Source organism: Pseudomonas sp. RGB, from assembly GCF_007713445.1.
Taxonomy (GTDB): Bacteria; Pseudomonadota; Gammaproteobacteria; order Pseudomonadales; family Pseudomonadaceae; genus Aquipseudomonas.
The window spans coordinates 321903-518496 of the sequence record NZ_VMSH01000004.1 but is presented as its reverse complement, the minus strand read 5'-3'; the positions used below and the strand labels follow the sequence as shown (position 1 = coordinate 518496).

At 60.9% G+C, this 196594-nt stretch carries 196 protein-coding genes, 2 tRNA genes and 10 pseudogenes; 86 read left to right on the top strand and 122 right to left on the bottom strand.

What is annotated here, in order from left to right; translation table 11 throughout:
- Nucleotides 1-258: 258 nt before the first annotated feature.
- Complete coding sequence (locus FPT15_RS12145; RefSeq protein ID WP_145161198.1) at nucleotides 259-747, bottom strand: GFA family protein; 489 nt, start codon at nucleotides 745-747, stop codon at nucleotides 259-261.
- A 32-nt stretch (nucleotides 748-779) separates the two neighbouring features.
- Complete coding sequence (locus FPT15_RS12140) at nucleotides 780-1670, bottom strand: LysR family transcriptional regulator (protein ID WP_145161196.1); 891 nt, start codon at nucleotides 1668-1670, stop codon at nucleotides 780-782.
- A 253-nt stretch (nucleotides 1671-1923) separates the two neighbouring features.
- On the opposite strand from FPT15_RS12140, the gene FPT15_RS12135 reads away from it, so the two are divergent.
- The 8 genes from FPT15_RS12135 (at nucleotide 1924) to dctM (ending at nucleotide 10659) form a co-directional block, all read left to right on the top strand.
- Entirely contained in the window at nucleotides 1924-2742 is an 819-nt protein-coding gene (locus FPT15_RS12135; protein WP_145161193.1) for a MaoC family dehydratase N-terminal domain-containing protein, read from the top strand.
- Nucleotides 2743-2770: 28 nt separating this feature from the next.
- Nucleotides 2771-3934 (top strand): acyl-CoA dehydrogenase family protein, encoded by a 1164-nt coding sequence (locus tag FPT15_RS12130; RefSeq protein ID WP_145161191.1) that lies wholly within the window; start codon nucleotides 2771-2773, stop codon nucleotides 3932-3934.
- A gap of 10 nt (nucleotides 3935-3944) precedes the next feature.
- Nucleotides 3945-5294: an MmgE/PrpD family protein gene (locus FPT15_RS12125; RefSeq protein ID WP_145161189.1), complete on the top strand. Its 1350-nt coding sequence runs from the start codon at nucleotides 3945-3947 to the stop codon at nucleotides 5292-5294.
- A gap of 9 nt (nucleotides 5295-5303) precedes the next feature.
- Nucleotides 5304-6497: a CaiB/BaiF CoA-transferase family protein gene (locus FPT15_RS12120; RefSeq protein WP_145161187.1), complete on the top strand. Its 1194-nt coding sequence runs from the start codon at nucleotides 5304-5306 to the stop codon at nucleotides 6495-6497.
- A 15-nt stretch (nucleotides 6498-6512) separates the two neighbouring features.
- Nucleotides 6513-7328, top strand: a complete 816-nt coding sequence (locus FPT15_RS12115) for a CoA ester lyase (protein ID WP_145161185.1) — start codon at nucleotides 6513-6515, stop codon at nucleotides 7326-7328.
- Nucleotides 7329-7569: 241 nt separating this feature from the next.
- A complete protein-coding gene (locus FPT15_RS12110) occupies nucleotides 7570-8553 on the top strand; it encodes a TRAP transporter substrate-binding protein (RefSeq protein ID WP_145161183.1) in 984 nt (327 codons plus the stop codon).
- A 193-nt stretch (nucleotides 8554-8746) separates the two neighbouring features.
- The gene (locus FPT15_RS12105) at nucleotides 8747-9379 is read left to right on the top strand and encodes a TRAP transporter small permease (protein ID WP_145161181.1); all 633 of its coding nucleotides are present in this window, start codon (nucleotides 8747-8749) and stop codon (nucleotides 9377-9379) included.
- A complete protein-coding gene (gene dctM, locus FPT15_RS12100; RefSeq protein ID WP_071487261.1) occupies nucleotides 9379-10659 on the top strand; it encodes a C4-dicarboxylate TRAP transporter large permease protein DctM in 1281 nt (426 codons plus the stop codon). Before FPT15_RS12105 ends, dctM begins: the two co-directional genes overlap by 1 nt.
- A gap of 132 nt (nucleotides 10660-10791) precedes the next feature.
- Here the strand turns inward: dctM and ampC are convergent, their stop codons facing one another.
- A complete protein-coding gene (ampC, locus tag FPT15_RS12095; RefSeq protein ID WP_145161179.1) occupies nucleotides 10792-11946 on the bottom strand; it encodes a class C beta-lactamase in 1155 nt (384 codons plus the stop codon).
- 127 nt (nucleotides 11947-12073) lie between these two features.
- On the opposite strand from ampC, the gene FPT15_RS12090 reads away from it, so the two are divergent.
- Both FPT15_RS12090 and FPT15_RS12085 read left to right on the top strand, forming a co-directional pair.
- Complete coding sequence (locus tag FPT15_RS12090; RefSeq protein WP_145161177.1) at nucleotides 12074-12952, top strand: LysR family transcriptional regulator; 879 nt, start codon at nucleotides 12074-12076, stop codon at nucleotides 12950-12952.
- Nucleotides 12953-13001: 49 nt separating this feature from the next.
- Nucleotides 13002-13895, top strand: coding sequence for a LysR family transcriptional regulator (locus FPT15_RS12085; RefSeq protein WP_145161175.1), 894 nt, complete (start codon nucleotides 13002-13004; stop codon nucleotides 13893-13895).
- On the opposite strand, the gene FPT15_RS12080 is transcribed toward FPT15_RS12085, so the two are convergent.
- Genes FPT15_RS12080 through FPT15_RS12070 form a run of 3 tightly spaced genes read right to left on the bottom strand, consistent with a single transcriptional unit; the run spans nucleotide 13896 to nucleotide 17287 of the window.
- Nucleotides 13896-14471 (bottom strand): DUF1349 domain-containing protein, encoded by a 576-nt coding sequence (locus FPT15_RS12080; RefSeq protein ID WP_145161173.1) that lies wholly within the window; start codon nucleotides 14469-14471, stop codon nucleotides 13896-13898.
- 57 nt (nucleotides 14472-14528) lie between these two features.
- Nucleotides 14529-16031 carry an APC family permease gene (locus FPT15_RS12075; RefSeq protein WP_145161171.1) on the bottom strand — a complete coding sequence of 501 codons (1503 nt, stop codon included), beginning with the start codon at nucleotides 16029-16031 and terminating at the stop codon, nucleotides 14529-14531.
- Nucleotides 16028-17287 (bottom strand): aspartate aminotransferase family protein, encoded by a 1260-nt coding sequence (locus tag FPT15_RS12070; protein WP_256676432.1) that lies wholly within the window; start codon nucleotides 17285-17287, stop codon nucleotides 16028-16030. The genes FPT15_RS12075 and FPT15_RS12070 overlap by 4 nt, the downstream gene beginning before the upstream one ends.
- 256 nt (nucleotides 17288-17543) lie before the next feature.
- On the opposite strand from FPT15_RS12070, the gene FPT15_RS12065 reads away from it, so the two are divergent.
- Nucleotides 17544-18728, top strand: coding sequence for a DUF2252 domain-containing protein (locus FPT15_RS12065; RefSeq protein ID WP_145161167.1), 1185 nt, complete (start codon nucleotides 17544-17546; stop codon nucleotides 18726-18728).
- A gap of 598 nt (nucleotides 18729-19326) precedes the next feature.
- Here the strand turns inward: FPT15_RS12065 and yghX are convergent.
- Both yghX and FPT15_RS12055 read right to left on the bottom strand, forming a co-directional pair.
- The gene (yghX, locus tag FPT15_RS12060) at nucleotides 19327-20214 is read right to left on the bottom strand and encodes a YghX family hydrolase (RefSeq protein ID WP_145161165.1); all 888 of its coding nucleotides are present in this window, start codon (nucleotides 20212-20214) and stop codon (nucleotides 19327-19329) included.
- Nucleotides 20215-20258: 44 nt separating this feature from the next.
- A complete protein-coding gene (locus tag FPT15_RS12055; RefSeq protein ID WP_145161163.1) occupies nucleotides 20259-20753 on the bottom strand; it encodes a PaaI family thioesterase in 495 nt (164 codons plus the stop codon).
- A 121-nt stretch (nucleotides 20754-20874) separates the two neighbouring features.
- On the opposite strand from FPT15_RS12055, the gene FPT15_RS12050 reads away from it, so the two are divergent.
- Complete coding sequence (locus FPT15_RS12050; RefSeq protein ID WP_178119685.1) at nucleotides 20875-21441, top strand: YceI family protein; 567 nt, start codon at nucleotides 20875-20877, stop codon at nucleotides 21439-21441.
- Here FPT15_RS12050 and FPT15_RS12045 read toward each other — a convergent pair.
- A complete protein-coding gene (locus FPT15_RS12045; RefSeq protein WP_145161161.1) occupies nucleotides 21438-22328 on the bottom strand; it encodes a DMT family transporter in 891 nt (296 codons plus the stop codon). The genes FPT15_RS12050 and FPT15_RS12045 overlap by 4 nt on opposite strands.
- An 89-nt stretch (nucleotides 22329-22417) precedes the next feature.
- Between FPT15_RS12045 and FPT15_RS12040 the strand changes: the two genes are divergently transcribed.
- Nucleotides 22418-23743 carry a PLP-dependent aminotransferase family protein gene (locus FPT15_RS12040; RefSeq protein WP_145161159.1) on the top strand — a complete coding sequence of 442 codons (1326 nt, stop codon included), beginning with the start codon at nucleotides 22418-22420 and terminating at the stop codon, nucleotides 23741-23743.
- Between the two features lie 29 nt (nucleotides 23744-23772).
- On the opposite strand, the gene FPT15_RS12035 is transcribed toward FPT15_RS12040, so the two are convergent.
- On the bottom strand, nucleotides 23773-24204 hold the full coding sequence (locus FPT15_RS12035) for a nuclear transport factor 2 family protein (protein ID WP_106578990.1): 432 nt from the start codon (nucleotides 24202-24204) through the stop codon (nucleotides 23773-23775).
- 258 nt (nucleotides 24205-24462) lie between these two features.
- Between FPT15_RS12035 and FPT15_RS12030 the strand changes: the two genes are divergently transcribed.
- The 3 genes from FPT15_RS12030 to FPT15_RS12020 are packed head-to-tail and all read left to right on the top strand — an operon-like array spanning nucleotide 24463 to nucleotide 25893.
- Nucleotides 24463-24672 carry a DUF6434 domain-containing protein gene (locus FPT15_RS12030; RefSeq protein WP_145161156.1) on the top strand — a complete coding sequence of 70 codons (210 nt, stop codon included), beginning with the start codon at nucleotides 24463-24465 and terminating at the stop codon, nucleotides 24670-24672.
- 5 nt (nucleotides 24673-24677) lie between these two features.
- Nucleotides 24678-25148, top strand: coding sequence for a RidA family protein (locus FPT15_RS12025; protein ID WP_145161154.1), 471 nt, complete (start codon nucleotides 24678-24680; stop codon nucleotides 25146-25148).
- 7 nt (nucleotides 25149-25155) lie between these two features.
- Nucleotides 25156-25893 (top strand): CPBP family intramembrane glutamic endopeptidase, encoded by a 738-nt coding sequence (locus FPT15_RS12020; RefSeq protein ID WP_145161152.1) that lies wholly within the window; start codon nucleotides 25156-25158, stop codon nucleotides 25891-25893.
- A gap of 867 nt (nucleotides 25894-26760) precedes the next feature.
- Here FPT15_RS12020 and FPT15_RS12015 read toward each other — a convergent pair.
- Both FPT15_RS12015 and FPT15_RS12010 read right to left on the bottom strand, forming a co-directional pair.
- The gene (locus tag FPT15_RS12015) at nucleotides 26761-28470 is read right to left on the bottom strand and encodes an amidase (RefSeq protein WP_145161240.1); all 1710 of its coding nucleotides are present in this window, start codon (nucleotides 28468-28470) and stop codon (nucleotides 26761-26763) included.
- A gap of 55 nt (nucleotides 28471-28525) precedes the next feature.
- Complete coding sequence (locus FPT15_RS12010; RefSeq protein ID WP_145161150.1) at nucleotides 28526-29314, bottom strand: helix-turn-helix domain-containing protein; 789 nt, start codon at nucleotides 29312-29314, stop codon at nucleotides 28526-28528.
- Between the two features lie 83 nt (nucleotides 29315-29397).
- Here FPT15_RS12010 and FPT15_RS12005 point away from each other — a divergent pair, with 83 nt between their 5' ends.
- Complete coding sequence (locus FPT15_RS12005; RefSeq protein ID WP_145161148.1) at nucleotides 29398-29715, top strand: DUF2834 domain-containing protein; 318 nt, start codon at nucleotides 29398-29400, stop codon at nucleotides 29713-29715.
- 212 nt (nucleotides 29716-29927) lie between these two features.
- Here FPT15_RS12005 and FPT15_RS12000 read toward each other — a convergent pair whose 3' ends face one another.
- Together FPT15_RS12000 and FPT15_RS11995 are read right to left on the bottom strand one after the other, a co-directional pair.
- Entirely contained in the window at nucleotides 29928-31094 is a 1167-nt protein-coding gene (locus FPT15_RS12000; RefSeq protein WP_145161146.1) for a GGDEF domain-containing protein, read from the bottom strand.
- A gap of 111 nt (nucleotides 31095-31205) precedes the next feature.
- Nucleotides 31206-32417 (bottom strand): MFS transporter, encoded by a 1212-nt coding sequence (locus FPT15_RS11995; RefSeq protein WP_145161144.1) that lies wholly within the window; start codon nucleotides 32415-32417, stop codon nucleotides 31206-31208.
- 97 nt (nucleotides 32418-32514) lie between these two features.
- On the opposite strand from FPT15_RS11995, the gene FPT15_RS11990 reads away from it, so the two are divergent.
- Nucleotides 32515-33336, top strand: a complete 822-nt coding sequence (locus tag FPT15_RS11990) for a helix-turn-helix domain-containing protein (RefSeq protein WP_145161142.1) — start codon at nucleotides 32515-32517, stop codon at nucleotides 33334-33336.
- A 117-nt stretch (nucleotides 33337-33453) separates the two neighbouring features.
- Nucleotides 33454-33576, top strand: a pseudogene (locus FPT15_RS30015) (AraC family transcriptional regulator); the annotation flags it as partial.
- On the opposite strand, the gene FPT15_RS11980 reads toward FPT15_RS30015, so the two are convergent.
- Complete coding sequence (locus FPT15_RS11980) at nucleotides 33551-34057, bottom strand: GAF domain-containing protein (RefSeq protein ID WP_145161140.1); 507 nt, start codon at nucleotides 34055-34057, stop codon at nucleotides 33551-33553. The pseudogene FPT15_RS30015 and the gene FPT15_RS11980 overlap by 26 nt on opposite strands.
- Before the next feature lie 52 nt (nucleotides 34058-34109).
- Nucleotides 34110-35612, bottom strand: a complete 1503-nt coding sequence (gene proP / locus FPT15_RS11975) for a glycine betaine/L-proline transporter ProP (RefSeq protein WP_145161138.1) — start codon at nucleotides 35610-35612, stop codon at nucleotides 34110-34112.
- Between the two features lie 153 nt (nucleotides 35613-35765).
- Here proP and FPT15_RS11970 point away from each other — a divergent pair, with 153 nt between their 5' ends.
- Both FPT15_RS11970 and FPT15_RS11965 read left to right on the top strand, forming a co-directional pair.
- On the top strand, nucleotides 35766-36296 hold the full coding sequence (locus FPT15_RS11970) for a GNAT family N-acetyltransferase (protein ID WP_145161136.1): 531 nt from the start codon (nucleotides 35766-35768) through the stop codon (nucleotides 36294-36296).
- Between the two features lie 143 nt (nucleotides 36297-36439).
- Nucleotides 36440-37843 (top strand): MFS transporter, encoded by a 1404-nt coding sequence (locus FPT15_RS11965; RefSeq protein WP_119740034.1) that lies wholly within the window; start codon nucleotides 36440-36442, stop codon nucleotides 37841-37843.
- A 39-nt stretch (nucleotides 37844-37882) separates the two neighbouring features.
- Here the strand turns inward: FPT15_RS11965 and FPT15_RS11960 are convergent, their stop codons facing one another.
- Together FPT15_RS11960 and FPT15_RS11955 are read right to left on the bottom strand one after the other, a co-directional pair.
- Entirely contained in the window at nucleotides 37883-38800 is a 918-nt protein-coding gene (locus FPT15_RS11960) for a helix-turn-helix domain-containing GNAT family N-acetyltransferase (protein ID WP_145161134.1), read from the bottom strand.
- A gap of 119 nt (nucleotides 38801-38919) precedes the next feature.
- Complete coding sequence (locus FPT15_RS11955; protein WP_256676431.1) at nucleotides 38920-39942, bottom strand: DMT family transporter; 1023 nt, start codon at nucleotides 39940-39942, stop codon at nucleotides 38920-38922.
- Nucleotides 39943-40034: 92 nt separating this feature from the next.
- Here FPT15_RS11955 and FPT15_RS11950 point away from each other — a divergent pair, with 92 nt between their 5' ends.
- Complete coding sequence (locus FPT15_RS11950; RefSeq protein WP_145161132.1) at nucleotides 40035-40943, top strand: LysR substrate-binding domain-containing protein; 909 nt, start codon at nucleotides 40035-40037, stop codon at nucleotides 40941-40943.
- 30 nt (nucleotides 40944-40973) lie between these two features.
- Here FPT15_RS11950 and FPT15_RS11945 read toward each other — a convergent pair whose 3' ends face one another.
- From FPT15_RS11945 to FPT15_RS11935, 3 genes are all read right to left on the bottom strand, one after another.
- A complete protein-coding gene (locus FPT15_RS11945; RefSeq protein WP_145161130.1) occupies nucleotides 40974-42266 on the bottom strand; it encodes a sorbosone dehydrogenase family protein in 1293 nt (430 codons plus the stop codon).
- Entirely contained in the window at nucleotides 42263-42688 is a 426-nt protein-coding gene (locus FPT15_RS11940) for a DUF2231 domain-containing protein (RefSeq protein WP_106579007.1), read from the bottom strand. Before FPT15_RS11940 ends, FPT15_RS11945 begins: the two co-directional genes overlap by 4 nt.
- Before the next feature lie 87 nt (nucleotides 42689-42775).
- Nucleotides 42776-43099 carry a hypothetical protein gene (locus FPT15_RS11935; protein WP_145161128.1) on the bottom strand — a complete coding sequence of 108 codons (324 nt, stop codon included), beginning with the start codon at nucleotides 43097-43099 and terminating at the stop codon, nucleotides 42776-42778.
- Between the two features lie 253 nt (nucleotides 43100-43352).
- Here FPT15_RS11935 and uvsE point away from each other — a divergent pair, with 253 nt between their 5' ends.
- From uvsE to FPT15_RS11915, 4 genes and pseudogenes are all read left to right on the top strand, one after another.
- Nucleotides 43353-44381, top strand: a complete 1029-nt coding sequence (uvsE, locus tag FPT15_RS11930; RefSeq protein ID WP_145161126.1) for a UV DNA damage repair endonuclease UvsE — start codon at nucleotides 43353-43355, stop codon at nucleotides 44379-44381.
- Between the two features lie 40 nt (nucleotides 44382-44421).
- Nucleotides 44422-44901 carry an ATP-binding protein gene (locus FPT15_RS11925; RefSeq protein WP_145161124.1) on the top strand — a complete coding sequence of 160 codons (480 nt, stop codon included), beginning with the start codon at nucleotides 44422-44424 and terminating at the stop codon, nucleotides 44899-44901.
- Nucleotides 44898-45671: a nucleotidyltransferase domain-containing protein gene (locus FPT15_RS11920; RefSeq protein ID WP_145161122.1), complete on the top strand. Its 774-nt coding sequence runs from the start codon at nucleotides 44898-44900 to the stop codon at nucleotides 45669-45671. Before FPT15_RS11925 ends, FPT15_RS11920 begins: the two co-directional genes overlap by 4 nt.
- Before the next feature lie 101 nt (nucleotides 45672-45772).
- Nucleotides 45773-45883, top strand: a pseudogene (locus tag FPT15_RS11915) (alpha/beta hydrolase); the annotation flags it as partial.
- Here FPT15_RS11915 and FPT15_RS30360 read toward each other — a convergent pair.
- Together FPT15_RS30360 and FPT15_RS30355 are read right to left on the bottom strand one after the other, a co-directional pair.
- Entirely contained in the window at nucleotides 45880-46647 is a 768-nt protein-coding gene (locus tag FPT15_RS30360) for a methyl-accepting chemotaxis protein (protein WP_370004774.1), read from the bottom strand. The pseudogene FPT15_RS11915 and the gene FPT15_RS30360 sit on opposite strands and share 4 nt — an antisense overlap.
- 87 nt (nucleotides 46648-46734) lie before the next feature.
- A pseudogene (locus tag FPT15_RS30355) lies at nucleotides 46735-47739 on the bottom strand (cache domain-containing protein); the annotation flags it as partial.
- 305 nt (nucleotides 47740-48044) lie between these two features.
- Here FPT15_RS30355 and FPT15_RS11905 point away from each other — a divergent pair.
- Nucleotides 48045-48197: a hypothetical protein gene (locus FPT15_RS11905; protein ID WP_256676429.1), complete on the top strand. Its 153-nt coding sequence runs from the start codon at nucleotides 48045-48047 to the stop codon at nucleotides 48195-48197.
- On the opposite strand, the gene FPT15_RS11900 is transcribed toward FPT15_RS11905, so the two are convergent.
- Nucleotides 48189-48656, bottom strand: a complete 468-nt coding sequence (locus tag FPT15_RS11900) for a MarR family winged helix-turn-helix transcriptional regulator (RefSeq protein ID WP_145161118.1) — start codon at nucleotides 48654-48656, stop codon at nucleotides 48189-48191. The genes FPT15_RS11905 and FPT15_RS11900 overlap by 9 nt on opposite strands.
- 79 nt (nucleotides 48657-48735) lie before the next feature.
- Between FPT15_RS11900 and FPT15_RS11895 the strand changes: the two genes are divergently transcribed.
- The 3 genes from FPT15_RS11895 (at nucleotide 48736) to FPT15_RS11885 (ending at nucleotide 51399) form a co-directional block, all read left to right on the top strand.
- A complete protein-coding gene (locus FPT15_RS11895) occupies nucleotides 48736-50238 on the top strand; it encodes an FAD-dependent oxidoreductase (RefSeq protein WP_145161116.1) in 1503 nt (500 codons plus the stop codon).
- Between the two features lie 268 nt (nucleotides 50239-50506).
- Nucleotides 50507-50953 carry an HIT family protein gene (locus FPT15_RS11890; RefSeq protein ID WP_145161114.1) on the top strand — a complete coding sequence of 149 codons (447 nt, stop codon included), beginning with the start codon at nucleotides 50507-50509 and terminating at the stop codon, nucleotides 50951-50953.
- Complete coding sequence (locus FPT15_RS11885; protein WP_145161238.1) at nucleotides 50953-51399, top strand: VOC family protein; 447 nt, start codon at nucleotides 50953-50955, stop codon at nucleotides 51397-51399. The genes FPT15_RS11890 and FPT15_RS11885 overlap by 1 nt, the downstream gene beginning before the upstream one ends.
- An 8-nt stretch (nucleotides 51400-51407) precedes the next feature.
- On the opposite strand, the gene FPT15_RS11880 is transcribed toward FPT15_RS11885, so the two are convergent.
- Complete coding sequence (locus FPT15_RS11880) at nucleotides 51408-52274, bottom strand: aldo/keto reductase family oxidoreductase (RefSeq protein WP_145161111.1); 867 nt, start codon at nucleotides 52272-52274, stop codon at nucleotides 51408-51410.
- Between the two features lie 72 nt (nucleotides 52275-52346).
- Between FPT15_RS11880 and FPT15_RS11875 the strand changes: the two genes are divergently transcribed.
- Nucleotides 52347-52991 (top strand): TetR/AcrR family transcriptional regulator, encoded by a 645-nt coding sequence (locus FPT15_RS11875; RefSeq protein ID WP_145161110.1) that lies wholly within the window; start codon nucleotides 52347-52349, stop codon nucleotides 52989-52991.
- Between the two features lie 5 nt (nucleotides 52992-52996).
- Nucleotides 52997-53452 (top strand): NUDIX hydrolase, encoded by a 456-nt coding sequence (locus FPT15_RS11870; RefSeq protein WP_145161108.1) that lies wholly within the window; start codon nucleotides 52997-52999, stop codon nucleotides 53450-53452.
- Here FPT15_RS11870 and FPT15_RS11865 read toward each other — a convergent pair.
- A complete protein-coding gene (locus FPT15_RS11865) occupies nucleotides 53449-54009 on the bottom strand; it encodes a cysteine hydrolase family protein (protein ID WP_145161106.1) in 561 nt (186 codons plus the stop codon). The genes FPT15_RS11870 and FPT15_RS11865 overlap by 4 nt on opposite strands.
- A 126-nt stretch (nucleotides 54010-54135) precedes the next feature.
- On the opposite strand from FPT15_RS11865, the gene FPT15_RS11860 reads away from it, so the two are divergent.
- Nucleotides 54136-54390, top strand: coding sequence for a hypothetical protein (locus FPT15_RS11860; protein ID WP_256676428.1), 255 nt, complete (start codon nucleotides 54136-54138; stop codon nucleotides 54388-54390).
- Between the two features lie 5 nt (nucleotides 54391-54395).
- Here the strand turns inward: FPT15_RS11860 and FPT15_RS11855 are convergent, their stop codons facing one another.
- From FPT15_RS11855 to FPT15_RS11845, 4 genes are all read right to left on the bottom strand, one after another.
- Nucleotides 54396-55709 (bottom strand): FAD-binding oxidoreductase, encoded by a 1314-nt coding sequence (locus FPT15_RS11855; protein ID WP_145161104.1) that lies wholly within the window; start codon nucleotides 55707-55709, stop codon nucleotides 54396-54398.
- A gap of 48 nt (nucleotides 55710-55757) precedes the next feature.
- Entirely contained in the window at nucleotides 55758-55913 is a 156-nt protein-coding gene (locus FPT15_RS29770; protein ID WP_178119684.1) for a hypothetical protein, read from the bottom strand.
- A gap of 101 nt (nucleotides 55914-56014) precedes the next feature.
- Complete coding sequence (locus tag FPT15_RS11850) at nucleotides 56015-56830, bottom strand: suppressor of fused domain protein (RefSeq protein WP_145161101.1); 816 nt, start codon at nucleotides 56828-56830, stop codon at nucleotides 56015-56017.
- A gap of 28 nt (nucleotides 56831-56858) precedes the next feature.
- Nucleotides 56859-57491, bottom strand: coding sequence for a TetR family transcriptional regulator (locus tag FPT15_RS11845; protein WP_145161099.1), 633 nt, complete (start codon nucleotides 57489-57491; stop codon nucleotides 56859-56861).
- A 111-nt stretch (nucleotides 57492-57602) separates the two neighbouring features.
- Here FPT15_RS11845 and FPT15_RS11840 point away from each other — a divergent pair, with 111 nt between their 5' ends.
- Genes FPT15_RS11840 through FPT15_RS11830 form a run of 3 tightly spaced genes read left to right on the top strand, consistent with a single transcriptional unit; the run spans nucleotide 57603 to nucleotide 60324 of the window.
- On the top strand, nucleotides 57603-58259 hold the full coding sequence (locus FPT15_RS11840) for an O-methyltransferase (protein WP_145161097.1): 657 nt from the start codon (nucleotides 57603-57605) through the stop codon (nucleotides 58257-58259).
- A 13-nt stretch (nucleotides 58260-58272) separates the two neighbouring features.
- Nucleotides 58273-59139 carry an SDR family oxidoreductase gene (locus FPT15_RS11835; RefSeq protein ID WP_145161095.1) on the top strand — a complete coding sequence of 289 codons (867 nt, stop codon included), beginning with the start codon at nucleotides 58273-58275 and terminating at the stop codon, nucleotides 59137-59139.
- Nucleotides 59140-59151: 12 nt separating this feature from the next.
- A complete protein-coding gene (locus FPT15_RS11830) occupies nucleotides 59152-60324 on the top strand; it encodes an arabinose transporter (protein ID WP_145161093.1) in 1173 nt (390 codons plus the stop codon).
- On the opposite strand, the gene FPT15_RS11825 is transcribed toward FPT15_RS11830, so the two are convergent.
- Nucleotides 60311-60931: a LysE family translocator gene (locus tag FPT15_RS11825; RefSeq protein WP_145161091.1), complete on the bottom strand. Its 621-nt coding sequence runs from the start codon at nucleotides 60929-60931 to the stop codon at nucleotides 60311-60313. The genes FPT15_RS11830 and FPT15_RS11825 overlap by 14 nt on opposite strands.
- 479 nt (nucleotides 60932-61410) lie before the next feature.
- Here FPT15_RS11825 and FPT15_RS11820 point away from each other — a divergent pair, with 479 nt between their 5' ends.
- Nucleotides 61411-64914, top strand: a complete 3504-nt coding sequence (locus FPT15_RS11820; protein ID WP_145161089.1) for an AAA domain-containing protein — start codon at nucleotides 61411-61413, stop codon at nucleotides 64912-64914.
- Between the two features lie 155 nt (nucleotides 64915-65069).
- Nucleotides 65070-67268 carry an OsmC domain/YcaO domain-containing protein gene (locus FPT15_RS11815; RefSeq protein WP_145161088.1) on the top strand — a complete coding sequence of 733 codons (2199 nt, stop codon included), beginning with the start codon at nucleotides 65070-65072 and terminating at the stop codon, nucleotides 67266-67268.
- Nucleotides 67269-67395: 127 nt separating this feature from the next.
- Here the strand turns inward: FPT15_RS11815 and FPT15_RS11805 are convergent, their stop codons facing one another.
- The 10 genes and pseudogenes from FPT15_RS11805 to FPT15_RS11760 form a co-directional block, all read right to left on the bottom strand.
- Complete coding sequence (locus tag FPT15_RS11805; protein WP_145161086.1) at nucleotides 67396-68562, bottom strand: cystathionine gamma-synthase; 1167 nt, start codon at nucleotides 68560-68562, stop codon at nucleotides 67396-67398.
- On the bottom strand, nucleotides 68559-69935 hold the full coding sequence (locus tag FPT15_RS11800; protein WP_119740089.1) for a cystathionine beta-synthase: 1377 nt from the start codon (nucleotides 69933-69935) through the stop codon (nucleotides 68559-68561). The genes FPT15_RS11805 and FPT15_RS11800 overlap by 4 nt, the downstream gene beginning before the upstream one ends.
- A gap of 141 nt (nucleotides 69936-70076) precedes the next feature.
- Complete coding sequence (dapA, locus tag FPT15_RS11795) at nucleotides 70077-70940, bottom strand: 4-hydroxy-tetrahydrodipicolinate synthase (protein ID WP_145161084.1); 864 nt, start codon at nucleotides 70938-70940, stop codon at nucleotides 70077-70079.
- 283 nt (nucleotides 70941-71223) lie between these two features.
- Nucleotides 71224-72201, bottom strand: a complete 978-nt coding sequence (locus FPT15_RS11790) for an alpha/beta hydrolase (RefSeq protein ID WP_145161082.1) — start codon at nucleotides 72199-72201, stop codon at nucleotides 71224-71226.
- A gap of 231 nt (nucleotides 72202-72432) precedes the next feature.
- Entirely contained in the window at nucleotides 72433-72915 is a 483-nt protein-coding gene (locus FPT15_RS11785) for a VOC family protein (RefSeq protein ID WP_145161080.1), read from the bottom strand.
- 81 nt (nucleotides 72916-72996) lie between these two features.
- Nucleotides 72997-73458: a hypothetical protein gene (locus tag FPT15_RS11780; RefSeq protein WP_106579039.1), complete on the bottom strand. Its 462-nt coding sequence runs from the start codon at nucleotides 73456-73458 to the stop codon at nucleotides 72997-72999.
- Between the two features lie 110 nt (nucleotides 73459-73568).
- Complete coding sequence (locus tag FPT15_RS11775) at nucleotides 73569-74606, bottom strand: helix-turn-helix domain-containing protein (RefSeq protein ID WP_256676427.1); 1038 nt, start codon at nucleotides 74604-74606, stop codon at nucleotides 73569-73571.
- A gap of 15 nt (nucleotides 74607-74621) precedes the next feature.
- Nucleotides 74622-75008 (bottom strand): ester cyclase, encoded by a 387-nt coding sequence (locus tag FPT15_RS11770; protein WP_145161078.1) that lies wholly within the window; start codon nucleotides 75006-75008, stop codon nucleotides 74622-74624.
- A gap of 51 nt (nucleotides 75009-75059) precedes the next feature.
- Nucleotides 75060-76181, bottom strand: coding sequence for an SEL1-like repeat protein (locus FPT15_RS11765; protein ID WP_145161076.1), 1122 nt, complete (start codon nucleotides 76179-76181; stop codon nucleotides 75060-75062).
- A 70-nt stretch (nucleotides 76182-76251) separates the two neighbouring features.
- Nucleotides 76252-76518, bottom strand: a pseudogene (locus tag FPT15_RS11760) (LysE family translocator); the annotation flags it as partial.
- A 153-nt stretch (nucleotides 76519-76671) separates the two neighbouring features.
- Between FPT15_RS11760 and FPT15_RS11755 the strand changes: the two are divergent.
- The 4 genes from FPT15_RS11755 to FPT15_RS11740 all read left to right on the top strand — a co-directional run bounded on the left by FPT15_RS11755 (nucleotide 76672) and on the right by FPT15_RS11740 (nucleotide 79309).
- Nucleotides 76672-77157, top strand: a complete 486-nt coding sequence (locus FPT15_RS11755) for a hypothetical protein (RefSeq protein WP_017475282.1) — start codon at nucleotides 76672-76674, stop codon at nucleotides 77155-77157.
- A 157-nt stretch (nucleotides 77158-77314) separates the two neighbouring features.
- On the top strand, nucleotides 77315-78028 hold the full coding sequence (locus tag FPT15_RS11750; RefSeq protein ID WP_145161074.1) for an enoyl-CoA hydratase-related protein: 714 nt from the start codon (nucleotides 77315-77317) through the stop codon (nucleotides 78026-78028).
- A 145-nt stretch (nucleotides 78029-78173) separates the two neighbouring features.
- Nucleotides 78174-78578: an ASCH domain-containing protein gene (locus tag FPT15_RS11745; protein ID WP_218570660.1), complete on the top strand. Its 405-nt coding sequence runs from the start codon at nucleotides 78174-78176 to the stop codon at nucleotides 78576-78578.
- A gap of 251 nt (nucleotides 78579-78829) precedes the next feature.
- Entirely contained in the window at nucleotides 78830-79309 is a 480-nt protein-coding gene (locus FPT15_RS11740; protein ID WP_145161070.1) for a DUF2867 domain-containing protein, read from the top strand.
- 9 nt (nucleotides 79310-79318) lie between these two features.
- Here the strand turns inward: FPT15_RS11740 and FPT15_RS11735 are convergent, their stop codons facing one another.
- Entirely contained in the window at nucleotides 79319-79537 is a 219-nt protein-coding gene (locus FPT15_RS11735) for a DUF4287 domain-containing protein (protein WP_145161068.1), read from the bottom strand.
- Nucleotides 79538-79717: 180 nt separating this feature from the next.
- Here FPT15_RS11735 and FPT15_RS11730 point away from each other — a divergent pair, with 180 nt between their 5' ends.
- The gene (locus tag FPT15_RS11730; RefSeq protein WP_242198144.1) at nucleotides 79718-80158 is read left to right on the top strand and encodes a MarR family winged helix-turn-helix transcriptional regulator; all 441 of its coding nucleotides are present in this window, start codon (nucleotides 79718-79720) and stop codon (nucleotides 80156-80158) included.
- Between the two features lie 242 nt (nucleotides 80159-80400).
- Nucleotides 80401-80727 carry a helix-turn-helix domain-containing protein gene (locus FPT15_RS11720; protein WP_145161066.1) on the top strand — a complete coding sequence of 109 codons (327 nt, stop codon included), beginning with the start codon at nucleotides 80401-80403 and terminating at the stop codon, nucleotides 80725-80727.
- A 2-nt stretch (nucleotides 80728-80729) separates the two neighbouring features.
- Here the strand turns inward: FPT15_RS11720 and FPT15_RS30250 are convergent, their stop codons facing one another.
- Nucleotides 80730-82223, bottom strand: coding sequence for a methyl-accepting chemotaxis protein (locus tag FPT15_RS30250; RefSeq protein WP_145161064.1), 1494 nt, complete (start codon nucleotides 82221-82223; stop codon nucleotides 80730-80732).
- 181 nt (nucleotides 82224-82404) lie between these two features.
- Nucleotides 82405-84564: a TonB-dependent siderophore receptor gene (locus FPT15_RS11710; protein ID WP_145161062.1), complete on the bottom strand. Its 2160-nt coding sequence runs from the start codon at nucleotides 84562-84564 to the stop codon at nucleotides 82405-82407.
- Nucleotides 84565-84773: 209 nt separating this feature from the next.
- Here FPT15_RS11710 and FPT15_RS11705 point away from each other — a divergent pair.
- Nucleotides 84774-85026 (top strand): annotated as a pseudogene (locus FPT15_RS11705) (molybdopterin-binding protein); the annotation flags it as partial.
- 153 nt (nucleotides 85027-85179) lie between these two features.
- Here the strand turns inward: FPT15_RS11705 and FPT15_RS11700 are convergent.
- From FPT15_RS11700 to FPT15_RS11605, 20 genes are all read right to left on the bottom strand, one after another.
- Nucleotides 85180-86211 (bottom strand): alpha/beta fold hydrolase, encoded by a 1032-nt coding sequence (locus FPT15_RS11700; protein WP_372241465.1) that lies wholly within the window; start codon nucleotides 86209-86211, stop codon nucleotides 85180-85182.
- 140 nt (nucleotides 86212-86351) lie between these two features.
- Nucleotides 86352-87113 carry a PIG-L deacetylase family protein gene (locus FPT15_RS11695; RefSeq protein WP_145161058.1) on the bottom strand — a complete coding sequence of 254 codons (762 nt, stop codon included), beginning with the start codon at nucleotides 87111-87113 and terminating at the stop codon, nucleotides 86352-86354.
- 178 nt (nucleotides 87114-87291) lie between these two features.
- The gene (locus FPT15_RS11690; protein WP_145161056.1) at nucleotides 87292-87951 is read right to left on the bottom strand and encodes a glycosyltransferase family 2 protein; all 660 of its coding nucleotides are present in this window, start codon (nucleotides 87949-87951) and stop codon (nucleotides 87292-87294) included.
- Nucleotides 87948-88547, bottom strand: coding sequence for an SAM-dependent methyltransferase (locus FPT15_RS11685; protein WP_145161054.1), 600 nt, complete (start codon nucleotides 88545-88547; stop codon nucleotides 87948-87950). The genes FPT15_RS11690 and FPT15_RS11685 overlap by 4 nt, the downstream gene beginning before the upstream one ends.
- Nucleotides 88544-89302, bottom strand: coding sequence for a PIG-L deacetylase family protein (locus FPT15_RS11680; RefSeq protein WP_145161052.1), 759 nt, complete (start codon nucleotides 89300-89302; stop codon nucleotides 88544-88546). Before FPT15_RS11680 ends, FPT15_RS11685 begins: the two co-directional genes overlap by 4 nt.
- A complete protein-coding gene (locus FPT15_RS11675; protein WP_145161050.1) occupies nucleotides 89299-90297 on the bottom strand; it encodes an acyl-CoA dehydrogenase family protein in 999 nt (332 codons plus the stop codon). Before FPT15_RS11675 ends, FPT15_RS11680 begins: the two co-directional genes overlap by 4 nt.
- A 1-nt stretch (nucleotide 90298) precedes the next feature.
- Nucleotides 90299-92455, bottom strand: a complete 2157-nt coding sequence (gene glgX / locus FPT15_RS11670) for a glycogen debranching protein GlgX (protein WP_145161049.1) — start codon at nucleotides 92453-92455, stop codon at nucleotides 90299-90301.
- 133 nt (nucleotides 92456-92588) lie between these two features.
- Nucleotides 92589-92858, bottom strand: coding sequence for a DUF2934 domain-containing protein (locus FPT15_RS11665; RefSeq protein ID WP_145161048.1), 270 nt, complete (start codon nucleotides 92856-92858; stop codon nucleotides 92589-92591).
- A 24-nt stretch (nucleotides 92859-92882) separates the two neighbouring features.
- A complete protein-coding gene (locus tag FPT15_RS11660) occupies nucleotides 92883-95639 on the bottom strand; it encodes a malto-oligosyltrehalose synthase (protein ID WP_145161047.1) in 2757 nt (918 codons plus the stop codon).
- Complete coding sequence (malQ, locus tag FPT15_RS11655; protein ID WP_145161045.1) at nucleotides 95636-97720, bottom strand: 4-alpha-glucanotransferase; 2085 nt, start codon at nucleotides 97718-97720, stop codon at nucleotides 95636-95638. Before malQ ends, FPT15_RS11660 begins: the two co-directional genes overlap by 4 nt.
- The gene (treZ, locus tag FPT15_RS11650) at nucleotides 97717-99462 is read right to left on the bottom strand and encodes a malto-oligosyltrehalose trehalohydrolase (protein ID WP_145161043.1); all 1746 of its coding nucleotides are present in this window, start codon (nucleotides 99460-99462) and stop codon (nucleotides 97717-97719) included. The genes malQ and treZ overlap by 4 nt, the downstream gene beginning before the upstream one ends.
- A gap of 19 nt (nucleotides 99463-99481) precedes the next feature.
- Nucleotides 99482-101038, bottom strand: coding sequence for a glycogen synthase GlgA (gene glgA / locus FPT15_RS11645; RefSeq protein WP_145161041.1), 1557 nt, complete (start codon nucleotides 101036-101038; stop codon nucleotides 99482-99484).
- 508 nt (nucleotides 101039-101546) lie between these two features.
- Complete coding sequence (locus FPT15_RS11640; RefSeq protein WP_145161039.1) at nucleotides 101547-102500, bottom strand: D-2-hydroxyacid dehydrogenase family protein; 954 nt, start codon at nucleotides 102498-102500, stop codon at nucleotides 101547-101549.
- A 26-nt stretch (nucleotides 102501-102526) separates the two neighbouring features.
- Complete coding sequence (locus tag FPT15_RS11635; protein ID WP_145161037.1) at nucleotides 102527-103540, bottom strand: alpha/beta fold hydrolase; 1014 nt, start codon at nucleotides 103538-103540, stop codon at nucleotides 102527-102529.
- A gap of 102 nt (nucleotides 103541-103642) precedes the next feature.
- Nucleotides 103643-104656 carry an alpha/beta fold hydrolase gene (locus FPT15_RS11630; protein WP_145161034.1) on the bottom strand — a complete coding sequence of 338 codons (1014 nt, stop codon included), beginning with the start codon at nucleotides 104654-104656 and terminating at the stop codon, nucleotides 103643-103645.
- A 214-nt stretch (nucleotides 104657-104870) separates the two neighbouring features.
- Complete coding sequence (locus tag FPT15_RS11625; protein ID WP_145161032.1) at nucleotides 104871-105311, bottom strand: YqaA family protein; 441 nt, start codon at nucleotides 105309-105311, stop codon at nucleotides 104871-104873.
- A gap of 3 nt (nucleotides 105312-105314) precedes the next feature.
- The gene (locus FPT15_RS11620; protein ID WP_145161030.1) at nucleotides 105315-105761 is read right to left on the bottom strand and encodes a DUF411 domain-containing protein; all 447 of its coding nucleotides are present in this window, start codon (nucleotides 105759-105761) and stop codon (nucleotides 105315-105317) included.
- Between the two features lie 111 nt (nucleotides 105762-105872).
- Nucleotides 105873-106331 (bottom strand): SRPBCC family protein, encoded by a 459-nt coding sequence (locus tag FPT15_RS11615; protein WP_145161027.1) that lies wholly within the window; start codon nucleotides 106329-106331, stop codon nucleotides 105873-105875.
- 90 nt (nucleotides 106332-106421) lie between these two features.
- On the bottom strand, nucleotides 106422-108413 hold the full coding sequence (locus FPT15_RS11610; RefSeq protein ID WP_145161025.1) for a methyl-accepting chemotaxis protein: 1992 nt from the start codon (nucleotides 108411-108413) through the stop codon (nucleotides 106422-106424).
- A 145-nt stretch (nucleotides 108414-108558) separates the two neighbouring features.
- Entirely contained in the window at nucleotides 108559-109554 is a 996-nt protein-coding gene (locus FPT15_RS11605) for an aldo/keto reductase (protein ID WP_145161023.1), read from the bottom strand.
- Nucleotides 109555-109674: 120 nt separating this feature from the next.
- Here FPT15_RS11605 and FPT15_RS11600 point away from each other — a divergent pair, with 120 nt between their 5' ends.
- Nucleotides 109675-110589 (top strand): LysR family transcriptional regulator, encoded by a 915-nt coding sequence (locus tag FPT15_RS11600; protein ID WP_145161021.1) that lies wholly within the window; start codon nucleotides 109675-109677, stop codon nucleotides 110587-110589.
- Here FPT15_RS11600 and FPT15_RS11595 read toward each other — a convergent pair.
- Nucleotides 110580-111485, bottom strand: a complete 906-nt coding sequence (locus FPT15_RS11595) for an AraC family transcriptional regulator (RefSeq protein WP_145161019.1) — start codon at nucleotides 111483-111485, stop codon at nucleotides 110580-110582. The two genes, FPT15_RS11600 and FPT15_RS11595, sit on opposite strands and share 10 nt — an antisense overlap.
- A 102-nt stretch (nucleotides 111486-111587) precedes the next feature.
- Here FPT15_RS11595 and FPT15_RS11590 point away from each other — a divergent pair, with 102 nt between their 5' ends.
- From FPT15_RS11590 to FPT15_RS11570, 5 genes are read left to right on the top strand one after another with little or no spacing between them, the layout of a single operon-like run.
- Nucleotides 111588-112148, top strand: a complete 561-nt coding sequence (locus FPT15_RS11590) for a carboxymuconolactone decarboxylase family protein (RefSeq protein ID WP_145161017.1) — start codon at nucleotides 111588-111590, stop codon at nucleotides 112146-112148.
- Between the two features lie 51 nt (nucleotides 112149-112199).
- On the top strand, nucleotides 112200-113261 hold the full coding sequence (locus FPT15_RS11585) for an acyl-CoA dehydrogenase family protein (RefSeq protein WP_145161015.1): 1062 nt from the start codon (nucleotides 112200-112202) through the stop codon (nucleotides 113259-113261).
- Nucleotides 113258-114061, top strand: a complete 804-nt coding sequence (locus tag FPT15_RS11580; RefSeq protein WP_145161013.1) for an ABC transporter ATP-binding protein — start codon at nucleotides 113258-113260, stop codon at nucleotides 114059-114061. Before FPT15_RS11585 ends, FPT15_RS11580 begins: the two co-directional genes overlap by 4 nt.
- Entirely contained in the window at nucleotides 114048-115247 is a 1200-nt protein-coding gene (locus FPT15_RS11575) for an ABC transporter substrate-binding protein (protein ID WP_145161011.1), read from the top strand. The genes FPT15_RS11580 and FPT15_RS11575 overlap by 14 nt, the downstream gene beginning before the upstream one ends.
- 11 nt (nucleotides 115248-115258) lie before the next feature.
- Nucleotides 115259-116005 carry an ABC transporter permease gene (locus FPT15_RS11570; protein ID WP_370004772.1) on the top strand — a complete coding sequence of 249 codons (747 nt, stop codon included), beginning with the start codon at nucleotides 115259-115261 and terminating at the stop codon, nucleotides 116003-116005.
- Nucleotides 116006-116046: 41 nt separating this feature from the next.
- On the opposite strand, the gene FPT15_RS29765 is transcribed toward FPT15_RS11570, so the two are convergent.
- Entirely contained in the window at nucleotides 116047-116184 is a 138-nt protein-coding gene (locus tag FPT15_RS29765; protein WP_164487942.1) for a hypothetical protein, read from the bottom strand.
- Between the two features lie 173 nt (nucleotides 116185-116357).
- On the opposite strand from FPT15_RS29765, the gene FPT15_RS11565 reads away from it, so the two are divergent.
- A complete protein-coding gene (locus FPT15_RS11565) occupies nucleotides 116358-116552 on the top strand; it encodes a hypothetical protein (protein WP_053255884.1) in 195 nt (64 codons plus the stop codon).
- A gap of 9 nt (nucleotides 116553-116561) precedes the next feature.
- Here FPT15_RS11565 and FPT15_RS11560 read toward each other — a convergent pair whose 3' ends face one another.
- Entirely contained in the window at nucleotides 116562-116945 is a 384-nt protein-coding gene (locus FPT15_RS11560) for a fe2+ zn2+ uptake regulation protein (RefSeq protein ID WP_119740169.1), read from the bottom strand.
- Between the two features lie 238 nt (nucleotides 116946-117183).
- Here FPT15_RS11560 and FPT15_RS11555 point away from each other — a divergent pair, with 238 nt between their 5' ends.
- The 3 genes from FPT15_RS11555 (at nucleotide 117184) to FPT15_RS11545 (ending at nucleotide 120099) form a co-directional block, all read left to right on the top strand.
- Nucleotides 117184-119463 carry an acylase gene (locus FPT15_RS11555; RefSeq protein WP_145161007.1) on the top strand — a complete coding sequence of 760 codons (2280 nt, stop codon included), beginning with the start codon at nucleotides 117184-117186 and terminating at the stop codon, nucleotides 119461-119463.
- Between the two features lie 212 nt (nucleotides 119464-119675).
- Nucleotides 119676-119749 (top strand) — tRNA-Cys (locus tag FPT15_RS11550).
- 170 nt (nucleotides 119750-119919) lie between these two features.
- The gene (locus tag FPT15_RS11545; protein ID WP_145161005.1) at nucleotides 119920-120099 is read left to right on the top strand and encodes a hypothetical protein; all 180 of its coding nucleotides are present in this window, start codon (nucleotides 119920-119922) and stop codon (nucleotides 120097-120099) included.
- A 183-nt stretch (nucleotides 120100-120282) separates the two neighbouring features.
- On the opposite strand, the gene FPT15_RS11540 is transcribed toward FPT15_RS11545, so the two are convergent.
- Entirely contained in the window at nucleotides 120283-120606 is a 324-nt protein-coding gene (locus tag FPT15_RS11540) for a hypothetical protein (protein WP_145161003.1), read from the bottom strand.
- 637 nt (nucleotides 120607-121243) lie between these two features.
- Between FPT15_RS11540 and arr the strand changes: the two are divergent.
- Nucleotides 121244-121658, top strand: a pseudogene (arr, locus tag FPT15_RS11530) (NAD(+)--rifampin ADP-ribosyltransferase).
- Nucleotides 121659-121690: 32 nt separating this feature from the next.
- Here the strand turns inward: arr and FPT15_RS11525 are convergent.
- The 7 genes from FPT15_RS11525 to FPT15_RS11495 form a co-directional block, all read right to left on the bottom strand.
- The gene (locus FPT15_RS11525) at nucleotides 121691-121948 is read right to left on the bottom strand and encodes a hypothetical protein (RefSeq protein ID WP_145160999.1); all 258 of its coding nucleotides are present in this window, start codon (nucleotides 121946-121948) and stop codon (nucleotides 121691-121693) included.
- A 108-nt stretch (nucleotides 121949-122056) separates the two neighbouring features.
- Nucleotides 122057-122818: an SDR family oxidoreductase gene (locus FPT15_RS11520; protein WP_145160997.1), complete on the bottom strand. Its 762-nt coding sequence runs from the start codon at nucleotides 122816-122818 to the stop codon at nucleotides 122057-122059.
- Between the two features lie 38 nt (nucleotides 122819-122856).
- Nucleotides 122857-123684, bottom strand: a complete 828-nt coding sequence (locus FPT15_RS11515; RefSeq protein ID WP_145160995.1) for a DMT family transporter — start codon at nucleotides 123682-123684, stop codon at nucleotides 122857-122859.
- Between the two features lie 74 nt (nucleotides 123685-123758).
- Nucleotides 123759-124664, bottom strand: coding sequence for a transcriptional regulator GcvA (gene gcvA / locus FPT15_RS11510; protein WP_145160993.1), 906 nt, complete (start codon nucleotides 124662-124664; stop codon nucleotides 123759-123761).
- Between the two features lie 63 nt (nucleotides 124665-124727).
- Entirely contained in the window at nucleotides 124728-126149 is a 1422-nt protein-coding gene (locus FPT15_RS11505) for an efflux transporter outer membrane subunit (protein ID WP_145160991.1), read from the bottom strand.
- Nucleotides 126146-127711 carry a DHA2 family efflux MFS transporter permease subunit gene (locus FPT15_RS11500; RefSeq protein ID WP_145160989.1) on the bottom strand — a complete coding sequence of 522 codons (1566 nt, stop codon included), beginning with the start codon at nucleotides 127709-127711 and terminating at the stop codon, nucleotides 126146-126148. The genes FPT15_RS11505 and FPT15_RS11500 overlap by 4 nt, the downstream gene beginning before the upstream one ends.
- Complete coding sequence (locus FPT15_RS11495) at nucleotides 127704-128813, bottom strand: HlyD family secretion protein (protein WP_145160987.1); 1110 nt, start codon at nucleotides 128811-128813, stop codon at nucleotides 127704-127706. Before FPT15_RS11495 ends, FPT15_RS11500 begins: the two co-directional genes overlap by 8 nt.
- Before the next feature lie 98 nt (nucleotides 128814-128911).
- On the opposite strand from FPT15_RS11495, the gene FPT15_RS11490 reads away from it, so the two are divergent.
- The 6 genes from FPT15_RS11490 to FPT15_RS11465 all read left to right on the top strand — a co-directional run bounded on the left by FPT15_RS11490 (nucleotide 128912) and on the right by FPT15_RS11465 (nucleotide 134275).
- Entirely contained in the window at nucleotides 128912-129622 is a 711-nt protein-coding gene (locus tag FPT15_RS11490) for a CerR family C-terminal domain-containing protein (RefSeq protein WP_145160985.1), read from the top strand.
- Between the two features lie 32 nt (nucleotides 129623-129654).
- Nucleotides 129655-130176, top strand: coding sequence for a DUF1993 family protein (locus tag FPT15_RS11485; RefSeq protein WP_145160983.1), 522 nt, complete (start codon nucleotides 129655-129657; stop codon nucleotides 130174-130176).
- A gap of 234 nt (nucleotides 130177-130410) precedes the next feature.
- The gene (locus FPT15_RS11480; protein ID WP_145160981.1) at nucleotides 130411-130875 is read left to right on the top strand and encodes a hypothetical protein; all 465 of its coding nucleotides are present in this window, start codon (nucleotides 130411-130413) and stop codon (nucleotides 130873-130875) included.
- A 404-nt stretch (nucleotides 130876-131279) separates the two neighbouring features.
- Nucleotides 131280-131888 carry a LysE family translocator gene (locus tag FPT15_RS11475; protein WP_145160979.1) on the top strand — a complete coding sequence of 203 codons (609 nt, stop codon included), beginning with the start codon at nucleotides 131280-131282 and terminating at the stop codon, nucleotides 131886-131888.
- A 438-nt stretch (nucleotides 131889-132326) separates the two neighbouring features.
- Entirely contained in the window at nucleotides 132327-133310 is a 984-nt protein-coding gene (locus FPT15_RS11470; protein WP_145161234.1) for a GlxA family transcriptional regulator, read from the top strand.
- A gap of 50 nt (nucleotides 133311-133360) precedes the next feature.
- Entirely contained in the window at nucleotides 133361-134275 is a 915-nt protein-coding gene (locus tag FPT15_RS11465; protein WP_145160977.1) for an ADP-ribosylglycohydrolase family protein, read from the top strand.
- Nucleotides 134276-134297: 22 nt separating this feature from the next.
- Here FPT15_RS11465 and FPT15_RS11460 read toward each other — a convergent pair whose 3' ends face one another.
- Genes FPT15_RS11460 through FPT15_RS11440 form a run of 5 tightly spaced genes read right to left on the bottom strand, consistent with a single transcriptional unit; the run spans nucleotide 134298 to nucleotide 140744 of the window.
- Nucleotides 134298-135557, bottom strand: coding sequence for an FAD-binding oxidoreductase (locus FPT15_RS11460; protein ID WP_145160975.1), 1260 nt, complete (start codon nucleotides 135555-135557; stop codon nucleotides 134298-134300).
- Between the two features lie 3 nt (nucleotides 135558-135560).
- Nucleotides 135561-137132 carry an aldehyde dehydrogenase (NADP(+)) gene (locus FPT15_RS11455; RefSeq protein ID WP_145160973.1) on the bottom strand — a complete coding sequence of 524 codons (1572 nt, stop codon included), beginning with the start codon at nucleotides 137130-137132 and terminating at the stop codon, nucleotides 135561-135563.
- Nucleotides 137133-137192: 60 nt separating this feature from the next.
- On the bottom strand, nucleotides 137193-138140 hold the full coding sequence (locus FPT15_RS11450) for a dihydrodipicolinate synthase family protein (protein ID WP_145160971.1): 948 nt from the start codon (nucleotides 138138-138140) through the stop codon (nucleotides 137193-137195).
- Between the two features lie 39 nt (nucleotides 138141-138179).
- A complete protein-coding gene (locus tag FPT15_RS11445; RefSeq protein ID WP_145160969.1) occupies nucleotides 138180-139106 on the bottom strand; it encodes a 4-hydroxyproline epimerase in 927 nt (308 codons plus the stop codon).
- A gap of 12 nt (nucleotides 139107-139118) precedes the next feature.
- Nucleotides 139119-140744, bottom strand: a complete 1626-nt coding sequence (locus tag FPT15_RS11440; protein ID WP_145160967.1) for an APC family permease — start codon at nucleotides 140742-140744, stop codon at nucleotides 139119-139121.
- Nucleotides 140745-140920: 176 nt separating this feature from the next.
- On the opposite strand from FPT15_RS11440, the gene FPT15_RS11435 reads away from it, so the two are divergent.
- Together FPT15_RS11435 and treS are read left to right on the top strand one after the other, a co-directional pair.
- Nucleotides 140921-141691, top strand: coding sequence for an AraC family transcriptional regulator (locus tag FPT15_RS11435; protein ID WP_145160965.1), 771 nt, complete (start codon nucleotides 140921-140923; stop codon nucleotides 141689-141691).
- A 256-nt stretch (nucleotides 141692-141947) separates the two neighbouring features.
- Entirely contained in the window at nucleotides 141948-144014 is a 2067-nt protein-coding gene (gene treS / locus FPT15_RS11430) for a maltose alpha-D-glucosyltransferase (RefSeq protein WP_145160963.1), read from the top strand.
- Between the two features lie 8 nt (nucleotides 144015-144022).
- On the opposite strand, the gene FPT15_RS29760 is transcribed toward treS, so the two are convergent.
- Together FPT15_RS29760 and FPT15_RS29755 are read right to left on the bottom strand one after the other, a co-directional pair.
- Nucleotides 144023-144205, bottom strand: coding sequence for a hypothetical protein (locus tag FPT15_RS29760; RefSeq protein ID WP_178119682.1), 183 nt, complete (start codon nucleotides 144203-144205; stop codon nucleotides 144023-144025).
- Nucleotides 144206-144270: 65 nt separating this feature from the next.
- Nucleotides 144271-144411 (bottom strand): annotated as a pseudogene (locus tag FPT15_RS29755) (LysR family transcriptional regulator); the annotation flags it as partial.
- A 117-nt stretch (nucleotides 144412-144528) separates the two neighbouring features.
- Here FPT15_RS29755 and FPT15_RS11420 point away from each other — a divergent pair.
- Nucleotides 144529-144921, top strand: a complete 393-nt coding sequence (locus FPT15_RS11420) for a tautomerase family protein (protein WP_145160961.1) — start codon at nucleotides 144529-144531, stop codon at nucleotides 144919-144921.
- A gap of 45 nt (nucleotides 144922-144966) precedes the next feature.
- On the opposite strand, the gene FPT15_RS11415 is transcribed toward FPT15_RS11420, so the two are convergent.
- Together FPT15_RS11415 and FPT15_RS11410 are read right to left on the bottom strand one after the other, a co-directional pair.
- Nucleotides 144967-145572: a cysteine hydrolase family protein gene (locus FPT15_RS11415; protein WP_145160959.1), complete on the bottom strand. Its 606-nt coding sequence runs from the start codon at nucleotides 145570-145572 to the stop codon at nucleotides 144967-144969.
- Nucleotides 145573-145680: 108 nt separating this feature from the next.
- A pseudogene (locus FPT15_RS11410) lies at nucleotides 145681-145866 on the bottom strand (aldo/keto reductase); the annotation flags it as partial.
- Between the two features lie 275 nt (nucleotides 145867-146141).
- Between FPT15_RS11410 and FPT15_RS11405 the strand changes: the two are divergent.
- Nucleotides 146142-146681: a GNAT family N-acetyltransferase gene (locus FPT15_RS11405; protein WP_145160957.1), complete on the top strand. Its 540-nt coding sequence runs from the start codon at nucleotides 146142-146144 to the stop codon at nucleotides 146679-146681.
- Nucleotides 146682-146885: 204 nt separating this feature from the next.
- Here FPT15_RS11405 and FPT15_RS11400 read toward each other — a convergent pair whose 3' ends face one another.
- From FPT15_RS11400 to FPT15_RS30345, 5 genes and pseudogenes are all read right to left on the bottom strand, one after another.
- Entirely contained in the window at nucleotides 146886-148400 is a 1515-nt protein-coding gene (locus FPT15_RS11400) for a PAS domain-containing sensor histidine kinase (protein ID WP_145160955.1), read from the bottom strand.
- Entirely contained in the window at nucleotides 148390-149211 is an 822-nt protein-coding gene (locus FPT15_RS11395; RefSeq protein WP_145160953.1) for an alpha/beta fold hydrolase, read from the bottom strand. The genes FPT15_RS11400 and FPT15_RS11395 overlap by 11 nt, the downstream gene beginning before the upstream one ends.
- Before the next feature lie 497 nt (nucleotides 149212-149708).
- The gene (locus FPT15_RS11390) at nucleotides 149709-150239 is read right to left on the bottom strand and encodes a GAF domain-containing protein (protein WP_145160951.1); all 531 of its coding nucleotides are present in this window, start codon (nucleotides 150237-150239) and stop codon (nucleotides 149709-149711) included.
- Nucleotides 150240-150323: 84 nt separating this feature from the next.
- Nucleotides 150324-150923, bottom strand: a pseudogene (locus FPT15_RS30350) (methyl-accepting chemotaxis protein); the annotation flags it as partial.
- A gap of 306 nt (nucleotides 150924-151229) precedes the next feature.
- A pseudogene (locus FPT15_RS30345) lies at nucleotides 151230-151949 on the bottom strand (MCP four helix bundle domain-containing protein); the annotation flags it as partial.
- Nucleotides 151950-152465: 516 nt separating this feature from the next.
- On the opposite strand from FPT15_RS30345, the gene FPT15_RS11380 reads away from it, so the two are divergent.
- Nucleotides 152466-152849 carry a RidA family protein gene (locus FPT15_RS11380; RefSeq protein ID WP_145160947.1) on the top strand — a complete coding sequence of 128 codons (384 nt, stop codon included), beginning with the start codon at nucleotides 152466-152468 and terminating at the stop codon, nucleotides 152847-152849.
- 395 nt (nucleotides 152850-153244) lie between these two features.
- Entirely contained in the window at nucleotides 153245-153952 is a 708-nt protein-coding gene (locus FPT15_RS11375) for a hypothetical protein (RefSeq protein WP_145160945.1), read from the top strand.
- Nucleotides 153953-154174: 222 nt separating this feature from the next.
- Here FPT15_RS11375 and FPT15_RS11370 read toward each other — a convergent pair whose 3' ends face one another.
- On the bottom strand, nucleotides 154175-154351 hold the full coding sequence (locus FPT15_RS11370) for a DUF3606 domain-containing protein (RefSeq protein ID WP_145160942.1): 177 nt from the start codon (nucleotides 154349-154351) through the stop codon (nucleotides 154175-154177).
- Between the two features lie 205 nt (nucleotides 154352-154556).
- Nucleotides 154557-154643 (bottom strand) — tRNA-Leu (locus FPT15_RS11365).
- A gap of 230 nt (nucleotides 154644-154873) precedes the next feature.
- Here FPT15_RS11365 and FPT15_RS11360 point away from each other — a divergent pair.
- Nucleotides 154874-155263: a glyoxalase/bleomycin resistance/extradiol dioxygenase family protein gene (locus tag FPT15_RS11360; RefSeq protein WP_145160940.1), complete on the top strand. Its 390-nt coding sequence runs from the start codon at nucleotides 154874-154876 to the stop codon at nucleotides 155261-155263.
- Here FPT15_RS11360 and FPT15_RS11355 read toward each other — a convergent pair.
- On the bottom strand, nucleotides 155241-155522 hold the full coding sequence (locus FPT15_RS11355; RefSeq protein ID WP_145160938.1) for a hypothetical protein: 282 nt from the start codon (nucleotides 155520-155522) through the stop codon (nucleotides 155241-155243). The genes FPT15_RS11360 and FPT15_RS11355 overlap by 23 nt on opposite strands.
- A 182-nt stretch (nucleotides 155523-155704) precedes the next feature.
- Here FPT15_RS11355 and FPT15_RS11350 point away from each other — a divergent pair, with 182 nt between their 5' ends.
- Nucleotides 155705-156163, top strand: a complete 459-nt coding sequence (locus FPT15_RS11350; RefSeq protein WP_145160936.1) for a GFA family protein — start codon at nucleotides 155705-155707, stop codon at nucleotides 156161-156163.
- A 2-nt stretch (nucleotides 156164-156165) separates the two neighbouring features.
- Here FPT15_RS11350 and FPT15_RS11345 read toward each other — a convergent pair whose 3' ends face one another.
- The gene (locus tag FPT15_RS11345; protein ID WP_145160934.1) at nucleotides 156166-156693 is read right to left on the bottom strand and encodes a DinB family protein; all 528 of its coding nucleotides are present in this window, start codon (nucleotides 156691-156693) and stop codon (nucleotides 156166-156168) included.
- 125 nt (nucleotides 156694-156818) lie between these two features.
- Between FPT15_RS11345 and FPT15_RS11340 the strand changes: the two genes are divergently transcribed.
- Nucleotides 156819-157508 (top strand): tellurite resistance TerB family protein, encoded by a 690-nt coding sequence (locus FPT15_RS11340; RefSeq protein ID WP_145160932.1) that lies wholly within the window; start codon nucleotides 156819-156821, stop codon nucleotides 157506-157508.
- On the opposite strand, the gene FPT15_RS11335 is transcribed toward FPT15_RS11340, so the two are convergent.
- From FPT15_RS11335 to FPT15_RS11300, 8 genes are all read right to left on the bottom strand, one after another.
- Nucleotides 157505-158326, bottom strand: coding sequence for a hypothetical protein (locus FPT15_RS11335; protein ID WP_145160930.1), 822 nt, complete (start codon nucleotides 158324-158326; stop codon nucleotides 157505-157507). The two genes, FPT15_RS11340 and FPT15_RS11335, sit on opposite strands and share 4 nt — an antisense overlap.
- A gap of 18 nt (nucleotides 158327-158344) precedes the next feature.
- The gene (locus FPT15_RS11330; RefSeq protein ID WP_106579131.1) at nucleotides 158345-158692 is read right to left on the bottom strand and encodes a DUF2493 domain-containing protein; all 348 of its coding nucleotides are present in this window, start codon (nucleotides 158690-158692) and stop codon (nucleotides 158345-158347) included.
- Between the two features lie 63 nt (nucleotides 158693-158755).
- On the bottom strand, nucleotides 158756-161470 hold the full coding sequence (gene mgtA / locus FPT15_RS11325; RefSeq protein ID WP_145160928.1) for a magnesium-translocating P-type ATPase: 2715 nt from the start codon (nucleotides 161468-161470) through the stop codon (nucleotides 158756-158758).
- A gap of 235 nt (nucleotides 161471-161705) precedes the next feature.
- Nucleotides 161706-162014 carry a hypothetical protein gene (locus FPT15_RS11320; protein ID WP_145160926.1) on the bottom strand — a complete coding sequence of 103 codons (309 nt, stop codon included), beginning with the start codon at nucleotides 162012-162014 and terminating at the stop codon, nucleotides 161706-161708.
- A 318-nt stretch (nucleotides 162015-162332) separates the two neighbouring features.
- Nucleotides 162333-162944: a LysE family transporter gene (locus tag FPT15_RS11315; RefSeq protein WP_145160924.1), complete on the bottom strand. Its 612-nt coding sequence runs from the start codon at nucleotides 162942-162944 to the stop codon at nucleotides 162333-162335.
- 71 nt (nucleotides 162945-163015) lie between these two features.
- The gene (locus FPT15_RS11310) at nucleotides 163016-163807 is read right to left on the bottom strand and encodes an AraC family transcriptional regulator (protein ID WP_145160922.1); all 792 of its coding nucleotides are present in this window, start codon (nucleotides 163805-163807) and stop codon (nucleotides 163016-163018) included.
- 389 nt (nucleotides 163808-164196) lie between these two features.
- On the bottom strand, nucleotides 164197-165480 hold the full coding sequence (locus tag FPT15_RS11305; RefSeq protein ID WP_145160920.1) for an arsenic transporter: 1284 nt from the start codon (nucleotides 165478-165480) through the stop codon (nucleotides 164197-164199).
- 19 nt (nucleotides 165481-165499) lie between these two features.
- Nucleotides 165500-165856 carry a metalloregulator ArsR/SmtB family transcription factor gene (locus FPT15_RS11300; RefSeq protein WP_145160918.1) on the bottom strand — a complete coding sequence of 119 codons (357 nt, stop codon included), beginning with the start codon at nucleotides 165854-165856 and terminating at the stop codon, nucleotides 165500-165502.
- A gap of 178 nt (nucleotides 165857-166034) precedes the next feature.
- Here FPT15_RS11300 and FPT15_RS11295 point away from each other — a divergent pair, with 178 nt between their 5' ends.
- From FPT15_RS11295 to FPT15_RS11285, 3 genes are all read left to right on the top strand, one after another.
- Nucleotides 166035-166250 (top strand): hypothetical protein, encoded by a 216-nt coding sequence (locus FPT15_RS11295; protein ID WP_043205333.1) that lies wholly within the window; start codon nucleotides 166035-166037, stop codon nucleotides 166248-166250.
- A gap of 71 nt (nucleotides 166251-166321) precedes the next feature.
- Complete coding sequence (locus tag FPT15_RS11290; RefSeq protein WP_145160916.1) at nucleotides 166322-167017, top strand: AzlC family ABC transporter permease; 696 nt, start codon at nucleotides 166322-166324, stop codon at nucleotides 167015-167017.
- On the top strand, nucleotides 167014-167325 hold the full coding sequence (locus FPT15_RS11285; protein WP_145160914.1) for an AzlD domain-containing protein: 312 nt from the start codon (nucleotides 167014-167016) through the stop codon (nucleotides 167323-167325). Before FPT15_RS11290 ends, FPT15_RS11285 begins: the two co-directional genes overlap by 4 nt.
- Before the next feature lie 140 nt (nucleotides 167326-167465).
- Here FPT15_RS11285 and FPT15_RS11280 read toward each other — a convergent pair whose 3' ends face one another.
- Nucleotides 167466-167723, bottom strand: a complete 258-nt coding sequence (locus FPT15_RS11280) for a hypothetical protein (protein ID WP_145160912.1) — start codon at nucleotides 167721-167723, stop codon at nucleotides 167466-167468.
- A gap of 110 nt (nucleotides 167724-167833) precedes the next feature.
- On the opposite strand from FPT15_RS11280, the gene FPT15_RS11275 reads away from it, so the two are divergent.
- Nucleotides 167834-168187 (top strand): lipoprotein, encoded by a 354-nt coding sequence (locus FPT15_RS11275; protein ID WP_145160910.1) that lies wholly within the window; start codon nucleotides 167834-167836, stop codon nucleotides 168185-168187.
- Nucleotides 168188-168329: 142 nt separating this feature from the next.
- Here FPT15_RS11275 and FPT15_RS11270 read toward each other — a convergent pair whose 3' ends face one another.
- The 8 genes from FPT15_RS11270 to FPT15_RS11235 form a co-directional block, all read right to left on the bottom strand.
- On the bottom strand, nucleotides 168330-169034 hold the full coding sequence (locus FPT15_RS11270; protein ID WP_145160908.1) for a YoaK family protein: 705 nt from the start codon (nucleotides 169032-169034) through the stop codon (nucleotides 168330-168332).
- 69 nt (nucleotides 169035-169103) lie between these two features.
- Nucleotides 169104-170738 carry an ABC-F family ATP-binding cassette domain-containing protein gene (locus tag FPT15_RS11265; protein WP_145160907.1) on the bottom strand — a complete coding sequence of 545 codons (1635 nt, stop codon included), beginning with the start codon at nucleotides 170736-170738 and terminating at the stop codon, nucleotides 169104-169106.
- 124 nt (nucleotides 170739-170862) lie between these two features.
- Entirely contained in the window at nucleotides 170863-171912 is a 1050-nt protein-coding gene (locus tag FPT15_RS11260; protein WP_145160905.1) for a DNA topoisomerase IB, read from the bottom strand.
- Nucleotides 171913-171985: 73 nt separating this feature from the next.
- Nucleotides 171986-173065 carry a molybdenum ABC transporter ATP-binding protein gene (gene modC, locus FPT15_RS11255; RefSeq protein WP_145160903.1) on the bottom strand — a complete coding sequence of 360 codons (1080 nt, stop codon included), beginning with the start codon at nucleotides 173063-173065 and terminating at the stop codon, nucleotides 171986-171988.
- A 5-nt stretch (nucleotides 173066-173070) separates the two neighbouring features.
- Nucleotides 173071-173751, bottom strand: coding sequence for a molybdate ABC transporter permease subunit (modB, locus tag FPT15_RS11250; RefSeq protein WP_145160901.1), 681 nt, complete (start codon nucleotides 173749-173751; stop codon nucleotides 173071-173073).
- A complete protein-coding gene (gene modA / locus FPT15_RS11245; RefSeq protein WP_145160899.1) occupies nucleotides 173752-174525 on the bottom strand; it encodes a molybdate ABC transporter substrate-binding protein in 774 nt (257 codons plus the stop codon).
- A gap of 113 nt (nucleotides 174526-174638) precedes the next feature.
- Nucleotides 174639-175703 carry a nitronate monooxygenase family protein gene (locus FPT15_RS11240; protein WP_145160897.1) on the bottom strand — a complete coding sequence of 355 codons (1065 nt, stop codon included), beginning with the start codon at nucleotides 175701-175703 and terminating at the stop codon, nucleotides 174639-174641.
- Nucleotides 175704-175812: 109 nt separating this feature from the next.
- Nucleotides 175813-176691 (bottom strand): alpha/beta fold hydrolase, encoded by an 879-nt coding sequence (locus FPT15_RS11235; RefSeq protein ID WP_145160895.1) that lies wholly within the window; start codon nucleotides 176689-176691, stop codon nucleotides 175813-175815.
- A 173-nt stretch (nucleotides 176692-176864) separates the two neighbouring features.
- Here FPT15_RS11235 and FPT15_RS11230 point away from each other — a divergent pair, with 173 nt between their 5' ends.
- Complete coding sequence (locus FPT15_RS11230; protein ID WP_145160893.1) at nucleotides 176865-177455, top strand: ABATE domain-containing protein; 591 nt, start codon at nucleotides 176865-176867, stop codon at nucleotides 177453-177455.
- A 127-nt stretch (nucleotides 177456-177582) separates the two neighbouring features.
- On the opposite strand, the gene ada is transcribed toward FPT15_RS11230, so the two are convergent.
- From ada to FPT15_RS11215, 4 genes are all read right to left on the bottom strand, one after another.
- Entirely contained in the window at nucleotides 177583-178626 is a 1044-nt protein-coding gene (ada, locus tag FPT15_RS11225) for a bifunctional DNA-binding transcriptional regulator/O6-methylguanine-DNA methyltransferase Ada (RefSeq protein ID WP_145160891.1), read from the bottom strand.
- 75 nt (nucleotides 178627-178701) lie between these two features.
- Nucleotides 178702-179367: a DNA oxidative demethylase AlkB gene (gene alkB / locus FPT15_RS11220; protein ID WP_145160889.1), complete on the bottom strand. Its 666-nt coding sequence runs from the start codon at nucleotides 179365-179367 to the stop codon at nucleotides 178702-178704.
- Between the two features lie 3 nt (nucleotides 179368-179370).
- Entirely contained in the window at nucleotides 179371-179538 is a 168-nt protein-coding gene (locus FPT15_RS29750) for a hypothetical protein (protein ID WP_164487941.1), read from the bottom strand.
- Between the two features lie 25 nt (nucleotides 179539-179563).
- On the bottom strand, nucleotides 179564-179866 hold the full coding sequence (locus FPT15_RS11215; RefSeq protein WP_003173824.1) for a DUF1883 domain-containing protein: 303 nt from the start codon (nucleotides 179864-179866) through the stop codon (nucleotides 179564-179566).
- Between the two features lie 212 nt (nucleotides 179867-180078).
- Here FPT15_RS11215 and FPT15_RS11210 point away from each other — a divergent pair, with 212 nt between their 5' ends.
- A complete protein-coding gene (locus tag FPT15_RS11210) occupies nucleotides 180079-180429 on the top strand; it encodes a hypothetical protein (RefSeq protein ID WP_106579154.1) in 351 nt (116 codons plus the stop codon).
- 281 nt (nucleotides 180430-180710) lie between these two features.
- On the top strand, nucleotides 180711-180941 hold the full coding sequence (locus FPT15_RS11205; protein ID WP_145160887.1) for a hypothetical protein: 231 nt from the start codon (nucleotides 180711-180713) through the stop codon (nucleotides 180939-180941).
- 8 nt (nucleotides 180942-180949) lie between these two features.
- Here FPT15_RS11205 and FPT15_RS11200 read toward each other — a convergent pair whose 3' ends face one another.
- Both FPT15_RS11200 and FPT15_RS11195 read right to left on the bottom strand, forming a co-directional pair.
- Nucleotides 180950-181234 (bottom strand): hypothetical protein, encoded by a 285-nt coding sequence (locus FPT15_RS11200; protein WP_145160885.1) that lies wholly within the window; start codon nucleotides 181232-181234, stop codon nucleotides 180950-180952.
- Nucleotides 181235-181379: 145 nt separating this feature from the next.
- A complete protein-coding gene (locus FPT15_RS11195) occupies nucleotides 181380-181565 on the bottom strand; it encodes a hypothetical protein (protein WP_028616218.1) in 186 nt (61 codons plus the stop codon).
- 309 nt (nucleotides 181566-181874) lie between these two features.
- Here FPT15_RS11195 and galU point away from each other — a divergent pair, with 309 nt between their 5' ends.
- The gene (gene galU / locus FPT15_RS11190) at nucleotides 181875-182714 is read left to right on the top strand and encodes a UTP--glucose-1-phosphate uridylyltransferase GalU (protein WP_003230743.1); all 840 of its coding nucleotides are present in this window, start codon (nucleotides 181875-181877) and stop codon (nucleotides 182712-182714) included.
- Between the two features lie 104 nt (nucleotides 182715-182818).
- A complete protein-coding gene (gorA, locus tag FPT15_RS11185) occupies nucleotides 182819-184177 on the top strand; it encodes a glutathione-disulfide reductase (RefSeq protein WP_145160883.1) in 1359 nt (452 codons plus the stop codon).
- Here gorA and FPT15_RS11180 read toward each other — a convergent pair whose 3' ends face one another.
- Nucleotides 184178-185185: a DNA-binding protein gene (locus tag FPT15_RS11180; protein WP_145160880.1), complete on the bottom strand. Its 1008-nt coding sequence runs from the start codon at nucleotides 185183-185185 to the stop codon at nucleotides 184178-184180.
- Between the two features lie 170 nt (nucleotides 185186-185355).
- On the opposite strand from FPT15_RS11180, the gene FPT15_RS11175 reads away from it, so the two are divergent.
- The 3 genes from FPT15_RS11175 (at nucleotide 185356) to ahpF (ending at nucleotide 188678) form a co-directional block, all read left to right on the top strand.
- Nucleotides 185356-186288 (top strand): site-specific integrase, encoded by a 933-nt coding sequence (locus FPT15_RS11175; RefSeq protein WP_145160878.1) that lies wholly within the window; start codon nucleotides 185356-185358, stop codon nucleotides 186286-186288.
- Between the two features lie 133 nt (nucleotides 186289-186421).
- On the top strand, nucleotides 186422-186985 hold the full coding sequence (ahpC, locus tag FPT15_RS11170; protein ID WP_053255965.1) for an alkyl hydroperoxide reductase subunit C: 564 nt from the start codon (nucleotides 186422-186424) through the stop codon (nucleotides 186983-186985).
- A gap of 127 nt (nucleotides 186986-187112) precedes the next feature.
- Entirely contained in the window at nucleotides 187113-188678 is a 1566-nt protein-coding gene (ahpF, locus tag FPT15_RS11165) for an alkyl hydroperoxide reductase subunit F (RefSeq protein WP_145160876.1), read from the top strand.
- Between the two features lie 63 nt (nucleotides 188679-188741).
- Here ahpF and gloA read toward each other — a convergent pair whose 3' ends face one another.
- Nucleotides 188742-189263, bottom strand: a complete 522-nt coding sequence (gloA, locus tag FPT15_RS11160; protein WP_106579161.1) for a lactoylglutathione lyase — start codon at nucleotides 189261-189263, stop codon at nucleotides 188742-188744.
- A gap of 198 nt (nucleotides 189264-189461) precedes the next feature.
- Here gloA and FPT15_RS11155 point away from each other — a divergent pair, with 198 nt between their 5' ends.
- Nucleotides 189462-189998: a DUF4946 domain-containing protein gene (locus FPT15_RS11155; protein WP_145161232.1), complete on the top strand. Its 537-nt coding sequence runs from the start codon at nucleotides 189462-189464 to the stop codon at nucleotides 189996-189998.
- Nucleotides 189999-190110: 112 nt separating this feature from the next.
- Here the strand turns inward: FPT15_RS11155 and FPT15_RS11150 are convergent, their stop codons facing one another.
- The 3 genes from FPT15_RS11150 to FPT15_RS11140 all read right to left on the bottom strand — a co-directional run bounded on the left by FPT15_RS11150 (nucleotide 190111) and on the right by FPT15_RS11140 (nucleotide 193207).
- On the bottom strand, nucleotides 190111-190476 hold the full coding sequence (locus FPT15_RS11150) for a histone-like nucleoid-structuring protein, MvaT/MvaU family (RefSeq protein ID WP_145160874.1): 366 nt from the start codon (nucleotides 190474-190476) through the stop codon (nucleotides 190111-190113).
- Nucleotides 190477-190676: 200 nt separating this feature from the next.
- Entirely contained in the window at nucleotides 190677-192218 is a 1542-nt protein-coding gene (locus tag FPT15_RS11145) for an EAL domain-containing protein (protein WP_145160872.1), read from the bottom strand.
- 101 nt (nucleotides 192219-192319) lie between these two features.
- Nucleotides 192320-193207: a LysR family transcriptional regulator gene (locus tag FPT15_RS11140; protein ID WP_145160870.1), complete on the bottom strand. Its 888-nt coding sequence runs from the start codon at nucleotides 193205-193207 to the stop codon at nucleotides 192320-192322.
- Nucleotides 193208-193283: 76 nt separating this feature from the next.
- Here FPT15_RS11140 and FPT15_RS11135 point away from each other — a divergent pair, with 76 nt between their 5' ends.
- Both FPT15_RS11135 and hppD read left to right on the top strand, forming a co-directional pair.
- A complete protein-coding gene (locus tag FPT15_RS11135; protein WP_145160868.1) occupies nucleotides 193284-194207 on the top strand; it encodes a DMT family transporter in 924 nt (307 codons plus the stop codon).
- Between the two features lie 245 nt (nucleotides 194208-194452).
- Nucleotides 194453-195529, top strand: coding sequence for a 4-hydroxyphenylpyruvate dioxygenase (hppD, locus tag FPT15_RS11130; protein ID WP_145160866.1), 1077 nt, complete (start codon nucleotides 194453-194455; stop codon nucleotides 195527-195529).
- A 55-nt stretch (nucleotides 195530-195584) separates the two neighbouring features.
- Here the strand turns inward: hppD and rarD are convergent, their stop codons facing one another.
- On the bottom strand, nucleotides 195585-196466 hold the full coding sequence (gene rarD / locus FPT15_RS11125) for an EamA family transporter RarD (protein WP_145160864.1): 882 nt from the start codon (nucleotides 196464-196466) through the stop codon (nucleotides 195585-195587).
- Nucleotides 196467-196594: the final 128 nt, after the last annotated feature.

Below are 196594 nucleotides of genomic sequence, written 5' to 3'. Positions count from 1 at the left end.
GCTCCCACCTTTGACCGAGTACAACCGACACACCTCTGAATGATGCACAGAGATCAACTGTGGGAGCGGGCTTGCCCGCGAGGGCGGTGGTTCAGTCAGCTCATGTGTCACTGACATACTGCTTTCGCGAGCAAGCCAGCTCCCACATTTGACCGAGTACAAACGAGCAGCACACCTATCTACCTGATGCACTTCGAATGCTAGGGCTGCGCGGGCCAACAATCTTTGGGCGCTTTGTCGGGAAACGGTCAAAGACTGTTAACGGGTCAACCCGAGGCGCTCATGCCATTGGGCGATGGATTCTTCGGGGTATTCGTCGAACTGCAGGTCGCCTTTGCGCACGCTGACTTCAACCCAGGGCGCCCTGGAGCCGAGCATCAAGTGCGTGTGTTCCGGCGGCACCGGCAACGGCGTGTCGATGGCTGAGGCGAACGGATGAATCAGCTCCGGCCACTGCGGGCTGAACAGCCACAGTGCGCTGCCGCATTGCGAGCAGAAATGCCGTTCGGCGGTGCTCGCATGTGCACGGCTGGCGCCCTCGGGCTTGAGCCTGGCGTGGTAGATCGAAATCTGTTTGCGCCCCTGGACCTTCAGGCTTTGCGTATCGCCGGCAAGGTTGATCGCATAACCGCCGCCGCCTTGGGTTTTGCGGCAGATCGAGCAGTAGCAACGCTGGTAGGGGTACGGGTGCTGGCTGGTCAGACTGAACGTTACGGCACCGCAATGGCAGGATCCTTCGAGTTGCATGGCAGTCTCCTCTGGCAAGGTGACTGTTCAGCTTAGGCGCTTTGCGGCATCAGGGTAGCAATCAGCGCCCGAATGGTGCCCGGCAGTGCTTCCAGTTCGCGCACCAGAATACTGCGCTCGCGAATGGCCCAGGGTTCATCCAGTTTGACCGCCACCAACTGCATGGTCCGGCTGTGCCGCACAGCCGCAGACTCGGGAATGATGCCGATGCCCACGCCAGCCTCGACCATCCGGCAGATCGCCTCAAAGCTCGACACCTGGATACGCAGCGACAAATGCTTGCCGAGCCGTTCCACGTGCTCGCGCAAAAAGGTTAACAACGTGCTGCCTTCGTGCAGGCCGATATGTTGGTACGCGAGGGTTTGTTCCAGCGTCACCGACGGCTGGTCGGCCAAGGGGTGGCCGACGGGCACCATCAGCACCAGTTCATCGGTGCTGAAATGCAGCACCTGCAAACCTGCCGCTTCAACCGGCCCGGCGATGATGCCCATGTCGCTGGTGCCATCGAGCACACCGCGCACGATATCGCGGGACAGGCGCTCTTGCAGGTCGACGGTCACGCCGGGGCGCTGGGACAGGAAGCCCGCCAGCACCTCCGGCAAAAACTCGGTGACCGCCGTGGTGTTGGCGAAGATGCGGATATGCCCGGCCGAATCCACGCCGTATTGGGTGAACTCGCTCTTGAGGTAATCAACTTGGCGCATGATCAGCCGCGCATGGTGCAGCAAGCGTTCGCCCGCCGGGGTGATCTCCACGCCCCGACTGTCGCGGTACAGCAGGCGCGTGTCGAGTTGGCCTTCCAGCGCCTTGATCCGCGCACTGGCGGCGGCGGGCGAGAGAAACGCGCGTTTCGCGCCTTGGGTCAGGCTGGGGGATTCGGCGATATGGATAAACAGGCGCAGGTCGGCGAGATCGAAGTGCATGCAAAACACCTATTCGGCAACGGTGAAGATCAATTGTGGGAGCTGGCTTGCCTGCGATGGCGGTGGATCAGGCGATGCATGTGCAACCTGACGCAACGCCATCGCAGGCAAGCCAGCTCCCACAGCGGATTGGAGGTGTGACAAGCGGCGTTCAGCATAACCGAACGCTGGTTTATTGAAATGCAAATTCTCAGAACGGGCAGGCGCTTGCATGATCCGGGGCAGACCACCACTGCCAGAGGATGTGTACCCGATGAGCGCCACCGATTGGATCGGCCGAAGTGAAACCGCCCACGACCACCTGAGCCATAACCTGCTCAAGCGTATTGCCGCGACCTTCGGCGAAGCGGTGCCCCAGGATGGCGAGGCCGTTCCACCGTTGTGGCAGTGGTGTTTTTTTCAAGACCCGTTGCCCGAATCGGCCCTGGGCACCGACGGCCACCCGGCGCGTGGCGGCTTCCTGCCGCCGGCGGACAATCGCAATCGCATGTGGGCCGGTGGGCGCATCGAGTTCCTGCACGCTTTGCGCGCCGGTGAGGCGGCCACCCGCGAATCGACCATCACTCAGGTCGAAGAAAAGACCGGCCGCACCGGTTCGCTGCTGTTTGTCACCGTGCGCCATGACTATTCCCAAGGCGGTCGCCTGGCGATTCGCGAAGAACAGGACATTGTCTACCGCGAACCCACGCCACCCAAGCAGGGCAGCGGCGAGGCACTGGCCCAGGGTGAATGGCAGGAGACGGTCGACCCCACGCCAACCCTGCTGTTTCGCTACAGCGCCGTGACCTTCAACGGCCACCGCATCCATTACGACTACCCCTACGTCACCGGCACCGAAGGCTATTCGGGCCTGGTGGTGCATGGGCCGTTGATCGCCACCTTGAGCCTGCGCGCGTTTTGCCGTGCCCATCCGCAAGCCACCCTGCGCCGGTTGGGCTATCGCGGCGTGCGCCCGTTGATCGCGCCGCAACCGTTTGCACTGAGCGGGCGCGTGACGGCACCCGGCGTGGCGCAGTTGTGGGCCGGCAATGCCGAGGGCGTGGCGCAAACAGCCGAACTGCATTTCGAATAACACCAGAACAACAGGCGGAGAGCCGTTAATGAACCCCAATGACAACGAAGAACTCAATGCCATCCGCGAAGGCGTGCGCGCCCTGTGCGCCGAATTCGATGCCGCTTACTGGCGCAAGGTCGACGAACAAAAAGGCTTCCCCGAAGCCTTCGTCAAAGTCCTGACCGACGCCGGCTGGCTGTCGGCGATGATCCCGGAAGAATACGGCGGCTCCGGCCTGGGCCTGGCTGAAGCCTCGGTGATTCTTGAAGAAGTGAACCGCTGCGGCGGCAATTCCGGCACGGTTCACGGCCAGATGTACAACATGTTCACCTTGCTGCGCCATGGCAGCGACGCGCAGAAAAGCTTCTACCTGCCCAAGCTCGCCAGCGGCGAACTGCGCCTGCAATCGATGGGGGTTACCGAGCCCACCACCGGCACCGACACCACCAAGATCAAGACCACCGCGATTCAGCGCGGCGACAAATACGTGATCAATGGCCAGAAAGTCTGGATCTCGCGGGTGCAGCATTCCGACCTGATGATCCTGCTGGCGCGCACCACGCCACTGGCCGAGGTGAAGAAAAAGTCCGAGGGCATGTCGATCTTCCTGGTGGACCTGCGCGAAGCCATCGGCAACGGCCTGACCGTGCAGCCCATCGCCAACATGGTCAACCACGAAACCAACGAGCTGTTCTTCGACAACCTGGAGCTGCCCAAGGGCAGCCTGATCGGCGAGGAGGGCAAGGGCTTCAAATACATCCTCGACGGCCTGAATGCCGAGCGCACGCTGATTGCCGCCGAATGCATCGGCGACGGCCGCTGGTTTATCGAAAAGGCCAGCGCTTATGCCCGCGACCGCGTGGTATTTGGCCGGCCTATCGGGCAGAACCAGGGCGTGCAGTTCCCGATTGCCGAAGCGCACATCGAGATTGAGGCAGCGGACCTGATGCGCTGGCGCGCATGCGCGGAGTACGACAGCGGCCAGAATGCCGGGGCCAGCGCCAACATGGCCAAGTACCTGGCAGCCAAGGCATCGTGGGAAGCGGCCAACGCCTGCCTGCAAACCCACGGCGGTTTCGGGTTTGCCTGCGAGTACGACGTGGAGCGCAAATTCCGCGAAACCCGTCTGTACCAGGTGGCGCCGATCTCCACCAACCTGATCCTGTCCTACGTGGCCGAGCATTTGCTCGAACTGCCACGCAGCTTCTGAGGGCCTGACCATGAGCCATACCCAAGCCCTGTGTCGGTTTCTCGCCGAGTTGAACTACGAACAGTTGCCCGACAACGTGCTGGCGCGCACCGAAGACCTTTACCTGGATTGGCTCGCCTCTGCATTGGCGAGCAAGGGCGCGCACCCGATTCCTTTGTTCGAGCGCTACGCACAAAAGATGGGCCCGAGCAGCGGCCCGGCGCAGATCATCGTCAGTGGCGCCAGCAGCAGCGCGTATTTCGCCGCGCTGGTCAACGGCGCCGCGTCCCATCTGGTGGAGCAGGATGACCTGCACAACAGCTCGGTGCTGCACCCGGCCACCGTGGTGTTTCCGGCTGCCTTGGCTGCCGCGCAAGACCTCGGTAAGTCTGGCCGTGAGCTGTTGCTGGCGTCGGTGGCGGGCTATGAAGCCGGGATTCGCATCGGCGAATTCATGGGGCGTTCTCACTACCGTATCTTCCACACCACGGCGACTGTCGGCACCCTGGCGGCGGCCGTTGCGGTGGGCAAGCTGCTGGATTTCAACGAAGAACAATTCATCAACCTGCTCGGCAGCGCCGGCACCCAGGCCGCCGGCCTTTGGGAGTTCCTGCGCGATGCCGCCGACTCCAAGCAACTGCACACCGCCAAGGCCGCCGCCGATGGCTTGCTCGCCGCGTACCTGACCGCAGACGGACTGACCGGCGCGCGCAATATTCTTGAAGGCGACCAAGGGTTGGCCGCGGGCATGTCCAGTGATGCGCAGCCGAGCAAATTGTCGGCCGACCTGGGCACGCGCTGGGCGCTGCTGGAAACCTCGTTCAAGTTTCACGCGTCGTGCCGCCACACCCATCCTGCCGCCGATGCGCTGTTGGATTTGATGCAGCGCGAAGGGCTGGGCGCTGAACAGATCGCCCGCGTGCAAACCCGTGTGCACCAGGGCGCCATCGATGTCCTGGGCCGCGTGGCAGTGCCCGCGACCGTGCACCAGGCCAAGTTTTCCATGGGCACGGTGCTCGGCCTGATCGCCGTGCATGGCAAGGCCGGGCTCACCGAGTTTCACCAACTGGCGCTGACCGATCCCGCCGTTGCGAGCTTTCGCGACAAGGTCAGCATGACGCTGGACCCTGAAGTGGACGGCGCCTACCCGCAACGCTGGCTGGGCCGCGTCACCGTCACCACGGTCGACGGCCGCACGCTGCACGGCGCCATTGATGAGCCCAAGGGCGACCCGGGCAACACCTTGAGCCGTGAGGCGCTGGCGGACAAGTTCCAGTGCCTGACCCACTTCAGCGGCGCCCGCTCACCGGCCCAGGCCGATGCACTGATCGACAAGGCCTGGAACCTGCGTAACGCCGCGTCCATGGCCCACTGGCTTTGAGGATTTGTGATGAATAATCAACGACCGCTGGACGGCGTCACTGTCGTCAGCCTGGAACACGCGATTGCCGCGCCATTCTGCACGCGGCAACTGGCCGATTTGGGCGCCCGCGTCATCAAGATCGAACGCCCTGGCGCCGGTGATTTTGCGCGTGGTTACGACGAGCGCGTGCGCGGCCTGGCCTCGCATTTCGTGTGGACCAACCGCTCCAAGGAAAGCCTGACCCTGGACCTCAAGCAGGACGAGGCGGGCGCCATCCTCGACACCCTGCTGGCCGACGCCGATGTACTGGTGCAGAACCTCGCACCCGGCGCGGCGGCGCGCATGGGCTTGTCGTTTGAAGCGCTGCACGCGCGTTTCCCACGGCTGATCGTCTGCGATATTTCCGGCTATGGCGAAGGTGGGCCTTACGAGAAGAAAAAGGCCTATGACTTGCTGATCCAGAGCGAGGGCGGCTTTCTGTCGGTGACCGGCGGCCCCGGTGACGACCAGATGGCCAAGGCCGGTTGCTCCATCGCCGATATCTCTGCGGGCATGTACGCCTACAGCGGCATCCTCTCGGCGCTGCTGCTGCGCGGCAAAACGGGCAAGGGCAGCCGCATCGACGTGAGCATGCTCGAAAGCCTGGTGGAGTGGATGGGCTACCCGATGTATTACGCGTTCGACGGCGCGCCGCAACCCCCGCGCGCCGGCGCGGCGCACTCGACGATTTACCCGTATGGGCCATTCCCCACCGGCGACGGCGGCACGGTGATGCTTGGTTTGCAGAACGAACGCGAATGGGCGGCGTTCTGCGACAAGGTGCTGCTCACGCCGCAATTGGCTACCGATGAGCGTTTCTCGGCCAACTTCAAGCGTTCGGCCAACCGTGAAGTGCTGCGCCAGATCATTGTCGATAGCTTTGCGCAGCTGGACGCCGAGGCGGTGATCCAGCGTTTGGAAGACGCGCAGATTGCCAGTGCGCGTGTCAACGACATGCAGGGCGTGTGGGACCATCCGCAGCTCAAGGCGCGCGACAGTTGGCGTGAAGTCCAGAGCCCGGCCGGGCCGTTGCCGTCGCTGCTGCCACCGGCGCGCAATGCCGCGTTTACCCCACGGATGGATGCAGTGCCGGCACTCGGGCAGCACAGCCAGAGCATCCTTGATCAGCTCGGCTATTCGGGTGAAGCCATCGACACTCTGCGTGCACGCGGCGTTATCTAATAAGGAATTCAAGTGATGCCAAAGCCTTTGGTTCGTTCGGCCTTGTTTGTGCCCGGCAGTCGCCCGGAGCGGTTTGCCAAAGCGTTGGCCAGTGGCGCCGATGCGGTGATTGTCGATTTTGAAGACGCGGTCGAAGAGCCGCTCAAACGCCAGGCGCGGGATAACCTCGGGGCGTTTCTGCAAGGCCATCCCGAGGCCCAGGTGTGGGTGCGTATCAACGCGCCGGAGCATGCCGAGCATTTCGAAGACGTGGCGTTCTGCAAAGCCCATGCAAATGTGGCAGGCGTGCTGTTGCCCAAAGTCGAGAGCGCGGCGCAGGTGGCGGTGGTGGCGGCCACCGGCAAAATGATCTGGCCGATTATCGAAAGTGCGCGGGGTTTGTTGGCGGTGGCTGAAATCGCTCGGGCGCCGCAGGTGGAGCGCCTGTCGTTCGGGGGCCTGGACCTGGCGCTGGACTTGAACCTGAGCAGCCATTCCGCGGCCGCGCAGTTCGCCCTCGACCAGGCACGCCTGGCGTTGATCGTGCATTCGCGTGCGGCAGGGCTGGTCGCGCCGCTGGATGGCGTGCACCCGGCTATCGATGACCCTGAAGGTTTACGGCGTTCGATCCGGCACGCCTACGAGATGGGCTTTGCCGGCGCGCTGTGTATTCATCCCAGGCAGGTGGCGGTGATCCATGAGGCCCTGGCGCCGAGCGCCGATGATTTGGCCTGGGCCAAGCGCGTGGTAGAGGCCGGGGCGCACGGGGCAGGGGCCTATCAGATTGATGGGCAGATGGTGGATGCGCCGGTGCTGCTGCGCGCGCAGAGGTTGCTGGCGGCCAAGATATAGCTGACGAAACCGAATCAAAAACTGTGGGAGCTGGCTTGCCTGCGATTGCGGTGGCTCAGCTAACAAATCCACTGCCTGACACACCGCTATCGCAGGCAAGCCAGCTCCCACACTTGATCTTTATTGTTCTGAAGATTGGCGTTCGTCCTAGCCGAACGCAGGTATCTAAAATTCGAAATTCACTACACACGTGACATCAGGCACCTTGCCCTACAACACAACAATAAGAAGGTGATTGTCCATGCTCAAGCTTTCTCGGGCGCTGCTGTGCGCCGCCACGTTGTTTGCCGCGGGCCTGGCCCAGGCGGCGGACCCGATTGTGATCAAGTTCGCCCACGTGGTCGCCGAAAACACCCCCAAAGGTCAGGGCGCGCTGCTGTTCAAGAAGCTCGCCGAAGAGCGCCTGCCGGGCCGCGTCAAGGTTGAGGTGTACCCCAACTCGTCGCTGTTCGGCGACGGCAAGGAGATGGAAGCGCTGCTGCTGGGCGATGTGCAGATGCTGGCGCCGTCGCTGGCCAAGTTCGAGCAGTATACCAAGCAAGTGCAGATATACGACCTGCCGTTTTTGTTCAACGACCTGGCCGCCGTCGACCGCTTCCAGGCCGCGCAGGGCAAAGCCCTGCTGACCTCGATGCAAGACAAAAACATCCTCGGCCTGGCGTATTGGCACAACGGCCTCAAGCAACTCTCCTCCAACAAAGCCCTGCACGAACCCAAGGACGCCCGTGGCCTGAAGTTCCGTGTGCAAGCCTCCAGCGTGCTTGAGGAGCAGTTCAAGGCGATCCGCGCCAACCCGCGCAAGATGAGCTTTGCCGAGGTCTACCAGGGCCTGCAGACCGGCACCGTGAATGGCACCGAGAACACCTGGTCGAACTATGAAAGCCAGAAGGTCAACGAGGTGCAGAAGTACTTCACCGAGTCCAACCACGGCCTGATCGACTACATGGTGATCACCAACGCCACGTTCTGGAACGGCCTGCCGCCGGACATCCGCACCACCCTGGACCAGATCATGCTCGAGGTCACTGTGGAGGTGAACAAGCAGGCCGAGGCGCTGAACCAGTCGGCCAAGCAGAAGATCATCGACGCCAAGACCAGCGAAATCATCGAACTGACCCCCGAGCAACGCCAGCTCTGGCGCGAAGCCATGCGCCCGGTGTGGCAGAAGTTTGAAGGCGAGATTGGCGCCGACCTGATCAAGGCGGCGGACGCGTCCAACCAGTAGTTGGGCGAGCACCCAAACCTGCTTTGGAAACGGCTTTAGGTGGGCGCTGGCTTGCCTGCGATGCAGGCAACTCGGTGTATCTGCAGAACCGAGCTGCTCCCATCGCGGGCAAGCCCGGCTCCCACAGAGGTTCGCTCCCACAGGTTGAGCCGATTTCCACCCCGACATCATTCCCGCTTCGCGAGGTTTTGCCATGCAAACGCTAAGGCGCGTCTGGGAGCACCTGGAGGAAGGTTTTATCGCCTTCCTGCTGGCCGCCATGACCCTGGTGACATTTGTCTACGTCATGCTCAACAACATCTACACGCTGTTCTTTTCCCTGGCGGACAAGTGGGCGTGGAGCAGCAACTTCTTCAACGCCCTGGGCGACCACACCATGACCTGGGCCCAGGACATGACCTGGAGCGTGGCGCTGACCAAGGCCATGTTCGGCTGGCTGATTTTCTTCGGCATCTCCTACGGTGTGCGCACCGCCGGCCACCTCGGCGTGGACGCGCTGGTCAAGCTGACTAGGCGGCCGGTGCAACGCTTGCTCGGCATGCTCGCGTGCCTGTGCTGCCTGGCCTACGCGGGGCTGTTCATGATCGCCAGCTACAAGTGGGTGAGCGCGGTAATGACCGCCCATATTGGCGCCGAAGACCTCGACCAATACGGCGTGGACGTGGGCGATATTGTGATCATCGTGCCCATCGGTTTTGCCCTGGTGTTCATCCGCTACCTGGAAATTTTCTACCGCCTATTCACCCACCGTCAGGTCGGGTTGGGCCTGGCCGACGAGGCCGGCGAGGCCAGCAAGTTGGCCGGCAGCCATGAGGAGCGTCACTGATGGCCGTGCTCTGTCTGTTTTTGCTGCTGTTCGTGTTCATGTTCCTCGGCGTGCCGATTGCGATTTCCCTCGGGCTGTCCGGCGCGGTGTCGATCCTGATGTTCAGCCAGGATTCGGTGAGTTCGCTGGCGATCAAACTGTTTGAAACCTCTGACGCCTACACCTTTCTGGCGATTCCGTTCTTCCTGTTGTCCGGTGCGTTCATGACCACCGGCGGCGTGGCGCAGCGTTTGATCGACTTCGCCAACGCCTGTGTCGGCCACATCCGTGGCGGCCTGGCGATTGCGGCGGTGTTGGCGTGCATGCTGTTTGCCGCGCTGTCCGGCTCATCGCCGGCGACGGTGGCAGCGGTGGGTTCGATTGCCGTGGCGGGCATGGTGCGCTCCGGTTACCCGAAGGAATTCGGCGCGGGGATCATCTGTAACGCCGGGACCCTGGGCATTCTGATTCCGCCCTCGATTGTGATGGTGGTGTACTCGGCGGCCACCGAAACCTCGGTGGGCAAGCTGTTTATGGCCGGTGTGATTCCGGGCTTGCTGCTGGGCCTGATGTTGATGGTCGCGATCTACATCGTTGCGCGCATCAAAAAACTGCCGGCTCAACCGCGTGCGACCTTTCGTGAGTGGCTGACCTGTGCGCGCCGCGCATTCTGGGGCTTGCTGTTGCTGGTGATCATCCTCGGCGGCATCTACAGCGGCATGTTCACCCCGACGGAGGCCGCGGCGGTGGCGGCGGTGTACTCGGCGTTCGTGGCGTTGTTCATCTACAAGGACATGAAATTTCGCGACTGCCCCAAGGTGTTGCTGGAGTCGGGGCGCCTGGCGATCATGCTGATGTTTATCATCGCCAACGCCATGCTGTTCGCCCACGTGCTGACCACCGAGCAGATCCCGCAGGAAATCACCGCCTGGGTGATCTCTGAAGGCCTCACGCCGATCGGCTTTCTGATCATGGTCAATATCGTGTTGCTGGTGGCGGGCAGCTTTATGGAGCCGTCGGCCATTGTGTTGATCCTGGCGCCGATCTTCTTCCCGATTGCCATGAAGCTGGGCATCGACCCGATTCACCTGGGGATCGTGATGGTGGTGAATATGGAAATCGGCCTGGTGCACCCACCCGTGGGGTTGAACCTGTTCGTGACCTCGGCGGTGACCGGCCTGACCCTGGGGCAGACCATACGCGCGGCATTGCCGTGGCTGATGATCTTGCTGGTGTTCCTGATTATGGTGACTTACTTGCCGTTCATTTCGCTGGCGTTGCCGCACTGGCTGGGGATGTAACGCTCAACAACACAGTAATACTTTGTGGGAGCCGGGCTTGCCCGCGATGAGGGCGTGCCAGACGCTGCATATGGCGACTGACACACCGCTATCGCGGGCAAGCCCGCTCCCACAGTTGATTTTTGCCAGGCTTTAGTGATCCATCGCGCTCAAGATCGCGTGCGCCACCTTGACCCGTTCAGCGTTGGGGTAATTCTTGTTCGCCAGCATCACCACGCCCATGTCCTTGCTCGGCACGTACACCACGTACGCCCCGAAACCGCCAGTCGAGCCGGTTTTGTTGTACAGCACATTGGCCGGTTGCGGCTGTGCGGGCGACAGCCAGTTGACCTTGTGCGGCTCGATCGCCATAGGCGTGGAGTTGCCCTCCAGCAAGGCTTGCAGCGTGACCGGGTAAGGGTAGCGCTCCCAGCCCAGGCCCTGGGTCATGCCGTTCACGGTGTAGTAGCCCGCGTGGGTGGTGGCAATCGCTTGTTGCAGCGGCTTTTCCAGGGTTTGCGGGTGCATGTTCACCATCACGTAGTGAGCCAGGTCGTGGGCGCTGGTCTTGATGCCGTAGGCTTCGCTGTCCAGCGCGCCGGGGCTGACGCGTACGGGCTTCTGGTTGTTGTCGTAGCCTTGGGCGTACAGCGCGGATTTGTCCGCGGGCACGCTGACGTGGGTGTTGGTCAAGCCCAGCTTGGGCAGCAGGGTTTTTTCCATGGCCACGTTGAACGGCTGGCCGAGGCTTTGCGCCGCCAGATAGCCGAACAGCCCGATGCTCGGGTTCGAATACAGGCGTTGTGCGCCCGGTGCGTAAGTCGGTTTCCAGTGCTGGAAGTAGCCGAGCATGGTCTCGGCACTGTCGGCAGCGTCGGGAAATTGCAGGGGCAGGCCGCCGGCGGTGTAGGTTGCCAGCTGCAGCAGGCTGATCTTGTCGAAGGCGCTGCCGGCCAATGCGGGCAAGTGCTGGCTGGCGGTGTCCGAGAGCTTGAGCTTGCCGGTCGCCTGGGCGTAACCGCCGAGGGTGGCGGTGAAGGTTTTACTCACCGAGCCGACTTCAAACAGGGTGTTTTCGCTGACCGGCTGCTGGGTTTCTTTCGAGGCCGTGCCGTAGTTAAAGTATTGCACCTTGCCGTTCTGGACCACGGCGACCGCCAGGCCCGGAATGGCCTGTTGTTGCATCAACGGTTTTACGCGGGCGTCTACCACGGCCTGCAGGTCAGTTGCCGCCACGCAGTTGCCGGCAGCGATGAATACGGCCAGGGCGGTTAAATTACGCACTCCAAACAGAGAAAGTTGGGGCATGATGTCGCTTCCATGAGGTGATCGATTAAATAGAAAGCCTGCGCAGGCGGGGCAAATGTAGGCAGTTTGCCGGCCGCGATCAAACGATCATATCTCGCACCAGCCATTAGAAAATCTGGGGTCAAGCATGCTGCGTTCCCATCTGCCGCTCAATGCCTTGCGCGCCTTCGAGGCGTCGGCCCGCCACTTGAGCTTTACCCGGGCCGCCATTGAGCTGTGTGTGACCCAGGCGGCGGTCAGCCATCAGGTGAAAAGCCTTGAAGTTCAACTCAATGTCACCTTGTTCAAGCGCCTGCCACGCGGCTTGATGCTCACCCGTGAGGGCGAGACCCTGCTGCCAGTGGTGCGCGAATCGTTTGACCGCATTGCCCAGACGCTCAGCCAGTTCGAAGGCGGGCATTACCGCGAAGTGCTCACCGTAGGCGCGGTGGGCACCTTTACCGTGGGTTGGCTGCTGCCACGCCTGCCGGACTTTCAGGCGCGCTACCCGTTTATCGACCTGCGCCTGTCCACCCACAACAACCGTGTGGACGTGGCCGCCGAAGGCCTGGATTACGCGATCCGCTTCGGCGCTGGCGCCTGGCACGGCACCGACGCCTGTGAATTGCTGGCGGCGCCGTTGACCGTGCTGTGTACACCCACGCTGGCCGAGCAATTGCGCACGCCGGCCGACCTGTTGAAACACACGCTGCTGCGCTCCTACCGCGCCGATGAGTGGACCCAATGGTTCCAGGCCGCAGGCCTGCCCGCCGACACCGTCGTGCCGCGCAGCATCGTCTTCGATTCGTCGCTGGCAATGATGGAAGCGGCGCTGCAAGGCATCGGCGTGGCGCTGGCCCCGGCGATGATGTTCTCGCGGCAATTGGCGACGGATGTGATTCGCCAGCCGTTCAACGTTGGCATTACCACCGGCAGTTATTGGCTGACGCGTCTGCAGTCGCGGGCCGAAACCTCGGCGATGCTGGCGTTCAAGGGCTGGCTGCAAGCCGTATCCGCCGACGCCTGACTCGTGCCATTCTCGACCTGGGCCATCGAACTGATCAACAGGAGAGCCGATGCAGACTTCCGGCGTGGACATCCGTCAACTCAAGGCCTTTGTGGTAGTGGCCGAAGAGCTCAGCTTCGTGCGCGCCGCCACGCGCCTGCATGTGTCGCAACCGGCCTTGTCGCAGACCATTCGCCAGTTCGAGGCGCTGCTGGATGTGCAACTGTTCGAACGCAATACCCGCAACGTTGCGCTGACCGGCGCCGGCCAGGCGCTGTTGCTGGAGGCGCGGGAAGTTGTGAATGGCGTCGGCCGCTTGGTGCAAACCGCCCGCGAGCACGCGCGCGGTGTGCGCGGTCGCTTGAACGTGGGCTTCCTGATCGGCGCCGGGGTCGACCTGATGCCGCAGATCCTCAGCGTGTTCGCCAAGCGCTACCCCGAGATCGAACTGGTGGTGCGCGAGTACGACTTCGCTTCACCTCTGGCCGGCATCGATGCCGGCATGGACGTCGCGGTGCTGCGCCCACCGTTGGGGCTGCCGGCGATCGAGTTGCACACGTTGGTCGCCGAGCCTTGCGTGGCCTGCCTGGCATCCAGCCATCGACTCGCGGGCGAAAGCCGCGTCAGCGTGCATGACCTGCTCGATGAGCCGATCATTGCCGCGCCGGGCAGTGGCGTCTGGCGCAGTTACTGGACCGCCGATGCCTACCGCAACGGGCAGCCGGCGCGGATCGTGCACGAAGCCTCGACGGTGGAAACCGAATTGCAGGCGGTAGCGTCGGAGCGCGGAATCAGCATCACGGCACTCTCCACCGCACGTTTTTACGCACGGCCCGGGTTGGCGTTCCCGGTGATCAGTGACATGCCGATGTGCGAAGTGGCGGTGGCCTTGCCGCCGCACCCGAGCATGGCCGCGCGCAACTTCGCCGAACTGGCCGTGGAAGTGGCGAGCGGCCGCCCCTAGTCAGGACAGGTCGTGCAGCGATTTGCCGTTCGGCGCGCTGACCTGCCATTCGCAAAAGCGCACTTCCAGGCCGCCGCGCTCAGGCGTGCAGCAGTACGGCCCGACCTGATACGACGGCGCGACAGGGAAGGGTGCCAGCCGCACCAGCGGCCAGCTCACGCCGTCCACCGAGACCTGCACGCGTAATACGCCGTTGGCCACGGTTGCGCGAATCCAGAAGGCTTGCGGGTCACCGGGGAACACGCCAGTGGCCCAGTCCGACACGCCATCGGTCAACACACTGCTGAGCAGCGTCACGCCATCGGACAGCTCGGCGCCGACCTTCACCCACTGCGTTTCATCAACCCGCACCATCAGCCCGGCCTGATCGTACAAGTGCGCAAAGCCGCCCTGGATTTTCACCTGGGCGGTGAATTCCCCCGGCGTTTGCACAAACAGAAAATGGCCGTTGTCACGCACGAAGCCGTAGTGGGTTTCGCGCCAGAAATCGGTGTGGGCATCGGTGGTGACCGTCAGCCTGTCGTCTTCGCGGGTCCACTGTTGTGGCGGGTTGAGCCAGGTAGCCTGGGCAAACATCGATAGACCTCCTTGAGAGTGACAAGCAAAACCCCGTTGCCGGGGTTTTGTGCGTGGCTAGTGATCGAGCAACTGACTGCTCGGCCCCGCGCTGCCGTTGTTGAGGCGCTTGCGCAGTGAGAACAGCCACCACAGCACGCCGACCCCCAGTGTAACGCCAGTGGTGATCGCGCCGGTGCGGCTTTCTTCAGGCACGCTGAGGGTGAGGATCACCGCGATGGCCCAGGCGCCGCCCAGCAGGATCATCGGCAACAGCCAGCGGCCCAGGCTGAACACACCGTCCGGGGCGCCGGGCATGCGGCCGTTGCGGTAAGCGAGGAAGGCTGCGATCAAGGTCAGCAGGTAGGTGCAGTAGTAGGTCAGGCCGACCATCGAGTAGATCGCCGTGACAAACCCGCCGCTGGCCAGGTTGAGCAGCACGGCGATGGCGGTGATCAGCACGATGGCCGCCACTGGCGTGCCGAAGTGCGGGTTGATCTTCGCCAGCACCTTGGAGCCCGGCAGCATATTGTCCCGCGACAGCGCGAAGGTCATGCGCGTGGCCACTGCCATATTGGCGATCAGGCACGCGAGGATCGAGGCGAAGGCAATCACTATCATGCCGATGCCCGCCGCGTCGCCCAGTTGCAGGCGCACGATATTGATCACCGGGTTTTCACTGTGGCTGAGCAGCTCGCTGACCGAGCCCGGTATCGCAATGCTCAGCAGCGCAAACACCACGAAACCCAGCACGCTGGACACCAGCACCGCGCGAATCATCGCTCGGGGCGCGGCGCGGCGCGGGTCTTTGGTTTCTTCGGACAGGTCAGCAGCGCCTTCCCAACCCAGCAGCACCGACACTGGCAACAAGGTGGCGAGGGCGAGGGTGGTGAAGCTGATGTCGCCGCCACTCACGGGCTTCGCCGAGGTCAGGATCGCCACGCCTTGGGTGTGTTCGAAGAAGAAAAACACGCCAAAGAACAAGGCAATCGCCAGCAGCACCGTGCCGATGATTTCGATGATCGCGCCGATGTCGTTGATCCGTGTAGCCAGGCGAATCCCGCAGATATTCAGCAGCCCTACCACCAGCGTCGCGCCGATGCTCAGGCCCTGGATCTGGCCTTGTGTAGGGTTGGCCCAAATCTCGGGGGCGAACACCGTGCCGATGGCGGCCGAAGTGGCCGCCGTGCCGGCGACAAACGAGGTGAACGCTACCCAGCCAGTGAACCAGCCGAAGTGATTGCCGGCCAGGCGGCTCGACCACTGATAGGCGTAACCGGTAAGCGGAATACGCCCGGCCAAATGGCAGTAGACCATCACGATGCAGCACACCAGCGGGATCACCAGCAGCCATAGCAGGATGCCGATGCCGCCGACGCGGTTGAACGGGTCGGCAAACAGCGTGACCACGCCGGTGTTGATCGAGACCATGGAGAAGGCCAGGGCAAACGAGGTGAAGGCACTCATGGTGCGGTGCATCTTTTGCTCGTAGCCAAGGCTCGCCAGGTCGGCGTCGTCGCTGGACAGCGTGGCTTGGCTATTCGGTGGGGCGGTGACGGGGCTTTCGACAATCGTGCTCATGGCCGTTGCTCCTCGATGATGCCGATCACTTCATCCAGCACGTCGAGGGCCTTGGCCAGCAGCGGGCGCTCAATGTCCAGCGGCGGCTTGACCTTGATCAGGTTGCCCAGGCCCGCGTAACGGCTCTCGCCGAACAATACGCCGCGCTCCAGCCCAAGGCGATAGACCTCTTGGGATTCACGGCATGCGGGCTCTTTGGTGGCGCGGTCCTTGACCAGCTCAATGGAGGCCATCAGGCCCGGGCAGCGCACGTCGCCGATCAGCGGGTGCCGGGTTTGCATGTCCTTGAGCCGTGCGGTGATGTATTCGCCCGAGTCGCGCGCCTTGTCGCACAGACCGTCGGCGACGATGGCTTCGACGGCGGCGTAACCTGCGGCCAGCGAAACGGGGAAGTGGCCAAAGGTCAGCGCTTCTTCACCTTCGTCAAACCACTTGAGTGTGTCGTCGGCCAGGATGCCGGCCAGCGGAAAGCCGCCGCCCACGCCTTTGCCGAACACGATGATGTCGGGCAGTACGTCGTAATAGTCCGCCGCCCACATCGTGCCCATGCGCCCGAAACCGGTTTGCACTTCATCGAAAATCAGTAACACGCCGAGGCGATCACAGATCTCGCGCACGCCTTTGTAGTACGAGCGCGGAAACTCGATGTGCCCGCCATTGCCCTGGATAGGCTCCATCATCACTGCTGCCACACCGCCGTCGACGCCTTTGAGAATGGTGTCTTCAAGCAGACCCAGGCACAGCTGGGATTCGGTTTCCGGGTCCAGCCCGAGTCGGGTGCGATACGGGTTCGGGTGCGGCACGCGGGTAAAGCGCGGCTGAATCGCCAGGAATGGGTTATTCGGGTGCGGCCAGCTGGCGCCGAGGGTGGCCAGCGAGCGGCCGTGGTAACCGTCTTGCAGCACCAGCAGGTTCTGCGCGCCGGGACGGTTTTTGAACGCCAGTTTCATCGCCATTTCACCGGCGAGGCTGCCATGCAGGGCAAAACCCATCTGGTTGAGCGAGGCCGGCGAGACTTCGCGCAGCTTCGCCACCAGCCGGGTGTGGGCGGGGGAGCCGAAGTTGGGGCGGATGTGGGTCATGTCGCGCAGTTGCGCAATCGCCGCCTCCACCACGCGCGGGTCGTTGGCCCCCAGGTTGTTCGACCATGCCTGGGCGGTGCAGTCGATGTATTCCTTGCCTTGGTCGTCCCACACCAGCGAGCCACGGGCCTTGACCAGGTTGATCTTGGTGGGCGCCTGGAGTGCAGTGTTCATCACGTCATTCATCTGCTTTATCTCTTTTTTTAGGGCGGCAGTGTTTGTGGATGTGTGCAGTTAGGGTTGTGACTCGCTGCATCGAGTAAGGCCGATGCTAGCGCGCAGGGGCGGGCGATTAGAAAGACGGATTAGCGACGGATTATTTGGTGTGGCTTATGAATTGAAACAGGCTCTTTGCCAGTTTTTTTGAAACATAATGAAACATTCCTTGTGGGGCTACGCTCTACCGCATCTCCCCGTACTGAGTTCATCCATGAAAACCCCGCGCCCCGCCGACCGCATGCCCCACCTCACGCAACTGCGCAACTTGAAGATGGCGCGCTCCGCCCACGCCTATGTGCGCGGCAGCACGGTGCAGTTTTATGAATGGCTGCACAGCCAGCCAGGCCGCCGCTTGCCGCACGGCCCGGCGATCTGGATCTGCGGCGATTGCCACGCCGGCAACCTGGGCCCGACCGGCGATATCAAGGGCCGTATCGACATGCACATCCGCGACCTTGACCAGACCGTGATCGGCAACCCGGCCCACGATCTGGTGCGCCTGGCCTTGTCGTTGGCCACCGCCGCACGCGGCTCGGACCTGCCGGGAGTGACCACCGCGCGCATGCTTGAAGAGATGATCGGCGGCTACGAACAAGCCTTCAAAGACAAGCCCGACGAAGTGCCGCCACGCCCATCCCAGGTCAAGGCCGGCATGCGCAGCGCGGTGGAGCGCACCTGGAAAAACCTGGCGCGTGAACGCATTGAAAACGTGCGGCCGACGATTCCACTGGGCAAGCACTTCTGGGCATTGTCGCGGGCAGAAAAGGGCGCCCTGCAGACCCTCTGCGCCTCGGATGAAATCCACCAGTTGGTCACCTCGCTCAAAGGCCGGCCCAAAGACGCCAAGGTTGAGCTGCTGGACTCAGCCTATTGGGTCAAGGGCTGCAGTTCCCTCGGCTTGCTGCGCTATGCGGCACTGCTGGGCGTGGGCGACAAGGATGATCAGGAATATTGCCTGATCGATATCAAGGAAGCCGTCGGCGCCGCTGCACCGCGTACACCGCGCGCGAAGATGCCCCGCGACAATGGGCGACGGGTGGTGGAAGGCGCGCGACAGCTGTCACCAGGCTTGGGTGAGCGCATGCTGGCGACGCGCTTTTTGGATCACGGATTCTTCATTCGCGAGCTGCTGCCCCAGGACATGAAGCTGGAGCTGGATGAACTCAGCGAAACCGACGCCATGCACGCCGCCGGCTACCTGGCCCGCGTGGTCGGCATCGCCCATGCCCGGCAAATGGACCGCGACACGCGCAAGCAGTGGATGGCGGTGCTGCAGGAAAACCGCTCGAAACAGCTGGATGCGCCGTCGTGGTTATGGACCAGCGTGGTGCAGTTGGTGGGGAGCCATGAGCAGGGTTATCTCAACCATTGTCGGCGGTATGCGTTGGAGCACTGATCTGGAAATCAGCGAAGAGCCAATGTGGGAGCTGGCTTGCCTGCGATAGCGGTGGGTCAGCCAGCCTATTGGTTACTGAAAGACCGTCATCGCAGGCAAGCCAGCTCCCACAGTTTTTTACTGTAAAAATTGAAAATCGGGGTCAGACCACGGTTTTGGATTAAGCGTGGTCCGCCCCTTATTTCTAAGCTGAGAGCTGGCTTGATGTGGCGAGCGGGCTTGCCCCGCGTTGGGCTGCGCAGCAGCCCCAGGAGCGTCAGCGCGGTTTTCCAGATGTATCGCGTCGTCAGGTTTCAGGGCCGCTTCGCGCCCCAACGCGGGGCAAGCCCGCTCGCCACAGGTGGATGTGGTGGTCTTTGAAGAAAATCGGGATCAGACCACGGTTTTGGATTAAGCGTGGTCTGCCCCTTATTTCTAAGCTGAGAGCTGGCTTGTTGTGGCGAGCGGGCTTGCCCCGCGTTGGGCTGCGCAGCAGCCCCAGAAGCGTCAGCGCGGTTTTCCAGATGTATCGCGTCGTCAGGTTTCAGGGCCGTTTCGCGCCCCAACGCGGGGCAAGCCCGCTCGCCACGGCAAGACAGCTTCCACATTTAGAGTGGGGTCAGGCCAGGTATTTGTGGAACCAGCCGAGGGTTCTTTCCCACGCCAGATTCGCCGCCGCCTCGTCATACCTGGGTGTTGAGTCATTGTGAAACCCGTGGTTGGCGCCCTTGTAGATGTACGCCTCGTACGTTGTGCCCGCCGACTTCAAGGCCTTCTCATACGCCGGCCAACCTTCGTTGATCCGCGTATCCAGCTCGCCGTAGTGCAGCATGATCGGCGCCTTGATCCGCGGCACATCTTTTGCCTCCGGCTGCTTTCCGTAAAACGACACCGCCGCGCCTAATTCGGGGTAAGCCACCGCCGCGGCATTGGTCACGCCGCCGCCATAGCAGAAGCCGGTAATCCCGACTTTGCCGGTGCTGTTGTCGTGGTGCATCAGCCATTCGATGGCGGCGAAGAAGTCGTTCATGAGTTTTTCGGGGTCGACTTTCTGTTGCAGTTCCACGCCTTTTTCATCGTTGCCCGGGTAGCCGCCCATGGAGGTGAGGCCGTCCGGCGCCAGGGCGATGAAGCCGGCTTTGGCCAGGCGGCGGGCGACGTCTTCGATGTAGGGGTTCAGGCCACGGTTTTCGTGAACCACCACCACCGCCGGCACCTTGCCGCTGGCCTTGGCCGGGCGTACCAGGTAGCCGCGCACCGTGCCGTTGCCTTTGGGCGAGGGGTAGGTGATGTAGTCGGCGATGATCTCCGGGTCGGTGAACTTGACCTGTTCGGCCAGCGCATAGTTGGGGCTCAGGGCCGCCAGCAGCGCAGAGGCGGTGAGGCCGCCGAAGGTGAACAGCGCGGCGCGGTCGAGAAATTCGCGGCGGTTGAGCTTGCCGTGGGCGTAGCCGTCGTAGAGTTCCAGCAGTTCGGGGGCAAAGTCTTTCGCGGTGAGACGAGTCATCGGTGCATTCCTCGATTAGCGGTGGCAATCAATGTAGACCAGGATCAGCCCGCGCGACCATGCGCGGCAGCGGCCAGCTGCCCAGTGTCGACGCGCACGAACACCGAGTCACCGATGGCCGTGAGCACGTCACCTGCGTACACCTCGCAGACCACGCGGCTTTTGCGTCCCACCTCGCCCTCAACCCGCGCGCGCAGGCTCAGCGTGACGCCCATGGGTGTGGGTTTGATGAATTTGATGCCGAGGTTGCCGGTGACGCAATCGATGCGCGGCAAGCTGCCGGGTTCACGTTGCTCGGCGCGGTAGTGATAAGCCATGGCCGTCCAGTTGGAATGACAGTCCACCAGCATGGCGATCAGGCCGCCGTAGACCAGGTCGGGCCAGCCGCTGTATTTGGCCTCGGGTTGATGCTCGGCGATGACATGGACGCCATCGGCGTCCCAACGGCTTTTGATGTGCAGGCCATGTGGATTGCTGCCGCCACAGCCGTAGCAGATGCCTTCGGGGGCGGTGGTGTCCTGCAGAGAAGGGGTGGGCATGAAAAGTCCTTATTGTTTTTCGCGACTACTCTGTTTAGCAGGACGCGCGCCCGATGGGAATAAATCCATGCCATGGCGTGTTAGCTCAGCACGTGTGTCCTTTTCTCTCGCGGAGCGTTTCATGAAGCGTCGAATGTCCAAGGTGTTTTTGCTGGCCCTCGTCTTCGGTTGGTTTTCCAGCGCGCGGGCCGTGGAATACAAAGACGTCAACCGCACCGCCAGCCAGATCAGCTTTACTTTCCAGCAGTTCGGGCAGCGGGTGTATGGCACCTTCAGCGACTTTGAAGGCACCCTGACGTTCGATACGCAAAAGCCCGAGGCGGCGCATGCGTTGCTCAAGATCCAGCTCGCCAGCATCGACGCCGGCAGCCCGGACGCCAATACCCAGTTGCAACAACCTGCGTGGTTCGACACCACGGCCTATCCGGTCGGCGTGTATGAATCCAGCGGCGCCACCGCGCTGGGCGACAACCGCTACACGATCACCGGCAACCTGACGATCAAGGGCATCACGCGGCCGGTGGACATCACTGTGCTGCTCAAGGAGCAAAGCGGCATCGGTGTGTTCGACGGTGAGTTTGTGCTCAAGCGCGATGACTTCAAGATCGGCGAAGGTGAGTGGGCGGGCAACAGCGTGGTGTCCAACGACATCACCATCAAGTTCAAGATGGTTGCGCCGCAGCGTTAGCGCGCGAAGCGCTTCGCGCCGGCCACGCAGCCGATCACCGCAACCGTCACCAGCACCATGCCGAGGCTGACCTGCTCATGCAGCAGGCCCGCTGCCAGCGCCAGGCCGAAGAAGGGTTGCAGCAACTGCAACTGGCCGACGGCGGCGATGCCCCCCTGGGCCAGGCCGCGGTACCAGAACACAAAGCCGATGAGCATGCTGAACAACGCCACATAGCCCAGGCTCAGCCAGGCCGGCAGGCTGATGCCGGTCAAGGTCGCAGGGGCGAGGATCAGACTCAGCGGCGCCACCACCGGCAGCGACACCACCAGCGCCCAGCAGATCACCTGCCACCCGCCCAAGGTGCGCGACAATTTGGCGCCCTCGGCATAGCCCAAACCGCATGCCAGCACCGCCAACAGCATCAGCACGTCACCCACGGGCGCGGCGCTCAAGCCTTGGGCGACGGCGTAACTCATCACCAACAGGCTGCCGAGCATCGAAAACAGCCAGAACACCGGGCGCGGCCGCTCGCCGCCACGCAGCACGCCGAATACCGCCGTGGCCAGCGGCAGCAGGCCGATGAAGACAATGGAGTGCGCCGAGGTCACGTATTGCAACGCCAGTGCCGTCAGCAGCGGGAAGCCAATCACCACACCGAGCGCGACGACTGCCAGCGGCATCCACTGCGCGCGCGCGGGGCGTTTCTCCTTGAACACACCGAGCAGGCACAGCCCCAGCGCGGCGGCGAGGGTGGCGCGGATCATGGTCAAAAATACCGGGTCGAACTCCATCACCGCCAGGCGCGTCGCCGGCAGTGAGCCGCTGAAAATGAGCACGCCAATAAAACCGTTGATCCAACCTTGAGTGCTGCTGTCGAGGCTGTTGAGGCGAAGGGTGCGTTCCATGAGGGCGTGCCTGAAAAGGTTAGGTTGCGTTTGGCTATCCTAGGATTGAAGATTAAGACAATCAAAAAATTGTCATGGATACATCACCTATGCCACGTGCTCGCTACAAGTCGTTGGTCGATGCTTTTGCCGCGGATATTCGCAGCGGTGCGCTGCCACCCGGCACGCGTCTGCCCACCCACCGGCAATTGGCCGCCGACCATGGCCTGGCGCTGGTCACGGCCAGCCGGGTATACAGCGAGCTTGAGGCGATGGGCCTGGTCAGTGGCGAAACCGGGCGCGGCACTTTCGTGCGCGAGATCTCGTTGCCGCCGGGGCAGGGCAGTGGGCAGATGACGGTGGCGACGGGCATGCTCGACCTCAATTTCAACTACCCATCGCTACCGGGCCAGGCCGATTTGCTGCGTACGGCGTTGCGCCAACTGGCGTTGTCGGGCGACTTGGAGGCGCTGCTGCGCTACCAGCCCCATGCCGGCCGCCTGCACGAGCGCGCGGCGGTGGCGCGGCACCTGTTGAGCCGAGGGCTGGTGGTGGAGGCCGAGCAAGTGTTGGTGGTCAGCGGTGCCCAGCACGGCTTGGCGGTGACGATGATGGCATTGCTCAAACCGGGGGATGTGATTGCCGTTGATGCCCTGACGTATTCAGGCTTTAAAGTGCTGGCCGAAACCCTGCACCTGGAAATCGTCGCGATCCCGGTCACTGCCAGTGGCCCGGATCTGGACGCCATGCAACGCCTGTGCAGCAAACGCCCGGTGCGCGCGGTGTACAGCATTCCGACCTTGCATAACCCGTTGGGTTGGGTGATGAGCCTGGAACAGCGTGAGGAATTAGTCGGCATTGCCCGACAACACAACCTGATGATCATCGAGGACGCGGCCTACGCGTTTCTGGCAGCAGAAGCGCCGCCGCCATTGGCAACCCTGGCGCCTGAGCGCACGGTGTACGTCGGCGGGTTTTCCAAGAGCGTCGCGACCGGGTTGCGGGTCGGCTTTATTGCCGCGCCCCCGGCCTGGGTAAAGAAACTGGAACGCACCATCATGGCCACCACCTGGAACGTGCCCGGTGTCATGAGTGCGATGGCCGTGGCCTGGATCGAGGACGGCACGGTCGACCAACTGGAAGCGCAGAAGCGCCAGGATGCCAGCGCGCGACAGGCCTTGGCGGCGCACGTGCTCAAGGGCGTGCATTACATCAGCCACCCGTCATCGTATTTTCTGTGGCTGCCGCTGGGTGAAGAGGCCAGGGCCGATCAGATCGCCATGGCCTTGCAGCGCGAGGGTATTTCGGTGTCGACCGCCGAGCCGTTTGCGGTCTCGGCAACCGTGCCCCACGCGCTGCGTTTGGCGTTGGGCTCGGTGAGCATGTCGGCGCTGCGCGAGGCGCTGGTGAAGGTTCGCGAGGTGGTGCAATGGTGAGCTGAGGCGCGCCAGCTCACCGCCAGTCATCAGTATTTGTAAGCCTGACGCCCGATCAGCAGCCATTTGCCTTTTTGCTTCTGCCAGACCTGGAAGTTGTCGATGTCGGTTGGCGTGTCTACGCCGCTGTTCACCGCCAGTGCGTGAAAGTGGTTGCGCACCAGGGCGGTGTCGCCGTCGAGGGTAATGGTCTGGTTCTGCATTTCGAGGGTCTTGAACGCGCTGGTGTGGGTTTCCAGATCAGCAATGAATTGCGCTTTGTTCTGCACCTTGCCGCTGGAGTGGCCGTAGGTGAGTTTGTCGGAGGTCAGCGCATGAAGCTGCTTGAGGTCCAGGTGCAACATGGCTTGGGTCAGTTGGTCGACCGCTTGGGCCACATCCTTTTCGGCGGGGGCAGGCGCAGCTGCGACGTAGCCGGTGAACAGGCACAGAAAACCGATCAGCACTTTGACGTTTTGCATGGGTGTTTCCTTATTGTTGTTGGGGGCGGGTACGATGATTTAAGTCGTCGTACAACCATGCAATATTTCTGATGGGGAAAGAAAGTGAAATTTCGAAATATCTTGAAAGGGTTAGTCTTCGTCTCGTTATGAACGCAGCGAGGTCTTGTACGACATCTCAACACAAGAGTTGGTGGTGCGAGTTTTGCCTTGCCGCTTCCTGCTCAAGTAGCACATCGCTATGCTACTGCCGACACACCATAAGCGCCCGAGGGGAAAATGGATTTTAACTGGCACAGCGACGTCATTACTCGCGCTACCCCCGTCACCCCCCACTACAAAAATACCCAGAACGTTCGCCGTTTCATGCTTGAACACTGCGGTCCGGGGTTCAAGTTCGACCGGCCTTTCATGGCCTGGATTCGCAGCGACATCCCCAAGACCCTGGGCGATGTGGTGGATGAGTGGCAACGTCGCAACGAGGTTTGACGAGCATGACAGCAGACGAAAAATACCAGGCGGCCCAGCAGCGTCTCGGCTATCAACTGGATGAGTTCAAAATCGGCGGCAACTACACACCCTTGGTGCGCGATGGTCACCACCTGTACATCAGCGGCCAGATCCCGCGGGTTGGCGACACGATCGTGCTGCCCGGCAAAGTCGGCGAAAGCCTGACCCTGGCCCAGGCACAAATCGCCGCCGGCATCAGCGCGCTGCGTTGCCTGGGCTTGCTCAAGCAGACATTGGGCTCGCTGGATCAAGTCAAGGCCATCGCACGTATCACCGTGTACGTGCGCAGCGCCGAAGACTTTGATCAGCAAAGCGAGGTGGCCAACGGTGCGTCGGACCTGCTGCATGAAATTCTCGGCAGCGCTGGCACGCACACCCGCACCTCGGTGGGGGTGATGCAGTTGCCGAAGTCGGCAGCGGTCGAGATCGACATGATTGCTGTCGCCCACGGTTGAAGCCGGCATGATCAGCCAAGGCATGGGCGTACTGATCAACTACGGCATTCACCTGGCGCCGGGGCTGGTGCTGTTTGGGCTGTGGTTTGCACTGACGCCCAAGGCAATGCCGGCGATGCGCATCCTGATCCTGCTGACGGCATTTGTGTTGATGCGTGACGCGATGACGCCGCTGGGGATGTGGTCGCTCAGCAGCGAGGTGCAGATTGCGTTCAGCGCGAATGCCTTTGTGTTGGCAGCGCTGGGCGGGATGTCAGTGCTGCTGATCATGTTGCTTGCACGCACGGCGCCGCAGTTATGGCAGCTGATGCGCTGGACCATCGGCAATCCTGCGCTGGGCCTGGTCGTGGGGCTTGTGGTGGGCTGTTTGCTCGGTGTGCCGCTGCGGGTTTACCAGGGCATCGATGCGTTCGAGATTCACGGCTACTGGGTCTGGCTACCGGGTATGGTGGTCCTGGCTTATGGTGCGAATGCGTTGGAAGAGGTGCTGTTTCGCGGGTTTTTGCAGGGCTACCTCGAACAGCAAGTGACGCCATTGCGCGCGGCATTGATCAGCGGCGTAGCCTTTGCGGCCTGCCATGCGTTCCTGGCCTTGAGTGTCACCCAGCTGGGCTGGCCGGTATTGCTGTTCACCCTGATCGAAGGGCTGGCCTGCGCACTGGTGCGCATGCGCTACGGCGTGTTGCCAGCGACCGTGGCCCATGGCACGGCCATCCTGCTGATTGCCGTGCCCTACCAGGCTTGATGTGAAATACAGTAAAACTTGTGGGAGCGTGTTTAGTCAGCTGCTGACCGGCGTGGCCTGAAATGCAGTCAAAACTGTGGGAGCGGGCTTGCCCGCGAAGGCGGCCTTTCAGTGACAAATAGGCTGGCAACTGTGGGAGCGGGCTTGCCCGCGAAGGCGGCCTTTCAGTGACAAATAGGCTGGCTGATCCACCGCTATCGCAGGCAAGCCAGCTCCCACAATTGGACCGTGTTTAGCCAGCTGCTGATTGGCGCGGCCTGAAATGCAGTCAAAACTGTGGGAGCGGGCTTGCCCGCGATAACGGCCTGTCAGTGACAAATGAGCAGGCTGATCCACCGCTATCGCAGGCAAGCCAGCTCCCACATTTGGAGCGTGTGTAGGCTGCTGCTGATCGGCGCGGCCTGAAATGCAGTCAACACTGTGGGAGCGGGCTTGCCCGCGATGGCGGCCTGTCAGTGACAAATGGGCAGGCTGAACCACCGCTATCGCAGGCAAGCCAGCTCCCACATTTTGAGCGTGTTTAGTCTGCTGCTGATTGGCGTGGCCTGAAATGCAGTCAAAAACTGTGGGAGCGGGCTTGCCCGCGATGGCGGCCTGTCAGTGACAAATGGGCAGGCTAACTGTGGGAGCGGGCTTGCCCGCGATGGCGGCCTGTCAGTGACAAATGGGCAGGCTGAACCACCGCTATCGCAGGCAAGCCAGCTCCCACATTTTGAGCGCGTTTAGGCTGCTGCTGATCGGCGTGGCCTGAAATGCAGTCAAAAACTGTGGGAGCGGGCTTGCCCGCGAAGGCGGTCTGTCAGTGACAAATGGGCTGGCTGACCCGCCGCTATCGCAGGCAAGCCAGCTCCCACATTTGGAGCTTGTTTAGCCAGCTGCCAATGGCGGCGTACGCGGCGGGATCAGGCGTTTGCTGCCGGTGGCTTCATACGCCGAAGCAAAGCGCAGCAACGCCGAATCGTCATAGGCGCGCCCGGCGAAGGTCAACCCCACTGGCATGCCGATGTCCGCCATTACGCCCATCGGCACGGTGACGGTCGGCACGCCCAGGTGGCGGATCGCGAGGTTGCCGTTAGCCACCCAGACGCCGTTGCTCCAGGCGATATCCGCCGAGGCTTCGTTTACGTCGGCATCGGCCGGGCCGACATCGGCCACGGTCGGGAACAACACCGCGTCCAGACCCCGTGCGTCCATCCAGTCTTCCAGGTCGATGCGCCGGGCCTGTTCCAGCCCGCGCAGGCCGTCCGGCACCGTGCTGATTTCGTTCCACGGTGTGATGCCGCGCTTGGCCATGCGCACGTATTCGTCCATGCCGGCGGCCAGGTCGTCTTCACGGTTGGGCAGGGTGCCAGGGTCGTGCGGGAAGATTTTTGGCCCGTCGACATCCGCCAGGCAGTTCAGCGCCGGGTCGTCGTTGGCGCGCAGGAAATCATCGAACGCCCAGGCCGACAGCTCCCACAATTCGTCGTGCAAAAATTCCTTGGAGACCAAGCCACGGGTAAACACCGTCGGCGCGCCAGGGCGGTCGCCTTCACAGTTGGAAACCAGTGGGAAGTCGACTTCAATCACTTCGGCGCCAGCCGCTTCCAACGCCTGGCGCGCGGCGTGCCACAGGTCGATCACGCTGGCGCGGGTGTTGATCTTTTGCCCGGTCGGCCCGCCGATCCCGGGTTTCTCGCTGGTGCCGGCCTCGGGGTCGGCATTGATGTACATGCGCGGCACGCCGAAACGCTTGCCGGCCAGGGATTCGCTGCCCACAGCCAGGTCAGCGTAAGAGGCCGGGCGCACCGACGCCACGCTCGGAATCGGCACCCACGGTTGCAGGCGCCAGAGGTCGCCGCGCGTGTCGGTGTCTTCGGCGACCACGACGTCGAGCACTTCAAGCAGGTCGGCCATGGTTCGTGCGTACGGCACCACCACGTCCATGGTTGGCGTCAGCGGCCAGTTGCCGCGTACGGAAATAATCCCGCGCGACGGCGTGTAGGCACACAAGCCATTGTTGGACGCCGGGCCGCGCCCGCTCGACCAGGTTTCCTCGGCCAAGCCGAAGGCGGCGAAGCTGGCAGCCGTTGCGGTGCCCGCGCCGTTGGACGAGCCGGAGGCAAACGGCGCCGTCAGGTAGTCAGCGTTGTACGGGCTTTCTGCACGGCCATAAACGCCGCGCTGCATCCCGCCATTGGCCATTGGCGGCATGTTGGTTTTGCCCAGGCAAATAGCGCCGCCGGCGCGCAGGCGTTCGATGGTGAAGGCGTCGCGCTGCGCCACCAGCGCGGCGAAGGCCGGGCTGCCGGAGGCTGCCGTCAGGCCTTTGACCAGGTAGCTGTCCTTGGCGGTGTAGGGAATGCCGTCCAATGGCCCCAAGGTTTCGCCCTTGGCCCGGCGCGCATCGGCGGCCTGGGCTTCTTCAAGCGCTTGGGGGTTACGCACCACCACGGCGTTCAACTGGGTCGCGGTCTGCGGGCCGTCATAGGCCTCGATGCGTGCCAGGTAAGCCTTAACCAGTTCAACGGCAGTGGTCTGGCCGCTTTCAAGCGCAGCGCGCAATTGGGCAATGGAGACTTCGGTAACTTGCATCAGGTTTTTTTCGCCGCCTTCAGGTGGGAGGTATGGCGGCAGTCTACGTACAGATATTTCACAAAACCAGCGCCGCATACTCCGCGTAAGCGGCGCGCATCACTTGCCACGTGGGCCCGTCAGCAGGAATCAGATGTTCGATGCGCAGTGACGTGAGGGTGATGTCCTGGGGCATGCCGAAGGTGGTGAAGGTGGACAGGAAATTCAGTTCACCGCGATGTGAGCGGATGCGCGTGAACACCAGCGGCGGCATTTCATTGGGCAACTCGGTGCTGCTCGGCACCGGCAAACGGGCCAGTAACCCCGCCAATGCAGGATTCCCCAGCGCTTCGCGGGTTGCGCGTTGCCAGGCGACGGTGCGGATTTCTTCGGCGTTGATCAGGTGATCGCCCAGGCCGCCGGTTTGCAACAGCGTGGTCAGCAGGTTCAGCCCATCGGCGGCATTCGGCTCAATCCCGACCAGCTCAAACAACAGGCCGGTGCTGGCGTTGGCGGCGAGCACTTGCCACTCGCTGCCCAGCAGAATCGCCGGGGCGGGGTTGTTGGCGTGCAGCACATGGCTGACGGCTTCACGGACGGCGGCCATGGCGGGTGCGGCGAGTGGGGTGGCGGTGTAACGCGGCGCGTAGCCGGCGGCGAGGAACACCTGGTTGCACTGCTCCAGCGGGGCCTCCAGCGCCGTCAGCAGAGTATGCAAAGTACCCGGGCCTGGCTTGGCCCGGCCGGTTTCGATGCAACTGAGGTGGCGCTGGGAAACGCCCGTGATCAAGGCCAGGTCCAGCTGGCTGAGCTTGGCCTGTCGACGCAATTGGCGCAGGTGCTGGCCGGCAGTTAAAGGGGTGTCCATGGCCTGATCATGACCTCCGAGGTCATTGCGAGAGGCGCAACCTTATCACTATGTTGAGCCTCGATCCTTTCAAGGAAGGCACCATGCGCAGACCTTATTTCGCCCTGGCCGGTTTGCTGGGTTTTTCGTTGTACACCTTGGCTACGATGCTCACGGCCGAGCAATCACTGTTGGCATTTGGGCGGGAATTGATGTCGCGGCCGGACACCGCGCAGGTAGTGATTGACCTGTACCTGATGGCGCTGCTTGCGTGTGCGTGGATCTACCGGGATGCGCGCGGGCGAGGGCGCTCGGTGGCTTCGCTGGTGCCGTATTTTTTGCTGACGGCGGTGTTTGTGTCGGTGGGGCCGTTGCTTTACATCGTCGTGAATGGGTTTGCACACCGTCACCACCAAACCTGAGGCGAGCGGGTTTGATGTGGCGAGCGGGCTTGCCCCGCGTTGGGTTGCGCAGCAGCCCCAAAAAACTGCCGACGCGGTGTCCCTGAAACAACGCGGCGTCCGTTATGGGGCTGCTGCGCAACCCAACGCGGGGCAAGCCCGCTCGCCACAACAAGCCTGCTTGACACAACAAGCCTGCTGGCCACAACAATCCCGTCCGCCACAACAAGCCATTAACCGTACGAACCGGTTCCCGTTCGGTCCACCAGCCGAATGCTGTCACGCCCGCCGCGTTTGCTTTCATAGAGCGTGGTGTCGCCTTGTTCGATCAGCGCCGTCAGACTCGGCGGTGGCTGGTCGAACAGGTTGGCGCCGATGCTCAGGGTGACCGGTGCCGGGGTGGTGAAGGTGTGTGCGGCCAACTGCCGGAACTGCTCACGCAAGCGGCTGCCCAGCTCGACAATCTGGGCGGTCGAGGCCTTGGTCAACAGGATCACAAACTCATCCCCGCCCAGGCGAGCCGCCAGCGCGCCTTCGGGCACCACGGTGCGGATCATTTCGCTCAAGGCAATCAGCAAACGGTCGCCGGCGGTATGCCCGTAGAGGTCGTTGACCAGTTTGAAGTTGTCGATATCGATCAACAGCAACGCGCCCGGCTGTTGCGGCGATACCTGCGCTAACAGCTGCGGCGCACGCACATCCAGGGCGCGGCGGTTGTACAGCGCCGTCAGCGGGTCGCGGGCCGCCAGCCGGGCAATCTGCTGTTCGCGCCGATAGCGCTCGGAGCCGGTCATCGACAACGCGATCAACATGATCGCCATTGCGCCCTCCACCAACGAAACCTGGATGATTTCGCCCTTGAACGCGGCAAGATCGATCAGCGTGCCGGGGATGATTACCGACAGCGCCTTGGCCACATAAAAGGTGCCGTGAAGCAGCAATACATAGCGCAATTGCACCGCGCCGATGCTCAGGGATTTACCGTGGGGGCGCAGCAGGAAACTGGCGCGCAAGGTCGGCAACGCGACCAGCAATGAGTTGACCATCAGCATGGCTTTGGACCACGCCTGGTCGCCGGGCAACAGCAGCATGCCGAGCCAGGCGACCAGCATCAGCAGCCAGGCGCGCGACAGGCGCACGTGGGTAAAGCGGGCCACGCCGAGCAAAAACAGCCAGTGCGCGCTCACCAGCAAGCCGTTGGCAAACCAGATACCGATCATCAACAGGCCGCTGCTGCGCAGCAGGGCCAGGGTGGAGCCGACGCTGATGATCGCGAAACCTGCCGCCCAGAACAGCAGCGACGGCTCGCGCACGCTGCGCCATTCCACCGCCAGATACAGGGCGGCAGCGGCGGCCAGCGCGATGGTCAATATCAGAATCGTAGGAGGGTCGAGCGTCATGTCGTGCCGGGTCTGCCTGGGTGTGCGCTTGAATATCCGGATTGTAAGCGCACACGCAGGTTTTTCAGAGCACTCCGTGTAATAGCATACGGCCAGCCGATGATTGGCCGGTCAGACGCCTTTGGTTGAAGGCAGCAGGATCGTCAGGATGCCCGCCAGTGGCAGGAACGAACAGATTTTGTAGACGTACTCAATGCCATGGTTGTCGGCGAGCAAGCCCAGCAACGCGGCGCCAATCCCGCTGAAGCCGAACATCAGGCCGAAGAAGATCCCGGCGATCATCCCGACGTTGCCGGGCACCAGTTCCTGGGCAAAGACCACGATGGCCGAGAAGGCCGAGGCGATGATGAAACCGATCACCACGCTGAGCACGGCCGTCCAGAACAGGTCGACGTAGGGCAGGGCCAGGGTGAAGGGCGCGGCGCCGAGGATCGAGAACCAGATGACTTTCTTGCGGCCGATCTTGTCGCCAATCGGGCCACCGGCAAAGGTGCCGACGGCCACCGCGCCGAGGAACAGGAACAGGTACATCTGCGAGCTGGCCACCGACAGGTGGAATTTCTCGATCAGGTAAAAGGTGAAGTAGCTGGTCAGGCTGGTCATGTAGAAGTATTTGGAGAACACCAGCAGCGCCAGTACCACCAGGGCAAACGTCACGCGGCCCTTGGACAAACCGTGGGTGGCCTTGCCGCCCTGCTTGAGCTTGAACAGGTTGAGGTGGTGGCGGTACCAGCGGCTCAAGCCATACAGCACCATGATCGCGAACACGGCGAACAGCCCGAACCAGGCGATATGGGTTTGGCCGTAGGGAATGATGATCGCCGCCGCCAGCAACGGGCCAAACGCGCTGCCGGTGTTGCCGCCAACCTGGAAGGTCGATTGTGCCAGGCCATAGCGCCCGCCCGAGGCCAGGCGTGCCACGCGTGAGGTTTCCGGGTGGAAGGTCGACGACCCGACCCCGACCAGCGCCGCCGCCAACAGGATCAACGGGAAGGTGCCGACAAACGCCAGCATCAGGATGCCGATCAGCGTGCACACCATGCCCGCCGGCAGCAGCCAGGGATTGGGATGGCGGTCGGTGTGGTAGCCGATCCAGGGTTGCAGCAAGGACGCGGTCAACTGGAAGGTAAGGGTGATCAGGCCGACCTGGGTAAAGCTCAGCCCGTAGTTGGCCTTGAGCATCGGGTAGATCGACGGCAGCACGGCCTGAATCAGGTCGTTGATCATGTGCGCCAGGGCACAGGCGCCCAGGACACGCATGACCAAGGGGCTTATTTGCGGCGTAGCGGTTGCAGTGGCGGGTGGCGCGGTCAGGCTCGACATGCAGGCATTCCATACAAGGCAGCGAACAGGGGCAGTGCGTACTTTAGCGCGCTGCCCGTTTCTAAATGTTGCGGCGTTTATGCTAGATTCGCTGAAAATGCCTGTCTCGCGTAATTCGGGCGCCAACCATCGCAAAAAGGGCGAAATCATCAAACCACTGGATGTATTTCTGCGGGAGATCGACGAGGGCGACTGGGCTGTCATCAGTTCTGCGACCGATTACCCCGAAAACTGGGTGATCCCCGACCACAGTCACGAAAAGCATCAGCTGTTGTACGCCGTCGAAGGCGTGATGGTGGTGTATTCGGCGTTGAACCAATGGACGGTGCCGCCCAATCGCGGGTTCTGGATGCCCAGCGGGCAAGTGCATTCGCTGCGTTGCGTGGGCACGTTGAAGATGCGCAGCGTGTTTGTGCGCCCGGACTGTTTCCCCAACCTGCCGAGCGAGCCCAAGACCGTCAGTGTGTCGCCGTTGTTGAGCGAGCTGATCAAAGCCTCGGTGAGTTTGAAGCCGCCGTACGCCGAGGACTCGCGCGAGGCGAGGATCATGCACCTGATCCTCGACGAACTCGCGATCCTGCCGGCCTTGCCGTTGTCACTGCCCCAGCCGGCCGACCTGCGCATCAACCGTATCTGCCAGGCGCTGCAGCAGGAACCGGGTGATGCCTCGACGGTCGCCGATTGGAGTGATCGCCTGGACCTGGACCAGAAAACCATCCAGCGCCTGTTCCGCAAGGAAACCGGCCTGACCTTCGGCCAATGGCGCCAGCAGGCGCGGTTGCTGCTGGCGCTGGAGCGCATTGCGGTGGGGGAGAAGATCATCGATGTGGCCATCGAGCTGGGCTATGAAAGCCCAAGCGCGTTCACCAGCATGTTCAAGAAACAGTTTGGCAAAACCCCGAGTCAGTTTTTCAGGTAGCGCTGGGGGTACGTAGGTCGCTGTGGTACGCCGCGGGGTCAGGTAAGCCACGAGGCCTGCGATACCCAGGGTGGCACCCGAGGCGATTGCCGATTGGAAAGCTAAATCCACCAGCCTGCGGGCGCTGTGGGCTATGAAAGCACTTCACAGTTCAGCCGATTGTTTGGCATGCCGCCAAAGCGCGAGAGTGCTGCACGGCGGGGCAGGGCGGTGGTTACTGATCAGCTGTTGTCAGGTTAGCGAAAAAAATACAGCCAATCAGCCGCGCAAACAGGCTCAGGGTTTCCGGCAGGTTGGGGTCGTCAAACAGCATCGCCCGTGAGTCCAGTGCACACAGCGCGCCGAACAGGCGGCCGTCGGGCAGGAAGATCGGCGCACCGGCGTAACTTTCGATGGCGTACTGCTTGACCACCGGGCGGGTGGCGAAGCGGCCATTCTGGCTGATTTGCGGAATAAACAGTGCCTGCGGGTCGACGCAGAATTCACTGCACAAGGTAGTTTCCAGGTCGAGTACGTCGTCGACATGAATCCCCATGTGCAGCGGGTCATAGGCCGAGCACACCACCCATTTCAGGTCAGTGAATTTGGCAATGCCGGCAAAGCGCATGCCGGTCAGGCGGGTTACCAGTTGCAGGATGCTGGTAGTGGCTTCGATTTCGGCGATGGCGGCGCGTTCGTCCGCGCTGAGTAACGAGTGGGCTGCGGTGACGCTTGGAACCATGCTTGGGCACTCCAGTGGCGTGGCGGCGGGGGCCACCACGCATGGTCAGGTATCAGTTGATTCGCGGATGCTGTTGCACCAGGTTCTGGCGCTTGGCTTCCAGGGCGGCAATTTCGGCATCGATGTCTTCGATCTTCTGCTCGATATTGTCATGGTGCTCTTGCAGTATTTCCTTGGCTTCTTCCATATCGGACGCTGCTGGCGCCGCGCCGCGCAACGGCTTGTTCGCGGTTTCCTTCATGGTCAGGCCGGTAATCAGGCCGACCACCGCAAACACCATCAGGTAGTAAGCGGGCATGTACAGGTTGTTGGTGCTTTCCACCAGCCAGGCCACCGCGGTGGGTGTGAGGCCGGCGATCAGTACCGAGACGTTGAACGCGCTGGCCAGCGCACTATAGCGAATGTGGGTCGGGAACATAGCCGGCAGCGTCGAGGCCATCACGCCGATAAAGAAGTTCAACACCACGGCCAGAATCAACAGACCGGCGAAAATCAGGCCGATTTTACCGCTGGTAATCAACATAAACGCCGGGATAGACAGCAGCAGCAGCCCGACGCTGCCGGCGATGATGAAGGGTTTACGGCCAATCTTGTCGCTGACAAAACCGATGAACGGCTGCACGAACAGCATGCCGACCATGATGGCGATGATGATCAACACGCCGCTGTTTTCTTTGTAATGCAGGTTGTGCGACAGGTAGCTCGGCATATAGGTGAGCAACATGTAGTACGTCACGTTGGTGGCCGCGACGATACCGATGCAGGTCAGCAGGCTGCGCCAGTGCTGGGTAGCCACCTCTTTGAACGACACCTTGGGACCGTGGGTCAGGCCCTGGCGGTCGCCTTGTTCAAGTTTGTCCATGTGCTGCTGGAACGCCGGGGTTTCTTCCAGCGCGTGACGCAGGTACAAACCGATGATGCCCAAAGGCAGGGCGAGAAAGAACGGCAGACGCCAGCCCCACGCCTCGAAATCGGCCTCACCGAGGATCGTCGAAATCAGCACCACCACACCGGCGCCGAGCACGAAACCGGCAATCGAACCAAAATCCAGCCAGCTGCCGAGGAACCCGCGTTTACGGTCCGGGGCGTACTCGGCGACGAAGATCGAGGCGCCGGTGTACTCACCGCCTACCGAGAACCCTTGGGCCATTTTGCACAGCAACAGCAGGATCGGTGCCCAGATGCCAATCGAGGCATACCCGGGAATCAGGCCGATGGCAAAGGTGCTCAAGGACATGATGACGATGGTTGCGGCGAGGACTTTCTGCCGTCCGTATTTGTCGCCCAGCGCACCGAAGAACAGGCCACCCAGCGGGCGAATCAGGAAGGGCACCGAGAAGGTGGCCAAGGCGGCAATCATTTGCACGCTCGGTGAGGCGTCCGGGAAGAACACCTTGCCGAGCACATAGGCGACGAAACCGTAGACACCAAAGTCGAACCACTCCATGGCGTTACCCAGGGCGGCGGCGGTAATCGCCTTGCGCACCTTGGCATCGTCGACGATGGTGATGTCTTTCAATCCGATGGGTTTGACGCTTTTCTTACGTAATTTCATGCGGGCCACTCTAAAACAGAACAGGGGAGGTGCCATCGTTGCGATGGCACCGCTCTGTCAGTTCAGATACAAGCGGACATGAAATAATTCACCGCTATTTACCTTTTTTTGCAGATGAATTGAACTTCACGACCTGACCAGGGAATTATCAGAATGCCCGTCACCGCCTCACGGCTGATCTATCGCACGCCAGAGCCCAGCGATGTGCACCGATTGTTCGCGATCTTCGGCGACCCGCAGACAAACCTGTTCAACCCGAGTGGCCCAACGGCCAGCCTCGACGACGCGCAGCGCCTGCTCAACCACTGGCTCGAACAATGGGCCAGCCAGGGCTACGGCTGGTGGGCCATTGCCCGTCGCGAGGCGCCCGATCACCTGATCGGCTTTGGCGGCGTGGCGCCGCTCAATTACCTGACCGAGCGGCGCATCAACCTGGGCTATCGCTTCGCGGTCGATGCCTGGGGGCAGGGCTATGCCACCGAGCTTGGCCACGACGCGCTGACGATGGCGTTTCAAACGTTGGGATTGCCTCAGGTATTCGGGCTGGTGCGACCGGATCACGCCGCGTCGATCCGTGTGTTGGAGAAGCTCGGCATGCAGCCCTTCGGCCTGCTTGATGATGTGCCCGGCAAAGCACCCAGCCGAGTATTCAGGATTTGTCATCCTACAACTGCGCGTAGTTAAGCATTTTCAGATCTGCGTAATCCCTGGTTAAAAGGCAATTTTGGAGATTGACACCGGGTAGGCGGCCCGATATAAAAGTCATAGTTGTACGACGACATATGACGTTACATATGTCTTATCTAACAAAAATAAAAAGTGATGCCATGAATTTGAATGAGCCCATCAACGCCCATCGCGTCGGCACGGCCGTCGGCAACTATCGCTGGACCATCTGCGCGATGTTGTTCTTTGCCACTACCGTCAACTACCTAGACCGCCAAGTCCTCAGCCTTCTGGCGCCGCAGTTGTCGACGCAATTTGGCTGGAGCAACACGGACTACGCCAACATCGCGGCGGTGTTCCAGTTTGTCTACGCGATTTCCATGCTGTTTGCCGGACGCTTTGTCGACAAGATCGGCACCAAGGCCGCCTACGTGGTGGCGATTGGCATTTGGTCCACCGGCGCCATCATGCATGCGTTCTCGGTGCCGATGGGTGAGGGCATCGCTGCGGTGAGCGGCGCTATCGGCCTGGCGGTGATCCCGGTGTCGATTGCCGGTTTCATGCTGTCGCGCGCCGTGCTGGCGATTGGCGAGGCGGGCAACTTCCCCATCGCGATCAAGGCCACTGCCGAATACTTCCCGAAAAAAGAACGCTCGCTGGCCACCGGTATCTTCAACTCCGGGGCTAACGTGGGGGCGATCCTGGCACCGATTTGTGTGCCCTTGATTGCCGGCATCTGGGGCTGGGAAGCGGCCTTTATGGTCATCGGCATGCTGGGCTTTATCTGGGTGGCGGTGTGGGCGGCGGTTTACGAAAAACCGGAACAGCAAAAACGCTTGTCGGCCGAAGAACTCGCTTACATTCGCAGCGACCAGACGGTGCAGCCGTTTACGCCAGAACCCGCGGGTGCTGCCGCAAAAAAAGTCTCGTGGTTCAAGCTGCTGACCTACCGCCAGACCTGGGCATTTGCCTTCGGCAAGTTCATGACTGACGGCGTGTGGTGGTTCTTCCTGTTCTGGCTGCCCACTTACCTGTCGGCGCAATACGGCATGAAAGGCGCGGACATCGTGATGCCGCTGGCCGTGCTGTACAGCATGACCATGGTCGGCAGTATCGGCGGCGGCTGGTTCCCCAGCTACTTCATGGCCCGTGGCGATGCTCCCTACGACGGGCGCATGAAAGCCATGCTGGTGATCGCGCTGTTCCCGCTGGTGGTGTTGCTGGCGCAGCCCTTCGGCTACCTGAGCTTCTGGGTGCCGGTGCTGCTGATCGGTGTGGGCGCCTCGGCGCACCAGGCGTGGTCGTGCAACATCTTCACTACGGTGTCCGATATGTTCCCGCAAAAAACCGTGGCCTCGGTGGTGGGCATCGGCGGAATGGCCGGGGGCTTGGGCGGTGTGGTGATGACCAAGATCGGTGGCTGGGTATTTGACTACTACAAGTCCATCAACGACATCCATACCGGTTACATGATCATGTTTGCGATCTGTGCCCTGGCCTATCTGGTGGCGTGGAGCGTGATGAAGGCGCTGGTACCGCGCCATAAAGAAATCACTGACCTCTAACCGCGCAAGCGCCCGCGCTGGCGACAGCGCGGGAACGCCTTACAGCTCGCGGGCCCAGGTTTCACTGATCAACGATTTGCCGAAGCTCACCGTCGCTTCTTGGTCTACCAGGCGGAACCCGGCTTTCTGATACAGCTTGCGCGCATCGGTCAGCGCGTCGACCGTCCACAACAGCATGCTTTTGTAACCGGCATTGCGCGCAAAACGCAGGCATTCTTCCACCAGCCGCTGACCGATGCCCATGCCCCGCGCACTGGCGTCCACGTAGAGCATGCGCAGCTTGGCGGTGGTTTCGTCATGGCGCACCACGAAGATTGACCCCACCACTTCACCGTCCTTTTCGGCGATCCAGCAGCGCTCGGCGCTCGGGTCGAATTCGCGCAAATACTTGGCGACAATCTCCGACACCAACGCTTCAAACTCCCAATTCCAGTGGTACTCACGCGCATACAGCGCCGATTGCTGTTGCACCACCCGGCCCATGTCGCCGGGCTGCGGGTCGCGCAGCAGGTAACCTGGCGTGCCGCCTTGCAACAGTGTCTGGATACGCTGCATCGACGCCGTGAGTTGCTGCTGTTGCTGCTCGGGCAAGGCTTCGAGCAAGGCGATGACTTCCTGTTGGGTCTGGTTTTCCAGCGGCGCCAGCACTGATCGACCGAGGTCGCTGAGGTGCAGTTGCACCGCACGCGCATCGGTGACGGAGCGCACTTTCTGGACCAGACCTTTCTTTTCGAAGCCGCTGATCAGCCGGCTCAGGTAGCCCGCATCAAGGCCGAGCATCTGGCACAGGTCGGCGCTGGTCAGGTCGCCACGGGAGGAGAGTTCGTACATCACGCGGATTTCGGTCAGCGAGAAATCGCTTTGCAGCAAGTGTTCCTGCAGCACGCCGATCTGATGGGTGTAAAAACGGTTGAAACCGCGAATGATCGCGGCGCGTTCGACAAGGGACGTGGTCATGGCAGTGCTCGGTTGGTTGCCTCAAGCAAATATATAGTTGCCTAAGGCAATCAAGTCAACTGTTTTAACGCCCGACGATCGCTCTTCGCTGCTTTCACCAGATAGCCAGGCCGTGACACTCAAAGGTCTCGGTGGGTGCAAGTGAGCCGATGCTGTGGGTCATCCTCGGCGCTCCCGTCAGTGTCGCGCGTTGCGGCGGGCTTTGTGCCGGTCAGGATAATACGCACCGCCATGACCACGCCGATCAGCACCGCCGCGAGGCCGGTGGCTTCCATCCACGAAGGGCCGCGACCGTGAAACCACAGGCCGAGCAGGGTCGCGAAGAGTGATTCGAGGGCAATCAATTGGCCGCTGAGCACCATCGGCAGTCGTCGGGTGGCAGCATTCCAGGCCCAAGCACCGACCACCGTGGACATCAGCGCGATGATCAGGCTCCAGGCATACAGCGCACCCGCCTGGGCTAAGCCAAATCCCAGGGTTGGCAGGCGCAGCAGGTTGAATACACAGAGCAACGGCAGCAGGCAAAGGGCAGTGCCGCCGGCCCCCACCAGCATTAACGCGGTCCAGAGGCCGGTGGCGGTTGCTGGAAGGGTTGTCAGGTGTTTTTGATTGATCACGCTGAATCCCAGCCACAAGGCAACGGCGCTGAACGAAAAAAACACACCGGCCAGCCACGAAACGGCACTCAACGCCGGTTGGTGCAGGCTGCTGATGTTCGACAGCAAAAGCCCCAGCGTCAGGCACGCTAAAGGCGCCGCCAGCCGGCCCCACGCCACGGTCTTGTTCCGGGCATTGCCAACCAGGGCCAGTAGCACTGGCACCATGCCGACACAGGCGGGCGTCAATACCGGGCCGCCCAACATCACGCCTGCGCCGATGCACACGCCGTACGCCAGGCAACCTGCCGCGCCAAGCGCTGCGGCCAGCCAGCATTGCCTTGGGCTGAGCCATTTCAGTTGGGCCCGGCACAGGATCACTCCGCCCACGCCCAGCACGCCGACACCCAGAAAACGCACCGCCATCAGGTCATAGAGGCTGTAGTCACCAGTGACATAAGGGGCGATGAAGTTCAGCGCCCAGCCCAATGTGGCGACACACGCGAGCAGCACGCCGACAAAAACAGAGGTTCGTAGTGAGGTCATCCGAGGCATCCGTGAAGTCATGGATGAATGGTGCACACCCGCCGGGCTGTGCTACAAACGAGTTCTCGGCCCCGGATGCATAACCTCAGATTATGAATACGCTTGGTAAAAACCTGCCGCCGCTCGCCAGCCTGCTACCGTTTGAAGCGGCAGCCCGCCTGGAAAGTTTCTCCAGGGCGGCGGATGAACTGCACATCACCCAGGCGGCGGTCAGCCGGCAAATTCGTGGGCTGGAAGACAACCTCGGGGTGAAGCTGTTCTATCGACGTAATCGTGCGGTTTTCCTGACCCAGGAAGGGCGTGAATTGGGCCAGGTGGTCAGCCAGGCGCTGCACAGCATCAGTGACGGCGCCGCGGGTTTGCGTGCGTCCACGGCCCAGCGCCGTGTGGTGCTGCTCTGCCAGCTCTGCGAGGCGTTTTATTGGCTGATGCCACGTCTGTCGACGTTTCACCAGCAATACCCGCACATCGAAATCCAGGTGGTGACCTCGACCCGGCCCCTCACGGAGTTCAAGGACCACTTCGACGTGGCCCTGCAAAGTACCCGACGCCCCAGTGGCGCCCACCCGTTGATGCTCACCGCCTCTGACGAGGTATTTCCGGTCTGCAGTCCTGCGTACCTGAACGCTGAACACCCCTTGCCACTCACCGAATTGCACGCCCATACGTTTTTGCACCACAGCGCCGCGCCACCGCATTTGATGGAGTGGGACGAGTGGTTGCAGGCATTCGGTCAGGTCTTGGCCGCGGATGCGCGTGGCGCCACCTTCGATAGCTACCCGTTGATGTTGCAGGCCGCTGTGGAAGGGCACGGTATCGCCATGGGCTGGCGTCGCACCGCCAGCCGTTTGATTGAAAGTGGGGCGCTGGTAAGACCCTGCGCCGAGAGTGTGCAGCTACCCGAGGCGATTTCGGTCTACAGGCAGCAAGGCGCAGGCCCGCGCAGCGAAGTTGCGGCGCTGCTGGCCTGGCTTGAAATGCAATTGCAGGGTGAGGGCTGACAGGGGCGAATCGCCCCTGTCATGCACGGGCTAGCGATTACGTGTTACGCGCCAAATGGTATTGGCCAGGTCGTCGGCGATGATCAGCGCACCTTTGGGGTCCACCGTCACGCCTACTGGGCGCCCACGCGTCTTGCCGTCATCGCCACGAAAACCGGTGGCAAAATCAATCGGTTCACCCGCCGGTTTGCCATTGCTGAAGGGCACGAAGATCACTTTGTAGCCCACCGGGTTATCGCGGTTCCAGCTGCCGTGCTCGCCGACAAACGCACCGTCGGCGAATTTCTCACCCATCGCAGGGCTGGAAAAGTCCACACCCAACGCTGCAACGTGGGAGCCCAGGCTGTAATCGGGCTTGATGGCGGCGGCGACTTTCGCCGGGTTCTGCGGTTGCGCGCGTGGGTCGACGTTCTGGCCCCAGTAGCTGTAGGGCCAGCCATAGAAGGCGCCTTCACGCACCGAGGTCAGGTAGTCGGGCACCAGGTCCGGGCCGAGTTCATCGCGCTCGTTGGCCACCGCCCACAATTGCCCGGAGCCGGGTTGAATCGTGAGCGCGGTCGGGTTGCGAATGCCAGTGGCGTAGGGTTTGTGCGCGCCGGTGGCGGCATCGATTTGCCAGACCATCGCCCGGTCGATTTCGACTTCCATGCCGCGCTCGGTGATGTTGCTGTTGGAGCCGATGCCCACGTACAGCTGGCGCCCGTCCTCACTCACGGCCAGGGACTTGGTCCAGTGATGGTTGATCTGCGCCGGCAGGTCGGTGATTGTGGTGGGCGGGCCACTGGCTTTGGTCTGGCCGTCGGCGTAGTCAAAACGCACCAGCGCGTCCTGGTTGGCGACGTAGAGTTTGCCGTCGGCGTAGGCCAGGCCATAAGGCGCATTGAGGTTGTCGGCAAATACCGTTTTCAATTCATAGGTGCCGTCACCGTCGGCGTCGCGCAGCAGCGTCAAGCGGTTGCCGCCCTTGACCTTGGTGTTGCCCTCGGCCTTGATCACGCTGGCGATCACGTCCTTGGGCTTGAGCTTGGCCGCGCTGCCGCCACGGCCTTCGGCGACGAGGATGTCGCCGTTGGGCAACACCAGGGTCTGGCGCGGGATAGCCAGGTCGGTAGCGATGGCAGTGACGCTGTAGCCTTCGGGCACCTTGGGTTTCTGCTCGCCCCAGGGCGCGGGCTCGGCAATTTTCATGCTCGGCAACAGGCTGCTTTGTTGCTCGGGCAATTTCGGGTCGGGGCCGCGGGCCTGGGTTTTGTCGCCTTCGCCACCACAGGCGGTCAGCAACAGGGCGGCGCTCAATACGCTCAGGGTGTGAAAGGGTTTCATTGGGCAACTCCCGAGCGCAGGTTAGTCAGGCCGATCCACGTTGCGGCGATGGCCAGCACCGTGACGATCACCGACAGGATCAGGCCGCCAGGCATCATCGCGTAGGCGTCCTTGGCGTGCTGAAAGGCGTTGACCAGCCCCAGCACCCAGGTCGCCAACAGCAGCAGGAAATAAGCTGCGGGGCGCCCGGCCTTGCGTTCGGCGCGTAGCAGGTTGACCAGCGCAAACAACAGCGCAAAGCCACTGAACACCAGCGCGCCGGCGATCAGCCAGGATGCAAAGTTGGCCCACTGGATCTGGTAGGTCTGGCCGTAGGCAATATCACTGAGCAAGGCACCCAAAAACAATGGCACGGCGCCGGCCAGCAAGATCGAGTGCAGCGGGCCAGGTCGGACGGTGGGATAGGCGGGGAGGGTAGTCATGCGGTGGCGGCTCCTTATCGTTCAGCACCCTGGGATCAGGGCACGGTGACTTCGCATAGGAAAGGAGCCTGGCATTTGTAAGAAAGTTCAGTGGGGCTTCGTGTCGAGATGTTTTTCAAACCACGCCGCATACGGCGTATTGGCCACCCGGTAACGGTTGTAGTCCGGGCTGCCATCACGCCACCACACCGGGCCACGCTCACCGAGTGCGACCTTGGCCTGCTGCACCTGCTGGCGCGCCGCGCGCAATTGGCCGGGGTCGCCGCTGGCCTTGGCCGACTTGACGGCGCGGCGCGCGTCCATCAAAGCGTTGACCCAGCGCTGTCGCGTGGCTTCATCCAGCGCGGGGTTGGTGCAGCGCCACAGCTGACCCTTGACCACAAAGTAGCGCCCGTCGGGGGTGTTAAGCATGGTGCCAGCGCAGGACGCGCAACAGGCCCCACGTCATGGAGAACACAATCGCCATCCAGCCGGCAAACAGGCTGCAGAGTGTCATTGCAAGGTTCATCGTCACCTCCATTGCGTTATCGTTCCTTATAGATGACCGCCAGGTGAAACCGGGATTCAACTTGATTCACCCACGACGCGGGTTGAATGAACCCCTGGCGGCGGCATGCGCCTAAGATTGTGTTGTCCTCACGCTCACTTATGACCTGGCCTTTCCATGACCCATCCTCGCATCGGCTTTGCCTGCCAGTACAAGCACCCTGAACGCCTGCCGTCGGCCAGTGCGCTCAAGTTAATCGAAGGCCCCTACAACCCGCGTACCACCACCCTGCGCTGGATGGAGAGCGTCGAACCTCGGGTCGCCCGCAGCAAATTGGTCGAGGTGGTGACCCACAACCTCGCGGCGCAATTGCGCCTGCTGGCGTATGTCGCCAAGCTGCCTGCGACGCTGCGCATGCTGCGCTTGAGCAGTGACCTGCTGCCGTTCTACAGCCACCCGAAAGTGGCAGATGTCTACAAAGACCCGGCCCTTGTGCGTCAGTTGAGCGAAGGGTTCGCCGCCATCGGCGACCTGGCTCGCGCCTCGGATATCCGTTTGTCCTTCCACCCTGGGCAATATTGCGTGCTGGGCTCGGACAACCCCGGTGTGGTGGAAAACAGCGTGGCCGAGTTCGAATACCACGCCGACATGATCCGCATGATGGGCTACGGCCGCCGCTTTCAGGACCTCAAGTGCAACGTCCACATCGCCGGCCGCTTGGGCGTTGAAGGCACCCGCGCGGTGTGGTCACGCTTGTCCGAGGTGGCGCGTAATTGCATTACCTTTGAAAACGACGAAAAAACCTACGGCCTGGACCACTGTCTGCAAGTCGCCGACCTGGCACCGGTGGTGCTGGACATTCATCACTGCTGGATCAACGAGGACGAATACATCGACCCCGATTCGCCACGGGTTGCCCGCGTCATCGAAAGCTGGCGCGGCGTACGCCCGACGATGCATTACTCCCAGCCCCAGGAAAGCCTGCAAGCGCTGGGGTTTGACGCCGAGCACAAGCTGGAAATGGACGCGCTCCTGAAGGTGGTCGCCAAGCGCGACCTGTACGCGCACAGCGCGCAAATGTGGAACCGCTGGACCAATGACTACGCGCTGCAGTTTCTTGAGCGCTTCGACATCATGCTGGAAGCCAAAGACAAGAACGTCGCGGCGCTGGCATTTTATGAGTATTGGCAACGTCGTTCGGCGTGAAAAATGGCATGCTGCGTGGCCCGACATAAGGAACCGTTCCATGCCAACCCTGCATCTGTTGTGCGGCAAGATTGCCTCCGGCAAATCCACCCTGGCTCAAACCCTGGCCGCCGAGCACGCCGCCCTTGTGCTCAGCGAAGACCAGTGGCTGGCGCAGCTCTATCCGGGTGAGATTCTGTCGATTGCCGATTACCTGCGCTGCGCCCAGCGTGTTCGCGCGGTGGTGGGGCCGTTGGTGATCAATCTGTTGAAATCGGGCATCAATGTGGTGCTTGATTTCCCGGCGAACACACTGGCCAACCGTGAATGGTTGCTGGGTTTGGCAAAAGCAGCTCAAGCGCCGCACCGCCTGCATTACCTGGAACTGGACGACGCCACCTGCCGCGCCCGCTTGCATGCGCGCAATGCTCAGGGCGAGCATGATTTTGCCGCCACGGACGCCGAGTTCGACCTGATCACGCGCCATTTCTGTGTGCCCAGTGAGTCGGAAGGCTTGGTGATTGAGGTGCATCGCCCATGAGCGCGCCTCCAGGTATCGATGCCAATGGCTGTGTGCTGACCATTGCCAATGCGCCCATTCAAGCTCAATTCCAAGCGCTTCTGGCCGATGTGCGCGAGTCTCTGGCAGGCGCAGGGCTGGGCTTGCACAGCCTTTACCTCTACGGCAGCGTCGCGAGGGGCGATGCCAGCCCAGGCGAGTCCGACCTTGATGTGACGCTGGTGCTGACTGATCCGCCGGATGCGCGCGTACTCGAGGCGTTGGAGCAGCTGCGCCAGGCCCTGGAACAACGGCACGAGGTGGTGAGCAAGATCGACTTCGACATCGGCCACCGCGCCGCGGTGCTGGCGCCCGAGAACCGCAACCGCTGGGGCTTCTGGCTCAAGCACCATTGCCGTTGCGTGTGGGGCGATGATCTGTCGCTGCGCTTTGAGCCGTTTCGGCCCTCACGTGACATCGCCTTGGCGCTCAATGGTGACTTCGAGCCGGTGTTGAGCGGCTACCTCAGACGCATCGAACACGCCAGCGCGGTACCCGAGCGACTTCGCCTGCAACGCGAAGCGGCGCGCAAGTTGATTCGGGCGACGCACACGTTGCGCACGGCAGACGCGTCAGGCTGGCCGCAAACGCTGGAAGAGCATGTGGCTTTGTTCGTGCAGCATTACCCGTCGATGCGTGTCCAGATCGCCTACTTCCTGTTTGAGGCGCGTAACCCGAGTGCCGAATGCGCGGCGTTTTCCGCGCGCCTGCAGGCCTTTGTCAGCTGGATGGTTTCACCGCAGGCTAGATAGGTATATTGGCGCTGAGCCTATTATCAACTTTCGCCTGATTCGCCACCTCTGGCTGTTCCTTGCCGTGGCCGAAGAACAGCATTTCGGCCGCGCAGCCAAGCGCCCATGGTGTACGGCTGGCGCTGATTACCCAGTGCGGGCACTTCCCGATGTATTCCAACCCGGCGGCGATGTGGCAACAGATTGCAGACTTCCAGCGCCGCACGCTTTAGGACTTGAAGCGTCCCACCAAGGCGTTCAACTCATCCGACAAACCTGCCAATCGCCCCGAATCATCCTGGGCTGAGTTGGCCAGGCTTTCGACCAATCGCGCCTCGTCGTAGATCTGCTGGATGTGCCGGTTGATCTCTTCGGCGACGCTGTGTTGCTCCTCGGCGGCGGCGGAAATCTGCAGGTTCTGGTCGCGGATTTCATTCACCGACAGCTGAATGCCTTCAAAGCTGTCTCGCGCGCTTTCAATCGACGACACGCTGGCGCGTGACAGGTCCAGGCAACTGCTCATCTTCTGCGTGACTTCCTCGGTCTTGCTGCCCAGGGTGCCGAGCAGTTGCTCGATCTCGCCAGTCGAGTCCGAAGTGCGCTTGGCCAACGCGCGTACCTCATCGGCCACCACGGCAAACCCACGGCCTTGATCACCGGCGCGGGCTGCTTCAATCGCCGCGTTGAGCGCCAGCAGGTTGGTCTGTTCGGCGATGGCGCGAATGGTGCCGAGGATCTGGTTGATGCTGCGGCTGCCGGCTTCCAGCTCGACCATCGCCTGGGACGACTCGGTCAGGCGGCGGCCCAGGCGATTGACGTTATCGGTGGTGACTTCGATCTGTTGCTTGCCCTCGGCCACGCGGCGATGGCCGTTCTCGGCAGACTCGGCAGCGCCACTGCAGGAGCGCGCGACCTCGTTGGCGGTGGCGACCATCTCGTTGAACGCAGTGGACACCAGTTCCACCGCCTCACGCTGACGGCCAGCGGCGTCGTTCATGTTGTGCGCCACCTGGCTGTTGACCCGTGACGCGTCCTGCAAGTTGGTCGAGGCCGCGCCGATATGCTGGATCAGCTGACGGATAGCGGCGAGAAACTTGTTGAACCAGCCAGCCAGTTCGGCGGTTTCATCCTTGCCCTGCACCTGCAATTCATGGCGCAGATCGCCTTCACCTTGGGCAATGGATTGCAAACCGGTGCTGACCTGGCCGATCGGTTTGACGATCACCTTGGAAAACGCCGCTGCAATCAGCCCGAAGATCAACACCAGCACCGCCACAATGGCTGCGGTCAGGTACGTCATGCGCGTGGCAGCCGCCATCACCTCGTTGTATTCGATCAGCCCGACGTAGCGCCAGCCGAGGCCGGGCGAGGTCCAGACGTTGGCCATGTAGCGCACGCCGTCGATGACCACCTCGGTGGAACCCTGGGCCGTTTCGGCCAGATGCGCGTAAGGCGCGCCGAGCGCTTTGAGCGGCTTGAAGTTGTGCGCGGCATCGCGCGGGTCAACCAGCACCACGCCGTCTTCGATCAGCATCACGTAGCCGCTTTCACCCAGCTTGATGCTCTTGAGCAATTCGGTGAGGTTCTTCAGCGACACACTCACCACGAACACGCCCTTGGCCTTGCCGGTGGTGTCCAGCAGCGCGCGCGCGGTGCCCACCAGGGCCACGTCATCCTTGTCGTAATAGTAAGCAGGGGTGCGCACGGTTTTGTTGGGGCTGGCCATCGCGGCCTTGTACCACGGGCGGGTACGCGGGTCGTACTGGGACAGTTGCGGGTCATCGGGCCATTTGGCGTAGGTGCCGTCTTCCAGGCCGATGGACAAAATGGCCGCCGAAGGGTGGGTGGCGCCGAAGCGCGCGAATTGGTCGATGACCTGCTGAGCCTGGGCCGGCAGCGGTTGGCTGGCCGCATTGGCAGGCCGGTAATCCTTGAGCGTGTTCAGCGAAGTGTATACAGGATCAGCGGACATCTGATCGACGTTCTGTAAGGTGCCATCGAAGAATTGCCGGATGTTGCCATCGATCTGGCGTATTTCACGGGTGCTGCCGTCGATGAATTGCTCCACCGCCTGGGTTCGTGTGTTCATCACGCAGATCAGCGCGACTAGGCTGACCGGGATAAAGGCCACGGAGACGAACGCGAGTACCAGCTTATTTTTTATCTTCATCGAGACGACCATCGGCAGGGAGGGCGACCAAATCATCGTCTCTACCAGCGAGACGGCGATTTGCTATCACTGCTTGTTTCGGCTCGGAGGCAGTAAATCTTTAGAAATATTTTGTGTACAACAAAAATAGCTTTTGTTCTGGGATTGCGAGCGGCAGCGCCCGCTCACTCGATTGATGGCGCGGTAGCTATCTGCTGGCCGCGCCCGGCTGGGTGTGCACGCAAATGGGCGGCCCCGGCGCGCGGCTCGAAATCGGCGAAAGCAGCCCGCTGGTGGTGGACATCGTGGAAGCACGTCGGTGTGCCGGGCCTGACCTTCACGGCTCGGCACGGCGTGACGTTACCCTGGTGACCCTTGCCCGTGGGTTGTCAGCGTAGACCTTTGGTTGCCCGTATCGAGTCGTCCTTGATGTCCTCGGCGAATTTGCGCATCAGGCGTACCAGGTTTTCGAAATCGCCTTCCTCCCAGGTCGAGAAGATCGACACGCCCATGCGCTCGCGGGCGTCATCCACGCGGTCGGTCATGGCTTTGCCTTTTTCGGTGATGACTGACTCGCGTACACGCCGGTCCACGGCGCTTTCCTGGCGCAGGATCAGGCCAAGGCTTTCCAGTTTCGCCACTTGGCGGCTCACGGTGGTGTAGTCGCGGCCCACGCGGTCGGCCAGTTCGACCACGCCAATCGGGCCCAACCGTTCAACCAGCACCAGCAGCGGAAACAGCGCGCGGTCCAGGGAAATCCCGGCCTCGCGCACCATTGCTTCGTCACGCTGGGGGCGGTTCATCACCCCGACGATCTCCACGAGCGAGCCATGCAAGTCACGCAGTTGTGCGCTCATATGTGCGTTTTGCACGCTTTTTGTTGACACTGTGTTTCTCCGTCATAATATGTGCGTATTGCACATATAGGTGATCCGTATGAACAAGCGATGCGCTGTCGATGTAGTGATTTGCGGTGCCGGTGCGGCCGGCCTGACCCTGGCGATCGACTTGGCGCGACGGGGTATCACGTTCCGCCTGATCGAGAAAAACGCCGAGCCTTTTCACGGCTCGCGTGGCAAGGGCATTCAGCCGCGGTCACAGGAAATTTTCGAAGACCTCGGGATTCTGGATCGCCTGTTCGCTGTGGGTGGAGTCTATCCGACTGAGCGGCGCTACCGCGACGATGGCAGCTACACCGATGCCGATTCCATCGAGCGCAACGCCTCGACGGCGGCCGAGCCGTATCAACAACCGTTGATGGTGCCGCAATTTCTGACCGAACGCGTGATGCGCGAACGCCTGCTCGAGCTAGGGCACCGGCCAGAGTTTGGTTGCGAACTGGTGGGATTCGAGCAGGATGACGAGGGCGTCAGCGTACAGCTGGCCAGCGCGGCAGGTACGCAATCGGTGCGCGCACGCTGGCTGGTGGGCGCCGACGGCGGCCGCAGTTTTGTGCGTCATGCCCTTGAAATCGGCTTTCCGGGTAAGACGCTGGGCGCGCGTGCGCTGGTCGCCGATGTGCAGTTGTCAGGGCTTACGCGCGACTGCTGGCACCGCTTCGGCGAAGGCGATCTGCTACGGCAGGTCGCCGTGTGTCCTCTGGCGGGCACCGAGCTGTTCCAGATTCAGGCGCCGATTGCGCTCCAGGCTCAGGTCGACCTCAGCGCACAAGGGCTGACGGCCTTCATCGCAAAGCGCACCGGGCGCGATGACATCCAGGTGCACGCCGTGTCCTGGGCGTCGGCCTACAGCATGAATGCCCGCTTGGCCGATCACTACCGCGTCGGGCAGGTGTTTTTGGTCGGCGACGCTGCGCACATTCATCCACCCACCGGCGGCCAGGGGCTCAATACCAGCGTGCAGGATGCCTACAACCTGGGCTGGAAACTGGCGGCGGTGGCCAACGGTGCACCTGAAACGTTGCTCGACACTTATGAACAAGAGCGGCGCCCGATAGCCGCTGCGGTGCTGGGCTTGTCGACCCAGTTGCTCCAGGGCATGCAACGCGGCGACATGCGGCGGGGCAGGGAAGTGCATCAACTCGACCTGGGCTACCCGCAATCGTCACTTGCGCTGGGGCACGCCGAACGCGTCGGCAACCGTGCGCCGGATGCGAGACTGCGCGGCGCCGGCGGGCAATCACTGCGCCTGTTTGATCTGTTCAAGGGGCCGCATTGGACGCTGCTGGGATACGACGTCGCACCCGGCTTGGTGTCGCCTCGGGCCGGGTTGCATATCCACCTCATCGGCGCGCACGGTGAGCTAATCGATGACCAAGGGCAGTTTCAAGACGCTTACGAACTGGCGCCTGGCGAGTGGGTGCTGGTGCGTCCGGATGGCTATGTCGGCGCGATTGTTTCGTCAGGCAGTATCGAATCGCTGGAGGCGTATTTGTTGCAGGTCGGGCTTTCGCCGGTGCTGCTGGAAAAGGCTTGCTGACCGCCGCGGGTTATCGACGCTTGAGGATGGTTTGCAGGGCGGCGCTCAGGACGGCGATATTGCCGCCTGCTGAACCGCCGCAAAGGCCAGTGCTTGGTCAGTTCGTAGAATGGCTGCGCTGCAACGTCCATCGGAGTCACTCCTCAGTCGGCATGCCGTGCGCCCGTTCGGTTGCTGGGCTGACAGGGTTAGCCCGGCCAATGTTTGCATGGATGCGTCTGGTTCACATAGCCTGCAGCTTTCTTCCCCGCGTCATTAAGGACAATGCATGCCGCTGATTTCACACCGCGTAGAACTGGCCCGCAAGGGTGCCAACGACAAGGTTATCTGCCGCATGGCCTCGGGTTGGGCGGTCATGGGCGACGTACAGTTTTTGCCAGGTTACTGCCTGCTGCTGCCCGATCCCGTGGTCGCCAGCCTCAATGACCTGGACGCCAACGCGCGCGCTACCTACCTGCTCGACATGGCGCTCATCGGCGATGCCCTGTTGGCCGCCACCGATGCGTTGCGCATTAATTACGAGATTCTGGGAAACTCGGAACCGCAGTTGCACAGCCATATTTTCCCTCGCTACGCCACGGAGCCGGACGACAAGCGCACGATGCCCGTATGGTTCTACGACTGGAAAACGGCACCGCCTTACGCTGAAGAGCAGCACGGTGACCAGCGCAAGAAGCTCGCGCAATTACTGACCTCCACACTGGACGCAGGATGATGATGCAAAGAAATAAGCTGGTCCCGGAATTGATGGTCACTGACCTGAATGCCAGCCTCGAATTCTGGGTGTCATGGGTAGGCTTTAACGTGGCTTACCAACGTTTGGAAGAAGGCTTTGCCTACCTTGACCTCAACGGCGCGCAGGTGATGCTCGAGCAAATCGACCCGCGCGCCAATCAATGGCAAACGGCGGCATTGGACCTGCCGTTGGGGCGCGGTATGAATCTGCAGATTGATGTCGCGGCGGTAGGTCCGGTGATTGAGCGGCTGGATGCTGCGGCGTATCCCATGTTCAAGCCCTGCAAGGATGTTTGGTACAGGGCCGCTGAGGTCGAGGTCGGGCAGCGTGAGTTTCTTGTGCAGGACCCGGACGGCTATTTGGTTAGGCTGGTCGAACGACTTGGTGAAAGGGCACGCCGGCTCGATGACGGGGTGCCCACATAGCGCGTGGTTCAGTGCGCGATGGCATTCAGCTCAGCGACAGTCTCATCGGTCAATTTAAGTGCGCCCACCGCCAGGTTTTCATGCAAGTGCGCCACTGACGAGGTGCCGGGAATCAGCAGAATGTTTGGTGAGCGGCGCAGCAGCCACGCCAGCGCGAGCTGCTTGGGCGTCACGCCCAGCCGCTCTGCAACACGCGTCAGTGTCGATGACTGCAGCGGCGTAAAACCACCCAGTGGGAAGAACGGCACGTAGGCAATGCCTTGCTGTGCCAGCTCGTCGATCAGGGCGTTATCGTGCTGGTGCGCGATGTTGTACAGGTTCTGCACGCACACGAACTTGACGATGTTGCGCGCCTCGGCCACCTGCGTCGGCGTCACGTTGCTGATGCCGATATGGCGCACCAGGCCTTGCTGTTGCAGTTCTGCCAGCGCGGTCAGTGGCGCTTCGTTCGAGCCTTCGCCGGGGCCCATCAGGTTGTGGGACGCGCGAAAATTGACCACGTCCAGTACATCCAGGCCCAGGTTGCGCAGGTTGTCATGCACGGCCTGTATCAGCGCTTCCCTGGAAGGCGCGGCATGCCAGCCACCTTCGCTGTCACGGCGGGCGCCGATCTTGGTGACGAGGGTGAGGTCATCGCGGTAAGGGTGCAGCGCCTCGCGAATCAGCTGATTGGTGATATGCGGCCCGTAGAAGTCGCTGGTGTCGATGTGGTTCACGCCGGCTTCGACGGCCTCGCGCAGCACAGCCAGCGCGGCCGCTCGGTCCTTGGGCGGGCCGAATACGCCCGGGCCTGCCAATTGCATTGCGCCGTAACCGATGCGGTTCACCTGGCGGTCGCCTAATGTGAATGTGCCGCTGTTTGCCAAGCCCGTCATAGCCGTCACCCTTGCTTCATCTGAGTAAGGCTCTAATATGAAGGATCCTTCAGATTTTGGAATTCGCATTCCATGAGCGCCGTCAAAGTCACCTTAAAGCCAAGAAAATCAGCGGTTCAGGCGCGCTCAGTCGCCACCGTCGAGGCACTGCACACCGCAACGCTTCAGGTTTTGACCCAGCAGGGCCTGATCCGCTGCACCACCACCCGAGTGGCTGAGCGCGCCGGCATGTCGGTGGGCAGTCTCTACCAGTACTACCCCAACCGCGACGCGCTGCTTGCCGCCGTACTGCAAAAACACCTCGAGTGGGTGGCCGAGGCGGTCGAGTTGGCGTGCGGCCGGCACCAGGGCAGGCCGGTGGCGGAAATGGCGTGCGGCCTGGTCAGCGCGCTGGTCACCGCCAAGTTGCGCGACCAGGGCATTTCCAAGGCGTTGTATGCCATTGCGGGCGAGCGGGGCGGTGCCGAATTGGTCGCGCGCATCAATAAGCGCATGGTAGCGGTGATCGCCGCCATGCTGGAGACGGCGCCGGATGCGCATTTCGAAGACCCGATCCTGACCGCCGGGATTTCCCTGAGCGCTATCGTCGGCCCGGTACGGACCCTGCTCGAAGGCAACGCATCGCCCGCATTCGAAGCCGGACTTGAGCAGCAGACCACGCTGCTGTTGCGGGGCTATCTGCAAGCCCATCAGCATCCGGTTTCAAACAAGGAATAAAGCGAATGCGCGAGCGCAAGGCATCACGATTGTTGGTGATAAACCCGGCGGGCGAAGTCCTGCTGTTCAGGTTTGTGCATAAAGACGGCGCCCTGGCGGGCCGGGATTACTGGGCCACGCCCGGCGGCGGCGTCGAGGCGGGCGAAACCTTCCACGCGGCAGCCATCCGTGAACTGCGCGAGGAGACGGGCATTGTGGTCAGCGCTGTTCAAGCGCCTGTGGCACAACGCAGCTTTGAGTTGATGCTGCCCAGCGGTGAAATGGTATTGGCGATTGAGCACTACTTTATCGTTCACGTCGCGAGCGAGGCGCTGTCCAGGGCAGAGTGGACGCCGCAAGAGACGCAGGTGATGGCGGACCATCACTGGTGGTCCGCTCAGGCGTTGCGATCGACCAAGGACAGGGTATGGCCCCAGGGACTGGTTGAAATGCTGGTGAACGCGGGCATTTTTGCCGCTTAAGCAGCGGCAAGAATATCAAGTGTTTGCATGACCCTGGCGTAGTCCATCGCCAGGTTACTCAGCGACAGCGCATGCACATCCTCGGCAGGCCAGAGCCGCCCCGACAAGTCGGTTTGATCGAATGTATAGCAAGCGTCTGCAGCCACGATCACGTCAAAACCCAGGTTGCCGGCGGACCGCGCCGTAGACTCGACGGAATTGTTGGTGATCACGCCGACGATCACCAACTGCCTGATCGCGCGCATCTGCAGCCAGCGCTCCAGGCCGGTGACCGCGAACGCATCCGGCACGTTTTTCTCCAGCACCTGCTCATGCGCGAGCGGCGCCAGCGCTTCCTGGAATTCACAGCCTGGCTGGCCTGGCCAAAAGACCGAGCCGGGTGTGCGCGACATATGCCGGACATGCACGACCGGACGTTGCGACTGCCGCCAGGCGCCCAGAAGCTGCTGCATGTGCAACTCGGCCTCTGGGTTGTTGCGGCGCCCAAGCTTGGGATGGTGCATGCCCTGTTGCATGTCGATGATTACCAATGCTGCGTTTGTCGCTAACGGTTCCATGGCCCATCCTTTTGCTGATCTGGAGCGAACATATCAGCGATTGCAGGCATGCCAACAGGGATTCGTTCGAACCCAGCGCTGTTTGCCCTTACACTGCGGCCCCCAATTTCAGCAAGGATGCTCTGGATGCGCGCGCTACTGGCAGAAATCACCCTCACCCTCAAGAACGCCGCGAGCGCAAAAGAGACCGCGACGGCGCACTATACGGTGCCGATGGAAACCGAAAACCTGATTATCGTGCGCGAGCCGCTGGCGTCGCAGCGCGTTGGTCCGTACCACATCCAACGGGTGAAAAACTTCGCGGTGATCGAACATAACTCGGCGCCGGACAGCCCGGACTACTTCACGGGCATGTACCGCAAGCAGCCCGCTCAACCCTGAGTGGGTCAGCGCAGCTTCTCGAGCATCTGGTAGTACCACATGCCCACCGCCAGCATCGGGTTGCCGAACACATCGCCCAGCGGCACCTTGATGTGTTTGCAGCCGGCAAAGGTGTCGTACTTTTCCAGCGTGCCGGTCAGCGCTTCGGCCATGATCTCGCCCATGATGTGGCTGGTGGCGATGCCATGCCCCGAGTAACCCTGGCAGTACCAGACATTCTCTGAGAGCTTGCCCAGCTGCGGGATGCGATTGATCACAATGCCCATCGCACAACTCCACTGGAACTCGATGTCTACCCCCCTCAATGCGGGAAACGTACGCTCGATGCATGGGCGCAGTTCCGCAGCGATGTCGCGTGAGTCGCGCCCGGAATAGTTCGCGCCGCCACCGAACAGCAAGCGCCCATCGCCCGTCAGGCGGTAGTAATCGAGCACGAACCGGCAGTCGTACACCGCCAGGTCCTGTGGGTTGATCTGCTGCGCCAGCGTGCCCAGCGGCGCGGTTGTGACAATGCCGCCCATGGCCGGGAAGATTTTGCCCTTGAGCTTTTTGGGTTCGAGCCTGTGGTACACGTCGCCGGCGAGCAGCAGCTGGCGCGCGTCGATGCGGCCAAGGGCGGTGATCACGACAGGCCGGTCGCCATGCACGATTTCCAGCACTTCGGAATTTTCAAAAATCAACGCGCCCAGGCTGTGCGCCGCGCGGGCTTCGCCCAGGCACAGGTTCAGTGGATGCACGTGCAGGTTGCGCGTGTTTTTCAGCGCACCGAGGTACAGCGGGCTGTCCAGATGCTGACGCATGGCGGCCTGATCGAGCAGACTGACCTGATCGCCCATGCCGCGCCGCTGTGCTTCATCGTGGAAAGCACGCAGTTCGCTCAGGTGCGAGGGCTTCATCGCCGCATGCAAGTGGCCGTGCTTGAGGTCGCAGTCGATTGCGTACCTGTTCACGCGTTGCTCGATGATCTCGTGGCCACGCCAGCGCAGGTGCCAGATGAAGTCGTCGACCTGCGTGCCCAGGCGGCTGCGCATTTGCTCGCGCATGGCCTCGTCGCCCGACAGGCTGCCGGTGACTTGCCCGCCATTGCGCCCACTGGCGCCCCAGCCGATCCGATTGGTTTCGACAATCGCGACCTTGAGCCCGCGTTCAGCCAGCTCGACGGCACTGGCAACGCCGGTGAAGCCGCCGCCGATAATCACCACGTCAACGCTGACCTGGCCTTGCAGGGTCGGGTACTGGGTAGCGTCGTTGAGGCTGGCGGTGTAATACGAAGCTCTGCGCTGGGCAGCACCGATGACAGGGCGCATGGCTGCGGTCATGGAAGGATCCTTCTGAAAAATGAATGCCGGTAAGGCGTTTCAACTTGATCAGAGGCGTGCATCGGGCGGACGCGCATGGCGGCAATGCCACAGCGCCCAGAAGGCCAGGATGATATTGAACAGCGGGTTTTCGCAGGGACGTGCCTGCGCCTTCGGGAAGCAAGGTTGCAGGTGGCGAGAGAACACACGCAATAGCGAAATCATGGTTGCCGATGCTCCCACCACGCGCAGGTGCGTTAAATCGCCGTTTGTGTACCTTCAGTTATGGCTTCGTTAAACAATCGTCACGGCGGCGCAACGCCCCCTCATACGACGCTTTCGCGATACAAGGCGCTGGTATGCCCTACGCCAGCGGCGTTCAAACGCGCCACCAGGTCCTCTCGAGCCGCACGCCCACCTGTACGCACATACTCAAGCTCCGACGCGGTAATCAACACCACCGGCACCAGTCGCACCGGCGACAGCGGCATGTCTTCAAGGCGGGTAGGGAAGTCTGGTTGCGGCCCACCGAGCAGCACGCCAGTGGCGTCGTCTTCGGTGACGAACAGCTTGGGCACTTGATCGCTCATTTGATGTGACAGGCTGAACCCAGGCAGTTCCAAAGACAGTACGCCGTGAGTGTCCAGCTGGTGGGTAATGCCGCCCGCGTTGGCCACGGTCTTGGCGACGTGTTCGAGCAGTTCGAACGCCCAACTGCGGCGCAAAGGGTCGACATCACCCGGCTCGCCACGGGCGTCGTCGGGAATATCCGGCGTTTCCAGGAACAATTCCATCTCAAACCCATTGCCCAGGCCTTCTGCATCGTCGAAGGGATCGGACAGGCCTTCGGTGGCGAGGACGATGGATTCATCACGGCGCACCACACGGTACGCCTGGCGGGTGGAGGGCCAATGAGGACCGCCGGTAAAGCTTGGGCTGATCATGTACGTCAGCACGTCCTGCTCCACGCTCCCCACGGTCTGCCAGTGACGGTCCAGGCATTCACCGCTGGCAAGACGCGCTGCGATATTGGCCGCATCTGCTGCAGTTTCAACCGGTTCAACAGGTTCAGTCGGCGCGGGAAGGGCCGCTTCGGCGTCGGGTTTTTTGGCAGTACCGAACAACTTCTTGAAGAAGTTCATGGGCATTCCTTTGCTGGAGATGAGTGCTTTACAGCTGATTGAGTGCGTTTACATAGGCGCGAAACATATCAGCCATTCCATCGGCGTAAACAGATATTTCTGCCGCCGTACGTGGGCTGCCGGAAAAATCCTTACCCACCGAACTGAGCGTGGTCAGGATCAAATCGCAGGCCAGTGCACGGCGTTCAGCAGGCACGTCGGGTAGCAATTCAAGCATGAACGTCTCGAAGGCGCGCTGACCTGCCGCGCGCACTTCCACAGCTTCGGGCGCATCGCGATACAGCGGCGCGGCGTCGCTCAGGGCGACGCGCATCTGCGCTTCTTCGCATTCGGAATGGACAAACGCATGCACCAGGGTGCGCAGGCGCTCGAGCGGCGCAACGTCGGTTCTCTCCAGAATGTCGCGCAGCATCTGCGTGGTCTGCTGCCACTCATCGCTCTGCAGTCGGAACAGGATGGCCGCCTTGTTGGGGAAGTACTGGTACACCGAACCGACACTCACACCGGCTTTTTCCGCCACCCGCGCGGTGGTGAAACGGGTGGCACCTTCCTTGGCCAAAACCTGAATAGCCGCTTCCAGGATCGCCGCCACCAGCTCGGTGGAACGCGCTTGTTGTGGCTGTTTGCGTGAGGAAATACGGGCGGTCTGGCGGGTTGTCATCTGGGGCTCCAGCAGCGGGACTAACGCGAATAGCGAATGCGACGAATCACTCGCATACTTTTAATGCGACGAATTAGTCGCATCTTAGCCCCAACCTCACGGAAATCAATCATGTCGACCCTGACCACCGCGCCAATGGCGCCCCTGATCGAACGCCTCTACGCACAAGCCAACGCGGCCACCAGCCCACTGATCAACAGCGTTTCGCGTGAAGAACGCGACCGTCTGATGCACAGCAAAACCGACTACCTCGCGCTCTACACGATGCTCAAAGACCTGTGGCTGCCGGTCTCCCGCGACACCGGCACCTTGCTGTACCTGTTGGCGCGCAGCACCAAGGCGCAGGCTATCGTGGAGTTTGGGACGTCGTTTGGCCTGTCCACCTTGTTCCTGGCCGCCGCGTTGCGCGACAACGGTGGCGGCGTGTTGATTGGCAGCGAGTTCGAGCCCTCGAAGATCGCCCTGGCACGCGAGCATTTCATTCAGGGCGGGGTGAGTGACCTGATTGAAATCCGCGAAGGCGATGCCTTGGTGACGTTGGCCACAGACCTGCCGGAAGCGGTCGACCTGCTGCTGCTCGATGGCGCCAAGAGCCTGTATGGCGACGTGCTGAACCTGGTGGAAAAACACCTGCGGCCCGGCGCGCTGGTGATAGCCGACAATACCGACTATTGCCCGCATTACCTGGCGCACGTACGCGAGCCTGCGAACGGCTATCTGTCCGTGCCCTTTGCCGATGACATCGAACTCTCGATCCGCTTGCGCTAACAGGAGTCACCTCATGCATGTATTTGTCACGGGAGCCACCGGCTGGGTGGGCTCCGAAGTGGTCAAGGACCTGATCGGCGCCGGCTACCTGGTCACCGGTTTGGCCCGCAGCGATGACAAGGCCCAGGCACTGGCGGCCACCGGCGCGAAAGTGCTGCGCGGCTCCCTGGATGACCTGGATGTTTTGCGCCGTGCGGCGTGGGGCGCGGACGCGGTCATCCATACCGCGTTCAACCATGACTTCACACGGTTCATCGAAAACTGCGCGCAGGATCGTCGCGTGATCGAGGCGCTGGAAAGTGTGCTCAAAGGTTCGGACACGCCGCTGATCGTGACCTCAGGCTTGTCGGGCCTGGCGCGCGGCGCGCTGGAGAGTGACTTGCCGAACGCCGGCGCCCCACGCCAATCCGAACCCGCCGCGCGGCTGTTGGCTGAGCGTGGCATACGGGCGGCAACCGTGCGGCTGGCGCCGTCGGTGCATGGGGTGGGCGACCATGGTTTTCTGCCGATTTTGATTCGGCTGGCGCGGCAGACGGGCGTGTCGGCCTATATTGGCGACGGCGAGAATTGCTGGTCTGGCGTATACCGCACCGACGCGGCGCGGGTCTACCGCCTGGCGCTGGAGGAGGGCGTCAGCCAAGCCGTGTACCACGCGGTGGCGGACGAGGCCGTGCCGTTCAAAGCCATCGCCGAGGTCATCGGGCGCCGCCTGGGCGTGCCGGTGCAATCCCGGCCGCGTGAGCATTTCGGCTGGTTCGCGATGATGGCCGGGGCTGATATGGCCGTTTCCAGCGCGCATACCCGCGACCTGCTGGGCTGGGTGCCCAGCGGCCCGGACTTGCTCACAGACCTTGATCACGCCGACTACTTCACCCGCTGACGGAAGGTTTTCATGACTCAATATGTCTTGCTGAAAATGCTGCCGATCACCCTGGCGGTGTTCGTCGGTTTCCTGATCATCGGCCTGCAGTTGCCGGTGCTGCCGTTGCACCTGAACCACACGCTGGGCATGAGCACCTTGGTGGTCGGCATGGTGGTCGGTGCGCAGTTCGCCGCGGCGTTGCTGTCACGGGCCTGGGCCGGCAATTTTGCCGACATGCGTGGGCCCAAGCGCGCAATGTTGATTGGCATGCTGGTGGCGGCCAGTTCCGGCGTGCTGTACCTGGCGTCGCTGGCGTTTGTCGACACACCGGCGCTGTCAGTCTGGGTGCTGCTCGCCGGGCGCGTGGTGCTGGCCTTGGGTGAAAGCCTGATCATCACCGGCTCGATGGGCTGGGGCATGGGCCTGGTCGGGCCGCAAAACGCCGGCAAGGTCATGGCCTGGATCGGCATTGCGATCTATGCCGCATTTGCGCTCGGGGCACCGTTGGGGGTGGCGATCAATAGCCAGTGGGGGTTCAGTGGAATCAGTATCGCGACCCTGCTGTTGCCGCTGTGCGCCTTTGCCATCGTTGCGGGGGCCAAGGGCGTTGCGCCCACCAGCCAGCGGCGCACCTCGTTTTACAAAGTGCTGGGCACAGTGTGGTTGCCGGGCCTGGGGCTGGCGTTTTCCAGCATCGGTTTTGGGCTGATCACAGCGTTTATTGCGCTGCTGTTTGCGTCCAAGAACTGGGGCAACGCGTCGTTCGCTTTCACCGCGTTTGGCCTGGCATTTATTGGCGCGCGAATCTTCTTCGGGCACCTGCCGGACAAGCTCGGTGGCGCAGTCGTCGCGTTGGTTTGTGTGCTGATCGAAGCGGCGGGGCAGTTGTTGATCTGGGGCGCAGGCTCACCGCTGATGGCGTACCTGGGTGCAGCGCTGACCGGCTTCGGTTATTCGTTGGCGTTCCCGGGGTTTGGTGTCGAGGCGATCAAGCGTGCGCCCCCGCAAACGCGTGGGCTGGCCATGGGTGCCTATGTAGCCTTCCTCGATATTGCGTTAGGGATCAGCAGCCCGTTGGCCGGCGCTTTGGCCGGCGCCGCCGGGGTAGGGTCGGTGTACCTGGCCGGCGCCGTGGCGGTGGCGATGTCGGTGGTGGTGGCGTGGGTGTTGTTGGCTAAACAGCCGGCACTCAGCGCTTGCTGAACGCCAGGCGCGCGGCAAATACAACAAAGATCAAGCCAGTGGTGCGGTCCATCCACTGGATGACCTTTTCTCGGCGCAGGAAGCCAGACAGTGGCCGGGTGGCGCCAATCAACGCCAACGACCATGCCAGCCCCAATACCACGTGAATGCTCACCAGGCCGAAAGTCCAGGCAATCAACGAATGGCCTTGGGGAATGAACTGCGGCAGGAACGACACGTAGAAAATCCCCACCTTGGGGTTCAGCACATTGCCCAGCATGCCCTTGAAAAACCAGTTGCCGCCAGGCCTGGCGTCAGCGTTGGCCGACGACAGTGAACGGCGCGGGCGCAGCAGCATGTTCACGCCCAACCAGGCCAGGTAAGCGGCGCCGCAGTACTTGAGCAGGTTGAACGCCACTTCCGACACTGCAATCAACGCGCCCAGCCCAAAAGCCACGGCCGCGCCCCACACCAGGCAGCCCGCGTTGATGCCGAAGGCGGCGTGCAGCGCCTGGCGCTTGCCTTCTACCGTGGCGGTGCGCAGCACCAAAGCGGTGTCGAGCCCCGGCGTGAGCGTCAGCACAGTGGCGGCGAAGGTGAAGGCGAGGAGGTTGTCAGTGATGGACATGGGCTTTTCCGTTCAAGTAAGGCGTCAGATCCAATCCGGCCAGATATTCAAGGAGGCCAACGCTGACCTCGATTACCGCGTCGCAAAACTCTTTATTGCCGCGCCAGCGTAATGTGGGTCGGGGTCCAGCATAGCTTCGAATCAGCGCCAATACCGGATTTGCCCAAGGCGCTGGTCTAGGACTGCGCGTTGTCGACAAAGGCGCAACACTCGAAAGCGGCGTAAGTGGTTAGCCTTTAACGCCGGATTTCAGTTGGGCCAGCGCCGTCGCAACGGCGTGGTATGGACCGCTTGGCCAAGGATGAGCACTGATGATGAGGTGGATGGCATAATCCTTATCCTCGATGCCCAGGCACCGTGGACTTTCTTATCTCAACACCTGTGGTGATTAGTCATCCGCGTGTCGAAACGCTACTCTCGGCGCCCATTACCCATCCACCGACCGTCACAGTGAGTGACGGCCTTCATGAATCAGGACGATGAACGACTATTCTTCCAAGCTCGCAAATTATTGGCGTAATTCACTGGCCGATGCCGAAAACGGCAATGGCGCCTTATCGCCGAGCCAAGTCAAAACCTATACTGCTTTGCCCATTGACGCGTTATCCAAGGGCTGTGTACCTGATGAGCAGCTCAGCTTGTTGTTTGCGGGCGAGCCTGCCCAACAGCTGCACGTTGAAGTCACCCTGCGCCCCTTTGTGTACAAGTCGCGCCTGGAACACCGTCAGGCGCGCAATGGTTTACCCGCGTGGATCACTCCAGTTCTGTGCCGCGTATCAGTGACCCGCGATGGGCGTATTTATCCGACTGCACAGGCGCTGGTGCCTCGCGACATCCTTGATCCATTGGATCGCGATAATTTCACCATCGGTGCTCAGTTCGACCTGGACACGTTTCTGTCAGCAGAACAAGCGCCACAGCTGGATCTGCCTGCGGCCGGTAGCGAGCTTAGTGCCGATCAATATCAAGAAAAGTGGATCAGCTATCTACGGTTCTGCAAGAAGATGTTCCACACGGTTTCCGACGGTTGGAATGGGGTCGATGATGGTTTTGATCCGGTCAATTATTGTTTTATTTTCAAGGAACAAAAGGCAGAAGGTTTTAGCCGCAATATCGTCGCGCTCTATGATCATCTGCGAGAGGCAAAACCCACGGCGCCCTTGTTTGATCGTTTCGCTCAACGTGAACCCACACCAGACGAACCCTGTTTACCCACCAATAGCCTGTTCGCCAGGCGGCTAGGGCATGCCGGTGACGAATACGCGTTAGCACCCGCCCAACGCGATAGCCTGGCGCACCTGCTTTGCGGCGAGAGCGGTGATGTGTTGGCCGTTAACGGGCCTCCTGGAACCGGTAAAACCACATTGCTCTTGTCCGTTGTTGCCTCGCTCTGGGCCAAGGCTGCGGTAGACGGTGATGAGCCGCCAGTGATTGTCGCCAGTTCTACGAACAACCAGGCTGTCACCAACATCATCAAGGCGTTCGGTAAAGATTTCTCAGAGGGCACCGGCCCCTTTGCGGGACGCTGGCTACCCGACATCAAGAGCTTCGGGGCGTACTTCCCCAAGTCCTCGGCAGAAGCGGAAATGGCCCGCACCTATCAAACCAAAAGCTTTTTCCAGGAACTTGAGTCGCAGGCCTATCTTGATAAAGCGCAGCAAGCTTATCTTGGCAAAGCCGCCATCGCATTTGCAGGTGAGCCGGTTCCTACCGTCAAGAATACAGTGAGTAAACTTCAGGCAGAGATACGAACGCGTCAGCACCAGCTCGCCGAGATTGAGAAAGGGTGGGCAACATTGGTGGCTGTCCGCAACGCTGTTCAACGGCTGCTGGGGAATGATCCACAGGCGGGGATCGCACGTCTTGAAGCCCAACTCACGAACCACGCCGAACAGCTTGCCAAAGCGCAAGCCCGCCTCAAGGATTTCAAGCATTACCTGGCTCATGAACCATTGATCTACTCGCTGTTTAGCTGGTTCGGTCCAGTCGCGGCTAAACGTCTTCGACTGGCGAAGTTGCGAGTTGATGAAGCTGATACCGCGCTGCAGGCAGCCGCCGATGTCAGCTCGATCGAACGTCAGTTGACCGCCGTTGTTGCTCTGGCCGCCCAGGCGTTGAAACCACTTGAAACGCAACTGGCGCAGGTCCGCGAGTTGATGCAGAGCGTGCAACGTGAGGTGTCGAATTGGCAGACGGTCATCGCGGTATTACCGAAGGCTGCTGGCAAAGCGGCCGCACAGGTGACATTTGATGATTGCGACAGTTGGGCGGATACCTCTTTGCGTTTCGAGATCTTCTTGCTCACTACGCATTACTGGGAAGGACGTTGGTTGATGGAAGTCGCTGACGAATTGCCAGACATTCTTAAAAGTCGTGGCAAAAAGGGTCGCAAGACCTTGGAGAAGAACTGGCGGCGCTGGATGAAGCTGACACCGTGCGTCGTGGCTACGTTTTTCAGGCTACCAGCAGAACTGCACTGCAAGCGCCACGATGGCAACGGTTTTGTTGATGATTACGCATTGAATTTTGTCGATTTGCTGATCGTCGACGAGGCTGGTCAGGTCTTGCCTGAGGTCGCGGCGCCATCATTCGCATTGGCCAAGCAGGCGTTGGTCATTGGTGATACTCAGCAAATTGAACCTATTTGGTCGATTCCCGCTGCTGTCGACATCGGCAACCTGATCAGCGCGGGCCTGTTGTCTCGGGACAAGGTGGATGATGACTACGCTGCCTTCTGCGACAGCGGACGCAGTGCCGCCAACGGCAGTGTCATGTCAATTGCGCAGTCGACCAGCCGTTACCATTACGATCGCGACCTCGCCCGGGGTATGTACTTGTATGAACACCGTCGTTGCTATGACTCGATCATCGATTACTGCAATGCCCTTTGCTACAAAGGCAAGTTAGAACCGCGCCGGGGTGCAAAACCGCACGGTGGCTTGCCTGGGCTCGGCTATCTGCACATCGATGGCAGGTGCCAGCAGAAACAGGGCGGTAGCCGTCACAACCTGCTCGAAGCGCAGACGATTGCCGCGTGGATTAAGGCTAATGAACAGGAACTCACACAACGCTACAAGAAGGAACTGTGGGAGATTCTGGGTGTGATAACCCCCTTCGGCGCACAGACTCAGTCGATCATCGAGGCGTGCTCAGCGTTGGGTATCCGTACCGGCAAAGGCGACGGTGAAGTCACCATCGGCACTGTTCACTCCTTTCAGGGGGCAGAACGGCCAGTGGTGATTTTTTCGGCGGTTTACTCCAAACATGCCGATGGTCCTTTTATAGACCGCAGGGACAGCATGCTGAACGTTGCTGTTTCGCGGGCTAAAGATAGCTTCCTGGTGTTCGGTGATATGGACTTGTTCACCCAGGTGTCCGCCAGCAAACCGCGCGGACGCTTGGCCCTCTACCTGCTCAGTGACGCGGCGAATGAGCTGAAGTTTGATTTCCAGCCTAGGGTCGATTTGCTCACTACGCGCACCGGATTGAGCCATTTGCATGAGTTTGCCGAACATGATCGGTTCCTGTTGCGTACCTTGGAGATGGCCCGCCACCAGGTTCAGATAGTGACGCCGTGGGTTAAGTTACACAGGATGCATGAAAGCGGTGCTTTGGACGTCATGGGCGGGACGGTGAAGCGTGGTGTCGAAGTAACGGTCTATACCGACTTGCGCTTCAATACTGATATCAAGCGCGGTAAGCCCGATGGTGATACAGGCAAAGTAGCAGAATTCAAGGAGGCCATAGCTGCTTTGAAATCCCGTGATGTGCAGGTTCGTGTGGTCAACAAGGTGCATAGCAAGATTGTCATGGCCGATGAAGAATTGCTGTGTGTCGGGTCGTTCAATTGGCTGAGCGCGGATCGTTCGGGTGATTACATACACCATGAGACGTCCATGGTTTATAGAGGGCCCGATGTGCGAGACGAACTCATCGTTAACCGAACGAGCCTTGCGCAGCGCCTGAGTCCGCGAGCGTTATAGCCTGATGCATCGCTACGTCAGCTGAGGGCTGCAAGCAGCTGACGCAGCGATGCAAAGAGGCACCGATCGGCAGCCAATTCGGAAAACCCTGAGACTTCCCGGCGAAAATCTTCATAATGGCGGCCAATTTGTTTAGCTCGTTCTGGTGTGCCCGCATGGAAATTAAGGTCAACTTTCTCGACAACCTTCGGCTTGAAGCCAAGTTCGATGACTTCACGGTGATTGCCGACCAACCCATTCGCTATAAAGGCGATGGTTCGGCCCCGGGTCCGTTCGATTACTTCCTGGCTTCGTCGGCGTTGTGTGCGGCGTACTTTGTGAAGCTGTACTGCGAAACGCGCAATATCCCCACCGAAAATATTCGCCTGTCGCAGAACAACATCGTTGATCCGGAAAACCGCTACAACCAGATCTTCAAGATCCAGGTCGAGTTGCCGGCGGATATCTCCGACAAGGACCGCCAGGGCATCCTGCGCTCCATCGACCGTTGCACCGTGAAGAAAGTCGTGCAGGCCGGGCCCGAGTTCGTGATTGAAGAGGTGGACAACCTCGACGCCGATGCCCAGGCGTTGCTGATGCCTGGCGCTAGTTCTGAGGCGGGCACCTACATTGCTGGCAAAGACCTGCCGCTGGAGCAGACCATCGCCAACATGTCCGGCATTCTCGCGGGCCTGGGCATGAAGATTGAAATCGCCTCGTGGCGCAATATCGTGCCCAACGTCTGGTCGCTGCATATCCGCGATGCCCACTCGCCGATGTGCTTTACCAACGGCAAGGGCGCGACCAAAGAGGGCGCACTGGCGTCGGCGTTGGGCGAGTTTATCGAGCGGCTTAACTGCAACTTTTTCTACAACGATCAGTTCTGGGGTGAGGAACTGGCCAACGCGCCGTTCGTGCATTACCCGGATGAGCGCTGGTTCCAGCCGGGCCGCAAAGACGAGTTGCCGCCTGAAATCCTCGACGCCTACTGCCTGAAAATCTACAACCGCGATGGCGAGCTGCGTGGCTCGCACCTGTTCGACACCAATTCGGGCAATGAAGAACGCGGCATTGTTTCGCTGCCGTTCGTGCGTCAGTCCGATGGCGAGGTGGTGTACTTCCCGTCCAACCTGATCGAAAACCTTTACCTCAGCAACGGCATGAGCGCGGGCAATACCCTGGCCGAAGCGCAGGTGCAGTGCCTGTCGGAGATTTTCGAGCGCGCGGTCAAGCGCGAAATCATTGAAGGTGAATTCGCCCTGCCGGACGTACCGGCTGAAGTGCTCGCCAAATACCCGGGAATTCTTGCCGGTATTCAAGGCCTGGAAGCCCAGGGCTTCCCGGTACTGGTCAAGGACGCGTCACTGGGCGGTGAATTCCCGGTGATGTGCGTGACCTTGATGAACCCGCGCACCGGCGGCGTCTTTGCCTCGTTCGGCGCCCACCCGAGCCTGGAAGTGGCGCTGGAACGCAGCCTCACCGAATTGCTTCAGGGCCGCAGCTTCGAAGGCTTGAACGACCTGCCGCAGCCGACCTTTGAAGGCCACGCGGTCACCGAACCGAACAACTTCGTCGAGCACTTTATCGACTCCAGCGGCGTGGTCTCGTGGCGCTTCTTCAGTGCACAGTCGGACTACGAGTTCGTTGAGTGGGATTTCTCGGGCCAGGGCGAAGACTCGAATGCTCAGGAAGCCGCGACCCTGTTCGGCATTCTCGAAGGCATGGGCAAAGAGTCCTACATGGCGGTGTACGAACACCTCGGCGCAACCGCCTGCCGCATCCTGGTGCCGGACTACTCGGAAATTTACCCGGTGGACGACCTGATCTGGGACAACACCAACAAGGCGCTGTTTTTCCGGGCCGACATCCTCAACCTGCACAGCCTCAGCGATGACGAGCTCAAAGCACTGGCTGAGCGCCTGGTGGAAAGCGAGCTGGACGATTACACCGACATCACCACCTTGATCGGCATCGAGTTCGACGACAACACCGCGTGGGGCCAACTGACCATTCTGGAGTTGAAGCTGCTGATCTACCTCGCCTTGCAGCAATATGAGGAGGCGAAAGAGTGCGTGGAGATGTTCCTGCAGTACAACGACAACACCGTTGATCGCGGCCTGTTCTATCAGGCGGTGAACGCGGTGTTGGAGATGCACCTGGACGAGGACCTGGAACTCGCGGATTACGAGGCCAACTTCCGCCGCATGTTCGGCAATGAACGCATGGACGCGGTGATCGGCTCGGTCAACGGCACGCTGCGTTTTTATGGCCTGACGCCGACCAGCATGAAGCTGGAAGGGCTGGATCGGCATTTGCGCTTGATCGACAGCTACAAAAAGCTGCACGCGGCGCGTGCGAATATCACCTCAGCCTGACGCTTAAACCCTGTGGGAGCGGGCTTGCCCGCGATGCAGACACCTCGGTGCTTCAGATGTACCGAGGTGATGCTATCGCAGGCAAGCCAGCTCCCACAGGTGGGGCGTTATTGTTTGTGTGATTGGGTCAGATCAGAGCCAATGCCTGCGCCAGGTCGGCCCGCAGGTCTTCGACGTCCTCAACGCCCACCGACAAGCGCACCAAACCATCGCCAATGCCCAGCTGCGCCCGCGTTGCTGCCGGGATGCTGGCGTGGGTCATGATCGCCGGGTGTTCGATCAGGCTTTCGACGCCGCCCAGGCTTTCGGCCAAGGCAAAGATCTTCACGTTTTCCAGAAAGCGTGTGGCGCCGGCCAGGTCACTGTTCAAATCCACCGAAATCATCCCGCCAAACCCGCGCATCTGCTTGCGTGCCAGGGCGTGCTGGGGATGCGAGGCCAGGCCTGGGTAATAAACCCGTGAGACTTGCGGCTGTTGTTCCAGCCAGGTAGCCAACTCCAGGGCATTGCTGCAATGACGCTCCATGCGCAGCGCCAGGGTTTTCACGCCGCGCAGCGTCAGGAAGGCATCGAACGGGCCGGCAATCGCGCCGACCGAGTTCTGCAGGAAACCCAGGCGCTCGGCGAGCTCCGGGTTGTGGCCGACAATGGCGATGCCGCCGATCACGTCGGAGTGGCCGTTGAGGTATTTGGTGGTGGAGTGCACCACGATGTCGAAACCCAGCTCCAGCGGGCGCTGGATCCATGGGCTGGCAAAGGTGTTGTCGGCCACGCAGATGATGCCGCGATCGCGGCAGATTCGCGCGATGGCACTCAGGTCAGTGAGGCTGAGCAGCGGGTTGCTCGGGGTCTCGACCCAGACCATGCGTGTGTCGTCTTGCAACGACGCTTCGAACGCTTGCAAGTCGCTCAAGTCGACAAAGCTGAAACGGTGCCCGGCGCTGCGCTGGCGCACCTTGTCGAACAGGCGGAAGGTGCCGCCGTACAGGTCGTTGCCGGAGACGATATGCGCACCCGCATCGAGCAGTTCCAGCACGGTGGAAATCGCCGCCAGCCCGGAGGCAAAGGCAAACGCCTGGCTGCCGCCTTCAAGGTCGGCCACGCAGCGTTCCAGGGCAAAGCGCGTGGGGTTGTGGGAACGACCATAGTCAAAGCCCTTGTGCACGCCGGGGCTGTCTTGCAGATAAGTGGAGTTGGCATAGATCGGCGGCATCAGCGCTCCCGTGGTCGGGTCGGGTGATTGCCCGGCGTGGATCACGCGGGTGGCAAAGGCGCTTTTATCGGGCTGACTCATGCAAGGGATCTCCGTAGGTGATTAAGCAGGTCGACGCGGGTGATCAGGCCATAAAACCCTGAGGCGTCAGCAATGATGGCAACCAGGCCGCGATCAAGTTCCGCCTGCAGTTCGGCCAGGCTGGCACTCGGGGCCAGGGTTTGCAAAGTGTCGGTCATGGCGCTGGCAACGATCATGGAGAAGTCGGCGGCGTCATGGTGCAACCCCAGCAGGATGTCGGACTCGTCGATCACGCCAACCAGTTCGCGGCCTTCGACCAGCACCGGCAGTTGCGAGACATCGGCCAGGCGCATGCGCTGGAAGGCTGTGAGCAGGGTATCGTCGGGGCTCACGCTGATCACGCGGCCGTCTTCGAAGCGGCGGGCGATCAGGTCGCGCAGGTCGCCGTAGTGTTTGTACTGGAGCAGGCCCGCGTCGTTCATCCACTGGTCGTTGTAGACCTTGGACAGGTACCGCGTGCCCGTGTCGCAGACGAAGGTGACCACGCGTTTGGGCTCGGTCTGCTCGCGGCAATAACGCAGCGCAGCAGCGAGCAGGGTGCCGGTTGACGAGCCGCCGAGAATACCTTCGGCCTTGAGCAGTTGACGGGCGTGGTCGAAGCTTTCTTCATCGCTGATGGAATAGGCGTGGCGCACGCTGGAGAGGTCGGCAATCGAGGGGATGAAGTCTTCGCCGATGCCTTCCACGGCCCACGACCCCGGCGTTTCCATCCTGCCGCTGCGGCTGTATTCAGCCATCACCGAACCCACCGGATCCGCCAGCACCATGGCCAGTTCCGGCTGTACGCGTTTGAAGAAGCGGGTCAGGCCGGTGAGGGTGCCGGCCGAGCCGACGCCCACCACGATCGCGTCCACGTCATGCTGGGTTTGCGCCCAGATTTCCGGCGCGGTGCTGGTTTCGTGAGCCAGCGGGTTGGCCGGGTTGTTGAACTGGTCGGCAAAAAATGACCCGGGAATGTCCTTGGCCAGGCGCGCAGCCACGTCCTGGTAATACTCGGGATGGCCCTTGCCGACGTCGGAGCGGGTGATATGCACCTCGGCGCCCATGGCCTTCAAGTGCAGGACTTTTTCGGTGGACATCTTGTCGGGCACCACCAGCACCACGCGGTAGCCCTTGGCCCGGCCGACCAGCGCAAGCCCCAGGCCGGTGTTGCCGGCGGTGGCTTCGATGATGGTGCCGCCGGGGCGCAGGCGGCCGTCGCGTTCGGCAGCGTCGATCATTGCCAGGCCGATGCGGTCCTTGATGGAACCACCGGGGTTTTGGCATTCAAGCTTGAGGAACAGCGTGCACAGGCCGGTATCAAATCGGCTGACCTTGACCAGCGGCGTGTTGCCGATCAGTTCGAGTACGGCGGGGCGGGAAAGCGTGGGCATGTCGTCACCTGGTACGGAAGAGGCGTAGGGGAGGGACAGCAAAATGCAAAGCATGGCTTGGAACATAGGCCGGGATCGCGCCGGTCGCAACCGGGCGGTCCGTTGGATGTCTTTTTTTGGCGCATGAGCGCGTGTTGACGTTTAAACGCCGCGCATCAAAACCTGCTGCAACCGCTCTATAACGCCAGTGCTGGCGGTTTGCATCGGTGCGCGCAGTTCACTGGCGATCAAGCCTTGCATCGCCAGCGCAGCCTTTACTGGCGCGGGGTTGGGCTCCATGAACAGGGTGTTGATCAGGGGCATTAACCTGAAGAAAGTCGCCCTGGCCTCGGTGAGCTGGTTGTCGCGTACCTGCTGGTACAGCGCCACGAAGTCTTCGGTGTGCACATGGGCCGAGGCTGCAATCGCACCACTGGCGCCCTGGCACAGCGCGTTGAAGATTTGAAGATCCTCGCCACACAACACCTCCACGTCGCCGCTGGCGAGCAGCGCCAAGGTAGTCGCCAGGTTGCCGCCGCAGTCTTTGATCGCGACGATTCGCGTGTGCTTGACGATGTTCAGCAAAGTGGCCTGTTCGAAGGTCACGCCGGTGCGGTAGGGAATGTCATAGAGAATGATCGGCACACTGGAGGCGTCGGCCACCGTGCGGAAAAACGCTTCAAGGCCGGCCTGGGAGGGGCGGATATAGCTGGGCGCCGGCACCAGCAAGCCGGCCACCGGGCGTTTGAGGATTTCGCTCTGGAACTGCAGCAGTTCACGCTGGTTGTTGCCCGCCAGGCCCATCACCACGCGCTGCGCCGGCAAGACTTGCAGCACCGCATCCAGCACGGCCAGTTGTTCCTGACGGCTCAGTGACGCGGCTTCTCCGGTGGTGGTGCAGACCATGATGCCGGCCACGTGCTTTTCCAGCAGGTGGCTGACCAGCCGGCGCAGGCCGATGAAGTCGATGGCGCCGTCATGAAACGGCGTGACCACGGGAACCCAGATACCTTGAAACGATGACATGCACTTTCTCCTGATGGTTGACCGCTGGAGTCACCGTCAGAAGGGCAGAGGGATTGTGCAAAGGAAGGGAGGTCCGTCGCGCTCAATGTCCTGTCAGCTCATCTGACGGGACAGCGCGCCCCGGTCACATGAGCGACTGTTTCTTCGATTTGAGGGCGTGCGCCACGCAACCTTGCGCCTTGGCAATCAAGCCAATGGCACAAAGGTTAACGAAAGACGATGCAGACATGCGCTGACACACCCTGAATAAGGCCTCCATCTTCAGCGGACGTGACGGAATGTGTCAACCCCGCTTCAGCTGCTCACGCACAAATGCTGCGACCTCGGCGGCCAGCTCCGCATCTTCCGGTGCGCCCATGAAACCGCCGTGGGGCATGGCTTCGAACACATGCAGCTGCGCCGTTACCCGCGCCTGGCGCAAGGCGCGGTGCAGGCGCACGGTGTTGGACAGGAACAGATCACGGGTGCCGCTCTGCAGAAAAGTCGGCGGGAAACCCTGGGTGAAATCGCCAAACAGCGGTGACAGGTACGGGTGAGACAAGTCCGCACCGTTGGCATACAACAGATTGACGTTCATCAGCGGGTTGGGCAGCACCACGTCGACGGTGCGGTTGACCTGGAAGCTGTCGCCGGACTCGGTGAGGTCGACTTCCGGCGACAGCAACACCAGCGCGGCTGGCAATGGCAAACCTTGGTCACGCGCACGCAACACCATGGCGGCCGCAAGGTTGCCGCCCGCTGAGCGGCCACCGATCACGATCTGTTGCGGCACGTGTTGCTTGAGAACGTGCCGATAGACAGCCAGGCAGTCATCCAGCGCTGCGGGGTAGGGATGATCGGGCGGCATGCGGTAGTCCACGCCATAGCAGATCACGTCGTGCAGGTCGGCTTGTCTGCCAGCCGCGAGGCGGCAGTTTTCGCCGCCGCCGAACACCAGCGCGCCGCCGTGCAGGTCAATGTAGGCAAAGGGCGTGGCAGACGCCGGTGTGGCGACATGCACGCTGGCGTTTTCAACCCTGATGGTGTGCAGGCTGGCCCGCAGCGACGCCGCTTGCCCCGCGTTGGTGCTGGCGTAGTTCTGGGCCACGGCGGCCTGCAGACGGCGCCAGCCGTCATGGTCCTCGGGCGTGGGCATCGCGTGCAGTGCATTGAGGGGCACACCGTCAGCCCCGACCAGGCGTTGCAGTGTGGCCTGCGCTTGAGGGCTGATGGACTGCGGCACTGGGATCGTGCGAGGGTCAAGTTTGACGCCGTGGTTCATAGGCTTGCAGCTCGCATTCGACGACTTTGGGGGCAGGATGCCAGAACGTGGGCCGGTGTGGCGAGCGGGCTTGCCCCGCGTTGGGCTGCGCAGCAGCCCCAGAACCTGCTAAATGGGATCTGTCAGTTATACCGAGGCGGTTGAATTGGGAGCGCTTCGCACTCCAACGCGGGGCAAGCCCGCTCGCCACAATAAGCCCGCTCGCGAGGACAAGCCCACTTGCTACACGATTCAGCGCCCGGCCACTGCAGCCTCAATGGCGGCCACATCGATTTTGGTCATGGTCATCATCGCGTCAAATGCGCGCTTGGCGATCACCGGGTCGGGGTGAGTCACTGCGTCGGTCAGTACGCGCGGGGAGATCTGCCACGACAGGCCCCACTTGTCCTTGCACCAGCCGCATGCGCTGGCCTGGCCATCGTTGTCGATGATTGCGTGCCAATAACGGTCGGTTTCGGCCTGATCGTCCGTCGCCACCTGGAAGGAAAACGCTTCGGTATGAGGGAACGCAGGCCCCGCATTCAGACCGAGGCAGGGAAGGCCCAAGACCGTGAACTCGACCGTCAGCACGTCGCCCTTTTTGCCTGCCGGATAGTCGCCGGGCGCACGGTGCACGGCCTGCACAACGCTGTCCGGGAAGACTGAAGCGTAGAACGTCGCGGCGTCCAGGGCGGTGCCGTTGTACCAGAGGCACAGGGTATTTTTGCGGGTCATGTCGGCTCTCCACAGGCTTGGCGGTCTGTGGAGTCTAGACACTGCGGCGCAATCGCCCGGCAGAACTGCCGGGCGGTGCTGTTACAGAATGCTGTAGTCCCTGACCACGCCATTGTTGAGGTGGATGTTCAGGCGGCGGCTCTGTTGCTGCGGTGCAAGGTTGTCGATGGCTGTGCGCCGGGTGTCGAGGGCATTGTCGTAGGTATTGCCGGGGATACGGTTGGAAACCAGCCCGAGCAAGTGGCGCATGGACGCGTTCTGGGTGGTGGAGGGCGCGTAGTTCCAGGTTTCGGTGCCGTCGGATGAAATCGACTGGTCCTGCGGTTCGCCATACAGGGCTTTGAGCTGTTGGGAGGTGGTCTTGCCAGAAATGATGTGCGTCCTGACATACGTGGTGTCGAACAGCGAAATATCCGGCCCGGCTTTGCCCTGAATACCCGGCAATGACAGGTTGTTCAAGCTGCTGAGGCCGTTGACGCCATTGGCGCAACCCGTCAGCAAGAGGGCGGTGGCAAGCGTTGCGATAACAGTACGACGGGCCATGATTTTCTCCGTTTAGTCAGGGCTCTGGAACGTCGGCCAATGATAAAACGGTGAAAAACACGCGGAAAAAATGTTCCTGTCTGCGCGTCTCAATGACTTGCCTGGGTGTCTCAGACCGCGTTCATCTGCCCCAGGATGTTGCGTAACGAGAACCCGGTGTGGCGGCTCACGCGCTCCGGCGCCTGGGCAGCGGCGCTCAACTCCCGGGCCTCGCGCGGCGAATAGCCAAAGGCTTGCTTGAAGGTGCGGCTGAAGTGCGCATCGCTCTTGAAGCCGAACTGGAAGGCGAGCCCCGACACCCGCTGCCGCGCGCCGGTATCACTCTGGATAATCACCCGCGCGCGGTTCAACCGGCGCTGCTGGATATATGCCGCCACGCCGGATTCCTGGCTGAACACCCGATACAGTTGCGCCCGCGAAATACCCAAGTGTTTGCACAGGAAAACCGGGGACAATTCCGGGCTGCGCAGGTGCTGTTCAATCAAGCGCCGGGCGCGGTTGAACAGGGTGTGGTCGATCGCTTGCTCGGCGGTTTGCAGGTTGGCCACTGTCGGCGCCAAAGCTGCCGATACCATGGCCAGCGTCGCCTGTTGGGCGTGCGGAATTTCATCGGGTGTCAGGCGCGGCAGGCGCTGTTGCAACGCGCGCATATGGTCTGCGAGCAGCTCGCTCAAGCCGCCCTGCAGCACCTGGCCATGCACGTCTTTGTAGCCGAGGCTTTGCGCCAGCAAGTCGCGAGGAATAGTGAGAATCACGGTATCGCCAGCCGTGATCAGGCAATCGAGTTCACGGGCCAGGTCCAGCATGTAGATCTGCGCGTTACCCGCCGCCAGCGTGGTGCGGCCTGCGGTGCCATTAATCGTGTGAGTCAGGCCCAGGCAGAGGTAGTAGTGGTCGAGGCTGTCACGGCGAATCATTTGTGTGGAACGCTTGACCCGATACGGCACAGGCTCCCCGGCACCGTCCCAGGCACCGCAGCCCATCAATAACGAACCCAGGTAACCGGTGGCCAGGCGGTAATTGAAGGCGGCGGATTCAGGCTCGCAGATGGTGATATCGAAGATCGCATTCACTTCCTCACGCCACACTTCAAAGCGTTGGCGCGGTGGGTAGGGTTGGGTGGTAAAGGTGAAAAGCGGGTTCTCCACAAGCGGCTCCATCCATTAAAGCTGTTGTTTGATCGCCGCCTTATCGATCACGGACCACACGTGCGCGATCTTCCCGTCGACGAATTCGTAGAATACGTTCTCATCGAAGGTCACCGTCTTGCCGTTGATCGGCAAGCCGAAAAATTCACCTTTGGGCGTGACGTGGAAGTTCAACCGGCTGGCGACGGTGGGCGGATCCGCGACCAGCAGTTGGATGCGGAACACCAGGTCGGGGATCTCGCGAAAGTCCCGCTCCAGCATCGCGCGGTAGCCGGCAAGGCCGACGGGGGTGGCGTTGTAGGTCACCTGCGGGTGCACGAAATCGCCGAGGCGCTCCCAGCCCTGGCGGTTGAGGCAGTCGATATACCCTCGGTAAAGGTCGGCGAGCTGGTTTCGGGTCATGGCGTGTTCTCCTTCTTGAAAAGCACTCATCGACTTTGCCCGTGTGTGTGCCTACGGCGCGCTGGTTATATCACCCAGCAATTGCCCAAGCCCTTGCGGGGTTGAATAGAGGGCTTCCAGCGCCGCGACGTCGGCCAGTTGTTCTGCAGACAAGGCTTTTTCCTCACGCTCAAGCTGGCCGCGTAAATAGTCCTCGTACTCGGACAGCTTTTGATTCAGCGCCACGCGCACGAGGCCGCATGCCTTGAGCTTGTTAGGTTCAAAGCCCTTTCCCATATCCACATGCATGGCGAGGGTCGCCGTCGCGACAGCGTACCCTTGTGTCGCGGCCTTGAGCAGCCATCGGTTCGCCGTTGGATAGTCTGCCGGCACTGCACCGCTGCTGCTGTACAGATAACCAAGCACGTACTGCGCTTTGGCCCGGCCCGCGTCGCCAGCGCGGGTATACCACCCAATGGCGGCGGGTACGTCTTTGGGAGTGCCGATGCCATTCAGGTTGGCCATCCCGAGCCATTCGTACGCTTCGCTATTGCCTGAGTGGGCGGCCTGGGTCAGCAGCTGGATGCCTTGCTGAGGGTTTTTCGGCGTGCCTACGCCCGTAAAATAAAAGGTCGCCAACAGCGTTTGGCCCTCAGCATCGCCTCGCGCACTGGCTTTGCGCGCCCAGAAGAATGCCTTGCGGTCGCTTTGCTCAACGCCAATGCCTCTGAAATAGGCGTCGGCAAGCCGTTGCTGGGCGCGGGCATGACCTTGCTGCGCAGCCTTGCGATACCACACCGCGGCTTGAGCGCTATCGCGCGGCATTTCCACGCCGCCATAGTTTGCATCCCCCAAAAAAAACTGGGCTTCAGAGTTGCCTTTCTCGGCTGATAGCGTGATCCACTCCAGGCCCTTGCGGTGATCAACGGCCACACCGCGCCCGAAAAAGTAAAAAAAGCCGGTTTTGAACTGTGCGAAGGTCTCGCCTTTTTCCGCCGCGCGCAAATACCACTCTGCGGCCTTGACCGGGTTTTTATCGACGATGATGCCTTCGTCGTAGAAGGCGCCAATCAACAGTGTGGGGCTGTGGGGGCTGCGCCACAGACTGATCGCCAAGGCGACCAAGCAATAGGCCAGCAGGCCAAAGCACAGTAAAGCGAGGGGTAGGGCGAAGCGGCGCAATGTCGAATCCATTCGTGAGGTGCAGGTGGGCAGTGTAGCGGCGCTTGCGAGCGATGGCATCACTCGCTGTTTCGCAGCGACCTCAAGCGCGACGCGCCATCAACAGCACCGTTGCCGCTGCCGACAACAACCCCGCGCAGCATCGATTGAAAATTCGTTTACCGCGCGGCTCGGCAAACCAGCGGCGCATGTGCAGGCCCATATAGGCATAGGCGCTGATGGCGATCCATTCCAGCACCAGGAACATCGCGCCCAGCAGCGCAAATTGTGGCGTGATCGGCTGGCCCGGCACCACGAACTGCGGCAGGAAGGCCTTGAAGATCAAGATAGCCTTTGGGTTGCTGCTGGCCAGCTTGATTCTCAGCCGCAGAATGGGCGCTTTCGACCCAAAGCTGCCGGTCAGATCCCGTGGATGTCGGACAAATAGCCCAAACGCCTATGCATTCCCAGGCTGATATTTGAGAGGGTAAACTGAGCACCTTTCCATCTGTGTGGTACCGATATGGACATCAATCTACTGACCGAATCCATGCTTGGCCACTGGCGTGCTCCCTCGGGTGTCTGGCAATGCGAATTCCAGTTCGGCAGCCGATTGATTTACGTCCAGCACCACAATGACGAGCCACCTTACGCCAGGCTCGCCGCTGCGCAACGCGCGGTCAAGGCTACGTGGGATGATTTGCCCCAGGCACTGACGTTTGCCGAACAGCACTGTAAAGCACAGATGCCCGAACTGATGCGGTTGTACGAAACCCACATGCCGTGGGAATCTCCGTTGTTCGTGTATTCGATCCACTTCGATCTCGACAAACCTTACCCTAGCTATACCATTTCCAAGAACCCTGACTTCGATTGGGATCGCATCCTGATCGACGAAGATGAACTGTGTCAGGAACATAGTGTTTGCATGGAGCAATATGAGCCAAAGGATAACTTTTGGGTTTATGTCAGGCGCGTGGGGTTTCAGCAATTCGAGCTTGGGGATTAGCTTGGCAATCAACTATGTATACCCCCCCAGCCCCTGAATCACCGCTGATTAAGTAGACACTGGAGAGCGTCCGCTTCTGGCCAAAAGCTGCCCGTCAGAATAATTCATATTGCGCATCATCAGGGTTGCGTGAGCTCAGCTTGATTCCCGACCCTATATTCAGAACAGGCTTGATCCGCAAGCGTACCTGGCCCTCGCCAAGGCGTATTACGACTACGACCATGACCCTTCACTGTGCGCCGCTGTGTTGTTCGGCCACGGTGACAACTTCTCGCAGGGCCTTGACGTTGAGGGCTTCAAGGCCGTTGCCAGCTCGGGCGAACCGACGCTCGGTGCGGGGCTGATCGACCCGCTCGGCAAGAAAATGCCCTATCTCACCAAACCTCTGATCGTGGCGGTCCACGGCGACACGTGGAACATGGCGCATGAGCTGTTTCTTGTCGCCGACATACGAGTTGCGGCGAACAACACTAACTTCGGGCAGGATGAAAACACGCATGGTCGTTTCCCGGGCGGCGGATCGACAGTACGATTCGTGCGCGAAGCCGGCTGGGCCAACGCCATGCGCTACATGCTGACAGGCGATCATTGGACCGCCCGTGAAGCCTATCGCATGGGTACTGTGCAGGAGATCCCCGATCGGCAGTCAGCCCTCGACAAAGCGATCGAGTTGGCAAACAGGATCGCCGCCAATGGCCCTTTGGGGATCAAGGCATCGCTGGCCTCTGCGCATCGCGTCATCGACCCGGTGCAAGCCGACGCCCTGTCCGCATTAGATGCGCAACGCTCAACGCTGTATAAGTCAAATGACTTCCAGGAGGGGCGCAACGCGGAGGCTCAAGGGCGGTTGCCGGTCTATCACGGAAATTAGAACCGTCAGGTATGGCGAGGCCTGCTGAGTGGGTCGCGCCATTACCGGCGGCGGTCAACTTGATTGAAGGTGCCGGGCTAATCATTCGCGAATGGGTGCTGACGCTGCAGTCAACGATAAGGTTTAAACGGATTGAGTGATGCGCATGATTGACGATTTGAAGATCAGGTACCCGAAAGCCAGTGCATGGGCATTTGGGGATACTCCAGACATGGCAGATGAGCTGGCTGGACTTGTCGCTAACAGCATTAAAACAGCGTCATGTTGCTCACTTTCATCATTCAACCATCAAGATGAATCGTCAGCGATTGGCGGTTACAGCATCATCCTCAACAGTCGGGGCGAGCCGGTATGTGTCATTAGGCTTGTTTCGCTGCGTATCATTCGTTACTGCGACGTGAATGAAGCGTTTGCAAGAAAGGAAGGCGAAGGGGATCTCAGCCTCAGGTACTGGGCGCAGGGCCATAAAGATTTTTTTCATCGGGAGGGCTCGTTCGACGAGGCGATGGAGCTTGTGGCAGAAGAATTCGAGTTGGTGGAAGTGGTGTAAAAGACAACGTTATCCAGCCAACATCCGGCAGGTGCTGCCAGCTCAGGAAGGCGACAGTCGCTCATTCTTGCGCTCACCTTCTTCAAGGTCATTTCGCGCTTTACTTGAACTGACGCGCAAAATAACCTCTGCCCGGCAGGCAGCGCCCTGCCTTTTAAGCCACAGCCTGGTGCGTCAATGTTCTCGACGAATAGCGGTAATGCTTGCGGCTGAGGGCATTCAACAGTGCCCACCTTTCAAGGAGAGAATGTTTGGCGACCACCGATGTTGTTCACACGCTGCGCCTGCCGGGCGACCTGGATTATTACGATCGCAGGTCGATCCTGCTGCCGGTAGATGTCACCGCACTTGAAGCCTGGAATATCATGACGGCCGAACCGGGTCCATTCCTGCACATGGCGTTTCGGATCAGGGATGCCATTTGCGCGTTGTTTGGGGTGAAACGTATTGGCGGGTTTTCCGGCACGCGGCGAGAGCATGTGCAGGTCGGCGAGCGGCTGGACTTCTTTTTGGTGGAGCACAGCGCTCCCAACGTGCTGGTACTGACCGAGCGCGACCGGCATCTGGATGTGATGATCTGCCTGTCGATCAGCGATCGTATGTTCACGATCACCTCATCAGTAATCACCCATAACGCCTTTGGCCGCTTTTATATGGTGCCGGTCGGTCAGGTGCACAAGCTGATCGTCAACCGTGACCTGAAGCGACTCAAGCGCAGCCTTGAAGGGTAGGACGGCGGCTCAGTCGCTTTTTTCCATCGCCGCGTAATACGCCACCAGCGCATTGGCGTGGCCATGGCCCATGCGGTGCTCGGTTTTAAGCCGGGCGACCCTTTCCAAATGCTTCTGGGCATTGACGGTTTTGAGCAGCTCCAGCCAATGGCTGATGGGCTGCCCATACTTTTTTTCGATGGCGGGGAAGTACGACGCCGGCCCATTGGTGCTTGTCTCGTCGGTCATGCTGCAACCTCCCTTTGGTGCCCTGTAAGCGAGGGGGGGGGCTCGCCTGAACTCAGGCTAGTAAAACGTGAGGGATTTCGCCTGCCTTACCGTGGCCGTTCGACACGCAAGGAAGATAGCTAAGCAAGTTAGCTATATGTTGGCGTGGTCGTCACCTTAAGATCCAGAGCAGCCAAACGCATGAAGCCACCCGCATCTGTTCCCGCCCCAGACCACGACCCACGCGGCCTGCAGATCGCCAGCGATGCCGTCGCGCAGCAGCTGCAACAGATCGCCATCCTGACCCGCAAAGCCGCCAGCCATCTTGCCGATGCCTTGTCCATCAACCAGACCGACATGGCGGCGCTGGAGCACTTGATCACGGACGGCCCGTCGCCACCGACCGAACTTGCCTCGCGCCTATCGGTGACGACCGCGGGCATCCCCCCAGGTCTCGACCGCCTGGAGCGTGCCGGCCATGTGATTCGTGAGCGCCAGCTTGATGGTGTGTCCGGTTCCCGCCTCGGTGGCCCTGGTATATCAGCACATTGCGCCAATGCTCACTGGGTTGAACGCCGTGCTGGCGACGCAGCCTATTGCGCCTCGCCCATCAGTGGCATGGGCACCAGCCTGGGCCTGTGAGGGGCGTATGTGTTGGCCGGCGAGCTGGGGCGCCATGTAGATCACCCCCAAGCGTTCGCCGCCTATGAAACCCTGATGCGGCCCTACGTGGCTCCAGCGCAAGGCGTGCCCAAATGTGCGCCGCGGTGGGCGTCACCTCACTGACCTGCCGGACTATGCCCTGAAAGGTCAACTCAAATGAGTGACCTTCTTTGAGGTGTATAGGCGTATGGTGGTTTATACCCTCATGGCAGGCATTCAACATGGACAGCAGTTTAGGCGGGCGCTTAAAGGAAGAGCGCAAAAGGCTTTTACTCTCCCAGCACGATTTTGGTGTGATAGGGGGTGTGGCCGGAAACGCACAGGGCCACTATGAAAGGGGCGAGAGGCTGCCCAAATCGGACTATCTGATGGCGATCCGTCGCAGAGGGGTCGATGTGCTGTATGTGCTGAGCGGGGAGCGTTCGCACATGAGCGCGGATGACCTCACGGTGGAAGAAACCGAAGTCGTCAATCAGTACCGCACGCTGCACGAGGCGGATCAGGGGGCGATTGCTCAGATCACCTCCTCATTGTCCCGAGACTCATGACTTCATTGATGAAACCTGCGCCCCAAGGCATCCAGGCGTACCGCAATCGGCGGTAACCGTTCACTGCTGCGCGCCAGCGTCTCCACATCATCCGCGGTGCTTTGCGCAATGCTCTGCACCGCTTGCAAGCGCCCGACAATCTCCAGGTTGGCCGTGGACTGCTCGCGCGTGGTGCTCACAATTCGCCCATTCAGTGCGTCGATGCGCGCGATATCGGCGCCTACCGCTTGCAGCATCTGTACCGCCAACTGGCTGTCTTGTACGCAACGCTCTACGCCTTGCTGGCTGTCATGCATTGCCTCGACGGCCTGACGGCTGCCGTGTTGCAAGCCTTCGATGATCTGTTTGATTTCCTGGGTGGACACCGCCGTGCGCTGGGCCAGGCTGCGCACTTCATCGGCGACCACGGCAAACCCTCGGCCTTGCTCGCCGGCGCGCGCGGCTTCGATGGCGGCGTTGAGCGCGAGCAGGTTGGTCTGGTTGGCGATGCTGCTGATCACTTCGAGCACCGAGCCGATCTGCTCGGCCTGCGCCGCGAGGTCTTGCACGGTGGAGTGGGTGCCGTGAATGCGTGAAGCCAGTTGGCTGATTTCATGCTGGGCGCGGCCGACGCTTTCCTGGCCGCGCACGATTTGTTGGCTGGCTTGGCCGGCGTGCTCGACAGCCTGTTCAACGTGCACGGTGATGTGGCCCATGGCGTCTTCCATGCGCTGCATCGAGCCGGTCATCTGGGTGATTTCTGCCAACTGATGGCGTGCGCCTTTTTCCAGGGTGCCGCTGGCACTGGCCAGTTCCTGGCCGAGTTGGCCAAGGCCCTGGGAGTCGCGGGTCACGCCGTCGATCAGGTGGGTGATTTGCTGCAGGAAGTGGTCGAAGCGCTTGGCCAGGGAAACGTGCACTTTGCCTTCACCCTGGGCGGTTTCGACGGTGAGCTGGGTGGTCACGGCGAGCATTTTCTCGAGCATTTCCTGGCTTTCGACCGCCTCACGCTGGCTGTGAATGGCCAGGTAGAGCAGGGCGACGGTCTCCATCACCACGTAAAACGCGTGGACGAACACCATGCTCCAGCCGCCGTGGTGTTCCATCACAAACACCGGGAAGCCTTGATGTTGCAAGGCATGGAAGACCACGTGATGCACGGCGATCGTTGCCGCCGCGACCAGGATCGGCAGCCAGTCGCGGTAGAACGTCAGCACCGCCAGCAACGCGAAAATGCCGAAGTGTGATTCGATCACGCCTTGCGCCTGGTTGATGTGCAGGGCGGCCATTACCATCAAGCCGGCGCCCAGCAGGCAGCGCATCAAACGTGTTCCGCCGAAAGCGCGATAGAGCACCGTCAGCACCACACTGGTGCCTGCGCCCACGGTCAATGCCTGAAGCCAGGTGTCGTGCCAGAACGCCAGCCCGAGTGAGAACAGAAACATCAGCCAGACCAACGCCAGCATGATGCGATCGGCCTTGCGGTAGTGCTCTAGAAAACGCGGGCGGGTGGGCATTCACTCTTACTCCATGTGTTCGGCGGGTAATAGGCAAGCATGCGGCGTGCCACGACGGGCCGCCGGTGGAGTGAAGCAGGTATTCGTGTGCTTTTTGATTCAGGGATGCCAGAACGTTATCGGCATCCTTGAACGGGACTTTAAGAACGGCTACCCGAACGGATAGCCGAGGCGATGACGATCAGAAGGTGTACTTGGCGGTCAGCATCATGTTGCGTGGGTTGCCGTACGCGTCACCGCCGTAGCTCACCGAGTTGGCGATGGTCGAGTAGTAGCGACGGTCGAAGATGTTGTTGGCGTTGAGCTGCAGGTCCAGGTGCTGGTTGACCTGGTAGCCGGCCATCAGGTCGGTGACCGCATAGCTGCCCTGTTTGAGCCGGTATTTACTGCCATCCGCGAGGTCAAGGTCGTTGTACATGCGGCTCTGCCAGGAGACGTTGCCGCCCACGCGGAATTTTTCCAGCGGGCCCTGAAGGTTGTAGCGCGTGGTCAGTTTGAACAGCTGTTCTGGCGTGTCGGTGTCGTACTGCTTGTTGACCTTCTGCGGGTTGGCCTCGTCCTTGATGGTGTGCGTACGGGCGTAGGTGTAGCCACCGCCAACCTGCCAATTCTCGGTTAACGCGCCTTGCAGTTCGACGTCGATACCCTCGCTGCGAATTTCGCCGGAGGCTTCGTTGCAGGAGGCCTGCGGGCAGTTCGGCACGAACACTTGCACCGCCCGGTTTTCCTGGTCGACGCGGAACAGCGCCAGGCTCGCATTCAGCGCGCCGCCCAGGTATTCGCCCTTGATGCCGACCTCGTAGTTCTTGCCGACAATCGGCTTGACCGGCTTACCGGACGTGTCCTTTTCACTTTGCGGCGTGAAGATGTCGCTGTAGCTGACGTAGACCGAGTGATGGTCGTCCAGCTCATAGATCAAACCTGCGTAGCGGGTGAGGTTGCGGGTGACATGATAATCACCGTCGCCGTCACGGTTGTCATAGTCATACCAGTCAAGGCGCCCGCCGAGGATCAGCTTCAACGGGTCGGCCAGGCTTAGGCGCGTGGTGACGTAGACGCCATCCTGAGTGGTGACTTCGCGCTGGTTGTCGGTGTGAACAAAGTCCGGCTTACCGGCGGTGAGTGGCCAGTTGGTGTCGTACGGGCTGTAGCTGTGGGTGGTCAGGTCGTAGATGCGCTTGCTGGCGCCCACCACCAGTTCATGGGTACGCCCGAACGCCTGGAAAGGGCCGCTGGCAAAGGCGTCGATGCCGGCCTGGTTTTCATCGTAGGCCGCCTGGTAAACCGTGCGAGCCGGGGTGTTGTTGACCCAGCGCGACTGGTAGGAGCCTGAAAACAACGCGTTCTGTTCGGCGTAGTTGGCGTTGACTTGAAGGCTCCAGTCGTTGGCCAGGCGCTGACGCAGCTCGGCGAACACCGTGTTGATTTCCTGGTCCTTGTTCTCCCAGCGAGTGCCGGGGTTGTAGGAGCGCGGCAGGTCCAGATGATGGCCGTCCTGACCGACCATCGCCGATCCCCAGAAGTAGTTGGTCTTGTCCTTCTGGTTGGAGAAACCCAGGGTCAGGGTGGTGTCTTCGCTCAAATCCGCTTCGGTGACGGCGTAGAACAGGCCGTGATCTTCCTGGACTTTATCGATGAAACTGTTGGCATCACCGTAAGAAGTGACCACCCGGCCGCGCAATGTACCGCTGTCGTTGAGTGGGCTGGAGGCGTCCAGCTCGCCACGGTAATTGTCCCAGCTGCCGGCGGCGCCGGTGAGGGTGACTTTCTGCTCGTCCAGCGGTCGCTTGCGGATCAGGTTGATGGCGGCTGAAGGGTTGCCGGCACCGGTGACCAGACCTGTTGCGCCGCGCACTACCTCGACGCGGTCGAACATGGCCAGGTTCGGCTGGGCGCCGACCGTGACCCCGTTGTAGCCGCTGGGGATGCCGTCATACATCAGGTTGTCGATGTCGAAACCGCGCGAGGTGTACGACTGCCGGCCAGGGCCGCTGGAGAAATTCAGGAACAACCCGGGCGTGGCCTTGACCACGTCGTTGATGCTGGTCATCGCCTGGTCATCCATACGCTGTCGCGTGATGACGGTGACGGCCTGTGGGGTTTCGCGCATCGTCAGTGGAAGTTTGGTTGCCGTGGCCATCGAGCCGGTGGTGTAGGACGGGCTGCCTTCGGTGGTCGCACCAAGTTGTTGCTCGGTGTTGATCTGAGTTGCACCCAACTCGACGACGTCGGCTGGCGGCTGCGTATCGGCGGCGAAGGCCGCTTGTGAGCTGGCAATACAGATGGCCATCGCGATCAAGTTGGGTGAAAAACCTTTACTGCCGTGTTGTTGCACAGACATGAAACCGACTCTCCCGAAAGCGCCGTCCCTAGCGAATAACAAAGATGATGATAATTATTCGCATCAGTGTGTCAGATTGGATCCGAGCAAAAAAGCCTTTGACGTTAAATGCTTAACAAATTTTTCACATTGTCGATGCGGGCTTGTCGCCAGCTCGGGCGACAACAGGTAGTCAATACCAGGCCCAGAATGCCGGCAGACGGGACACTGGAGTTGTTGCCGTGGCACTGATCAAGGCGCCGTGGGTCATGTTGATGACTGACGCGCAACTGCCTGGAAGGCACGGTACTGAGCGTCGACGACGGTGCGGTGAACGCCGAAGTGGTGTTCGAATTGGCCGGTGGTTCGAAGGTTTAGGCCATCGTCACCCGCGACGCGGTGGGGGAGTTGGGTTTGGCGCCAGGCGTCAGCGCGACAGCGGTGATTAAGGCCTCGCACATCATTCTCGGCGTGCCGGCCTGATCAATACACGGTGGCCCGAGTCCATTCGGACCACCGTATTCAATTGGCAACACTGTTCAAGCCAGAGAGTGCCTTTCCCCTACAGCCGCGCGCTGAGCAGCAAAAACACGCCCCGCCCAAGGTCGGTACCCGCGCCAGGTCGTCGCGATAAGGTCACAGGTGATCGGCGTCGAACACGGCCTTGGCGAACGCTGTCGGTGCTTCCTGCGGCAGGTTGTGGCCGATTCCGCCATTGATCAGGCGAAATTGGTACTTGCCGGTGAAGCGCTTGGCGTAGTCCTCGGGTTGCGGGTGCGGTGCGCCATTGGCGTCGCCTTCGAGGGTGATGGTCGGCACGCCGATGGTGGGCGACTGGGCCAGCCGCTGTTCCAGCGCGTCGTATTGCGCCTCGCCTTGCACCAAACCCAGGCGCCAACGGTAGTTGAAAACCGTGATGGCGACGTGATCAGGGTTATCCAGGCTTTTGGCGCTGCGTGCGAACGTGGCCTCGTCAAAGGCCCACTTCGGCGAAGCGGTTTGCCAGATCAGCCTGGCAAATTCGTGGGTGTTCTTCTGGTAGCCGGCGGCGCCGCGCTCGGTGGCGAAGTAGAACTGGTACCACCACTGCAATTCCGCCTTGGGCGGCAGCGGTTGCTTGCCGGCAGCCTGGTTGCCGATCAGGTAGCCGCTGACAGACACCAATGCCTTGACCCGCTCCGGCCACAGCGCCGAGACGATATCCGCCGAGCGCGCGCCCCAGTCGTACCCACCGAGCACCGCCTGCTTGATCTTCAGCGCGTCCATGAAGTCGATCACGTCCTGTGCCAACGCCGCCGGTTCACCGTTGCGCAGGGTTTTATCCGACACGAAACGCGTGGCGCCATAGCCGCGGGCATACGGGATCAACACGCGGTAGCCTTTGGCCGCCAGCCACGGCGCGACATTGGCGTAACTGTCGATGTCGTAGGGCCAGCCGTGCAGCAGGATCACCACCTGGCCGTTGGCCGGGCCAATGTCGGCGTAGGCCACATCGAGCACCCCGGCCTTGACGTGCTTGAGCGCGCCAAAGGCGGACTGGTCATGGCTGGCCGGCGTTGGCGGCTCGGGCATTTCAGCGTGCGCCACGCCCAGGGCGCCGAATGGCAATAAGGCCAATGCCAGAAAAAGCGGACGGTGTTTGGAGCGACGGGTCAACAGAGTGTGCAAGGCGAGCCTCCTGCGGCTGATGGGTGCCTGACACTCAGTTGACCGCTGCGCTGTATCGCGCATGTTTCAGGAACGGTCTCGGGTTAAACGCTGTGTATCGCCACGCCTGCTATACACACTGCGATACATAACCGCCCGCGCTACGCGAACACGATCTCATACGGCTCGCGCATGCGCTCCAGCAGTTCCTGGGCGAGCATCGGCGCGAGCCCGATGGCGGGGTCGCCGACCAATTGGCTGGCGTAGGCATGAGCGGCGTGAAGTTTGCGCGCGACACTCCAGCTGTCCAGACGTACCTTATGCGCCCGCTGCCAAGGCATCATCGCCGCTTCACGCGCCGGACTGTGCCAGGCCCAGATGGGCAGTTCATAAAGCCGCGCGCCGATCAGGCTGCAGGCCTTGGCGCTGGCACGGCCGACGGCGTCGTGATCGTCATTGCCGTCGTTGCGCCACGTGGTGAACACCACGTCGCCCGGCTGCAGGTAACGCGCAATGAACTGGCTCATCGGCTGTTCACTGCTCGCCAGGGCGTCGTCACGAAAACCGCCGCGAATCCACTTCAAGCTGTGCAGCGGCATGCCCAACCGGCGCAACGCCTCGGCGCTTTCCTGGGGGCGAATCACACTCAGGCGGCTCGCCGGCCATGCGTGAGACCCCGGATGGCTGGCGCTGCCATCGGTGATCGAGATCAGCAGCAGCGGGTGCTCCAGAGTACTGAACAGTTGCAGCAGCCCTCCACACGCCAGCACTTCATCGCCAGGGTGCGGAGCAATCACCACCACGCGTGCACCGGGCGGCACCAGCGAAGAAGGAGGGATAGCGGGAATTTGCGCCAACTGTGGCGCGCTGTTCCAGATTTGCGCGGGACCGCGGCGGCCCTCGCTTAAGGAGGCAGGCTTCATGGGTGTCACATCCTTGTCAATTGATGCTGGGCCGTACCCCGTTGACGGGACGACGCTCTTTTTGTTCGCCGCAGACTCCGCTGCGGTGATGCGCGGTACTCCAACCCTGGAATACCGGCAAGGCGCTATCAGCATAGTCAAGGATTCATGGGTTTTACATCGTGAAATGTTGATTTTTTCAGCTGGCCTGCATGAGGCTCTTCAAATAGTCACCAAACCCGCCTTGGGCGCGGCAGTCGAGCCGGCCACTGGTAATCACCTGTGGCCTGTGACTCCAGGCGATGGACGCGCCGCAACGCTCCAGATTGCGCACCAGTTGCACATCTTCGTGGCACGCCAGGGGCTCGAACCCGCCGGCCTGCACATAGGCGCCAGCACTCACGCCCAGATTGGCGCCGTGAACATGGCGATGGCCGTCTCGGGCCTGGTAGGCCTGGGTGTAGCGAATTTTCGCCGCGGGGTCGAAGCCTTCACTCCAGGCATCCACGGTCACGGTGCCGCACACCGCGTCAACACCCAGCGCCAATTGCGCCACCAGCCAGTCAGGGGCGACGCGGCTGTCGGCGTCCGTGCACGAAATCCAGCGTGCACCTTGATTCAGCAAGTGCCGCGCACCCACACCGCGCACCTGCCCGACATTGCGCGCCTGCACGTGCAGGCTGTGCACCGCATAGGCTTGCACGATCGCCGCACTGCCATCGTTGCAGCTGTCGAGCACGGTGAGGATCTGAACCGCTTCGCCGAGCAGCCCCGGATGGCGGGCAGCAACCAGGGCGGCCTTCAGGCATGCGCCCAGCAGCGCCTCTTCGTTATGCACCGGGATCAGAACGCCGATCATCGCAGCCCCTCCAGAGTCGCGACCGAGGTACTGTCGCGACTCCACAGGTCGAGCAGGAAATCACTTTCGTGATGCTGCACCACCGGCGGCATACCCAGCCGTTGCTGCAGCAGGGTATGCACCTGTTCAGCGGTCTGCGGGCACCCTTCAATGCGGGGGCGCCAGTGACAGGCCAGCAGTTGCCCATCTTCGGTCAAGGCGCCAAGGGCGCAGTCGACCAGGCGGTGCAAATCATCGGCATCCAAGTAGTAGCACAGCTCGCTCAACACGATCAGTTCGAACGAGCCGGTCGGCCACTGTTCCGGCAAACGACTTTGCTGCACCTCGGCATGAGGAAACCCCAGCAACCGTGTTTTCGCCAATGCCACCGCGGCACTGGCCGTGTCACAACACACCAGGCGGTCACAGCGCGGCGCCAGTTCGGCGCTCAGCTCGCCGTTGGCGCAACCGGGTTCGAATATCGACGCATAACGCGGGCGGGTCAGCGCCGCCAGGGTCAGCGCGCGTTTGCGCTGCTCGTACCAGCGTTGGCGAAATGCCCAAGGGTCGTCATTGCCGGCAAACAGTTGGTCGAAATACGGCGTGGCCACGCTCATACAAACACCACTTCAAAAGGCTGCAGCAGGCGTTCCACCACATAAGGCGCAAGCACAGGCGGCAGGCCGATCTGCGGGTCGCCCTCCAGCTGGCTGGCAAACGCGTGGATGGCATGCCGCTTACGCGCCACCGTTTCGGGCGTCAGCGGGATTTTGCGCGCGCGGTGCCAGGGCACCTGGCTGTCTTCGGGGGTTGCCCAGTGCCAGGTCCATACCGGCAATTCATACAGGGTCGCGCCGACCGCATGCGCGGCCTTTGCACTGGCGCGGCCGACGGCCTCATGGTCGCAATGCCCATCTTCGCGCCACGTGGTGAACACCACGTCCGTGGGTTTGAGGTAGCGTTGGATGAACGCGCTCAGCTGTGCTTCCTGCGCCGCCACCTGACTGTCGCTGAACCCTGCGCGCAGCCATTTGAGGCTGTGCAACGGCAAACCCAGGCGGTGCAATGCTTGGGCTGATTCCTGCGGGCGCACCACACTCAGGCGCTCCACCGGCCAGCGCTGAGAGCCCGGATGGCTGGCGCTGCCATCGGTCACCGAAATCAGCTGAATCGGCCGGCCGATGGCCGCCAGGCCTTGCAGCAGGCCGCCGCAACCGAGCACTTCATCGTCCGGATGCGGGGCAATGATGACTGCACGATGCCCTTCGGGTACCAACTGTTCGACGCTGATGTGCGGCAGCTCGGCAATGTGCGAGGAGGCTTGCCACTGATGCAGTGGCGTGCCCTGGCCTACGATCGGATTGGGTTTCATAACTGCCACCGCCCTGTGGGTTGCTCAGCCACCTGTTCGCCCAACGCCGCCAGGTCGCGTTCCGCATGGCTCTGGCGCACGTACACCGGCAGGTCGGCCATCAACTGGGCAAAGTGCGGATCCTTGCAATAAGGCCCGGCACCTGCCGCGCGGCCCACATGGTGGATGACCTGCTCGACGGTATCTTCGATGCACGCACGCACCTGCTGCGCCAGCAGCCGTGCATCCGCCCGCGGAGCGCGGTCAACCTGTTCTGCACTGTCACGCAACACACAGGCCGCACTGTTGAGCACGCTGTCCACTGCGCCCAAGTGGGCGAGGGCATGGGGCTCGGGGCGCTTGCTGCATTGCTCGCGCAACACTTCGGCCAGGCGTTGCGCGCCGCCGTACCAGCAGGCGGCAATGCCAATCCCGCCTTGCCAGAAGCCAGGGCGGGACAGGTAATCACCCGGCCCGCCGACGGCAATACCCTTGGCCCCGTCGAACACAATCTCGACGCTGCCAGTGGCGGCCATGCCCACGGCGTTCCAGCCTTCATTGGTGACGGTAATGCCGGGCTGATCCATGTCCACGGCAACCAGTTGCTGACGGTCTTCGTCGTCCCAGGCGGTCAGCAAGCCATGACTGACCACCGCCGCCCCGGAACACCAGGCCTTGCGCCCCTCGACGATCAACCGATGGCCATCACGGTGCACGCGCACCTTGGCTGTCGGCGGTTCGGCGGCCCACATGCCCCACAAGCTGCCCAAAGGCGGCAGGGGGCTGTCGAGTTCGGCGATGATCGCCAAGGCATCGGTGTGGCCTTCGAACAATTTGCACAGGCGCAGATCGTGGCCCGCCACCTGGGCCAGACGACTGAATCGCTCCAGCGTCTGGCCACTGCCGGGTAATGGCAGCTGGTCCAGGCCTTCTTCCTGAAGTGCCTTCAGGGCTTGGCCCAAAGCGTGCGTGTCCGCATAGCCCCGGTAGCTTTGAAGGAATCCATGCAACGCCATTTCACACCTCGTCGTGCTGCAGTTCAAACAGCAACAGCGAGCGGCCGGTGACCGCGTACTCGTGCTCGAAATCAAAGCGCTCCTGGCCGCGCACCGCCGGCTCATTGGTGTCGAGCATGCAGGTCCAGAATTCGCCTTCCGGCACCGGTGGCAGGCGGAAATTGACCATGTCGTGGTGGGCGTTGACCACCAGCAGCAAGGTCGCATCGCCACCCGGACGGCGAATCCCGGTTTCCTGGGCGCGGCCATCCATCAGCATGCCCAGGCAGCGGCCATGGCTGTCTTGCCACTGTTCGGTGGTCATTTCGTTGCCATCCGGCGCCAGCCAGGTGACATCCTTCACCCCGATGTCTTCGTTGTAGTCACCCACCAGGAAGCGTCCACGGCGCAGGATCGGATACGCCAGGCGCAGCTTGATCAGGCGTTTCACAAACTTGAGCAGCGCTTTGCCGTCGTCGTCCAGCTCCCAGTTGACCCAGCCGATCTCGCTGTCCTGGCAGTAGGCATTGTTGTTGCCGTGCTGGGTGCGTGCGAACTCGTCACCGGCGACCAGCATCGGTGTGCCTTGGGCCAAGAGCAGGGTGGCAAAAAAGTTGCGCATCTGGCGCAGGCGCAGCGCGTTGATTTCCGGGTCTTCGGTAGGCCCTTCGACGCCATGGTTCCAGGACAGGTTGTTGTTGCTGCCGTCCTGGTTGTTTTCGTCGTTGGCTTCGTTGTGCTTGTCGTTGTACGACACCAGGTCGTGCAAGGTGAAGCCATCGTGGGCGGTGATGAAGTTGACCGAGCTGTACGGACGTCGACCACGCTGGTTGAACATCTCGCCGGACGCGGTCATGCGTGCAGCGAAGTCTGCCAACTGGCCGTCGTCGCCTTTCCAGAACGCGCGCACGGTGTCGCGGAAACGGTCGTTCCATTCCACCCAACCCGGTGGGAATTTGCCCACTTGGTAGCCACCGGGGCCGCAGTCCCAGGGTTCGGCGATCATTTTCACCTGGCGCAGCACCGGGTCCTGGCGGCAGGCCACGAGGAAGCTGTGGCGTTCGTCGAAGCCATCGCGGTAACGGCCCAGAATGGTCGCCAGGTCAAAGCGGAAACCGTCCACGTGCATCTCGGTGGCCCAGTAACGCAAGGAATCGGTGACCATTTGCAGCACGCACGGGTGGCTCAGGTCCAGGGTGTTGCCGGTGCCGGAATCGTTGATGTAGAAGCGCTTGTCGTCAGGCATCAGGCGATAGTAGGAGGCGTTGTCGATGCCGCGCATGGACAGGGTCGGGCCACGCTCGTTGCCTTCGGCGGTGTGGTTGTAGACCACATCGAGGATCACTTCCAGCTTGGCTTCGTGCAGGTGCGCGACCATTTCCTTGAACTCGGCGATCTTGCCGCTGGCCAGGTAGCGCGGGTCCGGGGCGAAGAAGGCGATGCTGTTGTAGCCCCAGTAGTTGGTCATGCCTTTTTGCAGCAAGTGCTGGTCGTTGACGAATGCGTGCACGGGCAGCAATTCCACCGACGACACACCCAGCTGGCGGATGTGCTTGAGCACATCATCTTCCATCAGCCCGGCGCAGGTGCCGCGCACCGACTCGCCAACCGAAGGATGGCGCATGCTGATGCCGCGCAGGTGGGTTTCATAAATGATCGTGCGGTCCCATGGCACCCGCACCGGCTGGTCGTTGCCCCAGGTGTGCGCCGGGTCGATGACCTTGCACTTGGGCACGAAGGGCGCGCTGTCGCGTTCGTCGAAACTGAGGTCGTCGTCGGGGTGGCCGATGGTGTAGCCGAACAACGCTTCGGACCATTTGAGTTCGCCCACCAGCTGTTTGGCATAGGGGTCGATCAGCAATTTGTTGTGGTTGAAGCGGTGACCATTGGCCGGGTCGTATGCACCGTATACGCGGTAGCCGTAAATCAGCCCAGGGTGGGCGTCGGGCAGGTAACCGTGGAAGGTTTCGTCGGTGTATTCGGGCAGTTCGATACGTTCCAGCTCAACTTCGCCGGTGTCGTCAAACAGGCACAGTTCAACTTTGGTGGCGTTGGCCGAGAACAGCGCAAAGTTGACGCCCAGGCCGTCCCAGGTGGCGCCGAGGGGGAAGGGCAAACCTTCACGAATCCGCGACGGCTCGTTTTCCGGCGTCGGTTGGTTTTTATCTGGTTTGCTCATTGAGTTGCTCCTGCAAGGGTCTTTTTTCGGGCCGAGCGCGACCGTGCTGGCGATCGTTCAGCTGACGCAGTGGATATTCAAAAGGGAACCTCCTGCCGGCAGCGCCGGGAGGAGGCCCGTAAGGTCGTGACGCTTAAGGCTTGGGTTTTTTCGGTGCTGCGGGCTTTTTCGCCACAGGCGGCGCCGGTTTGCTCGCCGCCGGTGCTGGCGGCTTGGCTTTGGGCGCAGGCTTGGGCGCGGTTTTCGGCTTGGCAGCGGCCTTGGGCTTGCTCGGCGTCAGCGCTTCGGCTTCGGCCAGTTTGCGCGCCATCTCCCAGTGGCGGGTGTCCTCTCCGTGGGGCTTGCCCTCGGATTCCCAGATCTGATGCGCCAACTCGCGAATACGTTTGTCTTCAGTACTCATCACAATGCTCCTCACAGAAAAGTTTCAGCTTTCTTGATCATCAGGATTGATAAAGACATTGACCGGGAAATCCCCCAGGGCAGCGCTGATCAACAGCTCCTTGTTTGGTGTGACTGCGCCTGTATGAAAAAGTCCCTTCCAGTTTTGCGTTGTCGCGGCGAACGGTAATTTCACCCGCGTATCGCCCCAAACCTGCGCGTTGATGTGGGGCCGCTCACCGTTTTCCAGCAGGCGATGAGGCCAGCGCGGCACCACCACCAGCAGGCGTTTGCCTTCATGTTCGCGACAGAATGCGACCACGTGTTCTGCGTGCGTGCCGGTGACCTCCAGCGGTGTGTAGCGGCCGCTGTGGAAGATCTCGGGGTTCGCCTTGCGCAACGCCAGCACTTGGGCAATCAGCGCTTGCTTGACGCGCCCGTCGCGCCAGTTGGACAACAGTTCAGGGATGTCCGGCGGTGTGTTTAGCGCTTGTTGCCGTGCGCTGAAGTCCACCGGACGACGGTTGTCCGGGTCCACCAGGCTGAAGTCCCAGAACTCATCGCCCTGGTACAAGTCCGGTACACCCGGCACGGTGATACGAAGCAAGGATTGCGCCAGGCTGTTGACTGCGCCCGCCGCGGCAATCGCGTGAGCGGCATTGCCCAGGGCGGTACGCAAAGCGCTGCCGGCCTCGCTGAGCAACAAGCGCGAGAGAAACGCCTCGACGCCTTGTTCATAAGCCTCGTTCGGCGCGCTCCAGCTGCTTTGCAACTTGGCTTCGCGCAGGGCCTTTTGCTGCCATTGCCAGAGGCGCTGCTGGTAGTTTTCGACGTCCAGGTGCAGGTCCAGCGGCCAACTGCCCAGCAATACTTGATACAGGATCAGCTCGTCACCGGCCGACGGGCTATTGGCATCCTCGCGCAACGGGGCGGCGAGGGTGCGCCAATGCTCAACCTGTTCGACATACCACGGCGCGCATTCACTCAATACCGCCAGGCGTGCGCGGGTATCTTCGCCGCGCTTGTGGTCGTGGGTGGCGGTGGCCAGCAGGTTGTCGGGAAAGGTCTGCAAGCGCTGTTGGTTGACGGTGTGAAACGCCGCCACCGGCGCACTGAACTGCTCGGTGCTGAAACCCACGTCATTGCGCGACAGCAGTACTGCCGAGCGATAGAAAGCGGTGTCTTCCACGGCCTTGGCCGCGGCCGGAGAGGTCAGTTGCTGGAAGCGCACACAGGCATGCTTGAGTATCTTGCGCTCACGCCCGATCGGGCGATGGCGCCACGGCTGGCCGCCCAGCCATTTTTCCAGGTGGTCAAGCACCGGCCAGTCGCCTTCGCTCAAGGTGCTGCGGGCACCGGCCAGGGCTTGCAGGAAAAACACGTCATCGTTTTCGCTGCGGCCACGGGCGCTGATGTAAGTGCGGTACACCGGGAAGTGCACGATCAGCTCCTGCAAGGCGCGGCGGATCGCGCCCAGGGTCAGGTCACGGGTCATCACATCGTCACGGGCCACTTGCAGCAGGGCCTGGGCCACGCTTTCGAAGTCACCGGCCAGCGAGCCATTGAGGATCTGCTGGCGCGCCAGCCAGGCTTCTTCGCTAAAGGCCGCTGGCCGTCCGCTGTGGCGGGTCCACAACTCGGCAAGCGGCTCGAAGCCTTGAGGATCGTGCTGCAGCAACGACAGCTGGTTCATGAATTCGTAGCCGGTGGTGCCGTCCACGTTCCAGTCTTCGCGCAGGGTTTCGCCTTCACCGAGGATTTTTTCCACGAAGATCGGCAAGTGCCGTTCGGGCGCCAGTGAATCAACCCGACGCCGCAACTTGCGGCAGTAACCGCGTGGGTCGGCCAGGCCGTCGATATGGTCGATGCGCAAGCCATCGATCAGGCCCTCGCTGATCAGCTCGAAAATCTTGCCATGGGTGGCCTCGAACACCGCCTTGCGTTCGACGCGCAAGCCGCCCAATTCGTTGACATCAAAGAAGCGCCGCCAGTTGATATCGTCCGCCGCCGTGCGCCAGCTGGCGAGCCGGTAGACTTGTTCTTCGAGCAATTGATGCAGGCGATTGAAACCCTCGGGCTGGCGTGCGTCGAACTCGCCCAGACGTTGCTCGATGGCCTGGCGCACGTCGCTTTCGGTCGCGCGCTCGGCCAGCGCCTGCTTGAGCCAGGCGGCTTCGTGGTAGGCATCGTCCTGACAGGCCAGCGCGCTGAAACGCTCGGCCAGCGGCCGGAGCGGCTCGTCGGCGCCGAGGATCAATGCGTAGTCGCGCGGGCAGATCGGGAAGCGGTGTTCGTAATGCTCGACGTAAAACACCCCATGTTCGGCGTCGAAATGCAGCGTCAGCGTGCCGGCTTGCAGGGCCTCGCCGTAGTCGCTGCCCAAAAACGGCATCAGCAGTTGGCCTTTGAGCAACGGGTCTGGCGAGTGCCACTGAATATCGAAGAACTCGCTGTAGGGGCTCAGGCGTCCCCATTCGAGCAGGTCCAGCCACCACGGGTTGTCCGCGCCACCCACGGCCATATGGTTGGAGACGATATCGAGGATCAGCCCCATCTGGTGTTCACGCAGCGCAGCAACCAGGCGGCGCAAGGCCGGCTCGCCGCCCAGTTCGGGGTTGACGGTCGTCGGGTCGACCACGTCGTAGCCGTGCATGGAGCCGGCGCGGGCACTGAGTATCGGTGAGGCGTACAAATGGCTGATGCCTAGCTGGGCGAAGTACGGCACCAGAGGCACCGCGTCGTCCAGGGTAAAACCTTTATGGAATTGCAGGCGCTGGGTAGCGCGCAGGGGCAGTGCTTTCATCGGTCACGCTCATAGGCTTGGTTACGCGCAACGGCCAGCAGTTCGAGGCGGCGGGCAGCGCCGGCGTTGTCGAGCAGGCTGGCGGCTTCGCCCGGCAGGCGACGGCGCCAATTGGGATGGGTGTCAGTGGTGCCGGGCAGGTTGGCTTGTTCTTCGATGCCCAGCGCGTCTTCCAGCGGCAGCAATACCAGCGGCGCACGGGTATGGCCGAGGTAGCGCACGCTGGCGTCGATCATGTGGTCGGTATCGTTGCGAATTTCATCGACAAAGTTCTGCGGGTCCTGGCTCAAGGCCTGGCGCAGCGCCTGACGTTCGCGCAGGCGGTGTTCGCTCCATTGCTCCACCGTCGGTGCGTCGATCAGGCCGAGCTGGATATTCCACTCGATGTCGCGGCTGTGCCACCAACCGTTGAGGGTCGGCAAGTCGTGGGTGCTGGTGGTTGCCAAGGCGTTGTCCGGCCAGTCGAGGATCGGCCTGAACTGGCCATCGTGATTTTGTTCGAACAGCAGCACGCGCATGCCCAGAATCGAACGCGCGCTGAGTTTTTCGCGCAGGCCGTCGGGCACGGTGCCAAGGTCTTCACCCAGCACAATCGCCTTGTGGCGTTGGGATTCCAGCGCCAGCAGCCGCAGCAGGTCGTCCACCGGGTAATACAGATACGCACCCTCGCGCGGGGAGGCATCCATGGGGATCACCCACAGGCGTTGCAGGCCCATCACATGGTCGATGCGCAGGCCGCCGGCATGGGCGAAGTTGGCTCGCAGCATCTCGATAAAGGCGCGGAAGCCATTGCGTTTGAGGCCTTCGGGGGAAAACGCCGAGATGCCCCAACCTTGACCGGCGCGGTTGAGAATATCGGGCGGCGCGCCCACGGTGAGGTTCGCCAGCAATTCATCCTGGCGGCTCCAGGCCTGGCTGCCGCCGCCGTCGGCGCCGACGGCCAGGTCGGCGATCAGGCCGACGCCCATGCCGCTGCCACGCGCCGCTTGCTGCGCACGCTCCAGGCAACGCGCGATCAGCCATTGGCTGAACGCGTAGAAGCCGATTTCGTCACGGTGCTCAGCGGCGAACTTAACCAGCTCAGGGCTTTGCGGCGTGCGCCAGGCTTCGGGCCAGTGCCGCCAGTCGAGGTCCTCACCTGCAGCGGCGCGAACGGCCTGCACGGCTTCGAAGCGGCAGTGGTTCTCCAGGGCTTCACCGCCGTTCTGGCGAAAGCTCAGGAAATCGGCATGCTGGGGGTGTCCGCCGTGGCGGAAGTCTTCATACAGGGCGCGCAACAGGCGCTGCTTGGCCTTGGCGGCGGCGGGCCAGTCGATCAGCGTGTGCTGTTCCAGCGTGTGCAGTTCTTCGGTCAAACCACAGGCGTCGATGGCATTGCGCACTTCGCGCTCGCCCAGAATGCAGGCAGGCGAGGCGTACAGGCTGTTCAGAAACAGGCGGCTGGACGGCGAGTAGGGGCTGAAGCGCTCGGTGTCGGCGCTGAACATCGCGTGCATCGGGCTGATCGCCAAGGCATCGGCGCCGCGTTCGGCGGCGGCGCGGACCATGTGCTCCAACGCCTGTGTGTCGCCAAAACCGCCGTCGCCGAGACGACGCAGCGCATACAGCTGGGCGCTCAGGCCCCAGGCGCGTGCGGGTTGGGCGTCAACCGCTTCGGCCACGCTGTAGCAATGGGCGGGCGCCACGGCCAGGGTGAAGGTCTGGTCGTCGATGTGCACTTGGTGATAGCCCAGCGCGATGACGCCTGGCAGCACGGCATCACCGTCGAGGCGCAGCTCCAGGGTTTCGCCGGTTTCCAGGCTGACGCGGCAGGGCGTGTCTGCGGCAAAGTAGCGTGCCAGGTCGAGGCCTTCGCCGCTGTCGACGGTCATCAACGGCGGCAGGTGTTTGTCTTGCTGCACCTGTTCGAGTTCGAGCAGGCTGGCGTTGATTTCGGCATCGGTATCGGCCGGGTGGCCCAGACCTTTGAGAACGGCGCGCAGGGCGCCGGGTTTAACATGTTGCGGGCGGCCGTTTGCGTCGATCCAATCGACGGCCAGGCCCGCTCGGCTGGCGAGTATTTCCAGGTTCGCTTCGCTCAAAGGTGCTCTCCAACAGGGGATAGGGCAACGCGTGCGCTGAAGGGCGCCAAATGCGCCCCTTCACTAGCAGGCGTTTCAAATAGCAGGTGCGGCGGCGCGGGGTGATCCAGCGGTTCGGCGCCCAGGTTCAAGTCGATCTGCAACACACTGCCGTTGCCCAGGCGCCAGCGCGCGCTGACGGCGCCTTGCCCCAGTACTTGCGCACCCAAGGCCACGCTGCCGGGCAAGTGCGGCACGATCCGCTGGTGGCGCAAGCTCAACAGTTGGCGGTAGAACTGAGCGTGCTGGTTTTCGGTGAAGGCGGGCGCTGATTGCACAAAGGTGGGCAGGGCGTTCGGGTCGGGAATGTGTTCGCGCCTTTGCGGGTCCTTGAATGCGGCAAAATCGGCAAACTCGTTGCGCCGGCCTTCGCGCACGGCTTCGGCGAGCTCGCCATGGTGATCCGTGAAAAACAGGAACGGTTCCTCGGCGTTCACTTCATCACCCATGAACAGCAACGGAATCATCGGCGACAGCAGCAATAACGTCGTGGCTGCCTTGAGCGCCTGCGGTGAGCACAGCTGATGCAGGCGTTCGCCCAGCGCGCGGTTACCGATCTGGTCATGGTTCTGCAAAAACGCCACGAAGGCGCTGGGCGGCAAGTCCCCACTGGGTTCGCCGCGCTCATGGCCGTGGCGGGTGGTGTGGCCCTGATAGATGAACCCCTCACCCAGGCAGCGCGCCAGCTTTTCGGTAGGGTTTTCGGCAAAGTCGCTGTAATAGGCGTCGGTTTCGCCGGTGAGCAATACGTGCAGCACGTTGTGAAAGTCATCGTTCCACTGCGCGTCGAAATCGTTTTTCAACAGGCTGGCCTGGTTCAGCTCGTTTTCCAGCACCAGCCAAACGTGCCGGCCTGTGTCCACCTGCTGGCGAACACGGTGGGCCAGCTCCTTGAGAAAATCGGGATTGTCGATCGCGTGCACCGCGTCCAGACGCAGGCCGTCGAAGCGGTATTCGAGCAACCACATCAACGCATTGTCGAGGAAGAAGTCGCGCACTTCGCGACGATCAAAATCAATGCCAGCGCCCCAGGGCGTGTGCACGTCTTCTTGAAAGAAGCCTTTGGCGTATTGGCCCAGGTAGTTGCCGTCCGGGCCGAAGTGGTTGTAAACCACATCGAGCATCACCGCCAGGCCGTGTTCGTGGGCGCTGTCGATCAATTGCTTGAGCTGTTCCGGCGAGCCATAAGAGGAGTGTGGCGCATAAGGCAGAACCCCGTCGTAACCCCAATTGCGTTCGCCGGGAAATTGCGCCAACGGCATCAATTCAATCGCGGTGACGCCCAGTTCAGCCAGGCGTGGCAGTTGCGCTTGTACGGCGGCGTAGCCACCCAGCGCACCCACGTGCAGCTCGTAGATCACCGCTTCGTGCCATGGGCGGCCTTGCCATTGGCTGTGGCGCCACTGATAGGCGAGTGGATCGACAACCACGCTCCAACCATGAACATCCTGGGCTTGCGCCCTGGATGCCGGGTCGGGTACATCGTTTTCGCCGTCGATGTTGTAGCGGTAGCGAGTGCCCGCCGGGCACTTTATCTCTACCTCAAACCAGCCATCTGCCTGAGGCAACATGGCGATGGACTTGCCGTCTTCCAATTCAACGCTGACATAAAACGCGTCTGGCGCCCACAGGGCAAAACGCGTGTGTTGCGCGTCCAGCATAATTGCGCCGTGGGGCCAGGTTTCCAGAGTCCGTGACGGCATCTATGAAGCCCTCCCTTGATTATTTGTTCGATTTCCCCAGTGCTTTAGCCACAAGCTGTTCATACAGTTCGGCGTAGGGTTCCACTGCCTGGGACCAGTTGAACGGTTGTGTCATGGCGCGGCTGCGCATCGCATTGAGCAGGCCGGTATTGGCAAATACCCTGAAGGCGCGGCTCAGCGCTTCCTTGTAGCTGTCTACCGTGGATTCATTGAACAGGAACCCGGTGACGCCATTTTCAATGGTGTCGGCCAGGCCGCCGGTATTGCGTGCCACCGGCAGCGAGCCGAAGCGCTGGGCGTACATCTGGCTCAGGCCGCAGGGCTCATAGCGCGATGGCATCAACAGGAAGTCACTGCCGGCGAACATGCGGCGGGCGTCGGTTTCGTTGAAGCCGATGCGCACGCCCACCTGGCCCGGGAAGCGCAGGGCCAGCTCACGCATGGCGTGCTCTTCTTCAGGCTCACCTCGGCCGATGATGGCAATCTGGCCACCGTTCTCGACGATAAAGCTGCTGACCGCCTCGGTGAGGTCCAGGCCTTTTTGGTAAACCAGGCGCGATACCACCGCAAACAGTGGGCCGGTGGAGTCGTGCAGGCCGAACAACTCACGCACATGGGCGGCGTTGATGGCTTTGCCTTCCCAGTCACCAATGTTGAAGTTGTGGGTCAGGTGCGTGTCGGTGGAGGTCTCCCAGCTTTCATCGATACCGTTGGGGATACCACTGAGCAGGCCCTGTTGAGTCTTGCTCGCCAGGAAGCCATCGAGGCCGCAACCGAATTCCGGCGTGGTGATTTCCTGGGCGTACGTGGCGCTCACGGTGGTGATATGGCTGGAATACGCCATGCCGGCCTTGAGGAACGACATTTTGCCGTAGAACTCCATGCCTTCCTGTTGCAGGGCATGCGGCGGGATCCCCAGCTCAGGGGTAGAGGCCAGGCTGACCACGCCTTGGTAGGCGAGGTTATGAATGGTGAACAGCGTTGGCGTACGCGAACCACGCCAGTGCATATAAGCCGGAGCCAGGCCAGCGGGCCAGTCATGGGCGTGCACCAGGTCCGGGCACCAGTGGATCTGTGCGAGGTTGGCAGCCATGTCGGCGGCGGCCAGGCCCAGGCGTGCGAAGCGAATGTGGTTGTCCGGCCAGTCACGGCCATTGTTGGCGCCGTACGGCGTGCCTTCGCGCTCATACAGCTCGGGGCAGATCAGCACATAGATGACCAGGCCATCCTTGAGATCCATGCGCCCGATCTTGCACGGCGGCAGCGCTGCGTGGCCACCCAGTTCGCCGATGATATGGATCGGGTTGTCGCTTTCCATCACTTGCGGATAACCCGGAATCAGCACACGCACGTCGTGCAGATGCGCCATGGCGCGGGGCAGGGCTGCGGACACGTCGCCCAGGCCGCCGGTTTTCACCAGGTCGGCGAATTCGGAGGTGACAAACAGGACTTTCTTTCTATTAGGGTTCTGACTCACGATCGGCCGCACAGTGTTGGGCAGGTCGGTCAACGATGTTGGCCCCCCTACCGGCTGACTAAAACGCTCTCCCTGAGTTTCTACTGCAGCACTGATCATAGTTCTCTCCGACATATCTGGTTGGCTAATGGCCCGCTGCCATCGGCTCCGAAGACCGCATCCTGCGGCCAGGCGCACAAGCACTGTACAAACTGGCAAGGCGTATGCCAGTTGCACTCATTGCTAAAAAAGAGTGGATGGACGGGCATTTGGCGTGAACCGCGTGCACTCGCCTCCCTTAAAAACTGGACCTATGGCAGAGTTGGAAAGTTTCGATTTTTTGCGGGGTTTTTGTTTTGGAACGGACCCATCGGTCATGAGTCTAGGCCAGATCCCAGAGCCTGTATGGTTTATGCAGGAATTTTGTAGGACAAAAAAATTTTAACGATATGCAAGGTTGAATGCTTGCGCTGATCGTCGGGGTTGTCGGGGAATGCGTGGCCTCAAGACGTGCTCGCGTTGAGCTGCACACTGCCCGGGGTTCTGCAGTCAAGCGCAGGGTCGCTTCGCGCGCCCCAGTGGGTGCACGCACCTCGCCAGAGCAGTGCGTACGCCCCTGATTGGTGCGCTACCCGAGCACTCGAATGGGCGTGCCGCCGGCCCAGGCCTGGATATCCTCGATCATCTGCTGGTAGAACTGCCGGTAATTCTGCTCGCTCACGTAACCCACATGCGGCGTGGCCAATACATTGGGCAAGCGCCGGAACGGATGCTCCGCAGGCAGTGGCTCTTGGCTATACACGTCCAACGCCGCCCCGGCCAGGCGCCCGGTGGACAAGGCCTGCACCAGCGCCTGTTCGTCTACGATCGGCCCGCGTGCCGTATTCACCAGCCGTGCGGTTGGCTTCATCCAGCCCAGCGCCTGGGCATCCACCAGACCACGGCTGCGATCACTGAGTACCAGATGCACCGTCAGGATATCGGCCTGTTCAAACAGCTCGCGCTTGCTGACCCAGGTCACTCCCGACTCGGCCGCACGTTCTGGTGTGAGGTTTTCACTCCAGGCGATCACACGCATGCCGAACACCTGGGCAAATTGCGCGACCTTCTGACCAATGCTGCCCAACCCCAGAATCCCCAGGGTCTTGCCGTACAGATCACCGCCCAGGCCAACCTGCCAGCCGCCGTCGCGTAACGCGTTGGCCTCGACCAGCAGGTTGCGGGTCGAGGCCATGATCAGTGCCCAGGTCAATTCCGGCGCCGCCTGCTTATAGCTGTCGGTGCCGCACACCTGGATTCCCAAGGCCTTGGCCGCCGCGATGTCGATGGCCGCGTTGCGCATGCCGCCGGTCACCAGCAATTTCAGCCTGGGCAGGCCCTGCAACAGCGCCTTGTCGAAGGTTGAGCGTTCGCGCATCACGCAAATCACTTCAAACCCCTTCAAGCGCTCAATCATCAACGCGGTGTCTGCCGGGTAGTCGTGCAGGAATTGCACCTGGCCCACCGACTGCAGCACCGACCAATCCACCACGCCACTGGCTACATCCTGCCAATCATCAATGACTGCGATCTGTACCGACATTCACGAGTGCCTCGAAAAAGGTTGGATTAAAGGGCGTTCAACCCCTGCAACAGCGTCTGATTAAACTTCACCGGCTCTTCCATCTGCGGCGCGTGCCCAAGGCCCGGGAATTCCACCAGGGTTGCGCGGGGGATCAACTTGGCCACTTGCTTGCCGAGCACGTCGTAATGACCGAGCCTGGCCTTGACCGCTGGCGGCGCGATATCGCTGCCGATGGCGGTGGTATCGGACGTGCCGATCAGCAGCAGCGTGGGCATCTGCAAATCCTTGAACTCGTAGTACACCGGCTGGGTGAAGATCATGTCGTAAATCAACGCCGAGTTCCATGCCACCTGGGTGTGCCCCGGGCCTTTGTTCAAGCCGGCGAGCATGTCGACCCAACGGTCGTACTCGGGCTTCCAGCGCCCGACGTAGTAAGTGTTGAGTTCATACTGGCGAATGCCGTCGGCGCTCAGTTTCAGCTCGCGTTCATACCATTGGTCAACGCTGCGATAGGGCACGCCCAGCGCTTTCCAGTCTTCCAGGCCGATCGGGTTGACCAGCGCCAGCTGCTCGGTTTGCGCCGGGTACAGCAGCGCGTAGCGGGTGGCAAGCATGCCGCCGGTGGAATGGCCGACGATGGTGGCCTTTTGAATGCCGAGTTTTTCCAGCAGTTGGTGAGTATTGAGCGCCAGTTGCTGGAAACTGTATTGGTAGTGGTCGGGTTTGCTGGATGTGCAGAAGCCGATCTGGTCGGGCGCGATCACCCGGTAGCCAGCGCCGCTCAAGGCTTTAATCGATTCATCCCAGGTGGCGCCGCAAAAGTTCTTGCCATGCATCAGTACCACGCTGCGCCCGTTGGCCTTGCCTTGGGCGGGCACGTCCATATAACCCATCTGCAGGCTTTTGCCCTGGGACTGAAAGTTGAAATGCTCAACGGGATAGGGGTACTTGAAGCCTTGCAGCTCGGGGCCATAGGCGGGGCCTTCAGTGGCGGCGAAGGCGGGGACGGCGGTGCTCAGCAACAGGCTGGCGGCGCACAGTGAGCGGATCAACGTCATGGGTCAGGCTCCGAAAACAGTGTCTCGGATGCTGTGGCGAGGGGATTAAGCGAGGATTAACCGAGCGCTGCATGATCAGCCAGCGCCCCAGCGGTGATCGCTTCAAGGCGCGCTCAAACCCTGCAGCAGCGCTGCGTTGAACCGTTCAGGGTCTTCCACTTGCGGCGAGTGGCCCAGGCCGTCGAATTCCACCAGCGTGGCACGAGGTATCAGCGTGGCGACTTGCTTGCCCAGCACCTTGTAGTTACCGATTTTCGCCTGCACTTGCGGCGACGCCAGGTCACTGTTGAGGGCCGTGGTGTCCTCGGTGCCAATCAGCAGCAGCGTCGGCACCTGCAGGTTTTTGAACTCGTAGTACACCGGCTGGGTGAAGAGCATGTCGTACAGCGCCGCGGAATTGCGCACCACCTCTGTGTGACCGGAGCCATTGGTAAGCCCGACCAGCATGTCCACCCAACGGTCGAAGGCCGGTTCCCAGCGCCCCGCGTAGTAATGGCGCTGTTGATAGGCGCGCACGCTTTGGTAGGTCAGCCGGCTTTCTGATTGAGCCCATTGGTCGACGGTACGGTAGGGCACGCCGAGGGCTTTCCAGTCCTCCAGCCCGATGGGGTTGACCATCACCAGTTGCTCGGTTTGCTGTGGGTAGAGCAAGGCGTAGCGGGTGGCGAGCATGCCGCCGGCAGAATGGCCCAGGACCGTGGCTTTTTGAATGCCGAGCTTTTGCAGCAATTGATGGGTGTTGATCGCCAGTTGCTGGAAGCTGTATTGGTAGTGATCAGGCTTGCTGGAGGTACAAAAACCGATCTGGTCCGGCACCACCACTCGGTAACCGGCTTCGCTGAGCGGTTTGATCGAGCCCTCCCAGGTGGCGGCGCAGAAGTTCTTGCCGTGCATCAGCACAATGCTGCGGCCATTGGGCGTGCCTTTGGGGGCGACGTCCATGTAGCCCATTTGCACGGTTTGGCCTTGGGACACGAATTTGAACCGTGCCACAGGGTAGGGGTATTTGAACCCCTGCAGCTCGGGACCGTAGGTGTCGTGTTTGCCGGTGGCGCAGCCGGTCAGGGTTACGGCGAGGAATAGGCCGGTGAGATAGAACATACGCTTGGCGTGCATGGTGGGCTCCGCAGTGAAAATCGGATGCTGTCGGCAAGCGATTAATCGAGGATTAACCCCTTGGACCGGCCGATGGGCACGGCTCAACGGCGCGTATAAACAGAAGATTCTTACGGGGAATGTCCGCATAACCGTGCGTATGCGTAGGAAATTAAAAGCCGACCGGGCTCGCGTCTAGCTGTCAGATTTGACAGTGTCGACCAGTGGTCTCGCGTTACCGGTGGGTGAGCTGGCTCAGTGTCACCAGCGCCAGCACCGCGTATCGCGCGCCTTTGGCCACGCTGACCAGCAGCAGAAAGCGCCAGAACGGTTCACGCATGACGCCAGCCACCAGGGTCAGCGGGTCGCCGATAATCGGCACCCAACTGAGCAACAACGACCAATGCCCCCAGCGTTGGTAGTGTGCGCGCGCCTTTTCCAGGTGCCGCGGGCTGACCGGAAACCAGCGTCGCGCCTTGAAACGCTCGACCGAGCGCCCCAGCCACCAATTCACCACCGACCCCAGTACGTTGCCAACGGTGGCGAGCGCGAGCAACCACCACAGGCTGTAATGGCCGCTGATCAACAGGCCCACCAGCACCGCCTCCGATTGCATCGGCAACAGCGTGGCGGCACCGAAGGCGGCGAAGAAGAGGCCCAGGTAACCGGTGAGCATGACTCAATGGGCCGGGTAGTCGGCCACCACCACGTCTTTGCCGTCACGGGTCAGGCCGATGACCCGATAGGCGTCGCTTTTGCCGTCCATCTCCATGCCCGGTGACCCCATGGGCATGCCCGGCGCCGCGATGCCGAGCAAGTCGTCGCGTTTGCGCAAGGCCAGCACTTGTTCGGCGGGCACATGGCCTTCGACGAACTTGCCGTCGATCACGGCGGTATGGCATGAGCCCAGGCGCGGTGCCACGCCCAGGCGCTGCTTGACGGCACTCATGTCGGCTTCGACATGGTCGTTGACCTTGAACCCGTTGCTTTGCAGGTGACTGATCCACTTTTTGCAGCAGCCACAGTTGGCGTCGCGGTGCACGTCGATAGGGATCAGCTCGGCAGCCTGGGCCAGGCTGGAGGTGAGCAGGGCTGAAAGCAGGGCCAGTCGCAATGGGTTTTTCATGCGGGTCTCGTGAGCAAGAGGACGTCGTCGGGAATGGGGGCGATCATGACGACGTCATCGCAGGCAAGCCAGCGTCTACAGGTCGGAGGAGGTGCCAGTAATGTTTCCAAATTATACGAAGGGCGCGTTTTCCAGCCGATGCTTGAGCTGGTCCAGGGCAACGTCGGACAGCTCGAGCATGCGCTCATGCAAGGTGGCCAGTTGCAGCTCGGTTTCGTAGGTCAATACGCGCTTGAACAGCGTGCCACCGCGATGGGGCTGCAAGAAATATTGAATGGCGCCGTCCACGGCCAGGGAAGTGAACACAGTCTTGAATTCAGTCGGATGGCGGGCGATTTGCACGCGATAGCTCATGGGCACACGCACACCCAGCAGGTCGACGACTTCGGTAAAGCGGGTGCCGGCCGGGAGTGAGCCGGTGGTGCCGGTGTCGGCACTGAGGGAAGTGGGGTGCCACTCGTGCCAGCGGTCAGGCTGGGTCACGTAGTCGTAAACGACGTCAATGGGGGCTTGGATAAACCGTTCCTGAATGATCCGCTCCAAGCGGCTCGAATGCTCGACAGCGTGCATGACACACCTCCTGTGTGGCGAGACTTTGCACTAGGAGCTGTCAGGATAGTCCCACTCCCGTGTTTTGCACGGGAGTGTTTCATGCATTTATCAGCGCACCTTGAAGCGACTCATCAACGCAATCACTCGGCCATTGGCATCCAGCAGGCTCTGCGTATTGGTTTCAGTGGCGTGGCCACTTTCCACCAGTTCTTCGACCATATGTCGGATCTGCACCATGCTGCGGTTGATCTCCTCGGTCACCGCGCTTTGCTGCTCGGCGGCGGTGGCGATCTGAGTGCTGAGGTTGTTGATATGGCTGACCGAGCCAGCCATCTCGTCCAGGCCCGTGTTGACCCGCGCGGTAGCATCTGCGGCCGACTGACAACTGGCCTGGGTGTTTTCCATGGCGGTCACCGACGAACTGACCCCGGTGGTCAGGCGTGCGAGCATTTCGTTGATCTGCGAGGTGCTGGCCTGGGTGCGTGCCGCCAGCGCCCGGACTTCGTCGGCCACCACCGCAAAACCACGGCCTTGCTCACCGGCCCGCGCCGCTTCAATCGCGGCGTTCAACGCCAGAAGGTTGGTCTGGCCGGCAATTGCGCCGATCACACCGAGGGTTTCGGTGATGCGAGCAGCGTCCTGGCGCATGTTTTCCACGGTGTGGGTGGCGCTGGCCACTTCGCCGATCAACGCGCTGACGCTGGTGGAGGCTTCTCCGACCACCACCCGTGAGCGGTCCGCGTGTTCGTTGGCGCGCTGGGTGAAGGAGGCGGTTTCAGCGGCGTTCTGCGCCACGGTGTCGGCGGTGGAGCTCATTTCGGTGATGGCAGTGACCGTTTGATCGGTTTCCGACGCATGCCGCACCAGAATCCGGTTGGTGTGCGCCGAGGTCTGCTGCAATTGCTCAAGCCCCGTCGACATGGCGCCCGTGGCCTGGGTTACTTCGCCGATCATGTTTTGCAGGTAGATGATGAAGCGGTTCACCGAGTGGCCGATGGCGCCCATTTCATCTTCGGCACGGATGGTGATGCGGCGCGTCAGGTCGGCATCGCCGGCAGACAGCGCGTCGATATTGATGCTCAGCGACTTCATGCGCTGCACCAGTTGGCGGATGGCATAGAACGCCAGCAGCACCAGCAGCAACACCATGGGAATTTGCAACAGGGCCAGGCTGCCGAGCACATCATCACGCTGTGCGGTGATCAGCGAAGTGGGCAGGGCGGTGGCGAGGAACCAGGGCGTGCCCTCGATCGGGCGCATGTAGAAGGTGCTGGCCACGCCCTGGTTGTCGAATTCGGCGCGCTGGGCCTGGTCGCGGTGGGCGAGGGCCTTGCTGACCTGAGCGGCAAACGCCGAGGTGCCAGCCAATTCGCTGATGTTTTTCAACACCACCGGGCCGCTGAGGCGCGTGCTGTTGCTGATGATCTTGCCGTCGCCTTCGACGATCAGCATCTGCCCGCCGATGTCTTTCTCTTTGCTGGCGACCAGGTCATTGAAGAAACCCAGGGTCACGTCAATGGTGGCAACACCGTAGGCGGCACCGTCGCGCTGGATGGCCATGGCGCAGTTGGTGCGTGGCTCCTGGCTGGCGTCGTCTTTGTAAGCCGCCGCCCAGGCGCACTGGCCACGCGGTGAGGCGAGACCGCCTTTGTACCAGCTCTGATCGTAGTAATTGGGCGCCGCGTCGCTGTTCCAGAAGGTATTGACCGCCAGCTTGCCCGACGCATCGCGGTGCCAGAACGTGCTGTGCTTGTTGCGCCCCGGCGTGCGCTGATTCGGCAGTGGCCAGATGCCGCCACCGAAGACTTTCAGCTCGCCGTACTGGTCCACCAGGCCGGGCAGGACTTTGTCGATGGCATCGCTGTCGAGCAGGGGAATGGTCTGGGTGATGCTGCGTTGCTGGGCCTGAACCTTGTTCAGTTCGCCCTGAATCTGTTCGGCGACTTCCGCGATGCGGTTGAGCACCACCTGTTCTTCAGTGTGCCGCAGCTGGGGCGCGACCAACTGGCCGATCCCCACAACCGTCAACACAGATAACACCAGGACGAACAGCACCAGAAACAGGGTATAGCGGGTTTGGATGGAGCGCAGTGGGGGCATGAGGTCGTCCTTACGAAGCGTTTATTATTGACGCGGCTGTGTTAGAGCTTCATCGGGCTATCGGCTTGGCAAGGAGGAGCTTGAGGTACCATCGTGCAAGAAAAGTCGGGGCGCACCGTAAGCCGGTGCACCCTGACCACACAGGCTATTTATTCACCAGGCCCATTGATGCCTCGGTGTAGCGCAAACCCGCAGTAGCGCCCGCCGGGAAGATTGACGTCAGCGCCGCCAATTCGGCAGGGCTCAAGCTGATATCCAGGGCCGCCACGTTTTCTTCCAGGTATTTGCGCTGCTTGGTGCCTGGAATCGGGATCAGGTAATCACCCTGCGCCAGCACCCAAGCCAGCGCCAGTTGCCCGGCTGTCACGCCTTTTTGCGCAGCCAGCGCTTTCACTTGGTCCACCAGCAGCAGGTTTTTGGCAAAGTTCTCACCTTGAAAGCGCGGGCTGGAGCGGCGGTAGTCGTCGGCGGCGAAGTCCTCCGGACTGTTCAGCGCGCCGGTGAGAAACCCTCGCCCCAGCGGGCTGTAAGGCACAAAGGCGATGCCCAGGCGCTGGCAGGCCGCCAGGCAACCGTTGTCTTCCTGATCGCGGCTCCACAGTGAATATTCACTTTGCAGGGCGCTGATCGGGTGCACTTTGTGCGCGCGCTCCAGGCTGGCCGCCGAGGCTTCACTCAGGCCCAGGTAACGCACCTTGCCTTGCTTGACCAGCTCGGCCATCGCGCCGACGCTTTCTTCGATTGCCACGTCGGGATCAACGCGATGCTGGTAGTAGAGGTCCAGCGTTTCGATGCCCAGACGTTTCAAGGTGCCGTCAATGGCCTCGCGAATGTACTCGGGGCGGCCATTCACACCGCGCGCCGACGGGTTGGCCGGGTCACGCACAAAGCCGAATTTGCTCGCCAGAAACACCTGGTCGCGTTTGCCGGCGATGGCTTTGCCGATCAGCGCCTCATTGGTGTGAGGGCCATACATGTCGGCGGTGTCGAGCAAGGTGACGCCCAACTCCAGGGCGCGGTGCAAGGTTGCAATCGCTTCCTGAGTATCGGTGCCGGTGGTGTAGAAATCAGTCATGCCCATGCAGCCCAGGCCGATGGCGCTGACGTGAGGGCCGTTTTTGCCGAGTTGACGAGTATGCATCGGGGCAGCTCCTTGGAGGGGAAAGGCCCCCATTGTTCTCCTCGACAACTGAGGGATAAAGCGGCTAAAACCGCTATCACTATTAGGATTTTCTAAACAATGCCCCGGGAGAACCTGGCTTTGGACCGATTTAACGCCATGCGTGTGTTTACCCGGATCGTCGAACTGGGTGGCTTTGCCAAGGCCGCCGACAGCCTGCAACTGCCACGCGCCTCGGTGACTATCCTGATCAAGCAACTGGAGGCGCACCTGGGCGTGCAGTTGCTGCAGCGCACCACCCGGCAAGTCAGCCCGACGCTGGATGGCGCCGCGTACTACCAGCGCTGCGTCAGCTTGCTGGCAGACCTTGAAGAGACCGAAGCGGTGTTTGCTACCCGAGGCAGCCCGCGTGGCACATTACGCATCGATATGCCCTCGGGCATCGGCCGATTTTTGGTCATACCCGCACTGCCGGAATTTTCCGCTTGCTACCCGAACATCGACCTGGAAATCGGCCTCAACGACCGCCCGGTCGACCTGATTCGCGAAGGTGTGGACTGCGTGCTGCGCGGTGGCCTGGCGCTGGACGACTCGCTGGTGGCGCGCCCGCTGGCAATGATGGATCAGGTGACTTGTGCCAGCCCCGGGTACCTGCAGCGTTTCGGCGTGCCCGCCAACCTTGACGAGCTGGCCGGCCACCAGGTGGTGGAATACTTCTCCAGCAGCAGTGGCAAGCGCTATGGCCTGGAGTTTCAAGTAGGGCAGGCGCTGCGCCTGGTGGACCTGCCCAAGCAGGTTGCCGTCAACAGTGCCGATGGTTACCTCGCTGCCTGCGAAGCGGGCTATGGCCTGGTGCAGACGCCTTATTACCATGTCATGCAGCAACTGCAGGCGGGCAACCTGGTGGAGGTATTGGCCGCGATCAAGCCGCCGCGATTACCGCTGACAGCGCTGTACCCGCCGCATCGCCAGCTGTCACCCCGGGTGCGGGTATTGGTCGACTGGCTGGTGGAGCTGTGCGCGCGGCCGGGCAACGGGTTGCAACGTCAGGCTTGAGCCTTGCGGTAGGCGCCGGGTTGCTGCCCGGTGACTTTGTAAAAGGCTCGGGTAAACGCCGCCACCGATTGATAACCCACGGCCAGCGCCACATCCGCCACGGTCTGGTCTTCCTTGAACAGCTGGCAGGCGTGGCGCATGCGCATCATCAACAGCACCTGCCCTGGCGACTGCCCGCACAACTCGTTAAACCGCTTGAAAAACGCCGAACGCGACAGCCCGGTGCAGGCGGCCATGCTTTCCAGCGTCCAGGCATCGGCGGGGTGTGCGATCAATTGTTCCAGCAGGTTGGCGAACGCCGGTTGCCGGCCCAGTGCGGCGAGGCCGCCCAATTCGGTGTTGTCGATGACCTGTTGACGCAGCACGTACAGAAACAGCAGGTGGCAAAGCCGTTCAAGCAAGGCCGAAGAGGGTGCCGGCGTGCGCTCGCACTCTTGCAGGATCAGTTCGAACAGGTTGCGTGCGGCGATCAGGGACGGGTCGCCGGCACGCAGGATGATCCAGGCGGGCAGGGTGTCGACGATCATCGCCGACAAGCCCGAATGAAAATGAAAGAACCCGCAGACCAGGCCCACGCCATCGCTGGCCAGGCTGTCCAGCGGCAGCATCGGCCGGCGCGGGCATTCTTGCGCGCCGGCGGCCGTGGCCTCGCCCGACAGACGATAGGCCAAATCGCGCAACAGAAACACCGCGTCGCCATTGTTCAGCTGCAGGGGGGTGGATTCGTCATCGATATGCAGCCAGCATTGGCCCTGAACGATCAGGTGAAAGCTCGCCCTCGCCAGCCCATGCGTGCTCGCATGCCAGTCACCGCAATAGCGGCCGACATGGAACAAACTGGTGTTGAGTTCGAGGCTGTCTAATAACCAATCGACAAGTGCACTGGACGAATTCATCTAACGGAAAGACTCAAGAGCAAGTAATCGCTACTTTAGCCTATTGAGGCGATTTTTTATAACCAACAGACTGGATACACGAATCCATCAGGAGACCACTCCATGTCCCGTGTACCGTTGCTCACCCCAGAAACCGCGCCGCAAGCCGCCAAACCTTTTCTCGAAAATGCCCTGAAGGCCTCGGGTTTCATCCCTAATCTGCTCGCCGTATTGGCCAACGCACCGGCCGCGCTGGAAACCTACATCACGGTTTCGGGCCTCAACGCCAAGGCAGAATTGAGCCTGGCCGACCGCGAAGTGGTGCAACTGATTGCCGCCACCACCCACGGGTGTGATTTTTGCGTTGCCGGCCACACTGCCGTGGCGCGCAACAAGGCCAAGCTGCCTGAAGACGTGATTGATGCCCTGCGCCAGCGCGGCGAACTGCCCAATACCCGCTATGAGACACTCGCCGCCTTCACGCGCGAAGTGATCGCCACGCGCGGTGACGTCAGCGATGCAGGCTTCGAGGCGTTCCGTGCTGCCGGTTATTCCGAAGGCCAGGCCCTGGAAGTTATTTTGGGCGTGAGCCTGGCAACCCTGTGCAACTTCGCTAACGTGTTTGCCCGCACGCCGCTGAACCCGGAGCTGGCGCAATACCGTTGGGAAAAACCGGCAAGCTGAAGCGCGCATGCATCGGCGATGGTCCACCTGCTGTAACAAGGAGAAACATGAATGCTTGACCCAATCTTGAGCCGTTGGCTCGATGTTCAAGCGCAGGCCCTGGATGTGGGCAGTTGCGATCCACAGGAAGTGCTGCCAAGGCTGGCAGAGTCCAATGTGTTGCGTATCGGCGTGCCCAAAGCGCTGGGTGGCCTGGGCGGCGACGTCACCGGCGCGGTTGACGCCATCGCCAATGTCGCCAGCCATTCCCTGGCGGCGGCATTTGTCTGCTGGGGCCAGCGTTCCTTTATCGAATATTTGCTGCAAAGCCCCAATGAGCGGCTGCGCGAGCACCTGTTGCCGGACTTGCTCAGCGGCAAGCTGGCCGGTGCGACCGGCCTGTCGAATGCGATGAAGTTTTTGTCGGGCATCGAGACCCTGCAAATCAGCGCCGAGCCGACCGAAGACGGCTGGACCCTCAACGGCCGCCTGCACTGGGTGACCAATTTACGCAAGAACGGCTTTGTCGCGGCCGCCGCCATCGAGCATGCCGCCGGCGGTGCGCCGTTTATCCTGGCGATTCCTGATTCGGTTGCCGGCTTGCAACGCTCGCGCGACCTGGAACTGATGGGGTTGCAGTCGAGCAATACCGCAGCGCTGGGGCTCGAAGGCGTCGAGCTGAGCCGTGAGTGGTTGTTGCATGAAGATGCGCGCAAGTTCCTGCCGGCCGTGCGCCCGGCGTTTCTGGGCTTGCAATGCGGCATGTCCATTGGCCTGGCCCGTCGTTCGCTGGCGGAGGTGGCCAACCACCTGGGGTCGAGTCGCACGGTGTTGCGCGATGAGTTGGAAGCGTTGCGGGTAACCCTGGATCATTTGGTCAACGACCTGAAAAAGGGCCTGCTCGCCGGGCGCTTTGCGGCCGAACCCGTGCCGCTGTTCAAGCTGCGGATTGCCCTCGCAGAAACCGCCGCCAGTGCCGTGCAGCTTGAACTGCAAGCCAGCGGCGGCAAGGCCTATCTCACCGCCCACGGCAGCGGTTTTGCACGGCGTTGGCGTGAATCGGCCTTTGTGCCGATCGTGACGCCAAGCCTGGTGCAGTTGCGCACCGAGTTACATCGCCAGGCCAATCTATGAACCAGGCGGTACTAACGGCCAACGGCATCTGCCTTGGGTATGCCAGCGGCCCGGTGTTGCAAGGGTTTGATTTGCAGCTGCAACCAGGCGAGGTGGTATCGATCCTGGGCCCCAGCGGCGTCGGCAAATCCAGCCTGTTGCGTGTGCTTGCCGGTTTGCAGGCGCCCCAGGGCGGTAGCGTGCGCGTGCTGGGCGAGCCCTTGAATGGCCCGCATCCACGCGTTGCAGTGGCATTCCAGGACCCCAGCCTGTTGCCCTGGCTGAGCCTGGAAAAGAACGTCGCATTTGGCCTGGATTTCGCCCGCCAGCCGCACTTGAGCACCGAGGAGCGGCGCCGTCGCGTTGACCACGCCATTGCTGCGGTGGGGCTGGAACACGCCCGCCAACAGTTTCCGGCGCAATTGTCCGGCGGCATGGCCCAGCGCACCGCATTGGCCCGCTGCCTGGCACGCCAGCCACAGGTGTTGCTGCTGGATGAGCCGTTCGGCGCGTTAGATGAAGTCACCCGCGCCGATATGCAAAACCTGCTGCTCAAGGTCAACCGCGAGCAAGGTTCGGCGGCGGTGCTGATCACCCACGACATCGATGAGGCGCTGCTGCTGTCCGACCGTATCCTGCTTCTGGGCAACCGCCCAGCGCGCACTTTGGGCGAGTGGCAGATTGACCTGCCACAGCCGCGTGAAGAACAGGTCGAGGCCATCGGCACGCTGCGTATCGACATTCTGAAAACCTTACGGCAGGCGAGCCGCCCTCAACCCAACCCCCTTGAACTGCTGGAGCCCAACCATGTGTCTGGATGACCTCACTCACTCGCGCCGTGACTTTCTCAAACTCTCGGCGGTGCTCAGTGCCGCCGGTGCCATGCCGCTGCTGAGCAGTTTGCAGGCGCGCGCCGCCAGCGAGCCGGACGCGCCGGTGCGCATCGGTTACTTGCCGATCACCGACGCCACGCCGCTGTTGGTCGCACACAACAACGGTCTGTTCGAAGCTGAAGGCATCAAGGCCGAGCGCCCGGTGCTGCTGCGCAGTTGGGCCCAGGTGATCGAGGCGTTCATTTCGGGACAGGTCAACGTGATTCACCTGTTGTCGCCGATGACGGTGTGGGCGCGTTATGGCAGCAAGGTGCCTGCCAAGGTTGTGGCCTGGAACCACGTCGGCGGTTCCGGCCTGACCGTGTCGCCGGGCATTACCGACGTCAAGCAACTGGGCGGTAAGTCGGTGGCGATTCCGTTCTGGTACTCGATCCACAACGTAGTCGTGCAGCAGTTGTTTCGTGATAACGGCCTGACCCCCGTGGCGCGTGCTGCCGGCAGCGCGATTGGCGCCAACGAGGTCAACCTCATCGTGTTGCCGCCTTCCGACATGCCGCCGGCCCTGGCCAGCAAACGCATCGACGGCTATATCGTCGCCGAGCCGTTCAACGCCCTGGCAGAAAACCTCAAGGTCGGCCGGGTGCAGCGCTTTACCGGCGATGTGTGGCGCAACCATGCGTGTTGCGTGGTGTTCATGCATGAACATGACCTGACCAACCGTCCCGAATGGTCGCAAAAGGTCGTGAATGCGATCGTAAAGGCCCAGGTGTGGACGCGCGACAACCGTGAAGAGGCGGTGAAGCTGCTGTCCAAAGACGGCCCGAACCGCTACACGCCACACGCTGAGCCGGTCTTGAGCAAAGTCCTTGCGCCGGCCGCCGCCGACCGTGCTGCCTATTTGGCCGACGGTGCGATCCAGCATGCCAATTGGGACGAACACCGCATCGACTTTCAGCCCTACCCATTCCCCAGCTACACCGAGGAACTGGTGCGACGCTTGAAGGACACGCTGATTGAAGGCGACAAAAAATTCCTCGCCGACCTCGATCCGGCGTTCGTTGCCAAAGACTTGGTCGACGACCGTTTTGTGCGTAACGCCATCGAATCGGTGGGCGGCATGAAGACCTTCGGTTTGCCGGATGGCTACGAACGGCACGAGGAGATTGGCGCTTGAGTAAAGGCAGAATCCCGGGCTGGTTGCTGGGGCTGAGTGGCTTGGCAGGCTTGCTGTTTTTGTGGTGGCTGGGCGTCAAGGTATTGGGCGACGCCGACGGGTTGTCGGCGCGCTTTTCAGTGGCAGCGACCTTCAGCAGCTTGTGGGAACTGCTCGGGCGCAGCGAGCTGTACCTGCACATCGCGGTCAGCCTGAAGCGTATTTTCGTCGGCCTGTTTCTCGCGTTGTGGGTAGGCGTGCCACTGGGCCTGCTGGTGGGCAGTTCGCGCAACCTGGAGGCGGCCACCACGCCGGCCTTCCAGTTTCTGCGGATGATTTCACCGCTGTCGTGGATGCCTATCGTGGTGATGTTGATGGGCGTGGGCGACCAGCCGATCTATTTCCTGCTGGCCTTCGCGGCTGTGTGGCCGATCATGCTCAACACCGCTGCCGGCGTGCGTCAGCTCGACCCGCGTTGGCTGCAGTTGAGTAAGAGTTTGAGCGCTACGCGCTGGGAAACCTTGCGGCGGGTGATCATCCCCGGCGTGGTGGGGCATGTGCTGACCGGCGTGCGCCTGGCCATCGGTATCTTGTGGATCGTGCTGGTGCCGTGCGAAATGCTTGGGGTCAGTGCGGGGCTGGGGTACTACATCCTCGACACTCGGGACCGTCTGGCCTATTCGGAACTGATGGCCATGGTGCTGCTGATCGGGCTATTGGGGTTTGCCCTGGATGCGTTTGCGCGTTGGTTGCATCAGCGCTGGGTGCACGCTGGCTGAGCGCCCCGTTTTCCGGGCTGGAAAACGGGGCGCAGGCGCGATCAGCGGTGCTCGTAGCCTGGGCCGCCGTCGTAGCGATGATCGTGCCAGCCGCCACCGCCGCCGTGTGGGAAAAAGAAGCAGCCGCTCATGCTCAGCATGATCAGCAATGGAATCAGCAGTGTGATTCGACGTAACATTTGAAAATCCTCTAGGGTGCTCACAAGGTCAATCAGGCGTGGGACAAGCCAAACTTTTTCATCGCCTGTAACATACGACCCTGCCGACCCTCATCCATCCCCGTCACTGGGTATGTGCTTGGCATGTTCAGCGATACAAAGTGGATACATTTATCAGGTTCAGGAACCCCGTCATGACCCAAAAGCAACGTTTGAAATATTCGATTCTGATTTCCCTTGTGGTGCTGGGGACGATGTTCGGCCTGTCCTACCTGCAGAACACTGGGGTCATCAGCGAAAAAACGTTCCAGTACATCGCCATTGCCGTGGCGGTGACCGTGGTAGTGATCAACGGCATCATGCGCCGCAAGGTCAAGCCCAACTTCTGATCGCGCCAGTCAGGCGCGACCATCGAGCACTTTGGCAGCCTCTTCATGGAGGCTGTAGCTTTTATCGGCATTGAGGGTGATCACGCCCTCGCTGCACAGGCGCTTGAGCACCTCACGCACGCTGAGAAACGACAACGGAATGCCCAGCTCCAGCAAATGGCTGTGCACGCCGCGCACCCCGAGGGTGCGCTGGTTGTCGGCAGCGGTGAGGAGGGCGTCGATGACCTTCAGCCGAATCAGGCTGGTGCGCAAACCGAAGCACTTGAGCAAATGGCGAATACGCTGGTTGCCTTGCTGTTCGGGCGCTTTGCCGAACGCGTGTGCGCCGCCGCTGCCGTAATTGGCGTCGGCGGCCGGTGAATGTCCGTCCGTGGGCAGTTGCGAGTTGTACATGCAGAAAACTCCTTATCAGAGCCTGATCAGGAAAATGATGGCGCTCTTACCTAATAAGACGAACGAGCGACAGAAATCATGAAGTGCTGAATGTAGAAATTTTGTCGGTATCGACTTTGTCACAGCGCGCACGCCTTAAATAAACGCGTCCGGCGGCTAAATTATTCCCGGTTCATTGCGTCCTTACGGTGGGGTAGCTGCCCCTTGTGAGGGTGTTCAATTTGACTGTGGAGCTTGCGTGATTATTTCCAACCGGTTGTCCAGGGTGTGCGTGGCGGGGCTGTTGCTGGGAGCCAGTGTTGCCGCGTCGGCGCGCGAGCAAGTGACACAGGCGTCGGCGGACATTCGCCGCACCACGTTTGGCGTGCCGCACATTCGCGCCAACGACGAACGCGGCCTGGGCTTCGGCATCGGCTACGCGTATGCCCAGGACAACCTGTGCCTGCTGGCCAACGAAGTGGTGACGGTGAGCGGCGAGCGCGCCAAGTATTTCGGCCCCGAACAGGCGACCCTGGAGGAGCGCAACAACCTTGCCAGCGATGTGTTTTTCACCTGGCTGAATACACCCCAAGCGGTGAGCGCTTTTTGGAACGCTCAGACGCCACAGATACAGCAGCGGATTGAAGGCTACGTCGCGGGCTACAACCGCTACCTGAAAGAGCAGGGCGCGCCGGCACAATGCCAGGCGGCGTGGGTTCGACCGATTGTGGCGCAAGACGTGGTCAAGCTGACGCGCAGGCTGCTGGTGGAAGGCGGTGTCGGTCAATTCGCCGAAGCCCTGGTTGGCGCCACACCGCCTCAGGCCACTGCCAGTGTGAAACCCGGTTTAAAAGCCTTTGAACAGGCGTCAGCCAACCAGCAACGTTTCAGCCTCGACCGCGGCAGTAACGCCGTCGCGGTAGGCCGTGATCGCTCGTTCAATGGCCGTGGCATGCTGTTAGCCAACCCGCATTTCCCGTGGGTGGGCGGCATGCGCTTTTATGAGATGCACCTGACCATCCCCGGCCAACTGGACGTGATGGGCGCCGCGCTGCCAGGCTTGCCGCTGATCAACATCGGCTTCAACCAGCATGTGGCCTGGACCCACACGGTCGACACGTCCAAGCATTTCACCCTCTACCGACTGACGCTTGATCCCAAGGATTCGACGCGCTACCTGCTCGACGGTCAATCCATTCCCCTGGAGAAAACCTCCGTCACCGTGCAGGTCAAGCAGGCCGATGGCAGCCTGAGGCCGCAGGCGCATACCCTGTACAGCTCGCAATTCGGCCCGGTGGTGCAATGGCCCGGCAAGCTGGATTGGGACAGCCACTACGCCTTCAGCCTGCGCGACGCCAACCTGGGCAACGACCGCGTCCTGCAGCAGTGGGACGCCATGAACCGCGCCACCAGCCTCAAGGCGCTGCAAACCTCGGTGCACACCCTGCAAGGCATCCCGTGGGTCAACACCCTGGCCGCCGATGACCAGGGCCAGAGCCTGTACATGAACCTGTCAGTGGTGCCCAACGTCAGCGCGGCCAAACTTGCGCAATGCAGCGACCCGCGCGCCGGCCTGCAACTGATCGTGCTCGACGGATCCCGCAGCGCCTGCGCCTGGGACATCGACCCGCGTGCCGCCCAACCCGGCATCTTCGCCGCCGCCGACCTGCCGCAGCTGGAGCGCACCGACTACGTGCAACACGCCAATGATTCGGCGTGGATGGCCAACCCCAAGGCGCCATTGACCGGGTTTTCGCCGGTGATCAGCCAGGATCACATCGGCCTTGGCCCACGCGCCCGATTCGCCCTGCAGCGCCTGCAATCGCTGGCCAAACAACCGATCAAGGTAACCGACCTGCAAAACATGGTCATGGACAACGAGGTCTACCTCGCCAGCCAAGTCATGCCCGACCTGCTCGCGTTCTGCGCCAAACACCTAGGCGGGGATGCGGCGACATTGCAGCCACTTTGCACCAGCCTTAAAAACTGGGACCAACACGCCAACCTCGACAGCGGCGTCGGCCTGGTGCACTTCATCAATCTGTTCGAGCACCTGCAGGCACTCCCCGACGCCTGGCGCGTCGCCTTCGACCCGGCGCAGCCCCTGACCACCCCGCGTGGGCTGGCCATCGAGCGCGAACCCGTGGCCAACGCCCTGCGCGAAGCCATGCTGGCCTCAACGGCAGCGGTGAGCCAGCTTGGATTGACCCGCTGGGGCGACATCCAGGTCTCCGGCCAAACCCCGATGCACGGCGGCCCGCAGCAGCTGGGCATCTACAACGCCATGCAAACCGTGCCGCGCGCCGATGGCAAACGCGAAGTCGTCAGCGGCACCAGCTATTTGCAAATCGTCACCTTCGACGCCCAAGGCCCGCAGGCCCTGGGCGTATTGGCATTCTCCGAATCCAGCAACCCCGCCTCCCAGTATTCGAAGGACCAGACCCGCGCCTTCTCCGAGAAAAAACTGCGCTCGCTGCCCTTCACCGACGCCCAGATCCAGGCTGACCCGCAGTATCAGCAACAGCTCATCAAGGAGTAGGGCAGGTGCGCAACCCCTTGATGCCAATACGAAATATTTTTGAAATCAAGGGGTTGCAGGTAAAAGCAAATGAGTACATAATGGCGCCCATCGAACGCAACGAAGCATTAAAAACTTCAATGTATTCAATAAGTTAGAGTAGAGGCAGGGTTCTATAGCCCACTCAAGTTTTTATGCGGTAAATGTCAGCGGTCAGGGCATTTGTCGTTTGAGGCCGAGTAGCAAAATGGTTATGCAGCGGATTGCAAATCCGCCTACGCCGGTTCGATTCCGACCTCGGCCTCCACTCTTAGAAACCCCGTAGATTAACGTCTACGGGGTTTTTTATTGCCTTAAAATTGACTGCGCTCAGCCTTGTCATCCGGATCAATGACCACAAAGCACATAGTGTTTGCCGGTAGGTCGGGCATCGTTGGGCGTACTGCCATCGAGCGGTTTCGCGAGCGACAGCCCCGTATGCCCTTGCAGCTGGCGACCGGCCTGAGCGTGGTGCTTTCGCTGTCAGCCGTGCTGGGCCTCAATAGCGGTTTTCCGTTTTCCGCCGGGTCGTATAAGCCCCAGCTACTTGCGAACGCCGAGGCGTATCTGGATGAATTGCGCCGCGCGGGCGCGGTTATTCACGAATGCATCGGGTAAACGTCACCTGATGACAACGCGAGGCGACTTTCAAAGTAAAAAAGGAACGGCTCTATTCAACTAAATAGATCCGTTCCTTTATCAGTCATAGCAGCAAATAACGTGATTTATACCGACGCTGCACTATTAAAAGACTGGCAGCGAAAGCCGATTTGATCACGCCCTTCGATTATGGCGTGACAGTTATCCCCCAAACGGCCCGCTCTTTATCTGCTCGCCTTTTTTCGCACAAGAGGGCGGGTTGGACATGCCGAAGGTCAAGATATTGCCGCCGTTGATAATGCAGTTGAATTGCTTGTTATCGTTGGTTTTCAGCAATACGTAGGTATTGGTGCCCTGGGTTTGACGATTGACAATAGTCAGGTCCGCAGGGGCGTAGCCCAGCGCGCCGGCGCTTTGCGATTTCACGTCATCATCGCTCAACATGTTGGTCTTGCCTGCGAGCGCATTGCAGCCGCCCAACAATGCCACCGTGATGACCAGTGCAAATAACTTGTGCAGTGACATGTTCCTTATCCTTTTTGCCTATAACACGTGAATTAAGCGCTTATGCGGTTCAGCTATCGTCAATTAACAGCGCAAGTGATAAACCTGCGCTGTTGTTTCGCGATGGCTGTTAACAAGCGTCAATTATAAAATGTTACAAAAAGTTCCAGAGAGAAATCTCTTGTCTCTCCGTCTTCATTACTTGTCTGTGTGTCTCGCCGGTGACCCCCGCACCATCATCGCCTGCGAACCCTCGCAGTTGAATCTGTAAGAAAATGTAACCGTTCGTCGGAACCCACGCACTATCAAAGGGATACAGAGGTCGATCTACAGAACAAATAAGACAGGTAGCTATGCGATCTCTAATTTTGGATATGCCTAACGGGCGCCAGCTCGTAGAAGAACTGGACCTGGCAACGGAGCAGATGATGGCGACGCCCGTTGAGCAAATTGGCGGTGAGCAATGGCAGGCGGCATTTGCCAGGCAGCAACGGGCGTTCAGGCTGTGGAGCGATTATCTGCATTGCAAGGCTGACGGCAGGGGGCTGGACTGTCCTCGTAAGGTTGCTTAGGCGTTTGACTGTCAGTTACAAGAAGGGCATGCCTTGCTCTGCAGACGGGCGGGCCTGGCACCACGCATCCTTGGAGAAGCGAGCCCATGTCAAACGCCGCCAGCATGTTTACGCGACAGTTCTTTCACGGCACTCGGGCTGACCTCGAGCCGGGAGACATGATCCGCGTCGGTTATGCGTCCAATTTCACCGAAGGGCGTGCGCTGTCCTGGGTCTATTTTGCGGGCACGTTGGACGCCGCTATCTGGGGGGCCGAACTGGCACTTGGCGATGAGCGCGAACGCATTTATGTCGTACAGCCCACGGGCCCGATCGTGGACGACCCCAACGTCACGGATAAGAAGTTTCCCGGCAATCCGACGCTCTCCTATCTCCCGCGATCCACTGCGGGTCGTCGCCGAAGTGACCCAGTGGCAAGGGCATTCGCCAGAGCGGTTGCAGCAGATGAAAGACAACCTCGCTCGTTTAAAGGCCGAAGGCGGCGATGTCATCCTCGACTGATGGGCCGGTACCTGCGCGTTGATGAGTAGCGATCAAGCCTGGGCCTCGGACCTGGCGATGCGCTGCGCTTTGACCTCATCTGCATACAGGCCAATTTTCCCCTGCTGAGCTCTCAGCAACGCACATATTTTCATCAACGCCACCGCTTCGTCCGGCGTCCTGCCAGTGCCGGCCATGGCCGTCAGTTCAACCACTGACCAGCCGATAACCGCCGCCGCATCTTCAAGGTCATAAAACAGTTCTTGCTGCGCAGTCCTGAGCCCATCGAGCCCCTGCATCAATCCTTCCATCTGCTACCTACCTGACATTGCTTGAAGTCCAATCCATTCACCCCCATCCCTCTTTCAGCCAGGTCTGGGGATTACCAAATACCTCATGAGAACCCGTGCGTCCTGCCCTCACTTGCCCCCGGTGACGTCAAGAAACGTGCCGGTAATGAACGACGCTTCATCGCTCGCCAGCCACAGGATAGCCCGCGCAACTTCTTCGGGTTGTCCGCCGCGGCCCATGGGGATTGAGTCCTTGACCCGATCCACCCGACCCGGCTCTCCGCCACTGGCGTGCATGTCGGTGTAGATATGGCCGGGGCGGATGCAGTTGACGCGGATGCCGTCTCGCGCAACTTCTTTGGCGAAGCCGATGGTGAACGTCTCCAGGGCGCCTTTTGAGGCAGCGTAGTCGATATATTCGTTCGGACTGCCAAGCCGGGCCGCGCCCGAGGATACGTTGATTACAACGCCGCCGCGGCCGTTATGGCGATGGGACATGCGTTTGACCGCTTGTTGCGCACACAGCATCGGGCCGATGGCATTGACCGCGAAGATGCGCTGCATGCGTGCAAAGCCGAGGTCTTCGAGGCGCGATTGTGGTCCGAGTATGCCCGCGTTGTTGACCAGCACATCGATGCGGCCAAACTCGCGGTCAATCGCGGCGAATAACGCCGCGACCTGCTCCGGCTCTGCGCTATCGGCGCGGACCGCCAGCGTTCGCCGTCCGGCGGCTTTCACGTCATTCGCCACGGCCAGGGCGGCGGCCTGGTCGGACACGTAGCTGATCGCGACATCGTAGCCGCGCGCGGCGGCCAGACGTGCGGTGGCCGCACCGACGCCGCGGCTGCCACCGGTAATCAGGATGACAGGGGCCTGGGGAAGGGTGCTCATAACGCGTAAACCTCACTGTGTGACAGCAATGGACGGCCTCAGCCGATAAGTACAGTGCCGAGCGCAATCACCGCGCAGGCCAGAAACTTGCGCAGCGTGAATGCCTCGCCGAGAAACCGATAACCGATCAGCGCGGCAAACAACACGCTGGTTTCGCGCAATGCAGACACCGCGCCCATGGGCGCAGTGGACATGGCGTAGATGATGATCCCGTAGGCCAGCAGCGAGACCAGTCCGCCGCCCAAAGCCGTCGCGACACCGGGCCGCCAGCTGAACAAACTGCGCGTCCCACGTAAACCGATATACACCAGAGGCATCAACACGCCCCACAACGCGCACATCCACACGGTATACGCCAAGGGCGCGCCAGACAGCCGGGCGCCAATGCCGTCGGTCACGCTGTAAGCCGCAATAAAAACCCCAGTACCCAATGCGTACGGCAGGCTGGGAACGGCAAGCCTGCGTTTATTGAACGCCAGGGAAATGATGCCGCCAGACACCAGCGCAATGCCCAGCAGCGCAGCGCCGGTGACTGCTTCCCCGACAAAAACCGCAGCACTCAGGGCGATCAGAATAGGCGAGGAACCGCGGGAAATCGGATAGGTTTGCCCCAGGTCGCCGACCTTGTAGCTGCGTACCAGAAACAGGTTATAGCCCACATGCAGTACCGCCGACAGCCCGGCGTAGCACCAACTGGCCCGGGCGGGCGGCGCCAGGAACGGCGCGATGAGCACGCTGGCAGTGGCCACCGCCAGGCACATCACCGTCATCGACCACAACCTGTCGGCGCCGCCACGCAGCAGCGCGTTCCAGCTGGCGTGCAGGAGGGCGGCGAACAGAATGAGCAAAACGATATGAAAAGGCATGCGCCATCCTAAGCAACGGCGCGCCTGCACTAAAGCGAAGTCCCCTCATCCTGGCATGAGCAAACGTTCATGCTTTAGCGGTAGCTCAGTTGGGCCTGCTGTGACGCTTCCATCAGCCAGTGACGAAAACTGACGACGTGGGGCTGCGATTCGATGCCTTTTGGGCAGACAAAATAGTAGGCCACCGGGGAGTCGAACGGCACATCAAACAGCCTGACCAAACTGCCGTCGCGGATCTGCGCTTCGACATGCCCGCTTCGCGCAAGCGCGACGCCCTGGCCCAGCAGCGCAGCCTCGATAGTCATGTTGGTGTCTGCAAACCGCACACTTTCCTTGAGTGCCGCGATGCCCGTGCCGACATGCTGGAACCAGGCCTCCCACTTCGGCACCAGGTCTGCGCCGTCGCGCGTCAGCAATGGGTAACGCAATAACTGCGCAGGCGTTTGTGGCAGGCCAAAGCGGTGTAGGAGATCGGGGCTGGCCACGGGGAAAATCTGTTCCCTGAGCAGAAACTCCGAGTGCAGGCCCGGATAATTGCCATTGCCCAGGCGGATCGCCACGTCAGATTCACTGCTGGAAAAGGTGATGGCCTTGTCGCTGGTTTCCAGCGTGATCAGAATTTCCGGGTGCTGCTGCGACAGACTCGGCAACCTGGGAAGCAGCCATTTGAGCGCAAAGGAGTAAGTGGTGCTGACCTTGAGGCGCACCCGGCCTTTGTGTTCCCGAAGGTCAGACAGGGTGGCTTGCAGGTTCATGAAAAACTCACGCACGATCGGCGCTAGCGCGGCGCCGGCGGGTGTCAATGTCAGCGACTTGCCGCGCTGAAAAAGCTCCAGACCCCAAATCGCTTCGAGGTGTTTTAACTGATGGCTGACAGCACTTTGGGTGACATGCAGTTCCTGCGACGCCGAGGTGAAGGTGGCATGCCGTGTGGCAACCTCAAAGGCGCGCAAGGTGGCGGTGGGCGGTAAGTCTCTCATCGAATGCAAGCCGGTAGCCATGAATGAAGGCTCATGGTAGTTGATTTGCCGCCAATCGCCTGCTCACCGTGTCCATCCCAGCCCCAGTGCCTTGTGCAGCGACGCAAAATCCTTCAGTAGCTCTGCGTCCGCGGAGATCCGGCTTTCTTGTGCCTGATAGCGCGTGCGCTCCGCATCCAGCCAATCCAGCGTACTCGCGGTACCTGCACGGTAACGCTGACGCGTCAGGTCGGCTGCACGCACTGCGGAAGATTCCACCGTGCGCAACAGCAGCACGTTCTGGCGCTGGTGCCCATAACGCGCCAACGCCACGTCGGCATCGCGCAAGGCACTCAACACCACGCTTTTATAGTTGGCCAGGGCCTCGTCACGTCCAGCCTCTGCCCCTTTGACGCTGGCGGCAACACGGCCGAAATCCAGCGCGTTCCAGGTGATCCGAGGCAGGATCAACCAGGTGCCGTTGTCCTTGCGTGCAAGGTGCCCCGGGTCACCGGCCGAGAATGACAGGTCGCCCATCAAGTTCAGTTTGGGAAACCAGTCTGCGGTCTTCTCGCCAATCTGGGCATTGCTCGATGCCAGTTTGCGTTCTGCGATGCGGATGTCCGGGCGGGCCTTCAAGAGTGCGGCCGGGTCGGCGACCGGCACCGCCTCCGGGATAGCGGGCAGCGGCCGCGCGGTGGCCAGTTGGCTGTCCAGCTCGCCGGGTTCCAGGCCGCAGAGCAGGCCAAGCTGGTCGAGCGATTCGACGATGGCGGCTTGCAGCGGCAGGCGTTGGGCCTGGGTGTTTTGGGCCTGTGTCAGTACCTGCTCCAGTTGCAGTTGCGAGGCCACGCCGCGCTCGCGCCGTTGCTGGGTGAGGTCCAGGGCCTGGTTTTCGATGCCGACGCTGGCGTCGACCAATGCCAGGCGTGCTTGCTGGTCGCGCAGGTCGGTGTAGGCCTGCACTATTTCCGCAGCCAATTGCACTTGGGCGTCAGCCAGCTGGGCTTGGGAGGCGTCGGCCTCGGCTTGGGCGGCTTCGACTGCACGGCGTGTGCCGCCAAACAGGTCGGCCTCCCAGCTGGCATCGAAACCGGCGAGGTACAGGCTCAACGGGCCGCGGCCACCACCATTGTTGCCACCCAGCGCGGAGGTGTCCGGGGAGCGCAGTTTGAGCATCGCGGCATCCCCGGTGACCTTGGGCATTGCGTTGGCTTGCGCGCCGCCGAGGCTCGCGCGGGACTGCTTGAGGCGCGCCTGGGCCGTGGCAATGTCCGGGCTGTTTTGCAGGGCTTGCTCCACCAGCTGGTTCAATTGCGCGTCGCCCAGGGTTCGCCACCACTGCGCGACACCGGGAGTGCTTGCCGATGCGCTGTCAGCGTGCGGCAGGTGCCCGGCCGCCAGGGTCTTTGGCGCGACGTTGGGGGCGCCGTGGTAATCCGGGCCGACGGTGCAAGCCGACAACAGGCCGATGGTCAGCAAGAGGGGAAGGGTGCGAGGAATCATCGTTGTACCGTGCGCTTTTTCAGGATGAAGATCAGGGGCAGGCACGCCAGCATCGCGAGTCCCAGTACATAAAACGAGTCGTTGTAGGCCATCACCGAGGCTTGTTGCGCAATGTCATTGGCCAGTTGTGCGAACGCCTGCACCTGCGCCGTCGATGCATCGCCGGTTTGCGCGAGGTAGCTGGCGGTGTGGCTGGCCATGTGGTCCTGCGCCAACTGGCTGTTGGCCTGGATGCCTTCGCGCAGCCTGTCGTCATGAAAATGGCTGCGTCGGTCCATCAACACGCCAAGCAAGGCCAGGCCGATGGTGCCGCCCAGGTTGCGCGACATGTTGTAAAGCCCGGCGGCGTCCCCGGCGTCACGGGTCTCGACCGAACGCATCGACAGTTGGCTGAGCGGCATCATCACCAGAATCTGCCCAAAACCACGCAACAACTGCGACCAGACAAAGTCGTGCCCGACACTCTCTGTGGTGAGTTGGGTGTCGACGAAGCAGCTGGCCCAATACAGCAACAGGCCGGCACCGACCATCCAGCGCAGGTCATAACGGCCGAGCATGCGCGGCAAAATGGGCATCAGCAAAAACGCCGGTATGCCCGACAGCAACATGATCGCGCCTGACTGCTGCGCGTTGTAGCCCGAGAGGATGCCCAGGAACTGCGGCACCAGATACGCCGTGCCATAAATCCCGGCGCCCACGGCGGTACCGATCAACAGCACGCTGCCAAAGCTCTTGTTCAGCACCAGTTGCAGTCGCACGATCGGCGTACTCGAGCGCAACTGCCCGACCGCAATCAGGAAAAAGCCGATCACCGTGGCGATGCTCAGCCACGTGATCAGCAGCGAGTCGAACCAATGCTCACGCTGGCCTTCTTCAAGCACCACCGTCAGCGAACTCAGGCCCATGGCCAGGCCGAGGATGCCCAACCAGTCGGCACTGATGAAGCGTTGCAGGTTCATGCGCTCGCTTGGCAGGCCGGTGATCAGCAGCGTGATCAGGGCGATGCTGATGGGCAGATTGAGAAAGAAGCACCAGCGCCAGTTGATGTTTTCCGTGAGCCAGCCGCCGATGACCGGGCCGAGCAAGGGGCCGAGGATCACGGTCATGCCAAACATCGTGGTGCCGATGGCCAGCTGGTGCGGCGGCAGGCGCGTGCGCACGATGGTTTGCGCGGTGGGAATCATCGCGCCGCCGGCGAACCCCTGGCCGATGCGCCCGGCGATCATGGCGCCGAGGCTTGAGGACAGGCCACAGAACATCGAAAACGCAGTAAACATCAACGCCGTGCCGATCAGGAACCGGCGCAGGCCGAACACCCGGGTCAGCCAGGCGGCGAGGGGGATCATGACGATTTCCGACATCAGATAGCCCGTGGCGATCCACGTGCCTTCGGTGCCGGTCGCGCCGATTTGCCCTTGAATCTGTGGCAGCGCCGAGTTGGTGATCGACACGTCCAGCGTCGCCAGCAGGGCGCCGAGTGCGCCGGCAGCCACGGCGATCCAGTCGGTCAGCGAGGCGTTGCGCGGTTTTTCTGCGGCCTCGGCCATCAGCGCTTCAGCCATGATTGGCGTCCGCGGCATGGGTGCGGGTGTCGACGTCAACGGTTGCCGACAGGCCAGGCATCAACGCCGCGCGCACCTCATCGGGTATGTCCAGCGAGATGCGCACCGGTACGCGTTGCACGATTTTGGTGAAGTTGCCGGTGGCATTCGACGGCGGCAGCAGCGCGAACTGCGCGCCGGTGCCCGGAGACAGGCTGTCGATATGGCCTTGCAGATCACGCCCTGGCAGCGCGTCCACGTGCACGCTGACGGATTGGCCGGGGCGCATGTCGCCGATCTGGGTTTCCTTGTAGTTGACGGTCAGGTAAATCGCGCTGATCGGCACCACTGTCAGCAAGCGAGTGCCGGGCTGCACATATTGACCGACACGTACGCCGCGGTCGGCCACGCGCCCGTCCAGCGGGCTGCGAATCACTGCATCATCCACGTCCAGCTGGCTCTGCGCCTCGCTGGCCTTGGCCACGCCGAGTTGCGCCTGGGCTTGTTTGAGTTGTGCTTCAAGCGTGCCATAGCGGGTCTGACTGGAGCGCAAGGCGGCCTGTTTGGCCGCCACGGTGCTGCGGGCCTGGGCCAATTGGTTATTCAGCTGCGCCAGGCGCTCTTCGGGCTCGGCACCTGAACGCGCCAGCGGGGCGTAGCGCGCGACTTCGGTCTGTGCGTGTTTTGCATCGGCCTCGGCGCCTTGCAACTGCGCGCGCGCTTCGGCAATGGTCGAGTCCTGCTGCACCAGGTCGGCCTGGGCCTTGGCGTAGTCGGCCGTGCGCGCGGCAATGGTTGCCGAGGCTTCATCGCTGACGGCCTGGTATTTGCGCGCATCCAGGCGCACCAGCACATCGCCGCGCTTTACGTCCTGGTTGTCGCTGACCAGCACTTGGGCCACGTAGCCATTGATTTTGGGCGCCACACTGATGCTGTCGGCTTGCAGGTAGGCGTCGTCGGTGGTCTGGATGAAACGTCCGGTGAGCCACCACCAGGCAGCCCAACCCACAGCACCCAAAAGTGCGACGGTGGCGATGGTCAGCAGTATCCGTCGAGCCTTGCCGCGTTGACGGTTGACGGTGTCTTCAGGAATGACCTGAGGCGAGGGAGGTGCAGCGGACATCGGGTCACTCCAGATTTATAACAGATGGAATAAATTCCATTTTTCGCGAATTTTTGTCAACTGGTATATTTTGGTCCGGTATTCGAAAGGAGCTGCACATGGCACGACATAAACCTGCCGCCGAGGGTGGTTATCAGCGTGGTGAAGAAACCCGCGCGCGTATTGTCGACGCGGCGGTCGTGGTCTTTGGCGAGCGCGGCTACGACGGCGCGTCGACCCGCGACATCGCCACGGCAGCGGGCGTCAACGCCCCGGCGATTCAGTATTATTTTGACGGCAAGGAAGGCATCTATCTGGAGTGTGTCGAGCACTTGATCACACTGCTGTGGCGCAAGATGGCGACGTGCGTGGAGGCCGCCGAATGCGCGTTGGCTGATGAGGCCTCGGACGATAAAACCCTGATCGACGTGTCGCTGGGCATCCTCGGTACGGTGGTTTCCACCATCCAGGACAGCCCGCAAACCACCGCCTGGCGTGCGTTTCTTGACCGCCACCAGGCCGGCCTGTGTCCAGAAAGCGCGACAACCGCCTTTGAGGATCGCTTCAAGGCGCGCATTGGCCGGGTTATCCGCCAACTGATCGCGCGCCTGGCCGGTTTTGCGGTGGAGGACGAGCGCACCGTGATTCACTCGATGGCACTGTTCACCCAGGGCCTGGCATTCCGGGTGCAAAAACCCAAGCTGCTTGAGGCGTTGAAGTGGGCCGAGGTCAACCAGAAGGAAATGGAACTGGTGCGCGACGTGGTGCTGATGCAGGCCCGGTTTACCCTCGAAGGCCTGGTCAAGCAACGCGGCGTGATCGCTACGTGATGTGATGTTCAACCCCAGACAAGGACGCAACGATGTCGCTCTATACCGTTACCATTCCCTGCTTCGCCCAGATGCTGAACTCGCTCAAAGGCCTGCTCGCCAAAGGTGAGGCTCACGCTGCAGCGCTGGCTTTCGACCCGCAAGTTCTTCTCGATTCACGCCTGGCACCCGACATGCACCCCCTGGCGACTCAGGTTCGCTACGCCTGCACCCAGGCGCGCGAGGCGGTTGAGCGGCTAAGCGGGCAGCCGCTGTCGACGCTGCAGGCGCCGACTTCGATGGCTGAGGCGCTCGCACTGATCGACCAAACGCTGGCAGTGCTCGCCGGCGCTGATCGCAGCGTGATTGAGCGTCGGGCGGATGAATCCATCGCCATCGAACTCCCCGGTGGTATCGCCTTCCAAATGACCGGCAACGAATACGCCGTCAATTGGGCCACGCCGCAGTTCTATTTTCACCTGATGACCGCCTACAACATCCTGCGCCATAACGGCGTGCCGCTGGGCAAAGCGGACTATGTGCCGCACATGTTTGCGTATGTGCGTCAGGGCTGAACGCAGCACTAAGGGCGGCGGCGATTGGGGTTCTGCGCAGTGTCGACACGTGCTGTACGAGTGGTCTGCCGCCGCGCTTTTTTGCAGATGACCTGCGCCCAGATGCTGCGAAAATCGGCCAGCCGTTGTGAAATGTTGTGAAGCATGGGGAATGGCCCTTTGCCCATGCTAACGTCCGCATCGGGGTATCGTCAGCACGACGATTTCATTCGTTCCATTGAGGGAGCAGCGCCGATGTCTACTACCGTAACGCCCGCGTCTGGCGGGTCGAACACGCCAAAGTCCTCGCCATCGTCTTTCGACGACAAGTTGAACATTGCCAAGTCCAGCAAGGTCATTGCCGATTACATGCGCCAGACGGGCAAGTCGGCCATCACCAAGCAGGAGCTGTCGCAACTGGCCAGCAATGCCTCGGGCAAGGTGCCAGCGAACGTTTCCGACGCTGCCAAGTACATGGAAAAACACCCGGATGTATTCACCGCCATCGAAACCCACGACGTGGCCGGCGCCGACAACCTGTCCGGCGTGTGGAACTTCGACTGGGCGGCCAATGGCGGGCTGAAGGGCACGGCGACCGATGCCATCGCCACAATGCAGGACACGTTTGACATGGCCATCGCCAAGTCTGCGCAGATCACTGAAATTTCCACCGCTAAAAAAGCCGAACTGGACTCGACCAAACAACGGCCGCAGAACTGAGACCGCAGGTTGTCAGCCACGCCCAAAACGGTTCCCGGCGCGTCAGTGGGGACCGTTTTCTGCCTGACCGGCGGTGAGTGTCACTCAATACCCGCAACTCAATCACGGCGCTGTGCCGACACTCATGGTTTGGCCTTTTTTGATGCGTTCAGCGCAGATTCAAGCAGCGTGAGCAACTATACCGGTCAGTGAAAGCATTCCACTCGCCACTGCCGGAGAAACCTTGATGCTTGTGATCGTCGGCGTACTTGCCAGCGTGGCCGTGTGGATCTGGTGGACCTATCCCCCGCGAGTTTCTCGACAACGCCAAAGTGTATTCCTCGATCCGACCCTAGCTGTACGGGGCAGCCAGGGCTGCAACCGATTACTGTCGCAGGCAACCACCGCCGTCTGGATGCCGCGCCATGTTCATGTCTACCAGCCTGCTCTCAGCCTTCGTGCTGTTTGCCTTCGTGTCCTCGATCACACCCGGCCCCAACAACACGATGCTGCTGGCCTCGGGTGTGAACTTCGGGTTTCGCCGGTCGATGCCCCACGCGTTGGGAATCAGCATCGGCTTTATGCTGTTGGTGATTTCGGTGGGGCTCGGTCTGGGCGAAGTGTTCAAGGTATTTCCGTGGGCCTACACCCTGTTGCGGTATGTGGGCGCGGCTTACTTGTTGTACTTGGCGTGGAAGATTGCAACCTCCGGCGGCATGTCCGAGAGCGACAACGAACACGCCAAACCCATGACCTTCCTCGGGGCGGCGGCGTTTCAATGGGTCAATCCCAAGGCGTGGATCATGGCGTTAGGGGCGATCACCACCTACACGCCGGCCGAGGGTTATGTGACCAACGTGCTGGTGATTGTCCTGGTGTTTGCGGTGGTCAACTTGCCCAGCGTGTGTGTCTGGGTCGTTTGCGGCACTGGCCTGCGCACTGTGCTGCGTGAACCGCGTTGGTTGCGTCTGTTCAACGTGTCGATGGCCGGGCTGCTGGTGGTGTCGCTGTACCCGATGCTCTTTGCGAGTTGATAAAGTTCGAGACGGTGACGCAGTCACACGGGCGAGATGGTCGCCAGCAAGCCGATGCCGATGGTCAACACCAAAAAGCCGAACAGGAAAAGTGCCATCTTGGTCATAAGGCCTCCGAAGGGAAGGGAGCGACAGGAATGTCGGATTGGCGCCATTGTCCGCCTCGAGGCGTTTTCGATACAGACGCAGATAGCAAAGAAAAAACCGTATCAGATGGCCCCGCAACTGCCCGGCAGCTGGCCTGGAAGGCGGGCGGGTTTCTAAAGATCAGGCACGCGGCTGGCGTTCAACAGCGCCGCCGGGGCAACCGCACGCCCAGGCACCACGCCTGGGGAATGCCGAGGGACAGCGCCTGCATTTGCCCCTAAGATAGCGCCCACTGCATCAACAATAAGCGTGGGCCAACCCTCGATGGAAAGACGCCAATTCAGCGGTGGCATGCAAGGCAAGAACCTGCGCTACCTGAATGACTCCCCCCAGCAGCGGCCGCCGGTTACCCGTGTGGGCTTCCTGCTGCTCGAACACTTCTCCCTGCCCGCATTCACCCAGACCCTCGACACGCTGATCACCGCCAACCTGCTGCGTCCCGAACTGTTTGCCACCCGTACGTTTGGTTGCGGCGACGGCGAGGTGATCAGCGACCTGGGCCTGGTGATCCGTCCCGATGCGCGCCTGGACGTGTCGGCATTGCCGCAGTTGGACCTGTTGGTGGTGTGCGGCGGCTTTCGTACCGAACTCAAGGCCGATGACGAATTCAGCCAGCTGTTACGCAGCGCCGCCGAACAGGCTGTCGCCCTTGCCGGGTTGTGGAACGGCGCCTGGTTTCTCGGCCGCGCCGGACTGCTGCAGGGCTATCGCTGCGCCATCCACCCGGAACATCGCCCGGCGCTGGCGGAGGTCTCCAAGGCCGCCCAAGTGACCAGCGAGCCCTATGTGATCGACCGTGACCGCCTGACGGCCTCCAGCCCCTCAGGCGCGTTTCACATGGCCCTGGACTGGATCAAGGGTCTGCACGGCAAGGCGCTGGTCGAGGGCATTGAAGACATTCTGGCGTTTGAGGAGTCGCGTTACCGACGCATCAAACCCACGGAAAATGTCTGCGTCAGTGCGCCGCTGCGTGAGGTGGTAAAGCTGATGGACGCCAACCTTGAAGAACCGCTGGAACTCGACCAGTTGGCCGTCTACGCCGGTCGTTCACGCCGTCAGCTGGAGCGGCTGTTCAAGGAACAATTGGGCACCACGCCGCAGCGCTATTACATGGAACTGCGGGTCACCGAGGCGCGGCGCTTGTTGCAGCACACCGAACTGTCCCAAGTGGACGTGCTGGTGGCGTGCGGTTTTGTCTCGCCGAGCCATTTCAGCAAATGTTACAGCGCGTATTTCGGCTATCGCCCCTCCAAGGAGAAGCGGCTGGTCAAGTAGTCTGCGCGCGTTGATTGTCTATCTGGACGACGTTTTATCAAGGAGTACCGATGCCTATAACACTGTCAGACCGCTACCGTGGCAGCCTGCTTGGGCTGGCCTGTGGCGACGCGGTCGGCACCACGGTTGAGTTCATGCCCCGCGGCACATTTGCCGCCGTGACGGACATGGTCGGAGGCGGGCCGTTCAGCCTGAAGCCTGGCCAGTGGACGGACGACACATCGATGGCCCTGTGCCTGGCCGAAAGCCTGCTGAGCAAGGGCGGCTTTGATGCGAAGGATCAGATGGGCCGTTACCTGAACTGGTGGCAATGGGGCTATTTGAGTGCCACGGGAGACTGCTTTGATATCGGCATGACCGTGCGCGAGGCCTTGGCGGCTTTCCAGCAGCATGGCGACCCATTTGCCGGTTCTACACACCCGTATTCGGCCGGCAATGGCTCGATGATGCGTCTCGCGCCTGTGGTGTTGTTCTTCTTCCCGGACCTGCAACGTGTGCGCACCTTTGCCATCGACAGTTCACGCACAACCCACGCGGCTCCAGAGGCCATCGAGTGTTGTGTGGTGCTCGCGCAGGCGCTTTGCAAGGCCTTGAGCGGCATGCTCAAAGACGAGGTGTTGCGCGTCTCGGACAGTGCGCTGACGGCGCCCAAAGTGCTGGCTATCGCTGCCGGCGAATACCGTAACAAGGCGCGTGGCGAGATTGCCGGTTCCGGCTATTCGGTTGCCTCGCTGGAAGCCGCGTTCTGGTGCTTCCACCACACCGACAGCTTTGCCGATGCCGTGCTCGCCGCTGCAAACCTGGGTGACGATGCGGACACCACGGCCGCCATCGTGGGCCAGTTGGCGGGCGCCTACTATGGCGTCCAAGGCATCCCCGCCGGCTGGCTGGAAAAATTATGGATGCGCGAGGAGATTCAGCAGATGGCGGATGCCTTATCAGACGCCTCCAGGGCCGGCCACTGAGGCCGGCACCCGGGAGCGTTGCTCAGAATCGCCCCAGTCGATAGGGCGCAAGCGTGGGCAGCCCGGACAGCGAGGGTTGTGCGGCGGCCAGTTGCGCGACGATCTCCGCCGTCACCGCCGCCTGCGTCAAGCCCAAATGCTGGTGCCCGAACGCAAGCAACACCTTGCCGTCGCACAGCCGATCAATGATCGGCAATGAGTCGGGCAGGGAAGGGCGAAACCCCATCCAGGCGGTCGCGTCCTGCGCGTTCAGGTCCTCACGGAACAGCCCTTGGCTCAGCCGGTGCAATTGCCAGGCACGCTGCATATTCGCCGGGCGCTCGAGCCCTGCGAACTCGACGGTGCCGGCCAAGCGCAAGCCATCGGTCATGGGCGTCATGATGAACTTGCGCTCAAACGAGGTGACGGCAAACGGCAGGCGGTGCTGCTCCCTTGGCAGCATCAAGTGATAGCCGCGCTCCGTATCCAACGGCACTGTTTTACCCGTGAGTGCCGCGGTGAGTCTGGCCGAGTGAGCACCGCAGGCGATCAGCACCTGGCGCGCGGTGACGACGCCTTGATCGGTCATCAGCGACACGCCAGCGCCTTCCAGCCGCCCATCCAGCACGCGCTGCTGCACAAACTGCACGCCACTGGCCTGGGCGGCGCTCACCAGTGCGCAGACCACGGTGTACGGGTCAATAAAATGCCCGGTGGCGGGGAAAAACAGGCCGCCTCGGATAGCCTCGCTCAGTTGCGGCGCCACCTGGCGTATCGCATCGCCTGGCCAGAATTCCACCGCCACGTTCTGCTGCTGCATGCGCAGGCGCAATGCATCGATCGCCTCAGCTGACGCGGCGCGCTCAAACACCAGCAAGGAACCGTCTGGACGCAACAACTGTGGCCGGTCGATGCTCTGCAACAAGCGTTGCCACGCCGCCAGGCTGGCTTCATTCAGCGCGCGAATACCTGCGACCGTGCGCCGGTAGCGCGCCGGGCGCAGGTTCAGCAGCAGGCGCGCAAACCAGGGCAGGGCGCGCGGCAGGTATTTCCAGTCCAGGCGCAGCGGGCCCATGGGGTCCATCAGCATCGCCGGCAGGCGCTTGAGGATCGACACGTCGGCAATCGGAAACACCTGCTCGGTCGCCAAGTGCCCGGCATTGCCATAGGAGGCGCCCATACCGGGCTGCTGCGGGTCGATGACCACCACGCGCCGGCCTTGACGCGACAATTGCAACGCGCAGGCCACGCCGATGATCCCGGCGCCGATGACGACGGTGTCTGCAGTGTTGGAATCGGACATGGCCTAGGCCTCTCTCTGACCGTCGAGCAAACGCCTTAACTGCAACGGGTTGCCCTGTTGCAGCGCGCAAGGCAACAAACCATCGGGGAAGTCCTGGTAGCACACCGGGCGCAAAAACCGCAGGATCGCCGCTGTGCCCACCGAGGTGCTGCGTGAGTCCGAGGTGGCAGGGAAGGGCCCGCCGTGGACCATGGCGTCACACACCTCCACACCCGTGGGCCAGCCGTTGACCAGCAGGCGCCCGGCCTTGCGTTCAAGCACCGGCAGCAAGGCTTTGGCACGTGCCACGTCCGCATCGTCCAGGTGGAGTGTGGCCGTCAGTTGGCCTTCCAAGTGTTCCGAGACCTGGCGGACTTCATCTTCGCTGGCGCACACCACCACCAGCGATGCGGCGCCGAAGACTTCTGCTTGCAGGTGCTGATTGCGCAAAAAGTCGTGGGCCGGGGCGACGAACAGGTGCGCCTGAGCCTGGTTGGGGCCGTCGGCCGCCTGACCTGTTGCTGCAATCCGGGCATGTTCGGCCAGCGTACTCACGCCGCTTTGGTAAGCGCGGAAAATACCCGGCGTCAGCATGGTTTGGGCCGCGCAACCGCGCAGCAACTGCGTTGCGCTGGCGATGAAAGCATCCAGTGCGCTGCCTGCGACGGCAATCACCAACCCAGGGTTGGTACAAAATTGCCCGGCGCCCTGAGTCAACGACGCGACAAAACCCCGCGCCAACGCTTCGCCACGTGCCTGCAACGCGGCAGGAAACAGATACACCGGGTTGATCGAACTCATCTCGGCATACACCGGGATCGGCTCCGGCCGCGCCTGCGCCGCCTGGGTCAACGCGATACCAGCGTTGCGCGAACCGGTAAAGCCCAAGGCCTTGATGCGCGGGTCGGCGACCAGCGCCACGCCGATGTCCGTGCCTGCGCCGTAAAGCAGTGAAAACACCCCGTCGGGCAAACCACAGGCCTTCACCGCCTGGGCCACCGCGCGTCCGACCAGTTCACTGGTGCCGGGATGGGCACCGTGTGCCTTGACGACCACCGGGCAGCCGGCCGCCAGGGCCGATGCGGTATCACCGCCCGCCACCGAGAACGCCAAGGGGAAATTGCTCGCGCCAAACACGGCCACCGGTCCCAGTGGCACCTGCCGTTGACGCAAGTCTGGACGTGGCAACGGCTGGCGCTCGGGCTGCGCGGTGTCGACACGCACGCCCAGCCATTCACCAGCGCGCACCGTGCGCGCAAAGCTACGCAACTGCGCGCAGGTGCGGCCTCGTTCGCCCTGGATGCGCGGGCGCGGCAGGCCCGTTTCGGCCATGGCGCGTTCAATCAACTCATCGCCAAGGGCTTCGATAGTGTCGGCAATGACGTCCAGAAAGCCGGCGCGCTCGGCCAGCGAGGTTTCGCGATAGGTGTCGAACGCAGCCCACGCCAGGGCGCACGCCTGCTCGACATGCTCACGACTGCCGCCGGCGTAAGCCGGCTCCAGTGGCGCGTCGGTGGCGGGATTGATGGCCCGAATCGCTTCGCGATGGCCGGAAATTGCTTGCTGACCGATCAGCATCTTGCCCGTCAGAGTCATGGGGTCGTCCTGGAAAAATGAGGGTTGGCCGCTGTGAGAAACACAGCGGCGCGCAAGGGCTCAGGCGAGGTTCTGTTCGGCCGACCAGTTGGCGTACCACTGGCGGAACAGCGCGTACTGGTGCTCGGCATAACGCCGCTGCGCATCACTGAGCACGTCGGTGTCGTTGAAGTGCAGGGCGTAACCCTGGTCACCGTTAAGCACCATCAAATGCTTGTAATACAGCACCAGGTCGCAGCCTTCGTCGAAGGAGGACAGCACGCCCAGCGCCGCTTCCAGTTCGCGGGCCAGGCGCCGCGCCTTGGCGTCACCTTTGGCGGCTTGCTTGCTCAGGGCCACCAGTTGCAGCACTTCGCGTGGCAGCGCATTGCCGATGCCGGTGATGGCGCCGGTGGCGTTGCAGTTGACGAAACCGTGCACCACCTGGGTGTCGACGCCGACCATCAGGGTCACGTTATCGTCCTGGGAGGTGATGTTTTCAGCCGCGTAACGCAGGTCGGCAGCGCCGCCGAATTCCTTGAAACCGATGAGGTTGGGGTGTTCGCGGCGCAGTTCGAAGAACAGGTCGGCGCGGGTGGCAAAACCGTAGTACGGGCTGTTGTAGATCACCGCCGGCAGGTTTGGCGCGGCATTGAGGATGGCCGAGAAGTGCGCCTTTTGCGCGGTAGCCGACGCACCGCGTGACAACACGCGCGGGATCACCATCAGGCCATGGGCACCGACGTTGGCCGCGTGCGCTGCGTGGGCCACGGCCTCACGGCTGTTCACCGCACCCGTGCCGACAATGGTCGGCACACCGGCAGCCACCAAGCGCGCCACACCTTCCTGGCGCTGGGCCTCGGTGAGCAACGGCCAGTCACCCATGGAGCCGCAGTACACCACGGCGCTCATGCCGATATCGATCAGCTCGCGCCCCTTGGCCACCAGGGCGTCGAAGTCCGGCGTGCGCTCACGCGTGCACGGGGTCATCAGCGCGGGGATGCAACCGGTGAAAATGTTGTCGCTCATTGTTTTAACTCCTTGCAGCGTTCAGTAAAAAATCGGGGCTCAGATGCCCCAGGCGAAAGGGTCCTGCGCGTCGATCAGCAGGGTGCTGTCGGCGGTCATGTAGGCGCGGCCGGTGATAAACGGGCGTACGCGCTCGCCGTCCCATTCATAGCGGCCTTCGAATTGGCTGCCGGTGATGCTGGCTTGCACCCAGGTCGCACCGGGCGCGAGCTTGCCGTCGGCGGCCAGGCACGCGAGCTTGGCGCTGGTCCCGGTGCCGCACGGCGAACGGTCGTAGGCTTTGCCGGGGCACATCACGAAGTTGCGGCTGTCGGCGTTGGCGTCGTCTGCGAACAGTTCGACATGGTCGATCAGCGCGCCATCGGCGCCGTGGATGCCTTGGTTTTCCAAGGCCTTGAGCATCGTCCAGGTGTAGTCGGTGAGGGCGTCGACGTTGCCCATCTCCAGCGTTTGCCCGTGCTGCGAGACCAGGAAAAACCAGTTGCCGCCCCAGGCAATGTCGCCGTGGACCACACCATGGCCTGGCACGTCCACCGCCACGTGGTGACGATGGCGATAGGCGGGCACGTTGCGCAGGGTCACGGCGCCGTCTTCGTGCAGGGTGGCCGTTACAGGGCCGACCGGCGTGTCGATGCTGTGCACGCCGGGATCGATGCGCCCCAAGTGGTGCAACGAGGCGACCAGCCCGATGGTGCCGTGGCCACACATGCCGAGGTAGCCGGTGTTGTTGAAGAAGATCACCCCGCACGTTGCACCCGGAGTGACCGGCTCGCAGTACAGCGCGCCGACCAGTACATCATTGCCGCGCGGTTCCAGCAGGCAGGCGCGGCGCCACAGGTCGTGCTCGGTGCGCAAGTTCTCCAGTTGCTCGGCGATGCTGCTGCCTGTCAGCGTGGGAAAGCCGTCCAGCACCAGGCGCGTGGGTTCGCCGCCGGTATGGGAGTCGATCACGTGCAACCGTTTCATAAAATGCTCCATTCAGTGGGTGGCCGGGGACAAAAGCGTGCTGTGCCGGGGCTCGTTGGCGACTTCGCTTTCGTCGTCTTCGTGTTCCAGGCGCACGAGGTGGGCAGGCACGCCGGTGGCCGCGCCCCAGTAATAAATGCCCAAGGCGCAGGCCGCGACGATCAGCGTGTCAAACGGGTGGCTGAGCACGCCGAGGCCACCAAAACTGCCGAGTTTGGAGAGCAGGAGGGTCACCGCGTAGAAGCCGATCAACCACGCCGATGAGCGCACTTGCTGCTTGATGTTCAGGTGTGCGGTCGGCACCCAGCGTGCGCACAGCAGGTACACCCCGAACATGAGGATTTGCAGGCCGAGCAGCCATGACACGGTGCTCCAGCCAGACCAGTACACAATCAGCGCGGCGATGATGAACGACAGCGGGCCGAGTACCGCCATGCCCTTGACCCGAAACGGCCGTGGCATGCCCGGTGCATTGCGGCGCAGCGCGGCGACGGTCACCGGGGCGACGGCGTAGCTTAGGATCAGCGCGGCCGACACCACATTGATCAGCGCTTCCCAGGAGGGGAACGGCAGGGTCCAGAACACCGACAGGCCAAAGGTCAGCCACAGCGCCGGGCGCGGGATGCCGGATTTCTCATCAATGCGCGTGAAGATCTTGAAGAACGTGCCGGTCTGCGCCCAGCCATACACCACGCGCGGCGTGGCATTCATGTAGATATTGCCGCAGCCGCTGGGCGAGATCACCGCGTCCGCCACCACCAGGTACGCCAGCCAGCCCACACCCAGCGCCAGGGCGATATCGCGATAAGGCAGCGCGAGTTCCTTGCTGATTCCCGCCCAACCATTGGCGAGCATCTCGGTCGGCACGCCGCCGAGGAACGCGGTTTGCAGCAGCACATAGATGGCCGTCGAGAGCAGCACGGAGAGGATCAACGCGATGGGAATGGTGCGTTGCGGGTTCTTCACTTCACTGGCCACCGAGATGATCGGCGTCAGGCCCAGATAGGCAAAAATCACGCCGCCGGCCGACACCGCCATCTCGATGCCCGACAGGCCGAACGGGGCAAAACCCTGCGCCTGGAAGTTCGCCGGTTTGAAGAAGGTGAACAGCACGCCAATCACCAGCAGCGGCACGATGAACTTGAACACGCTCACCAGGTTATTGGCGATGGCGAAGGTCTTCACACTGCGGTAGTTAAGGACAAAGAACAGGCACAACAGCGCCAATTGCATCAGCCAGCCCAGGGTGGTGGGGTCGCTGGAGCCGGCCTTGGTCAGTTCGGGAAACCAGGCCGCGGCGTATTGGCGCGAAGCGACCACTTCAATCGCCACCAGGCTTGAAAACGCAATCAGCGTGATAAAGCCCATCAGGTAGCCCAACAGCGGGCCGTGAGAATACACCGGGTAACGCACCACGCCACCGGCACGGGGCAGGGCGGCGCCGAGTTCGCAATAGACGATGCCCAGCAGCAGCACGGCGAAACCGCCGATCAGCCAGGAAAAAATCCCCGCCGGCCCGGCGATGGCCGAGACGTGACTGGCCGCAAACAGCCAGCCCGAACCGAAGATGGCGCCCAGCCCGATAAAGGTCAGGTCCATCAGTGAAAGTTGTTTCTTGAACTTGCCTTGAGCAGACATGGCGGCGCCTTCTTGTGAGTTATTGGATAGGCAGGTAGTGGCGTTATCCTGAACGCATCAAGGGCGTGGCGATTGATGTTTTGCGCCTGTGTGGATGACGAATTCGGCACAGTTTGCCGCGCTCGACAGTCACTTCGGCATGGGGCAATCTGCTCGAAAACAGGGGAGTCCAGTTCATGCTGCCGAGCGCATTTGCGAGCCTTTTTCAGGCCAATCGTCCCCACGACATGCAGCAGCTATTGGCCGGGGTGGCGCAGCTGTTGCCGATGCTCGACGTGATCCCCAACGCCGCGATCTTTATCAAGGACATCGAGGCGCGTTACGTGCTCGCCAACCACACGCTGGTGCAGCGCTGCGGGCTCAAGCAGCTGCAACCGCTGCTGGGCAAGACCAGTGCGCAGGTGTTCCCCGCGCAACTGGGGCCGGGCTATACCGAACAGGATCGGCGCGTGCTGGAACAGGGGTTTGTGCTTGAAGACCAGCTGGAACTGCACCTCTATGGCACGCGCGAACCCGGCTGGTGCCTGACGCATAAATGGCCGCTGTACAGCGATGTAAACCAGATCATCGGCCTGGCAGGCATCTCCGTCGACCTGCAGTCAGCCAGCGAAACGCACCCGGCGTACCAGCGCCTGGCCGCTGTCGACGCGCACATCCGCACGCATTTCAACCGGCGCGTCAGCCTCGGTGAACTAACGCGCATTGCCGGCATTTCCGTGGCGCAGCTGGAGCGCTACTGCAAACGCGTTTTCCACCTGACGCCACGGCAGATGATCCAGAAAGTGCGCCTGGAGCACGCGCACCGGCTGCTGCATAGCGAACTGCCGATCACCGAGGTCGCGCTGCAATGCGGCTACACCGACCACAGCGCGTTCACCCGCCAGTTCAGGGCGTTGACCGGGTTTACACCGAGGCAGTATCGGCAGGCGACGCAAGGCCGTGCGTGAGACCTGAGCCATTGAGCTTCGCCGCGAGCAGCGCCCGCGCTGTTGCCAGCGCGCACGCGGCGAGCGACTAGATGGCGGTTCCCGGTGGCCACAAATGACGCCGCGTGATTTGCTCATGCGCCCGGCGAGTCGAGTGTGCGATTCAACGCCTACGAACTGCGCTGCACGTACAGTGCAAATTGCAATGCAACGAATCGCACCCGTGGCGGCTCCTATGCTTACAGATAACTTTTTCACGCACACAGGTAACGGGCTTATGACGGCGGCGGACAACGATCATGTGAACTGGCTGGTTGAGCAATCGATGCTGCACGCGGCGCGCCAGCGCGCCAAGCTCTATTCGGGGCAAGGGCGATTGTGGCAGCAGCCGTATGCGCATACCCGGCCGCGTGATGCTTCAGCCTTGTCGTCGGTGTGGTTTACCGCCTACCCGGCCTCGATCGTGACCCGTGAAAACGGCACGGTGCTGGAGGCGCTGGGAGATGAAAGCCTGTGGCACGCGTTGTCGAAGATCGGCATCCAGGGCATTCACAACGGCCCACTGAAAAAATCCGGCGGGCTCTCTGGCACGCGGCATACACCGACCATCGACGGCAACTTTGACCGCATCAGTTTTGAAATCGACCCGCAGCTGGGCACCGAGGCGCAGCTGCAGGCGCTGACGCGCATGGCCGCTGCGCACAATGCGGTGATCATCGACGACGTGATCCCATCCCACACCGGCAAGGGCGCGGATTTTCGCCTGGCCGAGATGGCGTACGAGGACTATCCCGGGCTCTACCACATGGTGGAAATCCGCGAAGAAGACTGGCCGATGTTGCCCGATGTCGCCGAAGGCCGGGACGCGCAGAACCTCAGCCCGGTGCAGGTGGATGCGCTGCGCGACAAGCATTACATCGTCGGCCAGTTGCAGCGGGTGATTTTCTTTGAGCCCGGCGTGAAGGAAACCGACTGGAGCGCTACCCCGGTGGTGGTCGGCGTGGATGGCAAGCCGCGCCGTTGGGTCTACCTGCATTACTTCAAGGAAGGCCAGCCATCGCTGAACTGGCTGGACCCTTCGTTCGCCGCGCAGCAAATGATCATCGGCGACGCCCTGCATGCGATTGACGTGATGGGCGCCAAGATCCTGCGCCTGGATGCCAACGGCTTTCTGGGGGTGGAGCGCAAGCTCGAGGGCGGTGCCTGGTCGGAGAGCCATCCGCTGTCGATTACCGGCAACCAGTTGCTCGGCGGCGCGATTCGCAAGGCCGGTGGGTTCAGCTTTCAGGAGCTTAACCTGACGGTGGATGACATCGCCTCGATGTCACACGGCGGCGCGGACCTGTCCTATGACTTCATCACGCGCCCGGCGTATCAGCATGCGTTGCTGATGGGCGACACCGAGTTTCTGCGCCTGATGCTGCGCGAAATGCACAGCCAGGGCATCGACCCAGGCTCCCTGATTCATGCATTGCAAAACCACGATGAACTGACCCTGGAGCTGGTGCATTTCTGGACCTTGCACGCCCACGACAATTACCTCTACCAGGGCCAGACTTTCCCCGGCAACATTTTGCGTGAGCATATCCGCGAACAGATGTACGAACGCCTGACCGGCGAACATGCGCCGTATAACCTCAAATTCGTCACCAACGGCGTGTCCTGCACCACCGCCAGCATCATCACTGCAGCGCTGGGTATTCGTGACCTGGAGGCGATTACGCCGGCCGATATCGAGCAGATCCGGCAGATCCATTTGTTGTTGGTGATGTACAACGCCATGCAGCCTGGGGTGTTTGCCTTGTCGGGTTGGGACCTGGTTGGCGCACTGCCGTTGGCGGCCGATGAAGTCGCGCATTTGATGGCCGACGGCGATACCCGCTGGGTGCATCGCGGCGCTTACGACCTGGTGGACCTGAACCCCGAGGCCGAGCTGTCGGCGGGGCAAATGCCGCGCTCCAAAGCCTTGTATGGCAGCCTTAACCAGCAGTTGCAGGACCCGCAGTCGTTTGCCTCGCAGCTGCAAAAAATCCTCGCGGTGCGCAGTGCCTATGGCATCGCCGCCAGCCGGCAGATTCTGGTGCCGGACGTCGAGCATCCCGGCTTGCTGATCATGGTCCACGAGTTGCCGGCCGGGAAGGGCACGCAGATTACCGCGCTCAACTTTAGCAACAGCGCGATCACCGAAACCCTGCACCTGCCCAATATCGCGCCGGGGCCGGTGGTGGACATCATCAATGAACGGGTTGAGGGCGACCTCACTGCCGAGGGTGAATTTACGATCACGCTGGATGCCTACGAGGGCCTGGCGCTGCGGGTCGTCAGTCATTCGCCGATGGTTTGAGTGCGGCCTTAACGCGGCGTTCGAGCGTGAGTCTTGCGCAGCGCCGCATCCTCTGCGTCTCGCTGGCGCAAGCCGTCGGCAATGCCTTGGGCCAGCAGTGGTGTGCACTTGCTCTGTACCACCTGAATGTCGAGTGTGGTGATCCGTTGCGCTTGCAGCGAGGCGGGCGGGCTATTGGCGGCGGGCAGCATCAGCGTGGCCGCATCCCGTTCGCCGAGGAGCAGGCGTTGTTCGAGCTCGGAACTGCAGTGCGTGACAATGCTTCGCCCAAGGTTTCTTCCAAGTGCTGAATGCGACGAGAAACCGCGGACTGCGTCAGGCAAAGGGTTTGCGCTGCCTTGGTCAGTGACGCGCTGTCGACCACGGTGACGAAGGCCTTCAATTCTTGAAGTGGCATGCGAAATACTCATCATCTTTTGGAAAATTATGCGCTTGATGAATCTTGTGGTGGCGACTAGCGTTGTACCACTGGCCGTCGGTGCGGATGGCCGCTCACCCTGTTAAGGATATGTTCATGCCTTTAGTCCGAATTGACCTCGCCGCCGACACCTCTACCGACACCGTGACGGCCATCAGCGAGGTGGTGTACGCGGCGATGACCAGCGTTGCTAACGTGCCTGAGCACGATAAATTCCAGATCATCAACCGTCATGCCAAGGATGAACTGGTGTACCCGGCGGCCGGTTATCTGGGGATCAGCTACACGCCCAGGATTGTGTTTATCCAGGTGACCTGGAACGCCGGGCGCAGCATTGACGTGAAAAAGGCCTTTTATGCATTCATCGCCGAAGGCATTCACGCCAGGACCGGGTTGCGCAAGGAAGACGTGTGGATCAGCCTGGTGGACGTGAAGCGCGAAGACTGGTCGTTTGGTAACGGTGAAATGCAGTACGCGCCGACCGAGTGACCGGGGCACTAAAAAGGGGCGACTCAGTCTGAGTCGCCCCTTTTTTCATTCGGCGTTCAGCGCCTGCAGAAACGCTGTGTGTTGCAGCGTTTGCGAAAACATCGGCAAGGTAAACTGCTCGGCTGCGCGCTGTTGTTCTTCACTGAACGTCGCGGTGCAATCGGTCAAGGTCACCACGTCATAGCCTTTCTCGTACCCTGATCGAACCGTGCCTTCGACGCAGCAGTTGGTCAGGAAGCCTGCGACGACCAGGTTCTGGATGCCATTGTTGCGCAGGACCAAATCCAGGCCGGTGGTGGCGAACCCGTCCAGCCCGCGTTTGCCTTCGATCACGATGTCAGCGGCTTCGTGCGTCAGCGCGTCGCTGATCTCGGCGCCCCAGGTGCCGGCGCGAAAGGCGTTGCCGTCGGCGACGCCCTTGAGAATGCCGTAGGAGCGTGTGGTCAGCTCAGGGTAGCCGTCGGCAAATTGGATCGGTAAGTGGATGATCTTCACGCCCAGCTTGCGTGCCTGCTCAATCGTGGTGGCGGTGTTTGCCAGCATGTTGGTGGTGTGCATGACGTCTTTCACGGCGTCATGGAACACTCCGCCGGGGGTGGTGAAGTCGTTCTGGTATTCAATCAACACAATTGCGGTTTTATGCGGGTGCATGGTCGCTCTCCGATCAATAGGGTTTATTCGTTACTGCCTTCAACCAGGGCGACGCTGTAGGTCGTACCCTTCAAACGGTGTGCGGCAACCGCCGGATACGCGGGGCTGTTTGCCAAGGCGAGTCTCGGACAAGCCGGCGCCATACAGCGGCGCTGTGTCAAAGAAACGGATGCCTTGAGCCCAGGCGGCAGCGACGTTAGCGGCCGCCTCGTCTTCGTCAATGGCGCGGAACATGTTGCTCAGCGGCGCCGTGCCGAAGCCCAGTTGCCCGATAATGTTGTCTTTCAAACTCATTGCATCACCTCGGCCTCATCAGGCCTTTAATCGTAGGTCAAGCACGACGCTTGGGTCGTGTTCGTTGAGGAATTTCTTAAGCGAGAATGAAGAGGCATGACTGAAAACATCTATCAAATAGATTCTACATAAAATCTATTATGGTTTTTTGAGTGTTCAAGCCTGAGTGATGTTTGCCTGGCTGCTCATCGCTCTGGCGCAAACAGGCTGGTTATCGCGATGCTAACGGCCTACGCGTCACGACCCGCCCACATCGAATTTATGGAGAAACATCGATGCAATCGCTGCCCATTCCGCCGTCCATCGTCGGGCACACGCTTGAGTTGCGCCCGTTGGACAGCGCAGATTTCGAAGCCCTGTACCGCGTCGCCGCCGATCCTTTGCTCTGGGCTCAGCACCCGAGCCCAACCCGCTATCAGGCGCCGGTATTTCGTGAGTGGTTCGACGAGGCATTAACGTCGCAGAGCGTTGTGGTGGTGATCGACTGTGCCAGCCATGCGGTGATAGGCAGTTCTCGGTACTACGACTTCAGTGAAGAAAAACGTGAGGTTGCGATTGGGTACACCTTTTTAGCCCGCGAAAAATGGGGCGGCGCGGCGAATGGGGAACTCAAGCGCCTGATGCTCGACCACGCATTTCGCTGGGTCGACACGGTATGGTTCCATATCGGCGCTCAGAACATTCGCTCACAACGGGCCATGCAGAAAATCGGCGGGAGGTTGTCGCATTCCGCGACGAAGGATGTCGCCGGGCGCACCCAAGAGACCGTTTTTTATAAAGTTGAGCGTGATGCGTTGGTGGGTAACGAGTTGTAGCGGATCAGGATGCGCGTGTGATCGTCGGTCGGCGGGACGCGGGGGGGGGGGATTTGCGCAGGGCAAAAAGAAAAGGGTCTGTCCGACGGACTTTGCTGGAACGCTCCAGCGCTTTCTCGCATCGGAGCTTAACAGCCGTCAATGCCCAGCCCGCGCAGGGCTTTTTGCATCTGGCGAAAGTGTTTTTTAACAGGGATCACAGGCTTACTTTAACGGAAAAGTAGCCTTGAATTCTGTCCCACTTTCAATTGTTGAGCTAACCGAAACCGTGCCGCCGTGTGCCTTCACGATTTCGCGGACAATGAAAAGCCCCAATCCAACGCTGCGACTATCTTGCGCAAGATTGACGCCACGAGTCATCGGACTGAAGACCGTGGCGAGGAAGTCTGGAGGAATCGGTATACCCCAGTTGTGCACCACCAGCTCGAAACCTTGCTCCGTAATGGAGGAGGTTACTGTCACCGGGCGATCCACCGCTCCGTATGTAACAGCATTGGAAATAAGGTTACCTGCAAGCTGCGTAAGCCTATCGCTGTCAGCCATGCATAGACCCTGGCCATTGATTGAATGCAGAAGCTCTCGTTTGGGATAAACGATTCGAAGCTGCTCGACAGCCGCAGCGATCAGCAGGTGTAGGTCGATAGTCGTTTTTGTTACCCCAATACCGCGTCCTATTCTGGCCTGCGTGAAATCCAACAAATCGTTGATAAGCCTGCGTGCCCTTTGCGCCGCTTCCTGAGTGTGCCGAACCAATTTCAGCTGCCTGGGGGACAGATCATTCCGCTCAAGCACCTCGGTGGCCATTGAGATCACCGATAGGGGATTACGCAGATCGTGACTCACTATCCCAATCATTTGCTCAGAGAATAGAGCACGGTCTTCTGCTGCTGCCTGCTCCCGTTTTACGTCTGTAATGTCATGAAGGATACCGACAAACTGAACGAGCTTGTTGTTTGGGTCGAATGCCGCACGCCCAGTGGAGAGTACCGTGCGCTGAACGCCGTCAACGCCGTTCAATCTATAAATGCAGCGATACTCCTGAGCTACCGATCCGAGAGCCGCCGAAAATAACTCGGCCTCTCTTGGAAGGTCATTAGGGTCTATCAGGTCTGAGTAAACTGACGCTGAAACATCTTGGTTTGACGGGTAACCGAGCAATTGCGCGACGCTGTTATCGTAACGACGCTCAAGTGTCACCGGGTCGACGTCCCAAACGTGCATCTTGGCCGACTCTAGAGCAACTCGCAGCCTTGCATCGGCAACCGACAAATCCCGCTGAAGAGCTAGGTGAGCTTCGAGCGATTCCTCAGCTTGCCGTTTGGAAATCAGCACTTCCTGCTCGAATCTATGCCTCTCGATCACTACAAACGCGCAAACCTCATCGAAAATGCCGCCAAGGTGTTCCCGCCTTGTTGCATTGAGAATCATCGGTAATTTTTTACCCTCAGACGTCGCAAACTCAAGCTTTACCTCGGAGATGGAACGCTGCATCTCAAGCAAAGGCATCCAGTGAGTTTGATGGAAAATCCGTCCTCCGACAGTCAGCAACTCTTGTAGTTTACGTCGGCCAACCAACTGATCTTTGGAGTATCCCAACCATTCGCAGAAGGTGGCATTTGCGCGAAGGATTAAACCGGCCTTGCTGGTGATAATGAGGGCGCAGGGAGCGTGCTCGTAAAGCAAGTCGGCATCAGGGACTGGGTCGTCATTAGCCGCCATGAGCAATTCGACCCTGAACGCTTGCAATGAAGCTTTGGATCGAATTGATGCATAGATCAGGAGCACTCAGGTGCGGGCAATGCCCCACGTTTTCTATCACCTCAAGACGATTATCCGGGATGACCTTGTTGAGGTAACGACCTACTTCGACAGGTGCAATGATGTCGTCGGATGACTGAATAATCAGCGCCGGCGCCAGTAGCTTGGCCACGTCAGTGCGGTTATCAGATAGGAACGTCACCCTGGCGAACCGCTTCGCAATATCAGGGTCTGTCTGGCAGAAGCTATTGGTTAATTCGACACCAAGATGGGGCTGTCCAGGCGCGCCCATGATGGCGGGGGCCATGGAGCTCGACCAGCCGAGGTAGTTGCTTTCCAACGTCTCCAGAAGAGAGTCGATGTCCTCCCTGCTGAAACCACCAAAATATTCACCATCGTTGATATACGACGGTGAAGGCCCAACCATGACATGCGCCCCGAATAGATCAGGCCGCTTATTCGCGGCGATTACGCCCGCCATAGCGCTGACAGAATGCCCAACAAATATGACCGGGCGATCCGCAAACTCCTCAATAATCTCCACGATGTCCTGCGCGTACCCTTTCAATGATGAGTACCTCACAACCTCATAGGCTGAGAGGTCTGACTTCCCACAGCCTACAACGTCGAAAAGAATCGTCCGAAAGTTGTCGCGGAATGCCGGCTCGACGAGTCTCCACATGTTCTGATCACACCCAAAACCATGCGCAAAAACTAGAGTGACAGGGCCTGAACCGTGGACGCGTACATTGTTGCGGGTTAGGACAGACATTTAAGCCTCCTGCGCTGATCACACATGGAATTCGAAAGGGCGAGTTTAACAGTCTACGTCATTAACTGCCGTCGTCCGTCCTGCTTGGCAGCAAAAACCTGGACGATAGCAAGTCTCAACGGGCATGACGCAGCTGGCAAAATGAGAACGCATGTATGGCAGCCGGTTTAAAAACTTGAGACGTGATGCTTAAGCGTATGCCTGGAGGTGGCTTTTCGGATGGTTAGCCAGGCGCCGTGAAAATCTCTTGTTTTTGTGAGGCCTGATGTCGGCGGAATGCTTGGTGCAGACGAGCCTTGGCTGAACGCTACATCGCTGACCAACGGCCGGTTGGACAGGCGTTTGGTGGGGCTGCAAGGCAGGCTTGCAGCGCTGCCCATCTCGTTCCTTAGATCTGGGCGGTGTCCGGTATGTTGGTACGCTGCGTAGGGGCTGCCATTCGGGCCTGCCACGCATACGTTCGCGCCATTGCACGCTGACGATTCAATCAATTAGTTCTACGAAGCCTGACAAGGACTTGCTGGCTTTTGTTCAGCAGCAAGGTTGGTGAAAAAAATGCAGCCTATTAACTTGGCGAATAAAACTAAAGTCTCCTCAAGATCCGGGTCTTCAAACAATATTGAGCGTGAGTCCAGCGCGCATAAAGCACCAAAGAGTCGCCCATCAGGAAGGAAGATAGGAGCGCCTGCATAACTTTCCAGTCCGTATCGCTTGACGACATGGCGATCTGAATATCTGCGATCGCCACTGATTTTTGGAATGAAGAGGGCTTTGGGGTTTCTTCTCAGCTCGCTGCAGAGGGTGATTTCCAACTCCAGGATATTTCCAGCCTCTATCCCTAGATGGGTTGGGTCGAAAACTGAGCAAACTATCCAGTCCTTTTCCGTGAATTTGGCAATCCCGGCAAATCGCATTCCTGTAAGGCGCGTAACAAGCTGCAAAATAGCGCTTGTGGCCTCCAGTTCAGCTATTTCAGAGCGTTCATCTGCGCTCAGCACAGAGTGCAAGGCAATCTCATGAGAAGCCATTTTTATCCCCTGCTGTCTGTAGCTGAGCGTGTCACTGTTGATTGGTAACTCTGTGCCATGAACGCACTGTGCTTGATCCAGCTTTTAGGTCCGGAATCGGAGAACCAAGTCATTCAAGTTGACTGCTAGACGTGATAACTCATTGCTGGCAGTCAACGTCTGGCGGGTACCCTCAGTGCTTTGAATTGCCAAGTCACGGATGCTGATGAGGCTGCGATCCACGTCACGTGCAACGTGAGCTTGCTCCTCGGAAGCGGTTGCAATCTGAATATTGCGGTCGTTGATTTCCAGTACGGAATCAATAATTTGGCGTAGCGATTGGCCTGCTTGCTCTGCCGTATCTCGCGTGGTGTAGACCTCAGAGGTGCTCTTGTGCATCAACTCGACTGCGGCTGAAGAACCGGCCTGGATGGTGGATATCATCTGCTCGATTTCTTGGGTCGACGTTTGGGTGCGGTGCGCCAAAGCCCGAACCTCATCGGCCACCACTGCAAAACCACGGCCCTGTTCACCCGCACGTGCCGCTTCAATTGCTGCATTCAACGCCAGGAGATTCGTTTGCTCGGCAATCGCCCTGATCACACTCAGAACTTTGGTGATGTCTTGAGCCTGGCCCGCGAGTTCTTTCACCTGGTTTGAGGAGACTTCGACCAGTTCCGTCAGTCCGCGCATGGCCGTTAACGTTTCAGTCACTTTTTGATTGCCCAGATCAGCCGCCAAGCTGGACTGCGTGGCCGCTTCAGATGTGGAGTTGGCATTGCGGGCGACCTCTTCGACGGCGGCGCTCATTTCGGTCACTGCTGTGGCTGCTTGCTCTATTTCGCTGTTTTGCTGCTGAAGGGTGCGATCGGCACTTTCGGTGATCGAGGTCATTTCAACCGCTGCGGTACTCAGTTGGGCAGACGCTCCCGAGATTTCCAAGATCGTGTTTCTGAGATTTTTCTGCATCCGATTGAGCGCATGCATCAAGCGTGAGGCTTCGTCTGAACCTGTAACTTCAAGGTCGTGGGTGAGGTCGCCAGACGCGATATCTTCGGCCAACTTCAGCGAGGCGCTGATGGGGCTGACAATGCTTTTAGTGAACAGGGTCGCCAGGACGATGGTTAAGATAAATGCGACTACCAGTACCGAGATCAAGACTTTAACGCTATGCGTATATACGTCCGTCGCGTCTTGCCCCGACACCACCGCCTGACGCGCATTTTGCTCACGAAGTGTTGTTAGCTGCTCCTGATAGGCGCTTGCTCGCTGTGCCTGCTCTGTGTTCGCAAAAAGGACAGCTTGGTCATGATCAGAAATATCGAGGGCAAGTACGTTCTTGAGACCGTCGATGTAGACATTCATAGCTTGGTTTGTCTTCGAAAACTGGATTTCATCCTGCTCGCCAGAAATCAGATGATCACGGTAAAACGCCGTCTTCGACTGGAGCATCTGTATGGCGCCTTCGACCAACGACAGCGATTTATCATGCACATCCTTGGTCGTGCTCGACAGCATGCGAATACTTTCAAGGCGAGCATGGAGCAGGGCGATTTGAATGTCGTCAATGACCTGGACGCTGGGAAGGGAGTTTTGCTCGATGTCCTGCTCTGCATTACGTAGGTGATCTATCTGCAAATACGAGAAGCCCGCCAGGCTTATGAGCAGGAGTGTAATTAGCCCAAAGCAGACGAAAGCCCTGCGCGCGATATTCAAGGATCTTAATTTCATATAGGCCTCCGAGGGCCGGGATTTATTGGCGTGGCAACCCACGTCATTTTGTTGAGCGCGAACAAAACAGACTGTTCATGCGGCACAGTGACTCTCGGCTGCAGCTTGGGCGGCAGGCGTAAATCCAGGAATACAAAAGAATGCATCGGGATAATAGGCGCGCTAAATAATTGCGCGCTCATGAGTTGCAGGCGCTCATACTGTAAGCGGGTCGGAGGGGAATGTTCGATTAATCCAAGCGGAGCGTGCCGCAACGACGTGCGCACCGTTGCAGGCTTCGCGCAGTGAACTACGCTTGCCGGGAACGCTTTGACTTCGATCATTTTGGTAACTGAAAGGGCACGATGGACAAGCGGCTTGCGGGTCTTTCAATACTGCTGACCCTCGGGTGGGTCGCCACAGTCGCGACTGTCATGTGGTATTTCTACGACAATTAATCTAAAGGCCGAATCAATTCAGGCCCCTTAGTCCTCACGTTTCCCACGGCCGTTCTACTGACATTTCGGACACGCCAATATGCCAAGCAATAATATCGAACGTAAAACTTACGCAGCACTTCCTCCTGCCGTGGGGCCCTATTCGCATTCGGTGAAACATGGCAATACCCTGTACCTGTCAGGCTTCACAGCGTTCGGAACTAATGCTCAAGGGCAGAGCCTAGAAAAACAGGCCAATGCTATTTTGGAGCAGATTAAAGCGGTTGCCGCCGAAGAGGGCACCGATATATCTGCACTCTTGAAGGTGACTCTATTCATCACCGACTTCAGCCAAATCGGCGAACTGCGCAAGGTGCTGGTGCAGCACTATGATGGACATCTGCCTGCCAGCTCCCTGGTCGAGGTTTCAAAGTTGTTTTCCCCGGAACTGAATATCGAAATTGAGGCTATTTTCGGGGTGTGACAGGCTGTAGAGGCGGCTTTGCATGGTCGAACAGTGTGCAAACTGCCCAAAAAATGGCCATGGAAAAGACGGCTCAATTTTGCAATCAGGGCAGCCGATGTTAGTTCACCCGCGGATCAGCGAGGATCGACGCCAGCGCCAACAGCAAGACCTTCGAACACTTGTTCGTGCCTGGCTTGCGCAAAGGGTGGGTGATCACGTCTTTGGACCGTAGCGAGCGGGGGTTACTGGTTGCGTAATGGCATCCAGTTGTGCGGGCACAGCTCAGCAATTTTGCTCGCTGCGGGAGTTTAAACATTTGGCAACGACGTCAATTCAATGAGGCATGGCTTTCATCTTGCTCGCGCCGCTCGCCGAGCATACTCTCGGAGCCGCATTTCTTAGGCCTTACTGCCATGTATTATTGGAACAATGATAATTTCGAAGGGCTTCTGGCGCTTGCGGAGAGCCTTGATGCACATTCTGACCTGAAGCCACTTGCGAGCTATTGTCGATATCGAGAACAAGGGCTACGTCGCGAAGCATTTTCTGCACTTGAACGGTTTCTCGTCGCATCCAGTTCGTTTGATAGCGCCGCCGCACGTCGCGCAGCAATCGAAATTCTCGAAGCCAATTCGCGATCCTCAAAAACCCATCAGTTTCTGACGCAGCCGCTCACCGCCCGGTTTCTGGTGCCTACGTTGAAGGCATGGATGGAGGAAGATGCAGTCACAACCTTACCCGTGCGATGGCTCGGGATGCTCAACCGTGACCCTGAACTGCTTACCAGAGCACTTTCTGGGTTCCCCGAAGATATGCCTGTCCGCAGGATGCTGATCGACTTCGCGCTTGGAGGGATTGACTATGCCACCCATCATCTTGACGAGTCTTTCTTCTTAGGCAGTGTTGACGAGGCGACCTCAGCGCTGGAGCGTGCCAGAAGACTCATAGCAGAAGCCCCTGATCCCGAAGCGCTGGCTTATCTGACATCTGAAGTGCAGCATTTCGATCGCCTCATCGCGGACTGGAAAGCCTATTCGGAAAATCCCATAGGCGGCTTCCCCGAATGGTGCGCGAAACTGGGACGAGACTACAAATATTCCGCCAAGGTCTACTACGAGTAGATGAAGGGGCGACAGATCAAGCGCGCATCAGGTTTCCTCAAGAGCGAGTTGGTTTTCATAGCATTTTGAGAGCGGGGTAGGGATCAAATCTGAATGTGGCATCGGCGTTCCTCCCCGAGACGAACAGCGTAGCAGGGAGCTTCTTCGGTGAGGCGCTGCAGATTGCCGCAGACACCGCGAAGAAATTGAACACGCCCCGCCAAGCGCAGGGCGCGTCTGACACTATTTGCCGAGCTTCTCACGAACGTCAGTAACCATCGGACCAACAGCTTTAACGGCGTCTTTGAGCTGTTGCTCTGTTACGCCAAACTCCTTCGTCCAGTGCTTTAGCTCCCAAGGTTCTGATGTGTTCACTCGAGCACGATCTTGAGGCCCGCGGTTTTTCAGATCATCAGACATATTCCACTCCCTGCGGGTTGGCCTGGAGGGCCCAGGCGACTCCCGATAGAGCATGGGAAGGTATGGGTAGTTCGATTGAGGTTACAGGAGGGTAAGTGCATTCGGCAGGACGCCGGAGGAGGGGAATTGCGGAACAGTGTGGAAATTGCGGAACAAAAAAGAAAAAGGCCTGCATGAAATTCATCATGCAAGCCCTTGATATCCATGGTGCCCGAACCCGGAATCGAACCGGGACGCCCTTACGAGCGGGGGATTTTAAGTCCCATGCGTCTACCAGTTTCGCCATTCGGGCGGTAGCGCGGTGCAGCAGGGTTGGGAATATATAGACCCAGGCGCTGGGATGCAAGGTCGAAGGTTGTGTTTGTTGCATTCGCGCAAAGTTGAAAAAGCTTGCCAGATCAGTGATCTACACGAGAAACCTGGCGTCAGGGCGAAGGTTTTGACACGCCACGACATGCTCCTGTCACTATCTGACACAGCCCTGAATTAGAGTACGCCTGCGTATTCCAGTCAGGTCAGCTCATGAAATTTGCATCTGTTCGCATCGTGACTCAACAGTTTGAGCAACTCATACGGTTCTATCAAAACCTGTCGACTATCGAGCCGCGGCATCGGGCTGATGGTTTTGCCGAGATTCACTTCGAGGGTGTGGTTCTGGCGATAAGCGACGAGCGTTTGGTCCGCTTGCATAACAACGGGTTGGCCGTCGCTGCGAGTAACCGCTCGGCGATCCTGGAGTTTCAGGTGGAGGAGGTCGAAGCTATCCTGCTGCGGGTCAGCAGCACGCAAGTGGTAATGCCTGTGACGATCATGCCATGGGGCAATACTTGCGCACTGCTGCAGGACCCCGACGGGAACCTGGTGAATATTTTCTCAATACCCGAACAGATCAGACAAAGCGCTGCCCACTGAACCCGCGTGGCAAGCGCTGCAACCCGGGCAGGTCGGTCAGGCGTTGTGTCCACGCACTGCGCCAGTCGCTGGCAGTGTGGGTCTGGGTTTTGCGCGCGGAGCGGCGGGCGGCATTGCGTTGTGTGCGGCGCGCTTCTTTGTAGGCTTCGGTATTGCGGCAGGTGCGGCATTTGACTCGGTTCAGCTCGGTGCTGGACGTGAGGTTGCTACCGTGGTGGCCGCAGGCTAGATGCCCGGCGACCTTGAAGTGAGTGACCATGTAAGCGTCTCCTTCTTATGGGGGTACGCGCATCCCAGACCAGCAGGTGCACGTGAGCAGGGCGGGGTCCAAACCCCGCTGCCTCAGGGTTTGGACCCCGGGCGCGGCGTGGCGTTCGGTTTTGTTTCGCGACGGGTTCACGTTACCCTGCGGGGCCAAAAATCATAAAAAAGGAATGAATGATGACCGTCGACGTGTTGCCGCTGGAAGGCAGTTGCCGTTGTAACCGGGTGCGTTTCAGCGTGAGCCTGCCGCCGTTGATCACCATGGCTTGCCACTGCAGCGGCTGCCGGAAAATGACCTCAAGCGCGTTCTCCCTCAGCGCCTTGATCCCCGCCAGTGGCTTTACCGTGACCCAGGGTTGCCCGGTCATCGGCGGCTTGCACGGTGTGGACCGTCACTATTGCTGCCCGCATTGCATGAGCTGGCTGTTTACCCGACCCCATGGCATCGACGAATTCGTCAATGTGCGCGCGACATTGTTGGATGACGCCCACGATTACGTGCCGTTCATGGAAACCTGGACCAGCGAAAAGCTGCCCTGGGCCTCCACGCCTGCCGTCGAAAGCTTTGCGCAATTGCCTGAGCCGCAGGACTTTGCGCGCTTGATGCAGGCCTACGCCGCGTTCAGCGCACGCTGAGCTCAGTCAATCAGTGCCAGCAGGTCGGTGTCGCCTACATCCACGCCCGCCTGGGTCAGCAGCGTGGTTGTCTGGCCTCGGTGGTGGGTCTGGTGATTGAAAAAATGCACCAGCAAGCCAAAGAACGGCTTGTGGTTCGCTGCGCCGCGCATGTTGTGATAATGCAGGTGCTGGTCCAGATCGGACTCGCGCAGGCTATGCGCCCACTCGATGATGAGCTGATCCAGCCACGCGCGATGGGCTGACAGCGCGCGGATATCGGCAAAGGCCAGCTGCTTGAGGTCGGTGGGTGTGGCAATCGCACTCAAGGGGGCCAGCGCCGAAAAGCCCGCTGGATGCTGGGCAAAGCGTTTGAGCCAGACGGTATCCCCCAGCGCCAGGTGATTCAGCGTGCCGAGGATTGAGCTAAAAAACGCCTGTCGATCCGCCGCCAGCTCCGCGTCCGTCAGCGTGCCGGCGGCGTCGTAGAGTTTGCGGTTCATCCACTGGTTGTAGTGGGCCATCAATGCGATGTGCTCGATACGGTTCACGGGTGTTCTCTCTCAACGGCGCAATGGCGTCATCATAGAGCGTGCCTGCCCGGCGGTCATGGTGTTCCAGCTGCGGCGGGCTATGGTTGTTGAACGCCAACACTGCGCCCTGGGAGGGCAAGACCATGAATACCAGCGATCTATTGGAACAATTGCTGCGCGGGCAGTCAGGCAGCGCCACCTCGGGCGGTGGCCTGGGCGGCCTGTTGGGCGGTTTGCTCAAAGGTACCAGCACCGGCACTGCCTCGGCCGGCGGTGGGCTGGGTGGTCTGTTGGGTGGTCTCGGTGGGCTGCTGCGCGGCGCGCCCGCCGGCGGTACGACGCCGGCGCGTTCCGGCGGGATGAATTACGCGGCACTGGCGTCCCTCGGGATGGCCGCGTTCCAGGCGTATCAGGCCTGGCAACGACAGCAGGCGTCTGCACCCCAGCAAGCCATTCAGACGGTTGACCAGCTCGACGGCCCTGAGGCCGAGGCCCATAGCCATGCGCTGTTGCGTGCATTGATTGCGGCCGCCAAGGCGGATGGCAAGATCGACGCGCAGGAGCAGCAGATGATTAGCGCCGAAATCGGTCGCCACACCGATGACCCACAATTGCAGCAATGGCTCGACGCCGAAGTGGCCAAGCCGCTCAATGCTGCCGATTTTGCAGAGTATGCGCGTGACCCGGCGGTGGCGTCGGAGATCTACCTGGCCAGCGTGATGCTGGTCAATGATCAACAGGAAGGCGAGCGTAGCTACCTGGATGAATTGGCAGGGCAGTTGCAGCTCGATCCTGATCTGCAACTGCACCTGGAACAGCAAGCCAAGGCTTAGAAGCGTAGGGTGGCGCCGGTCGTCAACCACTGGTCGCGCTCGCCGCTCAGGCTCTGCCCGACAACGACATCCACGTCCACCAACGCGCCTAGATGGAAGCGGGGCCCGGCCTGCCACGCCTGGTCGCCGCCTTCCTGGCCGTAGCGCTCACCGATCAGCGTCAAAGCATGCGCAAGCTGATATTCGAATCCCGTGCCCCAGGTCAGGCGATGGTTTTGCTCGCCGCCGTTGTAGGCATGTGTCCAGCCGCCATTCAGGTTCAGGCGCAGCGCTTGGACAGGTTGCCAGGTCAATGGCACATTCAGGTCCGCACCGTCGAACGCGTGTTGGCGATCCAAGGCAACATGCGACGTTGCCGAAACTGCCAGCTGTAGCCCCAGGTCGTCGCGTGACCACACCTGGGCCTTCACTTGCGGGCTGACCTGCGTTTGGGCATCACCGGCCTGGCTGGCGTGCGACAATGCGGCGCTCCATTGCACCAAGGGCAGTGCGTTGAAGGTACAGGCCGGGTTCAAGGTTTCGCTGTGGCTGTTGCCTTCGTGCCGATTGGCGGTGTACCAGGCGTCCACATTGCATTCGCCTGGGGCGTTGACCGCGCCGTCATCAACCACATAGGCGCCACCGGCTGCGTGAGCTTTGGAAAGCAGCGCGATGAGCAGGACAAGGCCCAGGGTCACGCCAATAAACGTAAGGTTGCGTTGCAGTGCACGCCGCTTGGCCGGCGGCAGCAGCAACAGGGTATGGCGAGCGCCGCGATAGTGACGTGCGCGATATTTGGCAAACCCGTCTTGGCGATGAGGGGTGTGTTTTTTGTGCATGATGCACCTCGCTTGAATTCAGCTTTCTACGGTCAGCACCGAAATGCCGCTGGCTTTGGCCTGGCAGACCAGCTCCGAGGTGTCGTCACCACCCGGCAGGGCGATGACCACGTCGGGGCGGCTGTCGGTCAGCATGAAATGGTTGCGCTGGCGTTCCGCCTGCTTGCCATGGCGTTGCCAGTTGGGCGGGTAGCGCACCACGTCGATGCCGATTTCCCGCGCCCATTCCTCAACGTCACTGCCCAGGAATTGGTTGCCGCCGTGAATCAATACCTGCACCGGGCGCAGGCGGTGGTAAGCGTCCAGCACTTGGCGGGACTTTTTGGTGTCGGCGTAATGACGACCTGCACAGATCAACACGCGCATAGTCAGAATCCTTGTGTTGCACGGTGGCCGCCGGGCGACGGCCACCGTTTCAGAGGCGGGTGATCAGTACCACTGCTTGAAGCGGCGGATGTAGATCGTTTTCATCAGTTGGGCCACGCAGCAGTAGGCGAACAGCGTGCCGACCAGCCATGGGAAGTACGCCAGCGGCAGCGGCTGCAGGCCGACCAGGGTGCCCAGCGGCGAGAACGGCACGTAGATCCCCAGGCCGATGACGAGGGCGGTCATCATCAACACCGGCCAGGCGGCCGTGCTCTGGAAGAACGGGATCTTGCGGGTCCGCAACATGTGCACCACCAGGGTTTGCGAGAGCAGCCCCTCGATAAACCAGCCGGACTGGAACAGGGTCTGCATTTCCACACTGTTGGCGCTGAACACGTACCACATCAGCGCAAAGGTGGTGATGTCGAAGATCGACGAGGTCGGCCCGATCCAGATCATGAAGCGGCCGATGTTTTTCGCATCCCACTTGCGCGGTTTGGCCAGGTATTCTTTGTCCATCTTGTCCCACGGCAGGGCCAGCTGAGAGATGTCGTACATCAGGTTTTGCAGCAGCAGGTGGATCGCCAGCATCGGCATGAACGGAATGAACGCACTGGCCACCAGCACCGAGAACACGTTGCCGAAGTTGGAACTGGCGGTCATGTTCAGGTACTTCATGATGTTGCCGAAAGTTTCGCGGCCCTTGAGCACGCCTTCTTCCAGCACCATCAGGCTCTTTTCCAACAGGATGATGTCGGCCGATTCCTTGGCGATGTCGGTGCCGCTGTCCACCGAGATGCCCACGTCAGCATCGCGCAGCGCCGGCGCATCGTTGATGCCGTCGCCGAGGAAACCCACAGTGTGGCCGTTGGCTTGCAGCGCTTTGAGCACCCGGGATTTCTGCAGCGGCGTCAGCTTGGCAAACACGGTGCGTTCTTCCACGCGGCGCAGCAGCGTCGCGTCGTCCATCGCTTCGATTTCTACGCCCAGCAGTGGTTGACCAGGCTCCAGGCCGACCTGGCGGCAGATCTTGCTGGTGACCACCGCGTTGTCGCCGGTCAGCACCTTCACCGCCACGCCAATTTGTTGCAGCGCCGCAATCGCCGGGCCTGCGGTTTCCTTCGGTGGATCCAGGAAGGTCAGGAAGCCCTGGATGATCAGGTTGCGCTCATCGGCAGTGGTGTATTGCTGGCGAGCCAGGGATTTGGGGATGTTGCGGGTGGCGACCACCAGCACGCGAAAGCCATCCTCGTTGTAGTCATTGGCCAGTGCCAGCAGCTCGTCACGGCGACGATCATCCAGCGGCACTGCAGCACCATCTTCCATGACGTGGGTGGAAATGCTCAGCATCTCTTCCACCGCGCCTTTGCACACCAGCAACTGGTCACCGGCGGCGTCCTTGACCACGATCGACAGGCGACGGCGCACGAAGTCGAACGGCAATTCATCGACTTTGCTATAGGCAAATGGCCGCTGGAACTTGGGGTTGTGTTCCGAGAACTGCACCACGGCCTGGTCCATCAGGTTTTTCATGCCGCTTTGGTGGTAGCTGTTCAGCCAGGCCAGGGACAGCACCGCATCATCACGTTGGCCAAAGGCGTTGACGTGGTGTTCGAGGATGATCTTGTCCTGGGTCAGGGTGCCGGTCTTGTCGGTGCACAGCACGTCCATCGAGCCGAAGTTCTGGATCGCATTCAGGCGCTTGACCACCACTTTGCGCTTGGCCATGGCGGTAGCGCCCTTGGCCAGGTTGGCGCTGACGATCATCGGCAGCATTTCCGGGGTCAGGCCCACCGCCACGGCCAGAGCGAACAGGAATGCATCGCCCCAGTCGCCTTTGGAAAAGCCATTGAGCAGGAACACGATCGGCACCATCACCAGCATGAAGCGAATCAACAGCCAGCTGACGCTGTTGACCCCACGGTCGAACGCGGTCTGCACCCGCGAGCCGACAATCGCCTTGGCCAGCGAGCCAAAGTAAGTGCGCGGCCCGGTGGCGACCACCACGGCCTTGGCGCGGCCACTGACCACGTTGGTGCCCATAAAGCAGATGTTGGGCAGGTCCAGCAGGTTGCCCTGGTCGGCCGCCAGCGAAGAGGCGGATTTTTGCGTGACATCGCCGAGCGTGTCGTATTTTTCGACCGGCAAGGCTTCGCCGGTCAGTACGGCCTGGCTGATAAACAGGTCGCGGGATTCGATCAGGCGCACATCGGCAGGGATCATGTCGCCGGCCGACAGTTGCACGATATCGCCGGCGACCAGGTCGCGCATCGGCACTTCGCGCAGGGTCGGCTGAGCGCCGACTTGCTCACGCCGCAGCACAGTGGCGGTGGTGCGCACCATGGCTTTGAGTGCTTCGGCGGATTTGGCCGAGCGGTGTTCCTGCCAGAAGCGCAGCAGGCTGCTGAGCAGCACCATGGTCATGATGATGATGACTTTGGTCAGGTCGACTTCTTCACCGGCCTGCAACGGCAGCCAATAGTCGGTGACAAAGCTGATGCCCGCCAGGGTCAGCAACACGTAAATGAAGGGATTGTTCAGCGCCTGCAGGAACTGGACGATGGCGTGAGGCGGCTTGTCGTGGGCCACTTCGTTGTAGCCTTCGCGTTGCAGACGCGCCGAGGCGTCCAGTTCGGTCAGGCCATCCTGGGTGGCTCGCACGTTGGCGAGGGTGGCCTGCAGGCCGTTCTGGGCTTCGCGGGCGGCGCGCATCGACAGTTTGGTGTCGGTGTCGGTGCCATTTTTCTTGTGCAGAGGCGTGTTTTTTACGGCGCTCATTGTCTGTACTCCTGTCGCCAATTCTCGACAAAACATACCCGGTACTTACCTGAAGACAGGCGAGCGAAAGCATGCCGAGCCGCAAACTTCGCGATCGGTTTAAATAAGGTGTTCACATAACTTCTACAGCGCCCGCCACGCGCGCGTTAGTTAACTAACGCGCAGCGGGCTACTACTGGACGTGTTCATAAAGAACTCCAGAACATCAATTAGAAAGTTGCTGTTTCCAGCCGGGTTAAGCGCTGCGAGTGCTCAGGTAAAGTCCGAACATCAGGCGCGCTTGAGCCAGCATGGAAACCTGGGGTCTCTGCGGGTCTTGAGGGTCGGCATGGTCCCAGTGCTGCAGCAGTTGGCCGCTGGCAGGGCACAGGTGCCAGTGCGCCAACACCGGGGCCGGACGCGCTTGGTCTTTACTGGCTTGAGGGGAGGGTGCAGCAAACGTGGCCCGGGTAGGCGAAAAGCCTGCGGGCTCGCGGCACAGCTTGGCGCGCAGGGCGGCGGCCAGCGTACGTACATCGGGCAAAGCAATGAGTTGGAAGGTCATAACACACCTCGGGACCGGACGGGCGACCGGTGAGGCAGTTACGGTGGAGCATCAAGCTCTAGCGCAGCTTACCGGACCTGGAAGGCGAGTCCTGTCATATTCTGGGTTTGGCGCCCGATGCCCGCTAAAGCGGTGCTCGGACAGCGACTAGATACTGTGTCCATTGGCTTCTTTTGTGAGGTTTAAAAAAGGCCCCAGTTGCGGGCACGGGCAATCTACTCAGACGGTTACAAAATGTCAACGCATGATTAATTAAATCAGTCTGCGTTCAGAGTTTATTCAGACAAGGGGGCACGGTTAGTTATGGGATATATAACTTCATACGCCCTGTGCAGCCAGAACTGCCAGATAGATCAACACTAAACCGCACGCGCCGTAACTGACGCGCTGCCACAGCGGCGAGGCGTTTTTGCGTAACAGATTGACCAGCACCGCAATCAGAAAACACGACAGCACCGACGCCAGCATGAAACCTGCAAAAAACATCAGGGTTTGCCCAGGGCTGGGCGTGGCGCCGACGATCCCGGACAAGGCGCTGCCCAACGCGCCCCAGTACACAATGTTCTTCGGGTTAGCCAGGGAAATGGCCGCGCCCACCGCCAGCGCATTCTGTCCGGAGCGGACCGGCCCGCTGTCCGCCGCGGGCAGGTGCCAGCCGTCGATCAGGCTGCGCACACCGAGCCAGGCCAGGTACACCGTGCACACAATCGTCAGCGGAACGCGCACGGCTTCATGCTCAATCAGCAGGGCGATGCCGGTGAGGCCGATCACCGCCCAGGCGGCGTCGCCCACCAGCGAACCGATCTGTACCAGCAAGGCAGAGGTGAACCCATGGAGCAAGCCACGGCGCAAGGTTTCTGCCAGCACCGCGCCGGGTGAGAGGCAAAACACAAAACCGAATACCAGCGCGTAAAAAAAGATCGTGACCATGCCGCTTTCCTTCAACAGAGGCGCGCAGTGTGCGGCTGTGTGGCGCAGGTGTCTTGAACCAGATTGCGCTTTCAGCGTTTCAACAGGCTTTGATAGCGGCCTGGGGTAATGCCATAGGCGGCGCGAAAGTGTCGGTTGAGATGGCTTTGGTCAGCAAACCCCAGCTCATGCGCGACGTCGCTGGCCGAGGCGCCGCGGCGCAAGAGTCCCTTGGCACGACACGTACGCAATTGCATCGCCCACTGCCTGGGGCTCAGCCCGGTTTCTTTCTGGAAGGTGCGCAACAGATGGAATTTGGACAGGCCCAGCTCATCGCCCAACTGGTCCAGCGGCAGCGCTTGGCTCAGTTGCTCGGCGAGCAGCTCCTGGGCGCGGCGGATCATGCCTTTGCCGCCCGTGGCAGCGCCGGGCAGGCGCACGCCGCTGGCACCCACCACTTCACCCAGCAGCAAAACCAAGGCGTCTTCGTTAATCTCGCGGAGCAATGGGTCGTCGTTCAAGGCACCTTTGGCCGCCGCAGCCAGGCGCTGTGCCAGGTCGGGCTGCAAGCAGAGCGAGCGATCAAATTCCACCTGGCCCAGCCCTAGGTCAGCCGCCAACGCGTCAGCCGCGACGTACAGGCTGACAAAATGCCAGGGTGCGCCATCAGCCGCGCCGCCGCCTTGAATCTGCCCGGGGTTGTACAACGTGATGCTGCCAGGCCCGGCCTGGAACTCGCGGCGGTCGAGCCAAACGCTTTCCTCGCCGACCAGGTTTACGCCGATCACGCATTCATCATGGCTATGGCGGGCAAAGGTCAGGCCCGTGCAGCGTGTATGGGTGACTTCGTAGTTGCCCAGCCAGGCATGTTGCATGGCGCTCATAGGGTCGGCTCGATAAAAAATCAGCCGTGAGCATACGCTGACGAGGGTGTTCAGATCGACCACTGGCTGCAACGTGCGCTTAAGGATACGCACTGTGAGCCGGTCGCTATTTGGGGGCGAGCTTACTGGGCAGGATGACGGTTCAGTAAGCTCTGCACCTTCCAAAAAGAGGTTCAGGGTTTTAAATATTTCATTGATGCAAACGAGGACGCGTGTTTTTTATAAATACGCTCGTCATCACTATCGATATCGGTAACTGCCCAGGTAGTCAGGGTTGCTGGCGACGACAATGACGCCGGGACGATCAAGGTCGCGATTACCTTTTTTGTAATGCTGGATGCTGACATCGGTAGCCGAGCTCATCCGGTGTCGGTTCACCGCACTCGTCTTCACAGACTCAGGCGCAAGGCGAGCGCCGCCAGGGTGATCAACAGCACCGGCAACGTCAGCACAATTCCGACCTTGAAGTAGTAGCCCCACGTGATGCTGATGCCTTTGCGCGCAAGAATATGCAGCCACAGCAACGTGGCCAGGCTGCCGATGGGAGTGATTTTCGGGCCCAGGTCGCTGCCGATCACGTTGGCGTAAATCATCGCGTCCTTGACCACGCCCACGGCGTGGCTGGATTCGATGGACAGCGCGCCGATCAACACCGTCGGCAGGTTGTTCATGGCCGACGACAGCAGCGCCGTCAGCACCCCGGTGCCCATCGCCGCGCCCCACACGCCGTAGGTGGCGAAGGTGTCGAGCCAGGTTGCCAGGTAGGTGGTCAAACCCGCGTTACGCAAGCCGTAGACCACCAGGTACATGCCCAGGGAAAACACCACGATCTGCCACGGGGCGTCCTTCAGCACTTTGCGCGTGGAAATCTTGTGGCCTTTGGCGGCGATCACCAGCAGCAAAACGGCGCACACGGCGGAAATCGCACTGATCGGAATGCCCAGCGGCTCCAGGGCGAAACAGCCGACCAACAAAATCCCGAGTACCCACCACCCGGCACGAAAGGTCGCACGGTCGTGGACGGCGCTGGCCGGGTCATCAAGGTCGGCGGGGTCGTAGGCCTGCGGAATATCGCGGCGGAAAAACCACAGCAGCACCGCCAGTGTCGCAGCAACGCTGACGAAGTTGACCGGCACCATGACCGCTGCGTATTCGTTGAAGCCGATCTTGAAATAATCCGCCGAGACGATGTTCACCAGGTTCGACACCACCAACGGCAAGCTCGCCGTGTCGGCGATAAACCCGGCGCCCATCACGAAGGCCAGGGTGGCCGCCGGGGAAAAGCGCAACGCCAGCAGCATCGACATCACAATCGGTGTGAGGATCAACGCCGCGCCGTCGTTGGCAAACAATGCCGACACCAAGGCGCCGAGCAGCACCATATAGGCAAACAGGCGCCGGCCACGCCCCCGGCCCCAGCGTGCTACATGCAACGCGGTCCAGGCAAAGAACCCGGCTTCATCGAGCAACAGGCTGATGATAATCAGCGCGACAAAGGTGCCGGTGGCGTTCCAGATGATGTGCCACACCACCGGGATGTCAGACAGGCTGATGACTCCGCACGCCAGGGCCAGAATCGCGCCCATGGTTGCGCTCCAGCCGACCCCAAGGCCTTTGGGCTGCCAGATAACCAGAACGATGGTGAAGATAAAAATCGCAATTGCGACAAGCATGAATAAACGCTCCGATGGCTCAGCAGCAGGTGCTGGCCCGTTGTGGTCTGTTGCCCATTGCATCAAGACGCTGCGCGTCGTTTTGCAACCATGGCTGGTTAGCTTGCAAGGTGGTGTCCAGCACTTGGGTGACCCAGTCGGGCAGTGCCGGATTGATGCAGTAGTAGATCCATTGACCCTGGCGACGATCCAGCAAAAGCCCACCACTGCGCAGTTGCGCCAGGTGGCGGGAGATCTTGGGTTGACTGTCGCACAGAGCATGGATCAGTTCGCACACGCAAAGTTCGCCCTCGCGCAGGATCAATAACATCAACCGTACGCGCGTGGCATCGGCCAGGCATTTGAACAGCTCGGGCGGAGAGAGGGGGGCGGACATGATCAAGGTCTTGGTATGGATAGCGTTGCGAATATATGGTTTGCCATATATGTAGGTCAAATCCTGAATTCCGTTGATGTGGATCAAATGCCCGACAATCAGCCACAAGTGTCTGAAATTAAAATGAAACACGAATGTCCTAAAGTGCCTGCCCATTGCTGATGAAGGAAGAACTCGCGTGACCCGTGCCACTCGCAACCTGCGCAAAACCCTCGATTCTGTCGCGGACAATAACGAAACCGCGGCGTTTGACCTGATGCGCGCCGTCGAAAAACTCGGCGATGAAGTGCTGCGCCAACGCCTGCTCAATACCATTCACCGGCTCAACCAGGATGCCCATGAGTTGCGCGAAGCGCGTGACTCGGTGGAGCAGGTCTCGGTCAGGCTCGCCTGAGCACGATCGTTCAAGACACGCCTCGTATCACGCTGGCATGCTTGTCGACTGTCTGTCGATGAGCCGTCTCCATGCCTACAGCCTTACCTCATTACGCCTTCGGTCGCGGCGCCCTTGCCGTTATTCCACTGTCTCTGGCCTGTGCGCCCTGGGGATTGTTGGCCGGCTCGATGGCGATTGATGCGCAATTTACTCCGCTGCAAGCTCAGGGTTTGTCCGCCATTGTGTTCGCCGGTGCCGCGCAGCTGGTGGCGATCGGCATGGTCAAGAGCGGTGCCAGCCTGATCTCGATTGTGCTGACCACCTTGCTGCTCACATCCCAGCATTTGCTTTACGGCATGCACATGCGCCCGACGCTCTCGTCGCTCAATGTGCGCTGGCGCATGAGCCTGGGCTTTTTGCTGACGGACGAGTTTTTCGCGCTGGTCAACCACTATGACCGTCAAACCTTCAATCGCTGGTATGCGCTGGGCGTCGGCCTGACGTTCTACATCATCTGGAACCTCTTCACCCTGGCGGGCATCGTGCTCGGCAAAAGCATTCCGGGGCTTGATCAACTGGGACTGGAATTTTCCATTGCCGCAACCTTTATCGCCTTGATTACGCCGGTGGTGCGCGATGTGCCCACGGTGGTCTGCGTGGCGGTCTCGCTGCTGTGTTCGGTATGGCTGAGTTACTTGCACTGGGAGTCGGCGGTGGTGGTCTCGGGTGTGCTGGGGATGGGCGCAGGGTTTGCCTGCAAGCGGCTGGGAGTAGGGCCGCGATGATCTACATCATGATTGTGGCCATGGGCCTGGTGGTGTTTCTCAACCGCTACTTGTTCATCGAGCCGCGTCTGCCGGTGCGCCTCAATCGCGGCGCGCGCGAGTTTCTCGGGTTTGCCGTGCCGGGAATGCTGACGGCGATTTGCGGGCCGATCATTTTTCTCGCCGAGCATAAGCTCAACGTGAGTCCGGCCAATCCTTACCTGCTGGCTGGGATCTGCGCGGTGGCGTTGATGTTCTGGACGCGCAGCGTGTTGATCACGGTGCTGCTCAGCATGGGGCTGTTTTATTTGTTTCGTTGGTGGTTTTGATGCGCGGGTAAGTAGCTGGAGGTCATCCACCAACACTCAGGCAAAAAAAAGCCCGCGGGAGGGCGGGCAGAAGTGAGACTTCTTAAAAATGAGCCTGCCAACTATAGGCAGCGCGAGCACCCTTCACAGTGAAACTAAATTCATCCGGCCGCAGGTTTAGGCGGCTTCTTGGCTTTGGCCTCCGCCGCCAGGCATTCCAGGGCGAACTGCTCGGTGTAGGTCATCTGGATCGGCGTGCTTTCACCCTTTACCGTGCGTTCGCCATCGAGGATGTAGCGGATGCGCTTGTCGGTGACGCCGATGCGCTTGGCGATCCACGTCGGCGTCTGGCCGATGCGGCTGATCAGCTTGTCGGCGTAGTCGGTGGAAGGGTTATAGCGTTCGGCGTTGGGCGTCATCGGGTTTCCAGGGGCAAGCGGGGGCATAAGTAGGCGACAGCGTGACGTAATAATCCTTGAGTGTCGCCTGCTAATGGTAGAGTCGCGTTTTTTTCCAAGGAGGCGATGGCATGCGAAAGCTGGTAATTGGCGCATTGGCACTGGCAGTACTGTCCGGTTGCGCGGGCTCGAAAATGAACAATGCGCGCACCGGCGTGCCCTACAAAACGCTGGCTTCGGACAAGACGCCGTTGGTGGTTGCCCAATGCATTCAGTTCGGCTGGCAGGACGAGGCGGTATTTGGCGTTGACGCCGGAGGCTTCAAGGAGCCGATCGAAGCAGGCGGTTTTACCGTCTACACCACCGGCGGCGATTATTTTGTCGACGTGCGCAGCGCCGGCGCCGGCTCTACCGTCAATTACTTTGCCGTCGCCGACACGATGCCCGCCAAGCGCCGACTGGCCGCGCTCGCGACCTGCCTGTAATCCTTTGCCTAAGTGATATTCGGAAAAGCCCGGCGGGACAGCCGACGGACATTGGCTTATCATTCCCCCGCTCGCTCGACGTGATGGCTCTTTACCAGTACACGGACGTCGAGGCCGCAACGTCGAGCGGGCCTCTTTTCTCTTAGCGTGGCATGTAACCCAAGTGCCAGCGCCGCGGAATCTTCAGCGACACTACGCCCAGCAACGCGGCGAACGCGCCACTGACCAGCAGCGCCTTCAGGCCGAGCTGGTGCTCCAGCACCGCGCCGATCACCGCGCCCACAAACATGCCGCCCCACGGAATCAGTTGCACCCTCCAGCCATTGCGCCGTTCTCCCAGCACCCAGCGGCCCAGCCCGCGCCCGAAGCGTGAGAGGGCGCCTGTCACATAAGTCAGGCCCACCGGCAAACCGTTTACCTCTTCCACTGCGGCGTTGAGCATACCCATCGCCACAATCGCTGCCAGCAGCGCGGGCAAGGTGTCGTCGAAGGGCCACACGGCGGCGCCGCACAGCAAGGCCGCAATGCACAGCAGCAAGGGCAGCGCGTGCCGGCGGCTGAGGCGGCTGATCACCACGCCCAGGGCGTTGCCGACGACAAAGGTTGCGACCAGCAACAACAAGCGCCCGGTAAGGCCCAAGTCGCCTGCGCTGATCGCCACGGCCAGGCGCGTGGTGTTACCGCTCATGAACGAAACAAAATCGCCGCTGGCCATAAAGCCTATCGCATCGGTCATGCCGGCCAGCACGGAAAGGCTGGCCACCAGCATCAAGCCAACCCGCCCGCGCCAACGTTGACGGTGGGCGAGTGCGGCGTTGGCGTAGGGTTTGCGCGATGAAGGCAGCATGGCCCCAGGTTCCTCGGTGAGATTATTCGGCCACTACCGTAGGACGCTTTGGTTGCGCGCGCAATGACCTCAGACACACTCCAGCCGCCAGCCCTGACGCTGCCAGGTCAAAAAATGCGTCGGCCTGACGGCCTGCACGAACGTTTCGTCATGGGAGACCACCACCATCGCTCCGGTAAAACCCTGCAACGCCTGTTCAAAGGCCAGCACGGATTCAAGGTCCAGGTGGTTAGTCGGCTCGTCCAGCAACAGCAGTTGCGCCGGTACCTCGCGCCACAAGGCAATCGCCATCGCGGCCTTCAGGCGTTCGCCGCCGCTCAACTGGCGGGTGGGTTGAGTCACCCGCAGGGCATCCAGTTGCAGCAACGCCAAACGCGTGCGCAGCTCGGCTTCGGCCAGCGGGGTGTCGAGCAGGTTGAGCTGTTCGACAATGCTACGGTTGCCATCCAGCAGCGTCAGGTGCTGGTCGAGATAGGCATTGGCCACATGCACGGCGCATTCGCCACTGACCACCGGCCATTGGCCCGCAAGCACCTTGAGCAACGTGGATTTGCCGCAACCGTTCGGCCCGCGCACGGCCATTCGCACCGGGCCCGCCAGGTTGAGCGTGACGAAGCTGCAGGCTTGCTGCGGATCAAGCCACGGCAGTTGAGCGTTTTCCACGCTCAGAACCTGTCGGCCATTGGGCACTACTGAGCCAGGCAGGGCCAGCAGCGTGGGCGAGTGATCCTCCACACGCTCATGGGCTTGGCGTACCTGCGCATCGAGCTCGTGTTTATACGCGTGATGCGCGCTGCGCACGCTGCTGACGATTTCCTTGGCGGCGCCTTTCCAGCGGGCTTTGGTAAACCCGGTGACGTTGGCGGTTTCTGCGTGTTTACGTGCGCGGGCGGCGTTGCGCTGCAGGTTGTCATGATCCTTCTGCAGACGTTTGCGTTCGCGGCTGCGCGCCAGGCGGGCGTGTTCCAGGGCGGCCATGGCCGCGTGCTGTTCGCTGTCGCGTTGCAAGCGATAGGCATCGTAGTTGCCGCCATACACCTGCGCGCCAAGCGGCGACAGCTCGATGATGCGCGCCATCGCATTGAGCAGTTGCCGGTCATGGCTGACCACTACCAGGCCGCCGGGCCAGGCTGCCAGCGTGCGCAACAGCCAGTCACGGCCGGCGCTGTCGAGGTGGTTGGTTGGCTCATCGAGAATCAGCAACTGCGGCGTGGCCAAAAGCGCGCCGATCACCGCAATCCTGGCCAGTTGGCCGCCACTGAGTTGATCGGCTGGCGTGGCAGCGTCGAGTTGCTGCAACCCGGCTGCACCCAGCGCGGTGCGCAGGCGTTCGGCAAGGTCCCAACGATCATCGATCAGCGCGAGATCATCCGCGCGCGCCTCACCGCGGGCCAGCCGCTCAAGGGCGGCCAACACCTGGGCGGTGCCGGTGATGTCGGCGACGGTTTCGCCCGGTTGGACGGCCAGCGCCTGCGGCACATATGCCACGCTGGCCGAGCTTTTCAACGTGCCGCCAGTGGGCGCCAGCAGCCCGGCAAGCAGCTTGGCGAGCAGGCTTTTGCCCCGGCCATTACGCCCGACAATCCCGGTGGGCGCGTGATCAATCGACAGGTTGAGGTTGTTCAGCAGGGTTTCGCCATCGGCGAACTGCAAGGACAGGTGTTGCAATGAAACGAGTACGGGCGGCCGTTTGACGTCAGTCATCAGCACCTCCAAAAAAATGTCGGACAGGCCAACAAGCGCGCCAAGCGGCTCGTTGCAGGTACATTTTGGAAGGCTTAGTTGTTCACGTCGGCGTGCATCCCGTGAGTCAGAAGAGGCGCAAAGGCTAACCCACCTTGGCGTTTTTCGGCAAGTCCGCGGCCAATTGCTCAAGGAACATTGCCAGCGCAACTTCTTCGGCTTTCAGGCCCTTGCGCACTCGGGGCTTGGGCAGCTTGGACAATTCGCCCAGGCTGAAATGCTCCAGCACGGCGGGGTGGATATAGCACTTGCGGCACACCGCCGGGGTATTGCCCAATTGTTTGGCGACGTCCTTGACCATGGCGACCACATGCCGCTTGGCATCCGATTCCGGTTGCCACTCCAGTTCGCGCAATACGGCCAAGGCCAGGGCGGTGCCGGCCCAGGTGCGGTAGTCCTTGGCAGTGAAGTCGGCGCCGGTGAGGCTGTGCAGGTAGGCGTTAACGTCATGGGAGCTGACGGTATGCCGTTCACCGTCCTCATCCAGGTACTGAAACAGATTTTGCCCTGGCAATTCCAGGCAACGCTTGACCACCGTGGCCAGGCGCCGGTCCTTGACGCTGACCTGATGCTCGACGCCGCTCTTGCCGCGAAACTGGAACAGTATCTCGCTGCCCTTGATGTCGACATGGCGGGTGCGCAGCGTGGTCAGGCCGTAGGATTTGTTGTCCCGCGCGTACTGGGTGTTGCCCACTCGAATCAGCGTGGCATCGAGCAGCATCACCACGGTGGCCAGGACTTTTTCGCGGGTGAAACCGGGCGCGGCGATTTGTGCTTCCAGTTGCGCGCGCAGTTTCGGCAGAGCATTGCCGAACTGTTGCAGGCGCGAATATTTGTCGGTGTCGCGCACCTCACGCCAACGCGGGTGGTAGCGGTATTGCTTGCGGCCACGGGCATCGCGGCCGGTGGCTTGCAAATGGCCGCGCGGGTCGGCGCAGATCCACACGTCGGTGTAGGCGGGTGGCACAGCCAATGAGTTCAGGCGTTTGATTTCGTCGGCATCGGTGATGCGCTCACCGTTGACGTCGAAATACTGAAACTTGCCGCGCAGCTTCTTGCGGCGGATACCCGGTTGGGTGTCGTCAACGTAATGCAGGTCGCGGGGCAGGTCGGCAAGCAACGCGGAGTCGGGCATGGTGCAAATTCCTTGGCAGTAATCAGGCCGGTATTTCTGATTGACCGCAGGGTTTTGCGCTCGTGCCAAATTCTTAAGCCAGCACCGCCACAGCCTTGATTTGCGCCCACAGCGCCTGGCCGGGATGCAGCTGCAACTGGTCGCGGGAAAACCGCGTGATGCGCGCCAGCAACGGCGTGCCGCCGGCGTCGAGGCGCACCAGCACATGGGCGTTGTTGTCGGCACAGATCTCCCCGGTCACCGTCACCGGCAAGCGATTGAGGATACTGCTGGGTTCCTGCGCCTGCAGGCTGAGGCTGACATCGCGTGCCTGCACCTTGATGCGCAGCTGTTTGCCCAGCGCCAACGGCGCATGGGCAACGCGCATCGATAACGCGCTGTCGGGCAATTGCAGCGTCAGCAGGTGATAGTGCGCGTCGTAGGCACTGACGCTGCCATTGATCACTACCCCGGCATCGTCACCCAGGGCCATGGGCAAATCGAGCCGCGCCAGGGTTTCACCGATGGGGCCGCTGGCCAGCGCCTGGCCGTCACTGAGTAACACGATGTGATCGGCCAGCCGCGCTACTTCGTCCTGAGCATGGCTGACGTACAGCACGGGGATATCGAGCTCGTCGTGCAGGCGTTCGAGGTACGGCAAAATTTCACTTTTGCGTTTGCTGTCCAGCGCCGCCAGGGGTTCATCCATCAACAGCAATTGGGGGCTGGTGAGCAGCGCGCGGGCGATGCCGATGCGTTGGCGTTCACCGCCGGACAGATGCTGCGGGTGGCGGTCGAGCAAATGGGCGATACCCAGCAGTTCGGTGGCGTGAGCCATGTCCACGCGCCGCTGCTGACGAGCAATACGCTTGAAGCCGAATTCCAGGTTGGCCCGCACCGACAGGTGGGGAAACAGGCTCGCTTCCTGAAACACATAGCCCAATGCGCGTTTGTGCGGCGGCACAAACAGCCCGTTGCGGCTGTCTTGCCAGGCTTGATCGTTGATCTGCACAAAGCCGTCTTCGGCACGCTCCAGCCCGGCGATACAGCGCAGGCAGGTGGTCTTGCCCGAGCCGGAATGCCCGTACAAAGCGGTCACACCACGGCCGGGCAATTTCAAGTCCACCTTCAGCGCAAAGCCTGGGTAATTCAGTTGCAGGCGTACCTCAATCATCGCGATCAGCTCCAGCCCATCTTGGTTTTACGGCTGGAGTAAAGCGCCAGCAATACGAGGAAGGCGAACACCACCATGGAGCCGGCCAGCCAGTGCGCCTGGGCGTATTCCATGGCTTCGACGTGGTCGTAGATCTGCACCGAGACCACGCGGGTTTTGTTGGGGATATTGCCGCCGATCATCAGCACCACGCCGAACTCACCGACGGTGTGCGCAAAGCCGAGAATCGACGCGGTGATAAACCCCGGGCGGGCCAGGGGCAGGATCACCGTGAAAAAGGTGTCCCACGGATTGGCGCGCAAGGTCGCGGCCACTTCCAGGGGGCGAGTACCGATGGCGCCGAAGGCATTTTGCAGCGGCTGCACCACAAACGGCATGGAGTAGATCACCGAGCCCAGTACCAGCCCGGTGAAGCTGAACGTCAGGGTGCCCAGGCCCAGCCATTGGGTGAATTGGCCGAAATAGCCATTGGGCCCCATGGTCAACAGCAGGTAAAACCCGATGACCGTCGGCGGCAATACCAACGGCAGGGCGACGATTGCGCCAATGGGGCCGCGCCACCAGGAACGGGTGCGCGACAGCCACAGGGCAATCGGAGTGCCGATGACCAGCAGAATCACGGTGGTCAGTGACGCCAGTTTGAGGGTCAACCAGATCGCGGAAAAATCGGCACTCGACAGCGGCATTTACTGGGCCAGCTCGTAACCGTAGGACTTGATCACCGCAGCGGCTTTCGGGCCTTTGAGGTAGTCGACCAGGGCTTTGGCTGCGGCACTGTCCTTGCCTTTGGTGAGGATCACCGCGTCTTGCTTGATCGGATCGTGCAGCGAGGCGGGCACAATCCACGCCGAACCGCGGGTGACTTTGCCGTCCTTGTAGATCTGCGACAGGGCGACGAAGCCCAGTTCAGCGTTGCCGGTGGAGACGAACTGGAAGGCTTGGGTGATGTTCTGCCCGGTGACCAGCTTGTCTGCGACCTGCTCGCTCAGACCTTCCTTGGCCAGCACTCGGGTGGCGGCCAGGCCGTAGGGTGCAGTTTTGGGGTCGGCGATGGACAAGTGCTGGTACTGGTTTTTCTTCAGCACGTCACCTTTGGCGTCGACGTAGCCTGGCTTGGCCGACCACAGCGCCAGGGTGCCGACCGCGTAGGTAAAGCGCGAACCTTTGACGGTCGCGCCTTCGTCATCGAGCTTTTTGGGGGTGGTGTCGTCTGCGCTGAGGAACACTTCGAACGGCGCGCCGTTCTTGATCTGCGTATAGAACTGGCCGGTGGCGCCATAGGCCGCAATCAGTTTGTGTCCGGTGTCTTTCTCGAAGTCGGCGGCGATCGCCTGGATCGGCGCGGTGAAGTTGGCGGCCACGGCCACCTGCACTTCGTCGGCCTGCGCCGAGCCCAGGGCAAAGGCGGCGATCAGGGTGGCGAGGGCTGTGGGGGCCAGGCGCGAGGCGCGGATCATCATGAAGCAGCTCCTTTGAGGGTGTACGGCTCGTTATAGATAGAAGGCTTTACCGCTATGTAGGGGAATATATAGCGGTTGGCCATCGCCGGTACAGCGCAAAGTTGCCCCTGACGTCAGTTCTGCTTGAGCTTTGCCAGCGCCTGCGCGGCCAGCTCGCGAGTCAGGTCATAAGTGGATGCATCTTTGCACAGGCGCAATGCCTGGCCCGACCACAGGTTGCTGAAACCCGCCTCGTCCTTGGCCTTGAGCGGCATCAGGGCACCACCGGACGTGGGGAAGGCAGGCGCCGCCGGATTGATCGCGCCCAGTTCACGCATCACGCGGTTGACGATGCCTCGCGCCGGGCGGCCGGTGAACAGGTTGGTCAGCGCGGTTTCGCTGGCCTGGGCACGACGCAGCGCAGCGGCGTGGGAGGCGCTGACGTTGGCTTCGGGCGTAAACAGGTAGGCGGTGCCGATTTGTACGGCTGATGCGCCCAGAGCAAGGGCCGCGACGATGCCGCGCGCATCAGCAATACCGCCGGCCGCAATCACGGGCACGCTGACGGCGTCGACGATCTGCGGTACCAGCGCCATCAAGCCGATCTGGGTATTGAGATCGTCGCTGAGAAACATGCCACGATGCCCGCCGGCCTCAATGCCCATCGCAATAATTGCGTCGCAGCCATGCTGTTCCAGCCAGACCGCTTCTTCCACGGTGGTGGCGGACGACAGCACTTTGGCGCCGGTGGCTTTTACCCGGTCGAGCAAGGTTTTTTCCGGCAGGCCAAAGTGAAAACTCACCACCTCGGGGCGGAACGCCTCGACCACCTGGCAGGCGGCCTCGTTAAAGGGCGCGCGGTTGGAAACGGGTGTTGGCGCATCAAAATCGGCGCCCAGTTCGCGGTAGTAGGGTTGCAACAGGTCCTTCCAGCGACGGTCGCCGGCCTCATCGGCGTCGGGCGGTTGATGGCAGAAGAAATTCACGTTGATGGGGCGCGTACTTGCCTGGCGGATCGTGCTCAAGGCTTCGCGCAGTTGCTCGATGGTCAGCGCTGCGGCGGGCATCGAGCCCAGCGCACCCGCTTGATTGGCGGCAATCACCATGGCGGTGGTCGTGGCACCGGCCATGGGGGCCTGGATGATGGGCAGTTGAATGCCCAGCAGGTCGATGATTCGCGAGTCTGGCCAGGTGCTCATGGGATGCGTCTCCAGCGTGAGTAGGACTTTGCGCTGTTTTAACAGGGCCATTGGCACCCGGCCAGTGCGTATTATTCACTGGACGAGAGCAGGGTTTCGTGCCGCGCCATCAGTCGATGGCATGCCCCAGCACCGCGTGAATACGCTCGGCAATATGGGCCGCATGAGTTTCCAGAGCGAAGTGGCCGGTGTCCAGCAGTTCAACCACCGCGTTGGCGTTGTCGCCCTTGTAGGCATGGGCGCCAGGCGGGATAAAAAACGGATCGTTCTGACCCCAGATCACCAGCGTCGGCACCTGGCTGGCTTTGAAAAATGCCTGGAACGCCGGGTACAGCGTGAGGTTATTGCGGTAGTCGAGAAACAGGTCCAGCTGGATTTCGTCGTTGCCCGGGCGTTGCATCAACAGCACGTCCAGCATGTAGGACTCCGGTGCGACCAACTCCGGCTGACTCACTCCATGCAAGTACTGGTAGCGCGTGCCTTCCAGGCTGATGACCGCGTTGCGGATCACCTCGCGATTGGCTGCGCTCGCGTCCGCCCAGTAGGCGCGAATCGGCGCCCAGGCATCGCCCAGCCCTTCCAGATACGCGTTGCCGTTTTGCGAGACCAGCGCGCTGACCCGTTCCGGATGCGCCACCGCCAGTCGCAGGCCCACGGGTGCACCGTAATCGAAAACGTACAGGGCGTAGCGGCTCAGTTTCAGCGCATCGACGAAATGCCCGATGCTGATCGCCAGGTTGTCGAAGCTGTACTGGTAATCGCGCTCGACGGGCACCTCGGTGAAGCCGAACCCTGGCAAATCGGGCGCGATGACCCGAAAGCGCGTGGCGAGCAGCGAGATGAGGTTGCGGTACATATGCGACGAGCTGGGGAACCCGTGCAGCAGCAACATGACCGGAGCCGAAGGATCGCCGGCTTCACGGTAGAACATGCGCACACCATCGACATCAACGTGGTGGTAGTGAACGACGGGGGTTGCGATAGACATGATGAGGATACCTTTGTAACTGGATTGGTCGGTAATACGGGTTACTGATTTAGAGGCTGCGCCCAAATATGTAACCTGTCAAACCAGTTATTGAGGTTATCTTTTTTTTGGAGTGTAACTATCCAGATCCAAAAATAGCGGTTACGATTGCGCGGTGCTCAAGAGGACAAGCCATGGCCACCCTTACGCTCCATGCCCCACCATCACAACCCTATGTACTGGCCGACGAGCCGGTGCTGGACATGCTCAATACCCTGGCGAATGTCGACGGCCAGCCGGTGGATTTCTGGCACACCGACGCCGACGTTGCGCATTGGCTGGTGCGCCTGGAGTGGGTAGCGCAAGCGAGCATTCCCACGTTCGAAGAAGGTGCTTTGCTGGGGGCTGCACGCCAACTGCGTGAGGTGATCCGTGAGCTGGTGGCCGCGCGCAAGAGTGGTGAGACGGGCAACCCTGCGGCGCTCAACAGTTTTTTACGCAAGGCGGTCAGCTATCCGCAGTTGGTCTGGCCTGCGTCCGGGCAGCCTCAACTGGAGCGCCAGCGCAAGCAACAGACTGCGGAGCAGTTTTTGTCGCCGATTGCCGAAGCGGCGGCTCAGTTATTGGTGGCCGGCGATTTCAGCTTGATTCGCCGCTGCGAGCATCCCGAATGTGTCCTGTGGTTTTATGACCGGACCAAAGCGCACAAGCGCCGTTGGTGCAGCATGGCGTTGTGTGGCAACCGGCATAAGGTTGCGCAGTTCCGTAAACGCAAAGCCTTGTAAGCGCACACTGACGCTTTAAAAGAAGAGGGCAGTGCAAGCAATTTCGGGTGGCCGGGCTCAACGTGCGCACACGTAATGCGGATGAGGCCTAGCCTGCAGCGCACAAAATCGGTGCGGCGCTGAGTCTTTACTGACTTTCCCGTTCCAGCAGCTGCCGCTTGCGCTCAACGCCCCAACGGTACCCGGAGAGCTCGCCATTGCTGCGTACGACGCGATGGCAGGGGATCGCCACAGCCAGGTGATTGGCGCCACAGGCCTGGGCTACAGCACGAAAGGATGTGGGCGCGCCGATGCGCTGGGCGATCTGCGCGTAGCTGGCCGTGCTGCCCACCGGAATGTCGCGCAGTGCCCGCCACACGCGCTCCTGAAAGGCGGTTCCGCGCAAGTCCAGGGGCAAATCTAGGCCCAGCGCCGGTGCTTCGACGAAGCCCACGACCTGGGCGATCAATTGTTCGAAATGCCGATCCGCACCCACCAACTCGGCCTTGGGAAATTGATCCTGCAGGTCGCGCACCAGCGTGTCCGGATCGTCCCCCAGCAAAATCGCACACACGCCCCGTTGGCTCTGCGCCACCAGAATGGCCCCCAGCGAGCACTGACCCACGGCAAAATGGATCTCGCTGTTAGTGCCACCGGCCTTGTAATCGCTGGGTTTCATGCCGAGTAACTGATCGGCGGACTCATAAAAGCGGCTGTTTGAGTTAAAGCCTGCGTCGTACACCGCGTCCGTCACGGAATGCTCGCCCTTGAGGCCAACACGCACTTTGCGCGAGCGAAGGGCGCTGGCGTAGCCCTTGGGCGTCAGGCCGGTGATGGCTTTGAAGACGCGATGGAAATGGAACGAACTCAACCCGGCCAGGCGCGCAAGTGCGTCCAGGCTGGGCGGCGTTTCGGCCTGTTCTATGTGCCGGCACGCGTCGGCGACTATCTGCGCGTGGTGCGCGGCCAATTGGGTTTGATCGCCCGCGGCGCGTTTACTCGGCCTATAACCCGCCGCTTCGGCCTGCGCGGGGCTGTCAAAAAATTCGACGTTCTCCGGCCGTGGCAAGCGCGAGGCGCTGCTGGGGCGGCAATAAACGCCGGTGGTTTTTACGCCGTAGACAAACAGCGCGTCAGCCTTGGCGTCGCGGGCGACGATGGCGGCCCAGCGAGGGTCTTGTTGGTTGTTCATGGCCTGCACTCTTGACGGGTCACGGGCAGATTAACCGCGCAGGTTGCGCTCGACACTCCGAAGCTTGCGGTCAAATCAACCGGCCGTGCGAAACGTCAGGTTGATACGTTGCGGGCCCATCACCGGATGCACGCCTTCCTTGATCGGCATCACCCCATGAAAACGTAACCGATCGACGCCACCCCAGACCACGACATCGCCGTGAAACAACGAGATTTTCTGCGTGCGGTTACCACGCTCATGCCCGCCGAACAGGAAAATGGCGGGCAGCCCGAGGGACACGGAAACTACCGGGGCGCGATAGCAACGTTCGTTTTTATCCTGGTGCAGCGACATTTTGGCCCCGGGCACATAACGGTTGATCAGGCAGGCATCCGGGGAAAAGTCATTGAAGCCGGCTTCTGTGGCCGCCAGCTTGGCAAGCTCGCGCAAAGCGTCGGGCATCGCCGGCCAGGGTTGCCGGCTGCGCGGATCAACCGGGCTGTATCGATAGCCGGAGCTGTCGGTGGTCCAGCCCAGTGCGCCGCAACTGCTCAGGGCCGCCGACATGGTAAATCCGCCGGGTGTGACCATCTGCCGGAACGGTGATTGAGCCAATACGCGCCGCAGTTCAGGTAGCAAGCGATCAATCCAGGGCAGGGCATAGCCCCTCAGCACGTAAGACTCTTCGCCGATCTGCTCGCGCCCGGCCGGTTGTTGCAGCGCATCGTCGGCGAACAGATCCGCCGTAGGGCCGGACATCGCTTACAGCGCCTTGCTCACGGTGATGTCGGTGATTTCGTCACTGGCATCGTGGATTTTCGCCAGCGCCTGCTGGGCTTCTTCGACACTGTTGGTGTGCAATTGCGCGAACTCAAAGCGACGTTCGCCGTTGAGTTTGTACTTGATGACGTATTTGGTTGTGGTAGTCACAGTGTTTTCCTGTCGAGTGTTCGGGTCAGCTCAGTTTGGTACTGGTGCGGCGAACGATGCGAATCTTGTGAGACAACGCTGGCTTACGCGTGACGCTGATGGCGCGGCGTGTCACTACATCCAGGGTGATGTTCCAGAAACCGGTGCTGGGTGCGGTGATTTTTGCCGGAAATTTGTCGAACGCGCCGCCGTGATAGGTGTGGCGGCCACCGTTCTTGAAGCTGCGAAAATTGGCGTCGCTCATCAGGCGAATGTTGCACGTTTGTGAGCATTCGATGACAACGATGTCGCCCTCGTTGAGGTGCTCGCGCTGGTGGATGAATTTCATGGGGTGTCTCCAGAAGGGCTTTTTCTGAAAAATCAGAATGATACGTAGGTTAAGATAGAGTTTATCAGCCCCAGCGCGTTTATTATCGGGTCGTCGTCGACGACTTCGACAATTTAAAACAGTTATTTCCCGAGTTTTTAGAGATAAATCCTACATTGGCGGGAGAAATCTACTCTCTACGCTGTCGTAGGATCTTTATCGGAGGTTTAAGTATGAAGTGGAGTGTGTTGGTTCTGGCCTTGGCCTTAGGTGGGTGTGCTTCGGTTGCAGATATCAAGCAGACCCCGCCAACATTGGTGGTTATTTCAGGTAAAAAACCGCCGGAATATGCCGCGTGTGTCGTGCGCAAGCTCGCCGCCACCCGCAGACCGCCGCAGATCGAACCTCACAAGGACGGTGTACAGGTGATTGTGCCGCAGAAATTCTCGGCTGATCCGTCGGCGATCTTCGAGATTGAAGAACGCTCCAGCGGCAGCAGTATCAAACTTTATGAAAGCATGTCGAACGTGCCCATTCGACCTGGTGATGTGAAGAAAGCCGCAGAGGATTGCATCTCCGGCTGAGCCCCAGGCTCATTGGGCGCTTGAATCCGATAAGAAAGCCTGATGCTGCAGTGCAGCGTCAGGCTTTTTTTTGCCGTGCGTTTGGGTGTTGTCGCGAGAGGTCCATTTCCCTACCATTTATAAGCTTATGCGCTTGTGATCTAGCTTATAACTATAAAAATGGAGCCGTGATGAGCGTGTTGATCGGGCAAGGCATCCGTTAAACTGTCGGGTATTCAATGCAAAAAATGCCGCGCAACCCTAACGATTGCGTGGCATTTGTCTTTTTCTGGAAAACCGTCATGAAGCGTGAACACGTCAAAGCCCACCAGGCCGAGGGTCAGATTTCGGCCACCCATGTCATTCAGAACCCTGCCGATCTTGGCGAGTGGATCGTGTTTTTCAAAAAAAGCGGCGGGCGCAGTTTTTTTCTGGTGGACGAGCAGGATGAAGTCGAATCATTCGCGCGCCTGGATGACCTTATCGAGCTTCTGCGCGGGCTGGGCATCAAGTTCGCCGAAATACACCTGTAGCCGTTTGGCTATTTGCACACGACCACTACGCTTCGGCTCTTGAAGTTGCCTACGTCTTTGCCCAGGGTCTTGTCGTCTTCCTTGAGCGAGGGCGTGCCTTCGGTGCCGACGATACGGTAGCCGGTGCCCGCGCAGGAGGCGTCGGCTTTCTCGTAGCAGCTGGCCCACGAGTTGGCTTCGCCCGAGCAGTCGATGGTCAGGCCTTGCTCGCCATTTTTCAGGAAGGTGTCGGAGGTGGTGGTGCAGCCGGTCATCAGCGCCAGGGTTGCAGTCAGTGCCAGAATCTTGTTCATGAGTTGAGTCGTCGTCGAGGGTGTTGGAGGGAGCGCTGACACTGTCGTGGGGCGTTCGCAGCAGATTATAGCGAACTGCCACCTAGGTACAGACAAACACAAAAAAGCCCCGTCAATCGGGGCTTTTTGCGCAAGTCGCCGTGGCTTACTTGCCTTTGGGTCTTTTGCTCGATGCGTGGCCGGCTTCGTCCACAAACACTTCGGCTACCGCGATAGCCTGGCTTTCAGTCGGAAATACCCCGGCAACGCTGTCACCGTGAAAGTTGATCAAGTGCCAGCCGTCTGCTCGCTGTGTGATCAGGTAGCCGTTTACGCCTTTTGGTTCTGACATCTATTAACAATCTCGTGGTCTGGTTCAAGCGCGTCATGATAGCGCCAAATGCCGGGGGAAAGGGCAAGTTGTTGCAGGTCAGTGTGACGCGCGGCAAAGCGTGCTAAAACAGTTATACCCCTTTTAATCATTGGGGGATGGCATGTTTTGCCGAACCGCTGGGCAAGCTCTTGGCAGGATCAGCGGAACTTACGCCGACATTTTTTCTCTATGATGACATCGCAACGCCAGCAGGACCCATTGTAAGGTGACTGCGGCCTCATTAGACTGCGCCGAATTCCGTACGCACAGCCCTTTGTAAGGACTCATATGATCAAGAAATGCTTGTTCCCAGCAGCCGGTTACGGCACTCGCTTCTTGCCAGCGACCAAAGCCATGCCCAAAGAGATGCTGCCGGTGGTGAACAAGCCACTGATTCAGTACGGCGTCGAAGAGGCATTGGATGCCGGTCTGAACGAAATCTCCATCGTCACCGGCCGTGGTAAGCGCGCACTCGAAGACCACTTCGACATCAGCTACGAGCTGGAAAACCAGATCAAGGGCACCGACAAGGAAAAATACCTGGTCGGTATCCGTAAATTGCTCGACGAGTGCTCGTTCTCCTACACCCGTCAAACCCAGATGAAAGGCCTCGGCCACGCGATCCTCACCGGCCGCCCGTTGATCGGTGACGAACCGTTTGCCGTGGTACTGGCGGACGACCTGTGCGTCAACCTGGAAGGCGACGGCGTACTGACCCAAATGGTCAAGCTGTACCAGAAGTACCGTTGCACCATCGTTGCGGTGATGGAAGTCAATCCGGCCGAAACCAACAAGTACGGCGTGATCGCCGGTGACGACATTGGTGATGGCCTGATCCGCGTACGCGACATGGTCGAGAAGCCAGCGCCGGAAGACGCGCCGTCGAACCTCGCGATCATCGGCCGTTACATCCTCACCCCGGACATCTTCAAGCTGATCGAAGAAACCGAGCCAGGCAAGGGTGGCGAGATCCAGATCACCGACGCCCTGTTGAAGCAAGCCAAAGACGGTTGCGTGATTGCCTACAAGTTCAAAGGTCAGCGTTTCGACTGCGGTGGCGCTGAAGGCTACATCGAGGCGACCAACTTCTGCTACGAGCACTTCTACAAGACTGGCAAGGCTTACTGATTCACGCTTGCTGAGTGTTTTAAGAGAAAGCCACCCTCGGGTGGCTTTTTCGTTTTTCAGCCCCATCTAAATCGGTATGCTGATGACCTGCCGAGGAGAGTGAAATGGCCTACGATTTTGACCTGTATGTAATTGGCGCCGGTTCTGGCGGTGTTCGCGCGGCGCGTTTTGCCGCTGGCTTTGGCGCCAAGGTGGCCGTGGCGGAAAGCCGCTACCTGGGCGGCACGTGCGTTAACGTCGGTTGCGTACCGAAAAAACTGTTGGTGTACGGGGCGCATTTCGCCGAAGACTTCGAACAAGCGAGCGGTTTCGGCTGGTCGTTGGGTGAAGCTGACTTTGATTGGGCGACCCTGATCGCCAACAAGGATCGCGAAATCAACCGCCTCAATGGCATCTATCGCAACCTGCTGGTCAACAGTGGCGTGACCTTGCATGAAGGGCATGCGCGTCTGGTGGATCCGCACCAGGTAGAGATTAATGGCGAACGCTTTACCGCCAAGCACATCCTGATCGCTACAGGTGGCTGGCCACAGATTCCGGAGATTCCAGGGCGCGAACACGCCATTGGTTCCAATGAGGCATTCTTCCTCAAGGCGCTCCCCAAGCGTGTGCTTGTGGTTGGCGGTGGCTACATTGCCGTTGAGTTCGCGGGCATTTTCCATGGCCTGGGCGCGCAGACCACGCTGCTGTATCGCGGCGATCTGTTCCTGCGCGGTTTCGACGGTTCAGTGCGCACCCATCTGAAGGAAGAGCTGACCAAGCGCGGCCTCGACCTGCAGTTCAACGCCGACATCGAGCGTATCGACAAGCAAGCCGATGGCAGCCTCAAGGCCACCTTGAAAGACGGCCGCGTGCTCGAGGCTGATTGCGTGTTCTACGCCACTGGCCGCCGCCCGATGCTGGACAACCTGGGCCTGGAAAATACTGGCGTCAAGCTGGACGAGCGCGGCTTCGTTGAGGTGGATGACCTGTACCAGACCGCTGAGTCGTCGATCCTGGCGATCGGCGATGTGATTGGCCGCGTGCAGTTGACGCCAGTGGCCCTGGCTGAAGGCATGGCGGTGGCGCGTCGTCTGTTCAAGCCCGAGCAGTACCGCCCGGTGGATTACGCGATGATCCCGACAGCGGTGTTCAGCCTGCCAAACATCGGCACTGTCGGCCTGACTGAAGAAGAAGCGAAAAAGAACGGCCACAAGGTGCAGATTTTCGAAAGCCGTTTCCGGCCCATGAAGCTGACGCTGACCGATTGCCAGGAAAAAACCTTGATGAAGCTGGTGGTCGACGCTGACACCGACAAGGTGTTGGGTTGCCACATGGTCGGCCCGGATGCCGGCGAGATCGTGCAAGGCCTGGCGATCGCGCTCAAGGCGGGCGCGACCAAGCAGCATTTCGATGAAACCATCGGCGTGCATCCTACGGCGGCGGAAGAGTTCGTCACCATGCGCACGCCTGTGGCTGACTGATCACGCTTGCGGTGTTGCCTCTGGCGCCGTTGCAGCGGCGGCCGCCAGGCGCAATGCCTCGATACTGGCCTGGGCCTTGATAAGGTCCAGTTCCAGGGTTTTGTTGGCAAGCTGGTGTTCGGTCAGCGCTTCCTGGCGCGATTGACTCTCCAGTACCGCCACCCGCAGGCGTTCCTGAAGCAGGGTGCGTTCGCTTTCAATCAGGTTTACCTGTTCGCCAAGCTTTTGCTGCAGGGCCTGGTCTTTGCGGGTTTGCGCTTGCAGCGCGGTCAGTTCCTTCATGGTCACGCGGTGTTCGATCAATAACCGCTCATTGTCGCGATGCAACTGCGTGATTTCGTCCTGGCGCACCATGGCGCTTTGCTGAGCCTGGCGCAGTTCCGCCTGCACTTGTTGCAGTTGGCCTTCGTGGCGTCGCTGTTCCTGCTCGCGCTGCTCCTTGATTGCAGTGCGGTAATGCTCCAGCGCCTCCCGCGCGTGCAGGTGCTTTTCTTCCAGTGATCGAATCTGTTCGTCCTTGTCCGTAATCCTTAACTCGTAATCGCTGCACGCCTGGCTGAGCCCGGCGTTGCGGGTTTGCTCGGTCTGCAGGCTGGTACTGGCGGTTTGCAGGGCGGCGCTTTCTTCTGCCAAGGCGGCGGCCTGGATATCAAATTGTTGCTTGAGCTCGGCGTGAGCCGCCTCCAGCGCTTCTACCTGGGCGAGCAGGGCGGCTTTGTGCTGTTCGAACTGCGCCAAGGCCAGGTCGATAGGTTCCTGAGCCTTCTCTTTCAAACGTAAAGCCAGCCGTGCGACCAGTTCGCCGAGCTCGTCATCGATTGGCGCTTCGGTGATGGTCAGCCGGCTTTCGCTATCGTCCAATTCCTTCAAATAGCGATGAATCGTGGTTTTCGAGCCGGTATTGCCCATCTCGATGCGCACCGCGTCGATGCTGGGGTTTTCGCCGCGGGCAAGGATCGCCAAGCGTGCCGTTTGAACTACTGCTTTGTTTATGCCGCCGCGAGCCATGGAGTCTCCGTCGATTTCGTACTGTGGTACAGGGTATGTATATACATACTGTAACATAAATAAAAACACGTTTAAATTCATGATTTAACGGATGGGATATTGGCGTATTATCCCGTGTCATAGCGGTTTTAAGCGCGGATTCACCTTGCAGCAGTACGAATAGGCCTTTCATGAGCGAACTGGATCGATACCTCAACGCCGCCACACGCGATAACACTCGCCGTAGTTACCGGGCGGCCATTGAGCACTTCGAGGTGAGTTGGGGCGGTTTCCTGCCGGCGACCAGCGACAGCGTCGCGCGCTACCTGGTGGCGCATGCCGGCGTGCTGGCGGTGAACACCTTGAAGCTGCGGCTCTCGGCGTTGGCGCAATGGCACAGCAGCCAGGGGTTTCCCGACCCGACCAAGGCGCCGGTGGTGCGCAAGGTGCTCAAGGGCATTCGCGCCGTGCACCCGGCGCAGGAGAAGCAGGCCGAGCCGCTGCAACTCAAGCACCTCGAGCAGGTGGTTGCATCGCTGGAGGCAGAAGCGCGACAGGCGAGCAGCGACCAGGACGTGCCTCGCTTGCTGCGCGCCAAGCGCGACACCGCGCTGATTTTGCTGGGCTTCTGGAGAGGGTTTCGCAGCGACGAGTTGTGCCGCCTGCACATCGAACACGTGCAAGCAGTACCTGGCGCTGGCATCAGCCTGTACCTGCCACGCAGCAAAAGTGATCGCGACAACCTCGGCAAGACCTACCAGACCCCGGCGTTACTGCGGCTGTGCCCGGTACAGGCCTACAGCGACTGGCTCAGTGCTTCGGCGTTGGTGCGTGGCCCGGTGTTCCGCGGGATTGATCGCTGGGGCAACCTTGGCGAGGAGGGCTTGCATCCCAACAGCGTGATCCCGCTGCTGCGCCAGGCGCTGGAGCGCGCGGGCATTCCGGCCGATCAATACACCAGCCACTCCCTGCGTCGAGGTTTCGCCACCTGGGCTCATCGCAGTGGCTGGGACTTGAAGTCACTGATGAGTTATGTCGGTTGGAACGACATGAAATCCGCCATGCGCTATGTTGAAGCGACGCCCTTTCTTGGCATGACCTTGGCCACCCAGCCGTTGATTTGAGATTTCTTCTATTAATACGGTTACCTGATAGGCAAAACCAATCGTCAGCATCAGGTTTGCCAATGAGCCAACGATCAAGAGAGTGGGTAGGATTCACCCCATCAACTTCTTAACCCCTGACGGAGAGTCAACGATGCCTATCATCAACAGCCAAGTAAAACCGTTCAAAGCAACTGCTTACAAAAACGGCAACTTCGTAGACGTGTCGGACGCTGACCTGAAAGGCAAATGGTCCGTCGTGTTCTTCTACCCAGCCGACTTCACCTTCGTTTGCCCAACCGAGCTGGAAGACCTGGCTGACAACTACGCCGAATTCCAGAAACTGGGCGTCGAAATCTACAGCGTTTCCACCGACACCCACTTTGCCCACGCTGCCTGGCACAACACTTCGCCAGCCATCGGCAAAATCCAGTACACCATGATCGGCGACCCAACTCTGACCATCTCCCGCAACTTCGACGTACTGATCGAAGAAGCTGGCCTGGCAGACCGCGGTACCTTCGTGATCGACCCAGAAGGCAAGATCAAGATCGTTGAACTGAACGACGGTGGTGTTGGCCGTGACGCTTCCGAGCTGCTGCGCAAAATCAAGGCCGCTCAATACGTAGCTGCCCACCCAGGCGAAGTGTGCCCAGCCAAGTGGAAAGAAGGCGAAGCGACGTTGGCTCCGTCCCTGGACCTGGTCGGCAAGATCTAAGTCTGTGAAGTATCAAGGGCGGAACTCCGCACTTAAGTAAGCTGCATCCGCCCTCAAAACGCCCGGGCGAGATTCGCTCGGGCGTTTTTTTGTCTGCAATAAACCGAATTAATAGGAAATCGCCCGTATGTTGGACGCCAATCTTAAAGCTCAGTTGAAGTCATACCTGGAACGGGTCACCCAGCCGATCGAGATCGTCGCCTCCCTCGACGACGGTGCGAAATCCCAGGAAATGCTTGCCCTTTTGCAAGACGTAACCAGCCTCACCACGCTGATTACTCTGAAAACCGATGGCGATGATGCGCGCAAGCCGTCGTTCTCCATCAACCGCCCGGGTGCCGATATCAGCTTGCGTTTCGCCGGCATCCCCATGGGCCATGAATTCACCTCCTTGGTGTTGGCATTGCTGCAAGTCGGCGGCCACCCCTCGAAGGCCAGTGTCGAAGTGATTGAACAGATCCGCGCCCTCAAAGGCGAGTTCAGCTTCGAGACGTACTTCTCGCTCTCCTGCCAGAACTGCCCCGACGTGGTCCAGGCACTGAACCTGATGGCCGTGCTCAACCCGAACATCCGACACGTCGCCATCGACGGCGCGCTGTTCCAGGCTGAAGTCGATGAGCGCCAGATCATGGCGGTACCGAGCGTGTACCTTAATGGCGTGAACTTCGGTCAGGGCCGCATGGGCCTGGAAGAAATCCTCGCCAAGCTCGACACCAGCGGCATCGAAAAAGCCGCAGAAAAAATCAGCGCCAAAGACGCCTTTGATGTCCTGGTAGTCGGCGGTGGCCCAGCCGGTTCGGCGGCCGCTATCTACGCCGCACGTAAGGGCATCCGCACCGGTGTGGCGGCTGAACGCTTCGGCGGGCAAGTGCTGGACACCATGTCCATCGAGAACTTTATCTCGGTGCAGGAGACCGAAGGGCCGAAGCTGGCCAGCGCGCTTGAAGCCCACGTGCGTCAGTACGACGTGGACATCATGAACCTGCAGCGTGCCAGCAGCTTGATCCCTGCAAAAAACGCCGGTGACTTGCACGAGATTCGCTTCGAAAGCGGTGCGACCCTCAAGTCCAAGACCGTGATTCTGGCCACGGGCGCCCGCTGGCGCGAAATGGGTGTGCCGGGCGAGCAGGAATACAAAGCCAAGGGCGTGTGCTTCTGCCCGCACTGCGATGGTCCGCTGTTCAAAGGCAAGCGCGTGGCAGTGATCGGCGGGGGTAACTCCGGCGTTGAAGCGGCTATCGACCTGGCGGGTATCGTCAGCCATGTGACCTTGCTCGAGTTCGACAGCAAGCTGCGCGCCGACGCCGTGTTGCAGCGCAAGCTCTACAGCCTGCCGAACGTCGACGTGATCACCAGTGCGCTGACCAGTGAGGTCAAAGGTGATGGTCAGAAAGTCACTGGCCTGGCGTATAAGGACCGCGACAGTGGCGAGTTCAAGACCATCGACCTGGAAGGCATCTTTGTCCAGATCGGCTTGTTGCCCAACACTGACTGGCTCAAAGGCACGGTGGAGCTGACCCCGCGTGGCGAGATCATTGTCGACGCGCGTGGTGAAACCTCGCTGCCAGGTGTATTCGCCGCCGGTGACGTAACAACCGTACCGTACAAGCAAATCGTGATTGCGGTAGGCGAGGGCGCCAAGGCTTCCCTGAGCGCGTTCGATCACCTGATCCGCACGTCCGCACCTGCGTAAAGTCGGACCCGGAAATGGAAAACCCCATGAGTGATCATGGGGTTTTTTTATGGCGCGAGGCTTTTACATCGGTGCTGGCTGAATAATCTCGACCCAGTACGCATCCGGGTCCTTGATGAAAGCCAGGCTTTTCATGCGGCCGTCGGTCAGGCGCTTCTGGAAGTCACAGCCCAGGGCTTCGAAGCGTTCGCACGCAGCGACAATGTCCGGCACCGAAATGCAGATGTGGCCAAAGCCACGCGGGTCGGTGTTGCCGTTGTGGTACGCGAAGTCGGCATCGTTTTCGGTGCCGTGGTTGTGGGTCAGTTCCAGGATGCCCGGGATCGACTTCATCCACTGGGTGCGTTCAGCGGCGTCGGCCGGGATCTGAGCCTTGTCCACCAGGGCCAGGAAGTACAGGCTGAATTCGGCTTCCGGGAAGTCGCGCTTTTCAACCAGGGAAAACCCCAGGACGCGGGTGTAGAAATCCAGCGACTTGGTGATGTCTTTGACCCGCAGCATGGTGTGGTTGAACACGAAGTTCGTGGTGGCGGTGTCAGGCTGGGCAGTGACGCCCGGGAAAGTGTTCAGTTCGTGCAGGCTCATGGGCCCTCCAGAAAAAAATGGGGCAAACGCGACTTGAAATGATAGGCGCGGTCCGTTGGCTTGCGGCAAGCGTCCATGCAGCCGAGCCATGATACGCAAGGGCCGCCCGGTGCGCCAAATGAAAAAGGTCACGCAGCGCTTGCGACCAGCGGGTGCCGGGCTCAAACTTTGACGCTTGAACCTTGGGCGTTTTTTGCAATGATCGAATTTCGTAAATCGCTGTTGAGCTCGTTGTGTTTACTGCTGGTTAGCCCGTTCGTACTGGCGGCCGACCCGGAAATTCACTGGCCCAGTGGCTGGCAAGTCGAGGAAGTGGAGCCGGACGGCGAAGCACCGGTAAAACCCCAGGCCGTGTCTCGCCAGCGCGCGATCAAGAACGACGAAAATGGCAATACCTTGATGGTCATGGAGTTGACCGGCACACCGATCGAGGCGGGTCATAAAGTTAATCTTCAAGGCGTGTTGCTGGAGATGCGTAAATCCATCCAGAAAGATTTTGCCGGCAGCGGTTATCAAAGCGTGTGCACCAAGATGCACCCAACCACATTGAGCCGTCTTGATGCGTTGGAAACAACTTGCGTGATTACCGAGAATGGCCGACACGTGTTGTCGCAAACATTAGTCGGTGCGGTAGATACCGACACAGCCTATGTTTTTTCATACGCCGGCCAAGCCCAAGCCTATGAGGCCAGCCAGAACGAAGTCGGATCGGTACGCGACAGCCTGAAACTTTGAAGGTGTCAGATTGATCGGATTTGAACAAAATGAAATGTTAGTTAAGTTCGTTTTCGAATCCTTATACAAAAAAAGCCCCGCATCAGCGGGGCTTTTTGTTAGTGCAATGCGATCAGCCGCGAAGCCAGGAATCTACAGTGGCGGCGCCATACTGTTCTTTCCAGGCTTTGAGGCCGCGGTGGTTGCCGCCTTTGGTCTCGATCAGCTCGCCGGTGTGCGGGTTGTGGTAGACCTTGACCACACGTGCGCGGCGCTGTTTGGGGGCAGCGGACGTTGCAGCACCGGCCTTGGCAGGGTGTGGGTCAAGGATCGCGATGATGTCGCGCAGGCCTTTGCCGTAGTGTTTCATCAAGCCTTGCAGCTTTTCTTCGAATTCGATTTCTTTCTTCAGGCCGGCGTCGTTCTTCAGGGATTCCAGCTGGGCCAGCTGCTCTTGAAGGGCTTTTTCTGCTGCGCGAAATTCGGCGAGTCTGGACAAAATCTGTACTCCAATAATGTAGTTTGCTGATATCAACTGCAGACAAAGCTATAAGCCAAGCGCTTATAAAGTGACTCAAAGAAAGAGGCCTTTCTGCGAGTTCAGCACAGGCAGGAAAAATTGTAGTAGTTAATGCCCCACGAGTAAATCACGTCGTTTACCTAAATAAAATTATTTCATCAAAGGTAATGAGTGGCTATTCAACGGCTGGCCAGCGACTTAATGAACTCTTCACCGGGGAGTGGTCGGCCAAACAGGTAACCCTGCAGAAAATCCACACCGTGCGCCGCCAGATATTCACATTGCTCTGCTGTTTCCACGCCCTCGGCCACGATGCCCAGGTCCAGCTTGCCGGAGAGTTCGATGATGCTGTCGAGGATATGCCGTGAAAGTGCATCAGCGCCAATCATCGCCACAAAGCTTTGATCGATTTTCAAGTAATCGACATTGAAGTTGCGCAAGTAACCGAGGCTGGAGTGCCCGGTACCGAAGTCATCGATGGCAATCATCACCCCCAGTTGATGCAGGGCGTCGAACAGCTGACGCGTGATATCCGTGGGCTTGATCAGTTCACGTTCGGTCAACTCCAGCACCAGCGTCACTTGGCCTGGGGCGAACGCGGCGAGAAACGTTCGACAATCTTCCACCAGGTCCAGATCCTCACAGTGGCGTGCCGTGATATTCACGCCAACATGAAAGCCCGGACTGAAACACGCGGCATGCGGGGCCAACTGCGCGGCGGTCTGGCGCAGCAAGGCGCGGGTCATCGGCACGATCAGGCCGGAATGCTCTGCCAACGGGATAAACAGGTCGGGACGCACCAGGCCTTCTTTTGGGTGCTGCCAACGCATCAGCACTTCACAGCCGGCCCATTCACGCGTGTCGCCGCGCACCACTGGTTGAAAGTATGGAATGAACTCGTTGGCACCCAAGGCGCGTTGCAGTTCATGGGTGGGCGCAGACGAGCGCTTTTGCAGCCAGTGCGCAAGCACGCCCGACAGCACGCCAAAAAACACCAGCAGGCTGAACAGTGCCGGATAGCGCGCTTCCATATACCGCCACACTTCACCGGCCGGCATGCCGGCGTCAACACTGTAGTGATAGCGCTCTGAGGCCAGGTGGTGATGGGCCACCTCGAACACCGGCACGGGCGTGTTGTGCACCTTGCCGTCGGCGTCCAGCCAGTTGGGGCCCACTTGCAGCACCAAGTGTGCGTAACGGCTGATCAGGCGCAAGACGTTGGCCAGGTGAAAGCCATCAATCGAGGCGAACGCGGCCTTGTCGCCTTCGACCAGCCGGTTAACCAGCAGCGCGGTATCCGGTGTGACCGGGTTGCCATTCATCAACCACAGGTTCCCGTCCACGTAGTCATCCGGGTTGACCGCCGATTGGTAGTGATCGCCAAACAGCGAGCTGCAATAGATGTTCTTCTGCCAGGACAACGTTGTCGCGCGCACAAAGGGCCGGCGCGTGACCTGTTCACGCAGTGCCAGCTGCGCGCCGTTGTCGCACGGCTGACCGGCCAGTGGCAGCAAGGCCTGGGCGGCGAGGGTGGTGTTATCGAGCATCAGGTCAAACTGGCGCACGGCTTCACGGGCGGTTTGCGCAGTGCTTTGTTGCAGAGTGCGTTCGGCTTGCCAGTGCAGAATGACCATGCCCAATGCGATGGGCAGCAGGCCACTGAGGGTGGTAATCAAATAGCGGGTGGCGCGTTTTCGCGGGCCGTTTACGGTCAGGGGCATGGAGAGACGGCCTGTCGCAGGATGGGAAAAGCCCCGAAGGGCTGATCAGATAGATCAAATGATAGATGGCGCGTGCGAAATAAGCTCGCTGTACCTCGCGGTCAGATGAGTCCGGACCGCTGGAAATTCAGCGTCTGCGCCAGTTGGATGAACGCCAGGGTCGCAGGTGTCGACTGGCGTTGGTCCAGCACCGCCAGGCCAATATCACGACCCACCCGTGGCGAAAGCGGGCGCACCTGGTAACGTGCGTCCGGCGTCTGCGGCAAGGACGCCTGTGCCACCATACTCACGCCGTCGCCGCGGATCACTGCCTCAAGCGTACTGAGCAGTTGCGAGCAGCGGTAACGCACATTCGGGGTCAGACGCGCGCTGCTGAACAACCGCGAGACCAGCTCCTGCGAGCCGGCGTCGGTGAGAATGAACGGGTCGTCACACAGCGCCTTCAAGGTCACGCAAGGTTGCGCAGCCAGCGGGTGCGCAGCGGGCAGCAGGGCGACCATCTGGTCGTTGAACAACGCAAACGTATCGAAGCGCTCCTGTTCGAGCACCACAAACCCCACGTCGATGCGCCGCTCGTCCAGCCACTGGATCACTTGGCGGTCCGGGCCTTCGTCCACGTGCACCTCAATGCCCGGGTGCTGACGCCTGAATGGCTCGAGAATGCGCGGCAGCAGGCGGTTGGATGACGTCGGGCCAAAAGAGCCGATCCGCAGCGTGCCGCGCTTCATGCCTCGCGCATCCGAGGCTTCCTGTTGCAGGGTGTCGGCCACGCCCAGCAGGGTGCGCGCACGCATCAGCAATTGCTGGCCGATATCACTGAGTTCGACCTGGGACTGATGGCGCCGAAACAGTTCGACGCCCAATTCCTGCTCCAAGGCCTTGATGGCATGCGACACGGCTGACTGGCTGATGCCCAGGCGGTGGGCGGTGTGGGTGAAGCTTTGCAGCTCGGCCACCCGCGAGAAGATTTGCAGTTGCGTAAGGGTCATGAGCAATTACTCATTTTACGATGATCAGTCATTAGCCACAGGATATCCCAATCCTGACATTCACAGAGCCTCACCAATGACGTCCTCTCCCGATCGCCTGACTTACCTCAAACTTGCCGCTGTCACCATGATCTGGGGCGCGACCTTTGTGGCCGGCCGCTACCTGGCTGCCGACGTAGAGCCGCTGCTGGCTGCCACGCTGCGTTTTGTGTTGGCCAGCGCAGCGCTGCTGGGCTTCATGGCCCTGGCACGCGTGCGCCTGGCTCGGCCCAGCGTCACGCAACTTGCGCAGTTGGCAATGCTGGGGTTCTGCGGGATCTTTTTCTACAACCTGTGTTTCTTCTACGGCCTGCATTACATCAATGCGTCGCGAGCGTCCCTGATCGTGGCCTTGAACCCGGCCGTGATCGGCCTGGGTTCGTGGTGGCTGTTCAAGGAGCGGCTAGGCACGGCCAAATGCCTGGGCATTGCCTTGTGCCTGGGCGGCGCGGGTGCGGTCATCCTCAGCCGCAATCCGCATGCGCTGCAGGGTGCGGCCAACACCTGGGTGGGCGATCTGCTGATTTTTGGCTGCGTGTTGGGGTGGGGCGCCTACTCGTTGTTTTCCCGCAGCCTCAACCAGAGCCTGGGGCCATTGCAGACGGTGACCTGGTCGATCTTGCTGGGCACGGCGATGTTGACGCTCACCACGCTGATCGGTGGCAAGCTCACCGTAAATGCGCTGAGCGCGATCCACTTGCCGCAACTGCTCAGCCTGCTGTACCTGGGCGTGTTCGGCTCGGCGCTGGCCTACATCGCCTGGTATGACGGCATTCGCCGCATCGGCGCGACCCGCGCCGGCGTGTTCATCGCACTCAACCCGCTGACGGCGGTGATCTGCGGCGCCGTGCTGCTGGATGAACACCTGAGCGCGCCGATGCTGGTGGGCGGGGCGGTGATCCTGCTGGGCATCCATCTGTGCAACAAACCCCTTGCGCAGCCCCAGCCATTGGGGATTTGATAAGAGTGCGGACAAACGTTGTTACGCTGTGTAGAATCGATTTACGCATACAAGAATATGGACTTGCGCTCACGCAAGCCTCGGCCGTCAGAGACTGATGTAACCATGAAGCTACTCGGCTCCCCCCTCATCTTTGGTGATTTCCTCGCGCGCAGCGTGCGAGGCCTGTCCTGCGCGCCACCCTGCAACCTCATCCTTGCTCGCAAATAACCCTGTGTTAATTACAAGAATGATGAGGTGCCACCATGGCAGACCAATACGAAAACCCAATGGGCCTGATGGGCTTTGAATTTATCGAATTCGCATCGCCAACGCCGGGCACCCTGGAGCCGATCTTCGAGATCATGGGCTTCACCAAAGTCGCCTCCCACCGCTCCAAGAACGTGCACCTGTATCGCCAGGGCGAAATCAACCTGATCCTCAACAACCAGCCCGACAGCCTGGCCTCCTACTTTGCGGCCGAACACGGCCCGTCGGTATGCGGCATGGCGTTCCGCGTCAAGGATTCGCAGCAGGCCTACAACCGCGCACTCGAACTCGGCGCCCAACCGATTCATATCGAAACCGGCCCGATGGAGCTGAACCTGCCAGCCATCAAGGGCATCGGCGGCGCGCCGCTGTACCTGATCGACCGTTTCGGCGAAGGCAACTCGATCTATGACATCGACTTCGTGTACCTAGACGGTGTGGACCGCAACCCGGTGGGCGCCGGCCTCAAGGTCATCGACCACCTGACCCACAACGTGTATCGCGGGCGCATGGTCTATTGGGCCAACTTCTACGAGAAACTGTTCAACTTCCGTGAAGCGCGCTACTTCGATATCAAGGGCGAATACACCGGCCTGACGTCCAAGGCCATGAGCGCTCCGGACGGCATGATCCGCATCCCGCTGAACGAAGAGTCGTCCAAGGGCGCGGGCCAGATCGAAGAGTTCCTGATGCAGTTCAACGGCGAAGGCATCCAGCACGTGGCGTTCCTCACCGACGACCTGGTCAAGACCTGGGACGCGCTGAAGAACATCGGCATGCGCTTCATGACCGCGCCGCCAGACACCTACTATGAAATGCTCGAAGGCCGCCTGCCTAACCACGGCGAGCCGGTGGACCAACTGCAAGCGCGCGGCATTCTGCTCGACGGTTCGTCGATTGCCGGCGACAAGCGCCTGCTGCTGCAAATCTTCTCGGAAACCCTGATGGGCCCGGTGTTCTTCGAATTCATCCAGCGCAAGGGCGATGATGGGTTTGGCGAGGGCAACTTCAAGGCACTGTTCGAGTCGATCGAGCGTGACCAAGTGCGTCGTGGTGTACTGACCGCCGACTAAGCGTGAAAAAGCCCGGGCGAGATAACCCTCGGCCGGGCTTTTTATGGCCTGCGCATCACGCTTTGCGCTGACGCACCAAGTGCTTGAAGCCTTCGTACACCAGCACCATCACCGCCAGCCAGATCGGGATATAGGTCAGCCACTGGCCGCCCTTGATGCCTTCGCCCAATATCAGCGCCACCGCCAGCAGCAACACCGGTTCCACATAGCTGAGCAGCCCGAACAGGCTGAAAGGCAGCTGCCGGCTGGCCACGATATAGCTGACCAGCGCCGAGGCACTGATCACGCCCAGCATCGGAATCAATGCATACAGCTTTGGATGACTGTCCATCACGGCGAAACCTTGCTCACCGTGCTGCACAAACCACCAGGCCACGGGCAGCATCAGCGCCATGTCCAGCCACAAGCCGCCCAGATGATCAGTGGTCAGGTATTTGCGCACCACAAAATAGATCGGGTAACCAATGATCACCACCAGGGTTGCCCAGGAAAAACCACCGGCCTGATACAGCTCGTTGAGCACGCCGAGCGCGGCAAAAAATACCGCGATCTGCTGCAGGCGCGACAAGCATTCGCCGTACACCAGGCGCCCGGTCAACACCATGGTCAGCGGCAGCAGAAAGTAGCCGACCGACACATCCAGGCTGCGCCCATTGAGCGGCGCCCACATAAATAGCCACAGTTGCACGCCGAGCAACGCCGACGACAGCAGCACACCGCCGATCAGCCGCGGCTTGGCCGCCAGCATCCGCACCAGCTCCCATACCCGCCGCCATTCGCCGCTGACGATCATGAACACGGTCATGCACGGCACGGTCAGCAGCATGCGCCAGCCGAAAATTTCCAGGCCGCTCAATGGCGTGAGCAGCGAGGTGAAGTAATACATCACGGCAAACAACACCGAGGCCAATACCGACAACACAACACCTTTAGACACACTGTCCTCGCGAAAACGAATAGCTACAAAAGAGGGGGGATATTTCAGGAGGGGATTATGGTGCTTTTGGCGGCAGACGGTTGCGCTGTTTTGGGGCGTTTTGCAGGAAATTTTCTCGCCACACACTG

What these genes read in the sequence shown, in the direction of transcription:
- FPT15_RS12145 (WP_145161198.1), bottom strand. Translation starts at nt 747, where the DNA reads ATGCAACTCGAAGGATCCTGCCATTGCGGTGCCGTAACGTTCAGTCTG.
- FPT15_RS12140 (WP_145161196.1), bottom strand. Translation starts at nt 1,670, where the DNA reads ATGCACTTCGATCTCGCCGACCTGCGCCTGTTTATCCATATCGCCGAA.
- FPT15_RS12135 (WP_145161193.1), top strand. Translation starts at nt 1,924, where the DNA reads ATGAGCGCCACCGATTGGATCGGCCGAAGTGAAACCGCCCACGACCAC.
- FPT15_RS12130 (WP_145161191.1), top strand. Translation starts at nt 2,771, where the DNA reads ATGAACCCCAATGACAACGAAGAACTCAATGCCATCCGCGAAGGCGTG.
- FPT15_RS12125 (WP_145161189.1), top strand. Translation starts at nt 3,945, where the DNA reads ATGAGCCATACCCAAGCCCTGTGTCGGTTTCTCGCCGAGTTGAACTAC.
- FPT15_RS12120 (WP_145161187.1), top strand. Translation starts at nt 5,304, where the DNA reads ATGAATAATCAACGACCGCTGGACGGCGTCACTGTCGTCAGCCTGGAA.
- FPT15_RS12115 (WP_145161185.1), top strand. Translation starts at nt 6,513, where the DNA reads ATGCCAAAGCCTTTGGTTCGTTCGGCCTTGTTTGTGCCCGGCAGTCGC.
- FPT15_RS12110 (WP_145161183.1), top strand. Translation starts at nt 7,570, where the DNA reads ATGCTCAAGCTTTCTCGGGCGCTGCTGTGCGCCGCCACGTTGTTTGCC.
- FPT15_RS12105 (WP_145161181.1), top strand. Translation starts at nt 8,747, where the DNA reads ATGCAAACGCTAAGGCGCGTCTGGGAGCACCTGGAGGAAGGTTTTATC.
- dctM (WP_071487261.1), top strand. Translation starts at nt 9,379, where the DNA reads ATGGCCGTGCTCTGTCTGTTTTTGCTGCTGTTCGTGTTCATGTTCCTC.
- ampC (WP_145161179.1), bottom strand. Translation starts at nt 11,946, where the DNA reads ATGCCCCAACTTTCTCTGTTTGGAGTGCGTAATTTAACCGCCCTGGCC.
- FPT15_RS12090 (WP_145161177.1), top strand. Translation starts at nt 12,074, where the DNA reads ATGCTGCGTTCCCATCTGCCGCTCAATGCCTTGCGCGCCTTCGAGGCG.
- FPT15_RS12085 (WP_145161175.1), top strand. Translation starts at nt 13,002, where the DNA reads ATGCAGACTTCCGGCGTGGACATCCGTCAACTCAAGGCCTTTGTGGTA.
- FPT15_RS12080 (WP_145161173.1), bottom strand. Translation starts at nt 14,471, where the DNA reads ATGTTTGCCCAGGCTACCTGGCTCAACCCGCCACAACAGTGGACCCGC.
- FPT15_RS12075 (WP_145161171.1), bottom strand. Translation starts at nt 16,031, where the DNA reads ATGAGCACGATTGTCGAAAGCCCCGTCACCGCCCCACCGAATAGCCAA.
- FPT15_RS12070 (WP_256676432.1), bottom strand. Translation starts at nt 17,287, where the DNA reads ATGAACACTGCACTCCAGGCGCCCACCAAGATCAACCTGGTCAAGGCC.
- FPT15_RS12065 (WP_145161167.1), top strand. Translation starts at nt 17,544, where the DNA reads ATGAAAACCCCGCGCCCCGCCGACCGCATGCCCCACCTCACGCAACTG.
- yghX (WP_145161165.1), bottom strand. Translation starts at nt 20,214, where the DNA reads ATGACTCGTCTCACCGCGAAAGACTTTGCCCCCGAACTGCTGGAACTC.
- FPT15_RS12055 (WP_145161163.1), bottom strand. Translation starts at nt 20,753, where the DNA reads ATGCCCACCCCTTCTCTGCAGGACACCACCGCCCCCGAAGGCATCTGC.
- FPT15_RS12050 (WP_178119685.1), top strand. Translation starts at nt 20,875, where the DNA reads ATGAAGCGTCGAATGTCCAAGGTGTTTTTGCTGGCCCTCGTCTTCGGT.
- FPT15_RS12045 (WP_145161161.1), bottom strand. Translation starts at nt 22,328, where the DNA reads ATGGAACGCACCCTTCGCCTCAACAGCCTCGACAGCAGCACTCAAGGT.
- FPT15_RS12040 (WP_145161159.1), top strand. Translation starts at nt 22,418, where the DNA reads ATGCCACGTGCTCGCTACAAGTCGTTGGTCGATGCTTTTGCCGCGGAT.
- FPT15_RS12035 (WP_106578990.1), bottom strand. Translation starts at nt 24,204, where the DNA reads ATGCAAAACGTCAAAGTGCTGATCGGTTTTCTGTGCCTGTTCACCGGC.
- FPT15_RS12030 (WP_145161156.1), top strand. Translation starts at nt 24,463, where the DNA reads ATGGATTTTAACTGGCACAGCGACGTCATTACTCGCGCTACCCCCGTC.
- FPT15_RS12025 (WP_145161154.1), top strand. Translation starts at nt 24,678, where the DNA reads ATGACAGCAGACGAAAAATACCAGGCGGCCCAGCAGCGTCTCGGCTAT.
- FPT15_RS12020 (WP_145161152.1), top strand. Translation starts at nt 25,156, where the DNA reads ATGATCAGCCAAGGCATGGGCGTACTGATCAACTACGGCATTCACCTG.
- FPT15_RS12010 (WP_145161150.1), bottom strand. Translation starts at nt 29,314, where the DNA reads ATGGACACCCCTTTAACTGCCGGCCAGCACCTGCGCCAATTGCGTCGA.
- FPT15_RS12005 (WP_145161148.1), top strand. Translation starts at nt 29,398, where the DNA reads ATGCGCAGACCTTATTTCGCCCTGGCCGGTTTGCTGGGTTTTTCGTTG.
- FPT15_RS12000 (WP_145161146.1), bottom strand. Translation starts at nt 31,094, where the DNA reads ATGACGCTCGACCCTCCTACGATTCTGATATTGACCATCGCGCTGGCC.
- FPT15_RS11995 (WP_145161144.1), bottom strand. Translation starts at nt 32,417, where the DNA reads ATGTCGAGCCTGACCGCGCCACCCGCCACTGCAACCGCTACGCCGCAA.
- FPT15_RS11990 (WP_145161142.1), top strand. Translation starts at nt 32,515, where the DNA reads ATGCCTGTCTCGCGTAATTCGGGCGCCAACCATCGCAAAAAGGGCGAA.
- FPT15_RS11980 (WP_145161140.1), bottom strand. Translation starts at nt 34,057, where the DNA reads ATGGTTCCAAGCGTCACCGCAGCCCACTCGTTACTCAGCGCGGACGAA.
- proP (WP_145161138.1), bottom strand. Translation starts at nt 35,612, where the DNA reads ATGAAATTACGTAAGAAAAGCGTCAAACCCATCGGATTGAAAGACATC.
- FPT15_RS11970 (WP_145161136.1), top strand. Translation starts at nt 35,766, where the DNA reads ATGCCCGTCACCGCCTCACGGCTGATCTATCGCACGCCAGAGCCCAGC.
- FPT15_RS11965 (WP_119740034.1), top strand. Translation starts at nt 36,440, where the DNA reads ATGAATTTGAATGAGCCCATCAACGCCCATCGCGTCGGCACGGCCGTC.
- FPT15_RS11960 (WP_145161134.1), bottom strand. Translation starts at nt 38,800, where the DNA reads ATGACCACGTCCCTTGTCGAACGCGCCGCGATCATTCGCGGTTTCAAC.
- FPT15_RS11955 (WP_256676431.1), bottom strand. Translation starts at nt 39,942, where the DNA reads ATGACCTCACTACGAACCTCTGTTTTTGTCGGCGTGCTGCTCGCGTGT.
- FPT15_RS11950 (WP_145161132.1), top strand. Translation starts at nt 40,035, where the DNA reads ATGAATACGCTTGGTAAAAACCTGCCGCCGCTCGCCAGCCTGCTACCG.
- FPT15_RS11945 (WP_145161130.1), bottom strand. Translation starts at nt 42,266, where the DNA reads ATGAAACCCTTTCACACCCTGAGCGTATTGAGCGCCGCCCTGTTGCTG.
- FPT15_RS11940 (WP_106579007.1), bottom strand. Translation starts at nt 42,688, where the DNA reads ATGACTACCCTCCCCGCCTATCCCACCGTCCGACCTGGCCCGCTGCAC.
- FPT15_RS11935 (WP_145161128.1), bottom strand. Translation starts at nt 43,099, where the DNA reads ATGCTTAACACCCCCGACGGGCGCTACTTTGTGGTCAAGGGTCAGCTG.
- uvsE (WP_145161126.1), top strand. Translation starts at nt 43,353, where the DNA reads ATGACCCATCCTCGCATCGGCTTTGCCTGCCAGTACAAGCACCCTGAA.
- FPT15_RS11925 (WP_145161124.1), top strand. Translation starts at nt 44,422, where the DNA reads ATGCCAACCCTGCATCTGTTGTGCGGCAAGATTGCCTCCGGCAAATCC.
- FPT15_RS11920 (WP_145161122.1), top strand. Translation starts at nt 44,898, where the DNA reads ATGAGCGCGCCTCCAGGTATCGATGCCAATGGCTGTGTGCTGACCATT.
- FPT15_RS30360 (WP_370004774.1), bottom strand. Translation starts at nt 46,647, where the DNA reads ATGAACGACGCCGCTGGCCGTCAGCGTGAGGCGGTGGAACTGGTGTCC.
- FPT15_RS11905 (WP_256676429.1), top strand. Translation starts at nt 48,045, where the DNA reads ATGGGCGGCCCCGGCGCGCGGCTCGAAATCGGCGAAAGCAGCCCGCTG.
- FPT15_RS11900 (WP_145161118.1), bottom strand. Translation starts at nt 48,656, where the DNA reads ATGAGCGCACAACTGCGTGACTTGCATGGCTCGCTCGTGGAGATCGTC.
- FPT15_RS11895 (WP_145161116.1), top strand. Translation starts at nt 48,736, where the DNA reads ATGAACAAGCGATGCGCTGTCGATGTAGTGATTTGCGGTGCCGGTGCG.
- FPT15_RS11890 (WP_145161114.1), top strand. Translation starts at nt 50,507, where the DNA reads ATGCCGCTGATTTCACACCGCGTAGAACTGGCCCGCAAGGGTGCCAAC.
- FPT15_RS11885 (WP_145161238.1), top strand. Translation starts at nt 50,953, where the DNA reads ATGATGCAAAGAAATAAGCTGGTCCCGGAATTGATGGTCACTGACCTG.
- FPT15_RS11880 (WP_145161111.1), bottom strand. Translation starts at nt 52,274, where the DNA reads ATGACGGGCTTGGCAAACAGCGGCACATTCACATTAGGCGACCGCCAG.
- FPT15_RS11875 (WP_145161110.1), top strand. Translation starts at nt 52,347, where the DNA reads ATGAGCGCCGTCAAAGTCACCTTAAAGCCAAGAAAATCAGCGGTTCAG.
- FPT15_RS11870 (WP_145161108.1), top strand. Translation starts at nt 52,997, where the DNA reads ATGCGCGAGCGCAAGGCATCACGATTGTTGGTGATAAACCCGGCGGGC.
- FPT15_RS11865 (WP_145161106.1), bottom strand. Translation starts at nt 54,009, where the DNA reads ATGGAACCGTTAGCGACAAACGCAGCATTGGTAATCATCGACATGCAA.
- FPT15_RS11860 (WP_256676428.1), top strand. Translation starts at nt 54,136, where the DNA reads ATGCGCGCGCTACTGGCAGAAATCACCCTCACCCTCAAGAACGCCGCG.
- FPT15_RS11855 (WP_145161104.1), bottom strand. Translation starts at nt 55,709, where the DNA reads ATGACCGCAGCCATGCGCCCTGTCATCGGTGCTGCCCAGCGCAGAGCT.
- FPT15_RS29770 (WP_178119684.1), bottom strand. Translation starts at nt 55,913, where the DNA reads ATGATTTCGCTATTGCGTGTGTTCTCTCGCCACCTGCAACCTTGCTTC.
- FPT15_RS11850 (WP_145161101.1), bottom strand. Translation starts at nt 56,830, where the DNA reads ATGAACTTCTTCAAGAAGTTGTTCGGTACTGCCAAAAAACCCGACGCC.
- FPT15_RS11845 (WP_145161099.1), bottom strand. Translation starts at nt 57,491, where the DNA reads ATGACAACCCGCCAGACCGCCCGTATTTCCTCACGCAAACAGCCACAA.
- FPT15_RS11840 (WP_145161097.1), top strand. Translation starts at nt 57,603, where the DNA reads ATGTCGACCCTGACCACCGCGCCAATGGCGCCCCTGATCGAACGCCTC.
- FPT15_RS11835 (WP_145161095.1), top strand. Translation starts at nt 58,273, where the DNA reads ATGCATGTATTTGTCACGGGAGCCACCGGCTGGGTGGGCTCCGAAGTG.
- FPT15_RS11830 (WP_145161093.1), top strand. Translation starts at nt 59,152, where the DNA reads ATGACTCAATATGTCTTGCTGAAAATGCTGCCGATCACCCTGGCGGTG.
- FPT15_RS11825 (WP_145161091.1), bottom strand. Translation starts at nt 60,931, where the DNA reads ATGTCCATCACTGACAACCTCCTCGCCTTCACCTTCGCCGCCACTGTG.
- FPT15_RS11820 (WP_145161089.1), top strand. Translation starts at nt 61,411, where the DNA reads ATGAACGACTATTCTTCCAAGCTCGCAAATTATTGGCGTAATTCACTG.
- FPT15_RS11815 (WP_145161088.1), top strand. Translation starts at nt 65,070, where the DNA reads ATGGAAATTAAGGTCAACTTTCTCGACAACCTTCGGCTTGAAGCCAAG.
- FPT15_RS11805 (WP_145161086.1), bottom strand. Translation starts at nt 68,562, where the DNA reads ATGAGTCAGCCCGATAAAAGCGCCTTTGCCACCCGCGTGATCCACGCC.
- FPT15_RS11800 (WP_119740089.1), bottom strand. Translation starts at nt 69,935, where the DNA reads ATGCCCACGCTTTCCCGCCCCGCCGTACTCGAACTGATCGGCAACACG.
- dapA (WP_145161084.1), bottom strand. Translation starts at nt 70,940, where the DNA reads ATGTCATCGTTTCAAGGTATCTGGGTTCCCGTGGTCACGCCGTTTCAT.
- FPT15_RS11790 (WP_145161082.1), bottom strand. Translation starts at nt 72,201, where the DNA reads ATGAACCACGGCGTCAAACTTGACCCTCGCACGATCCCAGTGCCGCAG.
- FPT15_RS11785 (WP_145161080.1), bottom strand. Translation starts at nt 72,915, where the DNA reads ATGACCCGCAAAAATACCCTGTGCCTCTGGTACAACGGCACCGCCCTG.
- FPT15_RS11780 (WP_106579039.1), bottom strand. Translation starts at nt 73,458, where the DNA reads ATGGCCCGTCGTACTGTTATCGCAACGCTTGCCACCGCCCTCTTGCTG.
- FPT15_RS11770 (WP_145161078.1), bottom strand. Translation starts at nt 75,008, where the DNA reads ATGACCCGAAACCAGCTCGCCGACCTTTACCGAGGGTATATCGACTGC.
- FPT15_RS11765 (WP_145161076.1), bottom strand. Translation starts at nt 76,181, where the DNA reads ATGGATTCGACATTGCGCCGCTTCGCCCTACCCCTCGCTTTACTGTGC.
- FPT15_RS11755 (WP_017475282.1), top strand. Translation starts at nt 76,672, where the DNA reads ATGGACATCAATCTACTGACCGAATCCATGCTTGGCCACTGGCGTGCT.
- FPT15_RS11745 (WP_218570660.1), top strand. Translation starts at nt 78,174, where the DNA reads ATGATTGACGATTTGAAGATCAGGTACCCGAAAGCCAGTGCATGGGCA.
- FPT15_RS11735 (WP_145161068.1), bottom strand. Translation starts at nt 79,537, where the DNA reads ATGACCGACGAGACAAGCACCAATGGGCCGGCGTCGTACTTCCCCGCC.
- FPT15_RS11730 (WP_242198144.1), top strand. Translation starts at nt 79,718, where the DNA reads ATGAAGCCACCCGCATCTGTTCCCGCCCCAGACCACGACCCACGCGGC.
- FPT15_RS11720 (WP_145161066.1), top strand. Translation starts at nt 80,401, where the DNA reads ATGGACAGCAGTTTAGGCGGGCGCTTAAAGGAAGAGCGCAAAAGGCTT.
- FPT15_RS30250 (WP_145161064.1), bottom strand. Translation starts at nt 82,223, where the DNA reads ATGCCCACCCGCCCGCGTTTTCTAGAGCACTACCGCAAGGCCGATCGC.
- FPT15_RS11710 (WP_145161062.1), bottom strand. Translation starts at nt 84,564, where the DNA reads ATGTCTGTGCAACAACACGGCAGTAAAGGTTTTTCACCCAACTTGATC.
- FPT15_RS11695 (WP_145161058.1), bottom strand. Translation starts at nt 87,113, where the DNA reads ATGAAGCCTGCCTCCTTAAGCGAGGGCCGCCGCGGTCCCGCGCAAATC.
- FPT15_RS11690 (WP_145161056.1), bottom strand. Translation starts at nt 87,951, where the DNA reads ATGATCGGCGTTCTGATCCCGGTGCATAACGAAGAGGCGCTGCTGGGC.
- FPT15_RS11685 (WP_145161054.1), bottom strand. Translation starts at nt 88,547, where the DNA reads ATGAGCGTGGCCACGCCGTATTTCGACCAACTGTTTGCCGGCAATGAC.
- FPT15_RS11680 (WP_145161052.1), bottom strand. Translation starts at nt 89,302, where the DNA reads ATGAAACCCAATCCGATCGTAGGCCAGGGCACGCCACTGCATCAGTGG.
- FPT15_RS11675 (WP_145161050.1), bottom strand. Translation starts at nt 90,297, where the DNA reads ATGGCGTTGCATGGATTCCTTCAAAGCTACCGGGGCTATGCGGACACG.
- glgX (WP_145161049.1), bottom strand. Translation starts at nt 92,455, where the DNA reads ATGAGCAAACCAGATAAAAACCAACCGACGCCGGAAAACGAGCCGTCG.
- FPT15_RS11665 (WP_145161048.1), bottom strand. Translation starts at nt 92,858, where the DNA reads ATGAGTACTGAAGACAAACGTATTCGCGAGTTGGCGCATCAGATCTGG.
- FPT15_RS11660 (WP_145161047.1), bottom strand. Translation starts at nt 95,639, where the DNA reads ATGAAAGCACTGCCCCTGCGCGCTACCCAGCGCCTGCAATTCCATAAA.
- treZ (WP_145161043.1), bottom strand. Translation starts at nt 99,462, where the DNA reads ATGCCGTCACGGACTCTGGAAACCTGGCCCCACGGCGCAATTATGCTG.
- glgA (WP_145161041.1), bottom strand. Translation starts at nt 101,038, where the DNA reads ATGATCAGTGCTGCAGTAGAAACTCAGGGAGAGCGTTTTAGTCAGCCG.
- FPT15_RS11640 (WP_145161039.1), bottom strand. Translation starts at nt 102,500, where the DNA reads ATGTCGGTACAGATCGCAGTCATTGATGATTGGCAGGATGTAGCCAGT.
- FPT15_RS11635 (WP_145161037.1), bottom strand. Translation starts at nt 103,540, where the DNA reads ATGACGTTGATCCGCTCACTGTGCGCCGCCAGCCTGTTGCTGAGCACC.
- FPT15_RS11630 (WP_145161034.1), bottom strand. Translation starts at nt 104,656, where the DNA reads ATGCACGCCAAGCGTATGTTCTATCTCACCGGCCTATTCCTCGCCGTA.
- FPT15_RS11625 (WP_145161032.1), bottom strand. Translation starts at nt 105,311, where the DNA reads ATGCTCACCGGTTACCTGGGCCTCTTCTTCGCCGCCTTCGGTGCCGCC.
- FPT15_RS11620 (WP_145161030.1), bottom strand. Translation starts at nt 105,761, where the DNA reads ATGAAAAACCCATTGCGACTGGCCCTGCTTTCAGCCCTGCTCACCTCC.
- FPT15_RS11615 (WP_145161027.1), bottom strand. Translation starts at nt 106,331, where the DNA reads ATGCACGCTGTCGAGCATTCGAGCCGCTTGGAGCGGATCATTCAGGAA.
- FPT15_RS11610 (WP_145161025.1), bottom strand. Translation starts at nt 108,413, where the DNA reads ATGCCCCCACTGCGCTCCATCCAAACCCGCTATACCCTGTTTCTGGTG.
- FPT15_RS11605 (WP_145161023.1), bottom strand. Translation starts at nt 109,554, where the DNA reads ATGCATACTCGTCAACTCGGCAAAAACGGCCCTCACGTCAGCGCCATC.
- FPT15_RS11595 (WP_145161019.1), bottom strand. Translation starts at nt 111,485, where the DNA reads ATGAATTCGTCCAGTGCACTTGTCGATTGGTTATTAGACAGCCTCGAA.
- FPT15_RS11590 (WP_145161017.1), top strand. Translation starts at nt 111,588, where the DNA reads ATGTCCCGTGTACCGTTGCTCACCCCAGAAACCGCGCCGCAAGCCGCC.
- FPT15_RS11585 (WP_145161015.1), top strand. Translation starts at nt 112,200, where the DNA reads ATGCTTGACCCAATCTTGAGCCGTTGGCTCGATGTTCAAGCGCAGGCC.
- FPT15_RS11580 (WP_145161013.1), top strand. Translation starts at nt 113,258, where the DNA reads ATGAACCAGGCGGTACTAACGGCCAACGGCATCTGCCTTGGGTATGCC.
- FPT15_RS11575 (WP_145161011.1), top strand. Translation starts at nt 114,048, where the DNA reads ATGTGTCTGGATGACCTCACTCACTCGCGCCGTGACTTTCTCAAACTC.
- FPT15_RS29765 (WP_164487942.1), bottom strand. Translation starts at nt 116,184, where the DNA reads ATGTTACGTCGAATCACACTGCTGATTCCATTGCTGATCATGCTGAGC.
- FPT15_RS11565 (WP_053255884.1), top strand. Translation starts at nt 116,358, where the DNA reads ATGACCCAAAAGCAACGTTTGAAATATTCGATTCTGATTTCCCTTGTG.
- FPT15_RS11560 (WP_119740169.1), bottom strand. Translation starts at nt 116,945, where the DNA reads ATGTACAACTCGCAACTGCCCACGGACGGACATTCACCGGCCGCCGAC.
- FPT15_RS11545 (WP_145161005.1), top strand. Translation starts at nt 119,920, where the DNA reads ATGCCCTTGCAGCTGGCGACCGGCCTGAGCGTGGTGCTTTCGCTGTCA.
- FPT15_RS11540 (WP_145161003.1), bottom strand. Translation starts at nt 120,606, where the DNA reads ATGTCACTGCACAAGTTATTTGCACTGGTCATCACGGTGGCATTGTTG.
- FPT15_RS11525 (WP_145160999.1), bottom strand. Translation starts at nt 121,948, where the DNA reads ATGGAAGGATTGATGCAGGGGCTCGATGGGCTCAGGACTGCGCAGCAA.
- FPT15_RS11520 (WP_145160997.1), bottom strand. Translation starts at nt 122,818, where the DNA reads ATGAGCACCCTTCCCCAGGCCCCTGTCATCCTGATTACCGGTGGCAGC.
- FPT15_RS11515 (WP_145160995.1), bottom strand. Translation starts at nt 123,684, where the DNA reads ATGCCTTTTCATATCGTTTTGCTCATTCTGTTCGCCGCCCTCCTGCAC.
- gcvA (WP_145160993.1), bottom strand. Translation starts at nt 124,664, where the DNA reads ATGAGAGACTTACCGCCCACCGCCACCTTGCGCGCCTTTGAGGTTGCC.
- FPT15_RS11505 (WP_145160991.1), bottom strand. Translation starts at nt 126,149, where the DNA reads ATGATTCCTCGCACCCTTCCCCTCTTGCTGACCATCGGCCTGTTGTCG.
- FPT15_RS11500 (WP_145160989.1), bottom strand. Translation starts at nt 127,711, where the DNA reads ATGGCTGAAGCGCTGATGGCCGAGGCCGCAGAAAAACCGCGCAACGCC.
- FPT15_RS11495 (WP_145160987.1), bottom strand. Translation starts at nt 128,813, where the DNA reads ATGTCCGCTGCACCTCCCTCGCCTCAGGTCATTCCTGAAGACACCGTC.
- FPT15_RS11490 (WP_145160985.1), top strand. Translation starts at nt 128,912, where the DNA reads ATGGCACGACATAAACCTGCCGCCGAGGGTGGTTATCAGCGTGGTGAA.
- FPT15_RS11485 (WP_145160983.1), top strand. Translation starts at nt 129,655, where the DNA reads ATGTCGCTCTATACCGTTACCATTCCCTGCTTCGCCCAGATGCTGAAC.
- FPT15_RS11480 (WP_145160981.1), top strand. Translation starts at nt 130,411, where the DNA reads ATGTCTACTACCGTAACGCCCGCGTCTGGCGGGTCGAACACGCCAAAG.
- FPT15_RS11475 (WP_145160979.1), top strand. Translation starts at nt 131,280, where the DNA reads ATGTTCATGTCTACCAGCCTGCTCTCAGCCTTCGTGCTGTTTGCCTTC.
- FPT15_RS11470 (WP_145161234.1), top strand. Translation starts at nt 132,327, where the DNA reads ATGCAAGGCAAGAACCTGCGCTACCTGAATGACTCCCCCCAGCAGCGG.
- FPT15_RS11465 (WP_145160977.1), top strand. Translation starts at nt 133,361, where the DNA reads ATGCCTATAACACTGTCAGACCGCTACCGTGGCAGCCTGCTTGGGCTG.
- FPT15_RS11460 (WP_145160975.1), bottom strand. Translation starts at nt 135,557, where the DNA reads ATGTCCGATTCCAACACTGCAGACACCGTCGTCATCGGCGCCGGGATC.
- FPT15_RS11455 (WP_145160973.1), bottom strand. Translation starts at nt 137,132, where the DNA reads ATGACTCTGACGGGCAAGATGCTGATCGGTCAGCAAGCAATTTCCGGC.
- FPT15_RS11450 (WP_145160971.1), bottom strand. Translation starts at nt 138,140, where the DNA reads ATGAGCGACAACATTTTCACCGGTTGCATCCCCGCGCTGATGACCCCG.
- FPT15_RS11445 (WP_145160969.1), bottom strand. Translation starts at nt 139,106, where the DNA reads ATGAAACGGTTGCACGTGATCGACTCCCATACCGGCGGCGAACCCACG.
- FPT15_RS11440 (WP_145160967.1), bottom strand. Translation starts at nt 140,744, where the DNA reads ATGTCTGCTCAAGGCAAGTTCAAGAAACAACTTTCACTGATGGACCTG.
- FPT15_RS11435 (WP_145160965.1), top strand. Translation starts at nt 140,921, where the DNA reads ATGCTGCCGAGCGCATTTGCGAGCCTTTTTCAGGCCAATCGTCCCCAC.
- treS (WP_145160963.1), top strand. Translation starts at nt 141,948, where the DNA reads ATGACGGCGGCGGACAACGATCATGTGAACTGGCTGGTTGAGCAATCG.
- FPT15_RS29760 (WP_178119682.1), bottom strand. Translation starts at nt 144,205, where the DNA reads ATGCTGCCCGCCGCCAATAGCCCGCCCGCCTCGCTGCAAGCGCAACGG.
- FPT15_RS11420 (WP_145160961.1), top strand. Translation starts at nt 144,529, where the DNA reads ATGCCTTTAGTCCGAATTGACCTCGCCGCCGACACCTCTACCGACACC.
- FPT15_RS11415 (WP_145160959.1), bottom strand. Translation starts at nt 145,572, where the DNA reads ATGCACCCGCATAAAACCGCAATTGTGTTGATTGAATACCAGAACGAC.
- FPT15_RS11405 (WP_145160957.1), top strand. Translation starts at nt 146,142, where the DNA reads ATGCAATCGCTGCCCATTCCGCCGTCCATCGTCGGGCACACGCTTGAG.
- FPT15_RS11400 (WP_145160955.1), bottom strand. Translation starts at nt 148,400, where the DNA reads ATGGCGGCTAATGACGACCCAGTCCCTGATGCCGACTTGCTTTACGAG.
- FPT15_RS11395 (WP_145160953.1), bottom strand. Translation starts at nt 149,211, where the DNA reads ATGTCTGTCCTAACCCGCAACAATGTACGCGTCCACGGTTCAGGCCCT.
- FPT15_RS11390 (WP_145160951.1), bottom strand. Translation starts at nt 150,239, where the DNA reads ATGGCTTCTCATGAGATTGCCTTGCACTCTGTGCTGAGCGCAGATGAA.
- FPT15_RS11380 (WP_145160947.1), top strand. Translation starts at nt 152,466, where the DNA reads ATGCCAAGCAATAATATCGAACGTAAAACTTACGCAGCACTTCCTCCT.
- FPT15_RS11375 (WP_145160945.1), top strand. Translation starts at nt 153,245, where the DNA reads ATGTATTATTGGAACAATGATAATTTCGAAGGGCTTCTGGCGCTTGCG.
- FPT15_RS11370 (WP_145160942.1), bottom strand. Translation starts at nt 154,351, where the DNA reads ATGTCTGATGATCTGAAAAACCGCGGGCCTCAAGATCGTGCTCGAGTG.
- FPT15_RS11360 (WP_145160940.1), top strand. Translation starts at nt 154,874, where the DNA reads ATGAAATTTGCATCTGTTCGCATCGTGACTCAACAGTTTGAGCAACTC.
- FPT15_RS11355 (WP_145160938.1), bottom strand. Translation starts at nt 155,522, where the DNA reads ATGGTCACTCACTTCAAGGTCGCCGGGCATCTAGCCTGCGGCCACCAC.
- FPT15_RS11350 (WP_145160936.1), top strand. Translation starts at nt 155,705, where the DNA reads ATGACCGTCGACGTGTTGCCGCTGGAAGGCAGTTGCCGTTGTAACCGG.
- FPT15_RS11340 (WP_145160932.1), top strand. Translation starts at nt 156,819, where the DNA reads ATGAATACCAGCGATCTATTGGAACAATTGCTGCGCGGGCAGTCAGGC.
- FPT15_RS11335 (WP_145160930.1), bottom strand. Translation starts at nt 158,326, where the DNA reads ATGCACAAAAAACACACCCCTCATCGCCAAGACGGGTTTGCCAAATAT.
- FPT15_RS11330 (WP_106579131.1), bottom strand. Translation starts at nt 158,692, where the DNA reads ATGCGCGTGTTGATCTGTGCAGGTCGTCATTACGCCGACACCAAAAAG.
- mgtA (WP_145160928.1), bottom strand. Translation starts at nt 161,470, where the DNA reads ATGAGCGCCGTAAAAAACACGCCTCTGCACAAGAAAAATGGCACCGAC.
- FPT15_RS11320 (WP_145160926.1), bottom strand. Translation starts at nt 162,014, where the DNA reads ATGACCTTCCAACTCATTGCTTTGCCCGATGTACGTACGCTGGCCGCC.
- FPT15_RS11315 (WP_145160924.1), bottom strand. Translation starts at nt 162,944, where the DNA reads ATGGTCACGATCTTTTTTTACGCGCTGGTATTCGGTTTTGTGTTTTGC.
- FPT15_RS11310 (WP_145160922.1), bottom strand. Translation starts at nt 163,807, where the DNA reads ATGAGCGCCATGCAACATGCCTGGCTGGGCAACTACGAAGTCACCCAT.
- FPT15_RS11305 (WP_145160920.1), bottom strand. Translation starts at nt 165,480, where the DNA reads ATGCTTGTCGCAATTGCGATTTTTATCTTCACCATCGTTCTGGTTATC.
- FPT15_RS11300 (WP_145160918.1), bottom strand. Translation starts at nt 165,856, where the DNA reads ATGTCCGCCCCCCTCTCTCCGCCCGAGCTGTTCAAATGCCTGGCCGAT.
- FPT15_RS11290 (WP_145160916.1), top strand. Translation starts at nt 166,322, where the DNA reads ATGCCTACAGCCTTACCTCATTACGCCTTCGGTCGCGGCGCCCTTGCC.
- FPT15_RS11285 (WP_145160914.1), top strand. Translation starts at nt 167,014, where the DNA reads ATGATCTACATCATGATTGTGGCCATGGGCCTGGTGGTGTTTCTCAAC.
- FPT15_RS11280 (WP_145160912.1), bottom strand. Translation starts at nt 167,723, where the DNA reads ATGACGCCCAACGCCGAACGCTATAACCCTTCCACCGACTACGCCGAC.
- FPT15_RS11275 (WP_145160910.1), top strand. Translation starts at nt 167,834, where the DNA reads ATGCGAAAGCTGGTAATTGGCGCATTGGCACTGGCAGTACTGTCCGGT.
- FPT15_RS11270 (WP_145160908.1), bottom strand. Translation starts at nt 169,034, where the DNA reads ATGCTGCCTTCATCGCGCAAACCCTACGCCAACGCCGCACTCGCCCAC.
- FPT15_RS11265 (WP_145160907.1), bottom strand. Translation starts at nt 170,738, where the DNA reads ATGACTGACGTCAAACGGCCGCCCGTACTCGTTTCATTGCAACACCTG.
- FPT15_RS11260 (WP_145160905.1), bottom strand. Translation starts at nt 171,912, where the DNA reads ATGCCCGACTCCGCGTTGCTTGCCGACCTGCCCCGCGACCTGCATTAC.
- modC (WP_145160903.1), bottom strand. Translation starts at nt 173,065, where the DNA reads ATGATTGAGGTACGCCTGCAACTGAATTACCCAGGCTTTGCGCTGAAG.
- modB (WP_145160901.1), bottom strand. Translation starts at nt 173,751, where the DNA reads ATGCCGCTGTCGAGTGCCGATTTTTCCGCGATCTGGTTGACCCTCAAA.
- modA (WP_145160899.1), bottom strand. Translation starts at nt 174,525, where the DNA reads ATGATGATCCGCGCCTCGCGCCTGGCCCCCACAGCCCTCGCCACCCTG.
- FPT15_RS11240 (WP_145160897.1), bottom strand. Translation starts at nt 175,703, where the DNA reads ATGAGCACCTGGCCAGACTCGCGAATCATCGACCTGCTGGGCATTCAA.
- FPT15_RS11235 (WP_145160895.1), bottom strand. Translation starts at nt 176,691, where the DNA reads ATGTCTATCGCAACCCCCGTCGTTCACTACCACCACGTTGATGTCGAT.
- FPT15_RS11230 (WP_145160893.1), top strand. Translation starts at nt 176,865, where the DNA reads ATGGCCACCCTTACGCTCCATGCCCCACCATCACAACCCTATGTACTG.
- ada (WP_145160891.1), bottom strand. Translation starts at nt 178,626, where the DNA reads ATGAACAACCAACAAGACCCTCGCTGGGCCGCCATCGTCGCCCGCGAC.
- alkB (WP_145160889.1), bottom strand. Translation starts at nt 179,367, where the DNA reads ATGTCCGGCCCTACGGCGGATCTGTTCGCCGACGATGCGCTGCAACAA.
- FPT15_RS11215 (WP_003173824.1), bottom strand. Translation starts at nt 179,866, where the DNA reads ATGAAATTCATCCACCAGCGCGAGCACCTCAACGAGGGCGACATCGTT.
- FPT15_RS11210 (WP_106579154.1), top strand. Translation starts at nt 180,079, where the DNA reads ATGAAGTGGAGTGTGTTGGTTCTGGCCTTGGCCTTAGGTGGGTGTGCT.
- FPT15_RS11205 (WP_145160887.1), top strand. Translation starts at nt 180,711, where the DNA reads ATGAAGCGTGAACACGTCAAAGCCCACCAGGCCGAGGGTCAGATTTCG.
- FPT15_RS11200 (WP_145160885.1), bottom strand. Translation starts at nt 181,234, where the DNA reads ATGAACAAGATTCTGGCACTGACTGCAACCCTGGCGCTGATGACCGGC.
- FPT15_RS11195 (WP_028616218.1), bottom strand. Translation starts at nt 181,565, where the DNA reads ATGTCAGAACCAAAAGGCGTAAACGGCTACCTGATCACACAGCGAGCA.
- galU (WP_003230743.1), top strand. Translation starts at nt 181,875, where the DNA reads ATGATCAAGAAATGCTTGTTCCCAGCAGCCGGTTACGGCACTCGCTTC.
- gorA (WP_145160883.1), top strand. Translation starts at nt 182,819, where the DNA reads ATGGCCTACGATTTTGACCTGTATGTAATTGGCGCCGGTTCTGGCGGT.
- FPT15_RS11180 (WP_145160880.1), bottom strand. Translation starts at nt 185,185, where the DNA reads ATGGCTCGCGGCGGCATAAACAAAGCAGTAGTTCAAACGGCACGCTTG.
- FPT15_RS11175 (WP_145160878.1), top strand. Translation starts at nt 185,356, where the DNA reads ATGAGCGAACTGGATCGATACCTCAACGCCGCCACACGCGATAACACT.
- ahpC (WP_053255965.1), top strand. Translation starts at nt 186,422, where the DNA reads ATGCCTATCATCAACAGCCAAGTAAAACCGTTCAAAGCAACTGCTTAC.
- ahpF (WP_145160876.1), top strand. Translation starts at nt 187,113, where the DNA reads ATGTTGGACGCCAATCTTAAAGCTCAGTTGAAGTCATACCTGGAACGG.
- gloA (WP_106579161.1), bottom strand. Translation starts at nt 189,263, where the DNA reads ATGAGCCTGCACGAACTGAACACTTTCCCGGGCGTCACTGCCCAGCCT.
- FPT15_RS11155 (WP_145161232.1), top strand. Translation starts at nt 189,462, where the DNA reads ATGATCGAATTTCGTAAATCGCTGTTGAGCTCGTTGTGTTTACTGCTG.
- FPT15_RS11145 (WP_145160872.1), bottom strand. Translation starts at nt 192,218, where the DNA reads ATGCCCCTGACCGTAAACGGCCCGCGAAAACGCGCCACCCGCTATTTG.
- FPT15_RS11140 (WP_145160870.1), bottom strand. Translation starts at nt 193,207, where the DNA reads ATGACCCTTACGCAACTGCAAATCTTCTCGCGGGTGGCCGAGCTGCAA.
- FPT15_RS11135 (WP_145160868.1), top strand. Translation starts at nt 193,284, where the DNA reads ATGACGTCCTCTCCCGATCGCCTGACTTACCTCAAACTTGCCGCTGTC.
- hppD (WP_145160866.1), top strand. Translation starts at nt 194,453, where the DNA reads ATGGCAGACCAATACGAAAACCCAATGGGCCTGATGGGCTTTGAATTT.